The organism is Streptomyces sp. NPDC107575, from assembly GCF_055657265.1.
The window spans coordinates 566,445-788,590 of sequence record NZ_JBVKBG010000005.1 but is presented as its reverse complement, the minus strand read 5'-3'; the positions used below and the strand labels follow the sequence as shown (position 1 = coordinate 788,590).

Below are 222,146 nucleotides of genomic sequence, written 5' to 3'. Positions count from 1 at the left end.
CGATGGCGGTGTTGATGACCGGCAGGATGCCGGTGTCGAGCACCTTGCGGACGTCGATGCCGGTCGGCAGGCCCTGGAAGTCCAGGGACGGGATGGTGATGTTCGGGTTCTGCGCGGTGGTGATCTCGCCCATCTCGCGGGTGTAGGCGAGGGCCTCCTCCACGGTGCCGCCGACGAGCGCGACGATGGCGGGCGCCGCCGCCATGGCGAAGCCGCCGAAGCCGTACGTCTCGCTGATGGCGCTGTCCCCGATGTCGAGCCCGGAGTCCTCGGGGCGGTAGCCGGCGAACATCGGGCCTACGACCTTCTGGGCGGGGCCCGTCAGCCAGTGGTTGCCGGGCAGGCCGCTGACGCGCAGCCCGAACTCGACGCCGTTGCGGGCCATCGTCGTGACGACGGTCGAGTCCTCGATGCCGTGTGCCGCGTCGAGCGCGGCCTTCGCCATGGCCAGCCACGTCGGACCGGAGAAGTAGTCCGAGCTGGCGATGAAGTCGAAGACCTCCTTCTGCTGCTCGGCGGAGAAGCTCGTCTGCACCATCCGGGGCGCGAGCTCCTGCATGAGCAGCAGGCTCCCGGCGATGTTGCGGTTGTGCGCCTCGTCGCCCATGTGCAGCGCCTGGGACAGGAGCAGGCGCAGGTCGATGGGGCCGCCGAGCTCCATGGCCTCCTTGAGCATGGGGCCGAGGACGTCCCGCATCCAGATCAGGCGCTCGACGACCGTCTCGTCGTTGGCACCCATGCGCAGGATCTTCGACATCTGCTCGGAGAGGTTGGTGTACGCGCGGTTGCCGTGCGTCTCGTTGTGCAGGACGTGCATGTACATCGACGCCGAGGTGACGCCCGCCATGGAGCCCACGCAGTCGTGCTCGTGGCAGGGGGAGAAGGTGATCCGGCCGGAGGCCGCGACCTGTTCGGCCTCGGCGAGGTCGGCGGCGAGGCCCTCGAAGACGAGCGCGCCGAGGACGGCGCCCTTCATCGGACCCGACATCTTCTCCCAGGATATGGGCGGCCCCGCGTGGATGATCGTGGTCGGAGTCATGCCGGGCACGACGTCGATGGCCCGGCCGAAGCCGACCAGCATCGGCTTGGCGCTGGTGATCCGTTCGACGGCCTCGGCGTTGGCGGCCTCGATCCGGGCGGCGATGTCGGGCCGGGCGAGGTGGTCGAGGGCGGCGATCACCTCGGGCTTGCCGTTGCCCGGCGGGACCCAGTCGAGGGTGGTGACCTTGGCGTTCTGGGCGGCGATGTCCTCCTCGAACATCGCGAGCCCGACGTTGACGACGTTCAGTTCGCCGCCGAAGAGCTGGGCGATGGGCGTGCGGGCGGATGCGTTGGCGGGCGTGGTCATGCGCGGGCTCCCTCGCTGACGATGGCGCGGGCGTACTGCCCGGTCTCGGTGCTGCTGCGGGTGACGGTGACGCCCGCGCTCTCCAACGCGGAGACCTGGGCGGCGAGTTGGGGTGTGTCCTGGTCGGTGCCGAGGACGTAGCCGACGATCTCCAGATGGCGCCCGTCCGCTGCGGCGATGCTCTGCGCCTCGGCGATCGCCGGCAGGGTCGCGCCGACGGGGTCCTCGTGCGCGCCGTAGCCGAGGACGAAGTCCATGACGACGACGGCCACGTCCGGATCCCGGGCCTCGAGCACCAGGCGCTCCAGGCGCGGCGACGGGTCGATCATCGGATGCGGCCGACCGTTGGTGAACTCGTCGTCGCCGAAGTCGAGGAAGGTGTGGCCGCGGCTCGCGTCCGCCGCGCGCAGAACGCGGTCCGGGTTCTTCTGGATGTTGCTCCAGACCTCGGTCTCATCGGCGTCGAGGAGCGCGTACATCGACTCGTCGCACAGCGTCCCGCCGCAGAACAGGCCGCGTACGTACCGCTGTTGTGGGCTCAGCTTCGCGCGTACGGACTTGATCCGGTCGGCGTCCGGGCCCGGCACGGCGGCCTCCGGGGCGCTGGTCAGGCGGACCGCCTGCAGTGCCGCGTCCTGGGTGCTCGCCGCGTAGTGTCCGCCGGCCTCGGTGACCGCCTCGCGTGAACCGCCGACGAAGTGGACGACGACCGGCTTGCCCGCCGTGGCGATCTCGGCGAGCACCTTCCGCTCGACGTCGGGGGCGGGCGGCTTGGAGACGAGGACGATGGCCTCCGTCCCCGGGTCGGCGGCGAGGGCGCGGATGGCGTCGATCATCATGACGCCGCCGACCTCGGCACTCAGATCGCGCCCGCCGGTGCCGATGAGCTGGGATATCCCGCCGCCGAGCGCGTGCACGCGCACGCTGACCTCCTGCGAACCGGTGCCCGAGGCGGCGACGATGCCGACGGAGCCGGGGCGGACCGCGTTGGCGAAGCAGAGCCCGACGTTGTTGATGATGGCGGTGCCGCAGTCGGGCCCCATCATCAGCAGGCCCTTGTCGTGGGCCAGGGACTTCAGCGCGATCTCGTCCGCGAGCGGCACGTTGTCGCTGAACATCATGACGTGCAGACCGTTCTCGAGCGCCGTGCGGGCCTCGCGGGCCGCGTAGGCGCCGTTGACGGCGACGACGGCCAGGTTCGCCGTCGGGTCGGCCCCGACGGCGGAGGCGAGGGTGCGGTGGGTGACCCGGGAGTCGCCGCCCGCCGGGGCCTTGCGCTGCAGGAGCTCCTCGATCCGGGCGAGCGTGGCCGCGGTGTCGACGCCGTCCCCGGTCACGGCGACGATCATGAGGTCGCCGTTGCCGGCCGCCGCCAGCTCGTCCGTGAGCAGGTCGAGGTTGCCGAGCACCTCCTTGTTCTTCTCGGTGGCCATGGCGACGAACGCCTGCTCCACACCGTCGAGTTGGTTCGCCTTCGTCGAGATCGACATCAGCGACACCGAATCGAAGTACGTATTCTTTTTGATCACTGCGGTGGCGTTCACATGGAACCTCTCAGTTCTGCTTCCAGGCGGAGTCCGGCCAGAAGGCCGGACAGGAGGTCGGCCCCGGAGGTGTGGCCGATGGCGAGCACGCGGTCGACCGGGGGCCGCAGGCGGCGGGACAGTCCCGCGGCGTCGGGTTCGGCGGGGGCGAGCAGCGGGTGCAGCGCGTCGAGCAGGCTCTGCCGCACGCGGCCGCGCAGCGCTTCGCGCAGGGTGGTCCGGCTCAGCAGCGTCGTACGGTCGGGCAGGCGGTCCAGTACCTCCCGCGCGGCGGTGACGTAACCGGCGGTCCGGCTGCCGGGCTGGGCGGCGAGGAGGGCGAGCCCCGTCAGGAAGTCGTCGCCGGACGGGGTCAACCCCGGCCCCAGGCCCAGCAGTTGAGTGATCGAGGCACGTTGGCCCGGCCCGTCACCCGCGAGCACGGACCGGTGCAACGCCTCCTGCCCCCGCCGCAGTTCGGCCCCGACGGCGGCCTCGAAGGCGTTCGCCGCGTCGGGCGGTGTGGGCATGCCGCCGTGCGTGCCGTGTGCGTCGAGGAGTTCCGCGAGAATCCGGGCCCGCACGGCCAGTTGGGGTCCGGTCAGCCGCAGCCCGACCGGTTTGGAATGCCATTCCCGCGGACGGTGTGTCATCAGCACGACGAGCCGGGCCGGGCCCCCGAAGGCGCCCTCGTCGGCGGTCAGCGCGACGGGGTCGCCCGCCCTGAGGCCCGAGGCCGACCAGTCGGCGACGTCGACGCGCGCGCTCCACGGCGCGTCGTCGAGGCCACGCGCGCACAGGGACACCAGCTGGTCATCGTCGGCCAGAACGTTGACGACGTGAGTGAACACGCTGTGCACGCGCCCGCCGGTCCGCCCGCGGCGCAGGTGTGCCAGCAGTTCGGCGTCGGCGGAGAGTGCGGACAGCGCCGTCGGGGACGGCGGGGCGGGCTGGGTCATGGGCGCCACCTTCTTGCGCGTGAGCTTCTGGCCGAACCCTAGCCCATTTGGTATACCATTTCGAGGGTGCTGCCTCCCGGGAGCACGGAGAGCGGGAGTACGGAGAGGGGAGTCACCATGCGAGTGGTGGTCGCACTGGGCGGAAACGCCCTGGCCCGTCGCGGGGAACCCATGACGGCCGACCGGCTGCGCACCAACGTGAGGTCGTCCTGCGCGGCCCTGGCGGGACTCGCCCGCGAGCACGAGGTCGTCATCACGCACGGGAACGGGCCGCAGGTCGGCCTGCTCGCCCTGCAGAACCTGGCCTACCAGGACGTGGCCGCGTACCCGCTCGACATCCTCGGCGCCGAGACGCAGGGGATGATCGGCTACGTCGTCCAGCAGGAACTCTCCAACGCCCTCGCCGGCGAGCGCGAGGTGACGGCCGTGCTCACCACGACGCTGGTGGACGAGAACGATCCGGCCTTCGAGCAGCCTACGAAGCTCATCGGGCCGACCTACTCGGCGCAGGACGCGGCCGAGGCGGCGGCCGAATACCGCTGGACCATCGCCCGGGACGGCGACACCTTCCGCCGGGTCGTGCCCTCGCCCGACCCGGTCCGCGTCCTCCAGGCACCCGACATCAGGCTCCTGCTGGAGAACCGGCGGCTCGTGGTGTGCGTCGGCGGCGGTGGCGTACCCGTGAAGGCCGACAGCGCGGGCCGTACCAGCGGCGTGCAGGCGGTGGTCGACAAGGACCTCGCCAGCGCGGCGCTTGCGGCGGAGCTGAAGGCCGACACGCTCGTCATGCTCACCGACGCCGAGTACGTCAGCGAGAACTGGGGCACGCCAGAGCAGCGCGACATCAAGGCCGCGGCCGCCGAGGACATCGCCAAGCTCACCTTCGCCGCGGGCTCGATGCAGCCCAAGATCGACGCCGCCGTCCGTGTCGCACGCGCGGGCGGCCGTGCGCTCATCGGCCCCCTGGACCGGCTCGACGACCTCCTCGCCCGCAAGGTCGGCACCGAGATCCGCGGCGATGTCCCGGAGGGCATCGTCTACGCCTGACCCCGCGCATCCCTCCGGGCGGAAAGCTCCCGGCTCCGGTGGCCGGCGCCACGCCCCACCGGAGTCGGGTCAATTCCCCATCGGGGTCCGGTCAGTCCAGCTTGTGGGCGCGCGCCTCCTGTTGGGCCCGCCCGGTCTCCAGGTGGCGCAGCACGAGCGCCTCGACACCGGCGACGTCGCGCTGCTCGATCGCCTCGTAGAGCAGCCGGTGCTCCTCGGCGACCTTCGACAGGTCGTCGTGCTGGCTGAGCAGCCAGCGCATCCGGCTGCGCAGGGTGAGTTCCAGCTCGTTGAAGACGTGGTTGCCCGCGAGTTCCGTGGCGCACTCGTGGAACTCGGCGGCGATCCGGCGCGCGGTCACGGCGTCGCCCGCCGCGGCCGCGGCGAGTTCGGCGTCGAGGACGGTGCGCAGCCGCTCGAGTCCGGCGCGGGTGCGGCGCTGCGCCGCCAGCTTGAACGTGACGGTCTCCAGGGCGAACCGCACCTCCTGGAGGTCGGCGATGTCGCTCTTCGTGAACTCGCGGACGACGGCCCACGTCCGGGGCCGCGGCGTGACGAGCCCCTCGGCGACGAGCGTCTTCAGCGCGTCCCGCACCGGCACCCTGCTCACACCGAGCTCGCCCGCCAGGTCCCGCTCGACGAGCTTGCTGCCCTGCGGGCGGGTGCCGTTGACGATGTCGTCACGGATCAGCCGCGCGATCCGCACCGACTCGGCCTCCCTGCCCTCTTCCACTGCCATCCGGTCCTCGCGCATTCCTTCGGTATATCAAGGGGTGACTTGGTATACCATTCTAGATCCACTCTTGGACCGCTCCGGGCGCGCCATGTCCTACTGAGCGCACGTCGGCCCCCGGGAAGCCCCTCGATAGACTCACCCCCATGGTTCCAGCGTCCCGCGATGAGGTGAATCGCGGGACCGTGCCCCGCGAGGCGGGCACCGTGGTGCGCCAGGTCGTGGCGTCGGCTGAGCAGGTCCCCGCCCCCTTCGCCATCACCGCCGGATTCCGGATACCCCGCGTGCCCACCGAGTGGGCCCCGCACTCGCACGCCTTCCACGAGCTCGTGTGGGTGCGCGGCGGAACCCTGACGTCCCGCGTGGAGGACCGTGTCTTCACCGTGTCCGAGGGGCACGGGCTGTGGATGCCCGCCGGGGTGGCCCACGGGGGACGGTCGACGGCGGGGGCACGGTTCCACGACGCCTTCTTCGCTCCGGACCGCACACCGTCCGCCTTCGCCTTCGAGGAGCCGAAGGCGATCGCGATGACACCGCTGCTCGAATCCCTGCTGGTCCATCTGTCCGCCGGAGATCTCGACGAGGCGGCCAGGGCCCGGGCCGAGGCGGTCGTGTTCGACGTGCTCCGCCCGTCCGAGCGGCAGTTCGCCCTCCAGCTGCCCAACGACCCCCGGATCGACCCGATCGCCGAGGCGCTCCTCGACGATCCCGGCGACGGCCGCTCCCTGGAGGAGTGGGCGGCGCACCTTGGTGTCAGCGACCGCACGGTCACCCGCGCCTTCCGGCAGGCAACAGGTCTCTCGTTCGCACAGTGGCGGCAATTGCTCCGGGTGCACCGGGCGCTGACGCTGCTCTCCGAGGGCTTCGACGTCCTGACGGTCTCCGAGGTGCTCGGCTACGCGCAGTCCAGCTCGTTCATCGCCGCCTTCCGGCGGGTCATGGGCACCACGCCGGGCGCGTACTTCGAGGCGTCGGGCGGCGACCCGGGCGATGTCCGGAATCCCGTATCGGGTGTCCAGAACGCGTGATTGTCGACGCGACGGGCGGAATATAACCTGCTCGGAGTTAGGTAACCCTTAGTTGTTGCTCGACGTGTACGGCGCTGCCCGTACGCGGGCGAGTTCGCGGACCGGCCGGTGACGGCCGGACGGAGGGTGCCGCGGCCCACGCCCCTCCGACCACCGGGACCCACCGATGTTCACGCGCCCCCGCAGACCCACCGAGCGTTCGGTCGCGGCTGTCGACACACCTGCGACCGCCGCTCTCAACGGGCGCGATCTGGTGCTCAGTTACGACGGCAGGACGGTGGTCCATGGTGTCTCGGTCGACCTGTCGCCCGGCCGCGTGACCGCCCTGGTGGGGCCCAACGGCAGCGGGAAGTCCACGCTGCTGCGCGCGCTGTCCCGGCTGCACCGGGTGGAGGGCGGCCGGGTGACGCTCGCCGGCCCCGACGGCGGGCCGGAGCGCGACGCGGCGCTGCTCGGCGCCCGCCAGTTCGCCCGTGAGGTCACCCTGTTCTCGCAGTCGAGGCCCGCGCCCCAAGGGCTGACGGTCGCGGAGGTCGTGGCCTTCGGACGCCACCCCTACCGCCGCGGCTTCGGGGGACCGACCTCCGACGACCGGGCCGCCGTCGACCACGCCATGGGTGTCACCGGCGTGCGGGACATGGCCGCCCGGCCCGTCGGTGAACTCTCCGGAGGCGAGATGCAGCGCGTGTGGCTCGCCGCCTGCCTGGCCCAGGACACCGGCGTCGTCCTGCTCGACGAACCCACCAACCACCTCGACCTGCGCTACCAGTTCGAGACGCTCGACCTGGTCCGCGAGCTCGTCGAGGAGCACGGCATCGCGGTCGGCATCGTGCTGCACGATCTCGACCACGCCTCCCGCGTCGCGGACACGCTGGTCCTCATGCACTGCGGCCGGGTGCACGCGGCGGGCGCCCCCGCCGACGTCCTCACGGCAGCCAACATCGGCGAGGTCTACGACATCCGGGTCGAGGTCGAGGTGGACCCCCGCACCGGACGCCTTCGTATCGACCCCGTCGGGCACCGCTCCGCCTGAGGCGGAACGCCTCACCCTCCCGTACCGCGCACACATCACGAGTACGCGCCGCGCACACATCACCGGCGCGCACCGCGAACACCTCACAGAAAGAGGCCCCTTCATGAACCGTGCCCGTCTCCTGGCGGCGTCCGCCTCCACCGGGCTCGTCCTCCTCGCCGCGACGGCCTGCGGCACCACGGACGTCGACACGTCCGCCGACGCCGGCGGCGCCAGTGCCTCGCCCGCCTCGAAGGACTGCGCCTCCGACACCACGGCCACCTCCACGAAGCCGGTCTCCTTCAAGGACGGCGTCGGCCGCACCGTGCGGCTCGACAAGCCCGCCAAGCGGATCGCGGTCCTGGAGTGGCAGCAGGTCGAGGACGCCCTGACGCTGTGCGTCACCCCCACCGCCGTGTCCGACGCGAAGGGATACAGCACCTGGGTCAGCGCGGAGAAGCTGCCGAAGGGTGTCACCGACATTGGCACCCGTGAGGAGCCCGACCTCGACACCCTCTACGCGGCGAAGCCCGACCTCGTGGTCGTGGAGGCCTTCGACGCCGACGACGAGACCGTCAAGAAGCTGGAGAAGCGCAAGGTCCCCGTGCTCGTCACCAAGGGCGCCGACCCGAAGGACCCGATCGGCAACATGCGCGACGTGTTCAGCATGATCGGCAAGGCGACCGGCCGCACCGAGCGGGCCGACCAGGTGCTCAAGGAGTTCGACGACCACCTCGCGACGGCGAAGAAGAAGGTCACCGACGCCGACCTGCCCACGAAGGACTTCCTGTTCTTCGACGGATGGCTGCAGGGCGGCAACCTCACCGTCCGCCCGTACAGCGACGGCGCCCTGTTCACCGAGATAGGCAAGGAACTCGGCATGAACCCGGCCTGGACCAAGGCCGTCAACAAGGACCACGGGGACGGCGGCGTCGACAAGTCCTACGGCCTCGCCCAGACCGACGTCGAGGGCCTCACCGCCGTGGGCGACGCCAACCTCTTCTACGCCAACGACGAAGGCGCCGGCGGCTATGTCTCCGCGCTGAAGAAGAACCCGATCTGGAAGACCATCCCCGCCGTCAAGGAGGGCCGCGCGCACTCCTTCCCGGCCCGGGTGTGGGGCGCCGGCGGCCCGCGCTCCTGCGCGCAGGCGATCGACGCGTACGTCGACGTGCTCGACAAGAAGTGAGCGCACGGCAAGAAGTGGGCGCGCCACGGCGGACGCCCACCACACCGTCACCCGCCGGAGGCACCCCGCTCCCGCGCCCCGAGCGCGGCGGCGGCCCCACCGGCATGGCCGTCCTCGCGGCCCTGCTCGCCGCGACCGTCCTGGTCGGCATGTGGCACCTGACGCAGGGGACTTCGGGCGTCGGCGTCGGCGACCTGCTGCGGTGTCTCGCCGGCGGACGCGAGCACGCCGGTGGGGCGCCGGTCGGTGAGATCTTCACCGGCTCGCGGCTGCCGCGGCTGTTCGCGGGCATCGCGGTCGGTGTGGCGCTCGGCGCCGCCGGAGCGCTGCTCCAGTCCGTCACGCACAACGCCCTCGCCTCGCCCGACACCCTCGCGGTCACGGCCGGGGCCTACTTCACCCTCACCCTCGTCGCCGCCTTCGGCCTCGCCGTCCCGCTGTGGGCCTCGGGCGCCGTCGCCTTCACCGGCGGACTGGCCGCGGCGGCGCTCGTCCTGCTGCTCGCGGGGCGGGCCGCGGGCACCGCGGGCACCCGCCTCGTCCTCGCCGGTTCGGCCATCGCGATGGCCCTGGACGCGGCGACGGGCGCGCTCCTCATCCTGTTCAACCAGAACACCACCGGCCTGTTCGCGTGGGGGAGCGGTTCGCTCGCGCAGCTGAACATCGACGCGGCCGTGCGCGCCTGGCCGTTGGTGGCCTTGGTGCTGTGTCTCGCCCTGGCGCTGTCCCGGCGCCTCGACGTGATGAACCTCGGCGACGACACCGCGGCCACCCTCGGCGTCCCGGTCCGTGCCACCCGGGTGACGGCCGTGCTCTGCGCGGTTCTGCTGACCAGCACGGCGGTGACCCTCGCGGGACCGATCGGCTTCGTCGGCCTCGGCGCCCCCGTCCTGGTCCGCCTCCTCGCCGGACGGGTGCGGGCACTGCGCCGACACCTGTACGCGGTGCCGGCCGCCGGGCTGCTCGGCGCGCTGCTCATCCTGCTCGCGGACGCGGGCCTGCGCGCGGTGCAGGGCGCGGACGGGGCCGCCGCCATCCCCACCGGTGTGCCGACCGCGCTGCTCGGCGCCGTGGTGATCGTGGCACTCGCGCTGCGGCTGCGGGACACGGGCCAGGCCCCGCGCCCCCCGCGTGCCCGGATCGCCGCACGGTCGCGCCGCGCGTTCCTCCTCGTCGTGCTCGGCGCCGTGGCACTACTGGTGGCGGCGGCCGTCGTGGCGGTCCTCGCGGGCAGTCTCTGGCTGCGTACGGGAGACATCGTCCTCTGGGCCCAGGGCCTGGCCCCCGACCTGATCGGCCAGGCGCTCGACGACCGGGTCCCGCGGGTGACCGCCGCGGTGTGCGCGGGCGCGGCGCTCGGGCTGGCCGGATGTGTCGTCCAGGGCGCCGTCCGCAATCCGCTGGCGGAGCCCGGAATCCTGGGCATCACGGCGGGCGCCGGGCTCGGCGCGGCGAGCGTCGTCACCTCGGGCCTGCCGGGCGGGCAGCCGGTGCTCGTCGCGGTGGCGGTCGCGGCGGGGCTCGCCACGTTCGCGATGGTTGCCCTGCTGTCCTGGCGCGGCGGCTTCCTGCCCGACCGGTTCGTCCTGATCGGCATTGGCTGCGGGTACGGGCTGAGCGCCGTCACCACATTCCTGCTCCTGCGCGCCGACCCGTACAACACGCCCCGCATCTTCACCTGGCTCTCCGGTACGACCTACGGCCGGACGCTGCCCGACGTCGTACCGGTCGCGGTGGCCCTGGCCCTCGCGCTCCCCGTGCTGCTGGCCATGCGCGAGCGGCTCGACCTGCTCGCCGTCGACGAGGACACACCACGCATCGTCGGCGTCAAGGTCGAGCGCACCCGCCTGACCGCGCTGGCGATCGCCGCGGTGCTCGCGGCGCTCAGCGTGATCGCGGTCGGTGTCGTCGGCTTCGTGGGACTCGTCGCCCCGCACCTCGCCCGCTCCCTGGTGGGCGCCCGGCACAGCCGCGCGATCCCGGTCGCGATGCTGCTCGGCGCGGTGCTGGTCTGCGTGGCCGACGCGCTCGGCCGCACGGTCGTCGCACCCTCCCAGATGCCGGCGGGCCTCATGATCGCCCTGGTCGGCGCCCCGTACTTCGTGTGGGTGCTGCGGCAGTCCCGCGCATGACGCCGCCCGACCACAGGACCTCGCCCCAAAAGGAAACGCCCGTGCAGCACTTCACCGTCGTCCCGTACGAGCCCGAGACCTCGCCGAGCCCGGTCGAGCGGCTGGCACACCTCGAGGTGCCCGAGCGCTGGCACACGGTCGACCGCTCCGCCCACGCCCCGCACCTCGTGGCCGTCCCGGACGGCGCGCACTGGACCGCCGCCGCGCTCGTGTCGGCGCGCCCCGGCACGGCGTACCTGAAGATCGTCGACGCGGTCGGCGACGTACCGGCGGCTGTCGCGGCCGTCGTCGCCCACGCGCGCGAGCAGGGGCTCGCGCAGGTCAAGTGGGAAGGCTGGACCGCCAGTTGCGAGGAGGCCGCGGCCGCCGGCTTCACACCACTGCGGCCGCCGATCGCACCACCGGAGGACGCCGCGGGCCCCACCACCGGCTACGTGCGCTGGATGCACGGGGGAGCGGTGCCGGAACTCCCGTACTACGGCCAGAGCACGCACTTCACGTGCGGCGCGGTCACCGCCCTCGTCGCCCAAGTCCACGCGGGGGAAGTGTCGTTGGACGCCCTCGACCGCCGGGCGGAGCTGACGCTGTGGCGCGACGCGACCAACTTCCTCGCCTGCGAGCCCGTCGGCCTGGGCGTCGCCGTACGCCGGGCATGGCCTTCGGCCCCGGTCACCGTGCACCTCGACGTGGACCACCCCGTGCTGCTCGACCACCTCCCGGAAGCCGACCAGGAGTGGCGCGCCCTGCTGCAACGCGAGTCACGTACGCAGGCCGCAGGGACCGGAGTCCCGGTCGACGGGCACCGCCTCTCCATCGACGACGTCCGCGCGACGATCGGCCGGGGCGACCACGTGCTGCTCCTGCTCTCGCTCGCCGCGATGCAGGGCTTCGACGTGCCGCACTGGGTGCTCTGCCACGGCGTCGTCCCCGGCGCCGTCGTCGTCGAGGATCCGTGGGCCGGCGCGGAGAAGGGCGACACCTGGGTCGACGCCCATCTGCTGCCCGTTCCCGACGCCTCGCTCGACACGATGGCGAGCGTCTCGGCGGCAAGCTTCCGCGGCGCCGTGACCGTCGGACGGCCGCCGCGCGCGTGAGGCACCAACGAGCAGGGCGGCGGCAGCCGTTGCCGGCCCCCGCCGGTCTCCGGCCACGGTGGCCGAGTTCTCGGGGTAGAGTCACTGCGCCATGTCCGACAGGTACATGATGGGTCCGGCGTGCAACTGTGCCGCCGGTGACCAGCTGTGAGTCCAGGGGGACCCTTCTTCATGCGTGTTCGTACGTCTCTGTCTGCCGCCGTCGCCGTTGTCGCCTGCGGCGCACTGCTCACCGCGTGCGGAGGTGACTCCGACAAGACCGACGCCGCGTCCGACCCCACGCCGACGCGCTCCGCGTCCGCGACGGCCGACGCCGCCTCCCCGTCGGAATCCGCCGAGGGCGCCGAGGGCTCCGAGGGTGCGAGCGCCGGCACGCCCAAGACGGTGAACAAGTCGTTCGAGGACGACGCGATGGGCCACAAGGCCACCGTCCTCAAGTACGTCCCCGACTTCCAGCCCTCCGCGGCCGCGAAGTCCAAGTTCTCGGCGCTCGAGAACGAGAAGGTGGTCCTGGTCAATGTGAAGGTGACCGCGAGCGCGAAGTACTACACCAGCTTCGGGTCGACCAGCTTCCGCCTGACGGGCATGTCCAACGGCATCGACCAGGCCAGCACCACCATCCTGGACGACGAGGTGAAGGCGGCCGGGTACGAGCCGCTGGAGGACGCCAAGACGGGCAAGACCAGCACCGGTTGGATCGTCTTCACGCCGGACAAGGACACGCAGAAGCTCGTGCTGCGCTACAAGCGCCTCGCGGCCAAGACCTCCGACGGCAAGTCCATCCCCGCGAAGAACTTCGACACCCCGCTGGACTGACGACGCCCCGTACGGGACCGGCCCGCCCGCGCCGCCGCACCGCCCGGGCCGCGCGCACGATCACACACCGTCGCCGACCCGCCCCGCAGCGCGACAGGGGCGGGTCGGCGGCGATCGTGGTGGCCGACCGGTTCGCGGATGTGCGTTGTGCGGCGGCCCGCGACATGCTGGAATGCAGGCGATCCGGCTTCGCCGGTCGCCTGGTGTGCGAAGGCGGTGGGCGGCGTGACTGAGTACGGCTTCACGATCGGGCCGACCGAGGCGCGCGACGGCGACGTGTTCTCCGCCCCCGGCGGCCTGCTCGACCTGCTGGGCGTGGCCGCCGTGGTCCTGGACGTCGAGGGCCGGATCACGCTGTGGAGCCCCGAGGCGGAGCGGCTGTTCGGCTACAGCGCCGCGGAGGCCCTCGGGCAGAGCGCGGAGGACCTCCTCGTAGAGCCGGAACACGCGCCGCAGGTGCGGGAGTGGTTCCAGCGCGTCCTCGACGGCGAGCCGTGGGCCGGCGGATTCCCCATCCGGTGCAAGAACGGCACGGTGTGCCAGGCGGAATTCCGCAATGTGCCGCTCAAGGACATCGAAGGCCGGATCTACGCGCTGGGCATCGCCACCGACCAGACGCAGCTGCGCGAGGTGGAGACCGGCCTCGCGCTGACGGCGCCGTTGTTCTACCACTCGCCCATCGGCCTCGCGGTCTTCGACACCGAGCTGCGCTACCGGCTCATCAACCCCGCGCTCGAGAAGTTCCACGGCACACCGGCCGCGGAATGCGTCGGCCTGCGCCCCGCGGACGTCCTGCCCTTCATGGACACCACCCCGATCGAGGCGGCGCTGCGCCACGTGCTCGACACCGGGAAACCGATGCTGGACCAGCTCACCTCGAGCACCACCCCGTACGATCCCGACCCCGAGCGCGAGCACGCGTGGTCCACCTCGTACTACCGGCTGCAGGACACCCGCGGGCGCGTCATCGGGGTGGCCGCCGCCGTCATCGACGACACCGAACGGCACCAGGCCGCCGTCGAGGCCGCCCGCGCCCGCAGGCGCCTGGCCACGCTGGCGGACGCCGGGGTGCGCATCGGCTCCACGCTCGACATGGAGCGCACCGCGCGCGACCTCGCGGACATCGCCGTGACGGACCTGGCCGACGTGGCCGCGGTGGACGTCCTGGACGTCATCTTCACCGGGGTCGATCCCGCTGTGCCGGACACCGGGCAGGGCGCCGCCTTCCGCCCGCTCGCCGTCGCCGCCCGGCCTCCCAGCGATGCCGTCCGGGCCGCCGACCCGGTCGGCGAGGCGGCGGTGTACGCGGCCGACCGGCTGGTGACCGAGTGCGTGACCACGGGGCGTCCGGTCCTGGTGCCGGAGCTGACGGCCGACACCTTACGGCGGCTCGGCACGAACCCGGACTCGTCCACCCTCGCCCGGGCCGGCGCCCACTCCTACCTGGCCGTGCCCCTGACCGCGCACGGCGTCGTCCTCGGCGCCCTCTCGCTCCTGCGCGTCAGCAACCCGCGCCCCTTCGACGCCGAGGACTGCGCCTTCGCCTGCGAGCTGGCCGACCGCGCGGCGATCTGCATCGACAACGGACGCTGGTACCGCCACGAACGCGACACCGCCCTCGCGCTCCAGCGCAGCCTGCTGCCCCAACGGGCCACCCACAGGCCGGGGTTGGAGATAGCCACCCGGTACCGTCCGGCCGACGACGCCTCCGGGATCGGCGGGGACTGGTTCGACGTACTGCCCCTGCCCGACGAGCGGACCGCCCTGGTGATCGGGGACGTGATGGGCAGCGGGATCAACGCCGCGGCCACCATGGGTCAACTGCGCACCGCCACCCGCACCCTCGCCCAACTCGACCTCACACCCTGCCAGGTGCTGCACCAGCTCGACCGCCTCAGCGCCGAGCTCGACGGCTCCTCGTTCGTCACCTGCAGCTACGTCATCTGCGAGCCGGCCACCGGCCACTGCCGGATCGCCACGGCAGGACACCTACCGCCCGTCCTGGCCCACCCCGACGGCCGCGCCGAAGCCGTCGAGATGGACCCGGGTGCGCCGCTGGGTCTTGGCGATTCGGTGTACACCGCGCGGGACTTCACCCTCGACCCGGGCAGCCGACTCGTGCTGTACACCGACGGCCTGGTCGAGACCCGGGGCGACGCCATCGACACCCGCATCCAGGTGCTCCTCGGCCTCCTCGCCGACCACCGGCCCCTGGAGGAGTCCTGCGACCACCTCCTGGAACACCTGCGCCACCCCGGGGCCCGCGACGACATCGCCCTGCTCGTCGCCCAGCGCGACGGTGCGGCGGGCCGGCTGTCGCCAGGAGCCCTCAGGCCGCCGTCAGCGCCGTCAGGGCGCGGTCCATCGCGGCGTTGAACTCCTCGGGCGCCAGCGGCAGTCGAGCCTTGACGTCCCGGCTCCACTGGTCGGCGAGGACCTCGGCGGAACCCGCCTCGACACCGTCGAGCGCCGCGTCGGCCAGGTCCGCGGGCGCGATCTTGGCCACGGGCCAGCCCGCGGCCATGTCGGTGTCGGCAAGGCCGAGGTGCACCGCCGTCACGAGCGTGCCCTGCTCGGCGAGTTCGAGGCGGACGCCGTTGGTCATCGCCCAGGCGGCGGCCTTGGTCAGGTGGTACGCATTGGCGCCCGCGCCACCGAACCACGACATGGCGGACAGGACGTTGACGATCGCGCCCCCACCGCTCCCGGCGAGCACGGGCGCGAACTCCCGGATCATGCCCAGGTGACCGAACACATTGGTCTCCAGCTCGCGGCGCACCGCGTCCAGCGAGCCGGTCACCAGGTCCGTCCCCGTCTGGATCCCCGCGTTGTTGACCAGCAGCGAGACGTCCGGGGCGGCCTCGGCGGCGGCCCGTACGGATGCCGGATCGGTGATGTCGAGGGGCAGCGCCACGACCCCGGGCAGGTCCACGGTCTCCGGGCGGCGGGCCGCCGCGTAGACCTTGCGGGCACCCCGGTCGAGCAGACGCTGGGCGAAGGCACGGCCCAGGCCACGGTTGGCACCGGTGACCAGGGCAACTGAGTTGTTGATGTCCATGCCCGGTACGCTAAAACCTGACGTTGACGTCAGGGGCAAGTGCTGCACGTCAGGACCGAGGTGGGAGGGACCGCCATGACCGTCACGGTGCCCGCGGCCGAGCGGCTGATCCGCATCGGAGAGGTGGCGCGGGGCGCAGGCGTCTCGGTGCGCGCCGTGCGCTACTACGAGCAGCAGGGCCTCCTCGTTGCGGAGCGCAGCCCGTCCGGCCAGCGCCTGTACCGGCAGGACGCCGTCACCCTGGTGCGCTTCTTCCAGCAGATGTACGCCGCAGGACTCACCAGCCGAAGGATCGCGGAACTCCTCCCGTGCTGGAACTCCGGGCGCACCGACGCCGAGCAGCGCGCCATGCTGCACGACGAGCGGGACCGCATCCAGGCCAAGGTCGACGACCTGCAGGCCGCCCTGGACCGCCTCGACGAGGTCATCGCGATCGCGGACAGCCACCCGTAGGCGCGGTGTCGCCGCTCCCCGCACTCCGTTTGCGGCGGAGCGGACATCGCGATTCAGTGGAACGCATCCCCTCGGACGGCCACTGACGGAGCCGCCGTGCGAACTCCCCGGTCCGGCCGCGTGACGAGCCCTTCCACAGCGGCACCTCGGACCGGCATTCAGGAGGAGACATGTCGGGTCACCACAAGTCCAACAAGAAGGTCGAAGGCGACCCGGAAACGGGTCACGGCCGGGGAATGCCCCTGCGGCCCGACGCGGAGGAACTCGAGCGTCGCACGCGCGAGGACGAGCGCGAAGCGGGCATCCCCGAGAAGGCCCGTGAGAGCTCCCGCGAGCAGTACGAGGAGGCGCGGTCCGAGGTCGACCGCGCAGCCGACCGGCGCACGGAGCGGTGACAGCCGGAGAACCCCTGGACGTGAACCTTCGACGTCGGCGAGGTCGCGGAGCCGCGGGACCCGGCGATGGTCACGTACGCCCCTGTTCGGCGCTCTTCGTCTCGTCGTACGCCGCGCGCGCCGCCGTCACCTCGGGAAGGCGCCGGTCCGTCCAGTCCGCGAGCGCGCGGACCTGCGCGGCGGCCTCGCGGCCGAGTTCGGTGAGCGAGTAGTCGACGCGGGGCGGGATCACGGGCTTGGCGTCGCGGTGGACCACGCCGTCGCGCTCCAGGGTCTGCAGCGTCTGCGCGAGCATCTTCTCGCTGACGCCGCCGATCTCGCGGCGCAGCTCGCTGAACCGGTACGAGCGCTCCTCAAGGGCGAGCAGCGCGAGGACGCCCCACCGGCTGGTGACATGCTCCAGGACCAGACGCTGCGGACACATGCCCTCGTCGGTCGTCGTCGTCCACTCCCGTACCCTGCTCACCTTCACACCAGTACCTTACTTCAAAGTGGGTACTTACGAATTCTTAGTACCCGTTTTACGGTGAAGGAGAACCGCTGATCAAGGAGATTTGAGACATGAGTTACGTCGTCACCGGCGCCACCGGGAAGCTCGGCCGTCTGGTCGTCACGGGATTGCTGGACGCCGGTGTCCCCGCCGCCCAGATCGCCGCCGTCGTGCGGGACAAGGACAGGGCCGCGGACCTCGCGGACCGGGGCGTCGAGCTGCGCGTCGCCGACTACAGCGCCCCCGGGACGCTCGCGGACGCCTTCCGCGCGGGCGACCGCGTGCTGCTGGTCTCCGGCAGCGAGGTCGGGCAGCGCGTCGCCCAGCACCAGGCCGTGATCGACGCCGCGAAGGCGGCGGGCGTCGCGCTCCTCGCCTACACCGGTGTGCTCGGCGGCCCGGACGCCGACTTCGAGCTCGCCGCCGAGCACAAGGTCACCGAGCAGGCGATCCTCGACTCGGGCCTGCCGTACACCTTCCTGCGCAACGGCTGGTACCACGAGAACTTCACCGAGAACCTGGCCCCGGTCCTGGAGCACGGAGCCGTCGTGGCGAACGCGGGCGAGGGCCGCTTCGCCTCCGCCTCGCGCGCCGACTTCGCGGCGGCCGCCGTCGCCGTACTGACCGGCGAGGGTCACGAGGGCAAGACGTACGAGCTGAGCGGCGACGTCGCGTGGTCGCTCGCCGAGTACGCCGCCGAGGTCGCTCGGCAGTCCGGCAAGGAGATCGTCTACCGGGCCGTCACGCCCGAGCAGAACCGGGAGATCCTGCTCGGCGCCGGACTCCCCGCCCCGTTCGCCGACATCCTCGTGGGCGTCGACACCGCGGTCGAGAAGGGGCTGCTCGCCCGGCAGAACGGCGACCTGGCCCGCCTCATCGGCCGACCCACCACGCCGATCGCCGACGCCGTCGCCGAGGCGCTGCGGTAAGCCTCCTTGCCGACGGGCCCGCTTTGTAAAGTCGGGGCGTGACGGACACCGAACGGGACTCCTCCGGGCCGCCCGGATACGCCGGGCGGCACATGCGCACCGCACCGGCCGACGCCGAAGCGGCCGCGGTCCTCGCCGACTGGGCGGCCTCCGAGTTGGACGTCACCCTGGACGCCACGTACCTGGACCTGTCGGGCGCCGACCTGTCCGGCGCCGACCTGGGCAGCGCGCTGCTGTGCCCGTCGACGGCCCACGGCATCGTGCTGAAGGACGCCGACCTGTACCGGGCGAACCTCGGCTGGTCGGACCTCACCGGCGCGGTGCTGACCGGCGCCTGCCTGGTCAAGGCCGAGCTGGCGGAGACGGTGCTGCGCGACGCGGACCTGTCGGGAGCCGACCTGGGCAGCGCGGACCTGTACGAGGTCGACGCCCGCCGGGCGTGTTTCGCGGGCGCGCGCCTGAACGGCGCCTCCCTGCTGGGCGCCACCCTGCTGCAGGGCGCCGATCTGCGCGGGGCGAGCGTGTCCCGGACGAGTTTCCACGTGGTCCTCGACGAGAGCGCCCGCCTTGAGGGCCTGTGCGGCAGCGTCTACGGCCCCGCATACGTCACCGGCAGCGGCGACGGTCGACGTGAACTCGCGGGCCTCGCCCTGGAGTTGTGGCTCGCCGGGCGGGGTGCGGCGGTGGAGGTGCTGAACTCGCCCGCGGACACGACGACGTACTACGCGCGCGTCGGGGACGGGTTCTCGCGCGACAATCCGGCAGGAGTCGTACGTCGCCGCCGGGCCGGAAACCTCGTCCGTGACGAGGCCTTCACCCGGAACCTGCGCTGGCGGACGACGGAGTACCTGCGCCGCCACGCGCTCGGCCACAACGACGACGACCACGTCGAGATCACCCCTGCGGAGGCCGACGTCTTCGTCCGCCGCATCACCCGGAAGCTCGGCACGGGGGACCCGCCGCCGGACGCCTGACCGGTGCCGCTCTCCTCACGTGCACTTTATGCGCATGATCGGCTACGTTCTGTGCCGATGGGGATCTCGTTCGCAGGGCGTCGCGACCGCCGCACCGGGTCATGGGCCGGTGCGGTTCTCGTCGTGCTGCTGGCCGCGCTGCTGCACGTCCTGTGCTGCGCCCACGGGCCCGCGTCGGCGAGTTCCGGGCGGGCCGACACCGTGGCCGCCGTGTCCCACGGCCACGCCCACGACCACGGCGCCTGCGACCCCGGCCATCACGAGGGCGACGAGGAGTGTCGCGGCGCGGACGAGCCCAGCGTGCAGGCGCCGCGTGGCATTCAAGTGGCCCCGGACGCCGTGCACTTCGTCGTGCCCCGCGCCGAGACGGACGGCGGCTGGGCCCTGCGGTGCGGGCCGCCTCCGGACGGGATGCGCGCGCCCCTCCCTGACCTTCAGGAACGCTCCCGGCTCGGTGTCTGGCGGACCTGATCGGTCCCGCGCCGTCGCTGCTGACCGACGGCGTCCCGGTCAGTCCCTTCCGTCCACCGAACGGCCGCCCCGGCACCCCCGCCGTCGGCCGTAGGAGAAGCACGCCATGAACCCGCGTACAGCTACCCGCACGCCCGACGCCCCCGCCCAACTGCTCGCCGACACCAAGCGGCCCCAGCGCACCCCGGCCGGACTGGTCGGCGACACACCCGTGTTGTGGATCGGCGCCCCCTTCACCGCCGCAGGACGCGGCTTCTGGGCCAAGCTCGAAGGCCACAACCCCGGCGGCATCAAGGACCGCACCGCCCTGCACATGGTTCGCGCGGCCCGCGAGCGCGGCCGACTGGCCCCGGGCGCACGCATCGTCGAGTCCACCTCCGGCACCCTGGGTCTCGGCCTGGCGCTGGCCGGAGGCACGTACGGACACCCGGTCACCGTCGTCACCGACCCCGGCATGGAACCGCTGATGACCGGGCTGCTCTCCGCCTACGGCGCCGACGTCGAACTCGTCGACACCCCGCACCCCTTCGGCGGCTGGCAGGAGGCGCGGCGCCGGCGCGTGGCGGAGATCCTGACCGGGCACCCCGACGCCTGGTGCCCCGACCAGTACAACAACCCCGACAACGTGGCCGCGTACGCCCCGCTCGCCCATGAACTCGTCGCCCAGCTCGGCCGCATCGACACCCTCGTCGTCTCCGTCGGCACCGGCGGGCACTCGGCGGGCATCGCCTCCGTGCTGCGCGGTTTCTTCCCGCACCTGCGCGTGGTCGGCGTCGACACCACCGGCTCGACCATCTTCGGCCAGCCCGCCGCGCCCCGCCTGATGCGCGGCCTCGGCAGCAGCATCCACCCGCGCAACGTCGCCTACGACCTGTTCGACGAGGTGCACTGGGTCGCCGCGCCCGAGGCGGTCGGGGCCGCCCGGCACCTGGCCCGCCGCCACTACGCGACCGGCGGCTGGAGCGTCGGCGCCGTCGCCCTCGTGGCCCGCTGGCTGGCCCGCACGCTGCCCGCGGAGGAGCGCATCGTGGCCGTGTTCCCCGACGGGCCGCAACGCTATGTCGGCACCGTCTTCGACGACACGTACTGCCGGACGCACGGCCTTCTCGGCGGCGAGCCGCCCGCCGACGACCCCGACGAGATCGAACGGCCCGGCGACCGCGTCGTCACCCGCTGGACGCGCTGCACGCACATCGTCGATCCGCTCGCCGCCGAGCCGCGGCCCATCGCCGGGAACGAGAACGAGACCGGGGCCGGGGTGGAGCGGTGATGACCGAGATCTGGCGGCAGACCCGCTCCTTCTCCGCGCCCGTACGCCTGCTGATGGTCAATCAGTTCGCGATCAACCTCGCCTTCTACATGCTCATGCCCTACCTCGCCGCGCACCTGTCCGGCGCGCTCGGCCTCGCGGCCTGGGCGGTCGGGCTCGTGCTCGGCGTGCGCAACTTCTCGCAGCAGGGCATGTTCCTCATCGGCGGCACCCTCGCCGACCGCTTCGGCTACAAGGCGCCGATCATGGCGGGCTGCCTGCTGCGCACCGTCGGCTTCGGGCTGCTTGGCTGGGTCGACAACCTGCCGACGCTGATCGCGGCCTCTGCGGCCACCGGGTTCGCGGGCGCCCTGTTCAACCCCGCCGTACGCGCGTACCTGGCCGCCGAGGCGGGCGAGCGGCGCGTGGACGCCTTCGCCACCTTCAACGTCTACTACCAGGCGGGCATGCTGCTGGGCCCGCTGGTCGGACTCGCCCTGCTGGCGGCGGACTTCCGCCTCGTGTGCAGCACGGCAGCCCTCGTGTTCGCGGCGCTCACCGTCCTTCAGGCGCGGGCGCTGCCCGAGCGGCGCGGAGCAGGGGGCGAAGCGGACCGCGAGGGCGTCCTCGCCCAGTGGCGCACGGTCGTCGCCAACCGGCCCTTCCTGCTCTTCGCCCTCGCGATGATCGGCTCGTACGTGCTGACCTTCCAGGTGTACCTGGCGCTGCCGCTCGCGGCGCGGAGCGTCCTGGGCGACCGGGGCACGTGGGTCACGAGCGGACTGTTCGTGGTGTCCGCCGCGGTCGCCGTGACGGGCCAACTGCGCCTGACGGGCTGGGCGAAGCGGCGCTGGGACCCGCCCCGGGCGCTGGTGCGCGGGCTGACCGCGATGGGCCTCGCGTTCCTGCCGCTCGCGCTGGCCCCGTCCGGCACCGCGTGGGCGGTCGTCGGCGCGCTGGTCGTCGCCGTCGCCCTGCTCGCCATGGGCGGCGCGGTCGTCTATCCCTTCGAAATGGACACCGTCGTGGCGCTCTCCGGCGACCGCCTCGTGGCCACGCACTACGGCCTGTACAACACGGTGTCCGGCCTCGGCATCACCCTGGGGAACCTGGCCACGGGCGCCCTGTGGGACGTCGCCGCGCGCCACGACGCCCTGTGGCTGACCTGGTGCGCGCTGACGCTCACCGGCCTCGGCTGCGCGGCGGCCGTGGCGGCGCTCGCTCGTGGCGGGCGCCTCGGTGCAGCCGGTCGCGAGCCCAGGACGGCGGCGGCGAAGGTGTAGTCCGCCCGCCCGGCTCAGGGGCCGGCGGCGCCCGTCGGGGGCGGTTCCGGCGTGGCGAGCAGCAGGCCGGTGGTGCCGGAGATGTCCAGGACCCGGCGGACCGGCCTGCTGACGGCGATCAGGCGCAGGCTGCCGCCCGCGTCGGCGGCCAGCCGATGATGGCGGACGAGGAGGTTGATGCCGGTCGAGTCGGTGAACGGCACGTCGGCGAAGTCGAGTTCGCAGCGGCGTGGATGCAGCGGGACCAGCGCGCGGTCGAGGCCGGGCGCCGTGTTCAGGTCGAGTTCCCCGCGCGCGTGGAGGAGTACGAGGTCTCCGGCGTCGACGACGTGGATGTCGAAGACGGGTGAGGTCGGCGTGCTCATGGTTGTTGCTCCTCGGCCTACCCGCTTGAGGTGCGTTGAGCTTTCCATGGAAGCACCGAGCGCCCCGTCCGTGCATCAGATCCGGCGGAAGGCGGCCAAGGATGCTCGCTGGTCATGCCTCCGGCATATGGCGGCGCGCCAAGCGCAACGCGCCCCGGGTCGCCGGGGGTTCAGCGCAGCCCCCGCGGCATGTTCGTGTACCGGTGCTCGTCGCGGCGCAGCCAGCCGGGCGCGGCCATCGTGCCGCCGTCGAGGTTCAGCGTCGTGCCGGTCACGAAGCGGGACTGCTCGGACAGCAGGAACACCGCCGCGTCGCCGTGCTCGGAGGGATGCCCGAAGCGGCCCACCGGCACCCATTTGCCCACATGGTCCCCGTACTTGGCGGCGGTCGACGCCCACATCGGGGTCTGCGGGGTGTCGGTGAGGTCGGGCGCGATGCCGTTGACGCGGATGCCGTACTGGCCGACCTCCGCGGCGAGGGACGCCGTGAAGGCGATGGCGGCCGCCTTGAACGCTCCGTACACCGCACTGCCGGGGATGCCCCGCCGGCCCTCCACGGACGACAGGTTGACGATGCCGCCGCGCCCGCGTTCCACCATCCCGGGCAGGAAGGCCCGCGTCACCCGCAGGATGTGCAGGAAGTTCAGCTCGTACATGGCCTGCCAGTCCCGCTCCTCGCTGGTGAGGAACGGTCCCGGGGGGCGGAAGTCGCCCACGTTGTTCACCAGGAAGTCTGGCTCGCCGGCCGCCGCCACCAGCGCGTCGACGGTGGCGTGTGCACGGATGTCCCCGACCACGACCGCCGCCTCGGGGGAGCCGTCGGCGCGCACCGTCGCCGCCGTCGCCCGCGCCGCGTCGCCGTCCGTGTCGCACAGCACCACACGCGCCCCGTGATAGGCGAGCGCCCGCACGATCCCCGCGCCGATGCCGAGCGCCCCGCCCGTGACGACGGCCGTCCGCCCGGCGAACAGCGGGCGGTCGGGGTCGCGCGGCAGCGCGGACGGCAGTTCGGGGCCGGGCGGGGGAGCGAGGTACTCGGTCATCGGCCCAGCCCCAACTTCGCCGAGCAGTCGGCCATTTCCTCCAGGAACGCGTCCAGAGAGGTCGCGCGCCGGGACCCGGACAGCAGGAGCCGCTCGGCGCCCAGCGACTCGGCCCATTCGGTCCTGTCCGCGGCGCGCGGCAGCGTCGCCCCCAGCGTCAACTCCACGTCCCCGGGATCCCGTCCGGCCCCACGCGCCGTCTCCCGTACGAGAGCGATGGCGGCGGCCAGTTCGTCGCCCGCCAGGCCGAGCGGCTGGAAGCCGTCGCCGATGCGTCCCGCCCGGCGGGCCGCCGCGTCGGAGTGGCCGCCGATGTGCAGCGGCACGGCGCGCCCCGCGTGCGGCTTGGGGTAGCTGTGCGCGCCCTCGACCGCGTGGAACTCGCCCCGAAAGCTCAGGCCCTCGGGCGACGTCGACGCCCACAGCTCCCGCATCAGCCGGATCGACTCGTCGGCGATTCTGCCGCGCCGCGCGAAGTCGCCGCCGCACGCCTCGATCTCCTCGCGCATCCAGCCGAGCCCCGCGCAGATCCGCAGCCGGCCCCCGCTCAGCCGGTCGAGCGTGGCGAGGCGCTTGGCGAGGACGAACGGGTTGTGGTTCGGCAGGACCAGTACGCCGGTCGACAGGCCGAGGCGTTCGGTGCCCGCCGCGAGGAAGGCGAGCAGTTCCAGGGGGTCGGGGTAGGGGAGGTCGTCGGGCAGCGGAAGGCGGCCGTCGGGCGCGTAGGGGTAGCGGCTCTCGGTGGCACCGATCACGACGGCGTGCTCGACGGCGGACACCGCTTCGAAGCCGAGCTCCTCGGCGTGCCGGGCAAGGCGCAGCACGTCGGCGGGCTCACCGAGGACGCCGAGGTCGACGGGGAGGACGACGGAGTACTTCACGCGGGGCTCCTGTGGGACGTGGCGGTCAACGTGGCGCGTGCACAAGGGAATTAGGAGGGGGCGTCGGCTCACGTCCTCGACGGCGGCTCCCGGCGGGCGCGTTCGCGCAGCGCGACCTTGTCGACCTTGCCCGCCGCGTTGTGCGGCAGGGCGTCCACGGCGACGAAGGCGCGCGGCACCTTGAAGTTGGCGAGCCGCTGCCGCGCCCAGCCGGCCAGCTCCGGCGCGTCGATCCCGGCGCCGCTCGCCGCGACGCAGTACGCGACACCCACCTCGCCGAGCCGCTCGTCGGGCGCGCCGACGACCGCCACGTCGGCGAGGGCCGGATGGCCGCGCAGCGCCTGCTCGATCTCGGCCGGGTAGGCGTTGAACCCGCCGACCAGGAACATGTCCTTGAGCCTGTCGGTGATGGTCAGGAAGCCGCGCTCGTCGAGGCGCCCGACGTCACCGGTGCGCAGCCAGCCGTCGGCGTCGAGCGCGGCCGCGGTGGCGTCCGGGTCGTCGAGGTAGCCGCGCATCACCTGGTAGCCGCGGATCAGGACCTCGCCCTCGCCGTCCGCGAACCGGCCGGCCGAGGCGTCGATACGGATCTCGGTGCCGGGCATCGCGGGCCCGGCCGTGTGGGCCAGCGTGTGCGCGTCCTCGTGCGGCGAGCAGATGGTGGCGAAGCCGTTCGACTCGGTGAGCCCGTACGCGGTGAACACGGTGTGCGCGCCGAGTTCGCGGATCTGCTCGATGATCCTGGTGGGAATGTTGGAGGCGCCGGTGCCCGCCATGCGCAGCGACGACAGATCGTGGGCGGAGCGCCGCGGGTGGTTCAGCAGGGAGAGGAACACCGTCGGCGCGCCCGTGAGCACCGACACGCGGTCCCGTTCGATCCGCTGCAGGACCCGCGCCGCGTCGAACACCGGCTCCGGCAGCACCGCCGCGCCCTTCAGCAGGCAGGCCACGAAGCCCGCCTTGTAGCCGAACGTGTGGAAGAACGGGTTGACCAGCAGATACCGGTCCCCGAACTGCAGGGTCACCGACCGCGCCCAGTCCCGGGAGGCCCGCACCACCTGTCCGTGCTCGCCGATCACCCCCTTGGGGCGGCCCGTGGTGCCCGAGGTGAACAGCAGATCGCTCGGTGCGTCCGGGGCGATCGCCGCCGACCGCTCCGCGCGCTCGCGGGCGGTGACCGCGTCGCCGGACGCGAGGAACGCGGACCACTCGCCGTCGTCGTGGAGCGCCACCACCCGTTCCAGGCCCGGGAGTTCATGGCCGTCCTCGATCTCGGCGCGGTAGTCGCGGCCCAGGAAGTCGTGCTCGGTCAGCAGCACGCGGGCCCGCGCCCGGCGCAGGATGTCGGCGGCCTCCGCGGCGCGGTAGCGGGTGTTGACCGGGACGAGGACGCCGCCCGCGGCCAGGGCTCCCAGCGCGGCGATCACCCACCGGTCGCTGTTGGATGCCCAGATGCCGACCGACTCGCCCGGCCGCAGCCCCTGCGCCATCAGGGCCCGCGCGGCCCGGTCCACCTCGTCGCGCAAAGTGCGGAACGTCCAGCGGTTCCCCCGGAACGAGAGGGCCTCCGCGTCGCCGTGGGCGTCGGCCGCCCAGTCGGCGAGGCGGGCCAAGGTGTGCGGGCCGCCCATGTGTTGTCGTCCTCCCGGTCGCCGTGGCAGTGCAGAGCAATCAGACGGTCGGAGCGTGCCACGGGGGAGGGGAGGGCGCAGCGGAGTGTTCCCGGTGGGTGGGAAATCCGGCGCACCGGCGGAGCCACCGCCCTCGGCCGCACCCGGACGGCCACCACTCCCACTGGCCGGGAACGGGCCATTGAGCCACGCCAACTCCCGTCGCGAGACTCGCCGTTCGCGGGCGCGCCACCGGGCGGCGCGCGACACCGGGCGATCGATCCGAGGAGGCCGCCATGACGGGACGTATGGACGGGAAGACCGTACTGATCTCGGGAGGGGCCGGCGGGCTGGGCGCCGCGCACGCCCGCCGGATCGTCGCCGAGGGCGGCAGGGCCGTCATCGGCGACGTACGGATCGAGGAGGGCGAGGCGCTCGCCGCCGAACTGGGCCCGCGGTGCGCCCTGTTCGTCGAGCTGGACGTGACCCGGGAGGCGTCCTGGCGGGCCGCCGTGACCCGCGCCACCGAGACCTTCGGAGCGCTGAACGGGCTCGTCAACAACGCGGGCATCGTGCACAACGCCCCGATCGAGGAGCTGACCGAGGCCGACTACCGGCGGGTCGTGGACGTCGACCAGCTCGGCGTCCTCCTCGGGATGAAGGCGGCGCTCGCCCCGCTGCGGGCGGCCGGAGGCGGCTCGATCGTCAACATCTCCTCGACCGCCGGCCTCATCGCCTTCCCGAACATCCTTCCCTACGTGGCCGCCAAGTGGGCCGTACGCGGCATGACCAAGGCGGCGGCGCAGGAGTTCGCCCCGGACGGCATCCGCGTCAACTCCGTCCATCCCGGCCTCGTGGCCACACCGATGACCGCCGACTCGGCGCCCTCCCACGCCGCCCTCCAGCGCCAGCCGGTCGCGCGCATGGGCCGCCCCGAGGAGATCGCGGCGATGGTGGTCTTCCTGCTCTCCGACGAGGCGACGTACGCGACCGGGGCGGAGTTCGTGATCGACGGCGGGTACACGGCGCTGTGATCCGGGGGCCGCCGGCTCCCGGACCTGACTCATGGCTCTAACTGGAGATGGTGTCTCCAGTTTGGTGGTACGGTGGACCCGTAAATGGAGATGGCTTCTCCATTTTGCTTTTCATGGTCGGAGAAGCCGCCACCCCGGACGGAAGAGGGAAGTCAGCCATGAGCATCCCCGCACCCCGCGCCCTGATCGTCGGCATGGGCATCGGCGGCCTCGCCACCGCGATGCGGCTGCGCGAGGTCGGCTGGGAACCGGTCCTCGTCGAGCGCGCGCCCGGGCGTCGCGCCGCCGGGTACTTCATCGGGCTGTTCGAGACCGGGCGCGCCACCGCGCAGCGCATGGGCGTTCTCGACGCCATCGGAAACCGCGCCGCCCCGGAGGGCGTCACCTACGACGTCGAGCGCAACGGCTGCCGCCGCCCCGGCATGGGCTACGGCGACCTGCCCGGAGGGCCCCGCCTCATGCTCCGCGGCGACATCGAGGCCGCCCTCCACGACGCCGTCGCCGCCGACACCGAGATCCGCTACGGCACCACACCCACCGCCCTCGACGAACACCCCGACGGCGTCGATGTCACCCTCCGGACCACCACCGCCGGCAGCGACGTCTCGGAGCTCACCGAGCGCTTCGACCTCGTGGTCGGCGCGGACGGACTGCGCTCCACCGTGCGGCGCCTCGCGTTCGGCCCGCACGAGCGGTACATGCGGCCGCTGAACCACGTCATCGGCGCCACCGTCATGAAGGAACCGATCCCCGGCTACCGGCCGCAGGACGGCATCGTCCTGGCCGAACCGGGCCGCTCGGTGTGGACCTTCCCGTTCTCCGACCGCGCGCCCGGCCTGCTGTTCAGTTACCGCACCGCCGACGTCGACGCCCAGTTCCGCCGCCCACCCGTCGAGTCCCTGCGCGCCGCCTTCGGCCCGGAGCCCACCGGCCCCCTGCTCGAGCATCTGCTCAGGGAGTTCGAGCAGGCCGACGACCACCTCTTCGACTCCGTCCACCAGGTCGAGATGGACACCTGGCACACCGACCGCGTCGTCCTGCTCGGCGACGCCGCGTGGTGTCTCACCCTCTACTCCGGCATGGGCGCCTCCACCGCGATGGCCGGCGCCGACCTCCTGGGCACCCTGCTCCAGCGCAACCCCGGCAACACGGCCCGCGCGCTGCGCGAATGGGACCAGCGGCTGCGCCCCTTCATGGATGTCCAGCAGCGGTCGGGCCGCACGATGGGCCTGACGATGTTCGTCCCGCAGACCCGCAGGGACAAGGTGCTGCGCACCGCCATGCAGCGGGCGCAGGCCAACCGCGTCGGCAAGAAGGCCATGTCGGCGCTGATGGCCAAGGCCTTCAGGGAGAAGTCGATCGACATCGCCGCCGCCTGACCAGGCGCCCTCGACGGGGGCTCCTGCAATCGGGTGGCGCGGCGCGATCACCGGCGTGGAGCGTTGCGCACCGGTGGCATTGATGGCGGGGACAGTCGGGCCGGGGTGACACACCTGCCGCGGCCCGCCCCGCCACACCGACAGGAGTCGTAGATGGGTCGCCGCACCGGCACGCGCAGCGCAGTGATCGCAGCCGCTTCGTTTCTGGCACTGAGCCTGCCCGCCACACTCGCCCACGCGGACACCGCCGCCCCGGCGAAGGACTGCACCGCCTACGAGAAGACGGTCGCACGCCACCAGGCGACCGTGGAGGTGCTCGACGCGCAGTTCGCCGCGGAGGAGCGCACGGCCGAGAGACTCTCCGACGCCGACACGGACGCCACCACCGAGGCGGACGGGATCGAGTTCGAGCTCGGTGACCTGAACGAGAAGCTGGAGTACACCGACCCCTCGGACCCCGGGTACGCCGAACTCGTCGCGCAGCGCGACGCCAAGCGGGAGGAGCTCAAGGAGGCGGGCGTGCGGGAGCGCGTGGCCAATCAGGCCTGGCTGGCGTTCAAGGCCGATCCCCAGCTGGCCGCGGACCGTACGAAGGCCCACAAACTCCTCATGCGCGCCAAGGCACGCCTGGCGACCTGCGAGAGCAGGCTCGCCGCGTAGGGGCCCGGTCCCGTGTGGCCGCGGGCCCGCAAGCGGTGGATCACACCGATGTCGTGCTCGCGGCCACCGACTCCGTGTCCGTGTCGGTGTCCGTATCCGTGTCGGTGGTCGCCGGGAAGCCGTCGCGGCCACGCCTGGCATCGGCCCGCTCGACGACCACCGACCGCGACCGTCGCCCGGCCCTCCGGGTCGGCACCGTGAGCACGGCCAGGCACGCGACGACCATGCCGATGCCCAACCACCCCAGTGTCGGCAGGCGTTCACCCACGACGAGGACGGCGAGGATCGCCGCGACCGTCGGCTCGAGGAGCGAGAGCGTCGTCGCCGTGCTCGCGGGGACGTGCGCGAGGCCCCAGCCGAAGAGGACGTAGCCCGTGAACATGGGGACCAGGGCCATGTAGATGCCGACCCCCGCGTTGGTCCAGGAGTGCAGGAGCGGCGCGCCCGTCATCAGGAGCACCGGCATCAGCAGCACCCCGCCGATGCCGAACACCGTGCCCATCGCGGCGCGCGCCGTGACACCCCGGCTGATCAGGCGGTGCGCCGCCCAGGAGTACAGGGCGTAGGTGAGGCCCGCGAGCAGGCCGAGTGCCACCCCGAGGACGGTCGAGGCGGCGGAGCGGGGCTGGTCGCCCGAGCCCGCCGACGCCGCCTCGGCCGCGCACAGCAGGGCGGTGCCCGTGAGGCCGAGCGCCGCTCCGGACATCCAGCGGCGCGTGAGGCGGCGGCCGTCGGCGAACCGCTCGATCACCGCGGAGGCGAGCGGCGCCGAACCGATCGAGACGACCGTTCCGGCGGCGACGCCGGCCAGGTGCATCGAGCTGTAGAAGGCGAGGGGATAGGTGGCCACGGCGAGCGCGCCGAGCAGCACGACGCCCCGCTGCGTACGGAGCCGGGGCCGCTCCACGGCGATGCGGGGCGCGGCGATCAGTGCCTGGAGCAGTCCGCCGAGCCCCATGGCGACCGCGCCGATCGCGAGCGGACCCACGTCCGGGGCGAACGTCGCCGAGGTGCCCGTCGTGCCCCACAGCAGCGAGGCCGCGAGCACGCACAGCGCCCCCGCCCCCGCTCCCGCATGGGTGGGCCGTCCCGTTCCGGTCATCGCGTTCCTCTTGTTCGTGGGCAGCCCGTGACGCGGCGCAGTGGCGCGCCAAGTGCCCGACCGTTCCGGCCAGTTGGGACTACTCGGGTTCGTGGGATTGCTGGGGACCGGAGGGGGTTCTCCGCCAGGACCGTTCGAGGAGGGCCGTCAGGGACGGGTGTCATCGGATGTCGGTACTGAGGGCTCAGCACGGCTCGGCGACCCCCGGTCGACCGGAACATTAATCTGTGATCACAGATCACACAAGGGTTTCCGTGGACGGGCTCGCCGCGTAGAGTGCCGCCGTCGTCCAGGGACGGGTGTCACCGAGCCACTGGAGACGCCTCTATGGAAATCCTGTCCACGATCAGCGGATGGATCTGGGATCCGCTGGCCTATGTCGCTCTGGCCATCGGCGTGCTGTTCACGCTGGTCACGAAGGGGGTCCAGTTCCGCCGCGTCCCGGACATGATCCGGCAGCTGCGGGCGGGTCAGGCGGGTGAGGGCGGTCTGTCCTCGCTGCAGACGCTCGCGCTCTCCCTGTCCAGCCGCATCGGGGTCGGCTCCATCGCCGGCGTGGCCACGGCCGTCGCCTCCGGCGGGCCCGGCGCCCTGCTGTGGATGGTCGTCACCGCGCTGCTCGGGGCCACGGCCGCGTACGCCGAGGCCGTCCTCGCCCAGGTCTACAAGCGCCGCAGTCACGGCGAGGACCTCGGCGGCATGCCGTACTACATCAAGTACGGGCTCAAGGCGCCGTGGCTCGCCTCCCTGGTGGCGCTCGCGACGATGATCGCCTACGGCTTCGTACTGCCCGGCGTGCAGGCCAACAACATCGCCTCCAGCGCCCAGTTGGCCTTCGGTACGGAGGGCTGGCAGGTCGGCCTCGTGCTCGCCGCCGTCCTCGGCGTGGTCGTCCTGGGCGGCACCCGCAGGATCGTGAAGGTCGTCGAGTCCGTCGTCCCCTTCGTGGCCCTCGGGTACATCATCAGCGCGTACGTCATCGTCGCGCTGAACATCGAGAAGGTGCCGTCCGCCATCTCCCTGATCGTCTCCAGCGGGATGGGCGTCGACCAGGTCTTCGGCGGTGTCATGGGCTTCGCCGTCGCCTGGGGTGTGCGCCGGGCCGTGTTCGCCTCCGCCCTCGGCCTCGGTGAGGGCACGTTCGCGGCGGCTGCCGCCACCGTCTCGCACCCCGGCAAGCAGGGCATCGTCCAGGCGTGCAGCATCTACATCGACGTCCTGCTGATCTGTACGGCGAGCGGACTGCTGCTCGTGGTGACGGGCGCATACAACGTGCAGGACCCCGCCGGGGGCTTCCTCGTGGAGAACGTGCCCGGCGCGGTCGCGGGCCCCAACTACATGCAGGAGGCGATCGATTCGAGCCTGCCCGGCTGGGGCGCGGGCTTCGTCGCGGTGGCCGTCGCCATGTTCGCGTTCGTCTCGATGGTGTTCTTCTTCTACGTCGCCCAGACCAACCTCGCCTTCCTGCTCGGCGAGCGGCGCAGCCGGAGCCTCGACGCGCTGCTCAAGGCCGGCACGGTGGCCATCGCGTTCATCGGCACCGCCGTCACCGCCGACGCGATGTGGGCCGTGGGCGACATCGGCTACGGCATCCTCGGCTGGCTGAACATGGGCTGCGTCCTGCTCCTGACCCCCGTCGTGCGCAAGGTCATCAAGGACTACGACCGCCAGCGCAGCCAGGGCCTCGATCCGCACTTCGACCCGGGGCCGCTCGGCATCCAGGGGGCCGACTACTGGGAGCCGCAGAAGGAGAGCGTCAAGCAGCCGGAGAGCGTCTGAGGCGACTCCCGGGAACGCGAAGGGAGTTGGACGGGGTGCAAGCAGGTGCCTCGTCCAACTCCCTTTGTTCTCCCGCTACTTCTTCTTCTGTTCCTTGAGCTGCGCCTTGATGCGGTCTATGGCGCTCGCCAGGGACTCGCGCGTGATCGCGGCGGCCGCCTCCGCGTCGCCCGAGGCGACGGCCTCCACCAGGCGCTCCTGGTGGCGCCACAGCGCGTCGTCCTCGGGCTTGTCGAGGGCGGAGCGCGCGCCCACCGTCTTGTAGGCGCGGCACTGCGCCCACAGGGAGCGCACCGTGTCCACCAGGACCGGGTTGCCGGACGCCTCGTACAGGACGCCGAGCACGGCCTCGTCGCGGTCGAGGTAGTCCATCACCCCGCGCTCGGCGATGGCCTCGCGCATGCTCACCAGGCCCTCGCGCATCTCGGCGACGCCCGCCCCGTCGATGCGCCGGGTGCCGAGCCGGGTGGCCTCGACCTCCAGCAGGAGCCGCACGTCGTAGGCGTGCACCAGCTCGGCGAGGTCCAGGCCCTTCACCACGGAACCCCGGTGCGGCGCCCGCTCGGCGAAGCCCGCCTCCTCCAGGCGGCGGATGGCTTCGCGTACGGGCATCTCGCTGGTGCCCACGAGTGCCGCGAGGTCACGGATGCGCAGCCGGTAGCCGACCGGGAACTCTCCGCTCATGATCGACTCGTGCAGCACCGCGTAGACGCGGTCGGCCATGGAGGTGGCCGGTTCCAGGCGTTTCGAGGTATCCACGTGCGCATCCTAAACAGCTGGGGGGCGGCGCATCCGGGGGTTGCCCGGCTCCGCCGGGGCCCTCGTCGGCCGCTGTGTGATTTTTGATCACACCTTAGTCCGGCCCGTCGCGCGCCTGCCGGGCACCCCCTGTCGGCGCCCGGGTGCGAGCCCGTCGAGATTCATGGAATCCGTGCCGCGAACCCCATTGTGTGATCTGTGATCACATCCTAGTGTTGCCCTCAGATCGCCGCGCGGCCCATCCGTTCGCGCGCGTCCCCACTCGGCATTCCCAACCCACCAGGCGGGCCGTTCGGCCTGCCATGAAGCAGGGGGCACTCCCATGAAAGACGTCGTCATCGTCGGCGGTGGCATCGCCGGACTCTCCGCCGCCTGGCGGCTGCGCCACCTCGACACGCTGGTCCTGGAGTCGGACCACCGGGTCGGCGGCCGCATCCGCTCCGAGAAGCGCGGCCGCTACTTCCTGAACTGGGGCGGTCACGTCTACGCGGGCGGCGACTCCGCCACCTCGTGGCTGCTCGACAGCACCGGCGTCGACGCCGTCCCCGTCCCCGGCTCCCTGTCCGGCCTGCACATGAACGGCAAGCTGCTGCTCAAGGGGCGGGTGGAGACGTACCCCTTCCGCATCCCGATGTCGCCCGCCGCCCGCATCGGCATGCTCACCACCGGCGCCAAGGTCTTCACGAAGGTCGGCAAGTACGCCCGGATCGTCGGCCGCCGCAAGGGCGAGAGCGAGGCCCAACGCCAGCAGCGGGTCTACGACTTCATGAACGACATCAGCTTCAAGGAGTTCATCGGCGACATCCCCGCCGACGCCCAGGCCCTCTTCGAGCCGACCGTCACCCGCTCCGCCGGTGACATCGACCAGATCTCGGCCGGGGCCGGGGTCGGCTACTTCAGCCTCGTGTGGAACATCGGCGCGGGCCTGTCGAACTCCATCGTCGGCGGCCCCTCCACCCTCACCGAGACCATCGCCGCGGCGCTCGGCGAGAGCGTCCAACTCGGCGCGACGGTGCGCGAAGTGGTGCACAAGAAGGACTCCGTCGTCGTCCGCTACGAGCAGGACGGCCTCGAGTTCGAGGTCGAGGCCCGCACCGCCGTGCTCGCCACCCCGGCCCCCGTCACCCACCGCATCGCCCCCGACCTGGAGACCGACGTCCGCGACGCGCTCTCGAAGATCCAGTACGGGCCGTACGTCAGTGCCGCGTTCCTCACCAACGAGACCGGGCCGCGCGCCTGGGACAACGCCTACGGCATCGCGACGCCCAAGCGGTCCTTCAACGTCGTGCTCAACATGTCCAACATCCAGCACGGCTACAGCCGCGACCGGCACCCCGGCTCCTCGCTCATGACGTTCTCGCCGGGCACCCTCGCCCGCAAGCTCATGGAGAAGGACGACGAGGACATCACGAACACGTACCTGGAGGACCTCGACCAGGTGCTGCCGGGCGTCGCCTCCGACGTCGTCGAGTCGCACGTGTGGCGGCTCCCGCTCGGCGCCCCGTACTGCTTCCCCGGGCGCGGCAAGCTCCAGCCCACCCTCACCCGCCGCACCGGCCGCGTCCTGCTCGCCGGCGACTACATGGGCTCGCTGTACACCGAGACCGCCATCCAGTCCGGACTCAACGCCGCCACCGACGTCCGCGGACTGCTCGCCACCGACCGGCAGACCTCCCGCGCGGGCCTGGTCACCGCTTCCTGAACCACCCAACCCCCGCAAGGAGAACGGAACCACCATGACCCTGAACAACGGCATCCTGACCGCGCTCGCCACCCCCTACGACGCGGCCGGTGACATCGACGAGAAGCTCCTGCGCGTCATCGTCGACCGCTCCGTCGACGGCGGTGTCTCCGGCGTCGTCGCGGGCGGCTCCACCGGCGAGTTCGCCACCATGACCGGCGACGAGCGCCGCCTGCTCGTCGAGACCGTCGTCGACCAGGCCGCGGGCCGCGTCCCGGTCATCGCCCAGACCGGCGCCGTCGCCACCCGCGAGGCCGTCGCGCTGACGCGGCACGCCGAGAAGGCGGGCGCCGACGTGGTGATGGTCGTCGCCCCGTACTACGAGGCGCTGACGATGGACGAGACGCTGCGCTACCTGCGCACCGTCGCCGACTCCGTCTCCATTCCGGTCATGCTCTACAACATCCCGGACGCCACCGGCGTGAACCTCGACCCCGACACCGTCGGCGCGCTCGCCCGCGAGGTCGAGAACATCAAGTACATCAAGGACACCAGCGCCGACATGGCGCAGGCGGGCCAGCTCATCCACCGCCACGGCGACGTCATCGACACCTTCCTCGGCTGGGACAGCCTGCTGCTCGCCTCGGTCGCCGAGGGCGCCGCCGGTGTCATGGCGGGCTCGGCCAATGTGATGGCCGCCGACCTCGTCGCCGTCCACCAGGCCCTGACCGCGGGCGACCTGGAGCTGGCGCGCTCGCGCTGGAAGCGGATCTTCCCGCTCATGGACACCCTGATGACCGGCGGCCCCTTCATCCAGGGCGTGCGCGCCGCGATGGAGGAGATCGGCCTGCCCGTCGGCGCGCCGCGCGAGCCGCTGCTGCCCGTCGAGGCCGTGCACCGCGAGCGCATCCGCGCCGCGCTCGCCGACCTGCCGCACCTGTCCGTCTGAGACCGCGACCCGAGGGAGCCACGCCATGACGTTCACCGTCCACCGCCCCGCAGCCGGCACCGCACCGCTCGTCGGCGCGGACGAGCTGCCGCCGCTCGGCCACTTCATCGACGGCACGTTCTCAAAAGAAGCTGCCACCGAGCCGGGCGTCGAACTCACCGACGTCCTCGACCCGGCCACCGAGGAACTCCTCGCCCGCGTCCCGCTCGGCACCGTCGAGGACACCGACCGCGCCGTGACCGCCGCCCGCGCCGCCCACCCGGCCTGGGCCCGCATCACTCCCAAGGAGCGCGCCGACCTGCTCCTGGCGATCGCCGACCGGGTCGACGCCAATGCCGACCTGCTCGTACGCCTCGAATCGGCCGACACCGGCAAGCCGTTCGCGGTGTCCCGCGACGACATCTCCATGACCGCCGACGGCTTCCGCTTCATGGCGGGCGCCCTGCGCGCCACCGGCAGCAGCCTGGCCTCCGGCGAGTACGTCGCCGACCACACCTCGCTGATGCTGCGCGAGCCGCTCGGTGTCATCGGCGCGGTCACCCCGTGGAACTACCCGCTGCTGATGGGCGCCTGGAAGATCGCGCCGATCCTGGCGGCAGGGAACTGCCTGGTCCTCAAGCCGTCCGAGCAGACGCCGCTGTCCACCCTGAAGTTCGCCGAGCTGGTCGCCGACCTGCTGCCCGCCGGTGTCTTCAACGTGGTCACGGGCCGCGGCTCGGTCGTCGGCGACCGGCTCGCGCGCCACCCCGACATCGCGATGATCGCGCTCACCGGTTCCACGGGCAGCGGCCGGGCCGTCGCCCGCGCCGCCGCCGACACCGTCAAGCGCGCCCACCTCGAACTGGGCGGCAAGGCCCCGTTCGTGGTCTTCGAGGACGCCGACCTCAAGGCGGCCGCCGAGGGGCTGCGCACGGCCGGGTTCTGGAACTCCGGGCAGGAGTGCGGCGCCGCCTGCCGCGTCCTCGTGCACGCTGACGTGGCCGAGGAGTTCACCGCGCACCTCGTGAGCGAGATCGGGCAGATCACGGTCGGCGACCCGCGCGTCGGCGACGACGTCGAGATCGGCCCGCTGGTCTCCAAGCAGCACTACGACCGGGTGCGCGGCTACGTCGGCCGGGCCGTCGCCCAGGGCGCCCGCGCGGTCGTCGGCGGCGAGCCCCTCGAAGAGGACAGGCCCGGCTACTTCGTCGCCCCGACCGTCCTGGTCGACGTCGCCGAAGGCGCCGAGATCGCCCGCGAGGAGGTCTTCGGCCCCGTCGTCGGCATCGAGACGTTCACCGACGAGGACGAGGCGATCCGCCGCGCCAACGCCAACGACGTCGGCCTCGGCGCCTCCGTGTGGACCGAGATCGCCCGCCGCAGCCACGCCGTCGCCGCCCGCATCGACGCCGGCACGGTCTGGGTCAACTCCCACCTGGTGCTCGCCAACGAGCTGCCGTGGGGCGGCTTCAAGGGCTCCGGCTACGGCCGCGACCTGTCCGTGTACGCCCTGGAGGACTACTCGCGGACCAAGCACGTCATGCACCACCACGGGCGCTGAGGCCCAGGATGAGCAGCAGCATCCGGATGTCCGGGTCCGAGATCTCCGCGCTCTGCGTCCGGGCGCTGCTCGCGGCCGGCGCCGCACCGCCGGCCGCCCGCATCCTCACCCGCAGCGTCCTCGACGCCGAGCGGGTGGGGAAACGGGCCGTGGGCCTCGCCCACCTCTTCGACTACCTCGACGCCTACCGCGAGGGTCGGATCGCGGCGGGCGTCGTCCCCGAGGTGACCCGTCCCGCGCCGTCCTGCGTGCTCGCGGACGCGCGGGACGGGATCGCCCAGGAGGCCTTCGAGGCCGCCGCCGACACCCTGTTCACGGCGGTCCGCGAGAACGGCATGGCCGCCCTGTGGATCCGTCGCTCGTACACCTGCGGCGAACTCGGCCACTATGCGCGCCGCGCCGCCGAGCACGGATTCACGGCCGTGGCCTGCGCCAACAGCCCCGCCCTGATGGCACTCGGCGGCTCGGCGGGACCGGTCATCGGCACCAACCCCCTGGCGTACGCCGTCCCGCGCCCGGGCGCGCCGCCCCTCGTCATCGACCAGGCGTCGTCCCAGACGGCCTACGTGAACGTACGCGGGCAGGCCGAGGCCGGTGAACCGGTCCCGGAGGGCTGGGCGGTCGGCCCCGACGGCGCGCCCACCACGGACGCCTCGGCGGCCCTCGCGGGGGCGCTGCTCCCGTTCGGCGGACACCGGGGCGGCAACGTCGCCCTGCTCGTCGAGCTCCTGGCGACCCTGGGCGGCGGCGCCTTCTCGCTGGACGCGCCCCCGTTCGACCACGGGGACGCACCGCCGGGCATCGGCGTGTTCCTGCTGTGCCTGGACTCCGGCGTGCTGCCGGGGGAGCGGGGGCGGGCCGCGTCCCACCTGGAGCGGCTCCGCGCGGAGCACGGCGTACGGCTTCCGGCGCTGGAACGCGAGGAGGGCGCCGACGACCTGGCGGTGGACGAACAGCTGATCCGTCGTCTGCGGAGGGCCGCGAGCGCCACGTAACCTCCTCCTGTGTCAGCCTCCCGCCCGCACCGTGTCGCCGTCCTCGTGCTCGAGGGCGCCAAACCGCTCGACGTCGGGATCCCCGCCCAGGTGTTCACGACCCGCGCGAGCATGCCGTACGAGGTGCGGGTGTGCGGGGCGGCGCCCGGGCTCGTGACCGGCGGCGACGGCCTCGCCTACGCCGTGGCCCACGGCCTGGAGGCGCTCGCGTGGGCCGACATCGTCTTCGTCCCCGGCTACCGGTTCCCGGACCGCGAGGACCCGCCGCGGGACGTCGTCGACGCGCTGCGTGCCGCCCACGAGCGCGGGGCGCGCCTCGCCGCCATCTCCACCGGCGCCTTCGCGCTCGCTGCCACGGGACTCCTCGACGGCCGACGCGCCACCACGCACTGGCACTACACGCGCGCCCTCGCGGCCAGGTACCCGGACGTCCGGGTCGACGAGAACGTGCTGTTCGTCGACGAGGGCAGCGTGCTCACCTCGGCCGGCGCCGCCTCCGGCATCGACCTGTGCCTGCACATCCTGCGCGGAGACCTGGGAGTCGCCGCCTCCAACCACGCGGCCCGCCGCCTCGTCGCCGCGCCCTACCGCAGCGGCGGCCAGGCCCAGTACGTGCCGCGCAGCGTCCCCGAGCCGCTCGGTGAGCGCTTCGCCGCCACCCGCGAATGGGCGCTGCACCGGCTCGGCGAACCCCTCACCCTCGACACCCTCGCCCGGCAGGCCGGCGTGTCACCGCGCACCTTCTCCCGGCGCTTCGTCGACGAGACCGGCTACACGCCGATGCAGTGGGTGATGCGTGCCCGTATCGACCTGGCCCGCGAACTCCTGGAGCGCTCGCAGCGCGGCGTCGAACAGATCGCCGCCGACGTCGGACTCGGCACCGGCGCCAATCTGCGTCTGCACTTCCAGCGCATCCTCGGCACCACACCGAGCGAGTACCGGCGCACCTTCACACCGGGGGAGTGACCGGCCCGCACCGTCGGTGGCGGCATCCTTTCGAACCCTGGCGATCCCGCCACTGTCAGCGGCGCGCGCCGCGCGCGAGCCTGGTGGGGAACGGAAGGGACACCATTCATGACTCGCATCGCCATCAACGGATTCGGCCGCATCGGACGCAATGTGCTGCGCGCCCTGCTGGAACGCGACAGTGACCTCGAAGTGGTCGCCGTCAACGACCTCACCGAGCCCGCGACGCTGGCCCGGCTGCTCGCCTACGACAGCACGGCGGGACGCCTCGGGCGCCCGGTGACCGCGGACGGGGACACCCTCGTCGTCGACGGCCGCCGGATCAAGGTGCTGGCCGAGCGCGAACCGGCGAGCCTGCCGTGGGCCGAACTCGGCGTCGACATCGTCCTGGAGGCCACCGGCCGCTTCACCTCGGCCAAGGCCGCCCGCGCCCACCTCGACGCGGGCGCCAGGAAGGTGCTCGTCAGCGCGCCCTCGGACGGCGCCGACGTCACGCTCGCGTACGGGGTCAACACCGACGCCTACGACCCGGCCGTGCACACGATCGTCTCCAACGCCTCCTGCACCACCAACGCGCTCGCCCCGCTGGCCGCCGTCCTCGACGAACTCGCCGGTATCGAGCACGGGTTCATGACGACGGTGCACGCCTACACGCAGGAGCAGAACCTCCAGGACGGCCCGCACCGCGACGCCCGCCGCGCCCGCGCCGCCGGGATCAACATCGTGCCGACCACGACCGGCGCCGCCAAGGCGATCGGCCTGGTCCTGCCGAACCTCGACGGCAAGCTGTCGGGCGACTCGATCCGTGTCCCCGTACCGGTGGGCTCGATCGTCGAACTCAACACGACCGTCGCCCGCGACGTGACACGCGACGAGGTGCTCGCCGCCTACCGCGCCGCGGCCGAGGGCCCGCTCGCCGGCGTCCTCGAATACTCCGAGGACGCGCTCGTCTCGTCCGACATCGTGGGCAACCCCGCCTCGTCGATCTTCGACTCGGCCCTCACCCGCGTCGACGGGCGACACATCAAGGTGGTCGCCTGGTACGACAACGAGTGGGGCTTCTCGAACCGGGTGATCGACACGCTCGGGCTCCTCGCCGCGAGCTGATCCCCTACGCGGGCCGGGGCCCGGCCGCGCGGCGCAGCCGGTTGGCGATCGCGAGGCCGAGGCCCTCCTGCGCGGGCAGCGAGACGAGGATGAGGTCGCAGCCCTGCTCGTCGAGTTCGCGCAGGTAGCCGTAGAGGCCGCGCGCGTAGGCGTCGAGCGACGCCGGGACGGCGGCCACGGCGTGCGCCTTCAGCGGGGCGTCGGCGAGGGCGGACGGCAGGAACACGCCCACCCGGTGGCCGAGTTCGTTGGCGCGGGCCGTCTCCGCGAGCAGCTCCTCGGGGTCGACGAGGACGACGCGCGCGTTCGGCGCGTAGTGCGAGGGATGCTGGCCCGGCACGCGCACCTCGCTGGTGTCGGGGACGTCGAGGGGACGGCCCAGCGCCTCCTCCAGGTCCTCGCGCGTCACCCCGCCCGGCCGCAGAATGCTCAGCGACTCGCTCGTGGCGTCGACGATGGTCGACTCGACGCCGACCTCGCAGGGGCCGCCGTCGAGCACGAAGTCGACGCCGTCGCCGAGTTCGGTACGGACGTGGTCCGCGGTCGTCGGGCTGACCGAACCGAACCGGTTGGCGGACGGGGCCGCGACGCCGCCGCCGAACGCGTTGAGCAGCTCAAGCGCGACCGGGTGGTCGGGCACGCGCACGGCCACCGTCTCGAGTCCGCCGGTGGTTTCGAGGGGCACCCGGGCGCCGCGCGGCAGCACCATCGTGAGCGGCCCCGGCCAGAAGCGCTCCGCGAGCAGCCGCGCCGCCTCGGGCACCTCGTCGGCCCAGTCGTCCAGGTGCTCGGCGCCGCCGATGTGGACGATCAGCGGGTGGTTGGGCGGCCGGCCCTTGGTCCGGAAGATCCGGGCGACGGCGGCGGGGTCCTCGGCGTCGGCGGCCAGTCCGTAGACGGTCTCCGTCGGGAGGGCGACCAGGCCGCCGGCGCGCAGCACGCCGACCGCCTGGTCGATGTCGGTCCCGGTGACGGCGGGTGCGGTCACCGGTGCGGTGTCCTTCACTGTGGTGCGCTTCTTTCGACGGTACGGGGTCAGTGTGCGGCGGCGGTCTCGCTCAGGCCGTGCGAGGCGACCAGCTGGGCCGTGCCGTCGGCCAGTCGGTAGGACAGGCCCACCACGGCGAGGCGCCCGGCGGCCACCTGCTCGGACAGCACACGGGAGCGGTCGAGCAGCAGGTCGACGCTGTGCCGTATGTGCTCGTGGAGGATCTCCTGGTCCCCGCCGCGCCCGGCGGCGCGGGCCGCGAGCACGCTCGGCGTCACCCGCTCGACGACGTCGCGCACGAAACCGGCGGGCGCCCTGCCGCCGTCGGCGGCGTCCTTGGCGGCGGCGATGGCCCCGCACGAGTCGTGGCCGAGGACGACGACCAGCGGGCAGCCCAGCACGCTCACCCCGTACTCGATGCTGCCCAGCACCTCCGAACCGACCACGTGCCCGGCCGTGCGGACCACGAACATGTCCCCGAGGCCCTGGTCGAAGATGATCTCGGCGGCGAGCCGGGAGTCGGAGCACCCGAACAGCACCGCGAACGGGTTCTGCCCCGGCGCGATCTCGGTACGCCGCGCGGCGTCCTGATTGGGGTGCCCGGGGGTCCCGGTGACGAAGCGCCGGTTGCCGTCCAGCAGCATCGCGAAGGCTTCGTCGGGAGTGGGATTCAGCGTCTCGTTCACGACGGAAGCGTACGACCTGGCTCATCCCGCCCGCGGCCCGGGCCCCGCCTGGTGACGCCGGTGGCCCGACGAGGCTTGCCCGACGACCTCGCGCCCTCGATCAAGCAGGCCGCCGACGCGGCCGGCCTGAGCGTGAACGCGTACGTGGTGCGCGCCGCGCGGCGCGCCGCGACCCTGGACGCGGCCCGTCAGCTCGCCGAGCTGTGCCTCGGCCAGGACCTCGCGGGCGAGGGCGACACCCTGTGAGCACCGACATCGGGCGCGGCGAGATCTGGACGCTCGCGGACGGCCGCGACGTGCTCGTCATCTCCCTGACCGGGCTCGACGAGGCGTACGGCGCGGTCCTGGCGCTCGTGCTGCACCCGGCGCGGCGCTACCCGGACACCGCGATGTCCGTCGAGCGGCTGCGCCTCGGGGGAGTCGGTGCGGTTCCCGTCCTCCTCTGCCGACGGCGAAGAACCGGCCCGGCCCGGCCGGACGGGCACTACGGTCCAGACTCATGACGATCACCACACGTACGGTCGCCTACCCGGCCGACGGCCTCACGATGATCGGGCACCTCGCGCTTCCCGCCGGTGACGGACGTCGGCCCGCGGTCCTCGTCGGGCCCGAGGGGACGGGGCTCAGCGACGTCGAGCGCGGCCGTGCCGATGCGCTGGCCGAGCTGGGGTACGTGGCGCTGGCCTTCGACATCCACGGCGGGCGCTATTTCGACGACCCCGAGGAGATGCTGGCCCGTTGCCTGCCGCTGCTCGAGGACCCGGAGCGGATGCGGGACATCGGCCACGCGGCGCTCGACGTGCTGCGCGCCGAACCGCGAGCCGACCTCGACCGGGTCGCCGCCATCGGTTACGGGACCGGCGGCGCGATCGGGCTGGAACTCGGGCGCGACGGCGTCGACCTGCGCGCGATCGGCACGGTCAACGCGGTGACCACGGGCAGGACCGGCGAGGCGGCACGCATCGGCTGCCCCGTGTGGGCGGGGGTCGGATCGGAGGACCCGATCATGTCGCCCGCGCAGCGCGAGGCGTTCACCGCCGAGATGCGGGACGCGGGCGTCGACTGGCGCCTCACCGTCTACGGCGGGGCCCTGCACGCCTTCCACCACCCACCGGTCGACCACCCGACTCCTCCCGGCGTCGGCTACCACCCGCGCCACGCACAGCGGGCCTGGCGCGACATCGTCGCCCTGCTCGACGAATGCCTTCCCGTGACGGAGTGACAGGCTCCCGCCAAGGCGCCTAGTAGCCGCCGAACGGCGTGTGGTCCACCAGCGCCAGGTCCCGCAAGAAGCAGCGCAGGCGCAGCAGTTGACGGGCCGCGGCCCGGACGGCGGGGGAGCGGCGAGGGGAGTGGGCGGCGGTCCACAGGGCGGGTACGCGGTTCATGGCAGCAGGATCCGGCGCCCCCGGCCGGTCGGTCCAACAGATCGTGTCGCTGGCTGCCATCGATAAGGTAGATGGATGGAGATGCGTCAGCTCCGCCACTTCCTGGCGGTCGTCAGCGAGGGCACGTTCACGGCCGCCGCCCGGTCCGAACTCATCGTGCAGTCGGCGCTCAGCACCTCCGTCCGCAACCTGGAGCGCGAGCTGGGCGCCGACCTGTTCGACCGCACCGGCCGCCGCGTGGTGCTCACCGAGGCCGGACGCGCGCTGCTGCCGCAGGCCAGGTCGCTGCTCGCGGGGGCCGACGCGGCCCGGGACGCCGTCGCGGCGGTCGCGGGCCTGGCCACCGGGCGCGTGGCCATCGGCACGATCCAGACCCTCACCTGCGTCGACCTGCCCACGGAACTCGCGCTGTTCCACCGCCGTCTGCCCGGCGTCCAGGTGTCCGTGCGCGACGCGCCGGTCGACGAGCTGTACGCGGCCCTGCGCGCAGGCGAACTCGACCTCGCCTACCTCGCCCCGGACGCGGCCGAACTCCCCGAAGGACTGGTCGAGTTCGGCTCCTGGCACGAAGAGCTGGTGCTCATCACGGCCCCCGGACACCCCCTGGCGCGCGCGGGCCGCACCCTGATCCGGGACCTCGCCCAGGAGTCCTTCATCGACTTCCGCGCGGGCACCGGCCTGGAGACGGCGGTGCGCAGGCTGTCCGCACACTGCGGCCTGGAGCGCCGTATCACCTGCGACGTGACGCAGATCGGCATGCTCGTGGCCCTCGTCCGGGCCGGCATCGGTGTCGCCTTCGTGCCCCGGCGCATCGGCGAGGACGCGGGACTGCCGTGCGTGGACATCCGCCAGCCGGACCCGGGCCGCACGGTCGTGCTCGCCGGCCGCGGCCCGGGCACCCGCAACCCGGCCGCCACCGCCCTGATCGACCACCTCACCCGCGCCCCCGACGAGGCGCCGGGCGCGCGCCGATAGTCGGCACGCGCCCGGTCACCCGCCGCGAGATCGCCTCAGGCCTTGTCCTGCATGCTGCTGCGCGCCGGATTGGCCTGCTCCGCCGCCTTGGGGTCCTTCTCGTCGGCCTTGGCGCGCACACCCTGCTTGATGCGCTCGCCGATGTTCTCGTCGATGTTGGACCAGTACTCGAAGGCCCGCTCGAGGACCGGATCGCTCACGCCGTTGAGCAGGTGGCCGACCACGTTGTCCACGAGCCGGTCGCGGGCCGCGTCGTCGAGGACCTCGCGCACCATCGTGCCCGGCTGGCCCCAGTCGTCGTCCTCGGCGTGGTCGACGTACGCGGCGCGGGTGATGTCACCGTCCGCGTACCAGCTCGGCGGTGTGCCGTAGCGGTCCGTGTCGGCCGCCGGGCCGCCCTTGGAGTTCGGCGCGTACACCGGGTCCTGGGCCTTCTTGTAGGCCATGGCCCCGTCCTTGGAGTACGAGTGCACGGGCGCGACCGGCGCGTTGACGGGCAGCTGCTGGTAGTTGCCGCCGATGCGGTGACGGTGCGCGTCCGCGTAGGAGAAGAGCCGCGCCAGGAGCATCCGGTCCGGGCTCGGGCCGATCCCCGGGACCAGGTTGTTCGGCTGGAACGCGGCCTGCTCGATCTCCGCGTGGTTGTCCGTCGGATTGCGGTCCAGCGTCATCCTGCCGACCTCGATCAGCGGGTAGTCGGCATGCGGCCACACCTTCGTCAGGTCGAAGGGGTTGAACCGGTACGTGGCCGCGTCCTCGTACGGCATGACCTGCACGTGCAGCGTCCAGCTGGGGTACTCCCCGTCGCGGATGTGCTCGAAGAGATCGCGCGTGTGGTAGTCCGTGTCGGCCGCGGCCATCTGGTCCGCCTCGTGCTGGGTGAAGCACTCGATGCCCTGGTCGGTCTTGAAGTGGTACTTCACCCAGAACCGCTCGCCCTGGGCGTTGATCCACATGTAGGTGTGCGACGTGTAGCCGTTCATGTGTCGCCAGGTGCGCGGGATGCCCCGGTCGCCCATCAGCCAGGTGACCTGGTGCGCGGACTCGGGCGAGAGCGTCCAGAAGTCCCACTGCATGTCGTGGTCGCGGAGGTTGTTGTCCGCGCGGCGCTTCTGGGAGCGGATGAAGTGCTGGAACTTCATCGGGTCCTTCACGAAGAACACCGGGGTGTTGTTCCCGACCATGTCGTAGTTGCCCTCGGTCGTGTAGAACTTCACCGCGAACCCGCGGGGGTCACGCCACGTGTCGGGGCTTCCGCGCTCGCCGGCGACCGTCGAGAACCGCGTCACCAGCTCGGTGCGCGTCCCCGGCTGGAACACCGCCGCCTTCGTGTACGCACTGACATCCGCGGTGACCTCGAAGTGGCCGAAGGCACCGCTGCCCTTGGCATGTGGCTGCCGCTCCGGAATCCGCTCCCGGTTGAACTGCGCCATCTGCTCGATCAGATACGAGTCCTGGAGGAGGATCGGTCCGCCGGCGCCGACCGTGAGCGAATGCTCATCGCTCTCGACCGGAACACCGGCATCCGTGGTGGTCGCTTTGGCTGTCTCGTCACTCATGAGCTACGCGTGCCTTTCGACGGGATTCGCTCTGTGCCGCGGTCGCCCCGCGGGGTGCGGCCGCGCAAGCGGTTTCGGGCGGAGCCGCCTCTGGCATGGCACACCGGGCGAACCGACGACATCACCATGCTGGGCCCTCCGTCCGGACACGGCCATTCGGCCGCTCACGCGGAGCGAGTGCCCACACGTCGCGCGGCGATGCACAGCAGGGCGACCGCGGCGACGGCCAACACGACATGCCCGACGAGATTGACGGTGCCCGCCGAGCCCTGGTCCGGGACCTGGCCGAAGCCGACCCACGCGTAGGTCAGCGTGGCCCCGGCGGCCAGCGCGAAGACGTGGACGGGCCCCCAGTCGTGCGCGCGCGACCAGTGCCGGACCAGGCCAGCGGCCGCGAGGGCGACGGCCAGCGCGGCGGCCACCCCCGCCCAGCTCGGCTGCAGCACCAGCCAGAAGACACTGGTGGCCGCGCACGAGGCGGCGCCGGCGAACAGCGGACGGGGCGCGCCTCGGGAGTCGAGCCCGGCGCGCGGGCGGGGCATCAGGAACGCGGCGGCCACCAGCGCGGCCACCACCACGGCCGTGCCGACCAGCTGCGGCCACGGGGCCATGAAGCCGCTCTCGTCGTAGCTGCCCCAGCCGACGACCACGGCCCCCAGCACCAGCAGCCCGGCCGTGACGGCGAGCCCGGTCCTGCCGAGCCACGGGCGCGCCGCCCGGTGCGGGACGAGGGCCTCCATGAGCGCGATCGGCACCGTGATGCTCCACAGCGCGTGCACGGCCAGGACGGAGAGCAGGCCGTAGGCGCCGGTGCCGGCCAGGGGGATGGGCGTCACGGTCACCATGTCGTAATTGCCGGAGTAGTCGGCGTTGAACAGCATCTGGTCCAGCAGGCCCTCCTCGAGCAGGGCGTACGCGGCGCCGAGCAGCAGGATCGACCCCCAGCCCCGGCCGGTTCCGCGGACCAGTTCGCGGATGAGGAGGGCCCCGCTGCCGTACAGGAGGGCGAGGACCGGCAGCAGTGCCAGGGCGTCGAGGGAGGTGGCGCCCAGGAGCATCTCGCCGACCAGCGGCGACAGGAAGAACAGTCCGACCGCGGGCATGGTGTGTCGCATGCGGCCGACGCTACGGGCGCCGGTCCCGCCCGCGGATCGGCCGAGCGTCTGCACCGGTCGGCCGAGTGGCCACGGGGGAGCAGTCACCGATATCCGAAAGTGGACGAGAGGGAGACTTTCGTCGGATGCGAGGGCGCCTCCTGCGCGCAAGTGCCGTGTGGTGCACCAGGGTTGACGGTGAAAATGCCACCTGGTTTGGTTCTCGGAGCGCGGCGCCGCTCGAGCGTGCTTTGACAACGATGTCATAGGTGTACGGGGTGCGGTGTCCGCGCGTCGCCGGTCAGTTCCGCCTCTCCGAAGGGACCGCACGATGCGCACCCGTACAAGACGGCTCTCCCTGCTCCTGACCGCCGCCACGCTCGGCCTGGGCCTGCTGGCCGCGGGCCCCGCCACCGCGGCCCCGCGCGCCGACCGGCACCAGGACGCGGTGGACGCCGTCGACGGCCTGATGACCTGGTGGAACGAGGACACCGGCGCCTTCGAGAGCACCGGCTGGTGGAACAACGCCAACGACCTTCAGGCGCTCCTCGACTTCTGGCAGGCCCCCGGTGACACGGGCGGCCACGACATCAAGCGGATCGCCGCCACGATCTACGACAAGAACGTCGGCGCCAAGGAAGGGCAGTTCCGCAACGAGTACCTCGACGACACCGGCTGGTGGGGCCTTGCCTGGCTGAGGGCGTACGACCTCACCGGCGAGAAGCGCTACCTCGACACCGCCATCGCCGACGCCGACCACATGTGGAAGCACCACGACGACACCTGCGGCGGCGGGGTGTGGTGGAACTACGACCACAAGTACAAGAACAGCATCACCAACGAACTGTTCATCACCCTCTCGGCGGCCCTCCACAACCGCCTCGACGGCGACACGACGTACCTGGGCCGGGCGCAGAGCGTCTGGGGCTGGTTCCAGTCGAAGAAGCTCATCAACAAGGACAACCTCATCAACGACGGCCTCAACGACGCCTGCGTCAACACGGGCGAGTCGACCACGTGGTCGTACAACCAGGGCGTCATCCTCGGCGGCCTCGTCGAGCTCCACAAGGCCACCGGCTCCCACGCCGTCCTCACCAAGGGCCGCAAGATCGCGGACGCGGTCGCCGCCTCGCCGCTGCTCGCGCCCGACGGGATCCTCTCCGAGCCGAACGACGACGACACGGACGGCGGCGCCGACGGCCCGTCCTTCAAGGGCGCGTACATGCGCGGGCTCGGCGCACTGAACCGGGCGCTTCCCGACCACCCGTACTCCGCCTTCATCGACCGCCAGGCCGACGCCCTCAACACCCTCGACCGCAGCGGCGACTTCTACGGTTTCCACTGGAACGGCCCCTTCGACAAGGCCGACGCGGCGCGCCAGCACAGCGCGCTGGACGCGCTGACGGCCGCCATCTACTGACCGAGCCGTTCCGTCGGGTGCGCACGCCGTGGGCGTCGCACCCGACACGCGTCCGCTCAGCCGATCGGCACTGGCAGCGCCGCCACCTCGTATGCCAGCGAGATGGTGTCCCCGGTCGTCGGGTCGGACAGCTCCACGCGCCACGCGTCGCCGAACTGGTCGACGCCCTCGGCCATCGGGATGGTGCCGGAGATCAGTACCGTGCCGGGGAGCAGCTCGCCGCGTTCGCGCAGGACGTCGGCCCAGTAGGACGGCGTGAGCAGTTCCGCCAGTGAACCGTCCTGGATCAGGGACTCCTCGCCCTTCACCGTGACCCATGCGCGCAGCGCGATGTCGTCCAGGCGCTCCTCCATGTCCGCGAGGCGCCAGGCGCGGCGGGCCAGGACGTCCGGGCTCGCGTTCTTGCTCCAGGCCACCCCGTGCACCTCGAGCTCGCGGTCCGTGTGGTCGCAGGCGGCCGTGAGCAGCAGCTCGCCGTCCGCCGCCACGACGAGCGCCCACTCCGCCTCGCCCGAGGTCCGGCCGTGCTGCACCGCGACCCGCCCGGTCTGCTGCGCGAGGTAGGGGGAGATCGGGTACAGGGCAGGGGTCGTGGTCGGCGCGGGCACACCGAGTTCGGCCAGCTCGGCGACGTGCGCGGCGACGTCGTCCTGGCTGCGACCGGCGTAGCCGGCGTTGAGGACCTGGACGACGTCCACGTCGCGGGTGGAGCCGTCGGGCAGTTCGAACGTGAGCAGGGCCATGGGAATCTCCAGCGGGTGAGGGCAGGGTGGACGGTTGCGAAGCGGTTAACTTCCCGTTCAGGGCTTGCGCATACGACCTGTATACAAGAAGTATGCCGGAAGGTCGATGTCTCCCCGAACGTCGATGTCCCCACCCGACCGCCGAAGTCCCCCGAACCGAGGACCGAAATGCTGCAAGACTCCCCGCGCGACCCGGCCGCCGCACCGGTCGTCACCCCGAACCGCTCCGGCCTCGTCCGGGCCTTCTTCGCCAGCCTGACCGGCACCGCCCTGGAGTGGTACGACTTCGCGGTCTACTCCGCCGCCTCCGCCCTGGTCTTCGGTGACCTGTTCTTCCCCTCCGAGGACCCGCTCACCGGCACCCTGCTGGCCTTCTCCACGTACGCCGTCGGCTACGTCTCGCGCCCGCTCGGCGGCATCGTCTTCGGGCGGCTCGGCGACGTCATCGGCCGCAAGAAGGTGCTGATCGCGACGCTCGTCCTGATCGGCGCGGCCACGTTCCTCATCGGCCTGCTGCCCACCCACAGCAGCATCGGCGCCGCCGCGCCCATCGCGCTCGTCGTGCTGCGCTTCGCCCAGGGCGTCGGCGTCGGCGGCGAGTGGGGCGGCGCCGTGCTGCTCTCCAGCGAGTTCGGCGACCCGAAGAGGCGTGGCTTCTTCGCCTCGGCCGCCCAGGTCGGACCGCCCGCGGGCAACCTCCTCGCCAACGGCGTCCTGGCCGCGCTCGGCGCCCTGCTCACCGAGGACCAGTTCCTCTCCTGGGGCTGGCGCGTCGCCTTCCTGATCTCCGGCATCCTGGTCGGATTCGGCCTGTGGATCCGCGCGAAGCTGGAGGAGACCCCGGTCTTCAAGGCCATGGAGGCCGAGCAGGCCCGCCCCGAGGCGCCGGTGCGCGAGGTGCTGACCCGCCAGCCCCGCGCCCTGCTCGCCGCGATCCTCTCCCGCGTCGCCCCCGACGTGCTGTACGCCCTGTTCACCGTCTTCGTGCTGACCTACGCCACCGACCAGCTGGACATGTCGCGGGGCTCCGCGCTGGCCGCCGTGCTGATCGGCTCCTCGCTGCAGATCGTCCTGATCCCGCTCGCCGGTGCCCTGTCCGACCGCGTCAACCGGCGGCTGCTGTACGGCTGTTCCGCCGTCGGCGCCGGCGTGTGGCCGTTCGTCTTCTTCGGCATGGTCGACGGCGGCTCGTGGGGCCTGCTGGTCCTCGGCGTGATCGTCGCGCTGGTCCTGCACTCGCTGATGTACGGCCCGCAGGCCGCGTTCATCGCCGAGCAGTTCTCGCCGCGGCTGCGCTCCACCGGTTCCTCGCTCGCGTATACGCTGGCCGGTCTGATCGGTGGCGCGATCGCTCCGCTGCTGTTCACGGCGCTGCTCGGCTCGTTCGACAGCTGGGTGCCGCTGGCGATCTACGTGGCCGTCACCGCGGTCGTGACCGTCACCGGGCTCCTGCTGGGCCGCGACGCGGAGGCGGCCACGGACGAGGACGCGGAGCTGGTCGCGCAGGCGTCCGCCTGAACCGTCACACCTGTCGCCACGCCCGTCGCCACACCAAGGAGGGACACCTCATGCTGATCGCCCTGAGCCAGCTCACCACCGGGCCCGACCCGGCCAAGAACCTCGACCTGATCGAGGAGCAGGCGCGCCGCGCTGCCGACGCGGGCGCCCGCGTCGTCGTCCTGCCCGAAGCGGCCATGGCCTGCTTCGGCACGAAGCTCGCCCCGCTCGCCGAGCCGCTCGACGGACCGTGGGCGAACCGCGTGCGCGAGATCGCGGAGGCGGCCGGCATCGTCGTCGTCGCCGGCATGTTCACCCCGGCCGACGACGGGCGGGTGACCAACACCCTGCTCGCGACCGGTCCTGGCGTCGAGGCGACCTACGACAAGATCCACCTCTACGACGCCTTCGGCTTCGCGGAGTCCAAGGGGGTCGCCCCCGGCACGCGGGTGGTCACCATCGATGTCGACGGCGTCCGCCTCGGCCTCGCCACGTGCTACGACGTCCGCTTCCCCGAGCTCTTCCGGGCGCACGCCGACGCGGGCGCCGTCGGCACGCTGCTGCCGGCGTCCTGGGGCGCGGGCCCCGGCAAGCGCGAGCAGTGGGAACTCCTCGTACGGGCCCGGGCCCTGGACGCCACGGTGTGGGTCGCTGCGGTGGACCAGGCCGACCCGGAGGCGAGCGGCATCACCGTCAAGGGCACGGCGCCGACGGGCATCGGACACAGCATGCTGGTCGGCCCGGACGGCACGGTGCGCGAGAGCCTGAGCGCCGAACCGGGCCTGATCGTCGCGGAGTTGGACGTCCCCGAGGTCGACCGGGTGCGCGAGAAGACCTCCGTGCTGGCCAACCGCAGGCTCGGGCGCGACGACGCGGGGATCACGTACCCGAAGTAGGACGTGCGGAAGGGCCGGCCCCGGGGGAGCCCGGGCCGGCCCGTCTCATCCCGCCAGCAGCACCTTCAGCGTCGACTCCAGATGGCTGTCGATCGCCGCGGCCACCGCGTCCGCGTCACCCGCCGCGAGCGCGTCCAGGATCAGCTTGTGTTCGTCGATGACCGACTTCTGACGGCCGCTCTGGTTGTACAGCGCGACGACGCCCGCGCGCACCTGGCGGCTGCGCAGCCCGTCGTAGTGCCGGTCAAGGAGGCCGTTGCCGACGGCCGAGACGATCGTCGCGTGGAAGCGGTGGTCGATCGCGATGAATTCCTTGGCGTCGTCGGGCCCGCTCAGCCCGCGCTGCCGCTCCAGCAGCTCGCCCAGTTCCTCCAGCGGCACCCGGCCCGCCTTGATGACCTGCTCCGCCGCGTACCGCTCCACCATGCCGCGCAGTTCCATCAGTTCGGTGATCTGCCGCCCGGTCAGCCGGGACACGCGCGCGCCGCGCCGGGGCACCATCTCGACCAGGTCCTCGGCGGCGAGCAGCAGCAGGGCCTCACGGATGGGGGTGCGCGAGACGCCGATACGGTCCGCGATCTCCTGCTCGGAGAGGAACTCGCCCTGCATCTCCGGGTCGGTGAGCACCGTCCCCTTGAGGTAGGCGTACGCCTTCTCCCGACCGGACGTCCCCATGTGAGCTCCCGTGGACCGTGGACCGTAGGCCCTGGATCTGAATCGCATACAACTTGTATACGGAAGTTACCACGGGGTGCGGCCCGTCACGAGGTGTGCGCGATCGTCAGGCGGAACTGGGCGCCGCCGCCCGGCGCGGCTTCGGCGACGAGCTCGGCGTGGTGCGCGTGCGCGATCTGGCGGGCCATGGCGAGGCCGAGGCCGGAACCCGGCAGGGCGCGGGCGCTGCGGGCCCGATAGAAGCGGTCGAAGACGTAGGGCAGGTCCTGTTCGCCGATGCCGGGGCCGTGGTCGCGGACGGTCAGCTCCAGGGTCGACGCGGCGGCGGTGAGGGTGACCTCGACGGGGCGGCCGGGCGGGCTGAACTTGGCCGCGTTGTCCAGCAGGCTCGACAGCAGCCGGGCGAGCCGGGCCGGCACACCGGCGACGGTGGCGGTGCGTGCCTCGGGGGCGATCGACAGGGCGAGCGGAGTGGCGGGCCAGTGGCCGCGCGCCGTCCCGACGGTGTGCGTCACGATGTCCGCGAGCCTGACCTCCTCGATCAGCGGGTCGGGTTCCTCGTTGCGGGCCAGCTCGACCAGGTCGTTGACGAGCAGGGTGACCTCGCGCAGCTGGCGGCTCAGCGCGCCCGCCGCGCGCTCGCGCTGGGCGTCGCTGAGGCGTGAACTCCGGGTGAGCAGCTCGGCGTTGGTGCGCAGCGCGGTCAGCGGGGTGCGCAGTTCGTGGGAGGCGTCCGCGACGAGGCGCCGCTGCGCGCCGACGGACTTCTCCAACTCGTCGAGCATGGTGTTGAAGGAGGCGGCGAGGCGGGTGATCTCGTCGTCCTGCCCGGCGCGTTCCGGCGGCAGCTCGATGCGGTGCCGGGCGTCGCGGGTGGCGGCGATGCGTTCGGCGGTGGCGGTGAGCCGGGCGACGGGCGCGAGCCCGGTGCGCGACACCCACGCACCGAGCGCACCGGCCAGCAGCACCCCGGCCACCCCCATGCCGCCGAGCAGCACCGCGGCCTGCCGCACGCCCCGGTCCACGGTGTCGGCCCGCACCGCGACCTGCAGCGCGCGCCCCTCGGGCAGCGGTGTCGTCAGCATCCTGGCCCGGTGACCGGCGAGCTTCAGCTCGCTGTAGTACGGCCCCCGGTCGCCGGACGCCACCTCGCGCGTGGAGCGGGTGACCGGCAGGAGGTACGGGTCGGACGGGTCGTCGGACGCCTGCGCGGGGACGAGTTGCGCGCAGGCCGGGGCGGCGAGGTAGCGGCACTGGCCCTGCACCACACCCGAGGGCTCGTGGCCGAACTGCTGGGTGGCCAGCCGCGCGGACTGCGTCAGGTGCAGGTCCAGCTGGTGCAGCAGCTGATGACGGATCACCACGAAGCTGCCGGCGCACAGACCGATGGCCACGGCCGCCACCGCGGCGGAGGCGGCGAGGGTCAGACGGGTGCGCAGGGGACGGCGGCGCATCCAGCGGGCATGCCTGCGCCCGCCCTTGGGCTGCGGCGAGGTCTGCGCAGGAGCGCTCACGGCTCGCGTACTCACGCCAGGTCCAGCCGGTAGCCGACGCCGTGCGCCGTGTGGACGAGCCGCGGCTCCCCGCCGGCCTCCAGCTTGCGACGCAGATACCCCACGTAGACGGCGAGGGAGTTGGAGTCGGGGCCGAAGTCGCGGCCCCACACCCGCTCCATGATCGTCTCGCGGGGGAGCACCTGCCCGGGGTGGCGCAGCAGCAGTTCGAGGAGGGAGAACTCGGTGCGGCTGAACTCGATCAACCGTGTGCCGCGCCGCCCGCTGCGGGTGGCCGGGTCGACCACGAGGTCCGCGAACCCCAGCGCGGGCACCGACTCCTCGGGCGGGGCGCTGCGCCGCAGCAGGGCCCGGATCCGTGCCACCAACTCGTCCAGGGCGAACGGCTTGACGAGGTAGTCGTCGGCTCCGGCCTCCAGACCGTCCACCCGCTCGCTCACCGAGCCCAGCGCCGTGAGCACCAGGACCGGCGTGCGGTCGCCCAGCGCCCGAAGGCGACGGCAGACCGCGAGTCCGTCGAGGCCGGGCATCATCACGTCGAGCACCATGGCGTCGGGCTCCCAGGCGGCGAGGACGGAGAGCGCCGCAAGCCCGTCCTCCGCGCCGCGCACCTCGTAGCCCTCGACCGCGAGTCCGTCCTCGACGGCGTACCGCACCTCCGGCTCGTCGTCCACCACCAGAACCTTCGGTGCGTTCGTGCACCCGTCGGCCGCGTTCATGGTCCCAGCCTGCCAAAACCTGGTCTTAGAAAGTTCTTAGAGCGCGTCAGCAGTGTGTCGGCCATGAGGACACAGCGAACATCCCATGGCCGTCTTTCGGTGGTGATCGGGGCGGGCGGCACGGGCGGACACATCTACCCGGGGCTCGCCCTGGCGGACGCGCTGCGGCGGGCCGTGCCCGACGCCGAGATCTCCTTCGTCGGCACCGAGCGCGGGCTCGAGACCCGACTCATCCCGGAGGCTGGGTACCGCCTGCACACCGTCGACATGATCCCCTTCGATCCGTCGCTCGGCGCCCGGCGGTACCTGCTGCCCGCCGCGCTGATCAAGTCCGGCACCCAGGCCAAGTCGGTGCTCCGGGCGCAGCGGGCGCAGGTCGCGGTCGGCATGGGCGGCTACCCGAGCGCCCCCGTGATCGTCGGCGCGCGGATGGCGGGGCTGCCCAGCGTCATCCACGAGTCCAACGCGGTGCCTGGGCGGGCCAACCGCTTCGCCGCGCTGCTCACCGACCAGATCACGCTGGCCTTCGAGGAGAGCCGGGCGCATCTGTCGGGCAGCCGCTACGCCGACGTCGTGGGCATGCCGATCGCCTCGGAACTCGCCGCGCTCGACCGGCCCCGGCTACAGGGCGAGGCGCGGCGTGCGCTGGGGATGCCCGCCCACGGACGGCTCCTGCTCGTCAACGGCGGCAGCCTCGGCGCCGTCCGGCTCACCACGGCCGCCGTCGATCTCGCCCGGCGCTGGCGCGACCGCCCCGGCGTCCACCTCCTGATCAAGACCGGCCCCGCCACCCTGGACGAGGTCCGCGGGCGGCTCGCCGAGACCGGCGGCGACCGGGTGGCGACCGCCGTGCCCTACCTCGACCGCATGGACCTGGCGTACGCGGCCGCCGACCTGGCCGTCTGCCGCGCCGGTTCCGCGACCGTCGCCGAACTCGCGGCCACCCGCACCCCCGCCGTCCTGGTCCCGTACCCCTACGCGCCGGGCGACCACCAGACCCACAACGCGCGGGTCCTCACCGACGTCGGCGCCGGTCTCCTGCTGCCCGACGCGGAGACGGACGCCGACCGCCTGGCCGCCCTCGTCGAACCCCTGCTGGCCGAACCGGCCCGCCTGGCCGCCATGTCGGCCGCCGCCCACCCCGGACGGCACGGACAGGCTGCCGACCTGCTGGCCGCCCACGTCCTGCGCCTGGCAGGACACCCCCTCACCCACACCCCGCACCACACGGAGATCGCCATATGACCGCCGACACCCAGTCCAGCGCCGCCGACTTCGACTGGACCGGCCGCACCGTCCTCGTCACCGGGGCCGAAGGGTTCATCGGCTCCACCCTCGTCGACCTCCTCGTCGCCCGCGGGGCCAAGGTCCGCGCCTTCGTCCACTACAAGCCGTACGGCGAAAAGGGCAACCTCGCGCCCTACCTCGGCGCCGCCGACGGCCCCGTCGAGATGATCGCCGGTGACGTCCGGGACGCCGGGCGGGTCATGGACGCCGTCGAGGGCTGCGACACCGTCTTCCACCTCGCCGCGCTCATCGGCATCCCCTACAGCTACGACTCGCCCGGCGCGTACGTGCAGACCAACGTCGTCGGCACGGAGAACGTCGCCGAGGCCTGCCGCCGCCACCAGGTGCGCCGCCTGGTCCACACCTCCACCAGCGAGGTCTACGGCACCGCGCTCACCGCCCCGATCAGCGAGGCGCACCCGCTGCAGCCGCAGTCCCCGTACTCCGCCTCGAAGATCGGCGCGGACATGATGGCCCTGTCGCACTGGCACGCCTTCGAGCTGCCGGTGACGGTCGTGCGCCCCTTCAACACGTACGGGCCCCGGCAGTCGGCCCGCGCCGTCATCCCCACCATCCTCGCCCAACTGCACGCCGGGCGCCGCCAGATCAAGCTCGGCTCCCTCACCCCGACCCGCGACTTCACCTACGTCACCGACACCGCCCGCGGCTTCCTGGCCCTGGCCGCCTGCGACGCGGCCCTCGGCCACAGCGTCAATCTCGGCACCGGCCAGGAGATCGCCATCGGGGACCTCGCCAAGGCCCTGATCAACGCCTCGGGCCGGGACGCTGAGGTCGTCGTCGACCGGGGCCGGCTGCGCCCGTCGGGCAGCGAGGTGCACCGCCTGCTCTCCGACAACTCCCGCGCCCGGGACTGGGCGGGCTGGGAGCCGGAGGTCACGCTGGAGGAGGGCCTGCGCCGCACCTCCGACTGGGTCGCGGAGCACCTGCACCTGTTCGCGGCGGACCGCTACCAGGTCTGACGGTCAGGGGGCCGTGGACACCGGGGCGTCGGGGGCCGCGACGACATCGAGGTGGTCCTGGCGGATCCGGTCGCGGCCCCACTCACCCAGGGGCGCCAGCGCTTCGTTGAGCGCCGCGCCCGACTCGGTCAGGGAGTACTCCACCCTCGGCGGCACCTCCGCGTAGACGGTGCGGAGGACGAGGCCGTCCTCCTCCATCTGGCGCAGGTGCTGGGTCAGCATCTTCTCGCTCACCCCATGGAGCGCGCGGCGCAGTTCGGAGAAGCGCCGGACGCCGTGTGCGTCCAGCTCCCAGAGGACGAGGCCCTTCCACTTTCCGCTGACGACGTCGAGCGCGGCGTCGATGCCGCAGATGTAGGGGCCGTTGCGGGGCGCCTTCGACATGACCTGGAGTCTCCCGTCTCTCCTGGCTTACCCAAAGGTAAGTACCGCAGTAAATAGTGGGTACTTACGCGACGATACAGGCTCGCGCAGCATGGTCGTCGTGTCCGAACCCACAAGAAGACCAGCCCAGTTGACCGACGTCAGTGTGCTCGGCCTCGGCGCGATGGGCAGTGCGCTCGCGAGCGCACTGCTCGACGCCGGCCGCACCGTGACCGTCTGGAACCGAACTCCCGACCGTGCGCCGGAACTCACGGCCCGCGGCGCCCGCCGCGCGGGCCCCGTCCGCGAGGCCGTGACGGCGAGCCCGCTCGTCGTCGCCTGCCTGCTCACGTACGCATCGGTCCGCGACACCCTCGGCCCCGTCGCCGACGAGCTGCGCGGCCGCACCCTCGTCAACGTCACGACCACCACGCCGAACGAGGCACGCCAACTCGCCGCCTGGGCAGCCGAGTCCGGCGCCGACTACCTCGACGGCGCCATCATGGCCGTACCCGCCATGATCGGAACCCGCGCGGGCCAGATCTTCTACAGCGGCTCGCGCACGGCCTACGACGCCGCCCTGCCGACCCTCGACATCTGGGCCACGAGCGAGTTCCACGGCGAGGACGCCGGCCGGGCGTCACTGGTGGACCTGGCGATGCTGTCGGGGATGTACCAGATGTTCCAGGGCTTCCTGCACGGCGCGGCGATGGTCGCCACCCTGGGCATGAGCGCGTCCGAGTTCGCCGCCCGGCAGGCCCCGTTCCTGTCCGCCATGACCGCCGGGTTCGCCGGGTTCGCCAAGGTCGTCGACGGCGGCGACTACACCGTCCCCGGCCAGCAGAGCCTGGACTTCTCCGACCTCTCGCACCTCGTGCGGGCCAGCGAGGAACAGGGCGTCGACCCCGCCCCGATCGCCGCCGTCCAGGAGCTGATCGGCCGACAGATCGCGGCGGGCCACGGCAAGGAAGGGTTCGCGCGGATCTACGAGAGCCTGCGCGCGGCCCGCCCCGCCATCAGCCCTGCCACCCGCCCCGAGGAAGGAACCGCCGCATGAGCGCAGCCCCCGTCACCCTGATCGGCCTCGGCCCGATGGGGCAGGCCATGGTCCGTACGCTGCTCGCGGCCGGTCACCCCGTCACCGTCTGGAACCGCACCGCCGCCCGGGCGGAAGGCCTCGTCGCCGAGGGCGCCACCCTGGCCGCCTCGCCCGCCGACGCGGTCGCCGCGAGCGAACTGGTCGTCCTCAGCCTCACCGACTACCAGGCGATGTACGACATCCTCGGCGACTCGACCGGGGCGCTGGCCGGGCGCACGCTCGTCAATCTGAGCTCGGACACCCCCGACCGTTCGCGCGAGGCCGCGGCCTGGGCGGCGTCGCACGGGGCGACGTTCCTGACCGGCGGCGTGATGGTGCCCGCGGAGATGGTGGGCACCGAGGCGGCGTACGTGTACTACAGCGGACCGGCCGAGGCCCTGGAGGCGCACCGCCCGGCGCTGGCGCGGATCGGGGCGCCGCGCCATCTCGGCGAGGACGCAGGGCTGGCGCAGCTGATGTACCTGGCCCACCTCGACGTGTTCCTGACGAGCCTGTCGGCACTGATGCACGCCACGGCGCTGCTGGGCTCGGCCGGCATCACCGCGACCCGGGCGGTCCCGGAGCTGATGCCGACGCTGGCCGACATCCCGGCCATGCTCCAGGCGGGCGGGGACGTCGGCGCGCAGATCGACGCCGGCGAGCACCCCGGCCACCTGAGCACGGCGACCATGATGGGCGCGACGGCGGACCACATCGCCGCCGCCAGCCACACCGCGGGCATCGACCTCACGCTCCCGCGCGCCGTCCGGGCGCACTACCTCCGCGCGATCGCCGACGGGCACGGGAAGGAGAACTGGACGCGCATCATCGACGGGATCCGGGCCCCGCGGGCGTCGGCGTAGGGGTAACTGGGCGCGGCTGATGGTGAATTCAGCAGCTGCAACTGGCCGCCGGCACGTTTGAACGATCGTCCACTTCGCCATTGAACGATCGTCCAGACGTGGCTATGTTGAGGCCATGGTTGCTCTCACCGCAGATGAGTTCAGCACTGTCGCCTCCGGCTACGACACGGACCCAGCCCGCTCCATGTCGCTCAGGGCCGAGGCCTACACCGACCCGAAGTGGCACGCCGCGGACCTCAAGGCGGTCTTCGGCCGCACGTGGCAATGGGTGTGTCACGTGGAGGAGTTGGCGAAGCCCGGAAGCTATGTCGCAGCGACGGTCGCCGAGATGCCGGTGGCCGTCGTGCGCGACCGCTCCGGGCAGCTGCGCGCCTTCTACAACGTCTGCAAGCACCGGGCCCATGAACTCCTGTCCGGCTCGGGCACGACGCGCGCCATCGTGTGCCCGTACCACGCGTGGACGTACGACCTGAGCGGTGCGCTGGTCGGGGCGCGCAAGACGGACCGTATGGAGACGTTCGACAAGAGCGGGATCTGTCTCGACCGGATCCAGGTCGAGGAGTTCTGCGGATTCGTCCACGTCAACCTCGACCCGGCCGCGAAGCCGCTGGCCGAGCAGGCGCCCGACCTCGCCGCCGAGATCACCGGGCGGGCGCCGGACATCGCCCGGCTCACGCACGCCAAGCGCCTGCGCTACGAGATCAGGACCAACTGGAAGAACGTCGTCGACAACTTCCTGGAGTGCTACCACTGCCACGTCGCGCACAAGGAGTTCGTCTCCCTCGTGGACATGGACACCTACGACGTGAAGACCCACGGCATCTGGTCCAGCCACTTCGCCGACGCGGGCAAGAGCGCGAACACCGCCTACGACGTGTCCGGTGCCACCGTCACCGAGCACTCGGTGTGGTGGCTGTGGCCCAACACCTGCCTGATGCGCTATCCCGGGCGCGGCAACTTCATGGTCCTGCAGATCCTCCCCGACGGCCCCAATCGCACGCGCGAGACGCTCGACTTCTACCTGGAGAGCACGGAACTCGACGAGACCGAGCAACAGTCCGTGCGGTACATGGACGAGGTGCTGCAGGTCCAGGACATCGCCCTCGTCGAAAGCGTCCAGCGGGGCATGGAGACACCCGCGTTCGACCAGGGCCGGATCGTCTACGACCCCGAGCGGGCACCCGGCCTCTCCGAGCACGGTGTGCACCACTTCCACGGGCTCGTGCTCGACGCCTACCGCGCGTTGGTGAGCGATCCCGGCGTCGCCTGACCACAGGCCCGTACTCAGTCCTCAGTGAGGTGCGTCAGCATGCCCAAGTCCGTCATCATCACGTGCGCCCCGACCGGCGGCATCCACACCCCGACGATGTCCCCGCACCTGCCGATCACCCCCGACGAGATCGCCCAGGCGTCCGTCGAGGCGGCCGAGGCGGGCGCCGCCATCATCCATCTGCACGCCCGCGACCCCGAGACCGGCAGGCCCGACCCCCGCCCGGAACTGTTCCAGCAGTTCCTGCCGCAGATATCCGCCGCGTGCGACGCCGTCGTCAATGTCTCGACCGGCGGCGGCCTCGGCATGACACGCGAGGACCGGCTGCGGGCCGCGGTCGCCACCTCGCCCGAGATGGCGTCGCTCAACGTCGGCTCGCTCAACTTCGGGATCTTCCCGATGCTCGACAAGTACGAGAACTGGAAGCACGACTGGGAGCCCGAATTCCTGGAGTCGACGCGCGACCTCGTCTTCAAGAACACCTTCGCCGACCTCGAGTACATCGTGAAGGAGCTGGGCGAAGGACACGGCACACGGTTCGAGTTCGAGTGCTACGACCTCGGCCATCTCTACAACCTGGCCTGGCTCGTCGAACAGGGCTGGGTGCGGCCGCCGTTCTTCGTGCAACTGGTCTTCGGCGTGCTCGGCGGAGTCGGCGCCGACCTCGACAACCTCGTCCACATGCACACCATCGCCGACAAGCTCTTCGGGGACGACTACGAATGGTCCGTGCTGGCGGCGGGCCGGCACCAGATGTCCTTCGCGACCCAGGCCGCCATGCTCGGCGGCAATCTGCGGGTCGGCATGGAGGACAGCCTCTACATCGGCCCCGGCGCCCTGGCCCCGTCCAACGCGAGCCAGGTCACGAAGATCCGCACCATTGTCGAGAGCCTCGGCCACACCGTCGCCACACCGGCCGAAGCACGCGAACGGCTCGGCCTGAAGGGGGCGGACCATGTCGGATTCTGAGCACCCGGAGGCCCGCGGGGTCTCGCACGTGGCGAGCCTCGGCGGCGGCGTGATCGGCCAGAGCTGGACCGCCCTGTTCCTCGCCGCGGGCGCGTCCGTCACCGTCCACGACCCCGACCCGCACGCCGAACGGCGGGTCCGCGAGGCCGTGGACACCGCCTGGCCCGTCCTGGCCCGGCTCGGCCTCACCGAGCACGGCGACCCCGACGCCCTGCGTTTCACGAAGGACGCACGATCGGCGGTCGAGGGCGCGCAGTTCGTCCAGGAGAGCGTGCCGGAACGCCTCGGCATCAAGCACGAGCTGTACGCGGCCGTCGAACCGGCCCTGGAGGAGACAGCGATCGTGGCGTCCTCGGCTTCCGGGCTGACCCTGACGGAGATGCAGGCGGGCTGGCGTGACCCGGGGCGCCTCGTCCTCGGCCACCCGTTCAACCCGCCGCACCTCATCCCCCTGGTCGAAGTGATGGGCAACGAACGGACCGCCCCAGGAGTGGTGGAGCGCGCACGCGCCTTCTACGAGTCCGTCGGCAAGGTGACCATCGAGGTCAGGCGCGAGGTACCGGGCCATGTCGCCAACCGGCTGCAGGCGGCGCTGTGGCGCGAGGCCATCCACCTGGTCAACGAAGGCGTGGCCAGCGTCGAGGACGTCGACACGGCGGTCGCGGCCGGACCCGGCCTGCGCTGGGCGGCGATGGGACCGACGACCCTGTTCCACCTCGGGGCGGGCGAGGGCGGCCTGGCCGACTTCTGCGCGCGCTACGCCGACAGCTTCAACCGCTGGTTCGACGATCTGGGGCGACCGCACCTCGACGGGGCCACGGCGGAGCGGCTGGTGGAGGGGCTGCGTCCCGTCACCGAGAAGAGCTCGGTGGACGAACTGTCGCGGCAGCGCGATGCGTTGATCACCGGGATGATCGCCCTGGCCCGGGGGAGTCGACCGGCCCCGGGGCCGGGATAGTCTCTGGCCGATGAACGACGCGACGGGGGAACCCGACAAGAAGGTCGACCGAGAGGGACGGATCCTCGACGCCGTCCTCACCCTGCTGTCGGAGAACGGGATCTCGGGCGTCAGCATGCGTGCGGTGGCACGGCAGGCGGGCGTCTCCCTCGGCCTCGTGAACTACTACTACGACGACAAGGTCAGCCTCATCGGCGCGGCCCTGCGCCGCATCGAGCGGCAGGACATGACCATGCTCGAGGCGCACCCCGCGAAGAGTCCCGAGGCCAACCTCAGGGCCGCGCTCCGCCGGGTCGCCAGCGCCGAGTTCCTCACGACGCAATACCTGTCGCTGCGCCTGCAGTTGTGGGCGCTCGCCCAGGCCCACCCGGACTTCGAGAACATCAACACCGCCGCCCAGAAGCGCTACCGCTCCTCCCTGGCCGCCCTCATCCGGGCGGCCAGGCCGGACCTCTCCCGCGCCGAGTCGAACCGGCGGGCCACCGACATCGACGTCGTCCAGAACGGCATGTGGCTGACCGCCCTGCTGGGCCTCAACCGTGCCGCGATCCGGCGCAGCGTCGAACGGTGCGAGGAGATCGCCTTCGAGTAGGCCGGCTCGGGCGTCTTGAATCAGACGCTGTGAGGTGCGACCTCACCGGCCAGGAACGGACGCAGCAGAGCAAGCAGTGCGTCCGGCCGGTGCAGCGGGACGATGTGGCCGCAGTCCTCGATGAGGTGTGCGGTGAGATCGTCGGTGACCGGACGGAGTTGGCGTTCCAGAGCGCCGCCCACCGGCTGCGCGCCCAGAGCCATCGTCGGCACCGTCAGCCGGGCCGTGCCCACCGCCTCATCGATCTGCGCCGAACTCTCGGGCATGGCCCGGTAGTACGAGAACGCGCGGCGCAACGCCTCGCGGCCGGTGTACGCGCGGACGAAGGCGTCCCGGACGGCGGGGCGCACCCCTTCGCCGAGCGTCCCGGCGCGCAGGAACCAGTCGACGTAGTCGGCCTCGTGGCCCTCGATCACGGTCTCCGCCAGGCCGGGCGCGGCGGAGTGGAAGCCGAACCACCACGGTGGACCGCCGGCCAGGAAGTCCTCGGCGCCGGGCAGCGTGCCCAGCAGGGACTCCATGACGGCCAGGCGGCGGACGAGGCCGGGGCGGCGCACGGCCAGGAGGAAGGCCGGCGGGGCGCCCGCGTCGATGCCCACGACCGCGGCCGAGGACACACCGAGCGCGGTGAGCAGCGCCGCGGCGTCCTCGGCCAGGGTGCCCGCGTCGTACCCGGAGTCGGCCCTGCCGCTCGCGCCGAACCCGCGCAGATCCGGAGCGATGACGCGGTAGCGGTCGGACAGACCGTCCATGACGTCCGTCCACAGCTCCCAGGTGTGCGGGAAACCGTGCAGGAGGAGGACGGCCGGACCCGATCCGGCGAGGGCGACGTTGAGGTCGACACCGTTGGCGCAGACGCGACGGAGCTCGGGCATGGAGACACTCCAAAGGACGATGCTGTACGTGGGAGGTGGTGAGGAATGGTGACAACCTCACGTTAGGGAACTAACCTGGTCCGCCCAAGACGGCACTTTCCCTTCAGGTGGTGAGCCCCAGGTGACCACGTCGAGTCCCGGCGGACGTGCGCGGCGGCGCGGTGAGCGCGGTGACCTGATGGACCCGCTCTGCCCGACCCGACGGCTGCTCGACCGCATCGGCACCAAGTGGACGTCGATGGTGGTCAAGGTGCTGGCCGAGCAGGCCCCGGGCGAGATCCGCTTCGCGGAGCTGCGGCGCCTCGCGCCCGGCATCTCGCAGAAGATGCTGTCCGTCACGCTGCAGAACCTGGCCCGCGACGGCCTGGTCGCCCGCCGCGTGGAACCCACCGTGCCGCCCGCCGTCCACTACCGGCTCACCGACCTCGGCCTGTCCCTCGAAGCGCCGCTCGCGGCCCTGCGGGTCTGGGCCGAGACGCACATGCCGGAGATCGACCGCAACAACCAACGCGCGGACGAGTCGTCGTCGCCCGGCACCCGTGAGGCATGATCGGGCCCATGAGACACCCGCATCTGCCGAGTACCGAGGCCGCCGTGGTGGCGGTGCGCGAGGTCGCGCAGGAGTACAACGTCGAGGTGACGGTCACCGACGACATCGGCGCCGACCAGACGTCGCGCCGCACCTCGGCCGGAGCCTTCGCGGTGCTCGACCCGGGCGGCGCGCTGCCGCACGAGGCGCACATCGACCTCGGGGGCTCGCCCGCCGTCTCCGTCCGGATCTTCCCGGACGACGACGCGCGGATCACCGTCGAGAACGTCGACTTCGAGGATGTCCCCCGGGACACCGTCCCGGCGTTCCTGCGGTCCGTCTACGGCGGCCTGGCCCACGTCAAGCGGAAGATGTTCCCGCCCGCGCTGTGGCTGATCGTTCCGCTGCCCGGTGACGACACCTACAAGGAGCTCATCCTGCCCGGCGCGCTCAGCCCGTGGCTCGCCCGCAACGTCCGGTAACGGAGGCACGTTCCCCGCGCGGCGATGAGTTCGCCTCCCGACAGCGGTCCCCACCTACGTCACCGCGACCGCGGACGACCGCCCAGGGAAAGGACGACCCGTGACCACCACCCGCACCCTCGATGTCCCCGGTGCACGACTGCGCTACGAGGTCCGTGGCTCCGGACCGCTGCTGCTCCTGATGGGATCGCCGATGGACGCGGAGGCCTTCGCGCCTCTGGCCGACGCGCTCGCGAGCGACCACACGGTCGTCACCCACGACCCGCGAGGCATCTCGGGCAGCGTCCTCGACGACCCCGAGCAGGATTCCACGCCCGAACTGCGGGCGGACGACGTCGCCGCGCTCCTCGACGCCCTCGACGCGGGCCCGGCCGACGTGCTGGGCAGCAGCGGCGGAGCGGTCACAGGGCTCGCCCTCCTCGCGCGGCACCCCGGGCGGGTGCGCACGCTCGTCGCGCACGAGCCCCCGCTCCTCGAACTGCTCCCCGACGCCGCGGAGCAGCGCGCCGCGTCCGAGAGCATCGTCGAGACGTTCCACCGCGAGGGGGTGGGAGCGGCGTGGGGCAGGTTCATGGCCAACGCCGGATTCGACGGCGGTCCCGACGAAGGACCGGCCACCGGCGAGGACGCGCCCGGCCCGCCGCCCGGGGAGCCCTCGGAACAGGACCTCGCCAACAGCGCCCGCTTCTTCGCCCACGAACTGCTCGGCACCAGCCTCTACGTACCCGACATCGCCGCGCTGACGGCCGGCCCGGCCCGCGTCGTCATCGGCATCGGCGCCACCTCGGGAGGCCTGATCACGGCCCGGACATCCAGGGCACTGGCCGAACGCATCGGGACGACACCGGTCGAATTCCCCGGCGACCACGGCGGCTTCACCGACCGGCCCAAGGAATTCGCGGAACGGCTGCGGGAGGTGCTGAAGGGCTAGCCGGCGAACCAGGGGGAGGCGTCCTCAGCTCCGCGTGAACGGAAGCTTCGCGGTGAGCCAGGTGATCAGTGCGCCGGGGTTGCGGCTCTGGGTCCACACCCGCCCGGGGCCGCTCATCTCGAAGACCAGTCCCTCGCCGGACTTCAGGGTCTGCATCAGCCCCCGGCTCACCTTCCGGGTCGTGTACGAGACGCCGTCGTCGAAGGCGACCATGTGACCGGAGTCGAGGACGATGTTCTCGCCCGCCTTGAGGTCGAGCACATCCAGCGCCCCGTAGCAGGAGGCGAGCACCGTGCCCCGGCCCTCGGCGCGGACCAGGAAGCCGCCCTCGCCGCCGGCCAGGTTCTTGAAGCCGCCCCACTTGGTGTCGAGCTCGACCCCGTCGGACGAGCACAGCCAGGCGCCGCGGGCCAGGTTGAGGCCGCCGTCCACCGCGATGTCGGTGACGTCGCCGGGCAGGTTCGCGGCGAGGTCGACCCAGCCGCCCTCGGGCCCGGCGGTCAGCCGGGTGACGAACAGCGACTCGCCGCCCAGCACGCTCCGCTTGAGCCCCTTGAACAGGCCGCCCTCGGTCTTCGCCTCGACGTCGATCCCGCCGGACATCGCCATCATCGCGCCGGATTCGGCCCGGACGCTCTCGCCTGCGGCCAGCAGGACGCGGGCGACCGCGAAGGACGGGCTGTGACGGACCTCGATGTGCATGTCTGGCCTCTTCTCACGTGGGGGAGGACGGCGGGCCGCCGTCCCTCTCCATCGTCCCGCGCGCATCGTCGTCGCAGGTCAACCCGGACTCCCGACTCGCCTGCGACCGGGGGACGAGCCACCCGGTGGGACGATCCTCCTCACGGATGACAGCCGCTAGAAGGTGATCTCGAGCCCGATGACGGGATGCCTGCGGTGACGCCCCGAGACCGCGGAGTACCAGTCGCCGATGCGCGCCATGACGTACTTTCGGCGCAGCAGCGCCCCCGCCTTCTTCGTCCCCGACTCGTCGAGTACGCGACCGGTTCCCGTGGCCCGTACGGCATCCGGGGCGACGCGCCCGCGAACGTCACAGACGGCGACCTCGGCCCGCGAGTCACGCCGCAGCCGCTTGACCTTCCAGGCGTCGGCCGCGCTCCGCACGTACAGCCGGTCACCGTCCATGGCGTGCCAGACCGCGGTGGCCCGGGGCGTGCCGTCCTTGCGGTACGTGGTGAGGCTGACGTAACGGGCGCGTTCGAGCGCGGCGAGTGTGGTGGGATCGAGTGAGGTCACAAGGGGACGGTACCGGGGTGGCGGGCCGGGAGTTCACCGAGTGGCGACTGTCATGTCACGAACGTGTCCTGAAGACGATCAAGGGGCAACTGGGGAACCCGCACCACCTGTCTCACGGGGCAGAACGCAACACCGGCGAACACCCGCCCGGTTCACTCGCTCGCCGCTCCCCAGGAGCGCCGGCCCCACGCGAAGGACAGCAGCATGCGCACTCGGAAGATCTCGGCACTGACCCTGACCGCTGTGGCCCTCGGCCTGTCGCTCACGGCGTGCAACGGCAGCGGCGGCAACGACAACGCGTCCTCCAGTGCCTCTTCCTCCGCGAGCGCGACGTCGACGGCCACCAGCACGCCGAAGACCGAGGCGACGAAGGGCACGTCGACGGGCACGCCCGCCGCGTCCGACACGAAGTGCACGGACCGGATCAACTACGCCGGCGACCCGCGTTCCAACGCCGAGATCAACTCCATCGGCGCGGACACCGGCACCTGCCCGCCCGTCCAGAAGCAGCAGTCCGACAAGCCCTCGGGAACCCCGAAGGACCCCGGCACCAAGTGCACGGACCAGGTCAACTACGCGGGTGACCCGCGGTCCAACGCCGAGATCAACTCCATCGGCGCGGACACGGGCTACTGCCCGCCCGTCAAGCAGCAGTAGCCGCCGCGCGCCGGGTGGCGGATAGGTGCCGTGGCGCCAACCCGCCACCGCAAGACAAGTGCCCCACCCCGCACGGTAGTTGACACTCTTCCCAGCTCTCGGAGCGCACCCCCGCACCCGAAGGTTCCAGGAGAAGAGGCAACGATGACCAGACGTACCGCGCGACGCGGCGCGGCCCTGCTGTCGGCCGGTCTCGCGTTCGCGCTGCTGCCCGGTGGCGGCGCACATGCCGCCGCCGACAAGGCGAGACCGCAGTCCACGAAGACCGCCCGCGCAGCCCACACCGTGACGCTGGTGACCGGCGACCAGGTGACCGTGACGGAGATCGGCGGCGGGCAGCGGACCGTCGACGTCAAGCGGCCCGAGGGGGCCACAGGACTCGTCCGTACGCAGGTCACCGACGGCGCGATACGGGTCGTGCCGGACGAGGCCGCCCCCTACCTCGCCTCGGGCAGGCTCGACGCCCGGCTGTTCGACGTGAGCGGGCTCATCGAGCAGGGCCTCACGGACACCAAGGCCGACGCCACCCCGCTCATCGTCACCTACGGAGGCAAGAGCGCGCGCAGCGCCGCCGCCACCCCCAAGGGCGCCGACCGCACCCGCAGGCTCGGCAGCATCGGCGGCGCCGCCCTCGACGCCGGCAAGGGGCGCACCTTCTGGAACGACCTGACCAGCAAGGGCGGTTACACCGACGGCATCGGAAAGGTGTGGCTCGACGGCCGCGTCGAGGGCGACATGGCGGAGTCCAACGCCCAGATCGGCACCCCGAAGGCCTGGGAGGCCGGGCTCACGGGCAAGGGCGTGAAGGTCGCCGTCCTCGACACCGGGTACGACACCGGCCACCCCGACCTCGCCTCCCGCGTGAGCGAGTCGAAGTCCTTCATCGCCGGGCAGGAGGTCGCCGACCGCAACGGCCACGGCACCCACGTCAGTTCCACCGTCGGCGGCTCCGGCGCCGCGTCCGACGGCAAGGAGAAGGGTGTCGCGCCCGACGCCACGCTCGCCGTCGGCAAGGTCCTCTCCGACGAGGGGTACGGCACCGAGTCCGAGATCATCGCCGGGATGGAGTGGGCGGCCAAGGACATCAAGGCCAAGGTCGTCTCCATGAGCCTCGGCTCCGACACCGGCAGCGACGGCACCGATCCGATGGCCCAGGCCGTCAACTCCCTCAGCAAGGACACCGGCGCGCTCTTCGTCGTCGCCGCGGGCAACGCCTACGGACCCGGCACCATCGGCTCGCCCGGCGCCGCCGACTCGGCGCTCACCGTCGGCGCGGTCGACGCGGGCGACGAGCGGGCCTCCTTCTCCAGCCAGGGCCCGCGCCTCGGCGACGACGGACTCAAGCCCGACCTCTCCGCCCCCGGCGTGGACATCCTCGCCGCCCGCTCCTCGCTGGTGGACGGGTCCGGCAGCTACACCACCATGAGCGGTACGTCGATGGCGACACCGCACGTCGCAGGCGTCGCCGCCCTCCTCGCGCAGGCCCACCCCGACTGGACGGCCGCCCAGCTCAAGAACGCGCTGATGTCGTCGTCTAAGCGGCTCGACGACTCCGCGTACGCCATCGGCTCCGGCCGGGTCTCCGTCCCCGACGCGATCGCCGCGAAGGTCACCGCGACGGGCAGCGCCGATCTCGGCTCCTACCGCTGGCCGTACGACAGCAACAAGCCGGTCACCAGGACCGTCACCTACTCCAACTCCGGTGACGAGGCCGTCGAGTTGGACCTCGCCGTGCAGGGAGCCGCCGACGGCGTCGCGACGCTCGCCGACTCCAAGGTGACCGTGCCCGCGCACGGCACCGCCTCCACCACCGTCACCGGCGACGGCGCCAAGGCCTCGGTCGGCACCAACAGCGGGCGGATCGTGGCCAGTTCGGGCGGCCAGGCCGTCGCGCACACCGCCTTCGGCCTGGTCAAGGAGGAGGAGCGGTACACGCTCACCGTCCACGTCAAGGACCGGGACGGCAAGCCGGCCGCCGCCAACCTCATGTACCAGCAGCTAGCCAAGGACACCCTTCCGCAACCCGCCACGGTCGACGCGTCCGGCACGGTCGAGCTGCGCCTCAAGCCCGGGACGTACTACCTGGACACCTTCCTCGACGTACGCGGAGCCCACGGCAAGGACTCCCTCGGCACTGCCTACCTGGCCGCCCCCGAGGTGAAGGTCGACAAGGACCGCGAGATCACGCTCGACGGCACCGAGCTGCGCGAGGTGGCCACACGCGTGTCGAAGGACACCGACCCGCACCAGACGCTCGTCCAGTACGACCGCAAGGCGGGCGGCACCGACCTGTTCGGCATGGCCCTGCTGCCCATCAAGTACGACACCCTGTACGCCCTGCCCACCCGCCAGGTGAGCGACGGCAGTTACGCCTACCGCACCACCTGGCGCGAGGCCCAGCCGCGCATCACCGTCGACGGCGTCGACGAGGTGTGGGAGCAGCCCGGCTCCACGCTCCTCCAGGGGCAACGCAGACTCGCCCTGGTGAACGCGGGGGCCGGCGCCCCCGGCGACTACGCGGGCAAGGACGCCACCGGCAAGGGCGTCCTCGTGCACGTCGACGGCACCCGCACCCCGGCGGAGCTCGCGCAGGCCGCCCAGGACGCGGGCGCGAAGGCGCTGTTCCTCACGGACGACAGCCCGGGCCGCCTGAACACCCTGTTCTACAACGACGACAACACCGAGCGCCCGCTGCAGATCGCGAGCGTCACCCACGCCGACTTCGCCCGGCTGCTCGCCAAGCAGCAGCGCGGTGAGCGGATCAGCATGACGGGCGTCGAGGACCCCACGTACTCCTACGACCTGTCGAAGGGCTACAAGGGCGCGATCCCGGACCGGAGCCTGCTGTTCGCGCCGGACGCCAAGGACCTCGCCACCGTCGACACCACCTTCTACGGCGCGAAGAAGGCCGCGGGCAGTGAGTTCCGCCACTCCGTCGACCCGTCCTTCCCGGTCGCGGGCGGCTTCCAGGAGCGGTACGGCTTCCCGGGGCACCGCACCGACTACGTGTCCGTCGAGCCGGACCAGAAGTGGCACGAGTCCGTCAACCTCGGCTCCCTGGAGGAGCGCAGCGGCCTGGTGGCCTACCGGCCGGGCAAGCGCACCGAGCTGAACTGGTTCAAGCCGGTCTGGCACCCCTACGGCGGCAGCGGTCTCGGCTGGGGCCAGGAGCGGCGCGGCGACATGCTCCGCTTCAACATCCCCGGCTGGGGCGACTCAGGACCCGACCACACCGGCTTCGGCGACCCGTACAGCGACGAGTCGGGGATGACGCAGACCACGGAGGCGTTCGTGAACGGCGAGAGCACGGGCCGACGCACGGGCAGCTCGGCCCAGTTCAGCGTCAGTGACGGCTCCGTACAGCCGTTCAAGGTCGTCACCGACACGGCGCTCGACCCGACCGTGTGGGGCATCGGCACCACCTCGCACAGCGAGTGGACGTTCCGCTCGGGCACGACGCCGGACGACCGGTACACGTTCCTGCCGTTGATCAACCTCAACTACGACCTCGCCACCGACCTCGCCGGGACGGTCCGGGCGGGCAAGCGGCTGCCGGTCGGCCTGTCCGCCGAGTACGTCAAGGACGCGGCCGGTACCGGCGCCATCGGCGGCGGCACCCTGCAGGTGTCCTACGACGACGGCAAGACCTGGAAGTCCGTATCCCTCACCGGATCCGGCGCCTCCTGGAAGGGCACCCTGAACGTGCCGAAGGACGCCGCCTCGCTGTCGCTGCGGGCGAGCGCCAAGGACGACAAGGGCGGCTCCGTGTCGCAGGAGGTCGTCCGGGCGGCGGCCGTCAAGTAGCAGCGCACGAAGGCGGAAAGGGAAACGGCGGCCCGGCGCGGAGCAACTGCGCGCCGGGCCGCCGTCGTTCATGCGCCGTCGCGCGCCGGGCGCCAATTCTCGTCGCCGTGACGGCGCGTCAAGATCGCTTGTGAAATTTGCCCTTGAGGTAAAACTTGCATGTGGCGTACCATTTTTGAAGCGGGCGCCCTGCGTGCCGCGTGGCCCCATGCCCCCGGGCCAGGTGACAAATGATCGAGCCGGTCAGAGCCGCATCGCCGACACAGCGGCTCCGGCCCTCCGCCGCTGACGCGGCCCGTGGGGCGGGTCTTTCCGCACGCTCCCGGACCGCGGCACGCCGTGCGGAGTTCGCGAGGCGCGCGCGAAGGGGAGCCGCGCGCCTCTCCGGTGGCCCTCGCCGACGTTCCCGGTGATTTCCGGTGGGGGCCACCTCAACAGTCTTCCAACGCCGCCGGCCCGTCATGCCACGACGCCGCGACGTTCCCACCGGGACTCCGTTCCTGCACCGTGAGAATCCGGCATTGCCAAGATCGGTTCACCGGGCAAGCATTCCCCGCGCGCCCGCCCGGCGGCCCGAGCACCCGGCCCTCCGGACGCGGGCCCTGCCCATGGCCCGTCCGTCCGGAGGGAGCACGTCCCGTGTCACGCCGCTGGATCCTCTATCTGCTCAGCGCCGTCCCCGTCGCCGGGTCGTTGATCGTCGTCAACACCGAGCAGCCCTACGTCCTCGGGCTGCCGATGGTGGTGTTCTGGGCCGCCCTGTGGGTGGTGCTCACCACCGTCGTCATGGCGGCCGTCTACTGGCTCGACCCCGCGAACCACGAACCCGACGAACTCCCCGACGAACAGGGCGAGTTCCCGGCCGACGCGCCCCCGGGCGCCACCGCCGAAGGGGCCGCCCGATGAACGCCGCCCTCGCCATCCTCGGCAGCGCCTTCGTCCTCGTGCTCGTCCTCGGGCTGCTCGCCCGGCGTGGACGCACCATGGACCTCGAACAGTGGTCGGTGGGCGGGCGCGGACTCGGTAGCCTGCTCGTCTTCCTCCTCGCCGCCGGCGAGAACTTCACCACGTACACCTTCCTCGGTGGCAGTGGCGGCGCCTACTCGATGGGCGGGCCGATGATCTACATGTTCTCGTCGATCTGCTACGTCGTCTTCTACTGGCTGGCCCCGCCGATCTGGGCGTACGCCCGCCGCCACAAGCTGCTCACCGCCCCGGACCTGTACGCCCACAAGTACCGCTCCAAGGGCTTCGGCGTGCTGACGGCCGTCGTCGGCGTGGTGTCTCTCGTGCCCTATCTGGTGCTGCAGCTCAAGGGGCTCGGCATCATCGTGTACGAGTGCTCGTACGGCCGGATCCCGCAGGGCGCCGCCGTGTGGATCGGGGTCGCCGTCATCGCCGTGTACGTCACCGTCTCCGGGCTGCGCGGCACCGCCTGGAACGCCATCATCAAGGACACGCTGATGCTGGTCCTCGTCGTGGGGCTCGGCCTGTATCTGCCGATCCACTACTACGGCGGCCTCGGTGACATGTTCCAGGCCCTGTCCGCCGCCCACCCGCACTTCCTGACACTGCCGGACCACGGGTACAGCGTGTGGTGGTACATCTCCACCAGCCTGCTGTTCGCCCTCGGCATCTGTACGTGGCCGCACATGATGCCCGGCATCCTCGCCGCCCGCAGCGCCAAGGCACTGCGCCGCAACGCCGTGATCACACCCGCGTACCAGATCGTCCTGGTGATGGTCCTCGTCATCGGGTTCACCGCCGTGCTCAAGGTGCCCGGGCTGAAGGACGGAGACCTCGCGCTGCTCTCGCTCGCCAAGGACGCGCTGCCGCCGTGGCTGGTCGGGCTCGTGGGCGTCGCGGGCATGCTCGCCGCGCTGGTGCCCGGCGCGATGCTGCTGCAGTCCGCCGCGATGCTGGTCGCGAAGAACATCTACCAGACGGCACGCCCCGCCACGAGCGAGCGGACCGTGGGGCGGCTCAGCCGGCTCCTCGTGCCGGTGCTCGCGCTGGTCGCGGCCGTGCTCACCTTCCGCGGCGGCGAGGCCATCGCGATGCTGCTGATCATGGCGTACGGGTTCGTGGTCCAGCTCTTCCCGGTGCTCGTCGCGTCGATGTGGCGACGTAACCCGGTCACCACCGCCGGTGCCTGGGCCGGTGTGTGCACCGGTGTCGCCATCGTCGGCTGGACCACGCTCACCGATGCCACCACCGCGAGCCTGCTGCCGTGGGCGCCGCGGCCGGTGCAGGACCTCGACGTGGGTGTCGTCGCCATGGTCGCCAACATCCTCGTGCTCGCCGTCGTCAGCGCCGCCACCCGGCACCGCGCCGGACACCGGGACGACCCCCGCCCCGCCACCACCGCCACCGTCCCGGAAGGAGCCGCCCTGTGACCACCACAGCCACCGCGGCCATCGAACCCCTCGTCATCGGAGAGCGGCCGCTCACCCTCGACGATCTCGTCGCCGTCGCCCGCCACCACCGGCCCGTCGCGCTCGGCGCGGCGGCCGAGAAGGCGATGGGGCCGAGCGCCGCGTGGATCTCCCGGCTCACCGACGACATGGCCGAGGGCGGGGCCGCACGCCCCGTCTACAGCGTCAACACCGGTTTCGGCTCGCTCGCCGGGCGGCAGGCCTTCGAGACCCCCGAGGACGCCGTCGAACTGTCCCGCCGCCTCATCGTCTCCAACGCCTGCGGCGTCGGCCGGTACTGCGGCGAGGACATCGTCCGCGCCACCATGCTCATCCGCGCCTCCAGCCTGGCGCGCGGCTACTCGGGCGTGCGCCCCGACGTCGTGCACACCCTGCTCGCCATGCTCAACTCCGGTGTCCACCCGGCGATCCCCGAGTACGGCTCCCTCGGCGCCAGCGGCGACCTCATCCCGCTCGCCCACCTCGCCCTCGCCCTCAGCCGCCCGGCCGGTGACACCGATCCGGACGAGGACAGCGGACTCGCCCACCACGAGGGCGAGTTGATGAGCGGCCGCGCCGCCATGGCCGCCGCCGGCATCGAGCGGCTCGCCCTCGGCGCCAAGGAGGGCCTCGCCCTCACCAACGGCACCTCGTACTCCACCGCGCTCTGTGCCCTCGCCCTCGCCGACGCGGAGAACCTCCTCGCCACCGCCGAGGTGACCGCCGCGATGAGCATCGAGGCGCTGCTCGGCTTCGGCGACGCCTTCCTGCCGCAGCTGCACGAGGCCCGCGGTCACCCCGGGCAGATCGCCACCGCGGCCCGGCTGCGCGAACTCCTCGACGGCAGCGCCTTCGTGGACGGCGCCGCCGACACCGATCCCGTACGCCAGCCACCCCAGGACGCGTACTCGCTGCGGTGCGTGCCGCAGGTCCTCGGGCCGGTCCGGGACACCCTCGGCTTCGTCCACGGCATCGTCGAGACGGAACTCAACGCCGCCACCGACAACCCGCTCGTCGTGCCGAGCCTGCCGCGCGACCTCAAGGCGGTCTCCGGCGGCAACTTCCACGCCCAGTACCTGGCGTTCGCCTCGGACTTCCTGTCCATCGCCGTCACCGAGATCGGCTCGATCGCCGAGCGGCGCCTGTTCCGGCTCAACGACGGCACCCTCAACCGCGGCCTTCCCGACATGCTCGTCGACGGCGAGAAGGTCGGCATGGACTGCGGCTACATGCTGCCGCAGTACCTCGCCGCCGCCCTGGTGTCCGACTGCAAGACACTCGCGCACCCCGACAGCGTCGACTCCATCCCCACCTGCTCCAACCAGGAGGACCACGTGTCGATGGCGTCCAATGCGGGCCGGCACGCCCGCCAGGTCGTCGCGAACATCGAAGCGGTCGTCGCCACCGAGCTGCTGATGGCGGGTCAGGCCCTGGAGCTGCGCCTCGCCGAGCAGGGGAGGGGCCCCGACGCCCTCGCCCCGGCCACCCGCGCCGCCCTCGACCGGCTGCGCGCCACACCGGCCACCGACGGGCGGCCGATCGACCACCTGACGCGTGACGTGGTGCTGTACCCGAGGGTGCACGCGGCGCTCGATCTCGTCCGTACGGGGGCGGTCGTGGACGCGGTCGCGCAAGTGGGGTGAACCGTACGACGGGGGTGCCTGGGCCTCACACGTCGAGGACCAGGCGATCCCCCTGACACCGCGACACACAGATCATCATGACGTCGCCCGCGGCCCGTTCCTCCTCGCTCAGGAGCTGGTCGCGGTGGTCGGGAACGCCTTCGAGCACGGGTGTCTCGCACGTCCCGCACACACCCTCCCGGCACGAGGTGAGCGTGCGCACCCCGGCCCGCGTCAGGGCGTCGACGACGGACTGCCCGGCGGCCACCGGGATCTCCTGCCCGTCGGCGGTCTCCACCGTGAACGCCCGGTCGCCTTCCCGTGATGGGTCCTGCGGCGCCGCGGTGAAGCGCTCCAGTGTCAGCCGCGACCCGGGGCGCGCGTCGGTGTACTCCTGCACCGCCGCGAGCAGCCCGGCCGGGCCGCACGCGTACACATGGGCCTGCGCCGCGCCCAGGCCGTCCAGCTCCGCCGCCAGGTCCGCGACGCCCGAGACATCGTCGCGGTGCAGCCGCACCCGGTCGCCGTACCGGCCGAGTTCTCCGGTGAACGCCATGCTCTCCGCGCTGCGCCCGAGATACAGCAACTGCCACTCCAGGCCCGCCCGTTCGGCCGCCGCCAGCATCGGCAGGATCGGGGTGATGCCGATGCCGCCGGCGACGAACACCAGCCGAGGCGCGTCCAGGTCCAGGGCGAAGTTGTTGCGCGGCGCGCTCACCAGCAGGGTGTCGCCCGCCTCGACCCGGTCGTGCAGATACGCCGAACCGCCCCGGCCCTCGGGCTCCCGCAGCACGGCGATGCGCCACCCGGCCTCCTCGGGGCCCGCGGACAGCGAGTACTGGCGCACCAGGTCCCGGGACAGGACGACATCGATGTGCGCGCCGGGCGTCCACTCCGGCAGTGCCCCGCCCTCGCGCGCGGCCAGCATCAGGGAGCGCACCCCCGCGGCCTCGGAACGTGTCTCCTTCACGGTCACCGTCAGGTGGTCCTGCGTCGGCATGCTGCACCCTCCATGTCGTCCCGGCCGGCTCGTCCCGACCGACGGCGGAACGTTCCGCACTCCTCCGCATCGTCAAAAACGCGGGCGCACGGCGGCAACAGCGGTTCTCAGCAGGTGATAACGCCCATGTCCCGGTGGCCGCCCACCGGTCTACGTTGCGGGTGCCGGCCCCGCCCGGCCCACCCCGCCGTACCCAAGGAGGCCAGATGTCCGCCCCGGCCGACACCCCCGTCGCACACCTCGCCGACGACCCCTACGACGACGCCCGCCTCACCGACCCGTACCCGCTCTTCACGCGGATGCGCGACGCGGGACCCGCGGTGTGGCTGGAGCGCCACGGCGTGCACGCCTTCACCCGGTACGAGCAGTGCCGGGAGATCCTCACCGACCACGGGACGTTCCTCTCGGGCGCCGGGGTCGGACCGCGCAACTACCACCAGGAGCCCCCGTGGAGGCCGGCCGGCATCCTCGACTCCGACCCGCCGACGCACACACCACTGCGCACCGCCATGTCCGGTGTCATCTCCCCGCGCAACGTGCGCGCGCTGCGCACCGACTTCCAGGCCTACGCCGAGCGGCTCGTCGACGAACTCCTCGACAAGCGCGAGTTCGACGCGGTGACCGAGATGGCGGAACTGTTCCCCATCGAGGTCTTCGGCAACGCGGTCGGCATCCCCCGCGCGGGCCGCGCCGAGAACCTGCTCCCGCACGGCGCCATGAACTTCTCGGCCTTCGGCCCCGAAGACGCCCGCTACGCCGCGTACTTCGCCGCGGGCGAGCACACCGTCGACTGGGTCATGGAGAACTGCGCCCGCGAGAACCTGACCCCGGACGGGCTCGGCGCGAAGATCTGGGAGTACGCCGACCAGGGCGTCATCACCGGCGACGAGGCGACACGCCTGGTGCGCGCGCTGCTGTCGGCGGGGCTCGACACCACGGTGCTCACCCTCGGCAACACCATGAGGTGCCTGTCCGCCAACCCCGGGCAGTGGGAGCTGCTGCACGCGAACCCGCGGCTCACCCGGTTCGCCGTGGACGAGGCGCTGCGCCACGAGTCACCGTTCCAGTCCTTCTTCCGCACCACCGCGCGCGAGATCGACTTCCATGGTGTGCGCATCCCCGAGGACAGCAAGGTCGCCCTGTTCACCGGGGCCGCCAACCGCGACCCGCGCCGCTTCGGCGACGATGCCGACAGCTACCGGATCGAGCGGGACGCCTCCGGACATCTGGCGTTCGGCTTCGGCATCCACCAGTGCGTGGGCCAGCCCGTCTCGCGCCTGGAGGCGGAGGTCCTGATCGGCGAACTGGCCCGCCGCGTACGGACGGTGGAGCCGGCCGGTGACCCGGTGCCGTTCCTCCACAACACACTGCGCGGCTGGAAGCACCTGCCGGTGCGGATCACACCGGCCTGAGACGTCACCCGGACCCGTACTCCAGGATCTCCGACAGGCGGGTGCTCGCCGCCTGAAGCCGGTCGCGGGCCTGCCGCCGCCAGGCGGGACCGCACCGCGACTCGGGCCCCGCCACGGTCAGCGCGCACACCACCTCGCCCGTCGCGGTCACCGGCACCGCGACGGCGACCGCGCCCTCGTTCAGCTCGCCCTGGGAGATGAGGAAGCCGCTGGTGCGGATGCGCTCCATCTCCCGCGCCAGACGGCCGCGGTCGGGGGTGTGCGCGGTGATCGTACGCATGGGTTGGCACAGCACCCGCTCGATCACCGGGCGGGGTGCGTGCGCCAGCAGGATGCGCTGCCCTGCGCCCGCGTACAGCGGCAGCAGCTGGTTGACCCGGAACGCCATGCGGATCGCGTGCGGCGACTGGGTCTGGCGCAGACACATCGCCTGCGACCCGACCCGCACGGTCAGCACGGCCGTCTCCCCGGTGGCATCCGTCAGCTCCTGCAGCAGCGGATGCCCGAGCTCCACGAGCCGGGTGTGCGTCAGATGCTGCCCCGACAGTTCGAGGAGCCGCCACCCGGGAACGTACGTCCCCGAACGCTCCTCGACCAGGTCGAACTCCCGCAGCGTGCGCAGATACCGGTACACCGTGCTGACCGGTATCCCCGCGTCGGCCGCGATCTGCTCGACACGGGTCTCGCCGGACTCGGCGACACTGATGAGCACACTCAGCCCGCGCTGGAACGACACACCGGCACCGGAGGCCGCGGTGCGCGCGGTGGTTGGTGTCTCGTCGGATTCGTGCGGGGCAGCCCTGGACATGTCATCTCTTCTCGGACCGGTGCGCTGAACGGCGGCGTGGCCTGTCGACGGCGCCGCCAGGTTAGATCAGCGGACCGGTTCGCACGAGACCTGTCCGCTGCGAGAGACGGGCGGGTGCCGCGACCTGGGCTAAGGTCCCCTGGACCAGTGGGGCGGCATCGCCCGTCGAGCGGTGTCCGGGGGAGACGAGGTGGCACGTTGCGGATGAAACGAGTCCAGGTGCTCGGTGCGGTGTTGCTCGTGACCGGGGTGTGGCTCGGGTGTGCGGAGTGGCCCGTCGAGACGCCTTCGGAGGTCAGGCGCAGTTCCGACGGACCGATCGAACTCGACGACGGGCGCCGCGTCACGGTGCGTTTCACCGAGCAGGGACTCGTCGAGCGGCACCAGAGCGCCGACGGCGGCGCGTGGTCGAAGCCCAAGGTGCTGCACCCGGCGGCGGGCGACTACGAATGCGACCCCGAACTCACGACGTACGACAACACCGTCGCGGTCATGGCCGATTGGGACCACGGCTGCGATGGCGATCCCGCCGAGATCGCGATCGTCGCGGTGAGCGACGGTGATCTCGATGAGTGGGACACGCACGGCATCGAGAACATCGACGGATGGGAGTGGACCCGCTTCTCGTGGAGCGGGTACCGCGTCGTCTTCCGCAAGGGCGACGCCGACGGAACGACCGAGCTCAGCTGGCGGCAGAGCATCGGCTTCACCGGCCCGGACGTGATCGCGGGGCCGGGCGAGGGCTAGCGATTGCCGTCCCGGTGGTCGTGGTTCGGTCCTGGGGCGCGGAGCTGCGAGCGATGCCGATGCCCGTGTACCCGCAGATCACCGCGAACACGGCACCGAGGTAGCAGAGGAAGGCGTAGGGCGCGTACGAGATCGTCGCCACGCCCAGCGTCGTCGACATGTACATCGCCGCCTCGCTCCAGGGGATCAGCGGCACCATCACCGTGCCGGAGTCCTCCAGCGTGCGGGAGAGGTTCTTGGGGGCGAGTCCCTTGTCGGCGTAGACCTTCTTGAAGCCCTCGCCGGGGATGAGGATCGTCAGGTACGAGGTGCCGGTGGCCAGGGCCACACCGAGCGACGACCCGACGGTGGCCAGGACGATGCCTCCGGTGCGCCGGACGCGGTGCAGCAGGCGGGCGATCAGGACGTCCATGAAGCCCGCCTCGGTGATGATGCCGGCGAACGCGAAGCCGGCGAGGCCGATGAGGACCACGCTCGTCATGGAGGAGAGGCCGCCGCGGTCCAGGAGGGTCCTGGCGGTCTCCGGGACGGCCTGCGGGTCCCAGCCGTGCGCGACGAGCATGTCGGAGCTGAAGCCCTCGGACGCGGCGGCGCTCAGCTCGGACAGCGAGAAGCCCTGCACCACGCCGCCGAGGACCGCGGCCATCACCGAGGACAGGATGATCGTCGGCAGCGGCGGCTTGCGCAGCACCGCACCCACCAGGACCACCAGGGGCGGCAGCAGGAGCAGCGGGCTGAACGTGAACGCCTGGCCCAGGAAGCCGAGAAGCTCCTCCGTCTGCTTGCCCGTGCCCTCCGCCGAGCCCGTGTGCATGGTCAGGCCGAGGAAGAAGTAGGCGACCAGTGACACGACCGCGGCGGGCACCGTGGTGTAGAGCAGGTGGCGGATGTGCTCGAAGAGGTTGGCGCCCGCGACGACCGGCGCGAGGTTGGTGGTGTCCGACAGCGGTGACATCTTGTCGCCGAAGTAGGCGCCCGCGACGATCGCCCCCGCCGTCATGGGCAGCGAGGCACCGAGGCCGCCCGCCACGCTGATGAGCGCGACACCGACGGTGCCGACCGAGCCCCACGACGTTCCGGTGAGCGTGGAGACGACCACGGTGACCAGGAACGACACCGGGAGTATCCAATGGGGCTCGATCACCCGGAGGCCGAAGTCCACGACCATCGGGATCGTTCCGCTGATCATCCAGGTGCCGGTGAGCATGCCGATCGAGATCAGGATCAGGAGCGCGGGCATCGTCGAGTCGATCTTGCGGCGGATGCCGGTGAGCATCTGCTCCCAGGACAGACCGAACCACAGCGCGTACACCCCGGCGAAGCTCGAGGCGACGATGAGCAGGATCACGGGGTCGAGGCCGAGCCAGACCGTGCCGACCACCAGCAGCGCGATCATCACGGCGATCGGGGCGAGGGCCTGGAGGAAGGTGGGTGTCCGGCGCGGAGCCGCGACCGGAGCGTTTTCGGACATGGTTCGCTCTTTCCGGGGTGGGTGAGGGCAGGTCGAACCGGGCCGTCGGGCATGCCGACGGCCGGTGGGTGTGCGGTGTGCGGTGTGTGGTGTGTGGTCGGGGGAGGGGCGGGCTACGCCGAGGGCTCCGAAGGCCCTGCGGAACTGAGCAGTTGGGCCACCTGGTCCGTGGGCAGCGCGGGCGCGTGGTGGCCCCGGATGCCGGTCACGGCGTGGGCCGCGAACAGCGAGCCCAGGACGGCCTCCTCCGTGGCCTCGGCGGCGGCCCGGAACATCAGGTCCATGAGGGGCCCGTCCTCGGCCAGGGCCGCAGTGGTGCGGACCGGCCCGGACGGGACGTGGGGCGTGCGATTCGTCGTGGACCAGGCCAGGGCGTACTCGCCGCTGCCGTGCTGGATGATGCCGCCCGTCCGGGCCAGGCCCACGGAGGCGCGTTTGGCGATGCGCCGCAGCTGCCGGGCGTCCGCGGGGGCGTCGGTGGCGACGAGGACGACACAGGACCCGGCGCCGCGGGCGAACTCGGCCTGCTCCGCCGCCCTTTCAGGCGTGAGGTGTCGGCCGACCGGGGCGCCGAGCACCGTCAGGTCCGCCGCCCGGCCGAAGTTGGCGAGGACGAGGACGCCCACGGTGAAGCGGCCGCCGTCGCCGACGTCGACGATCCGGGAGCTGGAGCCGATGCCCGCCTTCCAGCCGAAGGACACCATGCCGGTGCCCGCTCCGACGGCCCCCTCCGCGACGGGCCCGTCGGACGCCGAGGCCAGCGCGTCCAGGACATGACCCGGGCGGACGAGGAGCCCCCGGATGTCGTTGAGCCAGCCGTCGTTGCACTCGAAGACCACCGGGTTGACGGTGCCGGTGGAGACGCCGATCTCCGGGTGGTCCTGGAGCGCGTGCCGGGCAACACCCTCGAAGGCCGCGCCGACGCCGAGCGTGTTCGTCAGCGCCAACGGCGTCTCCAGCACGCCGAGTTCGTCGACCTGGCTGAGTCCGGCGGCCTTGCCGAACCCGTTGACGACCTCCAGGCCGGCCGCCGGTTTGTGGCGGAACACGGAGTCGGCGGCCGGGACGACGACGGTCACGCCCGTCCGCGCCGGACGCGCCCCGTCGTCGTGGTGGAGGGTGAGGTGCCCCACGCGGACACCTCGTACGTCGGTCAGGGAGTTCGCCGGTCCGGGCGGCAGGGTGCCCGGGGCGATCCCCAGGGCGCGGGGGCGGGGCCGGTGTGTCACTTCGCCTCCGCTCGGCCGGCGCGGCGCGCGGGCGTGGCCCCCTCGCCGTGGTCCGGGTGCGGCGCGTCCGGCTGCGTGGAGTGCAGCAACTCGGTCTCCACCAGGCCGAGATGGGCCTCCATCAGGCTCGCGGCGAGATCCGCGTCGCCGTCCGCGACCGCCTCGGCCATCGCCTCGTGGTCGCTCAGCGAGGCCTCCGTGTGCGCGGGCCGCGACAGCAGTCCGCTGCGCAGCACGATCACCTGCTGCTGCACCAGCCACACCTGCTCGGCGATGCGGGGGCTGTGCGCGGCCTCCATCAGGGAACGGTGGAACTCGAGGTCCAGGTCGTAGGGGAGCTTGCGTCCCGTCTCGCGCGCCTTGCGGGAGCGTTCGCACACCTTGCGCAGCCGTGTCACCTCCTTGGGCTGCCTGCGGAGCGCGGCCAGGCGCGCCGCCCGGCACTCCAGCGCCGAGCGCAGCTCGAAGAGGGCCGCCACGTCCTCGGGGCCCGCGGTGAAGACGGCCGCGCCCTTGTTCGGCACGTGCACGAGCAGTCCGTCGCTCACCAGCTGGCCGATGGCCTCGCGCAGCGGGCTGCGGCTGATGCCGAGGTCGCGGGCGATCTCCACCTCGTTGAGGCGGGAGCCGGACGGCAGTACGCCGGTGAGGATCTGCTCACGCAGCATCTCCGCCACCTGGCCGGCCAGGCGACGGTGGACCAGTCCGGTCACGGGAACCTCCGAAGGGCAAAGTGTGCTGCCGAAATGTGCTGCCGAAGTGTCGACAGACGTCAGTGGACAGGCGCCCCGAACTCCGTGTCAAGGCTTCTCGGTGACCATCTTTCATCGCGGACAACTGTCGACACTTGCCGCTGAAGCTGATAACTGTCGACACTTGCAAACCCGTCGGAGCCGTCGCGCCCGCCGCCACGGCCCCGCGCCACCGACACGACACGAAGGACACTCATGACCGCCGCAGCGCCCAGCAAGTCCACGCCCGACTGGCCCGTGCTCGCGGAGGTGTGGCGTGGTGACTTCCTCGAATCCGTGCACCACGGATCGGTCGTGGTGCTCGACGCGGACGGCGGCGCCGTGCTGTCGGCCGGCCCCGTCGACAGCCCCATGTACCCGCGGTCGTCCAACAAGCCGCTCCAGGCCGTCGGCATGCTCCGCGCCGGGCTCGACCTCGAAGGCGAACTCCTCGCGCTCGCCTGTGCCAGCCACTCGGGCGAGGCCTTCCACCTCGACGGCGTGCGCCGGATCCTCGCGGCGGCGGGACTGACCGAGGACGCCCTCAAGTGCACCGCGGCCCTGCCCATCGGCGCCGACGCGCAGCCCGCGCACCTCGCCGCCGGACTCGGCCCCAGCCGCATCACCATGAACTGCTCGGGCAAGCACGCGGCGATGCTCGCCACCTGCGTCGCGGCGGGCTGGTCCGTCGACGACTATCTCGACCCCGCCCACCCCCTGCAAGTCGCGCTGCGCGACGCACTGGAGGACCTTGCGGGGGAGAAGTCGACGGCGGTCGGCGTCGACGGCTGCGGCGCCCCGCTGTTCGCGCTCACCCTCACCGGCCTCGCACGCGCCTTCGCGAGGATCGCGACCGCGGCCGAAGGCACCCACGAGAAGCGGGTGGCCACCGCGATGAACACCCACCCCGAGTACGTGGGCGGCACCGGCCGCGACGTCACCACCCTCATGCGGGTGCTCCCCGGCGTCGTGGCCAAGGACGGCGCGGAGGGCGTCTACGCCCTCGCCCGCCCGGACGGCTCCGCCGTCGCCCTCAAGATCGCGGACGGCGCCCAGCGGCCGCGCCCCGTGGTGATGACCGCCGCGCTGCGCCACCTCGGAGTCGACGTGGACGCCGACCCGCAGCTCGCCGAACTGAGCGAGGCCCCCGTCCTCGGGCACGGCGAACCGGTGGGAGCGGTGCGGCCTTCGGCCGTCCTCAGTACGGTTCCGCGGCAGGCGTGACCTGCGCGTGCCAGTCGGCCCGGGCGGCGATGGCCGTGCGCCAGCGGCGCAGCTCCTTGGGCGGCATGCCGACGGCCAGCGCCCCGCTCAGCGTCGCGCCGGTGCGGTAGGCGACGAGGAAGCGCCCCTCCGACAGGGACCCGGCCACGACGCGCGCCTCGTCGTGGCCCCGCAGGTGGCCGTACGCCTGGATCTTGAGCCCATGCTGGTCGGACCAGAAGTAGGGCACCGGTGCGAACGGCTTGGCCTGCTCCGGGCGGAGCAGGTTGCGGGCGGCGGCCATGCCCATCTCGGCGGCATTGGTGCGGTGCTCGACGCGCATGCTCGTGCCGAACAGGGGGTTGTGCCAGCGGGCGACGTCCCCTGCCGCGTACACGCCGGGGGCGGCGGCCGTGTACTGGTCGCACACCACACCGTCCTCCAGGCGCAGCCCGCTGTCCGCGAGCCATGCGGTGTTGGTCTCGGAGCCGATGGCCACGAGCACGTCGTCGGCCGGGACCAGGGTCCCGTCGGACAGCCGGACGCCGGTCACGCGGGCCGCCGCGGTCACGAACTCGTCGACCTTGGTGCCGGTGCGCAGGTCCACGCCGTGCTCGCGGTGCACCCCCGCCAGGTAGGTGCCCACGTCCTGTCCGACCGCGTGGGCGAGGGGGAGCGGGGCGGGCTCGACGAGGGTGACCCGCGCCCCCAGTGCCCGCGCCGACGAGGCCACTTCGGCACCGAGGAACCCGGCACCGACCACGACCAGGCGACGGCCCGCGCCCAGCCGGTCCCGCAGGGCGAGCGCGTCCTCCAGGTCGCGCAATACGTGCACGCCGGGCAGGCCACACTGCGGCAGCTTCCGTGGGCGTACGCCGGTGGCGACCACGAGGCCGTCGTAGTCGAGGGCGGTGCCGTCGGACAGGGTGACGACGCGGGTCTCGGTGGACAGCGCCGCGGCCGCGGTGCCCAGGCGCAGGTCCAGGTCGAGGGCGGCCAGATCGGCCGCGGGCCGCAGCGTGGCCCGCTCGGCGTCCCAGTCGCCCGAGAGGATCTGCTTGGACAGTGGCGGCCGGTCGTAGGGGTGGTGCGGCTCGCGTCCGACGAGGCTGATCGAACCGTCGTAGCCCTCGCGGCGCAGGGTCTCCGCGGCGGCGAGGCCGGCCGCCGAGGCGCCGGCGATCACGACCCGGCGCAAGGGGCGACCGGAGGTCACTGGCCCGCCAGGTGGATGGCGGCGGCGGGGCAGACGGCGGCCGACTCCCTGACGTCCTCGTGGTGTTCGGCGTCGGGGGTGTCGGTCAGCAGCTCGACGATGCCGTCGTCGTCCTGGTCGAAGACCTCGGGGGCGAGCATGACGCACTGGCCGGAGGCGACGCATTTGGGCTGGTCCACGGTGACGTGCATGGTGGTTCTCGCTTCTCTGGGTGGGGGTGGAGTACGTAGGGGGGGAGAGGAGTTACCAGGTGACCGGGAGTTCGTAGACCCCGTACACCAGGCCGTCGTGCTTGAACTCCAGCTGGTCGAAGCCGGTGGCCAGGGCCAGGGTGGGGATGCGGCGGTACAGGGTGCTGTAGACGACCTGGAGTTCGACGCGGGCCAGCGGCTGGCCCAGGCACTGGTGCACGCCGTAGCCGAAGGCCACGTGCCGGCGGGCGTCGCGGGTGATGTCGAGCTCGTCGGGGTTGCCCGCGAAGGCCCGCGGGTCACGGTTGGCGACCTCGTTGGCGAGGACGATGCCCTCGCCCGCACGGATGACCTGGCCGTCGATCTCGATGTCCTCCAACGCCACGCGGCGGCGGCCGGAGTGCGTGATGTTGAGGTAGCGCAGCAGCTCCTCGACCGCGGCGGAGACCGCCTTGGGGTCCTCCGTCCCGCGCAGCGACGCCAGTTGGTCGGGGTGCTCGAGGAGGGCGAGGGTGCCCAGGGCGATCATGTTGGCGGTGGTCTCGTGCCCCGCGGCGAGCAGCAGGACCCCCATGTGCGCGGCCTCGCGCCGAGTCATCTCCCCGGTGGCCACCCGCTTGGTGGCGAGCTCGGAGAGCAGGTCGTCCGCGGGCCGGGCCTCCTTGGCCGCGAGCAGCTCCTCCAGGTAGTCCGCGAGGGCCGTGGTGGCGGCGACGGTCTCCTCGGGCGCGGAGTCGCGCTTGACGATGACCTTGGTGTGGCGCTGGAACAGGTCGTGGTCCTCGTAGGGCACACCGAGCAGTTCGCAGATCACGAGGCTGGGGACCGGCAGGGCGAACGCCTGGACCAGGTCGACCGGCTTCGGACCGGCGAGCATCTCGTCGATCAGGCCGTCGACGATCCGCTGGACCGAGGGCCGCAGCGCCTCCACCTTCTTGATGGCGAAGGGCGCGGTCACCATGCGCCGGATCCGGGCGTGCTCGGGGTCGTCCATGTTCAGGAACGTGCGGCGGCTCTGGGATCCCGCCTTCTGGCCCGCCGAACGGTGGGGGTAGCCGGGCCCGTTGACGTCGGCGCTCACGCGCGGGTCGCCGAGCAGGGTGCGCAGGTGGTCGTAGCGGGTGACCAGCCACGGGCTGCTGCCGTCCCAGATGCGTACGCGGGACAGCGTCGGCTCGGACTGCAGGGCGTGCAGGGCCGGCGGCGGGTCGAAGGGGCAGCCGCTCGCACGCGGGCTCGGGTGGTGGGGAAGGGCGACCGTCGTGTCGGTGGGGGTCTCGGTCATGGGGGTGCCTCCGTGGGGAGTGGAGTTGCGTCCCCACACACCTAACAGCGTTAGGTGCCTAGGGCAACCATGTGATCGGGTTCGGCCCGCTGAAACGTCGTTATTCGGCCGACTCCCGCCAAGGGTGTGTTGACGGTGGGGACTTCACGCCCGGGAGGCCAGCAGATCGAGCAGGTCGTCCGCCCGCGCCAGCACCGACTGCCGGTCGGTGGGGAACGGCAGCGCCACGGCCATGGACACGATGCCGTGCAGCGAGGCCCACAGCAGGACGGCCAACTGCTCGTCGCCCGGGCCCGTTTCGCCGCGGCGCAGCGGAGACACCGCGTCGCGCCACACCTGGAGCACCTCGCGCATCGGGCTCGGATCGGCGTCCTCCCGGGGCACCTGGATCCGCTCGATGCCGAACATCAGGTGGTACACGCGCGGGTTGTCCAGCGCGTAGGCGCAGTAGTGCCGCGCCATCGTCCGCAGCGCGGCGCCCGGGTCCTCGTCCGCGGCGGTGTCCCTGGCCGCGCGCAACTCCGCGGCCAGCCTGCGGTGGGCGCGCTGCGTGAGCGTGTCCACCAGCTCCGCCCGGTTCCTGAAGTGCAGATAGATGCTGGGCGCGGAGATGCCCACCTCGCGGGCCACCGCCCGCAGCGACAGATCCCCTTCCCTGCCCGACTCCATCAGCAGCCGCGCCGCCGTCCGCAGGATCTCGTCCTTGAGCGCCGCCCCCTCGCCCCACTGACTCTGCTCGCGCCGCTTGAACCCGTCACTCATCCCGCGCCCCTCCACCGGTGGCGCCGACCGGATCCGCCCGGTCGACGCCACCGCCCTGTGCCCGTCCCGACGGCTACTTGACGGTGCGGATGAGCTTCTTGTTCACGAACTCCTCGATGCCCGGCCGGCCCAGCTCACGGCCGAAGCCGGAGCGCTTGACGCCGCCGAAGGAGAGCTCCGCCCCCTCGGCGCCGACGCCGTTGACGAAGACCATGCCGGCCTCGATGCCGTGCGCGACCCGCTCCGCCTGGGCGGGGTCGTTCGTGAAGACGTACGAACCGAGACCGTACGGGGTGTCATTGGCGATCCGCAGGGCGTCGTCCTCGTCGGCGGCCTTGAAGACCATGGCGACGGGGCCGAAAAGCTCCTGACGGGCCGTGGCGTGCTCGGTGGTCAGACCGGTGAGGACGCCGGCCGGGTAGTGGGCGCCGTCGCGCTTGCCCTCGGAGTGCAGCGTGGCGCCCTCGGCGACGGCCGCGGCGACCTGGCGCTCCAGGGTGTCGGCCGCGGTCACGGAGGACAGCGGGGCGCCCGTCTGCCCGGCGAGCAGCCGGGCCGTGAACTTCTCCACGAACGCGTCGTACAGACCGTCGACGACGATGAACCGCTTGGCCGCGTTGCAGGCCTGGCCCGTGTTGTCGAGGCGGGCGGCGACCGCGGACTCCACCACCGCGTCGAGGTCGTCGGTGGACAGCACGACGAACGGGTCCGAGCCGCCGAGCTCGAGGACGACCTTCTTCAGGTTCCGCCCGGCGATCTCGGCGACCGCCGCGCCCGCCCGCTCCGAACCGGTGAGCGAGACACCCTGGATGCGCGGGTCGGCGATGACGTCGGCGATCTGCTCATTGGTGGCGTACACGTTGACGTACGCGCCGGTCGGGAAGCCCGCCTCGAGGAACAGCTTCTCCAGCAGCGCCGCCGTGGCGGGGCACTGCGGGGCGTGCTTGAGGACGATGGTGTTGCCGATGGCCAGGTTCGGGGCGGCGAACCGGGCGACCTGGTAGGCGGGGAAGTTCCACGGCATGATGCCGAGGAGGGTGCCGACCGGGCTGCGGCGCAGGACCGCCCGGCCGGGGCCGGAGGTGACGTTCAGCGCCTCGTCGGCGAGGAACTCCTCGGCGTGGTCGGCGTAGTAGTGGTAGATGTCCACACAGAAGTCGGCCTCGCCCTCGGCCTCCTCGCGCGGCTTGCCCATCTCGCGCACGATGCTGTCGGCCAGCTCGGTACGGTGCTCGGCGTGCAGGTCACCGAGGCGGCGCAGCAGCGCGGCGCGGTCGGCCACGGAGCTGGTGCGCCCCCACGCGGCGGCCCGGTGCGCGGCGTCGACGGCCGCGGTCACCTCGGCGTCGGTGGCGGTGGGGTAGGTCTCGACGATCTCGCCGGTGGCCGGGTCGGTGACTGCGTACATCGAATCTCCAGAGGTGCGAAGGAGCAAGGAACGAGGTCGGTCCCGCGGTCCTCACGTGCCGCGGAGCCGACGGGAAGAACCCTACGGCTCCGGGGCGGGTCGGGCCGAGGCGGCCGACCGGAGTCGCCCGCGGGCCACGCTCCGAAATTCATCGATCCGGTTCCCGTCGGAGGGGCCGTGCGGGACACTGGCAGTGCCGCGACGGTGTGCTCGGTCGACCGGAATTCGGGGCGGAAGGAGGCTGCGTGATGGCGCAGTGGGAGCGGGACGAGAGGCTCGCGCGGGCGTTCCTGGAGCTGGCCGACACCCTCCGGGACGGCTTCTACCTGGTGGACTTCCTGCACGTGCTGACCGACCACATGCGCGAGTTGCTGGACGTGACGGCGATCGGGGTCGTCATGGTCGACGCCCAGGACCGGCTGGTGGACGTCACCGCCTCCACCCACACCGCCCATCAACTCGAGGAGACACAGGTCGAGTTCGACGAGGGCCCGTGCAAGGAGTGCTGTCTGGGACACGAGGGGGTCGGCCCCGTGGACCTGACGCTGCCCGCCGCCGCGGAGCGCTGGCCGCGGTTCACCAAGGCCGCCCGCACCTTCGGATTCGAGACGGTGGCCGCGCTGCCGCTGCGGCTGCGCGACGAGGTGATCGGCGCGGTCAACATGTTCCACGACCGGCGCGACGCCCTCCATCCGGCGGCCCTGCGCCTGGGCCAGTCCCTGGCGGACGCGGCGACCATCGGCATTCTGCACCACCGCCTCTCCCAGGACCAGGTCGAGCGGGTCGGCCAACTGCAGACCGCGCTCAACAGCCGTATCGCCATCGAACAGGCCAAGGGCGCCCTCGGGGCGCGGCTCGGCATCACCCCCGACTCCGCCTTCGAGCGGCTGCGGTCCCGCGCCCGCAGCCGACGGACCTCGCTGACCCAGCTGTGTCAGCGCGTCGTCGAGGGCCACATCCCCGCCGAGGAGTTCGCACCACCCCCGGGCAGACAGCAGCGTCGTTGAACATCTCCGCCGCCAACGCGTTCTGCGGCCCACGCCACCGGCGACCCACCACCCCAGCAAAGGAGCGCCCACCCGGTGACCGCAGACTCTCCTGACATCCCTGCGCTCCTGGCCGCCGCCGGCCGCTCCGGCCACGGCCTGAGCGCGCTCGCCCCCGCCGCCTGCGCGCACGCGGTCGGCCTCGACGGGCTCACCCTGTGCCTGCTCAACAAATCCGGCCTCGAACTGGTCTGGTACGACCCGGAGCACACCGCCGGAGTCGCCTTCGAGGACCTCGAGTTCACCCTCGGCGAGGGACCCACCCATGACACCGTGCGCACCGGTGACCCCGTGCTCGTCCCCGACCTGCACACCGTGCCCGACGAACGGTGGCCCGCCCTGCTGCCCGCCGCCCGCCTCAGCCCGCTGCGTGCCGTCCACGCCGTCGCGCTGAACCTGGGGGCCACCCGGCTCGGCGCCCTGACCGGCCACCGCGCCGCCCCCGGGCCGCTCACCCGCCCGCAGATGAGCCGGTTCCTCGCCCTCGCCGAAGGCGCCGTGTCGATCCTCACCACCCCCGACGGCATCCACGACATGCGGTCCGACCAGCCGCTGTCCCTGCACCGGGCCGTCGTCCACCAGGCGACCGGCGCGCTCACCGTCCGCCTCGGCGTCCCCCTCGACCAGGCCCTCATCCGGCTGCGCGCCTACGCCTTCACGCACAACCGCCCCCTCCACGAGGTCGCGCACGACGTCGTCCACCACCAGGCCGACCTGGACATGCAGACGCCCTGACACGGGTGACGGATCATGGTTCGGTGGACACCATGAAACACCGACTGCCCCAGATCTCCGAGCTGCGCCCCCTGCTGAAGTTCGACGGCTTCAACCCCGACAGGCGTGCCGCCCGGCTCGGCAGGGCCGCCGACATATGGGACCTGCGGTCGATAGCGAGGCGCCGCACACCACGACCCGCGTTCGACTACGTGGACGGTGCGGCGCAGCGCGAGTTGACGGTGCGTCGGGCGCGCAGGGCGTTCGACGAGGTCGTGCTGCTGCCGCGGATCCTGCACGGGACCGCGAAGGTCGACCTGAGCACGGAGATCGCGGGCGCGACGTCCGAGCTGCCCTTCGGGATCGCGCCCACCGGATTCACGCGCTTCATGCACGCCGAGGGGGAGGACGCCGGAGCGGGTGCGGCCGCCGCGGCGGGCATCCCGTTCTCCCTGTCGACCATGGGCACCCGCTCGCTCGAACAGGTCGCCGCCGCGGCGCCGGACGGACGCCGCTGGTTCCAGCTCTACCTCTGGAAGGACCGCCAGAAGTCGCTCGACCTCCTGCAGCGGGCCACCGCGAGCGGCTTCGACACACTCCTGGTCACGGTCGACACACCGGTCGCGGGCCAGCGGCTGCGCGACAACCGCAACGGCATGGTGATCCCGCCGCGGCTCACCCTCAAGACCGTGCTCGACGCCTCGTACCGGCCCGAGTGGTGGTTCAACTTCCTCACCACCGACCCGCTCAGCTTCGCCTCGCTGTCCGGCACCAGCCAGGACCTGCCCACCCTCATCAACTCGATGTTCGACCCGACCCTGTCGATCGAGGACCTGGAGTGGATCAGGTCCCAGTGGCCGGGGAAGCTGTTCGTCAAGGGCGTCCTCACCGCGGAGGACACGCGCCGCTCGCTCGACGCGGGCGCCGACGGGCTCGTCGTGTCCAACCACGGCGGACGCCAACTCGACCGCGCACCCGTCGCGTTCCACGCGCTGCCCGAGGTGCGGGCCGAGGCCGGCGAGGACGTCGAGATCATCCTCGACTCCGGCATCATGTCGGGTGCCGACATCGTCGCGGCCCTCTGCGCGGGCGCCGACTTCACCCTCATCGGACGCGCGTACCTGTACGGGCTGATGGCCGGCGGCCGCGAAGGTGTGTCGCGGGCCGTCGAACTGCTCGCGAAGGAGATCGAGGTGACCATGCAGCTGATCGGGGCGGCGACGATCGCCGACCTCGGGCCGCATCTCCTGCGCACGCGGCACACGGGCTGACACGGCTGACCGCGGGTGACCGGCGCTGTCGCGCGCCGGTCACCCTCCCCGTACGTCAGACCGCGGGCTTGGTCTCCGACTCAGGCTGCGCGGTGAGGAGTTCGGTGATCTCGTCAGCGAGGTCCTTGCCGAGCTCGCCCCAGCCGTCCTTGTAGCCGTAGACGCTCGCCAGGGACCGGGCCTCGTAGTCGCCGTTCATGATGTCGATGTCATGGGGCGTGATGAGCGAGGGGTGGGCGACGCCGACCGCCCCCGACACCTTCAGCAACTCCTTGCGCAGCGTGCGCAGATACATCGCGGCGCGGTTCGCCTTCGAGGGCGCGTCCACCCCGCGCACCAGCCACGGGTCCTGGGTGGCGATGCCGGTCGGGCACTTGTCGGTGTGGCACTTCTGCGCCTGGATGCACCCTATGGACAGCATCGCCTCACGGGCCACGTTGATCATGTCGACGCCCAGGGCGAAGGCGACCGCGGCGTTCTCTGGCAGGCCGAGCTTGCCGGAGCCGATGAACGTCAACTGGTCGGTCAGGCCCCGCTCGGCGAAGGTGCTGTAGACGCGCGAGAAGCCCATCCGGAACGGCACCGACACCGAGTCGCTGAAGATCAGGGGAGCGGCGCCGGTGCCGCCCTCGCCGCCGTCGATGGTCACGAAGTCGACGCCGCGGTCGCCGCGCGCCATCAGCGTGGCCAGCTCCTCCCAGAAGCCCATGTCGCCGACGGCGCTCTTGATGCCGACCGGCAGACCGGTCTCGGCGGCGAGCAGCTCCACGAAGTCGAGCATCGAGTCGACGTCGTGGAACGCGGTGTGCCGCGAGGGCGACGCGCAGTCCTTGCCGACGGGGATGCCGCGGATCTCGGCGATCTCCGGGGTCACCTTCGCGCCCGGCAGCATGCCGCCGAGCCCCGGCTTGGCGCCCTGCGAGAGCTTGATCTCCAGCGCCTTGACGGGCGCGCTGTCGACGATCGCCTTGAGCTTGTCGAGGTTGAACGAGCCGTCCTCGTTGCGGCAGCCGAAGTACGACGTACCGATCTGCAGGACGAGGTCACCGCCGCCGCGGTGGTACGAAGAGAGGCCGCCCTCACCGGTGTTGTGCATCGTTCCGGCCAGCGCCGCGCCCTTGTTGAGCGCCGTGATCGCCGCGCCGGACAGCGAACCGAAGCTCATCGCCGAGATGTTGACGATGCTCGCGGGCCGGAACGCCTTGGCGCGCCCGCGCGGCCCGCCGAGGATCTTGGCGGAGGGCAGCGGGGCCTGCGGGTCGTGCAGATCGGGCAGGACACCGGCGAACGTGCGCTGCTTGATGTACGCGTGGCCCTGCACGTGCTCGACGTTGTTGTCGGTGCCGAACCCGAAGTAGTTGTTCTCCTCCTTCGACGAGGCGTAGATCCAGCTGCGTTGGTCGCGGCTGAACGGACGCTCCTCGTCGTTGGACGTCACGATGTACTGGCGCAGCTCGGGGCCGATCGTCTCCAGCAGGTACCGGGCGTGGCCGACCACGGGAAAGTTCCGCAACAGTGCGTGCTTCTTCTGCACGAGGTCGCGCGCGGCGACCACCGCCAACGCGGTGGCGGCTGCCGCACCGATGTTCCGAGCACGCATGACGTTCCTCTCCTCGACTGCCCGATACCCGACGTCACCACTGCCCAGCGGCCGACGCGGACGCCCGCCGCCGAACAGCCCTGTCCGGGCTCGCGAGTTCGACGTCGAAACGCCACCTGATCGTAGAGGCCGGGGGTCGGGGAGGGCAGGGCCGGGGGAGGGGAGCCCGCGGAACGGATGTGCACCTGCGTGCAGGACAGCAAAAGCACGAAAAGCGGGACGGTAGAAACGCCAATAAAGCGGACGTAACGTTGATGGCGGGTTTGCGGCACTCGCACGCAGAACACGTTCAGGGGACGGTCACGGCCCGGACCGCGATCTGGGGGAAACCGACGGATCTTTCAAAGGCACAGCGCCATGAAGCACAGCACCGAAACCCCTGGAAATTGGTCGCCCCCTCAGTGGGGACCCGGCGGCAGCCCGACCGCCGCACACTCCGCGCCGGCGGCTCCCGCCCCGCCCCCGCCGCCCCAGGGAACCGTCTCCCGGCGGCGCCCCCGCTGGTTCATGTGGTTCTTCCTCGCCGTGCAGGCGATCTTCCTGCTCTGGATCATCCTGGGGACGCGCTCCAGCGCGGGAACCCCGGACGGCTGCGGATCACTGGACGCCCAGACATGCAATGACGCCGAGAGCGTGGGGACGGCCATCGGCGTCGGTCTCGTCATCCTCCTCTGGGCCATCACCGACATCATCCTCGGCATCACCTACGCAGTCGTCCGACTGGCGCGGCGCCCGGGAGGTGCGTCGTGATGAAGAGAGTCATCGCGGCGGTCGGCACCGTGCTCGTCCTCTTCGGAGGGGCCGCGGCCTGCGGCTCCAGCACGAGCAACGACACGAGCGGGGACACCGTCTCGACCGAAACGAAGAAGGAGACCCCTGCGGAACCCAAGAAGGAAACCCCTGCGGAGCCCAAGCAGGACAGCCCTTCCGAGCCGAAGAAGGACGGTTCTGCGGAGCCGAAGCAGGAGACGCCCACAGAGCCCAGGACGGAGAACCCCGCGCAGCCCGACGCGCAGACCGAGGAGACACCCTCGGAGCCGGAGTCCCAGCCCGCCACAGAGGGCGCACCGACCCTCAGGACCGGCGAGGCGGTGCAGGTCACGACGACCGAGATCAGCGACGAGGACTTCAGTACCTTCGAGGGGACCGCGGACGTCACTCTCGTCTCGGTCAAGGAGTACGGCGCCGGCGACCTGTCCGCCGACTCGTTCGCGAGCGATCTCTCGCAGGGCGAGGAACTGGTCGTCGTCACACTCAAGGTCGAGAACACCGGCGGTGACGAGATCAGCATGACGCCGTACAGCACCAACATCACGTGGACGGGCAAGGACGGCCAAGTCGCCAGCGTTTCGTCCAGCTATTTGGACGAGACGTACGTGCCCGAGGACCTGACGTCGACCGAGAGCCTTCAGCCGGGCGAGCACGTGCAGGGCGGCACCGTCGTGGTCATCCACGCCACGCAGCCCGGCAAGCTGCACTTCGCGGACGACAGCGAGAACCACCTCTTCGACGTCGACACCCAGGGAGTCGGCTAGCGCATCCGGACACGGACAACAGGAGGCCCCCCGCCGTAAGGCAGGGGGTCTGCTCCTGCACGCTCAGCCTGGGTCGCCGCGTTCCGCGCGTCAGGCGCCCGGTCGCACGGGCCCCACGACCGTGCCCTCACCGACCCGCAGCCTCCCGGACGCCGCGGACTCGCCCGGGATCTGGCCGGTCGGCGTGGAGAGCGTGAACGTGGCCTCGTCCGCTCGGATGCTCGGGACGTGGTGGGGGACCTGGATGTCGAAGTGGGCCGGGTGCCCCGGGCCGAACCGCACCGGCGCGTCCTGCGGGCCGTACCCGGCGGCGGGGATGACGATCGGCACGCCGTGGTCGGAGAACTGGACGTCGACGGGCGAACCCGCCAGCGTGCACGGCTCGTACCCCGGGGCCGCGGTCAGCGTGACGCGGTAGTGGCTGTGCCCGGAGGACGCGGCGTCCTGGGTGATGCGGGCGGTGTGGTTGGCGGGGCGGCAGGAGGAGGGCATCGGCCCCTCCTGCGAACCGGCCGCGGCCACCGAGGCCTGCGCGAGGCCGCCTCCCAGAGCTGAGGCCAGGACGGTGGCGGTGACGGCGATCTTCCCAGTGGTCGTACGCACGGCAGGGGTGCTCCGTTTCTCTGTCTGCCCGGTGTCTGGTGTGCCGGGTTCCTCCCATCCCTCCCACCGGCGGGCCCCGTTGTACCGGTCGGACGCGGAGCCTTTCGCTGTCACAGCTCTTGTATTGCTTGAACCCGCAACCTACTTTGAAGGCGCTCAGGTGATCTGTCGCTTCACAGCATGAAGGCGTGACCCTCCGCGCTGCCCACCCGCCGGACGGCGACGTGGCTGCAGGAGGCATGGCAAGCGCTCAAGTGGACCTCGATGGAGAGGAACGCATGCGTTCACGTAATCACCGCACGGGCGGCCGTCGAAGAGTGGCCGTCGGGGCCGCCGTCACCACCGTCGCCGCCCTCATCGCCCAGCCGGGCATGCTCACCGCACCGGCCGGAGCACACGGAAAACCCACGGCCGCGCCCACACTGTCCTCCCGCGACGCACCGATCCTCGACCGGGACGGCATCCGCTTCCGCGACCTGGACCGCAACGGCCGGCTCACCCCCTACGAGGACTGGCGCCTCGGCGCCGACGCCCGCGCCCGCGACCTGCTCTCCCGGATGACCCTGGAGGAGAAGGCCGGACTCCTCGTCCACGGCACGCTGCCCACCTCGGGCGACGGCTACGACACCAAGGGCACGGCCCAACTCGTCGGCGACCGCCACGTCACCACCGCCATCACCCGGCTCTCCAAGTCGCCGGAGAAGGTCGCCGCCGCCAACAACAGCGTGCAGGCCGTCGCCGAGAAGCAGCGCCTCGGCATTCCCGTGGTGATCTCCACCGACCCGCGCAACGGGTTCGCCGTCGTCGAGGGCCAGACCGTCGCGGGCGCGGGCACGACGGCCATGCCCGACGCCATCGGGATGGCCGCCGCCCACGACCCGCGGCTCACCGAGAAGCTGGGTGACATCATCCGCCGCGAGTACCGCGCCGTAGGCATCACCGAAGGTCTCTCGCCGCAGGCCGACATCGCCACCGAGCCCCGCTGGGCCCGTATCAACGGCACCTTCGGCTCGGACCCGGACGCCGCGGGCCGCCAAGTGAACGCCTACGTCAAGGGAATGCAGCACGGCTCGCGGGGCCTCGGACCGGACAGCACGGCCACCGTCACCAAGCACTGGGTGGGCTACGGCGCCCAGGCGAACGGCTACGACAGCCACTACTACTACGGCCGCTACGCCACGTTCCCCGGCAAGAACTTCGCGGACCACATCACCCCGTTCAAGGGCGCGTTCGCCGCGCACACCTCCGGGATCATGCCCACGTACTCGATCCTCAAGGACCTCACCTACAAGGGCCACAAGCTGGACCAGGTGGGCGCGGGCTTCAACTCGTACCTCCTGAAGGACCTTCTGCGAGGCACGTACAAGTTCGACGGTGTCATCGTCTCGGACTGGGGCATCACCGGCGACTGCCCGCAGCAGTGCCGCGACAACCGGCCCCCTGCGTCCTTCATCGGACCGTGGGGCGTCGGCATGCCCTGGGGCGTGGAGGACCGCTCCATCCTCCAGCGCACGGCGCTCACCCTGAACGCGGGCGTCGACCAGATCGGCGGCAGCGACCAACCCGCGTACGTCGTCCAGGCCGTACGCCAGAAGCTCGTCACCGAGCGGCGGGTGGACGAAGCGGCCCGGCGTGTACTGGAGCAGAAGCTCCGCCTCGGCCTGTTCGAGAACCCGTACGTGGACGAGGACGCGGCCGGCCGCCTGGTCGGCAACGCCGGATTCCAGGCCGTGGGCGACAAGGCGCAGTCCGACTCCCTCACCCTGCTGAAGAACGACCACCGGACCCTGCCCGCGCGCGGCGACCAGGTCCGAAGCGTCTACCTGCACGGTGTCTCCGCCGACGCGGCGAAGGCGCGCGGCCTGCGCGTGGTGGACAACCCGGCGGACGCCGACCTGGCTGTGGTCCGGCTCGCGGACCCGAGGGCCGGCTCCGACCTCACGGGCCTGGACTTCCCCGACTCGGACCCCGCGTACCGGGCCCTGCGCGAGGCCGCGGCCACCGGCACCCCGACGGTCGCCGTCCCGAAGCTGGACCGCCCCCTGATCCTGACGAACGTCTCCCGCACCGCCGACGCGGTGATGGCCAACTTCGGCGTCTCCGACACGGTCCTGCTCGCCACCCTCTTCGGCGAGCGCACCCCGAACGGCAGGCTCCCCTTCGAGCTGCCGTCGTCACAGGAGGCGGTGGAGGCGCAGCAGGGCGACGTACCCGATGACACGGCGCGTCCGCTGTACGAGAGGGGGTTCGGCCTCAACTACCGGTCTCCGAAGGGGCATTGAGGAGCTGAGCCGACAACGGTTCGCCGCGCGCGTTCCGCTGGAGCGGGATCCGCCGGAACGGGCCCGGGTACGGCAGTTGGGGAGCATGCCAGTACTCGGGCACGCGGCGGGCGCCGGCGTCCGTTGTACGCACGCCAGTGGAAGACCAGAAGGTGTGGCTCCCACCGAAGGCTAGGCTCACCCGATGGACATTCGTGGCATCGACCCCCGAGACACCTCCTGGGAGCAGGACCACGCGAACTATCGGGTCTACTTCTGGGACCGCTCGACCACCAACTCGTACGAGTACGAGGTCCTCGGCGAGATCGACATCGACGAACTCCTGCCGTGGGCCGAGGAGTACGCGACGGCACGCGGATGGGACTACACGATCTACGCCGTGACCACGGACGCCGACCGGCGCGGCCTCATCCGACTCGCCGGGGTCATCGGAGATCCGTTCGCCCAGGGCCAGGCGGCGCCGTCCAGTCCCGACGCGTCACCGGCTTCGAGTCACTAGCGTCTGACGACAAGGCCGTCCACGAGGGCGCGGAGTCCGCCCTCGTACGTGTCCTCCGCGGTCAGCGGCGTCCAGCGGCCCGCGATTTGTGCCAGGCGCGGCAGTTCGCTCGGGTCGAGATCGGCGAAGACCTTCTCCCGGTAGGTCGCACGGCCGTCGTCGGAGCGCCGCCGGGCCGCCGTTGTCCTGACCACGATCTCTCCGGCGGTGTAGTACCAGATCGCGCGGTATCCGTGCACGGCCGCGTCGAGAGAGAGGCCGCATTCGACCAGGCCGTCGACGATCTGCTCGACAAACCACAGTGCCGACGTGGACATCAGGTCGTCGGCAGTGAGCACCTCCACGATCCAGGGGCAGTTCGCGAGCGCCTCATGGATCGCGGCGGCGGCGACCACGACCCGCTCGCGCGGAGCAGGGGGCAGTTCGGGGCGGCGCAATGTCCGTGCGGCGTAGTCGTCCAGTAGAAGGACGAGTAGTTCTTCCTTGTCGCGGACGTGGTGGTAGAGCGCCATCGGCGTACTGCCGACCTCGGCGGCCAGCCGGCGCATGGTCAGCCGCCGCACGCCTTCCTCGGTCACGATCCGACGAGCTGTTTCGACGATCTCTTCGCGAGAGATACGGGGAGGTCGGCCCTGGGTTCTGCGCGGTGCGGACGGCTGTGGCATGCCCGTCATCATCCCTCACGTATCGACAGCGGCGGTCTTCGGCGCTACTTTTCATACATGTATAGAAACTCTGGAGGGCGGTCCGGTGCGGTGCTGGCGGCGGCCGCCGTCGCTCAGTTCGTCGTCGCCCTGGACATGTCCGTGGTGAACGTCGCACTGCCGGCCATCCGCACCGCTTTGGGATTCACGCCGCTCGATCTGTCCTGGGTCGTGCACGTGTACGCGCTCGCGTTAGGCGGGTTTCTACTCCTGGGAGGGCGTGCTAGTGATCTGTACGGTCGGCGCCGGATGTTCGCGCTGGGACTGAGTGTCTTCGGGCTGTGCTCGCTGGCGGCCGGGCTGGCTCAGGCACCCTGGCAACTGATCGCCGCCCGCGCGGGGCAGGGCATGGGTGCCGCCGCTGTCGCACCGGCCGCGTTGGCGATGCTCACCACCACCTTCGCCGAAGGCCACCGGAGGGTACGCGCCCTCGGGGTCTGGAGCGCGGTGAATGCCGCAGGTGGAGCGCTGGGCGTGTTGGCAGGAGGGCTGTTGACCGAGTACGCGGGCTGGCGGTGGGTCATGCTGATCAACCTGCCCATCGTCGTGGTGGCCCTCGTGCTCCTGCCGGCAGGGGTGCCCGTGGCGCCATCGCCCGCACGGCGCGAGAGGCTGGACGGGCTGGGCGCCGCCCTGGCGACCTGCGGCGTCGGGCTCCTGGTGCTTGGTGTCGTCCGCACGGATGCTCTGGGCTGGGGCTCCCCGGCCACGTGGCTGACACTCACTGCGGCGGCGGGACTGCTGTCCGTCTTCGTCTGCGTCGAGTTGAGGGTCGCCGCGCCGCTGCTGCGCCTCGGCCTGCTGCGCAGCCGCTGGGTCGCCGGCGCGAACTTGCTGGTGTTCCTGGCGGCGGCTGGGCAGTTCACCGCGTTCTACTTCGTATCTCTGTACTTGCAGCAGGTCCTGGGCATGGGTGCGGCGGCGACCGGCACCGCATTTCTCCCCTTCTCCCTGGGGCTCGTCGCGGGAACCATCGTCGCGACCCGCGTCACTTCGGCACGCACCCCTCGCACGTCACTGGTGCCCGGCGCACTGCTGGCCGCCGCAGGGCTGGCGTGGTTCGCCTTCATTACTCCGGACGGCAGCTTCCTCGCCGACGTCCTCGGCCCGTCCCTCGTCACCAGTGTCGGTGCCGGGCTGGTCCTGGCTCCGGTCGCCGCTGCCGCGACCACCGGCGTTGCGCCACGCGAGTCCGGCATGGCCTCCGGGCTCATGAACAGTTCCCGTCAACTCGGCGGCTGTATCGGCTTGGCAGCCCTGGCCACCGTTGCGGCGCACCGCACAGGAGAGGCCACCGGACCCACGGCGCTCAACGATGGCTATGCCCTGGGTCTCGCCGTTACCGCAGCCATCTTCTTGCTTGCGGCGGTCGTGGGGATGACCGTGCTGCCACGTCGCCACTCCGCCGGGCCCTCTCCACAACGCGCCGCACTCGCAGACAAGTTGGAAGGAACACCGTCATGACAAACACCATCGTCGATCTGTTCGCCTCGGCATTGCGCTTCAGTGCCGACGGCGGCGTCCAGGCCGCCGAACGACAGATGGCCGGCAACGACTCCAGCGACTGGCAGATCGCCACCTTCCACGTCGAAACCGACGCTGACGTGCACGCCGACCACTGGGAGATGCACCCGGAGGCCGACGAGGCGGTGTGCTGCTTGACCGGTGGCGTACGCCTGTACTTCCGTTCCGACAAACCCGGCACCGAGGACGTGGTGCAGGTGCGGGCGGGCACCGCCGTGGTCGTCCCGCGCGGCCGCTGGCACCGTATGGAACTGGATGCACCCAGTGACCTGATGTCGATCACCCTTCGCAAGGGCACCCGACTGGAAAGGCGCACGGACACCCGCTGAGCGGACGTGAGTGGGGCTTCTTCACCGGGGAGGTGCTCACGAGTGCTGCGGGAACACGGTGCGTGCAGCGTCGTCCGAGCCGACCGCCTCGGCGCCCCCGTCCTCCTCCGTCAGGCCGTGCCGCCCCGTCTCGGGTGCCATGCGGTGCGAGACGAGCGCGCCCAGGACCAGGAAGGCGACCGTGCCGATCATGACGGCCTGGATGCCGAAGGACGCCAGGAGGATCGGGAAGACGAACGTGCCGAACGCGGCGCCGATCCGGCTGAGTGCCGCGGCCATGCCGGTGCCGGCGCCGCGCAGCGACGTGGGGAACAGTTCGCTCGGGTAGACGAACTGCAGGTTTCCGGCGACGGCCTCGATGAAGGCGTACAGGCTGAGGCACACGATGACGATCGCGGCGCTCGGTTTCGGCAGCACGGCCAGTGCCGTGACGCTGAGCGCCATCAGCCAGAACGTGGAGATCAGCAGGCGGCGGCGGCCGATCCGGTTGATGACGACCATGCCCGCGAGGCCGCCGAGAGCGAAGAAGACGTTCTGCAGGATCGTGGCGCCGCCGCCCTCGACGCCGAGGGACAGGAAGACGGTCGGCAGGAAGGTGAAGATGGCGGTCTGCGGGGTGGACTGGGCGATCCAGAAGAACCCGGCGAAGAACGTTCTGCCGCGCCACGTGCGGTTCAGCAGGGTCCGCAACGGGCGGGTCTCCCTGCGCTGTTGACGGCCCGCACGTTCCACGATGTCGTCGATGGTCGCGTCGGCGGAGATGTGCTTCTTCACGATGGCCTCGGCCTCGTCGTGCCGCCCCTGCTGGACGAGCCAGCGCGGCGACTCCGGCACACCGATGCGCAGCGCGGCGATGACCGCGCACGGCACCGCGCTGCTCGCCAGGATCCAGCGCCAGGCGTCGGGGCCCGCGTCCTGCAGCAGGAAGCCGACCACCACCGCGGCCAGGAAACCGATGCGCCAGATGGCGGCGAGGCTGCTGAGCAGCGGGCCGCGCAGCTTCGTGGGCAGGAATTCCGCCAGATACGTGGGGCTCACCGCGTAGTCGGCGCCGATGGCGAGACCCGCGACCAGGCGGACGAGGAAGAGCTGCATCGCGTCCTGCAGGAAGAACTGTGCGACCGAGGCCACCAGGAACAGCACCAGGTCCAGGGTGTACAGCTTCTTGCGGCCGATCCGGTCGGCGAGCGGCCCCAGGGTGAGTGCCCCGAGGAACAGGCCGATCAGGGCGGAGGAACCGACGAGCCCTTCCCACAGCGGTGTCATCCCGAAGCTCGCGGGGAGCAGCGGCAGCGCGATCGTCAGGACACCGAGGATGTAGCCGTCGATCAGCATCCCTCCCGCGCTGAACACCGCGATCCGGTAATGGAAGGACGTGGGTCGCGCGGTGTCCATGGTGACGCTGGGCACGGTCATGAATGATCCCTTCGCAGGGCATCCCAGGAAGGGCATCCCAGGTGAGGGCGGGGCAGGCGGGTGGTGATTGTTCTAGCGGTGCTCGGAGCGGCTTGGTAGAGGGGGCAGGTTACGCGTCGCTTAACCTGCCTTCAGAACCCTTCAAGCACGTCCCCGGTGTCACCTCCAAGTCCACTACTCGTGAAAGGGCTTGAAGGAACTCTGCAGCTCCGGCGATTGCGGGCGCCTGCGGAGCGGGGCGAGCATCGCGGCATGACAGCACTTGACGGACGCGTGGTCGTCGTCGGCGGCGGCATCATCGGAGCGTCCATCGCCCATCACCTGAGCGCGCGCGGCTACCGGGACATCACGATCCTGGAGCGAGGGCTCGTGGGGGAGGGCGCCACGGCGTACGCGACCGGTGGCATCCGGCGGCAGTTCTCCTCGCGGGTGAACATCGAACTCGCCCGGCGGTCCCTGCCGTTCTGGCAGACCTTCGCCGAACGCACGGGTCATCCGCTCACCTTCCGGCAGCACGGCTATCTCTTCCTGCTCACCGACCCGGCGATGCTCGCCACCTTCGAGGGGAACGCCGACCTGCAGCGTTCGCTCGGTGTGCCCGTCGAGACACTCGCCCCGGACGCGGTCGCGGACGTCTTCCCCGGCATCCGCGTCGATGACCTTGTCGGTGCCACGTACACACCCACCGACGGCTCCGCGTCGCCGGCGGACGCGGTCGCCGGGTTTCTGCGGGCGGCCCGCGCGGGCGGTGTACGGGTCCAGCAGCGCACCCCCGTCGTGGCCATCGACCGGGACGGGGACGGCGCGGTGTCGGGTGTGCGGACCCCGGACGGTGTCATCGAGGCCGACCGGGTCGTCATCGCGGCGGGCCCGCAGTCCAGGGCGGTGGGAAGGCTGTGCGGGGTCGACATCCCCGTGTACCCGCACTCACGGCAGGCGTTCGCCACAGGGCCGCTGCCGGGTGTGCACGGCGGGCTGCCGCTGACCGTCGACATGGCGACCGGTGCGTACGTCCACCCGGAGGCCTCCGGCGGAACCGCCGTGATCGGGGGCAACGACCGCGAGGTCCCGAGCACGGAGTCCGCGCGCGTCGACTGGGAGCGCGTCGGCGGACTCGCGGACGCGCTGAGCCACCGGTTCCTCGGCCTCGCCGAACTGGAAGTGACGCGCGGCTGGGCGGGGTTGCGCGAGATGACTCCGGACGACCACGCGATCGTGGGGCCTGTCGACGAGGTGCCGGGGCTGTGGGTCGCGGCGGGCTTCTCCGGTCACGGGTTCATGCAGTCACCCGCGGTGGGGCAGGCGCTGGCGGACTGGTTCCTCGACGGTGCGCCCGGGTTCGACATGAGCGCGCTCGGGCTTGCCAGGTTCAACGACCGGGCCGGTGCGGTGCTCGAGAACGCGGTCTTCTGAGACCGGCAGAGCGGCAGAGCGGCAGACCGGCAGGTTCGGCGGGTCGGCACACCATGCGCGTCAGACATCCGGGCGGGCCAGGGGCAGCCGCTCGGTGTCCGTTTCGAAGGCGCCGGTGGTCCACTCCACGAACGCGGCGATCCCTTCCCTGAGCGCGGTGAGCGCCTCGTCGAGAAGCGGGTTGGGATCGGCCGACCGATGGATGGCACGCACACGGCGCCGCGGCCGGTGATCGCCGACCCGGTGCATGAGGATCGACGAGTCGACACCGAGGGCGAGGGCCGGGGCGAACGCGATGCCGAGATTCTCCCGGACGATGCCCCGGATGACATCGAAGTCGTCCGTCTCGAACCGGACGCGCGGCGCGAAACCCGCCTGGGCGCACCAGTGCTGGAGGTTGGCCCGGCCCGTCGAGCCCGCAGGGTTGCCGACCCAGATCTCCTCGGCGAGCGCCGACAGTTCGACTCGCGGCGGCAGCCGGTCCGGGCGGCCGGCCCCCGAGATCACCACGATCTCCTCGTCGAGCATCGGGTGGACGGTCAGCTCCTCGGACCACTGCTCGGGCACGACGTCGTACTCGTAGACGAGACCCAGGTCGGTGCGGCCGCTGTGCACCGCCTCCGCGACCGCCGCCGACCGCGCGTTGTCGTGCACGGTGAACCCGGCCTCGGGGAACCGGCCCACGAGCCGGGCCAGCGCCCGGGGCACCAGTTGCGCACCCACCGTAGGGAAGGCGCCGAGGTGCAACCGCCCCCGGTCGCCGCGTGCCAGGCTGCGCACTTCGGCCTCGAAGTCGTCGACACGCAGCAGGAGCGACTCCGCCACCAGCCCCACCCGCTCGGCCGCGTGCGTCGGCCGCAGACTGCGCGGCCCGCGCTCGAAGAGCCGCACGCCCAGGCCGCGTTCGAGGGCCGCCACCTGCTGCGACACCGCCGACGTGGTGTAACCGAGCCGCTTGCCGGCGGCACTGAGCGACCCGGTCTCCAGCACGGCCTGGAAGGTCTGCAGATGTACGAGGTTGAGCATTCGGTCCTCCTTGCCGAGCGACGCCGCGCCGACGGGGCCGCGCTCGGACGCAGCACCGGGCCGCCCGCACGTCGCGATGCGCAACATCATGCACCGCCGCCGCAGGTCGCTGCCCGACCATGCGGGGCACCGCGTGGGGGAGGGGAGCTTTCCTCCCCCACGGCCGGCGTCGGGTCACGAGGTTCGCGACGTGCTGAGGTCGGCGGGCTGCTGCGGCGTGGGCGCAGGTGCGGGCGTCGGGCGGGACTTCGCCAGCCACAGGGCCGTGCACACCGCGGCCGCCAGGGTGACGGCTCCGGCCACTTCGAAGGCGCTGTTCAGGCCGGCCTCGAAGGAGGCGCCGCCGGACTGCCGGGCGCGGACCACGGCCCCGAGCACCGCCACACCGAGCACCGCGCCGATCTGCCGCGTCGTGCTGCTGACCCCCGACGCGAGGCCGCCCTCCCGCGGATCGACCGCCTGGATCGCGGCGCCGGTCAGCGGCGACATGGTGAGGGCGAAGCCGACGCCGACCGTGGCGAGCCGCCACCACACGTTCGCGTAACCGGTGTCGGCGTGCACCCCGCCCAGCGCGAGGAGCCCGAGCCCGGCCAGCGCCAGACCGATGGTGACGACGGACCGGTAGCCGTACTTGGCGGCGAGCCGCCCCGCGAACGGGCTGACCACGACCATGGCGAGCGTGGCGGGCAGGGTCTGGAGCCCGGCCCGCAGGATCGAGCTGCCCTGGACGTACACGAAGAACTGCGAGAAGAAGAACGTCGAGCCCATGAGCGCGAAACCGACCACGACCATGGCGGAGTTGGAGACGGTGAACAACCGCTGACGGAACAGGCCCAGCGGCAGCATCGGTGCCGGGTGGCGCCGTTCCACGACCACGAACGCGCCGAGGAGGACGGCCGCCGCCGCGAAGCCGGTGAGGATCACCGGTGACGTCCAGCCGCGCGCGCCGCCTTCGATCAGGGCGTAGGCCAGGGCGCCGACCCCGAGGACGGACAGGACCGTGCCCGGGATGTCGAGGGCGGGCGCGCCCGGGTTGCGGGACTCCTTCAGGACGCGCCGGCCGACCACCAGCAGGATCAGGCCGATCGGCACATTGACCAGGAAGATCGCGGGCCAGCCGAACGCCTGGGTCAGCGCGCCTCCGGCCACCGGTCCGACGGCAAGACCGATGCCGCTGAGCCCTGCCCACAGCCCGATCGCCCTGACCCGTTCCTGCGGGGCGGGATACGCGGCCACCAGGAGCGCGAGCGAGGCGGGGCTCAGCGCCGCGGCACCGACCCCCTGCAACACGCGCCCGGCGACCAGCCAGCCGACCGACGGGGCGACGCTGCACACCACGGACGCGGCGGTGAACACCGCGACACCGCTGAGGTACACGCGCTTGCGGCCGAAGCGGTCGGCGAAGACTCCGCCGGACAGCAACAGCATGGCGACCAGCAGGACGTACGCGTCGACGATCCATTGCAGGCCGGTCATTCCCGCGCCAAGTCGGTGCTGCATGTCGGGCAGCGCCGCGCCGACGATCGTGTTGTCGAGCAGCACCATGAACTGCCCCAGGCAGGTCACTACGAGCATCTGGTCCCCTCACTCTCGCTAAACGCAGCGGAAGACTGCGTTAAGCGGGACCATAGAGCAGCCCGGCGCACAAACGCAAGTGTTGGCTGCGTTAAGGTGGGACGCATGGACGAGCAGCAGCGCACCCGACGGCCCGGCGGACGCAGTGCCCGCGTCGGCGCGGCGGTACATCAGGCCGTCACCGACTTGGTGGGAGAACGTGGATACGGCGGATTCACCGTCAGCGAGGTCGCGGCCCGCGCGGGCGTCGCCGACACCACCGTCTACCGCCGCTGGGGCAGCCTCGAAGAGCTGCTCACGGACGTGACACTGACCCGGCTCAACGCGCGCTCACCGATGCCCGACACCGGGGACCTGGCCGGCGATCTGCACACCTACGCCGCCGCCGTGGCCCGTGAGATCTCCGGACCCGAGGGCCTGGCCGTGCTCCGCCTGGCCGTCGCCCTGTCCAGCTCCGGCTCCGGGCCCGAGGGGCTGCGCCTGCGCGACGACTTCCTCGCCGAACGGGCCCGGCAGCTGCAGACCATGCTCGACCGGGCGCGCGAGCGCGGGGAGCGGTCCCTCGACGCGTTGGACGTCCTCGACCACGTCATGTCCCCGATGTACGTCCGCGTCCTGTTCGGCGTGGGCCCGCTCACCCCGGAGTACGTGGACGGGCTGGTCGACCGCCTGCTCGCCTGACGGCCGGGCGATCAGGCGGTCGAGCCCCCGAGGCGTCGCCCGCCGAACGCCCCTGTCCCGTCCGCCTGTTGCCACCAGGTCTCCAGGCCCGCCTGGTCCAGGGCCCGCCAGTCCGGCGTCTGCTGGACCAGGCTCCGGCCGAGCCGTCGCCCCAGGTCGACCATGACCCGGCCGGTGGGGGCACGATCCGCGTCGTACGCGGACAGGGCCTCCGGCCAGGTGGACGCGGAGGTCAGGGCCGACTGGAGGGCCGTGGCGTCCTGCAGTGCCTTCACGGCGCCGGCGCCCGTGTGCGGGCGGGCGACCGTGGCCGCGTCGCCCATGAGGAGCGCCCTGCCCACCGCGTACCGCGGCGCGGTGAAGTCGTAGAGGGGCTGCAGGAACAGCTCGTCGTACGTCGTCGCCCGCACCAGGTCGCCCCAGAAGACGGGCAGCAACTCGTCGGCCACGTGGGCGAGATGGGCGCGCAGCCCGTCGCCCGCCGTGCCGGGGTGCAAGGTGGTGGGTGTCTGCAGGCCCTGGTCGAGGCCGGGCGGCGGAGCCGTGTACAGCACCCAGTTGACCCGGTGGCCGCCCGTGGCGCCGTCCGGGATGCGGTACACGATCAGGTGGCCGCCGGGGAAGACGATGTACGCACACTCGTCCTCGGGCCACAGGCCGGGCTCGCGCAGCCGGTCCGACGGGTAGGCGCCGCGCCACGCGAGGTACCCGGCATACCCCGGCCGCACGTCGGGGTGCACCGCCGCGCGGACCGCCGAACGGTAGCCGTCCGCGCCGACCGCCACGTCGTAGCGGTCGGTGCGCCCGGCCGCGTGCACCTCGGCGCCCCGCGATGTCACCTCGACCGCCTCGACGGCCGACGCGTGCCGGAAGTCCGCCGCCTCCGGCACCCTGCGGCGCAACTCGTGCCAGAGCGGGCCCCAGTTGTAGGTGCGGAACGGGAACGGCATCACGGCCAGCTCCCGGCCCAGCGGGCCGTTCGCCGCCGCGTCGTCGCGCACGTACCAGCGACGACGGGTCACCTGGTGCCACGGCATCGACGCGTCGACGAGACCGGCCGACTCCAGTTCCGCGTAACGGGCGTTGTGCATGGCGAGGCCGACACCACGGTCGGCCAGACGGCCCGACGCGCGCTCGTACACGGTGACCGAGTCGGCCCCGCCCCTCCGTAGCGCGAGCGCCGCCGCGCACCCCGCGATGCTTCCGCCCACGACCGCGACCTTGCCGCCACGCATTTCCACGCCCCCGTGATCCGTCCTCCGTCGTACCGCCGCCATGATGCCAGCGCGACGCCTGCGGGGCCCGGGGCGCGCCGACGGCCGGGGGTCGTGCAGGCGCCGTTGACACCCCATCACCTCGCATGCTTGCATCGCGCCATGTCACCGCTGGAGCCTCTGACGCGTCGCCGCACCGTGGACCTCGTCCGCGTCGCTGCCGCACTGTGTCGGTTCCCCGGCTGATCGCTCCCTGTCTCGGCCCGACGCCGAACTGCCCTGCGCCTGCGGCCTGTTGAGCGCGCACGTCCAGTCGTCGGGTGGCGTCCCGTGCGCCGCCGCAGCTCCCTCCCTGCTGATCACGAGGATCGCGAGGCCCCACCATGCCCGAATTCCCCCTGCCTTCACCCCACGTGGAGCCCCGCCCCGCGCACCGGCTCGACGAAACCTCCTACGACCGCCGCAGACTGCGCCAGTGGCTGGCGGGGGAGGCCCGTGCCGACGGCGTCAGCCGCAGGAAGCTGCTCACCCTGCTCGCCGCCACGGCCGCCGCCACCGCGCTTCCCGCCCCGCGAGCGGCCCGTGCCGCCACCGCGCCCATCGTCAAACCGCTGCCGCCCGAGTGGTTCATCCAGCGCGGCACCAACGCCGAGACCCGCTGGGAGGCCCTGCGCGGGACCGGTCCTCACACGCCCAACGAGCTGTTCTTCGTGCGCAACCACACCGCCACCCCGGTCCTCGACGCACACGAGTGGCGGCTGCGGTTGTGGGGCAGCGGGCTGCGGGGCGCGCACGGCGAGGACAGGCCCGTGGAGTTCGGCTACGACGACCTGCGCGCTCTGCCCGCCGTCACCCGGACCGCGTTCGTCGAATGTGCCGGGAACGGGCGCAGCTACTACACGTCCCAGCAGGGCGAGACGGTGACCGGCACCGCGTGGACGCTGGGCGCGGTCGGCGTCGCGCGATGGCGCGGGGCGCGCCTGGGCGACGTACTGCGCAAGGCGGGGCTGTCGTCCCGCGCCGTCGACGTGCAGCCGCGTGGCCTTGACGCCGAGTACGTCAGTGACGGGGAGAACCTCGGCCGGGTGCGCCGTCCGCTGCCGCTGGCGAAGGCGCTGGACGACGTCCTGCTCGCGTATGAAATGAACGGCGAGCCGCTGCCGTACGACCACGGTCGTCCGGTGCGGGTGCTGGTGCCCTCGTGGGTGGGGATCGCGTCGATCAAGTGGGTCGGTGACATCGAGGTGTCCGCGGAGCCGTTGTTCTCGCCGTGGAACACCACCTTCTACCGGCTGTTCGGCCCCGGCCACCCGCAGGAGGGCAGCGCGCCGCTGACCCGGCAGACGCTCAAGAGCGCCTTCGAGCTGGCGAGCGGCGCCCGGTTCCCCGTAGGAGAGGAACAGGTGCTGCACGGCCGGTCCTGGTCGGGCGCGGGCGCCGTCGCGCGGGTCGACGTCAGCACCGACGGCGGGGCGAGCTGGCGCCCGGCCCGGCTGCACGACCGGCCCCGCGCCGACACCTGGACCCGCTGGTCCCTGCCCTGGAGGCCCGACACCTCCGGAGCCACCCATGTCCTGGCCCGAGCCACCGACACCACCGGCCGCACCCAGCCGGACGTCGCGGCGCCCAACACGCAGGGGTACCTCTTCGACGCGGTGGTGCGGCACCCGGTGACGGTGGTGTGAGGGGACCCGTCACGGTGAGGTCCCGCACCGTCGGGACGACTTCCCTGTCACAACCTCGTGAACTCCGACCTTCGGAATGTGAACAGGGTCCCTGCATTGTTGACCGGCCGCTCTGCCCGCTGCTTTGATCGAGGACATGAAGCGACAGGATCTCACGCAGCGGCGCCACGTCGACCTCGCGCGTGTCTCCAGCTCCTGCTGTCGCCGCCGGGTCTGAGCGAGCGCCCCCAGGAAAACCCGCGCACGCGCGCCGTTCCGACGTCTCCCGTCGTCGTGGATTTCCGTGTGCCCGGATTCGGAACACCGCACTCTTTCACCCGTTGGCGTGCACTTCCTTTCCGTGCGCGCCCTCGCCAGGAGATCCCCATGCCTGTACCACCGGGAACCGACCCCGTCCGCTTCGCCTACTGGGTCCCGAACGTGAGTGGTGGCCTCGTCACCAGCACCGTCGAGCAACGCACCGACTGGGGCCACGACTACAACCGCGACCTGGCCGTGCTCGCCGAGAACAACGGCTTCGAGTACGCCCTCAGCCAGGTCCGCTACATGGCCAGTTACGGCGCCGAGTTCCAGCACGAGTCGACCAGCTTCAGCCTCGCCCTGCTCCTCGCCACCCAGCGGCTCAAGGTCATCGCCGCCGTCCACCCCGGCCTGTGGCACCCCGGCGTCCTCGCCAAACTCGGCGCCACCGCCGACCACTTGTCGAACGGCCGCTTCGCCGTCAACGTCGTGTCCGGCTGGTTCAAGGGCGAGTTCACCGCGCTCGGCGAACCCTGGCTGGAGCACGACGAGCGCTACCGCCGCGCGGAGGAGTTCATCCGCGCCCTCCGCGACATCTGGACCAAGGACCACGTCGAACTCGCCGGGGACTTCTACCGGGTGCGCGACTTCTCCCTGAAGCCCAAGCCGCTGAACACCCCCGAGCGACCGAACCCGGAGATCTTCCAGGGCGGCAACTCCACCGCAGCCCGCGCCATGGCGGGTCGCGTATCCGACTGGTACTTCAGCAACGGCAAGGACTTCGACGGCGTCACCGAGCAGATCAACGACGTCCGCGCCTCCGCCGCCCAAGTGGGCCGCACGGCACCGAAGTTCGGCCTCAACGGCTTCCTCATCGCCCGGGACACCGAGGCCGAGGCCCGCGAGACGCTCCGCGAGATCGTCGCCAAGGCGGACACCGAGGCGGTCCACGGGTTCCGTGACGCCGTTCAGCAGGCCGGCCGCTCCAGCGCCGACGGCAAGGGCATGTGGCAGGACTCGAGCTTCGAGGACCTCGTCCAGTACAACGACGGCTTCCGTACGGGACTGATCGGAACCCCCGAGCAGATCGCCGAACGCATCGTCGCCTACAAGAGGCTCGGCGTCGATCTCCTCCTGCTCGGCTTCCTGCACTACAAGGAAGAGGTCGAGTACTTCGGCAAGCGCGTCCTGCCCCTCGTACGCGAGTTGGAGGCGCAGGCAGCCGACACGGGCGCCGCGTCCGTCCCGTCCCACGCCTGACCACCGCGTCGTCACCCGCACGATCCGACGTCTCGACGCCCCGACGCCTCGACGTCAGAAAGAAGACCCCATGGCCACCGTCCTGTCCGTCTCCGGAAGCCCGTCCCCCACCTCCCGCACGGGCCGTCTCCTGCGCGCCCTCGACACCCGGCTCACGAGTCAAGGGCACGAGGTGATCCCGCTCGACGTGCGCACGATCCCCGCCGAGGCCCTGCTGCACGCCGACTTCCGGCATCCCGCGATCGTCGAGGCCACCGCCTTGTTCGAGCGCGCGGACGGAGTCGTGGTCGGCACGCCGGTCTACAAGGCCGCCTACTCCGGGCTGCTGAAGTCGCTGCTCGACCTGCTCCCGCAGTACGCGCTGGCCGGAAAGACGGTGCTGCCCCTGGCCACCGGCGGCTCCACCGCCCATGTGCTGGCGATCGACTACGCCCTGCGGCCGGTCCTCGCCTCCATGGGCCCCGCCCACATCACTCCGGGCTGGTTCACGCTCGACAAGGACATCACGCTCGGCGACGACGGCACGGTGACCGTCGCACCCGGCTCGGCGGAGGCACTGGCCCAGGTCACCGACCAGTTCTCCGCCGCGCTGGGCGGCCGCACGCAGCTCCTGGCGGCCACCGGATGAGCGCCGCGACCGTGCTCGCCGACGACGCCGCGGCCCTGGCCGTCGCCGCCGAACTCGCCGCGGACTTCCGCAAGGACGCCGCCGAGCGGGACGCGTCGCGCAGGCTCCCGCGCGCGGAGCTGGAAAGGCTGTCGGCCTCGGGGCTGCTCGGTGTGACGGTGCCCCGGGAGTTCGGCGGCGCCGATGTCCGCACCGAGACACTCGCCGAGATCTTCCGACTGCTGGCCGCCGCCGACGCAAGCCTGGCGCAGATACCGCAGAGCCACTTCGTCTACGTCAACGTGCTGCGCCGGCAGGGAACGCGGGAGCAGCAGGAGTTCTTCTTCGGGGAGGTGCTGCGGGGCAAGCGGTTCGGCAACGCCCAGTCCGAGGCGGGCACCCTGCACGTGCAGGACATCCGCACCCGGCTGGTGCGACAGCAGGACGGGGCGTACGTCCTCGACGGCGTCAAGCACTACTCCACCGGCGCGCTGTTCGCCCACTGGATCCCCGTCCTCGCCCGCGCCGACGACGACACCCTGCACGTGGCGTACGTACCGCGGAACGCGCCGGGCCTCACGGTGGTCGACGACTGGGACGGCATGGGGCAGCGCACCACCGCCAGTGGAACCGTCCGCCTGGAATCGGTGGCCGTGCCCGCCGACCGGGTCGTCCCGCATCACCTCACCTTCAGAAGCCCCCAACTGCACGGTGCGGTGGCGCAGTTGCTGCACGCCGCCATCGACGCCGGGATCGCCTCCGGCGCGCTGGGGGAGGCGGTGGAGTTCGTCCGCACCAAGAGCCGCCCCTGGTTCGAGAGCGTCGACGAGGGACACGCGACCGCCGCCGAGGACCCGCTGCTGATCCAGCGGTTCGGCGAACTGGCCGTCCGGGTACGGGCCGCCGACGCGCTGCTCGCCGCCGCTGCCAGGTCCGTCGACGCCGCCCGCGCCGACCTGACCGACGACACGGCCGCCGAGGCCTCGATCGCGGTGGCCGCGGCGAAGGTGACGGCGGCGGGAACGGCCGTGGAGGCGGGCAGCGCCCTGTTCGAGGTCTCCGGCACCCGCTCGGCCCTCGACTCGCTCGATCTGCACCGCCATTGGCGCGATGCCCGCACCCACACCCTGCACGATCCGGCCCGCTGGAAGGTCCAGCACATCGGCCGCTACGTACTCAACGGCACCCGACCGCCCCGGCACGGCCTGCTGTGAAGGGCTCCTGAAGTGCGAGGCGGCGCTCCGCGCGGCATTCCTGTACGGCAGTACCGAGAGGGGACAGCGATGACCACCACTGTCACGAAGCACGACGTCGCCGGGCGGGTGGTCGCGTGAAGTTCCTCGCCATCACCCTGATCACGCACCGGCCCGACCCCGTGAGCGGCGTACAGAAGTCGACCCACGACCGGTTCCGTGAAGTGCTCGAACACGCGGTGCTCGCCGAGGAGTTGGGGTTCGACGGGTTCGGGGTGGGGGAGCGGCACGAGCGGCCGTTCATCTCCTCGTCGCCGACCGTCGTGCTCAGCCACATCGCCGCGCTGACCAGACGCATCCGCCTCTTCACCGCGGTCACCACGCTCAGCCTCCTGGACCCCGTGCGCGCCTACGAGGACTACGCCACGCTCGACCATCTCTCCGACGGGCGTCTCGACCTGATCATCGGCAAGGGCAACGGGTCCGCGCAGCGCGAGCTGTTCCACGTCACGCCCGAGGACCAGTGGGACCGCAACGCCGAGAGCTACGAGGTGTTCCGCAAGCTGTGGCGGCAGGACAAGGTCACCGCGGCGACCCGGTTCCGGCCGCCGCTGACGGACGCCGAGGTGTGGCCGCGGCCGTACCAGCGCCCGGTCCGGGTCTGGCACGGCAGCGCCACCAGCAAGGAGTCGGTCGACCTCGCGGCCCGCTACGGCGACCCGCTGTTCTCGGCGAACGTCACCAACCCGATCGAGCCGTACGCCGAGCTGATCCGCCACTACCGCGAGCGCTGGGCGCACTACGGCCACGATCCGGCAAGGATCGCCGTCGGCGCCGGTACGGCCGGGTTCTTCGTGGCCCGTACCTCCCAGGAGGCGGTGAGGGTGTACCGGCCGATCTTCGAGTCGACGCTGGCGTTCCAGCGGCAGTCGGGGCTCCCGGTGGTCTTCGAGACCGTCGAGGACTTCGTCGCACGCAGCTCGGCCCTGATCGGCAGCCCGCAACAGGTCGTCGAGAAAGTGCACCACTACCACGAGCAGTTCGGTCACTCCGTGCTGCATCTGCACGCGGACGCCGCCGAATTGACGAGCCGTCAGCACCGGTCGTCGCTCGAACTGTTCCAGTCCGAGGCCGCCCCGGTACTGCGGCGCGAGCTCCCCGACCCGCCGTTCGCCTGGGGGCCGGTGCTCCCGGCGCCGCCCGCGCCGCCGGTCGTCGAGGAGCCCGCGCGGGCCTGACCCGGGGCCTGTCCTCACACCCCCGTGCGCGACAGGTCCGTGAGCGGGACCGGCGCCGGACGCGGGGCACGGCTGGAGACCGGGACGGAGGCACCGCCCGCCGCCGAGGCGAGGAGGGACTCCATGATGTCCAGCACGTGGTACGCGAGCGTGCCCGACGCACGTGGCTCGTGCGCCGGGGGCGTCGCGGCCAGGTCGGCGATGCCGTAGCCGCGGCCGGAGTCGACGAGCCCGGCCGAGACGGGGAGGGTCTCCCATGCCCCGGCGCCGAGGCGGAACAGGCGTGTGTCGCCGTCGAAGTGGTTCGGGTCCGGCACGGCCAGGGAGCCGAGCGGCCCGTGGACCTCGATGTTCGCGGAGTGCGTCGCGACCGCGTCGAAGCTCACCACGAGCGTCGACAGCGCGCCCGACTCGTGCACGAGGATCCCCGTGACATGGGTGTCGACCGAGACCGGGACCCGTTCGCCGGCCCGCGGCCCACTGCCGATCTCCCGCTCGGCTCGGGTGTGGCTCGCGGCCCCGATCACCGAGGTGACCGGCCCGAGGAGGGTGACCAGGGCCGTGACGTAGTACGGGCCCATGTCGAGGAGCGGTCCGCCGCCGGGCGCGTAGTAGAAGTCCGGGGCGGGGTGCCAGCGTTCGTGGCCCGGTGTCACCATCGTCGCCGTCGCCGCGACCGGCCGGCCGATGAGCCCGTCGTCGATCGCCTTGCGTGCGGTCTGGATGCCGGTGCCGAGGACCGTGTCCGGTGCGCAGCCCACGACGACTCCCGCCTGCCGGGCGGCCTCCAGTACGGCGCGGGCCTCGTGCGTGGTGGCCGCGAGGGGTTTCTCGCCGTACACGTGCTTGCCGGCCGCGATCGCCTTGAGGGCTATCTCGGAGTGCGCGGCGGGGACGGTGAGGTTCAGGACGAGGTCCACGTCCTCGGCGGCGAGCAACTCGTCGACGGGGACCGCGCGGACGTCCCCGTCCCACTCCTTCGCCACCGCCTGCGCCCGCTCGGCGTCGAGGTCCGCCACGGCGACGAGCCCGACCCCCTCCAGCCTGCGCAGACTGGCCAGGTACTGACCCACGATCGTCCCGCACCCGATGATGCCGACGTTCATCCGCCCACCCGCCTTCACCGGCTCGCCCACAGCAGTCCCCTCTCCACAATGGTGCGCACACTCGGGTGCTCCAGGTCCTCGACGTGGTGGCCCGGTGTGCACACGAAGATGCGGCCCTTGCCCCACCGGCGGGTCCAGATCGCCGGCGAGGTGACCTCCCGGTGCCACGGGTCCCACGCACGGATCTTCTGCGTGGTGGTGGCCAGCACGTCGATGTAGTCGTCGGCGAGGACCCAGTACTGCTCGGTGACGAGGTCGAAGTCCTCGATGCCCTCCGTGACGGGGTGTTCGGCGGCGGCCGGGAGCATGTTCACGGTGTACGGGACGTAGTTGTCGGCCTGCTCGCCCTTGCGCTCGTCGGGGTGCTTGCCGGGGTGGCAGGCGAACTGGCCGCCGATGAGGTGCAGATAGTCCGCGGTGTTCCGGTAGGAGTCGGCGATCCCGCCGTGCCATCCGGCGAGCCCGGTGCCGTTCTCGACGGCCGCGCGCAGTCCCGCGAACTCCTCCCGCTCGATCGTGGACATTGTCATGCACTGCATCACCAGGTCGACGCCGGCCATGTACGCGGCGTCCGCGTAGACCTTGGGCGAGTCCTCGATCCGTACCTCGTAGCCGTGCGCTGCCAGGTGCGGGATGAACAGGTCGGTGGCCTCGACGGGTTGGTGCCCGTCCCAGCCGCCGCGTACGACGAGTGCCTTCTTGGCGGTGGTCGTCACTGGTCTCCTCTTCTGCTTCGGGGGCTACTTGCCGAGAAAACGGGGACCGAAATGTTTCGAAGATTGTTCGAGATCCCCCGAAGCGTAGAAGTGGCCCAAGGGGCGGTCAAGAGGCCCTGCAGCGGAAGGATTTGGTGGCCGAGGTTGACGCCGTGCGCGCCGCACATCACGATGCCGTCATCGAAAATATTTCGAGAACCAGGAGGTCCTGTGCCGCTCCCGCCCTCGTCGGCCAAGCCGACCCTGGCCGCCATCGCGCGCGGCACCGGCGTCTCCACGGCCACGGTGTCCAAGGTCGTCAACGGCCGGGCGGACGTGTCCGACGAGACCCGCGCGAAGGTGCTGGCCGCCCTGGAGGAGGCCGGTTACCGCTCGCCGTCCCAGCGCCGGGGGTCCGCGGGACCCGACGTCGTCGAGGTCGCCTTCGAGGCCATCGATTCCGCCTACCCCTCGGCGCTCCTCAACGGCATCCTCGACCATGCCGCGAGCACCGGCGTCGAGGTCGTCGTCGGCACCACCGGACGCCGGCGCGCCGCCGAACCCGACCTCGGCCGCAAGGCGCAGCGCATCGTCAACGAGGGCCGGGCCGGGGTCATCGTCGTGACCTCCGCCCACGACGAGTCCGGCCTCTCCGCCTTCCTGTGCCGGCACATCCCCGTCGTCGTCATCGACTCCTTCAACCCGCCGCCTGCCGACGTCGTCAGCGTCGGTGCCGCCAACTGGGCGGGTGGCAAGGCCGCCACCGAACACCTGCTGGACCTCGGCCACCGGCGTATCGCCTACCTCGGCGGCCCGGAGGCGATCGAGTGCAACCAGGCGCGCCTGCACGGCCATCTGTCCGCGCTCGCCTCGCGCGGCATCGATGCCGACCCCGGCCTCGTCCTGCACGGGCGCTTCCGTGCCGAACACGGGGCAGAGGGACTGGCGGCGCTGCTGTCCCGTGCCCGCCCGCCGACCGCGATCTTCGCGGGCAACGACGCCATCGCCGTCGGTGTCCTGCGCGAGGCCCGCAGTCGCGGCATCCGGGTGCCGGAGGACCTCAGCCTCGTCGGCTTCGACGGCACGGCGCTCGCCCGCGACTCAGTCCCCGCCCTCACCTCCGTCGCCCAGCCCCTGCAGGAGATGGGTCGCGCGGCTCTGCGCGCCGTGCTGCGCCAGGCGCGGGGCGAGCAGCCCGACACGCATCGCGTGGAGCTGGCGACGCAGCTGGTCGTGCGGGAGTCGACGGCCGCACCGGCCGCGGTATTGCCCTCTCCTCGTTTCTGAATATAACGTCAGTTTCAGAATTGCTGAACTGGCGTCTCCTCATGAGGAGTTCAGGGATGTGCGAAGTGTCGACCTCGAGACGGGCCCTGCTCGGATCGGCCGTGGCGGTGGGAACCGGTCTCGCGGCGCCCGTGATCGGGGCGGCGACGGCGCATGCCGCCCCGCGCCCTGAACCGGAGGACGGGAAAGGCACCCGGCTGATCCTGCTCGGCACCGCCGGGGGACCCGTGCCGGTCGCCGAGCGGTTCGGGATGTCCACCGTGCTCGCGGTCGGGGACCGGAACTACCTGTTCGACGCCGGACGGGGCTCCGTCAGCCAGTACGTCCGGGCCGGCCAGACGCTGAAGTCGCTCCGGGGCATCTTCGTCACCCACCACCACGCCGACCACACCGCGGACCTCTTCCAGTACCTGCTGCTCGGGCTCATCAGTCCGGACGGGGACCAGCTCGTGCCGCCGGTGCCCGTGTACGGGCCGGGGCGGGCGGGGGCGCTCCCGCCGCAGTGGGGCAAGCCGCGCCCCGCGCCGCTGGTGAACCCGGCGAACCCCACGCCCGGACTGAAGGATCTCTTCGCCGACGCCCTCGACGGGTGGGCCTACCAGTTCAACGAACTGGGGCGGGAGGCCACGATGCCCGAGCACCCGGACCGGATCATGGCGCTGCACGAGATCGACGTCGCACGGACCGGCGCCGATCCGCTGCGGTCCAGGGCGCCCCGCATGCGGCCCTTCACCGTGTTCGAGGACGACCGGATCCGTGTGAGCGCCACCCTCGTGCCGCACGGACTGGTGTTCCCGGCCTTCGGCTACCGGGTCGAGACCCCCGATGGTGTCATCGCCTTCTCCGGGGACACCGCCTACGACGACAACGTCGTCGAACTGGCCCACGAGGCCGACGTGTTGGTGCACGAGGCGGTGAGCGTCGACTACTACGCGGACCGGGACCCGGCCGACGGATTCATCGAGCACCTCAAGACGGCGCACACCGACGTCGTGAACACCGGCGACGTCGCCCGCCGCGCCGACGCCCGCAAACTCGTCCTCAGCCACCTCGGGCCCGCACGCCCCGGCATGGTTCCCGACCGCGTCTGGCACCAGGGCGCCACGCGCCGCTACGCCGGTCCCGTGGTCGTCGGCAACGACCTGGACGTGGTGCGCGTATGACGGACGGCACCCCACCGGACGCCCTGCTGGACGGGTTGGTGCGTCTCGGTCTGGTGGGCGCCGGGGAAACGGTCACCGGCCGGCCGCTGACCGGTGGTGTCTCCTGCGAGGTGTGGCGCGTCGACCTCCCGGACGGCCAAGGCCCCGTGTGCGTGAAGCATCCACTGGAACGGCTGCGCGTCCCGGGGGAGTGGCGGGTCTCCACGCAGCGCGCACGCTGGGAGGCCCGCTGGCTGCGGCTCGCGGCCGAGGCGCTGCCGGACGGCGCGGCCTGCCCGGTGCGCGGCTTCGACGCACCAGGACCTGTTCTGGTGCTCGACTGGCTCGACCCGGGCCAACACACGCTGTGGAAACAGCAGTTGATGCAGGGCGACATCGACGCGCAGACCGCGGCCGAGGTCGGTCGCCGGCTCGCCGCCGTGCACGCGGCCGCCGCGGCGCCGACGTACGACATCGGCGCGTGGGAGCAGGCACGGAAGCTGTTCACCGCACTGCGCGTGGACCCGTATCTGCGGGCGACGTCCCGTCACCACCCCGACCTGGACGGCAGGTTCGCGGACCTGGCGGCAGGCCTGGAGCGGGCCGCGCACACCGTCGTGCACGGAGACGTCAGCCCGAAGAACATCGTGGTGGGTCCCGGCGGGCCGATCCTGCTCGACGCGGAGTGTGCCGCGCCCGGGGACCCCGCGTTCGATCTCGCCTTCTGCCTGAACCACCTGCTGCTGAAGGCCGTACGACACCCGGGGCACCGCGAGGCCCTCGCCCGCGCGGCGGCGGCGCTGCGCGGCGGATACCTGGGCGGTGTCACCTGGGAGGACCCGGCGGACCTCGACCGCCGCGCCGCCGCCCTGCAGCCCGCCCTCGCGCTCGCCCGGGTGGACGGCCTGTCCCCGGTCGAGTACCTCACCGAGGAGCACGGCCGTCCGCAGGTGCGCCGCGCCGCCGTCCCGCTCCTGCGGCTCCCGTCCGCCGACACCACCGAACTCGTCGACCGCTGGCTGATGTCGACCGAACCCGAGGAGCACCCCGCGTGATCCACCCCTCCCCGCTGACCAGCATCACCGCCGTGACCGGACACCGGCGATGGGACTCGCGCGGCCGGCCCACCGTCGAAGTCGCCGTCCGCACGGGCGACGGCTCCACGGGCCGCGCCCTCGCACCCGCCGGCGCCTCGACCGGCTCCGGGGAGGCCGTCGACCTGCGCGACGGCGGCGCCGCGCACGGCGGACACGGGGTGGACCGGGCCGTCGCGCAGGTCAACGGGCCGATCGCCGCCCGCCTCAAGGGGCTTGACGCCGCCGACCAGGCGGGCGTCGACGCCGCACTCGAAGCCGCCGACGGCACCGAGAACTTCTCCGTCCTCGGCGGCAACGCGGCCGTCGCCACCTCACTGGCCGTCGCCCAGGCCGCCGCTGCCGCCTCCGGACTGCCCTTGTGGCGCGCCCTGAACCCCGCGGCCCGCCGCCTCCCGCTGCCCGAGGTCCAGATCTTCGGCGGCGGAGCCCACGCGCACGGCCGCCTCGACGTACAGGACCTCATGGTCGTCCCGCACGGCGCGGGATCCTTCGCGGAGGCCTACGCGTGGTGCAACGACGTCTACCGCGCCGCCGGGGACCTCCTGGACCGGCAGGGCGCCCGCGCAGGCGTCGCCGACGAGGGCGGCTGGTGGCCGGCCTTCGACTCCAACGAAGCGGCGCTGTCCGCGCTCACCCGCGCCATCGAGGCAGCCGGTCGCACCCCGGGCGACGAGGTCGGCATCTCCCTCGACATCGCGGCGACCCAACTCGCCGACGGCGCTGGCGGCTACCTGCTGCGCCGCGAGGACCGGCGCTTCGACCGCGACGGCTGGTGCGAGCTGCTGCTCGGCTGGCTGGAGCGGTACCCGGTCGTCTCCATCGAGGACCCGTTCGCGGAGGACGACCTCGCGGGCATGACCGCCCTCACCGCCGCCGCGGCGGGCCGCGTCCAGGTCATCGGCGACGACTTCCTGGTCACCGACGCCGCCCGCGTGCACACCGCGGCCGATGCGGGCGCCTGCACGGCCGTCCTGGTCAAACCCAACCAGGCGGGCACCCTCACCCGGGCCCGCGCCGCCCTCGACGCCGCCCACGCACGCGGGCTGACCGCCGTCGTGTCGGCCCGCTCGGGCGAGACCGAGGACGTCGCCGTCGCACACCTCGCCGTCGGCTGGGGCAGCGGCGGCGTCAAGGTCGGCTCCGTCACCCGGGGCGAGCGCACCGCGAAGTGGAACGAACTGCTGCGGATCGAGGAGGAGTTGGGGCTCGAGGCGCGTTTCGCGGGGTGGCACGGACTCGGACTGGCCCGTCGCGACGCGGCGGACCTCGCCCCGACCGGGAGCGCACCGGCGGGAGACCCGGCATGAGCACACCGCACACCACCACCGGCACCCCGCTCCGGATCCTCGCCCACCTGGACCCGCCGCCCGCCCTGCGCGCCCGCCTCGACCGCCACCTCGACGGGCTGGACGTGCGCTGGTGCGCCGAGGACGACGAGACACGGCTCGCCGAGCTGCTGCCCGACACCGAGGTGCTCTGGCACGTGCTGCGCCCCGTCACCGCCGCCGATCTGGAGCGCGCGCCCCGGCTGCGGCTGATCCAGAAGCTCGGCTCCGGAGTCAACACGATCGACCTGGAGCGGGCGCGTACGCGGAACGTGGCCGTCGCCAACATGCCGGGCGCCAACGCCCAGGCCGTCACCGAGGCCACCCTCGCGCTGATGCTCGCCGCGCTGCGCCGCGTGGTCCCCCTCGACACGGCCACCCGGGCCGGCCGCGGCTGGCCACTGGAGACCGCGCAGGCCGAGCACCTGGGCGAACTCGGGGGCCGTACGGTCGGGTTGATCGGCTACGGCCAGGTCGCCCGCCGCCTCGCCCCGGTGCTCACCGCGCTCGGCGCCCGGGTCCTGCGCCACGACCGGTCCGGCGGCGGCACGGAGGCCGGGACACCCTGGCGGCCCCTGGACGAGCTGCTCGCCGAGTCCGATGTCGTCTCGCTGCACCTGCCGCTCACCGAACACACCGAAGGGCTGCTCAACGCCCGCCGCATCGGCCTGCTGAAACCGGGTGCCGTCCTGGTCAACACCGCCCGCGGCGGCCTCGTCGACGAGCCGGCGCTCGTCGACGCCCTCCGCAGCGGGCGGCTCGGCGCGGCCGGACTCGACGTGTTCGCCCAGGAACCGGTCGCTCCCGACAATCCGCTGCTCACCCTGCCCAACGTGGTCGTGACACCCCACCTGGCCTGGCTGACCGCGGAGACACTGGAGCGTTGCGTGGCGATCGCGGCGGACAACGCACGGCGACTGGCCTCGGGAGCGGAGCTCGCGCACCGCGTCGAGTGAGCGCCGCGGCTACTGCTCCAGGTGCCCGAGTTCGCGCGGCCAGCTCCCGTCCGGAGAGCGCAGCAACTGCACGAAGGCGCGCTCCGCAGGGGAGAGGAGACGGTCGCGGCGGCGGGCCAGGGACACCGGCCGCGGGCTCGGCTCGGGGGACACAGCCGGCGAGCAGCGCGGGCGCCACCTTCCACATCGGGATGGCGAGGGGGAAGTTCCACGGCGATATCAGCCCCACCACGCCGATCGCCTTGCGGAAGGTGTACGCGAAGGTGCGCTCCTCCTCGGCGGGGGCGGTGACCCCGCCGAGGAGCCGGGCCTGCCCGGCCGTGAACTCCAGGACAGCCATGGCCCGTTGGACCTCACCGGTGGCCTCCTTGAGCAGCTTTCCCTGCTCCCGCGTGATCGCGTACGCCAGCTCCTGCGAGCGCCCCTCCAGGATGCGCAACGCCTTCATCAGGAACGCGGCCCGCTTGATGGGCCCGATGCCGCGCCAGTGGTCGAGCGCCCGCCGCGCCTCCTCGACGGCCAGATCCACGTCCGCGCCACCGGACTCGGCGAACTCCCCCAGCACATCGGAGAAGTCGGCCGGATTCACATCGGGTCGCCGCTGCCCCGACTGCGCGGCGACCCACTGCCCTCCGATGTGATTCCCGGTCAGATGCCCCGCCACTTCGAACCTGGTCTCGCCCGGTGCCACAGCCATGCCCCTGCTCCTTCGCAGCCGGTGGGATCGTCCCCGCAACCCTCGCCCGGGCAACGGGTGCTGAACAACGGGTGATCTGCGAATACCGGGTATAGGGGGTTGCTATGCGCCTGCGGAGGCGGACGCTCCGGATCGTCGCTGCCGGTCCGCCGCTACACGGCTGGCAAAAACTCGCGTATTCCTGTCTGTTGCACCTGTGCCGGTGGTGGACATGTAGGGGCAGGCGCTACGGAAGGATGCCATGCCAATCGACACCGAGGCCCAGTTCACGGACGTGTACCGGGCTCACTACGAGGACGTGCTGCGCTTCGTGCGCAGACGTGCCCACCCGATGAACGTGGACGACATCGTAGGAGAGACGTTCCTTGCCGCGTGGCGTCGTCGGCACGAGCTTCCCGCCGAGCCGCGACCTTGGCTGTTCGGCGCGGCACGCAATGTGATGCTGAACGCGGACCGCACCATGCGACGGCAGGCCGCGCTCGTGGTGCACATCCAGGCCGCCGAGTTCCGCGGCCACGAACGCGCGGTCGACGCGACGGCCGAGGTGGACAGCCGGATCGATCTGGTCGCCGCCTGGCAGTCACTCGCCCCGGCCGACCAGGAAGTCCTCGCGCTGCACCTCTGGGAGGGGCTGGGCGCCCGGGACGCGGCGACCGTCCTCAGCTGCACCCGCGCGGCCTACGCCATGCGCCTGACGCGCGCCAAGCGGCGCCTCACCAGCCGTCTCGACCGGCCCGCCCCCGCCTCGCCCGCTCACTCGCCCACGCACCGACCGGAGCCCCTTCATGAAGTCTGATCTCCACGCGCGCCTGGTCGAACTCGACGCCGCACCGCGCGCCGAACTCTCCACCGCCGAACTCGACCGCAAAGAACAGCTGTTGGCGACCGTCCTGAGCGACACCGGCCGGCCCGGCGACACCGTCACCACCGGGTTCCGGCGCCCGCTCGTGCGACGCCTGGCGTACACGACGGCCGCCGGACTCGCCCTGGGAGCCGCCCTCCTTACGGTGACGCTGTCGGCCGAGCAGCCAGGGCCGGGCGGATCCGGACCCCTGTCATCGGCCGAAGTGGCCACGTGGACCAGCACCGCCCACCGATCGGACCGAGCGTTCATCTCCTTCGCCCGGTGCTTCGACAAGGCGATGGAGGCCAACGGAGGAGTAAGGGGACCGGGGACGATCACCAACGCCGACCGGCGTGGAACCACCACCTCCATGATCGTCACGTCCCGCTACCACTCCGCGTACTGCCTGGCCGGCCCCGAAGGCCCCGGCATGGCGGTACCCGTCCCTTCGGATGCCGAGGGCGGGGTGTCCGCGAACGACATCACGCTGGACGCACAGGGCGCGCTCGGGAAAGGCTCCGCCCGATTCCGCTACTTGGTCGGCCTGGTGGGCGAGGACGTGAAGGAGATCACCGTGCGCGACCAGGGGCGCACCGTCCACGCCACACTGCAACAGGAGCCGTCGCTGCCCTGGGGCAGGTGGACCGCCTGGTGGCCGGAGAGCGACTCCCACGACGGGCCGATCGGCACCGTCACCCTCACGCTCAAGGACGGCACGACCCGGACCGTCGAGGGACTGTGACGGGACGGCTCCTTCAGGCGGAGGCATCCGCCGCGACCCGCACCGGATGCTCCAGGATCTGGTTGTTGAGGTAGCCCAGGCGGTTCCACGGGACGTGGGGCGGCTGGGTGCGGCCCGTGTCGTCCGTGGCGCGGATCGAGATGGTGTGTTCGCCCGGGGCGGGGTTCCAGTCGAAGTGCCAGCGGGTCCAGGCGCCCGCCTCCCGGGAGCCGGTGAGGCGGGCCTCGTGCCACGGGCCGCTGTCGATGCTGTACGCCACGGAGGCGATGCGCTGCTCGCCGGCGAAGGACCGTCCTCGTACGAGCTGGGGCTCCGGCTTCAGGTGGGCGGGCCAGTCGAGTTCCACCAGGCTGGTCACCGGGAGTTCGTTGATGGGGGTGCCCAGGACGGGGCCGTGCGCGGGGTGTTCGGGGCCGATGAGGACGTAGTCCTCGGTGTTCCACGGGACGTGGATCGGCCGACGGGACACCTCGATGCGGCCGACCCACTTGATGCTGGCCGCGCCCAGCCACCCCGAGACGACGACCCGGGCCGGGAAGCCGTGGTCCGGCGGCAGCGGCTCGCCGTTCATGGCCAGGGCGAGGAGTGTGTCGTCGGCCATCGCCTTGTCCAGGGGCATGGGCCTACGGGCCCCGCACTCGTCGAGGGCCACCGGCATGACGTCGTGCGCGTCCGCGGCCACCCCCGCCGCCGCCAGCAGGTCACGGAGCCGTACGCCGGTCCACTCGGCGGTGCTGACCGCGCCGCGGCCCCACGGCGTACCGGCGATGCGCTGCCCGTGCTGCTCGCCGAACAGCACACGCCGGTTGCCCGCGCACTCGATCGTGCGCGTGACGGAGACCAGCGGAAACGCCCGCCACAGATCGTCGTAGCCGAAGGTGACGGGCGACCGGACGGCATCGCCCTCGATGCGCAGGGACCACTGCTCGGCGTCGATCCGGGGCGTGGGGGAGTGGCTCCGGACGAAGAAGTGGTCGTTGGGGGTGAGGTGGCCCGGCATCCGGTCCGCCCGCGTACCGAAGTCGAGCCCGGTACCCGTGTCCTCCATGAATTCGGCCGACGTCGGCTTGACCACTCCGGGCCGTGCGCTGACTGCTGTGTCGGTTGTCGTCATGTTCTCAGCGTCGGCGCGTCGCGTGCGGGCCGGTAGCGGCTTGTTCCCTATGGGCCCATAAGTGTGGCCTATGACCTGCGGGTGCGTGTCAGGGCCAGTGGTGCGAGGCCGGCCAGGAGGCCGAGGGCGGCGAGCGGAATCAGGTCGAGGCTCACCGCGATCAGCGCGAAGGACACGAACACCACCGCCGGGCTCCACACGGGCAGCCGCCTGGGCCGTACGGACGCCAGCAAGATCAGCAGCGTGAGCATCCCGAGCTGGAAGGCCAACGGGCCCGCGACCTGGAGAACGTCGGGCAGCGGGGCGGAATCGGCCAGGCCGGAGAAGAGGTCGCCGAGGATCACCCAGACGAAGCACGCCGAGCCGAACACACCGGCAGCCATGGCCACAGTGGCGGCGGCTCGCCTCCGGGCCGTGGTCGCGGGAACGAGGCGGCGCAGGTCCACGACGAAGGTGCCGAGCAGGAGGAAGGCCGCGAGGAAGCACGTGTGGCCGAGGTTCCAGGCCAACCCCGGGCCGTGGTCGCCGTCCAGTCCGTCGATCAGGCGAAGCCCGCCGTAGCAGGACAGAAGAAGGGGGATGACGGCGGACTTCACTCGGATGGCGCGTGCTGTTGTTGTCATGACCGAACCATCGCGGCCCGGTGCCGATGCGGGATATCGGGAGGACCCCCGAGACCACCCGGAGGCCCGACCTAGGGGGCGGGCCGTTCAACGGGCTGGAGTGTCAGGGGTGTTGGGGCTGGTGGAGTACGAGGGGGTCCGCGTCACCCCCTCTTCGCCAACTGCCGCGCGATCACCCGCAGCGCCAGCACCTCGTCCGCCCCCTCGAAGATCGACAGGACGCGGGCGTCGACGAAGAGGCGGGACACCGCGTACTCCTCGGCGTAGCCGTAGCCGCCGTGCAGTTGCTGGGCCTCGCGGGTGACCCACTCCGCCGCCCGGCAGGCCAGTTGTTTGACCTGGGCGGCGGCCAGAACTCCGTCGCCCGCCGTGATGGCCCGTGCGGCCGACGCGGTGAAGGCGCGGCACGCCGCGATGTGGGCCGCCATGCGGGCCAGTTTGGCGCGGGTGAGCTGGAAGGAGGTGAGCGGGTGGCCGAAGACGGGGCGTTGCCGCGCGTGATCGACGGCGAGCTCCAGGGCCGACTGCATGACACCGACCGCCCGGGCCGCCGTCTGCAGGCGGGCGTTGGCGAAGGCCTGCATCTGGAGGTAGAAGCCGCGGCCCAGTCCCTTGTCGAGGCCGATGAGGTTCTCCGCCGGGACCCGGAATCCGTCGAAGGTGACCTCGTACGAGTGCATGCCCCGGTAGCCGAGCGTGCGGATCGCGCGGCCGGACGCCGTGCCGCCGCCGTCCTGCCCGACCTCCCACTCGTGGCCGGGGAAGGACGGCTTCTCCACGACGAACAGGGACAGGCCCCGGTGGCCCGCCGAGCGGTCCGCGTGCGAACGGGCAAGCACCAGAAGGTAGTTGGCCAGACCCGCGAAGGTGCACCAGGTCTTGACGCCGTTGAGGACCCAGTCGTCGCCGTCGCGCACCGCGGTCGTCGTGATGCCACCGACGTCCGAACCGTGGTTGGGCTCCGTGACGGCGACGGCGCACAGCTTCTCGCCGCTCGCGATGCGCGGCAGCCAGCGCCGCCGCTGCTCCTCCGTGCCGCCGCGCGCGATCGCCGTACCGATGATCTCGGGCCGGGTGATGAGCGAGCCCGCCGCGCCGAGCGAGGCCCGTGACAGCTCCTCCGTCACCACGACCATGCTGAGCAGCTCGTCGGCGCCGCCCTCGGCGAAGCCGCCGTACTCGGCGGGGATCGACAGGCCGAAGCAGCCCATCTCCGAGAGGCCGTCGACGATCTCGGCGGGGATGTCCTCGTCGCCCGCGTGGATGCGCTCGGCCACCGGCTTCACCTTCGCCTCGGCGAAGTCCCGGAACGTGGAGCGCACCAGCTGCAGTTCGTCGGAGAGGTGGCGCGGTGCCGCCTCTCCGCCCGCGGCCAGGACGCGTTCGGCGACAGCGTCGAGGAACGCGGGCGCCCGCCCGGCCGCGATGTGCTCGGCGACCGCGTCGAGCGCCTTCGGCCCGTCCGCACCCCACAGTGCCTCGCGGCCGGCGATACGCCCCGACAGATCGGCCGCCGTGTCCGCGGCGAAGAGCAGCGCCAGGTCCGCCTCGGCCTCGCTGTGCGGGCCGAGGTCCAGAAGGTGGCGGGCGGCGGCGACCGCCGACGACACCGAGGCGATGTCGTACGGGACGGTCTGGTCCTCGTCCGTCGCGGGAGCCGTGGCGAGGCGGGCGGAGGCCTTGGCCACCACCTCCTCCAGCGCCCCGACCAGCTCCGTCGCGCGCACCAGTGCCGTGGTCACGACGTCACCCGCTCGAACACCGCCGCCAGGCCCTGGCCGCCGCCGATGCACATCGTCTCCAGGCCGTAGCGGGCCTCGCGGCGGTGCAGTTCGCGCGACAGCGTGGCGAGCATCCGCACACCCGTGGCGCCGACCGGGTGGCCCAGCGAGATGCCGGAGCCGTGCACGTTGGTGCGCTCCAGGTCCTTCTCGCCGAACTCCCACTCGCGCATCACTGCGAGCGCCTGCGCGGCGAAGGCCTCGTTCAGCTCGATCAGGTCCATGTCGGGGAGGCTGAGGCCCGCCCGGTCCAGGGCCACCGCGCTCGCCGGGACGGGCCCGATGCCCATCGTCCTCGGCGGCACACCCGCCACACCCCACGACACCAGACGTACGAGCGGACGCAGCCCCAACCGCTCGGCGCGCTCAGGGGTGGTGACCACGCACATCGCCGCCGCGTCGTTCTGCCCGCTCGCGTTCCCCGCGGTGACCGTGGCCTCCGGGTCGGAGTGGCGCAGGATCGGCTTGAGGCGGCCGAGGGACTCCAACGACGTGTCGGCGCGCGGGTGTTCGTCGGTGTCGATGACCGTGCCCTCGTCGCTCGGGCGACGCCCCGGCACCGTCACCGGCACGATCTCCTCGGCGAGTGTGCCGTCCTCCTGCGCCCGCACGGCGCGCTGGTGGGACGCGAGCGCGAGCCGGTCCTGCTCGTCGCGGCCGATGGCGTACTCGCGGCGCAGGTTCTCGGCCGTCTCCAACATGCCGCCGGGCACCGGGTAGTGGCGTCCCCCGGCGGTCGAGCGGGCGCGCGCGAGACCGTCGTGCAGCTGGATGGCGGCGCCCTTCGCGCCCCAGCGCATGTCGGTCGAGTAGAACGCGGCGTTGCTCATGGACTCCGTGCCACCCGCCACGACGACCTCGTGGGCGCCCGTCTGCACCTGCTGGGCGGCGTACAGCACGGCCTGGAGGCCTGAGCCGCAGCGGCGGTCGAGGTGGAGGCCGGGGACGGTGACGGGCAGGCCCGCGTCCAGGGCGACGACGCGGCCGATGGCGGGTGCCTCGCTGTTGCCGTTGCAGTGGCCGAGGATGACGTCCTCGATGGCCTCGGGGTTGAGCCCGGTGCGTTCGAGGAGGCCCTTGAGGGCGGCGACGCCGAGGTCGACGGCGGTCAGCGACCTGAACATGCCGCCGTAGCGGCCGATGGGGGTGCGGACGGGTTCACAGACGACGGCTTCACGCATGGGGTGCTCCTGACGGGGGTGCGGGTGTACGGACCGTTGGCTGACCTCGCGCCAACCAACTCACATGAAACGGCCGCCCGTTACCTCCAATACGGTCCCGGTCATGTACGACGACAGGTCGGATGCCAGGAACAGCGCGACGGAGGCGACCTCCTCGACCTCGCCTGCGCGCCGCATCGGGATCTCGGCCATCTTCTGGTCCCACGCCCTCTCCGGCATGGCCTCGGTCATGGCGCTGCGGATCAGGCCCGGCTGGATCGCGTTGACGCGGACACCATGGTGGGCCATCTCCTTGGCCGCGGCCTTCGAGAGTCCGACGATGCCGGCCTTGGCGGCGGAGTAGTTGGTCTGCCCGACCATGCCGACCTTGCCGGAGAGCGAGGAGATGTTGACGATCGCGCCGCGCTTCTGCTCGCGCATCACGGCCGCGGCCTTGCGGGTGCCGTTCCAGGTGCCCTTCAGGTGCACGTCGATGACCTGGTCGAACTGGTCCTCGGTCATGGTGCGCATGGTGGCATCGCGGGTGATGCCGGCGTTGTTGACCATGATGTCGAGGGAGCCGAAGGTGTCGATCGCCGCGCGGATCAGGGTGTCCACCTGGGCGGCCTCGGTGATGTCGCAGCGTACGGCGTGTGCGACGGCGGGCCCGCCGAGTTCCTTGGCGGCGGCCTCGGCGGCCTCCAGGTTGAGGTCGCCGAGCACGACCCTCGCGCCCTCGCGGACGTACGCCCTGGCGATGGCGAGCCCGATGCCCTGGGCGCCGCCCGTGATGACTGCGGTCTTGTCGGCCAGAAGTGCCATGAGTGTGTTCAGCTTCCTGTGGTCGTGGTGATCGGGTGAGCGGCACGGCGTGGGCGGATGACGCCGGCCTCGCCGAGCTTCTCCAACTCGGCCTCGCCGAGCCCGAGTTCCGTACGGAGTACGTCCTCGGTGTGCTGGCCGACCCTCGGTGAGGGCTCCGGCAGGGACTGGGTGTCGTCCATGACGACGGGCGAGCCGGGCGCCCAGTGCGCGGGCACACCGGACTGGGCGACGCGGGCCATCAACGGGTTCTCGCGCAGCAGTCTGGCGTCGTCGGCGGCCAGATCGGCGAAGCCGCGGTACGTGGACCACAGCACGCGGGTGCGGGCCAGCGCCTCCTGGGCCTCGGCGAGGGTGTGTGCCGCGAACCAGCCGGCGAGCAGTTCACCGAGGACCTTGCGATGGGTGTAGCGCTCGAACTCGTCGGAGAGGTCGGCGCCGAGCGCACGGCCGACGGCGTCGACCGCATCGGTCAGCCCGGTGACGTCCAACAGCCCGCGCCAGTGCCGGTCGGTGAGGGCGACGACCATGAGGCGGCCGCCGTCGGAGGTGGCGAAGTCGCGGCCGAAGGTGCCGTAGACGTAGTTCCCGGCGCGCTCGCGCGGGGCGGCGCCGAGCTGGGCCTCGGCGAGGTACCCGAGGTTCCCCGCCGTCGCCAGGGCCACGTCCTCCAGCGCGACGCGCACCTGCTGGCCCTCGCCCGTACGCAGCCGGTGGCGTTCGGCGGCGAGCAGGCCGACGGCGAGGTAGAGCCCGGCGGCGACGTCCCAGGCCGGCATCAGGTGGTTGACGGGATCGGGAGTGGCCTCCGGGCCGGTCAACTGGGGAAAGCCCGTGGCGGCCTGGACGGTGTAGTCGACGGCGGCGGACCCGTCCCGGCGTCCGGTGAGCAGCACGTGGATCAGGTCGGGGCGGCGCGCGGCCAGCGCCCCGTACGAAAGCTCCTGGTGGCGCTCGGAGTTCGCGAGCACGATGCCGCCGCCCGGGCCGCCCCCGGTGGCCAGGCCCGCGATCAGCTCGCGCCCCTCCTCGCTGCGCAGGTCGACCTCGACGGCCCGCTTGCCCTTGTTCAGTCCTGACCAGTACAGGCTCGTGCCGCTGTCGGCGAGCGGGTGCCGGGTGCGGTCCGGCGCGCCGTTCAGCGGCTCGACACGGATGACGTCGGCACCCAGCTGGGCCAGCGTCATCCCGCCGAGCGGGCTGGCCACGTAGCTGGAGAGCTCGACGATCCGCATGCCCTCAAGAGGGCGGGACGCCATGGGGTGAGGCATGCGCTCTCCTCTCCTTCCTTGTGCGTGGGGGATCGGCTCACGCCGGGAAGACCGGGCGGCGACGCTCCAGGAACGCCGCCCGGCCCTCCGCGAAGCCCGCGCCGCCGAGCAGTTCGACCTGGGCCTCGGCCTCCGCGTCGAGGACCGCGTCGAGGTCCTGCGCCTCCTGGGCGAAGATCCGCTTCGTGGCGGCGACCATGGCGGGGGAGGCGGCGGCGAGCCGTTCGGCCCGCTCCCGCGCCCGCACGGCCACCTTCTCGGCCGCGACGATCTCGCTGACCAGGCCGATCCGCCCGGCCTCCGCGGCGTTCAGGTCCTCGGCGAAGAGGATGATCTCCTTCGCGCGGGCCGGGCCGACGCGCTGGGCGAGGCTCCAGCTCAGGCCGGAGTCGGCGGTCAGCCCGATCTTGGCGAAGGAGGCCGCGAACCGGGCGTCGTCGGCGGCCACGACGTAGTCGCAGGCCGCGGCGAGCCCGAGGCCGAGGCCGTACGCGCCTCCGCGCACGGCGGCGACCACCGGCTTCGCCGAGCACGCCAGGGCGCGGGCCACGTCGTTGACCACGGCGAGGCGCTCACGGGCGACGTCCGGGTCCTGCGACATCGAGCGGATGTCACCGCCCGCGCAGAACACCTCGCCCGCGCCGGTCAGCACGATCGCCCGGCACTCCGGGTCCTGCTCGGACTCCCGCAGCGCGGCGAGGAGTTCGCGCCGGTCCGCGAGGTCGAGGGCGTTGCGGCGGGTGGGCCGGTTCAGGGTGAGGGTGTGGACCGGGCCCTCGCACCGCACGTCCACGGCGGGTTCGATCATGACCGGGCCTGCCGCATGAGCTGCTTGGCGATGATGACCTTCTGGATCTCGCTGGTGCCCTCGTAGATGCGGAAGAGCCGGGCGTCGCGGAAGCAGCGCTCGACGACGGTGCCGCGCATGTAGCCCATGCCTCCGTGGATCTGCACGGCGAGGTCGGCGGCCTTGGAGACCATCTCGGAGCAGAACAGCTTCGCGGCCGACGGTCGGATCCTGCGGTCCTCGCCGGAGTCGTACTTCTCGGCGGCGTCCAGGACCATCGCGCGGCCCGCGAGCACACCCGTCTGGATCTCCGCGAGCATGCCCTGCACGAGCTGGAACTCGCCGATGGGCCGGCCGCCCTGCTTGCTGGTCGCCGCGTGGGCGACGGACTCCTCCAGGATCCGCTCGGCCATCCCGACGCACAGCGCCGCGATGTGCACCCGGCCGCGTACGAGGGACTGCATCGCCGTACCGAACCCCGCGCCCTCCTCGCCGCCGACGAGTGCCGCCTTGTCGACGCGTACGTCGTCGAAGAACACCTCGGCGGTCCAGGCGCCGGCCTGCCCGGTCTTGGCGTCCTTGGGTCCGACGGTGACACCCTCCGTCGAGGCCTCCACGAGGAACACGGAGATGCCCTTCGTCCCGGACGCCTCCTCGCCGGTGCGGGCGAAGACCACGAACAGGTCGGCGAGCGGGGCGTTGGTGATGAACCGCTTGCTCCCGTTGATGACATAGCCGTCGCCCTGGCGGACGGCGCGCGTGGTCAGGCCCGAAGGGTCGGAGCCCGCTTCCGCCTCCGTCAGCGCGAACGACGCCACCGCTCCCTCGGCGAGCCGGGGCAGCCAGTGCTTCTTCTGCTCCTCGGTGCCCGCGTTGTCGAGGACCTTGCCCGCGATGCCGTTGTTGGTGCCGAACATCGAGCGGAACGCGGGCGTCGTGTACCCGAACTCGAACGCGAGCCGGACGTCCTCGGACAGGCTCGCGCCCAGGCCCCCGTACGCCTCCGGCAGCGTGTACCCGAACAGGCCCATCTCGACGGCCTTGCGGCGGACGTCCTCCGGGATCGCGTCCGTCTCCTCGATCTCGTCCTCGCGCGGGACCACGTCCTCCCGTACGAGGATGTGGACGGCGGCGACGACCGCCTCGAACTCCTCGGCTTCCATCGTGAAACTCCTTTCCGGGTAGGTCAGTTGACGGGGGTGAGGTGGGCCAGCGCGTCCACCGCGAGCGCGCCCTCGCCCACCGCGCCGAGCAGCAGCGGGTTGACGTCGAGCTCCGCGAGCTCGTCGGCGAGGTCGGCGGCCAGCCAGGACAGGCGGGCGATGGTGTCGGCGGCGGCCTCGACGTCGCGGGCGGGCTTGCCGCGCACCTCGCCGAACAGGCGGCTGCCGCGCAGCGAGTGCAGCATGCGGCGGGCGCCCGCCGGGTCGACGGGGGCCACGGCGACCCGGCTGTCGGCGAGCGCCTCGACGAGGATGCCGCCGAGCCCGGTGACCACGACCGGGCCGAACACCGGGTCGTTCTTGACGCCGACGATCAGCTCGGTGCCGCCGCTGTCGGCCATCCGCTGGACGAGGACGCGGGCGTCGTCGACACCGGCCTCCCGGGCGATGCGCAGCACGTCGTCGGCGGCTGTGCGGACGGCGTCCGGTCCGTCGAGGCCGAGCCGGACGCCGCCGATGTCGCTCTTGTGCCCGATCCGCTCGGACAGCAGCTTCACGGCGACGGGCCCGCCCAACTCCTGGGCCACGGCCGCCGCTTGGTCCGGATCCGCCGCCGGTCGTGAGGCCGCGGCGCGCACCCCGTAGGCGGCGACGAGCTGCGTCGACTCGTACTCGTCGAGCTGGGTGCGGCCCTCCGCGCGGGCACGGGAGAGGACGGCGCGGGCGGCCTCCGTGTCGACGTCGGCGGGCCGCTCGGGGGCGGGCAGCGCGGGGCGCAGGCTGAAGTCGGCGAGCAGGCCGAGGGCGCGGGCGGCCTGCGCGGGATCGGTGTAGCAGGGGATGCCCAGCTCGCGCAGGCGCGTGCGGGGGCGACCGCTGCCGCCCGTCCATACGACGACGAAGGGGCGGTCGGTCGAGCGGTACGCCTCGTCGAGGGCCTCGATGAGCGTGTCCGCGCAGTTGTCCGCGCAGCCCAGGAGCACGGCGATCATGTCGGTGCCCGGATGGTCGACGGCCACCTTCAACGAGCGGCGCAGGATGTCGGGTTCGGCCACGAGGGTGCCGGTGAGGTCGACCGGATTGCGCGGGGACCCGTAGACCGGGATCGCCGCGGCCATGGTGCGCTGCCACTCCTCGTCCCAGGCACGGACCTCGATGCCGTGACCGGCCGCGGCGTCGGCCATCAGGGCACCGGCGCCACCGGAGACGGACAACGAGGTGAGCCTGCGGCCCGCCGCGCGGCGGCCGGTGGAGAAGATCTGCGCGGCCTCCAGCATGGACTCGGGACCGTCCACGCGCAGAATGCCGTACTGCTTTGTCGCGCCGTCGAAGACCGCGTCCTCACCGGCGAGCGAGGCCGTGTGCGACTGGGCGGCACGGGCGCCTGCCTCGGAACGGCCCACCTTGACCGCGATGATCGGCTTGTCCCGCTCGTGCGCCTCCCGGGCGGCGTCCAGGAGACGACGGCCTCCGGTGACACCTTCGAGGTAGGCGAGGATCACCTTCGTGTCGTCGCTGCGCACCAGCCCGTCGACCAGCTCGGCGACCGAGAGGTCCACCTCGTTGCCGGTGTTGAGGTAGTGGGAGATCCCGATGCCGAGGTTCTGGGCGGCGTTGAAGACGAAGCCGCCGAAGGCGCCGCTCTGGCTGAGGAAGGCGATCGGGCCCTCGACCAGGTCGGCGTCCTCGTCGAGCGCGGAGGTGAAGGTGGGCAGCGCCCGTTCGCGGGAGGCGATCATCCCGAGGCAGTTGGGGCCCAGCACTCGTACGCCGCTCTCCGCGATCGCGGCCTTGAGGTCCTCCTGGAGCTCCACGCCCCGGCCTCCGACCTCCGCGAAGCCGGAGGCGCCCAGGATCGCGGCGGGGATGCCGCGCCGGCCGCAGGCGCGCACGGCGTCGGCGGACTGCTCGGCCGACAGCATGATCATGGCGAGGTCGATGTCCCCGTCGATGTCGTCCAGGCCGCGGTAGGCGGGGAGCCCCTGCACCTGGTCGCGCTTGGCGTTGACGGGGAGTATGCGTCCGGTGAACCCGAACCGCTTGAGGTAGTCGACGGGTCGCCCCGACAGCTTCGTCGGGGTGTCGGAGGCGCCGAGGATCGCGATGGAGCGGGGGTGGAGGAGCGAGGTCAGGGCGTCGTCGGTGCGGGGGCGGTCTGCGTGCTGCTGCACGGTTTCTCCTCGGGACTGCGAGACACGAAGTACGAGTGGGGAGAGGTCAGTTGACGGCGGCGGGCGAGGCTTCCGTCTGCTGCTCCTTGTCGGCGGTCCTGGCCGACAGGGTGAGGAAGGCGCGGGCCGCGACGAGCGAGACGACCCCGAGGACGACCACGAACAGGACCGGGAGCACGATCGTCCCGGAGGCCGACAGCAGCGACTGCAGGATGACCGGAGCCAGGCCGCCGAGCACACCCGCGAGCCCGTACGCCGTGGAGATGCCGGTGTAGCGGACCTTGGCGGGGAAGGCCTGGGCGAACATGCCCGCGACGATCGCGTAGTACATGACGTCCGGGATGGTCGCGAGGACCGCGCCGGTCACGGCGAGCGGGAAGCTGCCGGTGCCGATGAGGGCGAACATCACCGGGATCGTCGGGATCTGGCAGGCCAGGATGACGGTGACGGCCTTGCGGACGCCCCAGCGGGTGGCCAGCACGGCGCCGAGCGGCTGCACGAAGAACTGCACGATGCTCGCGACCAGGATGACGGTGAGGAAGTCCTGCCGGTCCATGCCCACTTCGCCGGTTGCCCAGGACAGTGCGAAGGTGTCACGGGCGTAGACGATGGCGAAGACGGTGAACGCGGCGCCGACACCGAGCAGCAGCAGCTTGGAGTGCTCCCGGAACAGGGTGACGACCGGCACCTTCACGGTCTGGTCGGCGGCCCGCAGCGACACCATCGCCGGGGACTCCTCCAGGCTGAGCCGGATCACCAGACCGATGATGACCAGCAGGGCGGAGGCCAGGAACGGGATCCGCCAGGCCCACGCGAGGAGCGCGTCGTCGGAGAGCCGGCCGACGGCGAGGAAGGACAGCGTGGCCAGGATGCGGCCGGTGGGCGAGCCCTGCTGGGCGAAGGCCGCGAACAGGAACCCGCGTTCCTTCTTGGCGTGTTCGGTGGTGATCAGCACCGAGCCGCCCCACTCGCCGCCGAGCGCGATGCCCTGCACCGTACGGAACAGGGTCAGCAGGATCGGCGCGGCCACACCGATCTGCCCGTACGTCGGCAGACACCCGATGCCGACCGTGCTGACACCCATCAGCAGCAGCGTCGCCACCAGCGCCTTCTTGCGGCCCAGGCGGTCGCCGAGGTGACCGAAGAGGATCGCGCCGAGCGGGCGGGCCAGAAATCCGACCCAGAAGGTGACGAAGGAGAGCAGCACACCGATCGCCGGGGGCACGTCGGCGAAGAACAGCGGGGCGAACACCAGGGCCGAGGCGGTGCCGTAGACGTAGAAGTCGTACCACTCGATGGTCGAGCCAAGATAGGAGGCCCAACCCGCCCTGCGGGCCATCTTCTCCTCTGCGGGAAGCCGTCTGCTCGGCATCTCGTCCCGTCCTTCCGCTAGAAGCAACGTGATCGCGCTCACAGGGAAGCTATGACTGCCGACTGGTTTCGTCTAACACCAAAGTTCCCTACCGTTGATTCGGCGGCGCGACACAATCGCCGGTGACCTGCGAAGGAACGGGAGTTCACGTGGAGCTGCGGCACCTGCGGTCGTTCGTGACGGTCGCGGAGGAGCTCAACTTCCGGCGCGCGGCGGAGCGTTTGCAGATGTCGCAGCCGCCGCTGTCCCAGCAGATCAAGCGCCTCGAGCACGAGGTCGGCGTCGCGCTGCTGCGCCGCACGACGCGGCAGGTGGCGCTCACGGCGGCGGGGGAGGCGTTCCTGACGGAGGCGCGGCGGGCGCTGCGGGCCGCGCAGGAGGCACCGCTCGCCGCCCGCCGGGCCGCGAGCGGACAGACCGGGGTGGTGCGGCTCGGGTTCAGCGGGCCGACCTCCCACGAAGTGCTGATCATGATGACCCGGAAGTTCCGCGAGCGCCGGCCGCGGGTGCGCCTGGAGATCCACGGCCCGGTGTACGGCGGCGAGTTGGTGACCCGGCTCACCGACGACGAGATCGACGCGGGCCTCATGCGGCTGCCGGTCGCGGGCACCGGTATCCAGGCCCGCGAACTGACTCGGCACCCCATCGTGGTGGCCCTCCCGGCGGGCCACCGGCTCGCCGGGCGCGCGGAGATCGGCATGGCCGACGTCCAGGAGGAGCCCGTCGTCAGCCACCCCACCAACCGCGGCGCGGGCATCGTGGCACTGATCCACACCGCGTATCTGGCCCACGGGTCGAGCCCGCGCATCGTCCAGGAGGCGCCCGACACGCACACCATCCTGACGCTGGTCGGCGCCGGCGTGGGCATCGGCTTCGTCCCGTCCTCGGCCAGTCACCTCAAGGTCCCGGGCGTGGTCCTCATCCCGGCCCGCGACATCCCGCCCCTGCCGCTGGCCCTGGCATGGCGGGCGGGCGACCCGAATCCGGCGCTGCACGCGCTGATCGACCTGCTGGACGAGATCGCGGGGGACTGCGCCGATCCCGTGGGCTGACGGGAGGGGCACGGTCAGCTGCGCCGTTGCTCCCAGAGTTCGCGCAGGGCCGCGTTGACGGCGGCGGGTTGCTGGGTGTGCGGGTAGTAGCCGGGTACGCGCACCAGCCGGGCCCCGACGATGTCCGCGACGGCCTCGGCGCAGGCGATCAGCGGCTCACCCGCGTAGGTGCGATACAACTCCGGCGCGTCCTGCCAGGTCCCGCAGATCACGAGCTTCGGCCACGGGGCGGCCCGCAAAGGCTCCAGGGGTACCTCCGCCTCCCACACCGGTCGTTCGCGCATCGACGTGGCGACGGCGCGCAAGCGCTGCGGAGTGGGCGCGGGCATCGGCATGCCCAACCCCTCCGTGGAAGCGCGCAAGTACTCCTCGGGCGTGACGGAATCCGGCACACCGGAGCTCTCGCCCACCCGGCGCAGCATGGCCTCGACCGTCGGGTGGCCGGCGGCCGCGGAGAACGCGGCGGGCTGGATGAGGGCCAACGAACGTACGAGGTCGGGTCGGCGGGCGGCGGCGAGCATGGCCGCCAGGCCGCCGTTCCCGTGACCGACCAGGTGTGCGCCGTCGGTCCGACGCTTCAGGACTTCCACCAGGTCGTCGGCGTCGGTGTCGAAGTCACTGCGGTCGGTGTCGGGGCTGCGGCCGTAGCCGCGGCGGTCCACCAGCAGCAGACGGCGGCGGTCGGCCAGCGGACGCTGGGCGGCGAAGCCGTACGCCTCGTCGCTGCCCCACGTAAAGATGTTGTGCGCGAAGACCGCGGGTGTTCCCCTGGCGGCGCTGTCGTCCCAGACCGTCACGTGAATGGTGTTCATCGGCGCTGCTCCGTTTCCTGACTACGAGAGGTCGAAGGGGGCGGGGGCGTGGCCCTCCCAGATCCGGCGGGATGCCTGTTCGGGGTAGGGCAGGGTCGTCGACTCGGCGTCCAGGACACGGGTCAGCCGCCCGTCAGGGCGGTGGGCGGGCCATCCGGCGTCGCCGGTGGTGATGAAGCGGACCCACGCGTCCCTGAACTCGCGGGAGAGCGCGAGGGCCTCGGGGGTGGGCTCGTCGCCGATGAGCTGCGCGCCGACCGGGCTGTTCAGGGTGCCGAACGCCAGCGGAATGTCGAGGCCGTGGCATGCGCCCAGGGCGCCGCCCTGGGCCGGGGCCGTCCAACCCAGCTCGAACAGGTACGAGGTGCCACCGGCCGCGGCGTTCGCCTCCGCGAGCTGCTGTGACGGCATGCGGAAGAGCGCGTCGGAGTAGACCGTCTCCACCAGCTCCTCCGGATCCGCCGTCGGGAACGCGGCGCGGTAGCGGTCCGCGCCGTGCGGCCGCGGCGCGAGCAGTTCGAGGGCCGCGGAGGCGTCCTGTTCGGTGAAGGTGCCGCGCCGTCCGCTGATGACACTGAAGAGTCGGAACTCGTCGCGGGCGTGGCCGACGAGCAGCTCGGTCCCCCGCGCGCGTCCTTCGCTCAGAGCCGGCCAGGGCGTCTCGGGGAGGATCTCGCCGTCGACGACGGGGCACAGGGAGGTCCCGCTCTCGGTGAGCCGTCCCCAGCGCTCCCGGTGTGCGTGGAGGCCGGCGTTGAAGGACGTGAGCTCTGCCGCGAGGTGCCAGGGGTCGATGTCGCGCCATGCCGCGGCGGTGGCGTCCGTCGTGCCGAGCCGCTCCCCGAGCGCGGCGGTCACCTGCCGGGCCAGCGCGGGAGTGCTGTGCAGCCCCGGCACCGAGTGGGCGATCGCCCGCCGGAACAGGCCGTGCGCCCGCTTCATGGTCAGGAGGGCGGCGACCGACCCTGCCCCGGCGGACGTTCCGCCCACGGTGACCCGGTCGGGGTCGCCACCGAAGGCCGCGATGTTCCGCCGCACCCATTCGAGCGCCGCGATCTGGTCGAGGAATCCGCGATTGGGTGGCGCGTCGGGGAGGAACGCGAACCCCTCCGCGCCCACGCGGCAGTTGATGGTCACCACGACGATGCCCGCCTCGGCCAGCATCGCCGGGTCGTACATCGGGTCGCTCGACGCCGCCGAGACGTAGCCGCCGACGGGGATCCACACCAACACCGGCAGTCCCGCCGCCCCTGGGTCCGGGGTGCCGACGTCGAGGGTCAGCCAGTCCGTGCCCTGGGGCGGGCCGGTGTCGACCGGGAGGGACAGCGGCACCACGGGGCCGAACTCCGTGGCCTGCCTCGTCCCCGTCCAGCTGTGCGCGGGGGCGGGCGCGGCGAAGCGGAGCGCTCCGACCGGGGGCTGGGCGTAGGGGATGCCTCTGAACACCGCGTGGCCCTGCCGGCGGAGCCCCTGCACCACGCCTTCCACGGTCCGCACCCCTGGCTGCTCGGGCAGTCGCACAGGCATGACACTTCCCCTCGTCGAGTGGTCACCGGGTTTCAAGTCAAGTGTATTATGTCGAGCGTATTGAAAAGGGTTCGGGACGGCAAGGGAGAGACCGGCGATGCCGAAACAGGTGGATCACCGCGGGCGCCGCGAAGTCATCGCCCGCGCACTGTGGCGCGTGGTGGAGCAGCGCGGTGTCTCGCATCTGACGATGCGTGTGGTGGCGCAGGAGGCCGGTATCTCCCTCGGGCAGCTGCAGCACTACTTCGCCTCCCGGGCCGCCATGCTCGCCTTCGCCATGGACTTCGCGTCCGAGCAGACCTCGATGCGCGTCGAACGGGGACTCGCGAAGCTCGGTGACCGTCCGCACCCCCGGGACGTTCTGCAGCTGACGCTCGCGGAAATGCTCCCCCTGCACGCGGACGCCCGCGCGACCAGCCGCATGAGCGCTGCCTACGTTCTGGAGGCGCTGCACGACGAGGCCGTCCACGACCAGGCGCGCCGGGGTCTGCTCCAAGGGCGGGAACTGGTCGAGCAGTTGGTCCGCCGGGCGATCGCCGACGGACACATCGACGCCGACCGCGATGCGGCCACCGAGACCAATCTGCTGCTCGCCCTCACCGGCCTCACCCCCCTCCTGGAGCTCGACGTGATCGGCCCCCAGGAGGCGCTCGACGCCATCGACGCGCATCTCGACAGGCTGTTCAGTGGCAGCGGTCGGGCGCATGAGAGGCGGGGCGGGCAAGGCCGCGCCGCGCCGACGACCTAGAGTCGCCCCATGAGTCGTTGGCAGGAACTGACCGGTGGAAAGTCCGGTGGCGAGTACGCCGCCCGCTTCGAGGCGCTGGCGCGCAGCGGCAAGGATGTGCACGGAGAGGCGTCGTTCTGCGCGGCGCTCGTGCCCGCCGGCGCCCGCGTGCTCGACGCCGGGTGCGGCATCGGGCGGGTCATGATCCGGCTCGCGGAGCTCGGCTACGACTGCGTGGGCATCGACCTGGACGCCTCCATGCTCGACGTGGCGCGGGAGCGGGCGCCGCACCTGCCCTGGTTCCGGACCGACCTCGCCGCATTCGACCCGGCCGCGCTCGGCATCGCCACCGACTTCGACCTCGTGGTCGCCGCCGGGAACGTCTTCCCGCTGCTCACCCCCGGCACCGAGGCCGCCGTGGTCGAGCGGTTGGCCGCCGCCCTGGGCCCGGGCGGACTGCTCGTCGCCGGCTTCGGCCTGGACGCCGCGCACCTGCCCGTGCCGCCCACCATCACGCTGGCGGAGTACGACGGGTACTGCGCGGCGGCCGGCCTGACCCTCGTCGACCGGTTCGCCACCTGGGACGCCGCACCGTACGACGACGGCGGTTACGCGGTGAGCGTCCACCGCCTCGCGGCCTGAGAGCCTGTGAACAAACCCCCGTCTGCGCTGCGACGCCCGGCACGCACGCTCGCGGCGTTGCCGAAACGCCCGAGTAGCTCCGCTACTAGGACGCTCCGGCGCCTTGCGATCGCACGCACCGGACGCCGCAGCGCCCGCCCTTCGGGCGGACGACGGGGGTTTGTTCACAGGCTCTGAGGCGTCAGGCCTCCGGCAGCCCCGTGTTGGGGATGCCGAACCGCCGCGCGTACTGGTCGTTGAGCTCGGCCCAGCCGAAGTCGACGGCCGCGACGCCCCGGATCGGCGGGATCGGGCGGCCTTCGAGCAGCTTCTCCGCCACATCGAGGCAGAGGTGCCAGCCCGCCGCCACCTTCGGGATCCAGTCGCGGTCCCGCACGGTGTGCCGGAGCGTCAGCCGGGTTCCGCTGTCGGTCGCCGCCAGCTCCCAGCGCAGCAGATCGGTGCCGAGGGTGTACTCGAGGAGCACCGGCGGTTCGGCGCGCACCACCTCGGCCGCCATGTCCTGGGGCTTCTCGTCGTCGATCATGGTGATCGTGGCGGCGCCGGCCCCCGAGAGGTCGCGGTCCGCGGTGTAGGGCGCCCATGCGGCGAGCTGCCCGGGTTCGGTCAGCGCGGCCCACACCTTCTCGGGCGGGTGCCGCAGATCGCGGGTGAAGACCAGCGTCCAGCGGTCCTCCGTCTGCGTGCAGTCCACCTGGGCGAGCGGGCTCGGGCGGTAGGTGTCGTCGGGGGTCATGACTGCTCCTGGTTGTCGAGATGGCGCTCAAGGGCGTCGAGATGCCGGTCCCACAGGGCGCGATAGGGCTGAAGCCAGTCGTCGAGCGCCTGGAAGGGGCCCGCGTGGATGCGGTAGATCCGCCGCTGCGCCTGCGTGCGGACGGTGACGAAGCCGGCCTCCCTGAGGACCTTCAGCTGCTTGGACACCGTGGGCTGGCTGACGTCGAGCGCCTCCACCAGCTCGGTCACGCTGCTCTCGGCCCGCAGCAGCCGGTCGAGGATCCGGCGCCGGGTCGGCTCGGACAGCACGGAGAACGTATCGACGGACATGCTTCCTATATTCCCCCACCGGTATATGTGCGTCAAGGCATATAAGGAGTGGGGTGAAGGTGCGCACCGTACGACCCCGCCTGCCCTACGCTGCGTGGGCATGCTGATCGAGCACCGTGGAAAACGGCCCGTGGTCCCCGAGTCCGCCTACGTCGCCCCGTCGGCCGTGCTGTGCGGCGCGGTCGTGCTGGGGGAACGCGCCCGTGTCCTGCACGGAGCCGTGCTCACCGCGGAGGACGGCGAGGTACGGACCGGCCGCAACGTCGTGGTCATGGAGAACGCCCTGGTCCGGGGCAGGGCGGAGCACCCCGCCGTACTGGGTGACTCCGTACTGATCGGGCCCCACGCGCACATCAACGGAGCACACGTCGAGGACGAGGTCTTCGCGGCGACCGGGGTGTCGATGTTCCCCGGGGCGGCGGCGGGCGCGCGCTCGGAGCTGCGGATCAACAGCGTGCTGCACGTCAACTCACGGCTGGCCCCGGACAGCATGGTGCCCATCGGCTGGATCGCGGCCGGCGACCCGGCCCGGCTGTTCTCCCCTGACCGGCACGACGAGTTGTGGGAGGAGCAGCAGGGCCTGGACTTCCCGGGCACCGTCTACGGCGTCCCGCGCGGCACGTCGATGCGGGCGGTCATGGAACGCCAGGTCGACTTCTACGGCGCGCACCGGGAGGACCGGCCCTTGCCCGACTGACCTCCTACGCGTAGGACCGGTCGAGGAGCTCGAAGAACACGTCGCCGCGGACGATCTCGAACGGGTCGCCCAGCAGCTTCGCAAGGTCCGCGATGTCGCTCGGCGTCCAGCTCCACGCGTTGATGGCCGCGGCGACGAACATCGGCTCGTCCGGGTCGCGGCCCTCGATGTGTTTCAGGAGCGCGTCCCGGAAGTCGGCGCCCTTGCCCTGCGGGTAGAAGTTGCCGATCACCGGTATCCCGGCCGGGCGGGACTGCAGATCGCCGGTCTCCCAGGACTGGATGACACCCCGCAGCGGTGTGTTCTTCCGGAACGACGCCATGACCCGCTCGTCGAACGGCACCCAGCCGTCGTTGTCCGCGTTGCGCGGGTTGTACGCGTAGGCGAGATCCATGCCGGTGCGCCGCAGGTAGCGCCCGGTGAGCTCGGTGTACGCGTCGAGCGCCGCCTTCGGCCACGAGCCCGGATAGGTGTACCCGGCGCCGGAAGGACCGCAGACGAGCAGGTCGTTGTCGGTCGCGGTCCTTTGGTAGTAGGCGAGTTGGGCGGGGCCGATGTCCGCGAGCAGCGGGCTGACGGTCCAGTTGACGGGTACGTCGCCGCGCTTGGGGTCGTCCCAGATGTCACGCATACGGCGCTGGCAGTACTGGATGTTGTCGCCCTCGCCGACCGTGAACGTGACGTACACGCGGTTGCGCAGCTCGGCCCTGGGGCGCGCGGGCACCCGGGCGGACACCTTCGCCGGGACACCGGCGTGCACGGTGCCGTTCATGTAGAAGTCGGCGGCGACGACGGGCACACCGTGCTGCGACGCACGGTCAACGCCGCCCCACTCGCCGGCCACGTCGTTGGGGAACCAGCCGGCGTACGGGGTGGTGGGTGCCACCTTGGTGAGTACCTCGTCGAGCAGCTTGCCGGTGTCGCCGGACGGGGGCAGCCACAGCACCATCGCCCGGCTCGCCACCACGTAGTCCCGGAAGTACGGGAAGGGCTCGACGCGGGTGGGCGCGGTGGCGGTCGCGGTCACCAGGTACTGGTTCCACAGGTCCGCTTCGACGGTCAACTTCGCGGCCCCGGCAGGGGCCTTGAAGTGGTAGACGAAGTAGCCTCCGCCGTCGGCGAAGCGGTTCGCCTTGTCGCCGAGCGAGGAGTTCAGGCCGTCGAACAGGTACGGCTTCTCGCCGTCCGTGCCCGGCGTGAAGGACGCGAGCTCCTTGTCGTCCGCCGTGACCGTGACGCTGCCGACGGACGCGCCCCAGCCGTCGTCGCCGAAGGAGTCCTGGAAGCGGACGTAGACATCGTTGTCGCCGCCCAGTTCGGGGCTGAGGTCGAGCGTGCGCACCTTCCGGTTGGAGGTGTCCCGGATCCGCTCGCTCTCCCGCGCCACCTCGCGCCACTTGACGCCGCTCACGCTCACCGTGCGCGTCGGCGGCAGGCCGGACAGCAGGGCGTGGTCGCAGTGCGGGAAGAGCTTGTCGAGCTGCCAGCGGTAGGTGGCGAGGACGTCGTCCGCGTCGAACCGGCCCCGCAGGTCCACCAGTGTCTTCAGGCCGTGCTCGCGCGCCTGGTCGGCGGTGGCGGCCACCCCGTTCCTGAGTCCGGCGAGCGTGGTGGCGACGTTCACGGAGTCCGGCACGTCGGGGTCCACCAGGACCGCGCCGCGCACCCGGTCGCGGTAACGGCCCACCAGATCAAGGGCGTTGTCGTGCCGCGTGACGGACGCCCCGGTGCTCGACAGCCACCGCCGGTCGGCTGTGCCGTCGTCGAAGGTGAGGTAGAGCCGGGGTCCGCTGCGGTTCACCGCTCCCTGAAGGGTCGTCAGCAGTAGCTGGTCGTAGCCGTTCAGGTCGCCGACGTGGGCGACGTCGAGCCGTTTCGGCCGCCCGAAGGACGGCAACAGGCGGGCGGGCGCGGCGCGTTCGGCCGGTGCTGCCGCCGCGGAGCCGGGCAGGGAGATACCGAAGGCCCCGGCGGCCAGGGCCGCTCCGCCGGTTTGCAGGACGGTTCTTCGTGTCACCATCGACGTTCACTGCTCCTCGATCGGGCCACTCTGACATCGTTGTCGACCGTCGGTGAACGTAGCCAGACGGCGGGCAGTTGTCCATGGGGCGCACACGGAGTTCTGGTGCGGCGCCGATCTCTGGCCCGGTCCACGGTGTGCCCTCCGCCGGGACTCGGCCGAGGACACACCGTGGATCCGCGTACGTCAGTCGAGCACCGCCGTCGCCTCGACCTCCACGAGTACGTCCGGCTCGAAGAGGTGGTCGACCCCGATCAGCGAGGCCGGAGGAAGCCGGTCGCCGAGACCCAGCTCCCCGGTCACCTCGCCGACCCCGGCCATGAACGCGTCGATCTTTTCCGGCGTCCACCGCACCACGTAGAACGTCAGCCGCACCACGTCGTCGAAGGTCGCCCCGGCGCCCGCGAGGCCTGTCGCGGTGTTGCGCAGCGCGTGGGCGACCTGGCCCGCGAGATCGCCCGGGGCGAGTTGGACGCCTTCGGGGGTGCGGGCGATCTGCCCGCTGACGTACACATGGCGCGTGCCGGAGGCGACGGCGACGTGGTGGTACGGGGTGGGCTGCAGCATTCCGGCAGGCGTGAAACGGCGCACGGACATCGGGGCTCCTCATGGCGTATCGACTCACAGGTATACCTTTGCTACCTGGTGCACGAAGGACACTTCAACGAGACCAGGTTTCGGCATGGATACCGCCCCCGCCCCGAACAGCGAACTGCGCGTCACTGCCCCGCACCGGGAACTCCTCGACCAGGTGCTGGACAAGTGGTCGCTGAGCGTCCTCAACGAACTGTGCGAACGGCCCTGCCGGTTCAACGAGTTGCGCCGCGCCATCCCCGCGGTGACGCAGAAATCGCTCACCGCCACGCTCCGCCGACTGGAGCGCAACGGCATCGTCGAGCGCGAACTTCTCAGCTCCCGGCCGGTCGCCGTCGAGTACCGGATCACGCCTCTCGGCAAGACACTCCGGCGCCCGATCGACGTACTCCTGGACTGGGCCACGACCCGCATGCCCGAGATCGAACGCGCGCGCAGGGTCTTCGACGGTGACTGATGTGAGGGGGTGTCCACACACGTCCTTCACGCAATCGGGGGCTGTTACCCGCTTATGACATGGCGATCTTGACGTCAAGGGGCCGCGGACAAGTAGGTTCGTGGTGCACCGATTTACCGTGACGAACCGGCGTTGACCACGCCGGCAGGAGGGGGCGTCCCATGGGTTCCCATGCCCGACCCAACCGGCTGCACAGGACCGGAGCCAGATTCGCGACCGTCGCGCTCTTCGGCGCCGTCCTGCCGATCACCGCCGGTGGCATCGCCCAGGCGGCCACGCCGGCCGCCACGCACTCCGCCGAGCAGAACGACGGCGCGTCGGCCGCCGCGACCCAGGACGTCCCCGACATCGCGGCCGAGCACGCCTACCTCCTGGACGCCCGCGACGGCAGCCAGGAGCGCGAGATGTGGGCCGGGGCCAAGGCCGACGAGAGCGTGTCGATGGCCAGCACCACGAAGATCATGACCGCCGTGGTCGTGCTCAAGCACCCGGAGTGGCTCGACCGCCAGATCACCGTCAAGCAGGAGTACCGCGACTACGTCCAGGAGAACGGCGCCAGCACCGCCGACCTCCAGACCGGCGACAAACTGACCGTCCGCCAGCTGCTGCACGCCATGCTGATCCCCTCCGGCGGCGACGCCGCCATGGCCCTCGCCGACAACTACGGCGTCGGGACCACCACGGAGGCGCGGATCGCGAACTTCGTGAGCCAGATGAACGCCGAGGCGGCGCAACTGGGCATGACCGGCACCCACTTCGACTCCTTCGACGGCATCTCGCACGGCGACAACCGCAGCACCGCCCGCGACCTCGCCAAGCTCGGCCAGCGCGCCCTGCTCCAGCCGGTCTTCGCCGATGTCGTGAAGCAGAAGAAGTACGAAGCCGAGGCCCCGGCCGCGAACGGCCGCACCCGGTACTACACCTGGGAAACCACCAACGACCTGCTGAGCAGCTACGACGGCGCCCTGGGCGTCAAGACCGGCAGCGGCGAGGAGGCCGGCTACTCCCTCGTCTTCGCCGCGAAGCGGGACAACCGCACCCTGGTCGGCGCGATCGTCGGCGCCGACAAGGAGGTCTTCGGGGACGCCGCGAAGGTGCTCGACTGGGGCTTCGCACACTGACGGACCCGCCGCGTACGGGCGAAGGCCCGCCGAACTCCCGGGAGTTCGGCGGGCCTTCACTGTGTTCGGGCGAGGTGGCTCAGTCCTCCGGCGGAGGTGGCGGGGTCGGGGCGCCCGCAGGCGGCGCGATCTTCGCGTACGTGCGGGAGACCGGGGTCTCGCCGCCCGCGGCCTCGTCGTGCTGTTCCGGGCGGTCCTCCGGCGGCAGCAGCGCCGCGCGCTTGGCGCCCGGGTCCCAGCCGGTGTCCACGACCCGCTTCTGCCACGTGATGGCGGCGGCCAGGATCAGCAGGCCGACCACGAGCATGAGGATCACGCCCGCGACGTCACCGGCCTTGGCGACATTGCCGAGGATCAGCCCGAGCCAGCCGAAGTCGGCGTCGCCGAACGTGGTGTTGGCCGAGCCGAAGGAGCCGAGGACACCGAGCAGGAACGCGGGCAGGAACGTGATCAGCACACCGTTGAGGAACGACCCGAGCGCCGCGCCCCGGCGCCCGCCCGTCGCGTTGCCGAAGACACCCGCCGCACCACCGGTGAAGAAGTGCGGGACGAGCCCCGGCAGGACGAGGGCCGTGCCGAACGCGGGCTTGAAGACACCGACGAGGAGTCCGAGGCTGACCAGCCCGCCGACGAACGAGCAGATGAAGCCGACGAGCACGGCGTTCTGGGCGTAGGGGAAGACGATCGGGGCGTCCAGGGCGGGGATGGCGCCGGGCACGACCTTCTGCGCGATGCCCTGGAAGGCGGGGACCAGCTCGCCGAGGATCGTACGGACACCGAAGAGGATGACGGCGACGGCGATGCCGAACTGGAGGCCCTGGTTGACCGAGGACATCAGGTAGTTGCCGACACCGGTGGAGGGCGAACCGCCGCCCGTCGCGAACGCCTTGAACGCCTCCGTCTTCCCGACCTTGGCGAGGAAGACGATGGCCATGATCATGTAGATGAGCAGCATCGACAGGGCGGTGGCCACCATCGAGTCGCGCAGGAAGCGCAGGCCCTCGGGCAGGTTCATCTCCTCCGTCGAGCGGCTCTTCTTGCCGACGGCCTGACCCGTCGCACCGGAGACGATGTACCCGGCGGTTCCGAAGTGCCCCACGGCGACGGTGTTGTTGCCGGTGACGCGCTTGGTCCAGGGATGTGCGAAGGCGGGCATCGCGACGAGCATGATGCCGAGCAGCACCGCGCCGGCGACGACCACGACCCATGAGGTGACGCCCGCGGTCGCCATCACCATCGTCAACAGCGTTGCCATGAACAGCATGTGATGGCCAGTCAGGAACACGTACGACAGTGGTGTGAAGCGGGCGAGCAGCAGGCTCACGAGGAAGCCGAGGATCATCAGCCACGCCACGCGCGAGCCGTACTCGGCCTGCGCGATACCGACGATCGCCTCGTTCGTGGGGATGACACCGTGTGAACCGGTGGCTCCCGTGATCATGGTGCCGAGCGGGGCGAGCGAGTTGGTGACCAGCGTCGCGCCCGCGCCGATCAGCAGGAAGCCGAGGGTCGCCTTGATGGCGCCGCCGATGACCTGGCCCGCGGACTTCTTCAGGGCGATGAGGCCGACGGCCGTGATGATGCCGATGAGATAGGCGGGGACGCTGAGAATCTCGTTGACGATGAATTTCGCGATGTCGACGAGGGTGTTCATGCGGACTCCTGGGGAGGGGGAGCGGAAGCGGGAGCGGTGGGGATCACACGTCGTAGAGGTCGCGCATGGCCGCGTCGACCTCCTTGGTGCTCGTGAAGTCCTCGATCACCCGCACCGGCACGCCCACGTCGCCCAGCGTCCGCGCGATCTCCCGCGAGGTCATGATGGCCACGGCCTCGGACGCCTTGCCCTTCGCGGAGATGGTGTCGGTCGCCTCGGTGGTGATGTAACGGCCCCACTTCCAGCGGTCGAGCACCTTGTCCAGCGTCGACTTGAGGAAGAGGCTCGTGCCGACCCCGTTGCCGCACACGGTGAGGATCTTGTGCATGCCGTGTCCCGAGCCCTTGGACGTGGGCTGTTCGGGTGTGCTGCCGGAGGGTTCGGGTGTGGTGTCACCCACGAGGATCCGCCGCAGGGCCTCGGGTGTCGGCGCACGGTCGAGGGCCGCGGAGGTGTCAGGGTCGGCGAGCAGTCGGGCGAGGGCGCCCATCGCCTGGGTGTGTGCCCCGGCGTCCTCGGCGGCGAGGGCGACGACGAGGTGGACCGGGTCGTTCGTCTCGTGCCCGAAGCTCACCGGTGTCGAGAGCCTGACCCATGACATGCCCGTACGCCGGACGGCTGGGGAGGGCCGGGCGTGCGCGAAGGCGAAGCCGGGCGCGATGACGATGTAGGGGCCGTTCTCCTCGACGTTGCGGAGCATCTCCTCGGTGTACGTGTCCGTGCTGACGTCCGTGGAGACGAGCAGGTCACCGGCGGTGCGGACGGCCGCCTGCCAGTCGGGGGCGGCCACGTCGAGCCGGATGGCATCGACGGGAATCAGATCGCTCAGTTCACTCATACGAGCAGTGGTCCCGAGAGGCGGTCCCGTGTCAGCCCGACACGCCGGGCGAAGACACCTTCGTTATGAGGTTCCACCGGGTGCACACGCGGAGGCGGCCCCGCCGGAGCGGGGCCGCCTGCGTCAAGCGTCATGCATCACGCGCGGGGCCTGGGCCCCGGGTGACTCAGCGACCGGCGTAGTCGGTCCACCGGTGGTGGTGGGCCCAGGCGCCGACGTTGTGGTGGGCCGCCAGCGAGTCGGAGACCGTGACACCGTCACGACCACCGACATTGACGAACTCCTGACCGGCGATCCCGGCGTGGTCGTACACGTGGCCGGCGTCGTGACGGCTGTCGTCCACGTCGGCGACGGCGGGGCCGGCGGCGAGGAACCCCGCCACCGAGGCGACGGCGACAGCGGCTGCGATGCGACGCACCATGAACTTCTCCTTCTGAGAGGGATCAAGTGATCACTTAAAACATCACCAGACCACCGAGCGGGGCGCATCCCGGGCGGACCCACAACACCCGTGTGCAGCAACGCGGTATCCCGCCCGAGCCTCTCAGTGCCGGATGGCATGCGACGGCTGTCAGCTGGAGGTCAGCAGCCCGCGCCCGCGCAGCACCCGTCGCTCCAGCGGGCTGAAGATCAGCAGATCAACGGCGATGCCCACCACGAGGATCAGGAGGATCGCCAGGAACACCTGGGACATGCTGCTGTTGTTGCGGCCGTTCTCCAGCAACTGGCCGAGCCCCACGCCGAGATCGGGCGACGAGGCGATGATCTCGGCGGCCATCAGCGAGCGCCACGAGAAGGCCCAGCCCTGCTTCAGCCCGGCGAGATAGCCCGGGAGCGCGCCCGGCATCACGATGTGCCACGCCCCGCGCAGCCCGGTCGCGCCCAGGGTCCGGCCGGCGCGCAGATACAGCGGCGGGATCTGGTCGACGCCCGCCACGAGGCCGTTCGCGATGGAGGGGACCGCGCCGAGCAGGATCACGGCGTACATCATCGAGTCGTTGAGGCCCAGCCAGATCACGGCGGGCGGTACCCACGCCACCGACGGCAGGGACTGCAGACCCGACAGGATCGGGCCGATGGCCGAGCGCACGAACCGTACGCGGGCCACCAGCAGGCCGAGTGGTGTGCCGATGGCGAGGGCGAGCAGGAAGCCGAACAGGCCGCGTGACACCGACGTCCAGATGGAGTCGAGGAGCGTGCCCTGGAGCCAGGCCGTGCGCACCTCGCCCCACACGTCGGCAGGTGAGGGCAGCTTGTAGTCGGGGACGACCCCCGCCCACACCAGCAGCTGCCAGACCACCAGCACCACGGCGATCGCGGTCACGGGCGGCAGCACCTTGCGGCGCAGTGTCTCGCGCAGCGGCGTACGGACCGACCGCACCGAGTCCAGTGCGTCGAGCCCCGCCTCCAGACCCGCGAGGTCGCCGGCGCGGCCGGGCTCGCCGGGCACCTCGGAGCGGTCCTTCGTCGCCTCCGCGTCGAGGGTGACGGTGTGGTCAGTGGCGGCCATGGCGGCGGATCTCCCCACGCAGTTCTTCGGTGATCTCGGCGGACAGTTCGGCGACCGCGGTGTCCTCCAGGCGCCGCGGCCGCGGCAGGTCGACCGTCCACTCCCGGGCGACGCGGCCGGGGCGGGACGACAGCAGCACGACGCGCTCGGCCAGGCGCACCGCCTCGCGCACGTTGTGCGTCACGAACAGCACCGACACACCCGTCTCCTGCCAGATGCGGGTCAGCTCGTCGTGCAGCACGTCGCGGGTGATGGCGTCGAGCGCGGCGAACGGCTCGTCCATCAGCAGCAGCCGGCTGTCCTGCGCGAGCGCACGGGCGAGCGCCACGCGCTGACGCATGCCGCCGGACAGCTCGTGCACCCGCTTGCCGTGCGCGCCGGTCAGCCGCACGAGGTCGAGCAGCCGCTCCGCCTCGGCGCGCCGCTCCTGCGCCGTGACGCCGCGCAGCTTCAGCGCCAGTTCGATGTTCTTGCCCGCGGTCAGCCACGGGAACAGCGCGTGCTCCTGGAACATCAGGGCGGGCCTGCCGTCCGTGGCGATGGAGCCCGCGGACGGCAGGTCGAGGCCCGCCGCCAGATTGAGCAGGGTGGACTTGCCGCAGCCCGAGGCCCCCAGGAGGGTGACGAACTCGCCCGGTGCGACATCGAGGGTGATGTCGTCCAGGACGAGCTGCTGTCCGCCGGGGGTGCCCGGCGCGGGGAAGGACTTCGAGACGTGCTCGATGCGTGCCGCGTGTGTCACCGTCTCGACGGCCTCGGCCGCTGTGGTGGTCGTGGTGGCCATGGGCGTCACCTCCTGAAGGGGCGTCAATTCCTCGACGTGCCCGGTCCGTTGGGTTGTTACTTCGCGCCGAGACCGGCGTCGTCGACCTCGTCCGCGCCCTCGGCCTCGAGGACCTTGTTGAGCGGCTTGAGGTCGTAGATGCCCTTGAGGTCGGGCTTTTCGAGGAGCCCGGACTTCACCGCGTGCTTCGCCTCGGTGTCGAGGGTCGAGGCCAGCGGGTCGTCGAGGAAGTCGATGGACTTCCAGGCCGGGTCGATGACCTCGGCGGGCAGCGCCTTGCCCGACAGCTTCTGCAGCGCGGCGTTGGCGGAGGCCTTGGCCTTCTCCGGGTTGGCGTTGATCCACTTGTTCGTCTTCACCGAACCGCGCAGCACGGCCTCGACGACGTCCGGGTGCTCCTTGAGGAACTTCTGCGACACGATGATGTTCGTGATCACGAACTTCTTGTCGGGCCACAGGTCGGCCTCGTCGAGGATCGTCCTGCCGCCCTCGGAGACGAGCTTGGACGCGGTGGGCTCGGGCACCCAGGCGCCGTCGATGGAGCCTGACTTGTAGGCGTCGGGCGTGATCTTGTTGTCGGTGCGGACGACGGAGACGTCGCCCTTGCCGCTCTGGGCGTCGACCTTCCAGCCCTTCTCCGCGATCCAGTTGAGGAACGCGACGTCCTGCGTGTTGCCGAACTGGGGCGTGGCGATCTTCTTGCCCTTGAGGTCGTCCAGGGACTTGACCTTCTTCGGGTTCACGACCAGCTTGACGCCGCCGGAGGCCGAACCGCCGATGATCCGCAGGGACTTGCCCTGCGATTTGGTGTAGCCGTTGATGGAGGGGGAGGGGCCGATCCAGCCGATGTCGATGGAGCCGGCGTTCAGCGCCTCGATCTCGGAGGGCCCTGCGTTGAAGGTCGACGGCTTGATCTCGGTGCCGCCGAGCTCCTTCTGGAGCAGCCCCTTCTGGACGCCCACCAGGGCGGTGCCGTGCGTCAGGTTGGGGAAGTAGCCGATCTTCACCTCGTCGGCGGAGAGCTTCTTGGCGCCCGACGCGGCCTTGGCCTGGTCGTCGCCGTCGTTCGACTGGGACCCGTAGCCGCACGCGGTCAGCAGGAGCGGGAGTGCTGCCGTGGCGGCGAGGGTGCGCAGGGGGGTGCGGGAGCGTGCGGGAGACACGGAGGTGTCCTCTCGGGAAATGAGTGGTTCAGGGGAGGCGCGCGGAGCGCCGTGGGACCGGGACCGTGGTTCAGGCGGCGCGACAGATGGCGCTGGCGGTGCGGCCGAGGTCGATGTGACGGCGCGAGGTCAGCAGGAGGCGCGACAGGTCCGCGCGGCTGAGCGTACGCATGGCCACCCCCTGGCTTCCCGAGTTTTCCTACCTGACAGATAGGGATCGTGGCAGAAGGTGGCGCTCACCCCAAGAGGGTGTTCATCATATGGACGTGTGTGTCTCGTATTTTGAGAACAAGGTGAAAAGTCTCAGGCGGGAAGGGCGAACGGAGGCTGTGCGCCATTGAGGAAGTAGTCGCCGATGTCGCGGAGTTGGTGCCCGAGCGGCTCGTGCAGCGTGTGAGTGCGGGCGTTGCGCCAGAAACGGTCGAAGCCGAGGCGTGCGGAGGCGGCGCGCGGGCCGACGATGTCCAGGGCCCGGGCGGTGGACTCCTGCGCGGCCCGGGAGGCGGCGGTCTCCGCCATGGTCACCAGTGCGGCGACCTCCGCGTACTCGTCGTAGGTGAGCTCGTCGCCGAGCGCGAGCGCCTCCTGTACGGCCCCCAGGGCCTGGTCGGCGAGCGCGGACGCGGAGCGGACGAGGACGGTGAGCTCCCCGTAGGTGGTCAGCACCTGCGGGTCGTGCGGGCTGCCGACCGGCCAGGCCGGATGCAGGGGTGTCCGGCCCGTCCTGCTGTACTCGCGGGCCTCGGCGAGTGTTCCCTCGGCCGTGCCGAGCAGGACCTGGACGGAGACGAGGTGGGCGACGGGCGACGCCAGCGCCGTCCGGGGCGGCAGGAAGTCCTCGTCCGCGGAGAGCGGGCCGAGCACCTCGTCGGCGGCGACCGGCACGTCGTCGAACTCCACACTGCCGCCGGCCGCGAGCCGCAGGCCGAAGGTGTCCGCCGCCGCGTCGATCGCGACACCGGGTCGGCCGGCGTCCACCACGACGGCGAGCGGCGCGCCCGTGTCCGCCCGCACGGCCCGCACGGCGAGCCGGTCTGCGGCCAGGACCCCGGTGGTGTAGTCCTGCCGCCCGTTGAGCACCAGCCCGCCGGAGCCCCTGGTCAGCGTCAGCGCGGGCTCCTGGCGGGCGAAGCCGCCGCCCCAGCACCACTGTCCGGCCGTGGACCGCTCCTCGATCTGTACGGCGAGGGCGGGCCCGGCGAAGAACCGGGCGCTGCCCGCCAAGAAGTAGTGGCAGCCCAGGAGTTGGCCGATCGCGCCGTCCGCCGCGGCGATCTCGCGGACCACGGCGAGCGCGGCGGCCCAGTCCCAGCCGCCCCCGCCGCTCTCGGCCGGCGCCGGCGGTGTCAGCAGGCCCGCCTCGCGCAGCCGGGACACCTCGTCGACGGGGGCCTTGCCGGCCTGCTCCCTGGTGACCGCGTCCGTGGCGAGGTCCTCCGCCACCTCGCGGGCCACCCGCAGCCAGTGCGGATGGTCGGGGCCCGCCCGGTCGTGGGCCGGGGCGGGACGGGGCGACGCGGTGGCGGGGACCGTCACGGTGATCTCCTCAAGGTCGGTGGCAGGGGGCGGAGTCGGAGCCCTCCTGCCGGTCGGGGCGCCGCTCGGGCACGTACTTGTACCCCACGCGTCGTACGGTGACGATCCGCTGCCGGTGGGCCCTGCCCAGCTTGCGGCGCAGCCGGGCGATGTGGACGTCCACGGTGCGGCCGTCGCCGACGTGGTCGTAGCCCCAGACGGCGGTCACCAGCAGCTCGCGCGTCAGCACGTGGTGGGGGCGCTGCACGAGATGGGCGAGGAGCGCGAACTCCAGGTAGGTGAGGTCGAGTTCACGACCCTCCAGCTCGGCGACGTGCCGCACCGGATCGATGCGGATGACGTCGTCGTCCGCGGCCGGTGCGGCGGCCGGCGGGGGAGAGGCCGGGGTCGGGGTCGCGGGGTCGACCGGGCGGATCTCCGGCCGGGGGCCGCCCTCGGCGAAGAGCTCGGCGGGGTCGGTGCCCTCGGGGACGAGCAGCAGATATCCGACCATCGGTACGGAGCCGCGCTGCCCGGCGCCGCCGCCCCGCGGGGTGTCACGGACGAGGCTGAGGTGGCGGGCGTCGGAGGGTGGCGCGGTGGCGTGGGTGGTGCTGGTCTGCGGTGCCGTGGTCATGGCGGGTGTCCCTCGCTGGTGTGTCGGGCCTCCGGGGCGCCGTGGATGGACGCGCCCCGATGGCCGGGGAGTTGGCGTGCGGAGCGGCACGGTCCGGCCTGTGGGCCGGGTGCCTTACGCGCGACAGCACGCGGCGCTGACGACGTGACCAAAGTCGACATGCCGACGACGAACGAGTCGCTGCTGCGTACGGGACATGTGCACCATCCTGTGTGTCCGGACGGGCCGGGTCAAGGATTTCCTAGTAATTCGGTAGGGAAAGTGGGGAAGGTGTGGTGCAGCTCACCGGTCACCACCGACCGCGGGGCGTGCGTCGGCCGCCGTCACCCTGCTCAACCAGGCGCGGGCGGCGGCGATTCGACCGCGAAGCCGCTGCAGCGGAGTGGGCGGCAGCGTCCGCGAGTCGCCCCGCGCGTAGTGCCGCTCGACGTAGTACTGCCCCACGCTGAGCACGCTGGTGACCGCGATGTACCAGAGCGTGGCGACCATGAGCAGCGGGATCACCTGGTACGTCTGGTTGTAGATGAGCTGCGCCGAGTACAGCAGGTCGTGCACGGCGAGCACGCTGACGATGCTCGTGCCCTTCAGCGTGCCGATCAGCATGTTCCCCGCGGTCGGCACGATCGAGCGCATCGCCTGCGGCACGACGATCCGGCGCAGCGTGCGGCGCCTGCTCAGACCGAGCGCCTGCGCGGCCAGGGTCTGCCCGGAGTCCACGGAGAGGATGCCGCCGCGCACCACCTCGGCGGCGTACGCGGTCTCGTGCAGCGTCAGGCCGATCAGCGCGGTCAGGGTCGGGCCGAACAGGTTCACCGTCTTGACCGTGACGAACTCCGGACCGAACGGGATGCCGAGCCCCAGCGTGGGATACAGGGTGCCGATGTTGAACCAGAACAGCAGCTGCACCAGGAGCGGCGTGGACCGGAAGATCCACACGTAGCCCCAACTCAGCGTGCGCAGCACCGGATTGGCGGAGAGCCGCATCGTCGCGAGGACGGTGCCGAGCAGGAACCCGAGCACCATCACGGCGGCGGTCAGCCACACCGTCAGGAGCAGCCCGTCGAGCACGGCGGAGGTGGTGAAGTAATGGCCCACCACCTGCCACTGGAAGGCGCCGTTGCGGACGACGGAGTTCAGCACCATCGCGAAGACGAGCAGTGCGACGGCGGCCGACGCCCAGCGGCCCAGGTGCCGGCGCGGCACGATCCGGGTGGTGGACGCCGCGGGCACCGGATCCTCGGGCGATGCGGCGGGGGAGGGGGTGACGTAGGACGACGTCGTGGTCATCGAGGTGTCTCCGGAGGAGGGAGGCGCGGGCGCGGAAGGGCGCCCCGCGGCACAGGCGGGAAGGCGTGGACGGATTCGGCGTCGTCACATGTGCCGCGTCCCTCAACGCGGCCGGAGCGGAGCCGTGCGCGGCACGGTCGGTCCACCGCCGATCGTATGCGCCCGCGCCGCGGATGTGTCAACACGGCCCGGAATCGGGAGAGTAGAGGCCGCCCGGCATGCGGGCGCCGCTTGACGTGGCCGCCGAAGTCCTGCTCAATGGTCCGCATGACTGCCCAGCGCCTGGTCTCGCGTGACCACATCGACTTCGGTCGGGTGTGGTCCGCGGCGTGTTGCGCCTGACGCGGCAGCGGGCCGTCCGACCGGCCCTTCCCTCCCTCGGTGACCCCGTCGCGGGCCGAGTCCTCTCCTGACGCGCGCTGCCGCGACACCTCTTCTTCTTACGACACCCGCGCGTGACACGTCCCCGCACGTGACACCGCCCGGCGTCGTCACACCCGTCTGCCCCGACCCGCCGTCCCGCGGGCGCCGCGCGCTGCCCGCACACTCGAAAGGCCCCCGACCCGTGAACCTGCCCGGGACCAGAACCCGACCGCTCCTCGCCGCCCTCGCCCTGCTGCCGCTCCTCGCGCTGACCGCCTGCGGCTCGGGCGACACCGACACCGGTGCGGCCGGGGCGGGCGCGCAGGCCGCCGCCGCGCCGAGCGGCAACCCCGTCGCCGCGGTCCGCAAGGTGGACTCCGCCGCCGAGCTGCTGCCCGCCGACGTCCGCGAGAAGGGCACGCTGCGCATCGGCACCTCGACCGGAGGCCCGCCCGCCGCGTACTACCCGAACGGCACCGGGAAGAAGCCCGTGGGCCAGGACATCGACCTCGCCGACGCGGCGGCCAAGGTGCTCGGGATCCAACTGAAGCGCCAGGACGCCTCGTTCGAGACCATCCTCCCGGCCCTGGAGAGCGGCAAGTACGACCTCGGCACCGGCAACTTCGGTGTCACCAGCGAGCGCCTGAAGACCATCGACTTCGTCACCTACATCAACGACGGCCAGGGCTTCTCGGTCAAGACGGGTGACACCTCGTTCGGCAAGAAGATCACCGATCTCGCGCAGCTCTGCGGCCGGCACATCGGCGTCGGCGCGGGCACCACGTTCGAGGCGACCCTCGACGCGCAGAAGTCGCGCTGCACCAAGGCGGGCAAGAAGCCGTACGACGTGCAGGTCTTCTCCGACAACGGCGCCACCCTCACCGCGCTCCAGCAGGGCCGCATCGACGTGATCATGTCGACCATCAACGGCCTGCGCCACCAGGCGAGCAAGTCCGCCTCGCGGACCACCTTCCTCGGCGAGTTCCACCGCCTCGACGTCGGCTTCGCCTTCAAGAAGGACTCCCGGCTCACCAAGGCGTTCCGGGCCGCGGTCAACGAGCTGATCAAGGACGGGACGTACGAGCGGATCCTGAAGAAGTGGGGCACCTCCGAGTCCGCGATCGAGACATCACGCATCAACCCGCCCGAACACACCTGAGCGGGCGCGGGGAGCCGGAAACGGCCGCCCGCATCCGCTCGGTTCACACCACCACGTCTACTTGACGATCACCTCGCTCACCACGGGCGCCGCCGATCCGTCACCCCACACGAGCCGCACCGCGTCCGCGCTCGCCCCGGCGGGCGCGGACAGCGCGGTGACGGAGCCGTCGAGCGGGCCGAGGTCCTGCCAGGTGCCGCCGACGCGCAGCTGCACCTCGGCCTCGGAGGACGTCGCGTCGTCCGGGCGCAGCACCGTCACCGAGGACACGGGGCGCGGCGCCGGGTACGTCACGGTGAGCGCGTCCCCCGACGCCGGGGCGGAGGCGGCACGGTAGGCGCTCTCCGGGACACCGTCCGCCGCCGCGGCCAGGCCGCTGCCCTCCGCGGCCGCCGGGCCGCCGCTCACCGTCGGGCGGTCCCTACGTGCCACCGTGAACTCCCGCACGACCAGCCAGTTCGTCTGGTCGGCCGTCGCGCGGGCGCGCACGTACCGGGCGTTCGTGCCGCTCGGCACCTCCGCCGTCCACGTCGCCTTCCCGCTGAACTCGGCGCCCAGCGCGTGCCACGTCGTGCCGTCCGACGAATACTCCAGGACACCCTTGTGCAGGTAGTCCTCGGTGCTGCCGGACTTGCCCATCGTCACCGTCACCGAGCCGAGCGGCTGCTCGGCGCCCAGGTCGACGCCGACACCCTCGCCGGTCTTCGGTGCCCGGCTGCTCCAGAAGTACGTGGAGTCGTCGCCGTCGGTCATCCGGTCGGCCGTGTTGCCGTTGTAGACCGGCAGTTTGGTCGTGCCGGTCGGCTGCGGCGGCAGGCCGAGGTCCTTGTTGGAAGTGTCCCGCACCTTCGCGAAGAACGGTTCGAGCACGCCCTCGCCGACGACCACCGGCACCTTGTTGCCGCCCAGATCGGTGTACCGGAACGACTTCGCCTTCGCCACCAGACCGGGCAGCTGCTGACGGAGCGTCCAGGCCGCCTCCGCGTGACCGGCGCGCTGCTCCTCCAGCATCCGCACCGCCACGACCCCGGCCCGGCCCCATGCCTCGGCCGAGTCCAGCCACGGGCCCGAGTCCTCGACGAAGCCCTTCTCCACGCCACCGCGGATCGTCGCGGGCGCGTCCCGCAGCGCCGCGAACGCGGCCGTCAGCCGGGACGCCGGGACGGAACCGTCCCAGTACCCCTTCACCAGCTTCGACAGCTCCGGGGCCTCCACCGAGTCCATCCGCGAGCTGTGGTTGAGGTCCGTGAACGCCCGCAGCGCGCGTGCCACCTTGGCGTTCCCGCCGGCCAGCTCCTCGACGGCCGCGCGATAGGAGGCGTCGGGGTCGTACGCCGAGTCGTTCCATGTGTAGTCGGCGACGGTGTGCAGGGCGAGCTTCGAGGCGTACGGCTGGATCATCGGGTTGGCGGTGATCCCGGCCAGCTCCTCGGCGAGCCCCTTCTCGCGCCCGCTGAACGGGCCGAGGAACAGCCGCCCGGTCGCGAAGTCGTTGACGGGATAGTTGTCCCACGTCAGGATCTCGTGCCCGAAGACCGTCTTGGCCCGCTTCGCCTGGGCCACCGTCATCGTCGGCGCCACGACGCCCTCGCCCGTCCACTCGACGAGCACATCCTTGTCGAGCTGCCCGGAGATCGCCGTCTTGTACGGCGTGGAGGTGGTGTTGTAGTACTCCGTCGGCACCATCTGCAGCGGCAGGGCGCCGTCATGGGTCTTGATGAACTGCTGGTTGACCCGGTTGAGCAGATAGGCCTGCGCCTGTCCGGCCGCGCCGCCGCCGGTGCCCCACTTCGCCTTGTCCGCGTCGCAGTTCCAGTCGGTGTAGCTGATGTCGTCCAGCGGCACCGCGAACTGCCGCACCCCGATGTCCCACAGCGTCTGGAACTTGTCGGTGAGCGCCTTGAGGTCGTCGTCGGAGCTGTAGCAGACGCTCAGGCCGGGGGAGAGGGCGTAGGTGAACTCGACGTGGTTCGCCCGCGCCCGTTCCACCAACTCCTCAATCTGGTCGAGCTGTTCGGCCGGGTACGGGTCGCGCCACTTGGCGCGCAGATACGGGTCGTCCTTCGGCGAGTACACGTAGATGTTCATCTTGTGCGCGCCGTAGTAGTCGAGCTGGTCCAGGCGCGCCTCGTGCGACCACGGGGTGCCGTAGAAGCCCTCGATGACACCGCGCACCGGTGTCGCGGGCCAGTCGCGCACGGCCAGGCCGCGCACGCTGGCGCCGGGGGCCTTGCGGTGCGGCAGTACCTGGCGCAGGGACTGCGCCGCGTAGTACGTGCCGGTCGGGTCGGCGCCGGACAGCACGATGCGGCCGGCGCCCTTGCCGCCCATGGCGAGGACGTACCCCTCGGCGGCGAGTCCTGCGGGGCCGTCGGTGTCCAGGGCGTCGAGCGCGCCCGCCGACGCCGGGTTCTCGGACGGGCCGCCGACGTAGACCGCCAGCGAACCGGAGCCCGCGGGCGCCTTCCGGGTGGTGGTGACCTCCCGCGCACCGGCTGCCTTCAGCACGGCGGTGGTCAGTTTCACGGCGGCCGGGTCGGACTTCGCGCCGGTCACGACCGTGACGGCGGGGGTGATGGTGACCCGGTCGGAGCGCTGCCGCTCGCTGTGCGGGGCCGGGGTGATGGCGGACGTCTCCTCACCGGCTCCGGGCCCCGGGCCGGCGGCGGCCGGGCCCGTGCCGAAGGTGAGGGGAGCGGCGGCCAGGGCCGCCACGGCGAGGACGGCGATGAGCGGCGTCCTGCGGGATCTGTGCTTCGGGCGGAACATGAGCGAACCTCCACGGTGGGCACATACGACATGCTGTAGCGGACTAGACCACTATGGTGACGGGCTGTCAATGTTGCGTGGAAAAGCGGGAGTTCGAGCAGTTTCACGCATCGCGGTGCTCTGATCCGCCGAGCCCCAGCGCCGCGCCGAGCACCAGAAGGCCTTGTGCGGTACGCGGGTTGACCCCGGTCAGCGCGTCGACCCGGGACAGGCGGTTGTCGATCGTGTTCGGGTGGACGTGGAGCTGCTGCGCGGTCTGCCGCCGGTTGAAGTCGTTCGCGAAGTAGGCCCCGACCGTTGCCAGCAGGTCCGGCTCGGTGCGCAGCCGCTCCACGAGGGAGCGCAGCTGCGGGGCCGCCTCGCTGTCGTGGCTCAGGTGGTAGGCGAAGAGATGGTCACCGAGCACGGCCACCTCGCCCGGGGCGGCCGCGAGCGGAAGCAGCCGCCGGGCCTGCGCGGCCGCGGCCGGGATCCCGGCACGGTCACCGGCGGTCGCGAAACCGGCGGTCGTCTCGACCCCCGTGGCCTGCCGCAACCGCCGCAGTGCGGCGCGCGCCGCCTCCGGGGCGTGGTCCGGGTGGCTGGGACCCGACGGGACGAGGACGAGCCCGCCGTCCGGCTCGAGGGCGGTCAGGAGGTCGGCGTCGCCTACGGCCTCGCTGAAGGCGCGGAGCAGTTCCTCGCTGAGCCGGTGCACCTTGCGGCGCCCCGCGAGGCGGCGCCCGAGCGCGTCCCCGACGGACTCCGAGGCCTCCGTCGCGAAGCCCAGCGCGAGCACCGCGTAGGAGTCGGCGAGCCGGATGCCGAAACGCGTGGCCGTCTCGTCGGCCCGCTCGCCCGCCACCAGCGCCCGCACCGTCGCCCGCCTCGCCTCGCGCTCCTCGCTGCGTGCGGCCTGGAACTCCTGCTGGTGCGCGTCGAGCGCCTCGCGCGTCACATGGCGCACCCAGCGCAGGAGCACCGCGCCCGCCTCCGGCGGCAGTTCGCCGTCGGCAACCTGGGTCAGCTCGTGCCACAGCTCCTCGGCGCACAGGTGGTACGCCTCCATGAAGTGCGCGGCCGGCAGCCCCTCCGCGCCCCGTGCGTGGGCGCGCTCGCGGAACAGCCGCAGCTCCTCCTCACGGGGCTCGCGCAACTCCCGCGCCATACGGATGTAGAGCCGGGCCCCCTCGCGGCAGGTGTGCGCCATGTGACGGTGCAAATGCTCCGTCACGACACCCTGGTAGTGCGGGGAACCGTCCACGTATCTGCGCAGGATGCGGTCCACGACCGCCGGTATCCGCCGCTCCAGCCTGTCCCACAGCCCTTGTGACATGTCACAGGAGGCTAGCCGAAATCCTGGTGACCAAGCGCTTACTGCCAGTGGTTCGCGTCGGCACAGTGGGAGCCGTCCGCGGTGGTCCGAGCCACAGGGAGATGTCCGTTGGTGCCCGATGTCATGCGTTGCGAGCCGCTGTTCCGGCCGAAGTCCATTGCTGTGGTGGGGGTGTCGGCCTCCCAGGAGCTGTCATGGGGCCGCATCACCGTGCGGCGCCTGCTGTCCGGCGGATACGAGGGTGATGTCTACGCCGTCACCAGGGGAGAGCTGACCCTGCCGGGCGTACGGACCGTCGGATCGCTCGCGGAGATCGGGCACGGTCCTGACCTCGTCGTCCTCGCGACCCCCGCGGCGACCGTGCCCGGACTGCTGCGCGAGGCCCGCGAGGCCGGTGCGGGCGCGGCGGTCGTCTACGCCTCCGGCTTCGCGGAGGAGGGCGACGACGCGCTCCAGGACGAACTGCGCGCCGCCGCCGGTGACATGCCGGTGCTCGGCCCCAACTGCCTCGGCCTGGTGAGCCGCCCGGCCGGAGTGCAGGTGTCCACGACGGTGTTCCTGGACCGCGAGCGCGGCGAGCCGGGCCCGGTCGCCATCGTCACGCAGAGCGGCGCGGTCGGTTTCGTCCTCGCCGACCTCCTGGAGCGGGCGGGCCTCGGGTACTCCTACTACGCCAGCGTCGGCAACGAGGCCTGCCTGTCCGTCGGGGAACTCGGCGGCCATCTGCTCGCGCAGCCCGACGTCGAGGTGCTGGTCCTCTACCTGGAGGGGGTTCGCGACGCGGCGGGCCTGCGCGAACTGGGGCGCCTGGCAAGGGAGTCCGGGAAGACCGTCGTCGCGCTGACCGTGGGCCGCAGCGCCGCGGGGCGTCGGGCCGCCCTCTCGCACACCGCCGCCGTCGCGGGCGACCACCTGCTGCTCGCGTCGCTGTGCCGGCAGGAGGGCATCCGGCTTGTGACCGACGACGACCAGTTGGTGGACGCCGTGCTGTGCGCCCGCCGGGGCATCAAGCTCCCGCCCGCGCCGCGGCTCGCGGTCCTCACCATGTCCGGTGGCGCGGGCGGTGTGCTCGCCGACAACCTGACGGCGATGGGCGTCCGCGTCCCCGCGCTGTCGGCCGAGACCCGGCGCCGGCTGGCCGAGATCGGAGGGGTGGAGGCCACCGACGCGAACCCCGTCGACCTCGGCGGCAATCTGTTCCGGTGGATGGACCGCGTCGAGGACCTCCTGGGTGTGCTCGACGCGGACCCCGAACTCGACGGCGTCGTCCTGTACTTGACGTTCGGCGACCTGTTCCCGGAGGCGTACCACCGGCTCGCGCGGGCGGCGAAGTCGATGCGCACACCGGCCTGGTTCGTATGGGCGTGCGCGCCCTCCGGCGAACTCGAACGGCTCGGGATGCCCGAGACGGTGCTGGGCAGCATCGGCGCACTGCTGCGGCGGCTGCGCGTCCTGGTCCCGGATGCCGCGCCGCCCAGGGCGGTGCCGCACCAGCGGTCCGACGCGGAGCGGTGGGCCTGGTCCGAGCTGCGGTCCGCGCCGCTGACCGAGGCGGCGGGCATCGCGCACGTCCCCACCGTGTCCGCCCGGAGCGCGGACGAACTCGTCACCGAGGTGCGCGGCGCGGGTTGGAGCGGGCCGTACGTCCTCAAGGGCGACGCCGCCGATGTCCCGCACCGGGCGCGGCACGGGCTCGTACGCGTCGGGGTGGAGAACGCAGAACTCGGCGCTGAAGCGGGCGAGTTGGCGCAGCAGTTGGACACGGTGTCCACCGATCCCGGCCGCCGTCTGGTGGCCCAGCCCCTCCTGGAGCACACCGCCGAACTGGCCCTCGGCGCCACCCACGACCCGGTCTACGGCACCGCCCTGCTGCTCGGCGCGGGCGGAGACCGGGCCGAGGACCCCGCGGCGCCGCGCCGCGGACTGCTGCTGCCGGCCACCGACGACCAGATCCGCGAACTCGCCGACTGGGCCGCCTTCGTACTCGACGCGCCCGCCGAGGCGACCGCGCAGGCCGTCACCTCCCTGACCCGGCTGCTGGACGCGCACCCCGGCATCGAAGAGGTCGACATCAACCCGCTGTGCGTCGTCGGCGACCGGCTGATCGCCGTCGACGCGCTCATCACGCACCACGAGGAAGAAGGAGCCCGCAAGTGACCGACGACCTGCTCGAATACGCCGACCGTGTATGGCGCGGCGAGGCAAGCACGAAGGTCTACCACTCCGGCGAGCTGCGCCGCGAAGGACTGCGCGAGGTCGCCGACGGGGTGTGGATGTGGCCGGCCTTCGGCAACGTCTACCTGTTCCCCACCTCCGACGGCCTGTTCTGCTACGACACCGGGGAGAAGCGCACGGCGGCCGATCTGCACGCCGCCGTACGGGCCCGCACGGACGCCCCGCTGCACACCGCCGTGTACTCCCACGGACACATCGACCACGTCTTCGGAGTCGCCCCCTTCGACACCGAGGCCGCCGAACGCGGCGCGCCCCGCCCCCTGGTCGTCGCGCACGAGAACACCCCACCGCGCTTCCGCCGCTACGCCGCGACCGCCGGCTACAACGGCGTCATCAACCAACGCCAGTTCCAGCGGCCCGACTTCCGGTGGCCGACCGACTACCGCCACCCCGACCTCACCTACTCCGACCGCACCGACCTGCGCGTAGGAGACCTCGACGTACGGCTGCGGCACGCGCGCGGCGAGACCGACGACGCCACCATCGCGTGGCTGCCCGAACGCGGCATCCTGTGCTGCGGCGACTTCTTCATCTGGTCCTCGCCCAACCCCGGCAACCCGCAGAAGGTCCAGCGCTACGCCCTGGAGTGGGCGCAGGCCCTGCGCTGGATGGCCTCCCTGGGCGCGGAGATCCTGCTGCCGGGCCACGGTGTGCCGATCGTCGGAGCCGAGCGCATCCGCACCGCGCTCACCGACACCGCCGACTTCCTGCAGACCCTGCACGACCAGACGCTGGCCGCCATGAACGCCGGGGCGACCCTCGACGAGGTCGTCCACGAGGTCACCGCGCCCGCCGAACTGCTGCGCAAGCCGTACCTCAAGCCGTCCTACGACGAGCCCGAGTTCGTCGTCCGCAATCTGTGGCGGCTGTACGGGGGCTGGTACGACGGCGACCCGTCCCACCTCAAGCCCGCCCGCCGCAGTGAACTCTCGCGCGAGATCGCCCAGTTGACGGGAGGCGCCGACCGGCTCGCCGAACGGGCCCGCGAACTGCTCGCCCGCGGCGAACACCGGCTCGCCGGCCACTTCGCCCAACTCGCCGCCGACGCCGCCCCCGACGACAAGGACGCACACGCGGCCCGCGCCGAGGTCTTCGCCGCCCTGGAGAAGGCGGCCACGTCGACGATGGCCAAGGGCGTCTACGCCTGGGCCGCCGCCGAGTCCCGCGCCGTCCTCGCGGGCGACGACCTCGACAGCCAGTTGCGCGCCCGGACCGCGGGCCGTACCCGGTGGGCCATTTGACGAAGGAGTGAAGGCGTGAACGTCCCCTCCGCACACCCCGTTTCCGCCACGACCGGCACGAGAGCCGACAGCCGCCCGCAGTCCCGGGAGCCAGGACACCGCAGCCCCCGGCGCGCCTGGCTGGTGACCTTCCTGCTGCTGGTCTTCATGCTGATCAACTTCCTCGACAAGGCCGTCCTCGGCCTGGCGGCGAAGCCGATCATGCACGACCTGGGGCTCAGCCCCAGCGAGTACGGGCTGCTCTCCAGCGGCTTCTACTTCCTCTTCAGCCTCTCGGCGATCCTCGTCGGCTTCGCCTCCGACCGCGTGCCCACGAAGTGGCTGCTCATGGCGATGGCCGTGGTGTGGGCGCTGACCATGCTGCCGGTCCTCGCACCCGTCGGATTCGGTGTCCTGCTCGCCAGCCGCGTGGTGCTTGGCGCGGCCGAGGGCCCCGCCAACCCGGTCGCCATGCACGCCGTGCACAAGTGGTTCCCCAACGAGAAGCGCAGCCTGCCCACCGCGCTGCTCAACGTCGGCCCCGGCATCGGTGTGGCGCTCGCCTCCCCGCTGCTCGTCGCCGTGATCTCCGCGTTCGGCTGGCGGTGGGCGTTCGTGTCCCTGTTCGCGGTCGGTGTGGTGTGGGCACTGGTGTGGGCCGTGCTTGGCAAGGAAGGCAGTGTCTCCGACGCTGGGTCCCCGCACGCCGAGTCTCCGCACACCGGGACACCGGCCGCCGACGAGCCGCGCGTCCCGTACCGGCGCATCCTGCTCAGCGGCACCTGGCTGGGCGGCTTCGTGGGAGCCTTCGCCGCCTACTGGGCGCTCGCCCTGCTGATCGCATGGGTACCGCCCTACCTGGAGACCGTCCTCGGCTACAGCGCGGCCACCACCGGCACGCTCGTGGTGCTGCCCTGGATCGCCACGGCCGTGTTCAACCTCGGGCAGGGCGTGCTCACGCAGTGGCTGATGCGGCGCGGTGTCTCCAGCCGCATGGCACGCGGTGTGCTCGGCGGGGGCGGCATCCTCGTCGCGGGCGCAGCGATGTTGCTGTTCCCGATCGCGCCCGGCGGCTGGCCGCAACTGGCCCTGCTCACCGTCGCGTTCAGCCTGGGCGGGATCCTCTTCGCCATCGGTGTGACCGTCACCAGCGAGATCACCCCCACCCGCCAGCGCGGCTCCGTCCTGTCGATCACCGTCGGGATCGTCACCACGGCCGGCCTGCTCGCGCCGTACGTCACCGGACTCGTCATCGAGGCCGCACCGGACCCGGCCGCCGGCTACGGCCTGGCGTTCAGCGCGGCGGGAGTGCTCATGCTGATCGGCGGCCTGCTCGCCGTGATCTTCGTACGCCCGGAGCGCGACGCCCGCCGCCTCGGCCGCACCCACCCGTGAAGACCAGAACCGCCCCGTACGAAGGAGCGTCGACCGTGCTCACCACGAAGCCCGAAGACAACCCCCTGCTCGGCTCCCGCGAGGTCCACGTCGTCGCACCCGGCGTCTACACCATCGGCCTCCAGGGAAACAGCCTCGCCGTGGAGACCGACGAGGGACTGCTGGTCATCGATTCGGGACCGGCACCCGCCGTCGTCCCCGAGGCCCTGGAACGGCTGCGCGAACACACCGACAAACCGGTGCGCTGGATCGTCTACAGCCACGGCCACCTCGGCTACAACTACGGAGTACCGGGCTTCCTCGACGCCGCCGCAGAACGCGGCGAGCCCCGGCCGACCGTCATCGCCCACGAGAACGTCGTCCGGCGCTACCGCCGGTACCTGGAGACCGCCGGACTGCAGAACCACATCAACACCCGCCAGTTCCGCAAGAGTTCGGCGGCCTTCCCGGCCGTGCCGCCACTGACCTTCCCCGACCAGACGTACGGCGAGTCCCTCACCCTCGGCAGTACGGGACGCACCGTGCGGCTGCTGTGGGCTCCGTCGGAGACCGACGACGTGACCGCCGTATGGCTGCCGCGGGAACGGATCCTGTACGGCAGCGCCGCCGTCATCAACGGCATCCCCAACATCGGCACACCGATGCGCACCATGCGCGACACCGTCCGCTGGGCCGACACCCTCGACCGGCTCGCCGCCCTCGAACCCGCCACCGTGATCCCGGAGTTCGGGCCGGTGATCCGCGAGGGCGGCGCCGAGCAGCTCACGGCGACATCGGCGGCCCTGCGCTGGCTGCGCCGCGCGGTCGTCGACCGCCTCAACGAGGGCAAGGGGGCGGACGACATCGTGCACGAACTCGACTACCCCGCCGAGCTGTTCGACGTCCCGTGGATGCGGGAGAACTACGGCCACCGCGAGTACATCGTCCGGGACATCGTGCGCTCCGAGACCGGCTGGTGGGACGGGAACCCGACGACCCTGCACCCCGAGCGGCCCGCCGTCGCCGCGGCGGCCCGCGCCGACGCGATCACCGACAAGCAGGCGGTGCTCGACCGCGCGGCCCGGCTGCGGGACGAGGGCCGGGTCCAGGAGGCGCTGCACGTCGTCGACCTCCTGCCCCTGGCCCCCGGGGACGCCCCCGAACTCGCGGTCGCACGCGAGCTCAAGAGCGAACTGTGCGCCCTGCGGGCGAAGGAGGCTACCAGCTACGTCTCCCGCAGCTTCTACCGGACGACGGACTGACCCGCTGGTCAGCCGAGCGTGACCCGCACCTGCACCGGCAGATGGTCGCTCGGGTACTGGCCGTCCTTCTGGTACGTGTTGATGGCCACGGAGTGCACGGTCACGCCCGGCGTGGCGAGGATCCAGTCGATGCGGTCGCCGTCCGGGACCAGCGGCTTGTAGCCGTGGAACGTGGCATAGAGCTTGCTGCGCACGGCGGCCGCGTCCCAGGTGTCCCTGAGGCCCGTGGCGAGAAGCTGGTCGTATACCGGGTTGCCGTGCGCGGCCACGTTGAAGTCGCCCGTCATCAGCAGCGGCAGGGAGGAGTCGAGCGCCGCGACGCGCGAGGCGATCAGCTCCGCCGACTTCACGCGGGACAGCTGGACCTGGTGGTCGAAGTGGGTGTTGAGGACGTAGAACTCCTTGCCGCCCTCGGTGAGATCGGCGAAGCGCACCCAGGTGGCCATCCGGATCACCGAGTTGCCCCAGCTCTTCGAGCCGATCAGCTCCGGGGTGTCGGAGAGCCAGAAGTGGTCGAACTCGACGGGCCGCAGCCGCCGCGTGTCGAAGAAGACCGTGGCGAACTCGTCCCGGCTGCCGCCCGCTCTGCCCGTGCCGATCCAGGCGTAGTGCTCGCCCAAGTCGGCGTGAATGTCCTGCAGTTGGTGGTACAGGCCCTCCTGGGTGCCGATGACGTGCGGGCGTTCCTTGCGGAGCAGTTCGCGCATCACGGGGCGGCGGTCGGCCCAGGAGTGCGGCGAGGTGTCGGAGGCGTAGCGCAGGTTGAACGTCATGACGTGCAGGCGGCCTCCGCGGCCCGGGGTCGCGGCGCCCGCGGGCGTGGCGGCGGTGGTGGTCACCGCCGCCGTGGCGGGCAGCGCGGCGGCCACCGCGAGTGCGGCGCGCAGCCCGTGGCGGCGGGTGAGGCGGGGGTGCTCGGTCATGGGTCCTCCCGGTGCGTCGGTGGCAGGGCAGGGGCCCACGATGGCGAGCTCGGGTGAGGCGGAGGTGAACGGTCGGCGGCGGTGGGTGTGACGTCTGTGGGCCCTTGACTCCTTTGTGCCCAAGGGGTGTTGGAGTGATGCAGAGGGAGGCGGGCTAGCCGCGGGGCGGTGCGGCGGCCTGGGAGCGGGTGGCCGCCAGGCTGGCGAGGAGCTTGAGGCGCTCCTCGGATGTGGTGCCGGGTTCCGCCGAGTAGAGCGTCAGGTCGTGCACGGCGCGGCTGGCCATCGGCAGGTCCAGGGAGAGGTAGGAGAGTTCCAGCTCGCCGACGTCGGGGTGGCTCAGCCGCTTGAGGCCTTCGTGGCGGATGCGCACATCGTGGGCGGCCCACTGGTCGCGGAACTCGGTGCTGAGCGTGGACAGTTCGCCGATGAGCTCGCGCAGCGCCCGGTCGTGCGGCTCGCGCCCTGCCTCCGCGCGCAGCAGGGCGGTGGTCGCGACCGCGGCGGCGTCCCAGTCGACGAAGAACTCCTGCGACCCGGGGTCGAGGAAGATGTAGCGGGCGATGTTGGGCCGGCCCTGCTTGTCGGTGGTGGCGCTCTCGTACATCGGTGTGTGCAGGGCCTTCGCCAGTGCGTTGTGGGCGATGACGTCCTGGCGGCCGTTGCGCACGAAGGCCGAGGACATCGTCATCGAGTCGAGCATCCACTGGACGCGCGGCGGCACGGCGACGTCCTTGCGGCGGGACGGCGCCCGGCGGGCGGGCTTGGCGGCGCGGGCCAGGTCGAACAGGTAGGTGCGCTCGTCCTCGTCCAGTTGCAGGGCCTGCGCGACCGCCGCGAGCACGTCCTCGGACACACCTCCGATGTGGCCCTTCTCCAGTCGCGTGTACCACTCGGTGCTGACACCGGCCAGCACGGCGACCTCCTCGCGCCGCAGCCCCGGGACGCGCCGCCGGGCGCTGGTGGGCAGCCCGGCCAGCTCCGGGGTGATCTTGGCGCGTCGGCTGGCGAGAAAGTCCCTGATCTCGCCGCGGTGGTCGCTTCCCTCGTCCATGCGTTCCACGGTAGCCACGGGACGCCGCGGAGGGAGGTCGAGCTTGTACCCCCTATAAACGCGACCTTCCCCACCTGCGCAAACATCGATTTCGTGGAGTCAACACACGGCAACACGGCAACACCGCGAGACCGCACTGTGACACCCCACGGAGTTGATGCATGAGTACGCGAGGAGGAACCCTCCACGCCCCCGCCGACGGGCGCCCCGACCGCTTCGAGCGGCCCGCGCCGCCCGCCCGGCTCCCGCTCGTCGTGTACGTGCTGGCGATGGGCACGTTCCTGATGGGCACCACCGAGTTCGTGGTCGCCGGACTGCTGCCCGAGATCGCCGGAGACCTGCAGGTCGGCGTGGCGCGGACGGGGCTCCTGATCACCGTCTTCGCCGTCGGGATGATCGTGGGCGCGCCGCTGATGGCGATGCTCACGCTGCGGCTGCCCAAGCGGCTCACCCTGATGCTGGCCCTGGGCGTCTTCGCCGTCGGTCACGTCGTCGTCGCCCTGGGCTCCAGCTTTCCGCTGCTGCTTGCGGCCCGGTTCCTGACCGCGCTGGCCACCGGCGCGTTCTGGGCCGTGGCCAATGTGGCCGCCGCGCATGCCGCGGGACCGGCCGCGAGCGCCCGCGCCCTGGGCCTCGTCGGGGCCGGAGCCATGCTGGCCAATGTCGTCGGCGTACCGCTGGGCGCATTTGCGGGACAGCTCATGGGCTGGCGCGGACCGTTCTGGGCCCTCGCGGTGCTCGCCGCGGCGGCCGTCCTCCTGATCGCCCGCACCGTCCCGCAGGACGGACCGGACCAGCACGCCGGATCGATCCGCTCCGAGCTGTCGGCGCTGCGCTCCGGCCGCCTATGGCTGGTGCTCGCTGCCTGTGCCACCACCACCGGCGGGGTCCTGGCCGCGTATTCGTACATCGCACCGCTGCTGACCGGCCGGTCGGGGCTCGCCGCCGGGTACGTACCGCTGGTCCTGGTCGGCTTCGGCCTCGGCGCCCTCGCGGGCTCGCTGGTCGGCGGCCGGCTTGGCGACCGCCGACCGCACGCGGTGAGCGTCGTCGCCCCGGCCGGGGCGACACTGCTGCTGCTCGCGATCTGCCTGCTGGCGGACTCGGCCCCGGCGACGGTCGTGCTGGTCGCCCTGCTCGGCTTCTTCGGCCTCGGCGCCAACCCGGTCCTGATCGCCCTCGCGGTCCGCTGCGCCGGCCGGGCCCCGGCCCTCGCCTCCGGCCTCACCGTCGCGGCGTTCAACCTCGGCACGGCCGTCGGATCCTGGGCGGCCGGGCTCTCGCTCGACGGTCCGCTCGGCACGACGGGACCCGCGGTGGTCGGCACGGTCGTCGCCGCGCTGACTCTGATCCCCGCGATCATCATGGGTCTCACGAGGCCCCGCGGCCAGGCGGCACGGGCCTAGCGGCCTGCCGCCGCCCCCCTCACACACACCGAATCCGAACAAGGAGATCCACCATGCGTGGAGTAGTCATGCACAACGCCGGCGACGTCCGAGTGGAGGACCGCGAGGACCCGAAGATCCTCGAGCCCACCGACGCGATCGTGAAGCTGACCGCGAGCTGCATCTGCGGCTCGGACCTGTGGCCGTACCGCGGGATCGAGCCCGTCGACCACACGCTCATGGGACACGAGTACGTGGGCGTGGTCGAGGAGGTCGGTGACGCGGTCGAGACCGTGAAGCCCGGGGACTTCGTCGTCGGCTCGTTCGTCATCTCGGACAACACCTGCGAGATCTGCGAGGCCGGGTTCCAGTCCAAGTGCGTGCACGCCGAATTCGTGCACGGCGGGATCGGTACGCAGGCCGAGAAGGCCCGCATCCCGCTGGCCGACGGCACGCTCGTGGCCACGCCCGGGCAGCCCGACCCGGAGCTGGTCCCGGCCCTGCTGGCCGCCTCCGACGTGCTGGGCACCGGGTGGTTCGCCGCCGTCGCCGCGGAGGCGGGTCCCGGCAGGACGGTGGCGGTCGTCGGTGACGGCGCGGTCGGGCTGATGGCCGTCCTCGCCGCCAAGCAGCTGGGCGCCGAGCGGATCATCGCGATGTCCCGCCACCCGGAGCGGCAGAAGCTGGCCCGATACTACGGGGCGACCGACATCGTGGAGGAGCGCGGCGACGAGGGCGTGGCGAAGATCAAGGAACTCACCGGCGGCCTCGGCGCCCACTCCGTCGTCGAGGCGGTCGGCACGCAGGAGTCCTTCATGCAGGCCGTGGGCGCCACCCGCGGCGGCGGCCACCTGGGCTACGTCGGCGTCAACCACGACGTGCAGATCCCCGGCATCCAGCTCTTCTTCGCCGGCATCCACACCCTCGGCGGGCCCGCGCCCGTACGCCGTTTCCTCCCCGAGCTGATCCAGCTGATCTGGGACCGCGAGATCGACCCCGGTAAGGTCTTCGACCTCACGCTGCCGCTGGAGCAGGCGCCCGAGGGCTACAAGGCGATGGACGAGCGCCGGGCCACGAAGGTCCTGCTCACACTGTGAGCGACAGGAACGCCGCGACCATCGACGGACGGAGCACATGCCCATGTCCCTGATCCTGGTGACGGGAGCCTCCACGGGCCTCGGCCACGCGACGGCGAACGCGCTGGCCGGAGCCGGACACGACGTGGTCGTCCACGCCCGCACCCCGGACCGCGTCGCCGCGCCGTCCGGGGCGGGTCGGTGGGCGGGTGCGATCACCGGGGACCTGTCCGAAGCCGAGGCGGTCCCCGAAGTCGCCCGGCAGGCCGCCGAGTTCGGCCGCTTCGACGCGGTCGTCCACAACGCGGGAACCATGCACACCCCGGAGGCGGCCACGGTCAACACGGTCGCGCCGTACGTCCTGACGGCCCTGATGGACAAGCCGTCCACGCTCGTCTACCTGAGCAGCTCCATGCACCGGGACGGTTCCACCGACCTCACGCGGCTGACCGACGGCACGGCCACGTACAGCGACACCAAGCTGTGGGTGACCGCACTGACCCTGGCCCTCGCGTCCCGCTGGCAGGGCACGAGCGCGCACGCCGTCGACCCGGGCTGGGTCCCCACCCGGATGGGCGGCCGGTCGGCCACGGACGACCTGACGGCCGGTCACCGCACCCAGACATGGCTGGCCACGCACGCCACCGTCACCCCGCCCACCGGCGGCTACTGGTACCACCAGCACACCCAGGACCCGCACCCGGCGGCGCGGGACCCGCGCTTCCAGGAGCGGCTGCTGGGGGCGCTGCGGGATCTGACGGGGGTCGAGCTGGGCTGAGTGCGGCCCGGCTAGCCCGTCCTAGTTCGGAAGTCGCAGGTCGGAGGTCGGTCGACAGGAGTGGCATGACACCACAGGGTGGGCGATGTGATGTCTCGTGACTTCGATGTGGACACGTTCCTGCGGCAGCCCCTCACCGCACGCCTCGCCACCAGCGGCCCCACCGTCCGCCCCGTCTGGTTCCTGTGGGAGGACGGGGCGTTCTGGGTTCTGATGGGGCCGTGGGCCCGGTTGTTCGACCGGGTGAAGGACGACCCTCGGGTCGCGCTCGTCGTCGACGAATGCGATGTAGCGACGGGCCGGGTCCAACAGGTGATAGCCCGCGGGCGGGCCGAACTCGTACCGTTCGACGTGCCGCGAGGCCGCCGCAAGCTCGCCCGCTACCTCGGAGCGGACGAGTCGCGGTGGGACGAGCGATTCCTGGGCTACCTGTACGACGAGCCGGGCGAACGCGGCACGGTGTGGCTGAGGTTGAGCCCCGAGTCACTCACAGCCAAGGACCTCAGCTATGACGCCGCCGCGTCCTGACCTCGGACCCGCGGCGTCTGCGACATACGGCCGGCCCTGGACCGGGGGCTGCGGTCCAGGGCCGGTGGAACAGGTGGCGGATCAGTAGATGTTCGCCGCCACGTCCGCGCCGTCCTCCCGGCCCGCGTTGATCTGCGCGCGCAGCGCGATCTCGTCGTAGACGCGGACCTCCTTCACGATGCGGCCGTCCTGGATCGTGAACTGCGAGACACCGAGCATCGTGACCGGCTTGCCGGTCAGCGGGCCGAAGGCCGGGATGCCGCGGTACGTGCCGTGCATCGTCCAGGTCACGGCCACGCGCAGACCCGCGTACCGCTCGGCGTGGTGCGTCTGGACGTCCAGGACGGCGAAGCGGGCGTCGGGGAACGGGCCGACCATCTCCAGCAGGTCGGCCTGGTACCGCTCCGGGCGGATGACGGTGCGGTCGCCGATGGTGTGCAGGAAGAGGTCGCGAGCCATGTAGTCGTTGACCTTGTTGAGCTGGCGCTGCGACCAGACCTGCTCGATGAAGTCGAGGACCATCTCGCACTCGGGCCGGAAGTCGTCGGGGCGCGGGCCGCTGACACCCTCTGCCAGGACGTCCTTCGGCGGGTCCTCGGTCATCGACCCGGTGTACCCCTGGAACTGGAGCTCGCGCGCGGCCTCGTCCGGGTCGATGCCGAGCTGCAGGCAGTCCGCGAGGTCGTCGCGCACCACCCACTCCTCGACCATGCGGCCGCGCCGGTAGAGGCAGTTGGCGACCGTGCGCTTGCGGACGCGGACGTTGCGGCCGTCCACGAGGTGCTCGTCGGCGGAGAAGACGAGGTGCGAGCTGAGGAACGCGTCGTCCCCGCGGGCCTCCCACACCACGTCCTCGGCCTGACCGATGTGGCCCGGCACGGAGGCCATCCGCATCGTGCTGCCCTCGATCACGCCGTCACGGCCCACGACCGTACCGAGACTGGCGTGGACGATCGAGTCGGGCTCGTAGTTGTCGACGATGTGGGCGATGTCGCGCTGGACCCAGATGCGGTCGGTCACCTCGCGGATGAACTCGTCCGGGTCGTTGTAGGGCTCGTACGCGACGGGGTCAAGGGCCATGGTGCTTCTTCCGTTCCAGTGCGGTGTGAATGCGTATGTAGCGTGACTGATGTGCGGGGTGTCAGGCAAGGGGTGCCGGACCACGGGATCAGGCCGGCTGCGGGGTGTCCTGGCGGGCGAACTTGTCCGCGCCCAGCTCGCTCCGGTACGTCTCCGTCATGAAGCTGCTGACGACGACGAGGGCCAGTACGGCGCCGGCGGCCAGGTAGGCCCACACGGCGTAGATCGTGTCGAAGGTGCTGACCAGCAGCGTCGCGACGAACGGGGTGATCCCCATGAAGATGGAGAACGAGCTGTTGTACGCGATGGCGCTGGCGCTGAACCGGGTGCGCGTGGAGAAGAGCTCGGCCGCGCAGACCGTGACGATCACGGTGAGGAAGAACTCCGGTACCAGGTAGATGAGTTGGCTGACGATCGCGGCCCCGAAGGTGCCCCGGTCACCCACCCAGAACGCGAGCGGGACCAGGACGATGCAGGCGATGGCGCCCGAGATGAGCATCGGCTTGCGCCCGATCCGGTCCGAGAGCTTGCCGGCCAGCGGCAGGAGCGGGATGAGCACCGCGATCGAGATGGCGTTGGACGCCAGGCCCATCCAGCGGGGCAGGCCGAGGGTGTCCGTCAGGTACTGCGGATAGAACGTGACCCAGGTGTAGGACAGGATCGCGCACATGATGGAGATGCCGCAGTAGACGAGGATGGGCCGCCACTGCGAGCGGAGCGCCTCGCGCACCGGCGACTTGACGACATCGGTGCCGTCCTCGGTGGCCCGCACGAACTCCGGGCTCTCCGAGATGCGGCTGCGCATCCACAGGCCGACCAGGCTGAGCGGGACCGCCAGCAGGAACGGCATCCGCCAGCCCCACGAGTCCAGCGCGGGCCCCTCGAAGACCCAGCTGGTCAGCGCGGCGACACCGGCGCCGGCGAGCGTGCCGACGAAGCAGCTGTTGGAGGCGTACGAGGTGTAGTACGCGCGCCGGTTGGGCTCGGCCCACTCGACGATGAAGGCGACCGCTCCGACGTACTCGCCGCCGGAGACCACGCCCTGCACCACGCGCAGCATCAGCAGCAGGATCGGCGCCAGGATGCCGACCTGGTGGTACGTGGGGAGGACGGCGACGAGGGCGGTGGCGGCGCCCATCGCCACGAGGGTCCACAGCAGCGTCTTCCTGCGGCCCACCCGGTCGCCCCAGCGGCCCAGCAGGGTTCCGCCGAGCGGCCGGACCAGGCAGGCGATCGCGATGATCGCGTATGTGCCCAGCACGGCGACGGTCTTGTCGCTCTCGGGGAAGAACGCCGGGGCCATGATCGGGGCCATGTAGCCGTACAGGCCGTAGTCGAACTGCTCGACGAAGTTACCGATGCTGCCCGCGCCGATGGCTCGGCGAATCGCGCTCCGCTTCTCCGCCGCTTCGGGGGCGGACGCGGGGGTTGTGCGGGGTGGCGCTGCAGAGGACATGGCTGCTCCGATCGCGCGGCGAATGAGGGGATGAGGAGTATGCATACGTATGAACCAAGGCTGAACGCTAAGGTTCCGGGGGTGGTGCGTCAAGGGCTGCGGCACGGGCGTTGGAGGTGTGTTACGGCCCCGTGGGCCGGGCGAGGGAGCTCATGGTGTCCATCAGCACCTGCGCCATGTTGAAGAGGATCAGGCGGGCCCCGGACTCCTCGGCGGCCCGTGCCGCCGCGAGGTGGGGGACGATCGTCATCACGGTGCGGCCGTGCTCGGCAGTGGCCCGGTGTGCCTGCCGGACCAGGTCGTCGACGACATCCTGTGCGGGGAAGCCGCAGTCCGCCGCCAGATCGGCGGGGCCCACCAGGACCGCGTCCACACCTTCGGTGGCGGCGATCTCGCCGGCCGAGGCGCAGGCACGCCGTGTCTCGATCATCGGGACGACCAGCGTCTCGCGGGACGCGGCCACATGCTCGGCCGCGCCGACCGTGCCGAACCGCCCCGACCTGCTGTACGTGGCGAAGCCCCGCTCGCCCCACGGCGGATAGTGGCTCACGGCGACGGCCCGCCTGGCGTCCTCGGCGCCGTCCACGTGCGGATGGACGAGCCCTGCCGCGCCCAGGTCCAGGCAGCGCAGCGCCAGTGCAGGCTCGGCGGAGCCCACCCGTACCAGCACGTCGATGCCATGGGCCTCGGCCGCCATGATGTGCTGCTGAAGCAGCGCCGTGTCCGCCGGCCCGTGCTCGCAGTCGATGAGCACATAGTCCAGACCGGCGACGCCCGCCATCTCCACCAGCGTCTCCGAGGGCAGCCGCAGCAGCGCGCCGCGCAGCGGAACGCCGTCCGCCAGACGCTGTTTGAGGCTGCGGCGCGGTGCGCGTGCAACGGTCATCGGGCCACCATCCCCGCCGACAGGTCGACATCGGCGCCGCACATGCCACGCATCCGCAGCATCGCGCTCACCGCCTCGCCGACCTCCTCCTCGGTCACCATCCGCCCGAGCGCGGCACGCGACACGAAGGCCTCCTCGGCCTCGGCGTAACTGCTGCCCGTGCGCTCCGCCTCCAGGCGGAAGTTGCGCTCCATGCGCGGCCCCGACACCGGCCCCGGGGACAGGGAGTTGACCGTGACACCCTGCGGCCCCACCTCGCCCGCCAGCGTGGTCGTCAGGCCGATGACCGCCATCTTCGACGCGCAGTACGGGGTGCGCCGCAGCAGCGGCCGCTTGCCCGACACCGAGGCGAGGTTGATGACATCACCGGAGCCACGCCGCGTCATCGCGGGAAGGAACGCCCGGCACATCAGGAACACACCACGCACATTGATGTCGAAGACCTCGTCCCAGTCGTCGGGCGCGATCTCCGTCAGCGGCGCCACAGGGCCTGCGATGCCCGCGTTGTTGACCAGGACGGATATCTCCTCGTCCGCGAGGGCCGAGGCCAGCGCCTCGACGTCCGCGGCCCGCGACACGTCGCAGACCTGGGGCTCGACCCCCGGCCCGAGCTCGTCGGCGGTGCGCTTCAGTGTGTCCCCGTCGCGGCCCGTGATCACCACACGGGCGCCGTCGGCCAGCAGCGAGCGGGTGATGGCACGGCCCAGGCCGCTGCCGCCCCCGGTCACGAGCGCAGTCCGTCCGGCGAGGGGCGTACTGGTGCGGTCGGTCGTCATGCGCCGGCCTCCTCGTTCCACTCCAGCGTCTTGGCGCCGTACTTCGCGGCGCGGACGTCACCGGAGCGCGCGTGCCCCTCGAAGAGCTCGACGCGGGCGGCGCGCCCGCACACCTCACCGAGCAGCGCCGACGAAGCGGTGTCGGTGACTTCCTGGTGGGTGACCGTCTTGAGGTACTTGCCGACCCACAGACCGCCCGTGTAGCGGGCCGCGCCGCGGGTGGGCAGGACGTGGTTGGTGCCGATGACCTTGTCGCCGTAACTGACACATGTGCCCTCGCCGAGGAAGAGTGCGCCGTAGTCGCGCATCTTGTCCAGTGCCTGCCGCGGGTTCTCGGTCAGCACCTCGACGTGCTCGCTGGCGTACGAGTCGGCGATCTCGAAGGCCTTGTCGAGGGTGTCGGCCACGACGATCTCGCCGTGGTCGCGCCAGGCCGGCTCGGCGAAGTCCTTCGTCGGCATGCCGGGCAGCAGCCGCTCGATGTGCCGCTCGACCTCGCGCCCCAGCTCCTCGGACGTGGTGACGAGGACGGCGGGGGAGTCGGGCCCGTGCTCGGCCTGGGACAGCAGGTCGACGGCGACCACGAAGGGGTCCGCGTGCTCGTCCGCGATCACCAGGATCTCCGTGGGCCCGGCGAACAGGTCGATGCCCACCTCGCCGAACAGCTGGCGCTTCGCCTCGGCGACATACGCGTTGCCGGGGCCCGCCAGCATCGGCACGCCGCCGATCGTCTCGGTCCCCACGGCCATCGCCGCGACGGCCTGGACGCCGCCCAGCAGGTAGATCTCGTCGGCGCCAGCCAGGTGCATCGCGGCGACCGTCGCGGCCGGGATCTCGCCCCGGATGGGCGGGGTGCAGGCGACGACCCGGGGCACGCCCGCGACCTTGGCGGTCACGATCGTCATGTGGGCCGAGGCGGTCAGCGGGTAGCGGCCGCCGGGAACGTACGCGCCGGCGGCGGAGACGGGGACGTGCCGGTGGCCGAGCCGGACGCCGGGCAGCGTCTCGATCTCGACGTCGAGCATCGAGTCCCGCTGGGCCTGGGCGAAGGTACGCACCTGCTCCTGCACGAACCGGATGTCGTCCAGGACCTGCTCCGGGACACCGGCGACGATGCGCTCGATCTCCTCGGAGGACAGCCGGAACGACTCCGGGCCCCAGTTGTCGAACTTCTCGGAGTACTGGCGCACCGCCTCGTCGCCGCGATCGCGGATGTCGTCGAGGATGGCGCGCACCCGGTCGGCGACGTCCGCGCGGGCGGCGGTCACCTGGGCGGCGGGGACGGGGGACTTGAGGTGTCGGGGCATGACGGCTCTCTTCGACTCGCTTCGTTGGATACGGGATACGGGGACGGGGTGTCAGATGGCGGGGACCGCGGCGACCAGGTCCCGCAGTGCCGCGGTCACGGCGTCGGGCCGCTGCCACGGCACGAGGTGTCCGGCGTCGGGCAGTTCGCGCAGGTCGCAGTGCGGAAGGGCCTCGGCGATGGCGTGGTGGAAGGCGGGCGGGCAGAGGGTGTCCCGGCCGCCGGAGAGGACGACGGAGGGGCAGTGCGCCGAGCGCAGCGCCGCGAACGCGTCGGCGCGGGTGTGCTGTGCGGCCAACTGGTCACGAGCGTCCGAAGGGCCCACGGCCCGCGCCATGCGGCGGTAGCGCTCGGCGTCCGCCGGCGACCAGCGGCGGTCGGGGAACATGTCGGGCAGCGTGCGCTCGACGACCTCCGCGAACCGTCCGTCGGCGACGAGCGCGTCCAACTCCCGCCAGGCGGCGTGCTGTTCGGGGCGAGGGGCGGCGGCGTTCGTCGCCATCACACACAGTCCGGCCACCCGCCCGGGGGCCCGCCGCAGCGCCTCGAACCCGACGATGGCGCCCAGGCTGAGCCCGACGAGCACGAACGGCCCGTCCGCCGCGGACAGCACATCGTCCGCGAGCGCGCCCACGTCCGGCCGTCGCAGCGCGACATGGTGGACGGCGTGGCCCTCGGGGAAGGCGACGTCCGACCACAGGCTCGCGTCGCAGAGCATGCCGGGGACCACGACCAGGGGCAGCGGCACGCCGGTCACCAGCGCCGCGCGGAGCGGGGGAGCAGCGCGTACGGGGCCACGTACCCGTTGTGGTCCAGGCCGAGGCCTGCGTCGGCGGCGGCCTTGAGGACCTCCTCGTCCCACTCCAGGCGGACCCGGCCGTCCCCGGAGTTGACCACCAGGAGGTCGCCCTCCTCGTCGCCGACGTTGCGCAGCGTGCGCCAGGCGTTCTGCGGCACCGACAGCATGTCGCGCGGGCCCAGGCGCACCGCGACCGGGTCGGTGCGGTTGAGGGTGACCTCCCACTCGCCGTTCTTGACGATCAGTGTCTGGGTCTCCTGCTGGCGGTGCTGCGAGACACCCTGGCCGGGCTCGGCGCGCAGCCAGGCGAGGTTGTGGCCGTGCGGGTTGAACACGCGCGGCTCCTGGTGCGGGTCCTCGGTCATGCCGTAGCCGATCACGCAGCTCAGGCGCGCGCCGCCGCCCGGCAGGCCGCTGTCGATGAAGGGGTGCTCGGACCATACGAGTTCGTCGGCGGCGGCCACCCGGCGCTTCATCTCCTCGGCGCTGTAGTGGCGCAGCCGGTCGATGTGCTCCTGCGCCATCGGCGTGACGCGCTCGGACTCCGGCGGGAGCTCGTCCCCCGTGACGGTGTCGACGAGCTGGTTGTCGGCGCTGAGGTACAGGCCGTGCTCGGCCGCCTCGCGCAGGACCGAGGGTCCCCAGATGATGCCGCCGGTGCGGTCCATGCCGAGCACGGTGAACAGCCAGCCGTCGTCGGGGCCCGTGTTGGTGAAGCCGCGGAAGATCCAGGTGGGCACGGACACGATGTCGCCGGCCCTCAGCGGAAGCTCGCCCTCCGTGCCGTCGGCGCCCCAGCGCAGCAGGTACTCGCCCGCGGTGCAGATGAACACCTCGGCGGTGTAGTGCAGGTGCAGGTTGTTGGTGATGCCGTGCGGCATGGCGGCGGCGCCGATGTTGTAGCCGTGCGGCAGCCGCAGGTTGACGTGCTGGCCGGAGGACTGCGAGACGCCCGGCCCGATCATGGCGTAGTTCTCCTTCCGGTCCGAGCCGGGTGTGCGGCAGTCGATGAAGGCCTGGTTGCAGGAGACGAAGTCGCTGCGGCGCACCGTGCGGCGCTCGAGTTCGGGTGTGGACACGACGACATCGGGCATGGGGGCTCCCTGGTGGACAAGCATGAATGGAATACGTATGCATTCCCATGACAGGCTCCGGAGGCGTGACCTGTCAAGGGGTTCGAAACGAATTTCCACACACTCAACGGGTGCGGTGCGATCAAGGAATCCGGAGAAGACATACGTATACGACCTCGCGTACGTATACTGTCCGGGCCGCGGGTTCCGGTTCGGGCTCCGGGTGGTACGAGGTGTCGAAGAGGAGAGAGAGTCATGGCGATCACGAGTCACGACGTGGCGAAACTCGCGGGTGTCTCGCAGCCCACGGTGTCCCGCGCCCTGCGTGACGACCCCCGTGTCTCCCTGGCCACCCGCGAGAAGATCAAACGGGCCGCGCAGGCGCTCAACTACGTACCCAGCGAAGCGGGCCGCACGCTGTCCACCCGGTCCACCCACCGGGTCGGCGTCATCGTGACCGACATGACCAACCCGTTCTATCCGCACGTCGTCGCGCCGCTCCACGACGAACTGGAGCGGCTCGGCTACCGGATGATGCTGCTCACCGAGCGCTCCGACGAGGCGGTCGCCGAGGAGAAGCTCCTTGACCAGTCGCTCGACGGCGTCGTCCTCGCGACCGCCACGACCGATTCGCGGCTGCCCGCCCTGCTGGAGCGGCGCGGCATGCCCTATGTGTTCCTCAACCGGGACACCGGCCGGCCCGGCGACTTCGCCTCCGTCGTCGACAACGAGGGCGGCGGACGCCTCGTCGCGCAGGAACTGGTCGGGCTCGGCCATCGCCGCATCGCGGGCATCTTCGGCGCGGCCAACACCACGACCGGCCGCGACCGCGAGCTGGGCTTCCGGCTGGCCCTGGCCGACGCCGGCATCGGGCTGCCGGACGACCGCGTGGTGCGCGGCGCGTTCGAGTACGAGACCGGGTACGCCGCGCTGCCCTCCCTCCTCGACGCGGCCGAGCCGCCCACCGCGGTCTTCTGCGGCAACGACGTGGTCGCCATCGGTGTGCTCAACGCCGCGATCGCGGCGGGCGTCAAGGTGCCCGACGACCTCACCGTCATCGGCTTCGACGACCTGCCCATGGCGGCCTGGGAGGTGTTCCGGCTGACCACCGTCCGCCACGACCTGAGCGAACTCGCCTTCCAGGCGGCCCGGTTGCTGGCCCGGCGGATCGCCGGGGAGGTCGACGCCGACGGCGAACGCCTCGTCCTGCCGACCCAGTTCGTCCCCAGAGCCACCCACGCCAGGGCCCGCTGAACCCTTACGACCCGGAGGCCACGCGGACGGGTTCGGCGGTGTCCGCCCGAGCCGCCCCAAGGCGTCGCTGCCGCACCACACCCACGGTGGCGAGCACCGCGGCGAGCCCGAGCGAGAGCCACAACTCGAGCCGGTGGCCCGGCAGTACGGCCATCAGGACCAGTACCCCGGCGATAAACGCGATGGTGGCCAGCGTCAGATACGGGAAGCCCCACATGCGTACATCGGTCGGCCGCTCGCCCTTGCGGCGCACTGCGTACTGCGTCAGCGCGATGACCAGGTACATCATCAGCGCGATCGCCCCGCTGGAGGCGATGAGGTACGAGAACACGTCCGGCAGCAGATAGTTGGCGACGACCGCGGCGATGCCGACGACCGTGGAGGCGAGGACTGCGTTGCGGGGCACACCCTGCGGCGACGTACGGGCGAAGGCGGCCGGGGCGTCACCGCGCCCCGCCAGCGAGAACAGCATCCGTGAGGCCGTGTAGACCGCGGAGTTGAGGCAGCTGCACACGGCGACCACAAGGACCACGTCCATGATCCGGGCGGCGCCCGGGATGTTCATCCGGTCCAGGACCGCCTGATAGGAACCGGCCCCCAGATCGTCGGCGTTCCACGGGACGAGACAGACCACGACGAGGATCGAGCCGAGGTAGAAGAGGCCCAGGCGCCACACCACCGCGCGGATCGCCTTCTTGATGTTCTTGCGCGGCTCCTCGGACTCGGCGGCCGCGATGGTGACGATCTCGCTGCCCTGGAAGCTGAACATCGCGGTGAGCAGCCCGGCCAGGATCGCCGTGACACCTTGCGGGGCGAAGCCGCCGTGGCTCCACAGGTTCGAGACACCATGGGTGTCGGAGCCGGGCAGCACACCGAGGATCGCGAGTGCCCCGAGGACCAGGAACGCCACGATCGCGACGACCTTGATCAGCGAGAACCAGTACTCGAACTCGCCGTAGTTGCGCACCGCCAGCAGATTGCTGCCGGTCAGCACGAGGATCACCGCGAGGGCCGGTATCCAGCTCGGGATCGAGGTGAGCCCCGCGATCACCTCCCCGGCGGCGATGGCCTCGATGGGGATGACCAGGATGTAGAACCACCAATACAGGTAGCCGATCGAAAACCCGGCCCAGCGGCCCAGCGCCCGGTCCGCGTACGTGGAGAAGGAGCCCGTGTCGGGGTTGGCGACGGCCATCTCGCCGAGCATCTGCATGACGAGCACCACCAGGGCGGCCGCCAGCAGGAACGACACGATCACGGCCGGACCCGCGGTGGCCACGGCGGCCGACGAGCCGACGAAGAGACCGGCGCCGATCACCCCGCCGATGGAGATCATCGTGATCTGGCGGCCCTTCAGGCCCTGGGTGAGCGCCGCGCCCGCGGCGGGGGACGGCTCAGGAGGTGGGTGTTGCATATGAGGATCCTTGGCTCGCGGACGAGGTGGGAGCCACGCCGCGCCTGAACGGCACGCAGGGTCCCGGATGAAGGGTGGGCCGGGGACGGACGCCGATGACGGCATCGTCCCCGGCCCGGTGGTGGCAGGAGCGGTCAGAGCTGCTCGCGCAGTGCCGCCGGCACGTCGTCGAACGCGCCCGAGGTGCGGCCGATCTCGTCGATGCGCAGCGTCGCGGTCGCACCGTGGGCCGCCAGGCCCTCGAAGGCGGAGATCCGCTCGACGGCCGGGGCGAGCGCCGCCGTGCCCTCCTTCGCGGCCCGCTGGTACGTCAGCGGCTTGAGGAACCGGGAGACCGACAGACCGGCGTTGTACCGCGCGGTCTTGCCCGTCGGCAGCACGTGGTTGGTGCCGGCGATGCCCTTGTCGGAGTACGCGACGGTGGACCACGGCCCGATGAACAGCGAGCCGTAGTTGGTGAGGTTCTCCAGGTAGAAGTCGTCGTCCTCGGTGTGCACCTCGAGGTGCTCGGGCGCGATGACATCGGCCACGGCGACGGCAGCGTCCCGGTCCTCCACCACGATGACCGACCCGAAGTCGCGCCAGGCCGGACCCGCGATGTCACGCGTGGCGAGGGTGGCGAGCTGGCGCTCCATCTCCGCGACGACGGCCTGCCCCATGCGCTCGGACGTGGTGATCAGCGCGGCGGGGGAGTTGGGCCCGTGCTCGGCCTGGCCCAGCAGGTCGGCCGCCACCCACACCGGGTCGGCGCTGTCGTCGGCGATGACCGCGACCTCGGAGGGCCCCGCGAGCAGGTCGATGCCGACCTGCCCGAACAGCTGACGCTTGGCCTCGGTGACGAACGCGTTGCCCGCGCCGACCAGCATGTCCACCGGAGCCTCGCCCAGCAGGCCGAAGGCCATCGCGCCGAGCGCCTGCACACCGCCGAGGGCGAACACCCGGTCGGCGCGCGAGAGATAGGCGCCGTACAGCACCGCGGGGTGGGCCCCGTGCTCGCCCGACGGCGGGGTGCAGGCCACGACCGTAGGCACACCGGCCGTCTTGGCGACGTTGACCGTCATGAACGCGCTGGCGAGCAGCGGGAACCGGCCGGCGGGGAGGTAGGCGCCGACGCGGGAGACCGGCACGTACCGCTGGCCGCCCCTCACGCCGGGGGCGAGCTCGATCTCGAAGTCGGTCAGGTGCTCGCGCTGCGCGGCGGCGAACCGGTGGGTGCGGTCGTAGCCCATCTCCAGGGCGGTGCGGACGTCCGGCGGGAGTGCGTCGCCGGACTTCTTCAACTCGGTGGCGGAGACCTCCAGTTCGCCGGACCAGCCGTCCAGCTCCTGGGCGTAGGCGCGCACCGCGTCCATGCCCTTGTGCTCGATCTCCGTCAGCATCTCGGAGACGCGCTCGACCACCTTCGGGTCGCGCTGGGCGGGCGGTCCGTCGGCGGACGGCTTCTTGAGCCACTTGAGGGGAGGGAGGGCCTGGGCTTCGTCGTGCGTGATCTGCATGGCGAGGACGCTAGACCGACCGCTGCCACAGGACTAGAGGGGCGAGTCCTGTCGTAACCACAGGGTTTTCCTGTGGTGTGTCACGGCGGTCCCTCTCACAGGCCGCGTGCGACGCGGATCTCGCGCAGGGTGTCCTCGGCAATCCGGGCCAGTTCGCGGGTGGCTCGGGACAGCGGGTGTCCCCGGCGACGTACCAGCGCGATGGTGTCGTAGAGGGGGTCGGCGAAGGAGGCCGTGTGCAGCCCCGCGGGGAACGCCGGGCTGTCGACCACGGCGCGGCTGGCGATGGTGTCACCGACCCCGGTGGTCACCAACTTCAGGGCGGCTTCCACGTGTTCGAGCTCGATGAGCGGGTCGACGCGGACGCCCGCGAACTGGGCGCGCTCGGCGAGCTGCCGCCGCGTCGGGTCCTGCCAGCCGTAGTGGGCGTCGTACAGGACGAGGGGTGCCCGCGCGAAGTCCTCGATGGTGAGGGGTGTGCGCGTGCGTTCCTCGCTCGCGCTGACGTAGTACACCTCGTCGCGCAGCAGCGGTGTCACCTGGAGTTCCTCGTCGTCGATGGGCAGCACGACGAGTCCCGCCTCGATCCGTCCGGCGGCCACGGCGGCGGCGGTCTCGGCGGAGTTCTGCCCCACGAGCCGCACCCGCACCGACGGATAGCGGGCGTGGAACAGCTGCACGAGGTTGGACAGCAGGTAGTAGTCCGCGTTGCGCAGGACCCCGAAGGTGGCGGTGCCGCCGCCGAGCGAACCGAGGGAGTGCACGGCCCGGGTGCCGCTGTCGGCGGCCTCCACGGACTGCTGGGCGTACGGCAGCAGCTCCTGTCCCGCCGAGGTCAGCGCGAGGGTGCGGCTGCCGCGCACGAACAGCTCGGCGTCCAGTTCCGCCTCCAGTCGACGCACCAGTTCGGAGGCGGATGCCTGGGCGATGTCCATGGCCCGCGCCGCGGCGGTGAACGACCCGAGCCGCTCCGCTTCGACGAAGGCCCTCAGCTGGTTGAGGGTCATGCGGCCACAGGCTAGCCCTGTGCCTGCCGCAGGAAACAGGGGGGTTGTCCGATGATGTGCGGACTGATTGGCTCGTGCGGTCCCCACACACCACACGTGCCCGGAAGGTGCCACCCGCCGATGACCAGCAGTCCCCTGTCGATCTGCCTCGTCCAGTCGGCCGCGTACCAGCACGCCGCGGACGACGGCCTGGACGCGTTCGCGGCGGACGTACGCCGTGTCACCCGCGCCCACCCCGGCGTCCGGCTGCTGGCCTACCCGGAGCTGCACCTGTGCGGCCACGGTCCGGACGAGGACCCCGAGACGGTCATGACGGCGGCCGCCGAGCCGCTCGACGGCCCCCGCGGCACCCGCCTCGCCGCCCTCGCGCGCGAGACGGGTGTCTGGCTCGTGCCCGGAAGTGTCTACGAGCGCGGCGCCGACGGCCTGATCTACAACACGGCGCCGGTGTACTCGCCCGCGGGCGAGCGCGTCGCCGCGTACCGGAAGATCTTCCCCTGGCGCCCCTACGAGACCACGGCGTCCGGCACGGAGTTCGTCGTCTTCGACATGCCCGGGTACGGGCGCGTGGGCCTGTCCATCTGCTACGACGCCTGGTTCCCCGAGGTCACCCGGCACCTGGCCTGGCAGGGCGCCGACCTGGTCCTCAACCTCGTGCGCACACCGACCGTCGACCGCACCCAGGAACTCGTCCTGGCCCGCGCCAACGCCATCGTGAACCAGGTCGCCATGGCCAGCGTCAATGCCGCGCAGCCGGACGGCATCGGCCGCAGCGTCGTCGTCGACGCCGAGGGCCGGGTGCGCGCCGAGGCCGAATCCGCCACGCACCAGCTCGTCACGGACGTCCTCGACCTGCGCGAGACCCACCGCGTGCGCACGCACGGCACGGCGGGCCTGACACGGGTGTGGGACCCCTTCGCGGCCGGGCAGCCGCCCGTCGAACTTCCCTTGTACGCGGGCCGGATCGAGCCGGAGCGGTGGCGGGAGGGTCTGCCGGCGGACGAGAGGTAGAGCGGGACCGCGCGCCGCGGGCGCCGCCGTCAGGAGTCAGGCCGGTGCGACCACCACGGCGGCCCAGAGCAGCAGCGGTGCCACGCCGGCCATCGTGAGGCCGTAGGCGAGCAATCGGCGGAACAGACCGTCGCGGTCGTCGGGGGACGCGTTGGCCACGAGGAGTGCGCCGTTCGTCGACAAGGGGCTCACGTCGACGATCGTCATCGCGACGGCCAGCGCCGCGGCCACCGTTGCCGCGCTCAGGTCCGAGACCGCGAGCACCGGCAGGATGAGCGGGACGATCGCCGAGATGATCCCGGTCGACGAGGCGAACGCGGAGACGACCGCACCCACGTAGCAGGCGATGAGCACGGCGATCGTCGGCGTCGACGAGGAGGTGATGAGGTCGGCGGCGGCGTCGATCGTCCCGATCCGTTGCAGCAGGGCGATGTACGTGAAGACCCCGCAGACCAGCAGGACGACGTCCCAGGGAACCTCGCGGAGCGCGGACTTGGACACCTCGGGCTGCAGCAGCGCCAGGGCGAACGCGCAGGCGAGCGCGGTGAGTCCGATGTGCGCTTCGAAGCCGACGACCGCGACGACGAGTACGAGCAGGGCGGCCAGGGTCGCTGCGTAGCCGAACCGGTCGCGGCGGGTACCGGTCGCCGTGCGGGTCTCCTCCGCCACCAGGGTTCCGGTCGGTGTGCGGGAGGCGGCGGCCGAGGGACCTGCGGTGCCGGTCGAAGGCGGTACGGAACCCGATTCCGTGTCACCACCCGCATCCCGTGCCGGCCGGCGGGTCAGCCACACCACGAAGACGGCGAGTGCGGCCAGGGTGTTCGCGACCGCGCCGACCAGGAAGACCCGCATCGGGCTGCCGGTGATGCCGGCCTGGCCGAGCACCGAGTTCACGATCACCCCGAACACGCTGATGGGGGAGAGGACTCCGGCGCCCCAGCCGTGCACGACGAGCAGGCCCATGACGGTCGACGAGACGCGGTAGCGGGCCGCCAGGGCGAGCGCCACGGGGGCGATCATCGCGACGGCGAAGACCGAGCCGAGGGCCGCGAGCCCGCCGGTGAGCACGAACATGATCCACAGGACGACCCCGGGTCGGGCGCCCACCCGGCCGACGAGCCAGTTGATCAGGAAGTCGATCGTGCCGTTGCGCCGCGCGATCGTGAACAGGTAGGTCGTGCCGACCAGGATGACGAAGACGTCCCCGGGGAACTCGGCCAGCAGCTTTTCGGCGGGGAGACCGGCGGCCACGACGCCCACCACGAGGGTGCACACCAGCGCGAGCGCACCGAGGTTGAGGCCGAGCGTGGTCGTCAGGACGAACGCCACGACGAGCAGCGCGACGGCCAGGACATGGATCATCGCCGTGTCTCCCCGTGCTCCCCGCGCGTCTCGGTCCCTTCGGTGCCCGCGCGCTTGCGGTTCTTGAACCGGGCCATGTACTTCTGCGGCTCACCGGTCGAGAAGGCATGCCCGAAGGCCTCGACGCTCTCGGCGACGGCCTCCTCCAGCGGGCGCTCCTCCCAGGTGCGCAGCAGCCGCTTCTGCTGCCTGACGACGTCCGGGCCGAGCGCGGCCAGCGCCCGGGCAGTGCCGTCGACCGCCGCGTCCAGTTCACCGAGCGGGACCAGCTTCTGGACCAGGCCCCAGGAGTGGGCCGTGGCGGCGTCCACGTTCTCGCCGACGGTCACCAGCCAGGTGGCACGCGAGACACCGATGAGGCGGGGCAGCAGGGCGGCGTGGATGACGGAAGGGATCCCCACGTTGACCTCCGGCATGCCGAACCGGGCGCTGTCGTCGGCGATGCGCAGGTCGCAGGCGGCGGCGACCTCGAGCCCGCCGCCGAGACACCATCCGGAGAGGCGGGCGACGACGGGCGAGGGGAACGCGCGAATCGCCTCGCACAGGTCCCGAAGACCGCGGATGAAGACCTTGGCGGTGTCCGGGGTGAGTTCGGCCATCTCGTGGATGTCGGCGCCGCCGATGAACGCCTTGTCACCGGCGCCCCGGAGGATCACGACACGTACGTCGTCGCGGGCGCGCAGCGCGGTGATCGCGTCGGTGAGGTCGCGGATGGCGGGCGTCCCGAGGATGTTCAGGGACTTGGCCCCGGTGAGGGTGAGCGTGGCGACCCCGTCGTCGTCGACGTGGGTGTGCGCATGGGGAGAGGCATGGGTGTGCCGCGGGTGGGTGTTCATCGGGAGCTCCGGAGGGTGAGGGGATGAAGGGCGAAGGAGAGGGGGAAGGGCGTGGCGGCGGGGCCGTCAGGCCGGCACAGCGGCGTCGGCGACGATGCCCGTCCGGACGAGGCCGTCGGCCGCCTCCGCGGTGAGGCCGAGTTCACCGAGGATCTCGGTGGTGTGTTCGCCCTTGAGGGGTGGCGCCATGACCTCGCCGGTGGAGCCGGGGGCAAGCAGCGGGTTGCGGACCAGTGGGACGGTGCCGGCGATCGGGTGTTCGGCGGTGATCCGCAGCCCTCGGTGGCGGACCTGCGGGTCGGAGAAGACGTCGGCGAGGTCGTTGATGGGCCCCCAGGAGATCTTGGCGGCGTCGAGTTCGGCGCCCCATTCCGCACGGCTGCGGCCCGCCATCGCGTCGGAGACGAGCGGCCTGAGTGTCTGCAGGTTCTCCAGGCGTGCGCTGTTGGTGGCGTAGCGGGGGTCCCGCGCGAGGTGCGGGAGGCCGGCGAGCGCGCAGAACGTCGCGAACTGGCTGTCGTTGCCGATCGCCAGGATCACGTGCCCGTCCGCGCAGGCGAACACCTCGTACGGGGCGAGATTGGCGTGTGCGTTTCCCAGGCGCTGAGGTACGTCGCCCGACACCAGGTAGTTGGCGCCCTGGTTGGCGTTGAGCGCGACCGCGACGTCGAGGAGCGCGAGGTCGATGTGCTGGCCCTCGCCGGTGTGCGCACGCTGGAGCAGTGCGGCGAGCACGGCGGAGGTGGCGTACATGCCGGTGGCGAGGTCGACGACGGAGACACCGGCGCGCAGCGGCCCGGCCCCTGGTTCCCCGTCCGGCCGTCCGGTGTAGCTCATCATGCCGCCCATGCCCTGGAAGACGTAGTCGTAGCCGGGCCTGCCGGCCATCGGGCCCGTCGGGCCGAAGCCCGTGATGGACAGGTGGACGAGCCGGGGGTTCACGGCGCGCAGGGCGTCCGGGCCGAGGCCGTAGCGTTCCAGCGTGCCGGTCTTGTAGTTCTCGACCACGACGTCGGCGCGGGCCGCGAGGCGGCGGACGAGCTCGGCGCCCTCGGGAGCGGCGAAGTCGATCGCGATGGAGCGCTTGCCCCGGTTGCAGGCGAGGAAGTAGGCGGACAGTCCCGCCTCGTCGGCCGGGTCGCCGAGATAGGGCGGGCCCCAGCCGCGGGTGTCGTCCCCGCGGCGGGGGTGCTCGACCTTGACGACCTCGGCGCCCAGGTCGGCGAGGTTCTGGGTGCACCAGGGCCCGGCGAGAATGCGGGAGAGGTCGAGCACCTTCACCCCGCGCAGAGCCGTGTTCAGCATGTCGCCGCCCTTCGGAGAATTCGACTGGTGAACGCACCCTAGGGCGGGGGGTGTTGAGGCGGAATCGCAAAGATTCGAAGCCAGCTTTCGGCGGATTCAAAGGCGGAGCGCGGCCGTGCCGGTGCCGCGTGTGTCAATGCCGCACGAACCCGTGCCCCGACCGGCTCTCGACGGCCGCGGAATGGCAGAGGAGATGCTCGATCAGCGCGGAGGTGAACGCCGGGGGCCGCTCACCGGCGTGCGTGACGAGTCCGAGGTGGCGCACCGCCCAGGGATCCCGGAGCCGGAGGGCGACCGTTCGCCGCTCGTCGCCGGACAGTCGCAGCATGTGTGCCGGTACGAGGGCCACCCCGACGCCGGCCGCGACGAGGTCGAGGACGGCGTGGAAATGGTCCACGTGAAGGCGGACGTTCAGCTTCCGGCCGTAGCTCTTGGCGGTGTCGGCGAGAAAGGTGAAATTGCTGCTCTCCCGGCTCATGCAGACGAAGTCGCAGCCCAGTGCGTCGCCGAAGGGAATCGTGCCGCGTGCGGCGAGTTCGTGCCCGGGAGGTACCGCGAGAACGAGTTCGTCCACGGCGAAGGGCACGGAGCGGACCTGCCCGTTGTCGAACTCGCCCGCCAGGATTCCGACGCCGATCTCCCGGGCGGCGACGGCATCCAGGACGTCCCGGCTGGAACGCTCCTCGAGGTCGACGTTGACATGCGGATGGTCCAGCAGGAATTCCCCCAGCGCGGGCACGACGAAGCCGTTGAGCGCGCTGCTGTTGGCCCAGAGCCGCACATGCCCGCGCAGCCCGGACGAGAACGACTCCATGTCGTCGTTCATCCGCTCCAAGGTGTGCAGTGCCTCCCGTACGTAGTCGAGCAGGAGCGCTCCGGCCGGGGTGAGTTCCATGCCCCGGGAGTTGCGGGTGAAGAGGGTGGTGCCGAGGGCCTGCTCCAGGTTCTTCAGGCGGTAGCTGGCCGTCGAGGGAGTGATGAAGACCGCCGCTGCGCCGGCGGACAGGCTGCGCGCCTCGGCGATGGCCAGGAAGAGCCGCAGATCGGTCAGTTCGTACCGCATGGTCGCTCCCTGGAGGTGTGGAGACGGGTGCCGGTGTGCGACACGCGTATGGCCCCTTCATGAAAGGGATATTGCAGTCCTGCCCCGGGCGCCGCACGCCCTTGACCCGCCTCCGACGCCCTGGCTAGCTTCGGCGGCATGCCCGACGACCAGCGGTATCACAAGCGCCGAGCCATCGATCTGATGCGCGTCGCCACCGCCGTCTGTAGCTGAGCCGCGCCTCCCGTTCGACGCCGCCCCTCCTCGCTGCGAAGGGCTGCCCCTCCTCCCTGTGAAGGCACGAATGAAGCCCCGTCTCCGCATACCCATGTCCGGATTCCGGAGCGCCGCGGTCGTCGGCGCGCTCGCCGCGGCCCTGCTGCTCACCTCCTGCGCGAACAACTCGACCACGACGAACGGCAGTCGGAACGTCGCGTCGAAGAAGATCCCCGCCAAGGTGTCGTCGGACACCACGCTCACCGTCGGCGCCCCGACCCTCAAGGTCGCCCTCGAACTGTCCGGCCAGATCGACAAGCTGCCCTTCAAGGTGAAGTGGGCCAACATCAGCGGCGGCCCGCAGTGCTCCGAGGCCTTCCGCGCCGACGCCCTCGACATCTGCTCCGCCGCCGAGATCCCCTCCATCAACGCACACTGGACCGGACTCGACACCAAACTCGTCGGCGCCGAGTTCCGCAAGGACCCGATCGCCGACCCCATCTACGAGCTGGGCATCGCGCCGGGCGCCGGAATCAAGAAGCTCGCCGACCTGCGCGGCAAGAAGATCGCCTACAGCCCCGGCCAGGCGCAGGGCGCGCTCGTGCTGCGCATCCTGAAGAAGGCCGGGCTCACCAAGCAGGACGTGAAGCTCGTCGAGCTGGCCAGCACCGGTGATGTGTATCCCACGGCCCTCGGCAATCACCAGGTCGACGCCGCGCCCATCGCGGGTGTCAACATCAAGCGGTACCTCACGAAGTACGGGAAGGACGGTGCCACCACCGTCCGGCACGGTCTGCGGGACGACCCCGGGCACCTGTGGGCGCTGACCGACGCGGTCGCCGACCCGCAGAAGTCCGCTGCCGTCAAGGAACTCATCCGCTTCTGGGCACGCGCCGAGGTCTGGATCGACGCACACCCCAAGGAGTGGATCGAGGGGTACTACGTCAAGGACCAGGGGCTCAGCCGTGCGGACGGCGAGTACCTCGTCGAGCACGCGGGTCACCCCGTCTTCCCGGCCGACTGGAGCGGGGCGATCGAGCGGCAGCAGAAGACCGTCGACCTGCTCGCGAAGGAACAGAAGCACCAGCGCTTCGACGTGGAGATCCTCTTCGACCGTCGCTACGAGCGGGTCGCCGCGGACGCGGTGGCCGGTGGAGGAGGTGAACAGGCATGAGTACAACGGCTGTTGAGCACAGGGTCGAGGAGGCCTCGGCCGCACCGGGAGACCGTCCGGCGTCCGCGTCCCGCCCCCGCCGGCGACTCGCCCCCGGACGGCCCGTCCCTTACGGCTGGGTGCTCGGCCCGCTCCTGCTGCTCGGCGCGTGGGCGGCCGGCTCGGCCGCAGGCCTGATCGACCCCCGCAACCTGCCCGCCCCGTGGGTCATCGCGAGCACCGCGGGCGACCTCGTCGCCGACGGCAGGCTCCAGTCGAACCTCGCCATCTCCGCCCAACGCGCTCTGCTGGGCCTGGTGTTCGGGGTCCTTGCCGGGCTCGCCCTCGCGCTCGTGTCGGGGCTGAGCCGGATCGGCGAAGGAATCGTCGACGGGCCCGTGCAGATCAAACGGTCGATCCCGTCGCTCGCGCTCATTCCGCTGCTGGTCCTGTGGTTCGGGATCGGCGAGTCGATGAAGGTCGTCACCATCGCGCTCGGTGTGTTCGTGCCGATCTACATCCACACCCACAACGGGCTCCGCGGTATCGACAGCCGCTACGTCGAACTCGCCGAGACGGTCCGCCTGGGGCGTGCCCGGTTCGTACGGCACGTCGTGCTGCCGGGTGCGCTGCCCGGATTTCTGCTCGGACTGCGGTTCGCGGTGACCGGGGCGTGGCTCGCCCTCGTCGTGGTCGAACAGGTCAATGCCACCAGCGGCATCGGCTACATGATGGAGCTGGCACGGACGTACGGACAGACCGATGTGATCCTCGTCGGGCTCGTCGTGTACGGAGTGCTCGGCCTCGTCTCTGACGCCCTGGTACGGCTCGTGGAGAGGAAGGCGCTGACATGGCGACGCACCTTGGCCGGCTGAACCCCGTACGGCACCACGGTGCACTGCTCACCGACGCCGTACGCATCGAAGGACTCGTCCGCACCCTCGGCGGCCGCGACGTGCTGAACGGACTGCAACTCTCCATCGCCGAAGGCGAGTTCGTCGCCCTGCTGGGCCGCAGCGGCTCCGGCAAGAGCACGCTGCTGCGGGCCCTGGCCCGGCTCGATCACGATGTGCCGGGCGGGGGCGAGCTGCACGCGCCGGACAACGTGTCCGTGGTGTTCCAGGACGCCCGGCTGCTGCCCTGGAGGCGGCTCCTCGACAACGTGGTGCTCGGGCTCGACGGTCCCGACGCGCAGGAGCGCGGGCGCACCGCCCTCGCCGAGGTCGGCCTCGAAGGACGCGAGCGGGCGTGGCCCGTCGAGCTGTCCGGCGGCGAGCAGCAGCGTGTCTCGCTGGCCCGCTCCCTGGTGCGCGAGCCCCAACTCCTGCTCGCCGACGAACCGTTCGGCGCGCTCGACGCCCTGACCCGGATCCGGATGCACGGACTGCTCAGGCGGCTGTGCGAACGGCACCGGCCCGCCGTGCTCCTGGTCACCCATGACGTCGACGAGGCCATCGCCCTCGCCGACCGGGTCGTCCTCCTGGAGGAGGGCCGGATCGCCCTCGACCTCCCCGTACGTCTCCCGGTGTCCCGCCGGCGCGACGACCCCGAGGCCGCGGCCCTGCGCGGGCGGCTCCTGCGGCAGCTCGGCGTCGAGGCGGAACAGGCGCAGGACGGAACGGCCGGCGAGGAGCGGGAGGCGCTGTGACGGCGAGCGAGGAATTCCTCTGGTACATCCCCAACACCGTCGAACCGGGCCACCGCGGCGATGACACCAGGGCGGGCTGGGGCTCGATCGAGTTCTCCACCCGGCTCGCCCGCACCGCCGAGGAGCACGGCTGGGGCGGCGCCCTGCTGGGCACCGGATGGGGGCGGCCCGACACCTTCACCGTGGCGACGGCACTCGCCGCACGGACCACCACGTTCAAGCCGCTGATCGCGATCCGGCCCGGCTACTGGCGGCCGGCCAACTTCGCGAGCGCGGCGGCCACCCTGGACCAGCTCAGCCAGGGACGGGTGCTCGTCAACATCGTCAGCGGCCTGGACAGCCCGGCCGCGTACGGTGACACCAACGTCGACCCCGCCGCTCGGTACGCACGCACCCGGGAGTTCCTGCACCTGGTGCGGCGGCTGTGGACGCAAGAGGGTGTCACCTTCGAGGGCGAGCACTTCCAGGTCCGCGACTCCACGGTCTCTCCCCGCCCGTACGAGGTGCCGGGCCGCCCGCACCCGAGGCTGTACTTCGGCGGTGCCTCGGAGGCCGCGGAGCGGGTCGCGGCGGCGGAGGCCGATGTCCAGCTGTTCTGGGGCGAGCCGCTCGACGGGATCGCCGAACGCATCGACCGGCTGCGGAAGTTGAGCGAGTCGGAGGGGCGCGTCCACGCCCCGCTGGAGTTCGGCCTGCGCATCACCACGGTCGTCCGGGACACCAGCGATGAGGCGTGGGAGGCGGCCGAGCGCAAGGTCGCGAAGATGGCCGAACGCGCCGGTGACACCACTTGGCCCGGCAACCGCCGCACCGCCGTCGGCCAGCGCCGACTCCTCGACCTGGCCGCACGCGGCGAGGTACTGGACCGCTGCCTGTACACCACGCCGGGCCGCTTCGGCGGCGGGGGAGCGGCCACGACGTGGCTGGTCGGCTCACCGGACGAGGTCGCGGCGGCGCTGCACGACTACCGCCGCCTCGGCATCTCCCACTTCGTCCTGTCGGACACCCCGTACCGGGAGGAGACGGTCCGGGTGGGCGACCAACTGCTGCCCAGGGTGAGGCAGTTGGCCGCAGAGGGTGTCACCAGTCGTGCAGCGAACCGTCCTGGAGGCGGTTGACCGGCAGATAGGCCTGCTCGTACGGATGCCGGGCGGCCAGGGCCTCGTCCAGTTCGACGCCGAGGCCCGGCTGCTCGCCGGGGTGGAGGTGACCGTCGGTGAACGTGTAGGCGTGGCGGAAGACCTCGCCGGTGAGGGCCGTGTGCCCCGAGTACTCCTGGATGCCGAAGTTGTGCACGGCGAGGTCCAGGTGCAGCGCGGCCGCCAGGCCGACGGGGGAGACGTCCTCGGGGCCGTGCGTGGCGGTGCGGATCTGGTAGAGCGCGGCGAGGTCGAAGAGCTTCTTCAGAGGGGTGATGCCGCCGAAGTGGGTGACCGCCGAGCGGACGTAGTCGATGAGCCGCTCCGTGATGAGGGTCTGGTAGTCGTGCACCGAGTTGAAGACCTCGCCGACGGCCAGGGGCGTGGTGGTGGCCGCGCGGACCTGCCGGAACGCCTCCTGGTTCTCCGCCGGGGTGCAGTCCTCCAGCCAGAACGGGCGGTACGGCTCCAGGTCGCGGCCGAGCCGTGCCGCCTGGGTCGGGGTGAGGCGGTGATGGGCGTCGTGCAGCAGGGGCAGCTCGGGGCCGAACTCCTCGCGCACGGCCTCGAAGACGGTCGGCAGGTGGCGCAGATAGGCCTCGGTGTCCCAGTCCTCCACCAGCGGACGCTGCTGCTGGTGGGCGACGCCCGCGTGCACCCCGTAGACGGCCTTGAGGCCGGGGACGCCGGTCTGGATGCGCACGGCCTGGTAGCCCTCGTCGAGGCGGGCGCGCACCGAGTCCATCAGTTCGGGAACGGTGGCGCCGTTCGCGTGGCCGTAGGCCCGGATGCGGTCCCGGCTCGCCCCGCCGAGGAGTTGGTACAGCGGCATGCCCGCGGCCTTGGCCTTGATGTCCCACAGGGCGGTGTCCACGGCGGCGACGGCGGCCATGGTGACCGGGCCGCGCCGCCAGTAGGCGCCGCGGTACAGGTACTGCCAGGTGTCCTCGATGCGGTGCGGGTCGAGCCCGTGGAGGAGCGGCGCGACGTGGTCCTCCAGGTAGCTGACGACGGCCAGTTCACGCCCGTTGAGGGTCGCGTCGCCCAGGCCGGTGAGGCCGTCGTCGGTGGTGAGCTTGAGGGTGACGAAGTTGCGTCCGGGGGAGGTGACGACGACCTTCGCTTCTACGATCTTCATGGGTCACTTTCTGTGGAACGTACGGGAGGCGGGTCCGGGAGGACGGGACGTAGGGGGGTGCCTCAGCCCTTGGCCGCGCCCGAAGTGAGCCCGGCCACCAGGTACTTCTGGCCGAACAGCGCCGCGATCAACACGGGGACGGTGATGAGGGTGGCGGCCGCCATCAGGCCGCCCCAGTCGGTCGAGGCGTAGGACATGAACTGGAAGAGCGTCACCGGGACCGTCTGCGTGCTGTCGTCGGCGAAGACCAGGGCGAACATGAAGTTGTTCCAGCTGAAGACGAACGCGAGCAGGCAGGCCGTGGCCGTTCCGGGCGCGGCGAGCGGCAGGGTGATGCGCCGGAACGCGCCGAAGGCGGACAGCCCGTCGGTGCGGGCGGCCTCCTCCAGTTCGACGGGGAGCCCGGCGAAGAAGCTGATCATGATCCAGAGGATGAGCGGCACCGAGACGAACATGTGGCTGAGGATCAGGACCGTGTAGGACCCGACCAGGCCCAGTTGGGCGAAGAGGTAGTACCAGGGCACCAGGAGCGAGATGGCGGGCACGATGCGGGCCACCAGAATCAGCGAACCCGTGCGGTGCATCCCGAACCGGCCCACCGCCCACGCGGCGGGCACCGCGATCACCGCGGACAGCACCGTCGACACCGCACCGACCAGCAGCGAGTTGCCCATGGAGCGCAGGATCGGGCCCTCGGTGAGCACCGTGCGGATGTTCTCGAACGTCGGGTGGAACCACAGGCCCACCGACGGGTCGGTCACCTGCACGTTCGTCTTGAACGCGGCGGCGAACATCCACACCATCGGCAGCGCGAAGACCAGCATCACGCACACGATCGCGGCGGCGCGCAGCCACCCCAGCCAGGCCTTGCTCCGCGGGGCGCTCATGCGTCCTTCCTTCCGCTGCTTGCGGTACGCCGCCGCAGTGCCACCACGACGCCGACGATCACGAGGGTGAACAGGACGAGGAGAGCGGCGGCGAGGCCGTACTCCTGGTAGTCGAAGGTGAGGCCGTAGGCGTAGACGTTGAGGGTCTCCACCTCGAAGTCGGCACCGCCGCCCGGCCCCTTGGTGGCGTACAGCAGGTCGAAGGTCTTCAGCGCGTCCACCGCGCGCAGCACGAGTGCGGTGCCGAGCGCGGGGGCGAGCATGGGCAGGATCACGTAACGGAAGCGCTGCCAGGGCCCCGCGCCGTCCACGAGCGCCGCCTCCTCCGGTTCCTCGGGGAGGGTGGTCAGGCCCGCGAGCAGCAGCAGGGCCATCATCGGCGTCCACTGCCACACGTCGATCAGCATGAGCGTGGGCAGTGACTGGCCGACCGAGCCGAGGAACTCCATGCGGGGCAGGCCCAGGTCGGACAGCAGGTGGTTGGCGATGCCGTTGGTGGGGTCCAGGATCAGCAGCCACAGGATGCCGATGGCGACCGGTGTCGTGAGCAGCGGAATGATCAGGACGGTGCGGACCCAGCGGATGCCGCGGAACGGCTTGCGCAGCAGCATCGCCACGGCGAGGCCGAGCACCGTCTCCAACACCACGGCGCCGACCGTGAATTCGAGCGTGCGCCAGGCGGCGGGCCAGAAGCGCCGGGTGTCGGTGAGCAGGTCCGCGAAGTTGCGCAGACCCACGTGGCTCGACCCGGCGTTCACCGCACCGAACGCGTCGGTGAGGGAGAGATTGATCGTGTACGCCAGCGGAAACACGATCATGAGGCCGACGAAGAGCAGCGCCGGGGTCAGCATCGTCCACTTCAGGCGCCGGTTGGCCGACTCGAAGGAGCGCGGCGGCCGCCCGCCACGGCCCGGCTCGGTCGGCTGCTTCCGTGTGCGGCCGGGTATCTGGAGGGTCGCCATCACGACTCCTTGTGCCGGTTGTCACGGACGAGGAACTCGCCGAACTCGGCGTCGGCGTCGCGGGCCACCGGGCCCACGTCCTGGCCGAGGATCCCGGCCACCAGGGGGCGGCCGACGATGTCCCTGGCCCGGCCCACCTGCAGGACCTGGGGCCGGTCGTGTCCCAGGCCGTGCGCGGCGTTGGTGCGCATCGCGGCGGCCAGGTCGTCGGGGAAGGCGGCCAGGGTGCGGGCGTCCTCCCACGCCGAGCGGCGGGCGCCGGGGATGCCGGCCGCCTGCAGGGTGCGCGACATTCGCGCTCCCGCCGCCCAGCGGATGAACCGCCACGCGTCGTCCTGCAGCCGGGAGAAGCGGTTGATGCCGAGGCTCCATGAGGGGATGTTGTGCGGCTTCGCACCGGCCGGCCCCGCCGGGAACGGGGCGAAGCCCACGTGCTTGCGCACGGTCGACACCTTCGGGTCCAGGAACCCGCTGTACACGGCGTCCGCCTCCACGCAGAACGCGGCCTTGCCCTGGGCGAAGATGGGGGTGACCTGCTCCAGGCTCATGTTGGTGGCACCGGGCGGGCCCGCCCGGTGCAGCAGCTTGCCGTAGTAGCGGTAGGCGGCGAGCGCCTGCGGGCTGCCGATGCCGGAGCGTCCGTCGACGGTGAAGTCCCCGCCGTGCGAGTACAGGAAGCTGGACCACTGGGAGACCGCGCCGTTGCGCTGGCCGCGCCCGGCGTAACCGTAGAACTGCTTGTCCCGGTCGGTGAGTTCGAGCGCCTGCCGCATCAGGTGGTCGAGCGTGCGGGGCGGGTCGGCGAGGTCCTTGCGGTAGTAGAGCACCGGCCGCTCCGTGACGACCGGCACGCTCAGGATGCGGCCGCCGGTCGACGAGGCACGGCGCGGTGCCGGCTGGAAGTCCTGCCAGTCGAAGCCGCTGTCGCCGTGGATGCGGTCGCCGAGATCGGTGAGCCAGCCGTTGTGCGCGAAGACCAGCTGGTCCTGGAGGGCGCGGACCATCATCACGTCCACGTCCGTGCCGGACGCGTTGAGCTTCACGTTGTAGCTGCTGGTGAGCTGGTCGGCGGTGAGCAGGGTGATGCTGACCTTGCGGCCGATCTGCTCCTCGAACTCCTCGATCCGGTGGCCGATGGCCTGCGACCAGACGTGGTTGATCGCCATGATGCGCAGTGGTGTGTTCGCCGAGGGCGGCCCGCCGGAGCGCCCGCAGGCGCTGAGCGCCCCGGCGGCGCCGGCCCCGGCCGCGAGGCGGACGAAGCCGCGCCGGCTCACCCCGCGTCGGCCCATCTTGTCCAGGAGGGACATCGTCGTCTCGTTCCTCTGAAGTCCGGTCAGTCCGGTCCAACTGGTAGGACCAGTTGGGATGCGGGTGGACGTTAACAGCCCCCGGGGTCGGTGGGAACCCCCTGTTCCGGAATCCGGACGGCCCGGGCCCCGCGGGTCAGCCGGCCCGGCCCTCGCCGAGCAGTGTCTCGATGTGCCGCCGCGCCATGGTGTCCAGCTGCACGTCCAGGTCCGGCCCGTAGGTGCGAAGGCCCAGGCTCAGGTGCTCGCGCATCCGGGCGCACGCCGACTCCGCGTCGCGTGCCTCCAGGGCGGCGAAGATCTCCGGGTGGTGCGGCACGCCGGGCTCGCCGATCGACGGGTCGGAGTTGGAGCGCAGCATCATCTCGAACATCATGCCGCTGATCGACGACAGCATGATCCGCAGTACCGGATTGCCGCTGGCCATCGCGATGGCGTCGTGGAACTCCAGGTCCGCGCGCGCCTTGGTGACGACGTCCGTGGCGCTCTCGGTCGTCTCCATGGCGGCCCGGATCGTGGCCAGGTCCTCGTCGGTGGCGCGCTCCGCGGCGAGCCTGATGATCTCGATCTCCACCGGCAGCCGGGCCTCGATCAACTGCCGCACGGTGGGCCGCTCGGCGCGGTACAGGGCGTCGTATCCGCGCGCCTGTTCCGAGCTCTGCTCGCGCACGAACGAGCCGCGTCCGGGCGCCACTTCGATGAGCCGCTTGGCCTCCAGCTGCCGCAGCGCCTCCCGGACGACATTGCGGCTGGAGCCGAACTGGGTGGCCAGCTCCCGCTCGGAGGGGAGTTTCACGCCGACCTCGAGGGCGCCGGAGCGGATGTCGTGTTCCAGCTGCCGCGCGATGCGCTCGGTGAGAAGGCCGCTCTGGCCGGGAGGTGTCGACATGATCAGCAGGATACCGAGCGGTGCCGGCCGGTACGTCGGCGAGTCGGCCGCCGCGCGGCGATGGAGCGGATACCCAGAGTGCCGCGCCACGGCATCAACTCGCCCCGTTCTCAGCCCTGTTGGGCCTCGTCCCCCACCGACTCCCGCAACCGCGCACTCGCCATTCGCATGTGTTCCGCCATGGCCCGGTCCGCGCCCTCGGGGTCGCGGTCGCGGATCGCCTTGAGGACCGCGTCGTGTTCGCACAGGGTGCCGCTGACGGTGCCCTCGATGTCGCTGACCCGCTCCATCCACACCTGGAGCAGCGCGCGGATGCTGTGCAGGATGTCGCTCAGGACGGTGTTCCGGGCGATGCTCGCGCACTCCAGGTGGAAGGCGATGTCGGCGTCGATGAACGCCTTCACGTCGCTGCCCGCCTCCTGCATGTGCCGCAGGTGCTCCTCCAGGCGTGCCACGTCCTCGTCGCTCGCGCGCTCCGCCGCGAGTCGCGCCGAGACCCCCTCCATGTAGGTGCGCACCTCGACCAGGTCGCGGGTGCGGCGCTGGCCCAGCATCAGGCCCCAGTTGATGGCGCGCGGCAGGAACTCCGAGGTCCCCTCGCGGACGTACGAGCCGGAGCCCGGCCGGATCTCGATGATGCCGAGCACGTCGAGCGCGGACAGGGCGCCGCGCACGCTGGAACGCGCGACCCCGAGGGCCTCCGCGAGCTGACGCTCCGCGGGCAGCCGGGTGCCGGGCTTGATGTTCCCCGCGGAGAGGTGGTCGAGCAGGCGCTTGGCCACCTCGCTGACCGAGGACTCGCGCACGACGGGGCGCAGGAGCTGGGCGAGGTCGGTCTCGGGCGCGGCGGCGTCGGAGGGCTGGTTGGTCACGGTCACCAGTAGACCAGACGGGTCGTCCGAGCCCTCCCACGGCCGCGCGCGACGCCCTTCCGTGCCCGCTTTGTCAAGGGTTCAGCCATGAGCAACAAGTGCGACGCTCGCCACATTGGTAAATTGGTGACCAATTTGAAGATCGGGTCTAGCGTGAATCGCAGATCGGCCCGACCTGAGCGGCCAGCCAGCTGCTGCAGTGCCCTCACCCCTCGTGCCGAGCGTGACCCAAGTCCGGACAGAGCTGTCCGGCGAGCCGAGGAGTCGCCATGCCTGCCACCGCCGCGCCGCCCGTGAAGGCGACGAGGTCGGCCGTCGAGAAGTCGGCCATCAAGAAGATCTCGATCCGCCTGGTCCCCTTCGTGGCCCTGATGTTCTTCGTGAACTATCTGGACCGCACCGCGGTGTCCTTCGCCGAACCGAACGGGATGGGGGACGACCTGGCGCTCACCGCGGCCCAGTTCGGCTTCGCCTCCGGGATCTTCTTCGTCGGTTACATCGTGCTCGAGGTCCCCAGCAACATGGCGTTGCACCGCTTCGGCGCCCGCCGCTGGCTGGCCCGGATCATGGTGACCTGGGGCATCGTCTCCCTGCTCTTCACCTGGGTGAACAGCAGCGGAGGCCTCTACACGCTGCGCTTCCTGCTGGGTGTCGCGGAGGCCGGGTTCTTCCCCGGCGCGATCCTCTTCCTCAGCCAGTGGGTGCCGAGCCGCCACCGCACCAAGATCCTCGGCCTCTTCTACCTCGCACAGCCGCTGACCACGGTGTTCGGCGCCCCGCTCGCGGGCTGGCTGATCGGCCACCACGGCCTGTTCGGCCTCGAGGGCTGGCGCGTGATGTTCCTGTTCGTGTCGATCCCGGCGATCCTGTTGGGCGTCATCGCCTGGTTCTACCTGATCGACCGCCCGGCCGACGCGAAGTGGCTCACCACCGAGGAGCGGGACTGGCTCACCGAGGAGCTGGCCGCCGAGAACGAGCAGAAGACCGGCCATGAGGACAAGCACGCCAAGGGCGACCTGAAGAAGGCGTTCACCAACGGCCGCGTCTGGATCCTGGCCGTCGTCTACTTCGGCTTCGTCTACGGCCTGTACGCGCTCGCCTTCTTCCTGCCGACCATCATCGACGGCTTCCAGGAGCAGTACGACACCACGTTCAGCGTCATGGACAAGGCGTGGATCACGGCCATCCCGTACCTGCCCGCCGCGATCGTCCTCTTCTTCTGGAGCCGGCACGCCACCAAGCACGGCACCCGCACCTGGCACGTCGCCGGGCCCGCGGTCGTCGGAGGCATCTCCATCCCGTTGGCCCTCTACATGGGCTCGCCGACCGCCACCGTCGCCGTCATCACCGTGACCGCCTGCGCCATCTTCGCCGCCCTCCCGGTGTTCTGGGCCGTGCCCTCCCGCTTCCTGACCGGAGCGGCCGCCGCGGCCGGCATCGCGCTCATCAACACCGCGGGCAACATCGCCGGCTTCGCCTCCAGCTACATCACCGGCTGGCTCAAGGGCTGGACGGGCGACTACTACGTGCCGCTCTACCTCGTCGGCCTCTTCATGCTGCTGTCCGCCGTGCTGATGATCCTCCTCGCCCGCCGCGCGCCCACCAGCACCTCGTCCCTCCCGGAGAACCAGCGATGACCCGCCTCCACAACGACCCCGCCGCCTTCGCCGACGAGGCACTCGAAGGCTTCGCCGCCGCCCACCGCCGCTGGGTGCGCCCCGTCACCGGCGGCGTGGTCCGCGCCACCGCCAGGACCCCCGGCCAGGTCGCCGTCGTCATCGGCGGCGGATCCGGGCACTACCCGGCCTTCTCCGGCCTGGTCGGACAGGGGCTCGCGCACGGCGCCGCCGTCGGCAACGTCTTCGCCTCGCCCTCCGCCCAGCAGATCCGCGGCGTCGCCAAGGCGGCGCAGGCGGGCGGCGGTGTGCTGCTCATGTACGGCAACTACGCGGGCGACGTCCTGCACTTCGGACAGGCCGCCGAGCGGCTGACCGGCGAGGGCATACCGACGCACACGTTCGCCGTCACCGACGACATATCCAGCGCGGGCCCCGACGAGGCCCACAAGCGGCGCGGCATCGCCGGTGACCTGCCCGTCTTCAAGACAGCCGCGGCCGCCGCCGAACAGGGCGGCTCCCTCGACGAGGTGGCCCGGATCGCCGCCCACGCCAACGACCGCACCCGCTCCTTCGGCATCGCCTTCTCCGGCTGTACGCTCCCGGGCGCCGACCACCCGCTGTTCACGGTCCCCGAGGACCGGATGGCCGTCGGCCTCGGCATCCACGGCGAACCCGGCATCGGCGAGGAGTCCGTCCCCACCGCCGACGAGGCCGCCGAACTGCTCGTCGCCGCGCTCCTCAAGGAACTCCCCGACGGCATCGGATCGCCCGACGGACAGCGCGCCGCCGTGATCCTCAACGGCCTGGGCTCCGTGAAGTACGAGGAGCTGTTCGTCGTCTACCGCAGGGTCGCCCAGCTCCTCGACGACGCGGGTGTGACGGCCGTCGACCCCGAGGTCGGCGAACTCGTCACCAGCTTCGACATGGCCGGTGTCTCCCTCACCCTGACCTGGCTCGACGACACCCTCGAAGCCCTGTGGACCGCCCCGGCCGACACCCCCGCCTACCGCAAGGGCACCGTCCCCGAGGCGGCCGCCGCCGACGTCGAGTCGTACGAGACCGAGGACGCCCCCGAGACGTACACGGCGAGCGAGGCCTCCTGGCAGGCCGCGGCGACCGCGCTCGACGCGCTGGGCCGCCTCAAGGACACCGTCGACGCGCACGCCGACGAACTCGGCCGCATCGACGCCGTCGCGGGCGACGGTGACCACGGCATCGGCATGCAGCGCGGATCGACCGGCGCCTACGAGGCCGCCCTGAAGGCACGTGAGTCGGGGGCGGGAGCCGGTTCGCTGCTGACCGCCGCGGGCGACGCCTGGGCCGACAAGGCGGGCGGCACCTCCGGCGCCCTGTGGGGCATCGTCCTGCGCGCGCTCGGCGACGCGCTCGGCGACACCGAACGGCCGACCCCGGCGTCCGTCGCCCACGGAGTCCTGGAGGCGTCCGACGGCGTCCGCAGGACCGGCGGCGCCGAGGTCGGCGACAAGACCATGGTCGACGTTCTCGTGCCCTTCGCCGAGACACTGGGCCAACAGGTCGACACGGGCGCCGAGTTGGCCGCCGCGTGGGACACCGCCGCCACCGCCGCCGAACGCGCCGCGCGCGACACCGCCCACCTGTTGCCCCGGATGGGCCGCGCCCGACCGCACGCCGAGAAGTCCCTGGGCACCCCCGACGCGGGCGCCCACTCCCTCGCCCTGATCGTCCGCGCCGTCCACGGCGCGCTCGCCGCCTGCAAGTAACTCCCTTTAAGGAAAAGCGACATGAGTGACAAGCTGCGGATCGTCGTCGGCTGCGACGACGCCGGATTCCAGTACAAGGAGGCCCTGAAGCGGGACCTCCAGGCGAGCGACCTGGTCGAGTCCGTCACCGACGTGGGCGTGGACGCCGAAGGCCACACCGCGTACCCGACCATCGCCATCGAGGCCGCCGAGCGCGTCGCCCGCGGCGAAGCCGACCGGGCGCTGCTGATCTGCGGCACCGGCCTCGGCGTCGCCATCGCCGCCAACAAGGTCAAGGGCATCCGGGCCGTCACCGCCCACGACTCCTTCTCCGTGGAGCGGGCGATCCTCTCCAACAATGCCCAGGTCCTCACCTTCGGCCAGCGCGTCGTCGGCCTCGAACTGGCCCGCCGTCTCGCCGCCGAGTGGCTCACCTACCGCTTCGACGAGCAGTCCGCGTCCGCCGCGAAGGTCCAGCTGATGTGCGACTACGAGGCCGCCTGATGAACGCCCCCGTCCTGCTCGGGGTGAGCCTGAAGATGTACTTCGGCCACCACGAGACCCTGAACTGGTCCCGCCGCGTCGTGCGCCTCGCCGACCAGCACCCGGCCGTCACCAGCGGCAAGGCACGCCTGTTCGTGCTGCCCGCCTTCCCGGCGATCGTCCCGGTGGCCGGGATCCTCGCGCGCGGCGCCGTCGACGTCGGCGCGCAGGACATCGCCACGGAGGACGTGGGCGCCTACACGGGCGAGGTGTCCGGGCCGTTCCTCAAGGAGATCGGCTGCCGGTACGCCGAGGTCGGGCACGCCGAGCGACGCCGCCTGTACGGGGAGGGCGACACGGTCGTCGCCGCGAAGACCGCGGCCGCGCTGCGCAACGGCCTCACCCCGGTCCTGTGCGTCGGCGAACTCGACCCCGTGGAGCCGGTGGAGGCCGCCCGCCGCACCGTCGCCGAGGCCGCCCGCCTCCTGTACGGCCTCGAAGGCCCGGTCGTCCTCGCCTACGAGCCGCAGTGGGCCATCGGCGCACCCGAGCCGGCCTCGCCCGAACACATCACCACGGTGTGCGCGGCCCTGGGGGAGTGGCTGAACTCCCGCCCCCAGCACGCCGGTTCCACCGTGATCTACGGCGGCAGCGCGGGCCCCGGCCTGCTCACCCGCCTCGGCGGCTCCGTCGGCGGCCTCTTCCTCGGCCGCTTCGCCCACGACCCGGAGGCCGTCGCCAAGATCCTCGACGAGATCGAGCCCGCCGACACCCCCGACTCCCGCGCGGAGGTGGCCTGACATGGCGTACGGCATCAGCACCTACGCGTACTTCTGGCGCATCTCCTCCCGCGCCCCGCGGCCGATGACGGCCCTGGACATGCTCCGGGACATCCACCGGCTCGGCGGCCAGGTCTTCCAGATCTGCGACTACGCGCCCATCGAGACGTACGACGACGCCCAGCTCGCCGAGCTGAAGGCGGCCGCCGCCGACCTCGGTGTCACCCTCGAACTCGGCACGCGCGGCATCGCCCCCGACCACCTGGAGCGCTACCTGCGCCTCGCGGGAAAGCTCGGTGTCACCTTCGTGCGCTCCATGCTGCACACCGCCGACCACAAGCCGGACGTCACCGAGTCCGTCGCCCTTCTCAAGCAGGTCATCGGCCGGTACGAGGAGCAGGGCGTCACGCTCGGCCTGGAGACGTACGAGCAGGTGGCCACCGCCGACCTCGTCGACGTCGTCCGCACCGTGAACAGCCCGCGCCTCGGCATCGTCGTCGACCCGGGCAACTGCGTCGCCCGCCTGGAACACCCGTCCCAGGTCGTCGAGTTGACCGCACCGTACGTCGTGAACGTGCACGTCAAGGACTTCGCGTTCAGCCGCAGGGACGGCTGGGTGGGCTTCACCTACGCGGGCGCCCCGCTCGGCACCGGTCTCCTGGACTACGCGTCGATGATCGCCGCCGTACGGGAGCACGCCCCGGACCCCGCGTCCGTCAACCAGATCGTGGAGCACTGGCTCCCGTGGCAGGACGGTGGCTTCGACGTCACCGCCGAGCTCGAACACCAGTGGACCGAGCACAGCATCAGCACACTCCTGAAGGGCGAATGAACATGGCCGCCGAGAACAAGACCGTTGCCGTCATCGGGGCCGCCGGCAAGATGGGCCAGCGTGTCTCCAACAACCTGGTCGAGAGCGACTTCACCGTCCTCTTCTCCGAGAATTCCCCCAAGGGCCAGGAGCTGATCCGCTCGCTCGGCCGCGAGCTGACCGACTCCGAGGCCGCCGCCCAGGCGGCCGACGTGCTGATCCTGGCCGTCCCGGACATCGTCCTGGGCAAGGTCTCCGAGCAGCTCGTCCCGCTCCTGAAGCCGGGCGCCGTCGTCCTCACCCTCGACCCGGCGGCCGCGTACGCGGGCCTGCTGCACCCCCGCGCCGACGTGCACTACGTCTGCGCGCACCCCTGCCACCCGTCCGTCTTCCTGCAGCGCAAGACGCAGGCCGAGCTCGACGACACCTTCGGTGGCATCGCGGCCCCGCAGGAGGTCGTCGCCGCGTACGAGGGCGGCGACGAGGACAAGCAGCAGCTCGCCGAGTCCGTCATCCGCGTCATGTACGCGCCGGTCGTCGACGTCCACTGGGTCACCGTCAAGCAGCTCGCCGTCCTGGAGCCGACCCTCGTCGAGACCATCGCCTGCATGGTCGGCGCCCTGCTCAACGAGGCACTGCACGAGACCGTGCACACCGTCGGCGTCCCGGAGAAGGCCGCGCGCGCGATGCTCCTCGGACACACCCAGGTCGCCCTCGCCAACACCCTCAAGGGCGACAACCCGTTCTCCGACGCCTGCCTGATCGCCATGGACTACGGCCGCGACTCCATCGTCAAGGACGACTGGAAGAAGGTCTTCGACGACGGCGAGCTCGACAAGGTCATCACCAAGATGCTGAAGATCAAGGAGATCCGCCGCTGACGGAACTGACGTAGCCCCCTCCGTCAGGCCCCCGCCCGGAACGCCCCCGGTGTCACCCCGGTCCGCAGCCGGAAGAACTTCGTGAAGTCACTGGGGTCGTCGAACCCGAGCCGCCCCGCCACCTCCTTCGCCGACAGGCCGCTGTGCCACAGCAGCCGCTTCGCCTCCAGGAGGACCCGGTCGTCGACGTACTGCTTGGCGGTACGCCCGGTCGCGGCGAGGGCGGCCCGGGTCAGCGTGCGGGGGCTGTAGCCGAGGGCCGCCGCGTAGTCCTCGACGCGGCGGGTCACCGCGTGGTCCCGCTCCACGGCCGCGTGGAAGCGGTGGAAGGTGTCACGGGACGCGGCCGGCGCCGGATCGTCGCGCACCGCCGCGAGCCGCATCACCAGCACCGAAAGCAGCGCGCGCAGCACCTCCGCGTGGCTGCCCAGCGGGAGCGAGGACATCGCCCCGTACTCGTACGTGAGGTGCTCCACCGCCCGTCGCACCGACTCCGCGTCCCGGCCGCGCGGGGTCAGCGGGCGCTGTTCGTACGGCGGATCCATGTGCGCCGCCGAGACGATCGCCGGCGGCAGGAAACCGGCCTTGAACAGCACGATCACACCGTCCGCCGACGCCAGATCCGGGCCGAAGCGCTGCACCTGCCCCGGGCGGATCCACATCCAGGACCCCGGGCGCAGCTCGTACTCCACGAAGTCCACGGCCACCCGCAGCGGGCGCTCGCGGGCGCCGATCAACTGGTGGAAGACGGGCCGCAGCGGCGCGTACGGGTCGTTGCCGTGCCGCAGCGAGCGGTCGTGCAGGTCGGCCAGCTCCGCCACCTCGACACCCGTCGGCGCCCCCACGGTCGGTGTGTACGCGAGATCCCGGACTTCAAGGCGTTCCTGTCTGATTTTCCCCATCGTGAGTCCCGAGCGTACCGCTGCCGCCCTCCTCCCGCCGCCTAGCGTGAAAGCACAGGTCAGCGACGTGTGAGGAGTGTCCTGTGCGATTGGTCGTGGGAATGACCGGGGCGACGGGTGCTCCGTTCGGTGTCCGGCTACTGGAGTGTCTGCGCGAGCTGCCGGACGTGGAGACACACCTGGTGCTCTCCCGCTGGGCGCGCACCACCATCGAGCTGGAGACCGGCCTGACCGTGGCCCAGGTGTCCGCGCTCGCCGATGTCACCCACCACCCCGACGACCAGGGCGCCACCATCTCGTCCGGCTCGTTCCGCACCGACGGCATGGTCGTCGTGCCCTGCTCGATGAAGACGCTCGCCGGCATCAGCGCCGGATACGCCGACGGGCTCGTGGCGCGCGCCGCGGACGTCGTCCTCAAGGAGCGGCGCAAGCTCGTCCTCGTCCCGCGCGAGACACCGCTGAGCGAGATCCATCTGCGCAACATGCTCGAACTCGCCCGCATGGGCGTCCAGTTGGTGCCACCCATGCCCGCGTTCTACAACAACCCGCGCACCGTCGACGACATCGTCGACCACATCGTCGCCAGAGTCCTCGACCAGTTCGACCTGCCCGCACCGGCCGCCGAGCGCTGGGCCGGCATGCGCGCGGCCCGCGCCGCCCGCGACGCGGCCGCCCCCACAACCTCCGTACAGAACACAGGAGTCAACCATGCCCTATGACGATCTGCGCAGCTTCCTCGGCACATTGGAGAAGGAGGGGCAGCTGCTGCGCATCTCCGACGAGGTGCTGCCCGAGCCCGACCTCGCGGCCGCCGCCAACGCGACGGGCCGCATCGGCGAGAACGCCCCCGCCCTGCACTTCGACAACGTCAAGGGCTTCACCGACGCCCGCATCGCGCTGAACGTGCACGGCTCCTGGGCCAACCACGCCCTCGCGCTCGGGCTGCCGAAGAACACGCCGGTCAAGGAGCAGGTCGAGGAGTTCGCCCGCCGCTGGGACGCCTTCCCCGTCGCCCCCGAGCGCCGCGAGGACGCCCCGTGGCGCGAGAACACCCTGGAGGGCGACGACGTCGACCTCTTCTCCGTGCTGCCCCTGTTCCGCCTCAACGACGGTGACGGCGGCTTCTACCTCGACAAGGCCGCCGTCGTCTCCCGCGACCCCGAGGACCCGGACAACTTCGGCAAGCAGAACGTCGGCACGTACCGCATCGAGGTCATCGGCGCCAACCGTCTCGCCTTCCAGCCCGTCCCCATGCACGACGTCGCCCAGCACCTGCGCAAGGCCGAGGAGGTCGGCGAGGACCTGCCCATCGCCATCACCCTCGGCAACGACCCGGTGATGGCCATCGTCGCCGGGATGCCGATGGCGTACGACCAGAGCGAGTACGAGATGGCCGGCGCGCTGCGCGGGGCGCCCGCCCCGATCGCCACCGCGCCGCTCACCGGCTTTGACGTGCCGTGGGGCAGCGAGGTCGTCATCGAGGGTGTCATCGAGTCGCGCAAGCGGCAGATCGAGGGTCCCTTCGGCGAGTTCACCGGCCACTACTCGGGCGGCCGCCGCATGCCGGTCATCCGCGTCGACCGAGTCTCGTACCGCACGAACCCGGTCTTCGAGTCCCTCTACCTCGGCATGCCGTGGACCGAGTGCGACTACCTCGTCGGGCCCAACACGTGTGTGCCGCTGCTCAAGCAGCTGCGCGCCGAGTTCCCCGAGGTGCAGGCCGTCAACGCCATGTACACCCACGGCCTGATGGTGATCATCTCGACGAAGAAGCGCTACGGCGGCTTCGCCAAGGCCGTCGGCATGCGCGCCATGACCACCCCGCACGGACTCGGGTACGTCGCCCAGGTGATCGTCGTCGACGAGGACGTGGACCCGTTCAATCTGCCGCAGGTCATGTGGGCGATGTCGGCGAAGGTCAACCCGAAGGACGACGTCGTCGTCATCCCGAACCTCTCGGTCCTCGAACTCGCGCCCGCCGCCCAGCCCGCCGGCATCACCAGCAAGATGATCATCGACGCGACGACCCCGGTGGCGCCCGACGTCCGCGGCAACTTCTCCACGCCCGCGAAGGACCTGCCCGAGACGGCCGAGTGGGCGAAGCGGCTCCAGGACATGATCGCCGCCCGCTGACACCCGTCGCATCCCTCCCGAAAGGCCAACACCCATGAACGACAAGCTGATTGACGGCGCCGAGTGCCCGCGCTGTCCCGCCGACACCGTCACGCGCCTCGCCACGTCCCCCGTCCCCGGGGTGTGGGACGTGCTCCAGTGCACCCGCTGCCTCTACACCTGGCGCACGAGCGAACCCGACCGCCGCACCCGGCGCGACGCCTACCCCGAGGCCTTCAAGCTGACGGACGCCGACATCGAGAACGCGATCGAGGTCCCGGCGGTGCCGCCGCTGCGCGTTTGACCTTGACACGGTGACAAGGTCTTCACTGCTTGCCGAGGAGGTGGTCTCGATGACGATCACTGGGCAGGACACGGAGACCTCGCGCGCGCTGCGGGGCCTGGAGGACGGCGACGCCTCGGTGCGGCTGCGGGCGGCGCTGGCGGTCGGCTCGGCGCCCGACCCGCGGTACGTCGGCACGCTGGTCGAGCGGTGCGCGGTCGAGCCGGAGTTCTTCGTCCGCGACATGCTGACCTGGGCGCTCACCCGGCACCCCGTGGACCTGACGCTGCCCGCGGTGCTCCGCGAGGTGCGGTCGGAACGGGTGCAGGCACGGAGCCAGGCGCTGCACACGCTCTCCAAGCTGGGCGACCCCGACGCGTGGCCGGTGATCACGCGGGAGCTGCTGACCGACGCCGACGACGAGGTCGCCCGGTGCGCCTGGCGGGCCGCCGTCGTCCTCGTACCGGACGACGAGAAGGAGGCCCTGGCCGGTGTGCTCGCGACGCAGCTCGGCCGGGGCGCGCGCGAGACGCAGCTCAGCCTGAGCCGCGCCCTCGTCGACCTCGGCGACGCGGCCGTGCCCGCCGTGGACGCGGCGGCGAGCGCCGCCGACGACCCGGACGTACGCGCGCATGCGCTCGCCACCCGGCGCGTCCTGGACGACCCGGACACCGGAATCGGCTTCGCGATCGAGGACGCCAAGCGCGTCGTGGCGCTCGACGGGGCTCCCGTGGTGGACGATTGAGTGTGTTGATCGGTGAGGTGGCGCGGAGGTCCGGGGTCAGTGCCCGGATGCTCCGGCATTACGAGTCGCTGGGCCTGGTGCGGCCCTCGGAACGCACGGGCTCCGGATACCGGGAGTACTCGGGCGACGACATCCGGCGGATCTTCCACATCGAGAGCCTGCGGTCACTGGGGCTCTCGCTGCGGGAGATCGGGCGCGCGCTCGACGAAGAGGACTTCACGCCCTCGGTGCTCGTCGGTGATCTGATCCGGCAGACGCGCGAACGCATCGCGGCCGAGACCGAGTTGCTCACGCGCCTCAACCGGATCGACGCGGCGGAGCCCGGCGACTGGGAGGAGGTCCTCCAAGTCGTCGCGCTGCTCCAGGCGTTGGGCTCGAAGAGCGTCGACGCCCGGCAGCGGGCGGCCCTTTCGTCGGGCGCGCAGGACGCGATGCCCGTGGAGGCGCTGGTCGAGGCGGTGCTGAGCGAGTCGGACACGAACGTCGCCGGGGCCCTGCGCTGGGCGCTGGCGCGCTCGGGCGGCGCCGAGGGCCTGCCGCTGCTGGTGGAGGCGCTCGACTCGCCGACGGCCGCCGTACGGGAGCGGGCCGCCCAGTGTCTCGCCGAACTGCCCGGCGAGGAGGCCGCCGAGGCGCTGGGGCACGCCCTCGGCAGCGCCGACGCGGTGATCCGAGGGCGTGCCGCCGTGGCGCTCGGCAACCGTGGTGCGGCCGACGCGGTGCCGGAGCTCGTCGACATGATCGTGGCGGGCAGGAACGACACCGACGCGGCGGACGCGCTGAGCGTGCTGGCGGGCGACACCGCGGCCACGGAACGCATCGCCGCCGCCCTCGTCGACCGCCTCGCCACCGAGGCGCCCGCCCGCGGCCGGCTCACCCAGGCGTTGGCGGGCATCCCGGGGACGACGGCGACCCGCGCTCTCGTCGACCTGTCGGCCGACGAGGACCGCGCCGTGGCCCTGACCGCGAGGTATCTCCTCCGGCTGCGCGACGGTGAACGCTGAGGGTGTCACCGTCACCCCGGTCCGGGTGTCACTTCACCCAGCTGTCCACCAGCTTCTTGTTGCCGTCGATCCACTCCTTCGCGGCCTCCTGCTCGTGCCCGGTGCCCTTCTTCTGGAGGAGGAGTTCCAGGCTGCCGAGCTGGGCGCTGGTCATGCGGAAGTTCTTGAGCCAGCCGGCGACCTCGGGGTTGGCCTTGGAGTAGCCCTTGGAGGCGACCATCTGCACCTTGTCGGGCTTGCCGTAGGCCTTCTTGGTGTCCTTGAGGACCTTGAGCGGCATCTTCGTGTACGCCCAGTGCGGCCGCCACAGCGTGACCACGATCGGCTTCTGGGCCTTGATCGACTTCTGGAGGGCGGAAAGCATCGCGGACGTGCTGGACTCGGACAGCTCGTACTCGGACTTGAGGCCGTAGTCCGGCATGACGGGGGAGCGGGTCAGCCGCATCAGGCCCGAGCCCGCCTCGATGCCCACGATCTTGCCGCCGAACTCCTTCGACTTCCCCTTGAGGTCCTCGATGGTGTTGACGTCCTTGACGTACTTGGGGACGGTCAGGTTGAGGTCGGCCGGCTCGTACCAGGTGCCGAGCTTCTCCATCTTGGGGCCGAGCTTCTTCCAGTACGTCTCGTGGGTCACCGGCAGCCAGGCGTCGAGGTAGATGTCGGCCTGCTTGTTGGCGATGCCGGTGTAGGTGCTGGCGATGTCCAGGTCACGGACGTCGACCTTGTACCCCTTGTCCTCCAGGATCTGCTTCCACAGGAAGGTCGCGGAGACTCCCTCGTCCCATCCGGCGACGTAGGCCAGCTTGACCGTCTTCGAGCCGCCGCCGCTGTCGTCGTCGGAGCCTCCCTCGACCTTCGAGGTGTTCCCGCTGCATGCGGTGGCGAGCAGGGTGAGCGCGGCGGCGGTACAGCCGAAGAGATAGGCGGTGCGGCGGCGGCGATTGCGGATCATGGCTGGAGCTCCTGTCTTCACGCGGAAACCGGAGTGGTGGACGAGGCGGGCGCGGACGACTTCTCCGTGTCGGCCACCGGGGTCGTGCCGGCACGCCCGCGGCCCGGACGGCGGCGGATGCGGGGGGTGGCGAGGGCGCTGGTGACGCGGTCGAGGAAGATCGCGAGGAACACGACGGCGAGGCCGCCCTGGAAGCCGATCCCCACGTCGAGCTGGCTGATGCCGCGCACCACGATGGTCCCCAGGCCGTCGGCGCCGACCATGCCGGCGATGACGACCATGGACAGCGCCAGCATGATGACCTGGTTGATGCCGGCCATGATCGAGGGCAGCGCCAGCGGCAGTTGGACGCCGCGCAGGATCTGGCCGTGCTTGGCCCCGAAGGCGTGCGCGGCCTCCACGACCTCCGGATCGACCTGCCGTATGCCCAGTTCGGTCAGGCGCACGGCGGGCGACACGGCGAAGGCGATGGTGGCGACGACGCCGGGGACCAGGCCGATGCCGAAGAAGAAGACGGCCGGGATGAGGTAGACGAACACCGGCAGCGTCTGCAGGAAGTCGAGGACGGGCCGCACCAGCGTGCTGGCCAGCGGGCTGCGCGCGGCCCAGATGCCGATCGGCACCCCGATGACCACGGCGAACACCGACGCGACCACGACGACCGCAAGGGTCTGCATCGCCGGGGTCCACAGGCCCATGCCCTGGATCAGGAGGAACGCGCCCAGGGTGTAGACGGCGAAGAACCAGCCGCGCGCGAGGAACGCGAGGACCGTGAACACCGCGATGATGACCAGCATGTGAGGGGCGGTCAGCACATAGAGGACCGCGTTGACCAGTTCCGTCATCACGGAGGTGACGGCGTCGAAGAGACCGCTGAGGTTCTCGGTCAGCCAGTCGACGGCCTTGTTGACCGGGGTGCCGAGATCAACGCTGAACAGCATCGGCGACCTCCTCCTGTGAGCTGCCTGATGCTTCGGAAGTATCGTCCTGTTCGCGGGAGTTGGCTGCCTGCGGTGCGGAGAGAGCGGTGAGCAGTGCCGCGCGGGGCACGACTCCCAGCAGCCGCCCGTCGTCGTCGGTCACGGCCAGCGGCACCGAGTACCGCCCGGCCGCCGGGAACAGGTCCACGAGCAGCGTGTCGGGGCCCGCCCGCCCGTAGCTGTCGGTCAGGCACTCCGGGCTGTCGCGCAGCGTGGCGTGCCCCGCCTCGGCGGCCCGTGCGACGGCGTCGTCGTGGGCGACACCGGCCACCCCTCCGTCGGCGTCGAGGACGTAGACGGCGCCCGCTTCGAGGTCCGCAAGGGAGCGCAGGACGTCGCGCGGGTCGTCGTCCAGGCCGGCCGTCGCCAGGGGGTCGCGCATGACGGCGCTCGCGGTCAGCACGCGGGAGCGGTCGACGTCGGAGACGAAGTCGCGTACGTAGGCGTCGGCGGGGGAGTCGAGGATGTCGGTCGCCGTGCCCAGCTGCACCACGCCCCCGTCGCGCATGACCATGATCCGGTCGCCGAGCCGCATCGCCTCGTTGAGGTCGTGGGTGACGAAGACGATGGTGCGGCGCAGATCGCGCTGCAGGCCGAGCAGCAGGTCCTGCATGTCCCGGCGGATCAGCGGGTCGAGGGCGCTGAACGGCTCGTCCATGAGCATGATCTCGGCGTCGGTGGCCAACGCCCGGGCCAGGCCCACGCGTTGGCGCATGCCGCCGGACAGGGCGCTGGGGTAGGAGTCGGCCCAGTCGGCGAGGCCGACGGTGCGCAGCGCCCAGTCGGAGCGCTCCTGCCGCTCGGCGGCGGTGCCGCCGCGCAGCCGGATGCCGTACGCGGCGTTCTCGCGGACCGTGCGGTGCGGGAAGAGCGCGAAGTGCTGGAAGATCATGTTGACCTTGCGGTTGCGCAGTTCGCGCAGGTCCGCGTGGTCCATGGCCAGCAAGTCCCGTCCGTCGACGCGCAGTTCGCCCGAGCTCGGCTCGACGAGGCGGTTGAGCATCCGGAGCAGGGTCGACTTCCCGGACCCGGACAGGCCCATGACGACGAAGAGTTCGCCGGGCTCCACGGTGAAGGACACGTCGCGTACCGCGTGGACCGTGTTGTCGGCGGTCTCGAAAACCTTGTTGAGCCGTGCTGCTTCTATCACCGTGCCCCACCTCCGGGGAACCGCGCGAGGCGGTTGGAACGCATGTCCGAGCTGGTGTTTCGCATTGCGCAACAGATGTGCAGTACGGTGTGACGATGCCGTTGATCGTGACGGCGCGTCAAGGCTCTTGCGTACGGGCAACCGCGAATTAACGTCGACGGATGGCAAGTTGGGCCGTCGGAGCGGGGCGGGAGGGTGCTGTGGTGACGACCGGCAGCCGTGGGCGAGCGCGCGACCGTGCGGTCCAGTCCGTCGACCGCGCCGTGTCGGTGCTGCAGATCCTGGCGATCCGCGGCTCGTGCGGCGTCACCGAGATCGCCGGGCAGCTCGGCGTCCACAAGACGACCGTGTTCCGCTTGCTCGCCACCCTGGAGGCGCGCGGCCTCGTCGAACAGGGGGCGGAGCGCGGCCGTTACCGCATCGGGCACCCGCTCACCGAACTCGCCGCCGCGGCGGTCGCCAGGACCACCGACCTGTTCCTCGTCAGCCGCCCCGTCTGCCAGGAGCTGGCGCAGGCCGCCGGTGACACGGTGAACGTCTCGGTCCGCGAGGGCCGCGACGTGGTCACCGTCGGACAGGTCGCCGGCGAGGCCTCGATCGCGAGCGTCGACTGGGTCGGCCGGCGCTGCCCGCTGCACGCCACCGCCGCCGGCAAGATCTTCCTCGCCCACCCCGCCCCCGACCGGCACGGACGGCTGCCCGCGGAACTGTCGAACGGGGAGGGCCTGGAGCGCTACACCCCGCACACCATCACCGCCCAGGAGCACCTCGCGGCGGATCTGGCCGCCGTACGGGAGCGGGGCTACGCCGTCTCGTTCGAGGAGCACGAGATCGGCCTGGTGTCCCTGGCCGCGCCGGTCCACGCCCTCGACGACACCGTGGTCGCCGCCGTGACGCTCTCGGGCCCCGCCTTCCGGATCCGCGAGGACACCGTCCCCGAGCTCGCCGGGCAACTGCTGCTGGCCGCCAAGCGGATCTCGTGGCGGCGGGGGCAGGTCAAGCGGGGCTGAGCCCGGCACGGCCGGCCCCGCGGCGTTCGCCACCGGTGTGCGCTGGCACTTCCTGGATAGGCTCCCCGTATGAGCAGCAAAGGTCGCGCGCGGGACACGTCGGTGCAGTCGGTGGACCGGGCGGTGTCGATCCTCCAAGTGCTGGCCGTGCAGGGCCCGTCCGGCGTCACGGAGATCGCCGACGCCCTCGACATCCACAAGTCGACCGTCTACCGGCTGCTCGCCACGCTGGAGTCGCGGGGCCTCGTCGAGCAGGACAGCGAGCGCGGCAGCTACCGCATCGGCTACACCGTCGTCGAACTCGCGGGCGGCGCGACCAAGGGCAACGACCTGTCGCTCCTGAGTCGTCCCGTCTGCCAGGAGCTGGCCGCCGCCGTCGGCGAGACGGTGAACGTGGCGGTCTACGACGGCGAGGCCGTCATCAGCATCGACCAGGTGCTCGGCAACGCCGCCATCACCAGCATCGACTGGGTCGGCAAGCGCACGCCCCTGCACGCCACGTCGGCGGGCAAGGTCTTCTTGGCGCACATGCCGCAGCCGGAGGCCGCCGAGATCCTCGAGCAGCCGCTGGAGGAGTTCACGCCGCACACCATCACGGACCCGGCGCTCCTGAAGGAGCAGCTGCAGGGGGTGCGCGAGCTGGGCTACGGCGTCATCAGCGAGGAGCTGGAGATCGGGCTCGCCTCGCTGTCCGCCCCCATCAGGTCGCTGAACGGCGAGGTCATCGCCACGGTGACGGTCTCCGGACCGACGTTCCGGATCAACGACCACACGATCTCCGGGCTCGCCGAACAGCTGGTGGCGGCCGGCGAGAAGATCTCGTGGCGCAAGGGCTACATCCGGCGCGGCTGATTACGCAGCGGTAGGGGTTGACGACGCGCTTTGACGCGCCGCACATTTGTCTCGCATCGCGTTTGTGTTTCATATCGCGAAACGGGAACGTGGCGACGCCGCCGCCACGCAGCCATCCCCGTTGCCCTCCCGCAGCACATCCGGGGCCTTCCGTGCCCCGCCACAGCCACACCATCCGGGCCACAGAGCTTCCCTGCCTCCCTTGGAGCTGTCGTGCGCGCACCGAACACGAACCTGGATCCCCTGCTCCAGCCCTTCCGGCTGAAGCACCTCACCCTGCGCAACCGGGTGGTCAGCACGTCCCACGAGCCCGCCTTCGGTGAGGACGGACTGCCCAAGGACCGCTACCGCGCCTACCACCTGGAGAAGGCCCGCGGCGGCGTCGGCCTCACGATGATCGGCGGCTCCGCGGTCGTCTCCCCGGACAGCCCGCCCTCCTTCGGCAACCTGCTGCTCCACCGCGAAGAGATCGTGCCCTGGCTGCGCCTGCTCGCCGACGACGTGCACGCGGCGGGCGCGGCCGTGATGTGCCAGGTCACCCACCTCGGCCGCCGCACCAGCAACTACACGGGGGACTGGCTGCCGGTGGTCGCCGCCTCCCCGCTGCGCGAGCCCGCCCATCGCGCGTTCCCCAAGGCCGCCGAGGACTGGGACCTCGACCGGATCGTCGCCGACTACGCCGCCGCGGCGGTTCGCTGCAAGGAAGGCGGCCTGGACGGCATCGAGTTGCAGTCCTACGGCCACTTCCTCGACGGCTTCCTCTCCCCGGCGACCAACCATCGCGACGACGAGTACGGCGGCGATCTGGAGCACCGGATGGCCTTCCCCCGCCGCGTGATCCGGGCGGTGCGCGAGGCGGTCGGCCCCGAGTTCGTCGTCGGCATCCGCATGGCCCTGGACGAGGACCTCCCCGGCGGCCTCACCTTCGCCGAAGGGCTCGCCGCAGCAGGACAGTTCACCGTCGACGGCATCGACTTCGTCAGCGCCATCCACGGCACCATCGAGTCCGACGCCTCCCTGTCGAGGACCATCCCCTCGATGGGCACCCCGCTCGGCCCCTTCCTCGACTTCACCGGCGAGATACGCCGCCGCCTCGACATCCCCGTCATGCACGCCGCCCGCATCGCCGACCCCGCCACCGCCCGGCACGCCCTGCGCGAAGGCCTCCTCGACCTCGTCGGCATGACCCGCGCGCAGATCGCCGACCCGCACCTCGTCGCCAAGATCCGCTCCGGCGACGAGGACCGCATCCGCCCCTGCGTCGGGGCGAGTTACTGCCTGGACGCGATCTACGACTCCGGCGACACCAAGTGCGTCCACAACCCGGCCACCGGCCGCGAACTCCAGATCCCGCACACCGTCCCGGCCACAACGGGGCCGCACCGCAAGGCGGTTGTCGTCGGCGGCGGCCCCGCAGGCCTCGAAGCCGCCCGGGTCCTGGCCGAACGCGGCCACGACGTCGTGCTGTTCGAGGCGAACGACCAGGCGGGCGGGCAGATCCGGCTCGCCGCGCAGAACCCCCGCCGCCACGACCTGCTCGGCATCGTCGACTGGCGCGTCGCCGAGTGCAAACACCTCGGCGTCGACCTGCGCCTCGGTGCCTACGCCGAAGCGGCCGACGTGCTCGCCGAACACCCCGACCCCGACCTCGTCCTCGTCGCCACCGGCGGCCTCCCCAACCGTTCCTTCCTCAGCGCGGGGGAGGAACTCGTCGCGGACACCTGGGACGTGATGTCCGGCTCCCTGCGCCCACGCCCGGGCAGCGAGGTCCTGATCTACGACGACCACGGCGGCCACCCGGCCATGGACGCCGCGGAACTCCTCGCCACGCACGGCGCCCGCCTGGAATACCTGACGCCGGAACGCACCCTCGCCCCCGACGTCGGCAGCATGAACTCACCCGCGTACCTCCGGGCGTTCACCGAGCACGACGTCACCGTCACGCTGACCCGGCGGCTGCGCTCCGTGCGCCGGGGCGGCGACGGCCGACTCGTGGCGACCCTGTTCAGCGAGTACACCGGCACCGAGACCGAACGCGTCGTCGACCACGTCGTCGTCGAGCACGGCACCCTGCCCAACGACGAGCTGTACACCGACCTGCTGCCCGCCTCCCGCAACCTCGGCGAGGTCGACCACCGGGCCCTCCTCGCCCGCGAGCCACAGACCGTCGTCCGCAACGAGACGGGCCGCTATCAGCTGTTCCGCATCGGCGACGCCGTCACCAGCCGCAACATCCACGCCGCCGTGTACGACGCGCTGCGCCTGTGCCTGCCCGTCTGACGAGTCCCCGGAGCGAAAATCATGACCGTTCACGCCTCCTCCGGCACCGCACCCGCCGACCTCGTCGCCCGCCGCGCAGCGGGCCACAGCCTCGAAGCACCCTTCTACGTCAGCGACGCGTTCTTCCGCCTCGACGTCGACGCCGTCTTCGCCCGCAGCTGGATCTTCGCCGCCGCCGAGGCCGAACTCCCCGAACCCGGTGACTACATCACGCTCACGGTCGGCCCCTACTCCGTCATCGTCGTGCGTGACGACGACGAGGAGGTGCGGGCGTTCCACAACGTGTGCCGCCACCGGGGCACCCGCATCCTCAACGACGAGCGCGGCTCCGTCGGCAACATCGTCTGCGGCTACCACCACTGGACGTACGGCGTCGACGGGCAGTTGCTGCACGCCGAATCGCAGGCGGCCGACTTCGACCGCTCCTGCTTCGGCCTGCGTCCCGTCCATCTGCGCACGGTCGCGGGCCTCGTCTTCCTGTCCCTCGCGGCTGAACCGCCCGCCGACTTCGACGAGTTCGCGGCCCTCGTCGAGCCCTACCTCGCGCCGCACAACCTGGCCCGCGCCAAAGTGGCCCAGCAGATCGACCTCGTCGAGCACGGCAACTGGAAGCTCACCATGGAGAACAACCGCGAGTGCTACCACTGCGCGGGCCACCCCGAGCTCCAGCGCTGCTACTTCCCGCTCTACAACTTCACCGAGGACGAGGTGCCGCCCGGCATGCGGGCCACCTTCGAGCGCTTCCAGAAGGCCGACGCCGAAGCCCGCGCCACGTACGAGTCCCTCGGCCTGCCCCACGCCACCATCGAGGACCTGGTCGAGCGCCCCACCGGCTTCCGCATCCAGCGCGAACCGCTCGACCTCGCGGGGGAGTCCTTCACCCCCGACGGCAAGGCCGCCGTGCGCCGGCTGCTCGCCGACTTCCCCACCGCGCGCCTCGGCCACCTGGGCCTCCATCTGCAGCCCAACGCCTGGTTCCACTTCTCGGCGGACCACGCGGTGCTGTTCTCCGTCGTCCCGCTCGCCGCCGACCGCACCCTCGTCCGCACCACATGGCTCGTGCACGCGGACGCCGAGGAGGGCGTCGACTACGACCTCGACACGCTGACCGGTGTCTGGGTGGCCACCAACGAACAGGACGCGGTCTTCGTCTCCCGGGCCCAACTCGGCGTGAGCAGCCCCGCTTACGCACCAGGTCCCTACAGTCCGACCGAATCCCAGGTCGAGGACTTCGTCACCTGGTACATCACCCGGCTCAAGGCGCACATGGAGGGGCCATGACGACGGCGACGCCGACGGCGGCGGGATCCCCGCCCGCCTGGGCCGACGGCCTGCTGGTGTGCCGGCAG

General features: G+C 71.7%; 210 protein-coding genes and 1 pseudogene (2 of these 211 cut by a window edge). 112 read left to right on the top strand and 99 right to left on the bottom strand.

Annotated features, from left to right (window positions below):
* The 3 genes in view from ACZ7L4_RS28355 to ACZ7L4_RS28345 are tightly spaced (at most 50 nt apart) and all read right to left on the bottom strand, a layout consistent with a single transcriptional unit that may run on beyond the window.
* Positions 1-1,348 carry the 5' portion of a YlbE family protein gene (locus ACZ7L4_RS28355; protein ID WP_472106940.1) on the bottom strand. Its footprint begins 104 nt before the window's first position, so 1,348 of the gene's 1,452 nt are visible here — the first part of the coding sequence; its start codon is at positions 1,346-1,348; its stop codon lies beyond the left edge, outside the window.
* Positions 1,345-2,838 carry an acyl-CoA synthetase FdrA gene (fdrA, locus tag ACZ7L4_RS28350; protein WP_472106938.1) on the bottom strand — a complete coding sequence of 498 codons (1,494 nt, stop codon included), beginning with the start codon at positions 2,836-2,838 and terminating at the stop codon, positions 1,345-1,347. The genes ACZ7L4_RS28355 and fdrA overlap by 4 nt, the downstream gene beginning before the upstream one ends.
* Before the next feature lie 50 nt (positions 2,839-2,888).
* Positions 2,889-3,830: an oxamate carbamoyltransferase subunit AllH family protein gene (locus ACZ7L4_RS28345; RefSeq protein ID WP_472106936.1), complete on the bottom strand. Its 942-nt coding sequence runs from the start codon at positions 3,828-3,830 to the stop codon at positions 2,889-2,891.
* A 117-nt stretch (positions 3,831-3,947) separates the two neighbouring features.
* Here ACZ7L4_RS28345 and ACZ7L4_RS28340 point away from each other — a divergent pair, with 117 nt between their 5' ends.
* Positions 3,948-4,877 carry a carbamate kinase gene (locus tag ACZ7L4_RS28340; RefSeq protein ID WP_472106934.1) on the top strand — a complete coding sequence of 310 codons (930 nt, stop codon included), beginning with the start codon at positions 3,948-3,950 and terminating at the stop codon, positions 4,875-4,877.
* Positions 4,878-4,968: 91 nt separating this feature from the next.
* Here ACZ7L4_RS28340 and ACZ7L4_RS28335 read toward each other — a convergent pair whose 3' ends face one another.
* The gene (locus tag ACZ7L4_RS28335; RefSeq protein WP_472106932.1) at positions 4,969-5,616 is read right to left on the bottom strand and encodes a GntR family transcriptional regulator; all 648 of its coding nucleotides are present in this window, start codon (positions 5,614-5,616) and stop codon (positions 4,969-4,971) included.
* A 140-nt stretch (positions 5,617-5,756) separates the two neighbouring features.
* Between ACZ7L4_RS28335 and ACZ7L4_RS28330 the strand changes: the two genes are divergently transcribed.
* From ACZ7L4_RS28330 to ACZ7L4_RS28300, 7 genes are all read left to right on the top strand, one after another.
* On the top strand, positions 5,757-6,638 hold the full coding sequence (locus ACZ7L4_RS28330) for a helix-turn-helix domain-containing protein (RefSeq protein ID WP_472106930.1): 882 nt from the start codon (positions 5,757-5,759) through the stop codon (positions 6,636-6,638).
* A 166-nt stretch (positions 6,639-6,804) separates the two neighbouring features.
* Positions 6,805-7,671: an ABC transporter ATP-binding protein gene (locus ACZ7L4_RS28325; RefSeq protein WP_472106928.1), complete on the top strand. Its 867-nt coding sequence runs from the start codon at positions 6,805-6,807 to the stop codon at positions 7,669-7,671.
* Between the two features lie 103 nt (positions 7,672-7,774).
* Entirely contained in the window at positions 7,775-8,839 is a 1,065-nt protein-coding gene (locus ACZ7L4_RS28320; RefSeq protein ID WP_472106926.1) for an iron-siderophore ABC transporter substrate-binding protein, read from the top strand.
* Positions 8,840-8,853: 14 nt separating this feature from the next.
* Positions 8,854-10,971 carry an iron ABC transporter permease gene (locus ACZ7L4_RS28315; RefSeq protein WP_472107379.1) on the top strand — a complete coding sequence of 706 codons (2,118 nt, stop codon included), beginning with the start codon at positions 8,854-8,856 and terminating at the stop codon, positions 10,969-10,971.
* A complete protein-coding gene (locus ACZ7L4_RS28310) occupies positions 10,968-12,065 on the top strand; it encodes a peptidase C39 family protein (RefSeq protein WP_472106924.1) in 1,098 nt (365 codons plus the stop codon). The genes ACZ7L4_RS28315 and ACZ7L4_RS28310 overlap by 4 nt, the downstream gene beginning before the upstream one ends.
* A gap of 171 nt (positions 12,066-12,236) precedes the next feature.
* Complete coding sequence (locus tag ACZ7L4_RS28305; RefSeq protein WP_472106922.1) at positions 12,237-12,881, top strand: DUF4352 domain-containing protein; 645 nt, start codon at positions 12,237-12,239, stop codon at positions 12,879-12,881.
* Positions 12,882-13,106: 225 nt separating this feature from the next.
* Positions 13,107-15,257 (top strand): SpoIIE family protein phosphatase, encoded by a 2,151-nt coding sequence (locus ACZ7L4_RS28300; RefSeq protein WP_472106920.1) that lies wholly within the window; start codon positions 13,107-13,109, stop codon positions 15,255-15,257.
* Here ACZ7L4_RS28300 and ACZ7L4_RS28295 read toward each other — a convergent pair.
* Positions 15,211-15,939, bottom strand: a complete 729-nt coding sequence (locus tag ACZ7L4_RS28295; RefSeq protein WP_472106918.1) for an SDR family oxidoreductase — start codon at positions 15,937-15,939, stop codon at positions 15,211-15,213. The two genes, ACZ7L4_RS28300 and ACZ7L4_RS28295, sit on opposite strands and share 47 nt — an antisense overlap.
* Positions 15,940-16,014: 75 nt before the next feature.
* Between ACZ7L4_RS28295 and ACZ7L4_RS28290 the strand changes: the two genes are divergently transcribed.
* Positions 16,015-16,392 carry a MerR family transcriptional regulator gene (locus ACZ7L4_RS28290; protein ID WP_472106916.1) on the top strand — a complete coding sequence of 126 codons (378 nt, stop codon included), beginning with the start codon at positions 16,015-16,017 and terminating at the stop codon, positions 16,390-16,392.
* Between the two features lie 170 nt (positions 16,393-16,562).
* Positions 16,563-16,787: a hypothetical protein gene (locus ACZ7L4_RS28285; protein WP_472106914.1), complete on the top strand. Its 225-nt coding sequence runs from the start codon at positions 16,563-16,565 to the stop codon at positions 16,785-16,787.
* Positions 16,788-16,857: 70 nt separating this feature from the next.
* Here the strand turns inward: ACZ7L4_RS28285 and ACZ7L4_RS28280 are convergent, their stop codons facing one another.
* Complete coding sequence (locus ACZ7L4_RS28280) at positions 16,858-17,211, bottom strand: winged helix-turn-helix transcriptional regulator (protein ID WP_472107377.1); 354 nt, start codon at positions 17,209-17,211, stop codon at positions 16,858-16,860.
* Between the two features lie 137 nt (positions 17,212-17,348).
* Here ACZ7L4_RS28280 and ACZ7L4_RS28275 point away from each other — a divergent pair, with 137 nt between their 5' ends.
* From ACZ7L4_RS28275 to ACZ7L4_RS28255, 5 genes are all read left to right on the top strand, one after another.
* Positions 17,349-18,206 (top strand): SDR family oxidoreductase, encoded by an 858-nt coding sequence (locus ACZ7L4_RS28275; RefSeq protein WP_472106912.1) that lies wholly within the window; start codon positions 17,349-17,351, stop codon positions 18,204-18,206.
* A gap of 38 nt (positions 18,207-18,244) precedes the next feature.
* The gene (locus tag ACZ7L4_RS28270; RefSeq protein ID WP_472106910.1) at positions 18,245-19,180 is read left to right on the top strand and encodes a pentapeptide repeat-containing protein; all 936 of its coding nucleotides are present in this window, start codon (positions 18,245-18,247) and stop codon (positions 19,178-19,180) included.
* Positions 19,181-19,237: 57 nt separating this feature from the next.
* Entirely contained in the window at positions 19,238-19,651 is a 414-nt protein-coding gene (locus tag ACZ7L4_RS28265) for a hypothetical protein (protein WP_472106908.1), read from the top strand.
* 106 nt (positions 19,652-19,757) lie between these two features.
* A complete protein-coding gene (locus ACZ7L4_RS28260; protein WP_472106906.1) occupies positions 19,758-20,921 on the top strand; it encodes a PLP-dependent cysteine synthase family protein in 1,164 nt (387 codons plus the stop codon).
* Entirely contained in the window at positions 20,921-22,183 is a 1,263-nt protein-coding gene (locus ACZ7L4_RS28255; RefSeq protein WP_472106904.1) for an MFS transporter, read from the top strand. Before ACZ7L4_RS28260 ends, ACZ7L4_RS28255 begins: the two co-directional genes overlap by 1 nt.
* Positions 22,184-22,197: 14 nt before the next feature.
* Here the strand turns inward: ACZ7L4_RS28255 and ACZ7L4_RS28250 are convergent, their stop codons facing one another.
* The 4 genes from ACZ7L4_RS28250 to ACZ7L4_RS28235 all read right to left on the bottom strand — a co-directional run bounded on the left by ACZ7L4_RS28250 (position 22,198) and on the right by ACZ7L4_RS28235 (position 26,103).
* On the bottom strand, positions 22,198-22,548 hold the full coding sequence (locus tag ACZ7L4_RS28250; RefSeq protein ID WP_472106902.1) for an STAS domain-containing protein: 351 nt from the start codon (positions 22,546-22,548) through the stop codon (positions 22,198-22,200).
* A 170-nt stretch (positions 22,549-22,718) separates the two neighbouring features.
* Positions 22,719-23,591: an SDR family NAD(P)-dependent oxidoreductase gene (locus tag ACZ7L4_RS28245; RefSeq protein WP_472106900.1), complete on the bottom strand. Its 873-nt coding sequence runs from the start codon at positions 23,589-23,591 to the stop codon at positions 22,719-22,721.
* Entirely contained in the window at positions 23,588-24,472 is an 885-nt protein-coding gene (locus ACZ7L4_RS28240; protein WP_472106898.1) for an LLM class F420-dependent oxidoreductase, read from the bottom strand. Before ACZ7L4_RS28240 ends, ACZ7L4_RS28245 begins: the two co-directional genes overlap by 4 nt.
* 68 nt (positions 24,473-24,540) lie before the next feature.
* Positions 24,541-26,103 carry a FadD3 family acyl-CoA ligase gene (locus ACZ7L4_RS28235; RefSeq protein ID WP_472106896.1) on the bottom strand — a complete coding sequence of 521 codons (1,563 nt, stop codon included), beginning with the start codon at positions 26,101-26,103 and terminating at the stop codon, positions 24,541-24,543.
* Between the two features lie 275 nt (positions 26,104-26,378).
* Here ACZ7L4_RS28235 and ACZ7L4_RS28230 point away from each other — a divergent pair, with 275 nt between their 5' ends.
* From ACZ7L4_RS28230 to ACZ7L4_RS28220, 3 genes are all read left to right on the top strand, one after another.
* Positions 26,379-27,116, top strand: a complete 738-nt coding sequence (locus ACZ7L4_RS28230) for a glucose 1-dehydrogenase (protein ID WP_472106894.1) — start codon at positions 26,379-26,381, stop codon at positions 27,114-27,116.
* A 158-nt stretch (positions 27,117-27,274) separates the two neighbouring features.
* Positions 27,275-28,495: an FAD-dependent monooxygenase gene (locus tag ACZ7L4_RS28225; RefSeq protein ID WP_472106892.1), complete on the top strand. Its 1,221-nt coding sequence runs from the start codon at positions 27,275-27,277 to the stop codon at positions 28,493-28,495.
* A 153-nt stretch (positions 28,496-28,648) separates the two neighbouring features.
* Positions 28,649-29,155: a hypothetical protein gene (locus ACZ7L4_RS28220; protein ID WP_472106890.1), complete on the top strand. Its 507-nt coding sequence runs from the start codon at positions 28,649-28,651 to the stop codon at positions 29,153-29,155.
* 40 nt (positions 29,156-29,195) lie between these two features.
* On the opposite strand, the gene ACZ7L4_RS28215 is transcribed toward ACZ7L4_RS28220, so the two are convergent.
* Positions 29,196-30,257: a DMT family transporter gene (locus tag ACZ7L4_RS28215; protein WP_472106888.1), complete on the bottom strand. Its 1,062-nt coding sequence runs from the start codon at positions 30,255-30,257 to the stop codon at positions 29,196-29,198.
* 327 nt (positions 30,258-30,584) lie between these two features.
* Between ACZ7L4_RS28215 and ACZ7L4_RS28210 the strand changes: the two genes are divergently transcribed.
* Positions 30,585-32,036: an alanine/glycine:cation symporter family protein gene (locus ACZ7L4_RS28210; protein WP_472106886.1), complete on the top strand. Its 1,452-nt coding sequence runs from the start codon at positions 30,585-30,587 to the stop codon at positions 32,034-32,036.
* Positions 32,037-32,111: 75 nt separating this feature from the next.
* Here the strand turns inward: ACZ7L4_RS28210 and ACZ7L4_RS28205 are convergent, their stop codons facing one another.
* Entirely contained in the window at positions 32,112-32,795 is a 684-nt protein-coding gene (locus tag ACZ7L4_RS28205; protein WP_472106884.1) for a GntR family transcriptional regulator, read from the bottom strand.
* A gap of 322 nt (positions 32,796-33,117) precedes the next feature.
* On the opposite strand from ACZ7L4_RS28205, the gene ACZ7L4_RS28200 reads away from it, so the two are divergent.
* The 6 genes from ACZ7L4_RS28200 (at position 33,118) to gap (ending at position 40,033) form a co-directional block, all read left to right on the top strand.
* Complete coding sequence (locus tag ACZ7L4_RS28200) at positions 33,118-34,497, top strand: protoporphyrinogen/coproporphyrinogen oxidase (RefSeq protein WP_472106882.1); 1,380 nt, start codon at positions 33,118-33,120, stop codon at positions 34,495-34,497.
* Between the two features lie 34 nt (positions 34,498-34,531).
* The gene (dapA, locus tag ACZ7L4_RS28195) at positions 34,532-35,425 is read left to right on the top strand and encodes a 4-hydroxy-tetrahydrodipicolinate synthase (protein ID WP_472106880.1); all 894 of its coding nucleotides are present in this window, start codon (positions 34,532-34,534) and stop codon (positions 35,423-35,425) included.
* Positions 35,426-35,450: 25 nt separating this feature from the next.
* Complete coding sequence (locus ACZ7L4_RS28190) at positions 35,451-36,965, top strand: aldehyde dehydrogenase family protein (RefSeq protein WP_472106878.1); 1,515 nt, start codon at positions 35,451-35,453, stop codon at positions 36,963-36,965.
* An 8-nt stretch (positions 36,966-36,973) separates the two neighbouring features.
* On the top strand, positions 36,974-37,960 hold the full coding sequence (locus tag ACZ7L4_RS28185; protein WP_472106876.1) for an Ldh family oxidoreductase: 987 nt from the start codon (positions 36,974-36,976) through the stop codon (positions 37,958-37,960).
* Between the two features lie 9 nt (positions 37,961-37,969).
* A complete protein-coding gene (locus tag ACZ7L4_RS28180) occupies positions 37,970-38,926 on the top strand; it encodes a GlxA family transcriptional regulator (protein ID WP_472106874.1) in 957 nt (318 codons plus the stop codon).
* 108 nt (positions 38,927-39,034) lie between these two features.
* Positions 39,035-40,033, top strand: a complete 999-nt coding sequence (gene gap / locus ACZ7L4_RS28175; RefSeq protein ID WP_472106872.1) for a type I glyceraldehyde-3-phosphate dehydrogenase — start codon at positions 39,035-39,037, stop codon at positions 40,031-40,033.
* A 4-nt stretch (positions 40,034-40,037) separates the two neighbouring features.
* Here the strand turns inward: gap and ACZ7L4_RS28170 are convergent, their stop codons facing one another.
* Both ACZ7L4_RS28170 and ACZ7L4_RS28165 read right to left on the bottom strand, forming a co-directional pair.
* The gene (locus tag ACZ7L4_RS28170) at positions 40,038-41,021 is read right to left on the bottom strand and encodes an L-threonylcarbamoyladenylate synthase (protein WP_472106870.1); all 984 of its coding nucleotides are present in this window, start codon (positions 41,019-41,021) and stop codon (positions 40,038-40,040) included.
* A 47-nt stretch (positions 41,022-41,068) separates the two neighbouring features.
* Positions 41,069-41,665, bottom strand: a complete 597-nt coding sequence (locus ACZ7L4_RS28165; RefSeq protein WP_472107376.1) for a carbonic anhydrase — start codon at positions 41,663-41,665, stop codon at positions 41,069-41,071.
* 102 nt (positions 41,666-41,767) lie between these two features.
* Here ACZ7L4_RS28165 and ACZ7L4_RS28160 point away from each other — a divergent pair, with 102 nt between their 5' ends.
* From ACZ7L4_RS28160 to ACZ7L4_RS28150, 3 genes are read left to right on the top strand one after another with little or no spacing between them, the layout of a single operon-like run.
* Positions 41,768-41,953 (top strand): toxin-antitoxin system HicB family antitoxin, encoded by a 186-nt coding sequence (locus ACZ7L4_RS28160; RefSeq protein ID WP_472106868.1) that lies wholly within the window; start codon positions 41,768-41,770, stop codon positions 41,951-41,953.
* Positions 41,950-42,210, top strand: a complete 261-nt coding sequence (locus tag ACZ7L4_RS28155; protein WP_472106866.1) for a hypothetical protein — start codon at positions 41,950-41,952, stop codon at positions 42,208-42,210. Before ACZ7L4_RS28160 ends, ACZ7L4_RS28155 begins: the two co-directional genes overlap by 4 nt.
* Positions 42,207-42,929, top strand: a complete 723-nt coding sequence (locus ACZ7L4_RS28150; protein ID WP_472106864.1) for a dienelactone hydrolase family protein — start codon at positions 42,207-42,209, stop codon at positions 42,927-42,929. The genes ACZ7L4_RS28155 and ACZ7L4_RS28150 overlap by 4 nt, the downstream gene beginning before the upstream one ends.
* Positions 42,930-42,948: 19 nt before the next feature.
* Here ACZ7L4_RS28150 and ACZ7L4_RS28145 read toward each other — a convergent pair whose 3' ends face one another.
* Positions 42,949-43,095 carry a hypothetical protein gene (locus tag ACZ7L4_RS28145; RefSeq protein ID WP_472106862.1) on the bottom strand — a complete coding sequence of 49 codons (147 nt, stop codon included), beginning with the start codon at positions 43,093-43,095 and terminating at the stop codon, positions 42,949-42,951.
* A 75-nt stretch (positions 43,096-43,170) separates the two neighbouring features.
* On the opposite strand from ACZ7L4_RS28145, the gene ACZ7L4_RS28140 reads away from it, so the two are divergent.
* The gene (locus ACZ7L4_RS28140) at positions 43,171-44,070 is read left to right on the top strand and encodes a LysR family transcriptional regulator (protein ID WP_472106860.1); all 900 of its coding nucleotides are present in this window, start codon (positions 43,171-43,173) and stop codon (positions 44,068-44,070) included.
* A gap of 35 nt (positions 44,071-44,105) precedes the next feature.
* On the opposite strand, the gene ACZ7L4_RS28135 is transcribed toward ACZ7L4_RS28140, so the two are convergent.
* Entirely contained in the window at positions 44,106-45,629 is a 1,524-nt protein-coding gene (locus ACZ7L4_RS28135; protein ID WP_472106858.1) for a catalase, read from the bottom strand.
* A gap of 164 nt (positions 45,630-45,793) precedes the next feature.
* Entirely contained in the window at positions 45,794-46,744 is a 951-nt protein-coding gene (locus ACZ7L4_RS28130; RefSeq protein ID WP_472106856.1) for a DUF998 domain-containing protein, read from the bottom strand.
* A 310-nt stretch (positions 46,745-47,054) separates the two neighbouring features.
* On the opposite strand from ACZ7L4_RS28130, the gene ACZ7L4_RS28125 reads away from it, so the two are divergent.
* Positions 47,055-48,143, top strand: coding sequence for a glycoside hydrolase family 76 protein (locus tag ACZ7L4_RS28125; protein WP_472106854.1), 1,089 nt, complete (start codon positions 47,055-47,057; stop codon positions 48,141-48,143).
* 56 nt (positions 48,144-48,199) lie between these two features.
* On the opposite strand, the gene ACZ7L4_RS28120 is transcribed toward ACZ7L4_RS28125, so the two are convergent.
* The gene (locus ACZ7L4_RS28120; protein WP_472106852.1) at positions 48,200-48,886 is read right to left on the bottom strand and encodes a DUF2848 domain-containing protein; all 687 of its coding nucleotides are present in this window, start codon (positions 48,884-48,886) and stop codon (positions 48,200-48,202) included.
* Between the two features lie 168 nt (positions 48,887-49,054).
* On the opposite strand from ACZ7L4_RS28120, the gene ACZ7L4_RS28115 reads away from it, so the two are divergent.
* Both ACZ7L4_RS28115 and ACZ7L4_RS28110 read left to right on the top strand, forming a co-directional pair.
* Positions 49,055-50,404, top strand: a complete 1,350-nt coding sequence (locus tag ACZ7L4_RS28115) for an MFS transporter (protein ID WP_472106850.1) — start codon at positions 49,055-49,057, stop codon at positions 50,402-50,404.
* Between the two features lie 50 nt (positions 50,405-50,454).
* A complete protein-coding gene (locus tag ACZ7L4_RS28110; protein ID WP_472106848.1) occupies positions 50,455-51,279 on the top strand; it encodes a carbon-nitrogen hydrolase family protein in 825 nt (274 codons plus the stop codon).
* Positions 51,280-51,324: 45 nt separating this feature from the next.
* Here the strand turns inward: ACZ7L4_RS28110 and ACZ7L4_RS28105 are convergent, their stop codons facing one another.
* The 3 genes from ACZ7L4_RS28105 to ACZ7L4_RS28095 form a co-directional block, all read right to left on the bottom strand.
* Positions 51,325-51,954 carry a GntR family transcriptional regulator gene (locus tag ACZ7L4_RS28105; protein WP_472106846.1) on the bottom strand — a complete coding sequence of 210 codons (630 nt, stop codon included), beginning with the start codon at positions 51,952-51,954 and terminating at the stop codon, positions 51,325-51,327.
* A gap of 86 nt (positions 51,955-52,040) precedes the next feature.
* A complete protein-coding gene (locus tag ACZ7L4_RS28100) occupies positions 52,041-53,408 on the bottom strand; it encodes a sensor histidine kinase (protein ID WP_472107374.1) in 1,368 nt (455 codons plus the stop codon).
* Positions 53,409-53,479: 71 nt separating this feature from the next.
* Entirely contained in the window at positions 53,480-54,187 is a 708-nt protein-coding gene (locus ACZ7L4_RS28095) for a response regulator transcription factor (protein WP_472106844.1), read from the bottom strand.
* Between the two features lie 63 nt (positions 54,188-54,250).
* On the opposite strand from ACZ7L4_RS28095, the gene ACZ7L4_RS28090 reads away from it, so the two are divergent.
* Both ACZ7L4_RS28090 and ACZ7L4_RS28085 read left to right on the top strand, forming a co-directional pair.
* Positions 54,251-55,432 (top strand): UDP-N-acetylglucosamine--N-acetylmuramyl-(pentapeptide) pyrophosphoryl-undecaprenol N-acetylglucosamine transferase, encoded by a 1,182-nt coding sequence (locus tag ACZ7L4_RS28090; RefSeq protein ID WP_472106842.1) that lies wholly within the window; start codon positions 54,251-54,253, stop codon positions 55,430-55,432.
* On the top strand, positions 55,429-56,454 hold the full coding sequence (locus tag ACZ7L4_RS28085; RefSeq protein WP_472106840.1) for a GDP-mannose 4,6-dehydratase: 1,026 nt from the start codon (positions 55,429-55,431) through the stop codon (positions 56,452-56,454). Before ACZ7L4_RS28090 ends, ACZ7L4_RS28085 begins: the two co-directional genes overlap by 4 nt.
* A 3-nt stretch (positions 56,455-56,457) precedes the next feature.
* Here the strand turns inward: ACZ7L4_RS28085 and ACZ7L4_RS28080 are convergent, their stop codons facing one another.
* Entirely contained in the window at positions 56,458-56,838 is a 381-nt protein-coding gene (locus ACZ7L4_RS28080) for a winged helix-turn-helix transcriptional regulator (protein WP_472106838.1), read from the bottom strand.
* Between the two features lie 130 nt (positions 56,839-56,968).
* Between ACZ7L4_RS28080 and ACZ7L4_RS28075 the strand changes: the two genes are divergently transcribed.
* The 6 genes from ACZ7L4_RS28075 (at position 56,969) to ACZ7L4_RS28050 (ending at position 62,547) form a co-directional block, all read left to right on the top strand.
* Entirely contained in the window at positions 56,969-57,874 is a 906-nt protein-coding gene (locus ACZ7L4_RS28075) for an NAD(P)-dependent oxidoreductase (protein WP_472106836.1), read from the top strand.
* Entirely contained in the window at positions 57,871-58,758 is an 888-nt protein-coding gene (locus ACZ7L4_RS28070; protein ID WP_472106834.1) for an NAD(P)-dependent oxidoreductase, read from the top strand. Before ACZ7L4_RS28075 ends, ACZ7L4_RS28070 begins: the two co-directional genes overlap by 4 nt.
* A gap of 115 nt (positions 58,759-58,873) precedes the next feature.
* Positions 58,874-60,028: an aromatic ring-hydroxylating oxygenase subunit alpha gene (locus ACZ7L4_RS28065; protein ID WP_472106832.1), complete on the top strand. Its 1,155-nt coding sequence runs from the start codon at positions 58,874-58,876 to the stop codon at positions 60,026-60,028.
* Between the two features lie 39 nt (positions 60,029-60,067).
* Complete coding sequence (gene kce, locus ACZ7L4_RS28060) at positions 60,068-60,997, top strand: 3,5-dioxohexanoate:acetyl-CoA acetone transferase (protein WP_472106830.1); 930 nt, start codon at positions 60,068-60,070, stop codon at positions 60,995-60,997.
* Positions 60,984-61,955: a 3-hydroxyacyl-CoA dehydrogenase NAD-binding domain-containing protein gene (locus ACZ7L4_RS28055; RefSeq protein ID WP_472106828.1), complete on the top strand. Its 972-nt coding sequence runs from the start codon at positions 60,984-60,986 to the stop codon at positions 61,953-61,955. The genes kce and ACZ7L4_RS28055 overlap by 14 nt, the downstream gene beginning before the upstream one ends.
* Positions 61,956-61,965: 10 nt before the next feature.
* Complete coding sequence (locus ACZ7L4_RS28050) at positions 61,966-62,547, top strand: TetR/AcrR family transcriptional regulator (RefSeq protein WP_472106826.1); 582 nt, start codon at positions 61,966-61,968, stop codon at positions 62,545-62,547.
* A 20-nt stretch (positions 62,548-62,567) separates the two neighbouring features.
* Here ACZ7L4_RS28050 and ACZ7L4_RS28045 read toward each other — a convergent pair whose 3' ends face one another.
* Complete coding sequence (locus tag ACZ7L4_RS28045) at positions 62,568-63,422, bottom strand: alpha/beta fold hydrolase (protein ID WP_472106824.1); 855 nt, start codon at positions 63,420-63,422, stop codon at positions 62,568-62,570.
* A 121-nt stretch (positions 63,423-63,543) separates the two neighbouring features.
* Here ACZ7L4_RS28045 and ACZ7L4_RS28040 point away from each other — a divergent pair, with 121 nt between their 5' ends.
* The 3 genes from ACZ7L4_RS28040 to ACZ7L4_RS28030 all read left to right on the top strand — a co-directional run bounded on the left by ACZ7L4_RS28040 (position 63,544) and on the right by ACZ7L4_RS28030 (position 65,364).
* Positions 63,544-63,972, top strand: coding sequence for a winged helix-turn-helix transcriptional regulator (locus ACZ7L4_RS28040; protein ID WP_472106822.1), 429 nt, complete (start codon positions 63,544-63,546; stop codon positions 63,970-63,972).
* A gap of 8 nt (positions 63,973-63,980) precedes the next feature.
* Positions 63,981-64,433 (top strand): hypothetical protein, encoded by a 453-nt coding sequence (locus tag ACZ7L4_RS28035; RefSeq protein ID WP_472106820.1) that lies wholly within the window; start codon positions 63,981-63,983, stop codon positions 64,431-64,433.
* A 100-nt stretch (positions 64,434-64,533) separates the two neighbouring features.
* Complete coding sequence (locus tag ACZ7L4_RS28030) at positions 64,534-65,364, top strand: alpha/beta fold hydrolase (RefSeq protein WP_472106818.1); 831 nt, start codon at positions 64,534-64,536, stop codon at positions 65,362-65,364.
* Between the two features lie 24 nt (positions 65,365-65,388).
* Here ACZ7L4_RS28030 and ACZ7L4_RS28025 read toward each other — a convergent pair whose 3' ends face one another.
* Together ACZ7L4_RS28025 and ACZ7L4_RS28020 are read right to left on the bottom strand one after the other, a co-directional pair.
* The gene (locus ACZ7L4_RS28025; protein WP_472106816.1) at positions 65,389-66,066 is read right to left on the bottom strand and encodes a TIGR00266 family protein; all 678 of its coding nucleotides are present in this window, start codon (positions 66,064-66,066) and stop codon (positions 65,389-65,391) included.
* 156 nt (positions 66,067-66,222) lie between these two features.
* Positions 66,223-66,621 (bottom strand): PPOX class F420-dependent oxidoreductase, encoded by a 399-nt coding sequence (locus tag ACZ7L4_RS28020; protein ID WP_472106814.1) that lies wholly within the window; start codon positions 66,619-66,621, stop codon positions 66,223-66,225.
* A 204-nt stretch (positions 66,622-66,825) separates the two neighbouring features.
* Between ACZ7L4_RS28020 and ACZ7L4_RS28015 the strand changes: the two genes are divergently transcribed.
* From ACZ7L4_RS28015 to ACZ7L4_RS27995, 5 genes are all read left to right on the top strand, one after another.
* Positions 66,826-67,278: a hypothetical protein gene (locus tag ACZ7L4_RS28015; protein ID WP_472106812.1), complete on the top strand. Its 453-nt coding sequence runs from the start codon at positions 66,826-66,828 to the stop codon at positions 67,276-67,278.
* 144 nt (positions 67,279-67,422) lie between these two features.
* Entirely contained in the window at positions 67,423-71,082 is a 3,660-nt protein-coding gene (locus ACZ7L4_RS28010) for a S8 family serine peptidase (RefSeq protein WP_472106810.1), read from the top strand.
* A 639-nt stretch (positions 71,083-71,721) separates the two neighbouring features.
* Entirely contained in the window at positions 71,722-71,988 is a 267-nt protein-coding gene (locus ACZ7L4_RS28005; protein WP_472106808.1) for a DUF3311 domain-containing protein, read from the top strand.
* Positions 71,985-73,478, top strand: a complete 1,494-nt coding sequence (locus ACZ7L4_RS28000) for a sodium:solute symporter family protein (protein WP_472106806.1) — start codon at positions 71,985-71,987, stop codon at positions 73,476-73,478. Before ACZ7L4_RS28005 ends, ACZ7L4_RS28000 begins: the two co-directional genes overlap by 4 nt.
* A complete protein-coding gene (locus ACZ7L4_RS27995; RefSeq protein ID WP_472106804.1) occupies positions 73,475-75,139 on the top strand; it encodes an HAL/PAL/TAL family ammonia-lyase in 1,665 nt (554 codons plus the stop codon). The genes ACZ7L4_RS28000 and ACZ7L4_RS27995 overlap by 4 nt, the downstream gene beginning before the upstream one ends.
* Positions 75,140-75,164: 25 nt before the next feature.
* Here the strand turns inward: ACZ7L4_RS27995 and ACZ7L4_RS27990 are convergent, their stop codons facing one another.
* Entirely contained in the window at positions 75,165-76,118 is a 954-nt protein-coding gene (locus tag ACZ7L4_RS27990; protein ID WP_472106802.1) for a PDR/VanB family oxidoreductase, read from the bottom strand.
* A 206-nt stretch (positions 76,119-76,324) separates the two neighbouring features.
* Here ACZ7L4_RS27990 and ACZ7L4_RS27985 point away from each other — a divergent pair, with 206 nt between their 5' ends.
* Positions 76,325-77,530 (top strand): cytochrome P450, encoded by a 1,206-nt coding sequence (locus ACZ7L4_RS27985; RefSeq protein ID WP_472106800.1) that lies wholly within the window; start codon positions 76,325-76,327, stop codon positions 77,528-77,530.
* 4 nt (positions 77,531-77,534) lie between these two features.
* Here ACZ7L4_RS27985 and ACZ7L4_RS27980 read toward each other — a convergent pair whose 3' ends face one another.
* Complete coding sequence (locus tag ACZ7L4_RS27980; protein WP_472106798.1) at positions 77,535-78,338, bottom strand: IclR family transcriptional regulator; 804 nt, start codon at positions 78,336-78,338, stop codon at positions 77,535-77,537.
* 204 nt (positions 78,339-78,542) lie between these two features.
* Here ACZ7L4_RS27980 and ACZ7L4_RS27975 point away from each other — a divergent pair, with 204 nt between their 5' ends.
* Positions 78,543-79,085: a hypothetical protein gene (locus ACZ7L4_RS27975; protein WP_472106796.1), complete on the top strand. Its 543-nt coding sequence runs from the start codon at positions 78,543-78,545 to the stop codon at positions 79,083-79,085.
* On the opposite strand, the gene nhaC is transcribed toward ACZ7L4_RS27975, so the two are convergent.
* The 3 genes from nhaC to ACZ7L4_RS27960 all read right to left on the bottom strand — a co-directional run bounded on the left by nhaC (position 79,045) and on the right by ACZ7L4_RS27960 (position 82,498).
* Entirely contained in the window at positions 79,045-80,556 is a 1,512-nt protein-coding gene (gene nhaC / locus ACZ7L4_RS27970) for a Na+/H+ antiporter NhaC (protein ID WP_472106794.1), read from the bottom strand. The two genes, ACZ7L4_RS27975 and nhaC, sit on opposite strands and share 41 nt — an antisense overlap.
* A 113-nt stretch (positions 80,557-80,669) precedes the next feature.
* Positions 80,670-81,785 carry a DmpA family aminopeptidase gene (locus ACZ7L4_RS27965; protein ID WP_472106792.1) on the bottom strand — a complete coding sequence of 372 codons (1,116 nt, stop codon included), beginning with the start codon at positions 81,783-81,785 and terminating at the stop codon, positions 80,670-80,672.
* A complete protein-coding gene (locus ACZ7L4_RS27960; RefSeq protein WP_472106790.1) occupies positions 81,782-82,498 on the bottom strand; it encodes a GntR family transcriptional regulator in 717 nt (238 codons plus the stop codon). The genes ACZ7L4_RS27965 and ACZ7L4_RS27960 overlap by 4 nt, the downstream gene beginning before the upstream one ends.
* Positions 82,499-82,732: 234 nt before the next feature.
* Between ACZ7L4_RS27960 and ACZ7L4_RS27955 the strand changes: the two genes are divergently transcribed.
* On the top strand, positions 82,733-83,740 hold the full coding sequence (locus tag ACZ7L4_RS27955; RefSeq protein ID WP_472106788.1) for an asparaginase: 1,008 nt from the start codon (positions 82,733-82,735) through the stop codon (positions 83,738-83,740).
* Here the strand turns inward: ACZ7L4_RS27955 and ACZ7L4_RS27950 are convergent.
* From ACZ7L4_RS27950 to ACZ7L4_RS27930, 5 genes are all read right to left on the bottom strand, one after another.
* Positions 83,715-84,917, bottom strand: coding sequence for an NAD(P)/FAD-dependent oxidoreductase (locus ACZ7L4_RS27950; RefSeq protein ID WP_472106786.1), 1,203 nt, complete (start codon positions 84,915-84,917; stop codon positions 83,715-83,717). The genes ACZ7L4_RS27955 and ACZ7L4_RS27950 overlap by 26 nt on opposite strands.
* Positions 84,918-84,931: 14 nt before the next feature.
* Entirely contained in the window at positions 84,932-85,126 is a 195-nt protein-coding gene (locus ACZ7L4_RS27945) for a ferredoxin (protein WP_472106784.1), read from the bottom strand.
* 52 nt (positions 85,127-85,178) lie between these two features.
* Positions 85,179-86,411 carry a cytochrome P450 gene (locus ACZ7L4_RS27940; RefSeq protein WP_472106782.1) on the bottom strand — a complete coding sequence of 411 codons (1,233 nt, stop codon included), beginning with the start codon at positions 86,409-86,411 and terminating at the stop codon, positions 85,179-85,181.
* 144 nt (positions 86,412-86,555) lie between these two features.
* Positions 86,556-87,173 carry a TetR/AcrR family transcriptional regulator gene (locus ACZ7L4_RS27935; protein WP_472106780.1) on the bottom strand — a complete coding sequence of 206 codons (618 nt, stop codon included), beginning with the start codon at positions 87,171-87,173 and terminating at the stop codon, positions 86,556-86,558.
* Positions 87,174-87,246: 73 nt separating this feature from the next.
* A complete protein-coding gene (locus tag ACZ7L4_RS27930; protein ID WP_472106778.1) occupies positions 87,247-88,581 on the bottom strand; it encodes an NAD-dependent succinate-semialdehyde dehydrogenase in 1,335 nt (444 codons plus the stop codon).
* Positions 88,582-88,829: 248 nt separating this feature from the next.
* Between ACZ7L4_RS27930 and ACZ7L4_RS27925 the strand changes: the two genes are divergently transcribed.
* The 3 genes from ACZ7L4_RS27925 (at position 88,830) to ACZ7L4_RS27915 (ending at position 91,612) form a co-directional block, all read left to right on the top strand.
* Positions 88,830-89,588, top strand: coding sequence for a GAF domain-containing protein (locus ACZ7L4_RS27925; protein WP_472106776.1), 759 nt, complete (start codon positions 88,830-88,832; stop codon positions 89,586-89,588).
* A 75-nt stretch (positions 89,589-89,663) separates the two neighbouring features.
* Entirely contained in the window at positions 89,664-90,362 is a 699-nt protein-coding gene (locus ACZ7L4_RS27920; RefSeq protein WP_472106774.1) for an ANTAR domain-containing protein, read from the top strand.
* 32 nt (positions 90,363-90,394) lie between these two features.
* On the top strand, positions 90,395-91,612 hold the full coding sequence (locus ACZ7L4_RS27915; RefSeq protein WP_472106772.1) for an alpha-hydroxy acid oxidase: 1,218 nt from the start codon (positions 90,395-90,397) through the stop codon (positions 91,610-91,612).
* Between the two features lie 55 nt (positions 91,613-91,667).
* Here ACZ7L4_RS27915 and ACZ7L4_RS27910 read toward each other — a convergent pair whose 3' ends face one another.
* Positions 91,668-93,212 carry an FMN-binding glutamate synthase family protein gene (locus ACZ7L4_RS27910; protein WP_472106770.1) on the bottom strand — a complete coding sequence of 515 codons (1,545 nt, stop codon included), beginning with the start codon at positions 93,210-93,212 and terminating at the stop codon, positions 91,668-91,670.
* 357 nt (positions 93,213-93,569) lie between these two features.
* Here ACZ7L4_RS27910 and ACZ7L4_RS27905 point away from each other — a divergent pair, with 357 nt between their 5' ends.
* Together ACZ7L4_RS27905 and ACZ7L4_RS27900 are read left to right on the top strand one after the other, a co-directional pair.
* On the top strand, positions 93,570-93,962 hold the full coding sequence (locus ACZ7L4_RS27905) for a hypothetical protein (protein WP_472106768.1): 393 nt from the start codon (positions 93,570-93,572) through the stop codon (positions 93,960-93,962).
* Entirely contained in the window at positions 93,962-94,747 is a 786-nt protein-coding gene (locus ACZ7L4_RS27900) for a DUF4352 domain-containing protein (RefSeq protein WP_472106766.1), read from the top strand. The genes ACZ7L4_RS27905 and ACZ7L4_RS27900 overlap by 1 nt, the downstream gene beginning before the upstream one ends.
* 90 nt (positions 94,748-94,837) lie before the next feature.
* Here ACZ7L4_RS27900 and ACZ7L4_RS27895 read toward each other — a convergent pair whose 3' ends face one another.
* Positions 94,838-95,350 (bottom strand): DUF4232 domain-containing protein, encoded by a 513-nt coding sequence (locus tag ACZ7L4_RS27895; RefSeq protein WP_472106764.1) that lies wholly within the window; start codon positions 95,348-95,350, stop codon positions 94,838-94,840.
* Between the two features lie 278 nt (positions 95,351-95,628).
* Between ACZ7L4_RS27895 and ACZ7L4_RS27890 the strand changes: the two genes are divergently transcribed.
* On the top strand, positions 95,629-97,632 hold the full coding sequence (locus ACZ7L4_RS27890; protein ID WP_472106762.1) for a glycoside hydrolase family 3 protein: 2,004 nt from the start codon (positions 95,629-95,631) through the stop codon (positions 97,630-97,632).
* Positions 97,633-97,816: 184 nt separating this feature from the next.
* Entirely contained in the window at positions 97,817-98,131 is a 315-nt protein-coding gene (locus tag ACZ7L4_RS27885) for a hypothetical protein (protein ID WP_472106760.1), read from the top strand.
* On the opposite strand, the gene ACZ7L4_RS27880 is transcribed toward ACZ7L4_RS27885, so the two are convergent.
* Positions 98,128-98,796: a TetR/AcrR family transcriptional regulator gene (locus ACZ7L4_RS27880; protein WP_472106759.1), complete on the bottom strand. Its 669-nt coding sequence runs from the start codon at positions 98,794-98,796 to the stop codon at positions 98,128-98,130. The two genes, ACZ7L4_RS27885 and ACZ7L4_RS27880, sit on opposite strands and share 4 nt — an antisense overlap.
* Before the next feature lie 57 nt (positions 98,797-98,853).
* Here ACZ7L4_RS27880 and ACZ7L4_RS27875 point away from each other — a divergent pair, with 57 nt between their 5' ends.
* Together ACZ7L4_RS27875 and ACZ7L4_RS27870 are read left to right on the top strand one after the other, a co-directional pair.
* Entirely contained in the window at positions 98,854-100,299 is a 1,446-nt protein-coding gene (locus ACZ7L4_RS27875) for an MFS transporter (protein ID WP_472106757.1), read from the top strand.
* Positions 100,296-100,688, top strand: coding sequence for a cupin domain-containing protein (locus tag ACZ7L4_RS27870; protein WP_472106756.1), 393 nt, complete (start codon positions 100,296-100,298; stop codon positions 100,686-100,688). The genes ACZ7L4_RS27875 and ACZ7L4_RS27870 overlap by 4 nt, the downstream gene beginning before the upstream one ends.
* Positions 100,689-100,724: 36 nt before the next feature.
* Here the strand turns inward: ACZ7L4_RS27870 and ACZ7L4_RS27865 are convergent, their stop codons facing one another.
* A complete protein-coding gene (locus tag ACZ7L4_RS27865; protein ID WP_472106754.1) occupies positions 100,725-102,104 on the bottom strand; it encodes an MFS transporter in 1,380 nt (459 codons plus the stop codon).
* Positions 102,105-102,356: 252 nt separating this feature from the next.
* Here ACZ7L4_RS27865 and ACZ7L4_RS27860 point away from each other — a divergent pair, with 252 nt between their 5' ends.
* Positions 102,357-103,517, top strand: a complete 1,161-nt coding sequence (locus ACZ7L4_RS27860) for an NAD(P)/FAD-dependent oxidoreductase (protein ID WP_472106752.1) — start codon at positions 102,357-102,359, stop codon at positions 103,515-103,517.
* A gap of 60 nt (positions 103,518-103,577) precedes the next feature.
* Here the strand turns inward: ACZ7L4_RS27860 and ACZ7L4_RS27855 are convergent, their stop codons facing one another.
* Together ACZ7L4_RS27855 and ACZ7L4_RS27850 are read right to left on the bottom strand one after the other, a co-directional pair.
* The gene (locus tag ACZ7L4_RS27855) at positions 103,578-104,543 is read right to left on the bottom strand and encodes a LysR family transcriptional regulator (RefSeq protein WP_472106750.1); all 966 of its coding nucleotides are present in this window, start codon (positions 104,541-104,543) and stop codon (positions 103,578-103,580) included.
* A gap of 174 nt (positions 104,544-104,717) precedes the next feature.
* Positions 104,718-106,118 (bottom strand): MFS transporter, encoded by a 1,401-nt coding sequence (locus ACZ7L4_RS27850; protein WP_472106748.1) that lies wholly within the window; start codon positions 106,116-106,118, stop codon positions 104,718-104,720.
* 105 nt (positions 106,119-106,223) lie between these two features.
* Between ACZ7L4_RS27850 and ACZ7L4_RS27845 the strand changes: the two genes are divergently transcribed.
* Complete coding sequence (locus ACZ7L4_RS27845; protein ID WP_472106746.1) at positions 106,224-106,799, top strand: TetR/AcrR family transcriptional regulator; 576 nt, start codon at positions 106,224-106,226, stop codon at positions 106,797-106,799.
* 11 nt (positions 106,800-106,810) lie between these two features.
* On the opposite strand, the gene ACZ7L4_RS27840 is transcribed toward ACZ7L4_RS27845, so the two are convergent.
* Complete coding sequence (locus ACZ7L4_RS27840) at positions 106,811-108,034, bottom strand: FAD-dependent monooxygenase (RefSeq protein ID WP_472107372.1); 1,224 nt, start codon at positions 108,032-108,034, stop codon at positions 106,811-106,813.
* Positions 108,035-108,396: 362 nt separating this feature from the next.
* Between ACZ7L4_RS27840 and ACZ7L4_RS27835 the strand changes: the two genes are divergently transcribed.
* From ACZ7L4_RS27835 to ACZ7L4_RS27810, 6 genes are all read left to right on the top strand, one after another.
* A complete protein-coding gene (locus ACZ7L4_RS27835) occupies positions 108,397-109,698 on the top strand; it encodes a sulfite oxidase (protein ID WP_472106744.1) in 1,302 nt (433 codons plus the stop codon).
* A 136-nt stretch (positions 109,699-109,834) separates the two neighbouring features.
* Complete coding sequence (locus ACZ7L4_RS27830) at positions 109,835-109,915, top strand: putative leader peptide (protein ID WP_386495781.1); 81 nt, start codon at positions 109,835-109,837, stop codon at positions 109,913-109,915.
* Between the two features lie 149 nt (positions 109,916-110,064).
* Positions 110,065-111,198, top strand: coding sequence for a dimethylsulfone monooxygenase SfnG (sfnG, locus tag ACZ7L4_RS27825; RefSeq protein WP_472106742.1), 1,134 nt, complete (start codon positions 110,065-110,067; stop codon positions 111,196-111,198).
* A gap of 70 nt (positions 111,199-111,268) precedes the next feature.
* Positions 111,269-111,826 carry an NADPH-dependent FMN reductase gene (gene ssuE, locus ACZ7L4_RS27820; protein ID WP_472106740.1) on the top strand — a complete coding sequence of 186 codons (558 nt, stop codon included), beginning with the start codon at positions 111,269-111,271 and terminating at the stop codon, positions 111,824-111,826.
* A complete protein-coding gene (locus ACZ7L4_RS27815) occupies positions 111,823-113,019 on the top strand; it encodes an SfnB family sulfur acquisition oxidoreductase (RefSeq protein ID WP_472106738.1) in 1,197 nt (398 codons plus the stop codon). Before ssuE ends, ACZ7L4_RS27815 begins: the two co-directional genes overlap by 4 nt.
* Before the next feature lie 116 nt (positions 113,020-113,135).
* Positions 113,136-114,236, top strand: coding sequence for an LLM class flavin-dependent oxidoreductase (locus tag ACZ7L4_RS27810; protein WP_472106736.1), 1,101 nt, complete (start codon positions 113,136-113,138; stop codon positions 114,234-114,236).
* A 14-nt stretch (positions 114,237-114,250) separates the two neighbouring features.
* On the opposite strand, the gene ACZ7L4_RS27805 is transcribed toward ACZ7L4_RS27810, so the two are convergent.
* Positions 114,251-115,372: a Gfo/Idh/MocA family protein gene (locus tag ACZ7L4_RS27805; RefSeq protein WP_472106734.1), complete on the bottom strand. Its 1,122-nt coding sequence runs from the start codon at positions 115,370-115,372 to the stop codon at positions 114,251-114,253.
* Complete coding sequence (locus ACZ7L4_RS27800; RefSeq protein WP_472106732.1) at positions 115,357-116,058, bottom strand: ThuA domain-containing protein; 702 nt, start codon at positions 116,056-116,058, stop codon at positions 115,357-115,359. Before ACZ7L4_RS27800 ends, ACZ7L4_RS27805 begins: the two co-directional genes overlap by 16 nt.
* A gap of 210 nt (positions 116,059-116,268) precedes the next feature.
* Here ACZ7L4_RS27800 and ACZ7L4_RS27795 point away from each other — a divergent pair, with 210 nt between their 5' ends.
* The 5 genes from ACZ7L4_RS27795 (at position 116,269) to ACZ7L4_RS27775 (ending at position 121,844) form a co-directional block, all read left to right on the top strand.
* Positions 116,269-117,324: a LacI family DNA-binding transcriptional regulator gene (locus tag ACZ7L4_RS27795; protein ID WP_472106730.1), complete on the top strand. Its 1,056-nt coding sequence runs from the start codon at positions 116,269-116,271 to the stop codon at positions 117,322-117,324.
* Between the two features lie 65 nt (positions 117,325-117,389).
* A complete protein-coding gene (locus ACZ7L4_RS27790) occupies positions 117,390-118,487 on the top strand; it encodes an MBL fold metallo-hydrolase (RefSeq protein WP_472106728.1) in 1,098 nt (365 codons plus the stop codon).
* Positions 118,484-119,521, top strand: a complete 1,038-nt coding sequence (locus ACZ7L4_RS27785) for a phosphotransferase family protein (RefSeq protein ID WP_472106726.1) — start codon at positions 118,484-118,486, stop codon at positions 119,519-119,521. The genes ACZ7L4_RS27790 and ACZ7L4_RS27785 overlap by 4 nt, the downstream gene beginning before the upstream one ends.
* A complete protein-coding gene (gene eno / locus ACZ7L4_RS27780) occupies positions 119,518-120,870 on the top strand; it encodes a phosphopyruvate hydratase (RefSeq protein ID WP_472106724.1) in 1,353 nt (450 codons plus the stop codon). The genes ACZ7L4_RS27785 and eno overlap by 4 nt, the downstream gene beginning before the upstream one ends.
* A complete protein-coding gene (locus ACZ7L4_RS27775) occupies positions 120,867-121,844 on the top strand; it encodes an NAD(P)-dependent oxidoreductase (protein ID WP_472106722.1) in 978 nt (325 codons plus the stop codon). The genes eno and ACZ7L4_RS27775 overlap by 4 nt, the downstream gene beginning before the upstream one ends.
* A gap of 190 nt (positions 121,845-122,034) precedes the next feature.
* On the opposite strand, the pseudogene ACZ7L4_RS27770 reads toward ACZ7L4_RS27775, so the two are convergent.
* A pseudogene (locus ACZ7L4_RS27770) lies at positions 122,035-122,541 on the bottom strand (aldehyde dehydrogenase family protein); the annotation flags it as partial.
* A 241-nt stretch (positions 122,542-122,782) separates the two neighbouring features.
* Between ACZ7L4_RS27770 and ACZ7L4_RS27765 the strand changes: the two are divergent.
* Positions 122,783-123,337, top strand: coding sequence for an RNA polymerase sigma factor (locus ACZ7L4_RS27765; protein ID WP_472106720.1), 555 nt, complete (start codon positions 122,783-122,785; stop codon positions 123,335-123,337).
* Positions 123,327-124,127 carry a hypothetical protein gene (locus ACZ7L4_RS27760; protein ID WP_472106718.1) on the top strand — a complete coding sequence of 267 codons (801 nt, stop codon included), beginning with the start codon at positions 123,327-123,329 and terminating at the stop codon, positions 124,125-124,127. Before ACZ7L4_RS27765 ends, ACZ7L4_RS27760 begins: the two co-directional genes overlap by 11 nt.
* Before the next feature lie 13 nt (positions 124,128-124,140).
* Here ACZ7L4_RS27760 and ACZ7L4_RS27755 read toward each other — a convergent pair whose 3' ends face one another.
* The 10 genes from ACZ7L4_RS27755 to ACZ7L4_RS27710 all read right to left on the bottom strand — a co-directional run bounded on the left by ACZ7L4_RS27755 (position 124,141) and on the right by ACZ7L4_RS27710 (position 136,391).
* Positions 124,141-125,241: a sulfite oxidase gene (locus ACZ7L4_RS27755; protein ID WP_472106716.1), complete on the bottom strand. Its 1,101-nt coding sequence runs from the start codon at positions 125,239-125,241 to the stop codon at positions 124,141-124,143.
* 68 nt (positions 125,242-125,309) lie between these two features.
* Entirely contained in the window at positions 125,310-125,864 is a 555-nt protein-coding gene (locus ACZ7L4_RS27750) for a hypothetical protein (RefSeq protein ID WP_472106714.1), read from the bottom strand.
* Positions 125,865-126,007: 143 nt separating this feature from the next.
* Positions 126,008-127,606 (bottom strand): acyl-CoA dehydrogenase family protein, encoded by a 1,599-nt coding sequence (locus tag ACZ7L4_RS27745; protein WP_472106712.1) that lies wholly within the window; start codon positions 127,604-127,606, stop codon positions 126,008-126,010.
* Positions 127,603-128,826 (bottom strand): acetyl-CoA C-acetyltransferase, encoded by a 1,224-nt coding sequence (locus ACZ7L4_RS27740; RefSeq protein ID WP_472106710.1) that lies wholly within the window; start codon positions 128,824-128,826, stop codon positions 127,603-127,605. Before ACZ7L4_RS27740 ends, ACZ7L4_RS27745 begins: the two co-directional genes overlap by 4 nt.
* Positions 128,827-128,886: 60 nt before the next feature.
* Positions 128,887-129,627, bottom strand: coding sequence for a 3-oxoacyl-ACP reductase FabG (gene fabG, locus ACZ7L4_RS27735; protein WP_472106708.1), 741 nt, complete (start codon positions 129,625-129,627; stop codon positions 128,887-128,889).
* An 8-nt stretch (positions 129,628-129,635) separates the two neighbouring features.
* Complete coding sequence (locus ACZ7L4_RS27730; protein ID WP_472106706.1) at positions 129,636-130,898, bottom strand: CoA transferase; 1,263 nt, start codon at positions 130,896-130,898, stop codon at positions 129,636-129,638.
* Between the two features lie 37 nt (positions 130,899-130,935).
* Positions 130,936-131,706: an enoyl-CoA hydratase/isomerase family protein gene (locus ACZ7L4_RS27725; RefSeq protein WP_472106705.1), complete on the bottom strand. Its 771-nt coding sequence runs from the start codon at positions 131,704-131,706 to the stop codon at positions 130,936-130,938.
* Complete coding sequence (locus ACZ7L4_RS27720; protein ID WP_472106703.1) at positions 131,703-132,848, bottom strand: acyl-CoA dehydrogenase family protein; 1,146 nt, start codon at positions 132,846-132,848, stop codon at positions 131,703-131,705. The genes ACZ7L4_RS27725 and ACZ7L4_RS27720 overlap by 4 nt, the downstream gene beginning before the upstream one ends.
* Positions 132,849-132,871: 23 nt before the next feature.
* The gene (locus ACZ7L4_RS27715) at positions 132,872-135,019 is read right to left on the bottom strand and encodes an acetate--CoA ligase family protein (RefSeq protein WP_472106701.1); all 2,148 of its coding nucleotides are present in this window, start codon (positions 135,017-135,019) and stop codon (positions 132,872-132,874) included.
* A 46-nt stretch (positions 135,020-135,065) separates the two neighbouring features.
* Positions 135,066-136,391, bottom strand: coding sequence for an MFS transporter (locus ACZ7L4_RS27710; RefSeq protein ID WP_472106699.1), 1,326 nt, complete (start codon positions 136,389-136,391; stop codon positions 135,066-135,068).
* A 149-nt stretch (positions 136,392-136,540) separates the two neighbouring features.
* Here ACZ7L4_RS27710 and ACZ7L4_RS27705 point away from each other — a divergent pair, with 149 nt between their 5' ends.
* A complete protein-coding gene (locus ACZ7L4_RS27705) occupies positions 136,541-137,443 on the top strand; it encodes a LysR substrate-binding domain-containing protein (RefSeq protein ID WP_472106697.1) in 903 nt (300 codons plus the stop codon).
* A 14-nt stretch (positions 137,444-137,457) separates the two neighbouring features.
* On the opposite strand, the gene ACZ7L4_RS27700 is transcribed toward ACZ7L4_RS27705, so the two are convergent.
* Positions 137,458-138,255, bottom strand: a complete 798-nt coding sequence (locus ACZ7L4_RS27700) for an alpha/beta fold hydrolase (protein ID WP_472106695.1) — start codon at positions 138,253-138,255, stop codon at positions 137,458-137,460.
* A gap of 21 nt (positions 138,256-138,276) precedes the next feature.
* The gene (locus tag ACZ7L4_RS27695; protein ID WP_472106694.1) at positions 138,277-139,782 is read right to left on the bottom strand and encodes a carboxylesterase/lipase family protein; all 1,506 of its coding nucleotides are present in this window, start codon (positions 139,780-139,782) and stop codon (positions 138,277-138,279) included.
* Between the two features lie 97 nt (positions 139,783-139,879).
* Between ACZ7L4_RS27695 and ACZ7L4_RS27690 the strand changes: the two genes are divergently transcribed.
* Both ACZ7L4_RS27690 and ACZ7L4_RS27685 read left to right on the top strand, forming a co-directional pair.
* Complete coding sequence (locus ACZ7L4_RS27690; RefSeq protein ID WP_472106692.1) at positions 139,880-140,530, top strand: TetR/AcrR family transcriptional regulator; 651 nt, start codon at positions 139,880-139,882, stop codon at positions 140,528-140,530.
* A 9-nt stretch (positions 140,531-140,539) separates the two neighbouring features.
* Complete coding sequence (locus ACZ7L4_RS27685; RefSeq protein ID WP_472106690.1) at positions 140,540-141,151, top strand: class I SAM-dependent methyltransferase; 612 nt, start codon at positions 140,540-140,542, stop codon at positions 141,149-141,151.
* Positions 141,152-141,332: 181 nt separating this feature from the next.
* Here the strand turns inward: ACZ7L4_RS27685 and ACZ7L4_RS27680 are convergent, their stop codons facing one another.
* Both ACZ7L4_RS27680 and ACZ7L4_RS27675 read right to left on the bottom strand, forming a co-directional pair.
* Positions 141,333-141,887: an SRPBCC family protein gene (locus ACZ7L4_RS27680; protein ID WP_472106688.1), complete on the bottom strand. Its 555-nt coding sequence runs from the start codon at positions 141,885-141,887 to the stop codon at positions 141,333-141,335.
* The gene (locus tag ACZ7L4_RS27675; protein ID WP_472106686.1) at positions 141,884-142,198 is read right to left on the bottom strand and encodes an ArsR/SmtB family transcription factor; all 315 of its coding nucleotides are present in this window, start codon (positions 142,196-142,198) and stop codon (positions 141,884-141,886) included. The genes ACZ7L4_RS27680 and ACZ7L4_RS27675 overlap by 4 nt, the downstream gene beginning before the upstream one ends.
* Before the next feature lie 100 nt (positions 142,199-142,298).
* Here ACZ7L4_RS27675 and ACZ7L4_RS27670 point away from each other — a divergent pair, with 100 nt between their 5' ends.
* A complete protein-coding gene (locus ACZ7L4_RS27670; protein ID WP_472106684.1) occupies positions 142,299-142,895 on the top strand; it encodes a gamma carbonic anhydrase family protein in 597 nt (198 codons plus the stop codon).
* A 4-nt stretch (positions 142,896-142,899) separates the two neighbouring features.
* Here ACZ7L4_RS27670 and ACZ7L4_RS27665 read toward each other — a convergent pair whose 3' ends face one another.
* Both ACZ7L4_RS27665 and ACZ7L4_RS27660 read right to left on the bottom strand, forming a co-directional pair.
* Entirely contained in the window at positions 142,900-144,915 is a 2,016-nt protein-coding gene (locus ACZ7L4_RS27665) for a GxGYxYP domain-containing protein (protein ID WP_472106683.1), read from the bottom strand.
* Positions 144,916-145,101: 186 nt separating this feature from the next.
* The gene (locus ACZ7L4_RS27660) at positions 145,102-145,512 is read right to left on the bottom strand and encodes a RidA family protein (RefSeq protein ID WP_472106682.1); all 411 of its coding nucleotides are present in this window, start codon (positions 145,510-145,512) and stop codon (positions 145,102-145,104) included.
* Positions 145,513-145,597: 85 nt separating this feature from the next.
* On the opposite strand from ACZ7L4_RS27660, the gene ACZ7L4_RS27655 reads away from it, so the two are divergent.
* Together ACZ7L4_RS27655 and ACZ7L4_RS27650 are read left to right on the top strand one after the other, a co-directional pair.
* Entirely contained in the window at positions 145,598-145,966 is a 369-nt protein-coding gene (locus ACZ7L4_RS27655) for a winged helix-turn-helix transcriptional regulator (RefSeq protein ID WP_472106680.1), read from the top strand.
* 161 nt (positions 145,967-146,127) lie between these two features.
* Positions 146,128-147,087 carry a D-alanyl-D-alanine carboxypeptidase family protein gene (locus ACZ7L4_RS27650; RefSeq protein WP_472106678.1) on the top strand — a complete coding sequence of 320 codons (960 nt, stop codon included), beginning with the start codon at positions 146,128-146,130 and terminating at the stop codon, positions 147,085-147,087.
* 79 nt (positions 147,088-147,166) lie between these two features.
* On the opposite strand, the gene ACZ7L4_RS27645 is transcribed toward ACZ7L4_RS27650, so the two are convergent.
* From ACZ7L4_RS27645 to ACZ7L4_RS27600, 10 genes are all read right to left on the bottom strand, one after another.
* The gene (locus ACZ7L4_RS27645; RefSeq protein ID WP_472106677.1) at positions 147,167-148,741 is read right to left on the bottom strand and encodes a PTS ascorbate transporter subunit IIC; all 1,575 of its coding nucleotides are present in this window, start codon (positions 148,739-148,741) and stop codon (positions 147,167-147,169) included.
* Positions 148,742-148,784: 43 nt separating this feature from the next.
* Positions 148,785-149,579 carry a PTS sugar transporter subunit IIAB gene (locus ACZ7L4_RS27640; protein WP_472106675.1) on the bottom strand — a complete coding sequence of 265 codons (795 nt, stop codon included), beginning with the start codon at positions 149,577-149,579 and terminating at the stop codon, positions 148,785-148,787.
* A 166-nt stretch (positions 149,580-149,745) separates the two neighbouring features.
* Positions 149,746-150,000: a hypothetical protein gene (locus ACZ7L4_RS27635; RefSeq protein WP_472106673.1), complete on the bottom strand. Its 255-nt coding sequence runs from the start codon at positions 149,998-150,000 to the stop codon at positions 149,746-149,748.
* Between the two features lie 150 nt (positions 150,001-150,150).
* Positions 150,151-151,089: an ABC transporter permease gene (locus ACZ7L4_RS27630; protein ID WP_472106671.1), complete on the bottom strand. Its 939-nt coding sequence runs from the start codon at positions 151,087-151,089 to the stop codon at positions 150,151-150,153.
* A complete protein-coding gene (locus ACZ7L4_RS27625) occupies positions 151,076-151,873 on the bottom strand; it encodes an ABC transporter ATP-binding protein (protein ID WP_472106669.1) in 798 nt (265 codons plus the stop codon). Before ACZ7L4_RS27625 ends, ACZ7L4_RS27630 begins: the two co-directional genes overlap by 14 nt.
* Before the next feature lie 56 nt (positions 151,874-151,929).
* Complete coding sequence (locus ACZ7L4_RS27620) at positions 151,930-153,036, bottom strand: ABC transporter substrate-binding protein (protein ID WP_472106667.1); 1,107 nt, start codon at positions 153,034-153,036, stop codon at positions 151,930-151,932.
* Between the two features lie 70 nt (positions 153,037-153,106).
* On the bottom strand, positions 153,107-153,208 hold the full coding sequence (locus ACZ7L4_RS27615) for a putative leader peptide (protein ID WP_422471239.1): 102 nt from the start codon (positions 153,206-153,208) through the stop codon (positions 153,107-153,109).
* Positions 153,209-153,339: 131 nt separating this feature from the next.
* Positions 153,340-154,572: an acyl-CoA dehydrogenase family protein gene (locus ACZ7L4_RS27610; RefSeq protein ID WP_472106665.1), complete on the bottom strand. Its 1,233-nt coding sequence runs from the start codon at positions 154,570-154,572 to the stop codon at positions 153,340-153,342.
* Between the two features lie 10 nt (positions 154,573-154,582).
* Positions 154,583-155,188: a winged helix-turn-helix domain-containing protein gene (locus ACZ7L4_RS27605; RefSeq protein WP_472106663.1), complete on the bottom strand. Its 606-nt coding sequence runs from the start codon at positions 155,186-155,188 to the stop codon at positions 154,583-154,585.
* A 282-nt stretch (positions 155,189-155,470) separates the two neighbouring features.
* Positions 155,471-156,475 carry an amino acid ABC transporter permease gene (locus ACZ7L4_RS27600; RefSeq protein ID WP_472106662.1) on the bottom strand — a complete coding sequence of 335 codons (1,005 nt, stop codon included), beginning with the start codon at positions 156,473-156,475 and terminating at the stop codon, positions 155,471-155,473.
* Between the two features lie 565 nt (positions 156,476-157,040).
* On the opposite strand from ACZ7L4_RS27600, the gene ACZ7L4_RS27595 reads away from it, so the two are divergent.
* Positions 157,041-157,997 (top strand): ABC transporter substrate-binding protein, encoded by a 957-nt coding sequence (locus tag ACZ7L4_RS27595; protein WP_472106660.1) that lies wholly within the window; start codon positions 157,041-157,043, stop codon positions 157,995-157,997.
* Positions 157,998-158,054: 57 nt separating this feature from the next.
* Here the strand turns inward: ACZ7L4_RS27595 and ACZ7L4_RS27590 are convergent, their stop codons facing one another.
* A complete protein-coding gene (locus ACZ7L4_RS27590; protein ID WP_472106658.1) occupies positions 158,055-160,766 on the bottom strand; it encodes a beta-N-acetylglucosaminidase domain-containing protein in 2,712 nt (903 codons plus the stop codon).
* Between the two features lie 103 nt (positions 160,767-160,869).
* A complete protein-coding gene (locus tag ACZ7L4_RS27585; RefSeq protein WP_472106656.1) occupies positions 160,870-162,081 on the bottom strand; it encodes a PucR family transcriptional regulator in 1,212 nt (403 codons plus the stop codon).
* Between the two features lie 111 nt (positions 162,082-162,192).
* Between ACZ7L4_RS27585 and ACZ7L4_RS27580 the strand changes: the two genes are divergently transcribed.
* The 4 genes from ACZ7L4_RS27580 to ACZ7L4_RS27565 are packed head-to-tail and all read left to right on the top strand — an operon-like array spanning position 162,193 to position 168,172.
* On the top strand, positions 162,193-164,238 hold the full coding sequence (locus tag ACZ7L4_RS27580; protein ID WP_472106654.1) for an acetate--CoA ligase family protein: 2,046 nt from the start codon (positions 162,193-162,195) through the stop codon (positions 164,236-164,238).
* The gene (locus ACZ7L4_RS27575) at positions 164,235-165,557 is read left to right on the top strand and encodes an alkyl sulfatase dimerization domain-containing protein (protein WP_472106652.1); all 1,323 of its coding nucleotides are present in this window, start codon (positions 164,235-164,237) and stop codon (positions 165,555-165,557) included. The genes ACZ7L4_RS27580 and ACZ7L4_RS27575 overlap by 4 nt, the downstream gene beginning before the upstream one ends.
* Positions 165,558-165,572: 15 nt before the next feature.
* Positions 165,573-166,931, top strand: coding sequence for an MFS transporter (locus ACZ7L4_RS27570; RefSeq protein ID WP_472106650.1), 1,359 nt, complete (start codon positions 165,573-165,575; stop codon positions 166,929-166,931).
* 35 nt (positions 166,932-166,966) lie between these two features.
* Positions 166,967-168,172 carry an alkyl sulfatase dimerization domain-containing protein gene (locus tag ACZ7L4_RS27565; RefSeq protein ID WP_472106648.1) on the top strand — a complete coding sequence of 402 codons (1,206 nt, stop codon included), beginning with the start codon at positions 166,967-166,969 and terminating at the stop codon, positions 168,170-168,172.
* An 8-nt stretch (positions 168,173-168,180) separates the two neighbouring features.
* Here the strand turns inward: ACZ7L4_RS27565 and ACZ7L4_RS27560 are convergent, their stop codons facing one another.
* Positions 168,181-169,095, bottom strand: a complete 915-nt coding sequence (locus ACZ7L4_RS27560) for an endonuclease/exonuclease/phosphatase family protein (protein WP_472106646.1) — start codon at positions 169,093-169,095, stop codon at positions 168,181-168,183.
* A gap of 154 nt (positions 169,096-169,249) precedes the next feature.
* Positions 169,250-170,149, bottom strand: coding sequence for a helix-turn-helix transcriptional regulator (locus tag ACZ7L4_RS27555; protein ID WP_472106644.1), 900 nt, complete (start codon positions 170,147-170,149; stop codon positions 169,250-169,252).
* A 161-nt stretch (positions 170,150-170,310) separates the two neighbouring features.
* Between ACZ7L4_RS27555 and ACZ7L4_RS27550 the strand changes: the two genes are divergently transcribed.
* The 4 genes from ACZ7L4_RS27550 (at position 170,311) to ACZ7L4_RS27535 (ending at position 173,916) form a co-directional block, all read left to right on the top strand.
* On the top strand, positions 170,311-171,555 hold the full coding sequence (locus tag ACZ7L4_RS27550; RefSeq protein ID WP_472106642.1) for an MFS transporter: 1,245 nt from the start codon (positions 170,311-170,313) through the stop codon (positions 171,553-171,555).
* Positions 171,556-171,608: 53 nt separating this feature from the next.
* On the top strand, positions 171,609-172,631 hold the full coding sequence (locus tag ACZ7L4_RS27545; protein ID WP_472106640.1) for a zinc-dependent alcohol dehydrogenase family protein: 1,023 nt from the start codon (positions 171,609-171,611) through the stop codon (positions 172,629-172,631).
* Positions 172,632-172,674: 43 nt separating this feature from the next.
* On the top strand, positions 172,675-173,388 hold the full coding sequence (locus tag ACZ7L4_RS27540) for an SDR family NAD(P)-dependent oxidoreductase (RefSeq protein WP_472106638.1): 714 nt from the start codon (positions 172,675-172,677) through the stop codon (positions 173,386-173,388).
* Positions 173,389-173,478: 90 nt separating this feature from the next.
* Positions 173,479-173,916 carry a pyridoxamine 5'-phosphate oxidase family protein gene (locus tag ACZ7L4_RS27535; RefSeq protein WP_472106636.1) on the top strand — a complete coding sequence of 146 codons (438 nt, stop codon included), beginning with the start codon at positions 173,479-173,481 and terminating at the stop codon, positions 173,914-173,916.
* A gap of 81 nt (positions 173,917-173,997) precedes the next feature.
* On the opposite strand, the gene ACZ7L4_RS27530 is transcribed toward ACZ7L4_RS27535, so the two are convergent.
* The 7 genes from ACZ7L4_RS27530 to ACZ7L4_RS27500 form a co-directional block, all read right to left on the bottom strand.
* Positions 173,998-174,996: a nuclear transport factor 2 family protein gene (locus ACZ7L4_RS27530; RefSeq protein ID WP_472106634.1), complete on the bottom strand. Its 999-nt coding sequence runs from the start codon at positions 174,994-174,996 to the stop codon at positions 173,998-174,000.
* Positions 174,997-175,084: 88 nt separating this feature from the next.
* A complete protein-coding gene (locus ACZ7L4_RS27525; RefSeq protein ID WP_472106632.1) occupies positions 175,085-176,452 on the bottom strand; it encodes an MFS transporter in 1,368 nt (455 codons plus the stop codon).
* Between the two features lie 121 nt (positions 176,453-176,573).
* Positions 176,574-177,338, bottom strand: coding sequence for an HpcH/HpaI aldolase family protein (locus ACZ7L4_RS27520; protein WP_472106630.1), 765 nt, complete (start codon positions 177,336-177,338; stop codon positions 176,574-176,576).
* The gene (locus tag ACZ7L4_RS27515) at positions 177,335-178,114 is read right to left on the bottom strand and encodes an SDR family NAD(P)-dependent oxidoreductase (protein ID WP_472106629.1); all 780 of its coding nucleotides are present in this window, start codon (positions 178,112-178,114) and stop codon (positions 177,335-177,337) included. Before ACZ7L4_RS27515 ends, ACZ7L4_RS27520 begins: the two co-directional genes overlap by 4 nt.
* Complete coding sequence (gene hisD / locus ACZ7L4_RS27510; RefSeq protein ID WP_472106627.1) at positions 178,111-179,421, bottom strand: histidinol dehydrogenase; 1,311 nt, start codon at positions 179,419-179,421, stop codon at positions 178,111-178,113. The genes ACZ7L4_RS27515 and hisD (ACZ7L4_RS27510) overlap by 4 nt, the downstream gene beginning before the upstream one ends.
* A gap of 51 nt (positions 179,422-179,472) precedes the next feature.
* Positions 179,473-180,168, bottom strand: coding sequence for an alpha/beta fold hydrolase (locus tag ACZ7L4_RS27505; RefSeq protein ID WP_472106625.1), 696 nt, complete (start codon positions 180,166-180,168; stop codon positions 179,473-179,475).
* Between the two features lie 5 nt (positions 180,169-180,173).
* Complete coding sequence (locus ACZ7L4_RS27500) at positions 180,174-181,313, bottom strand: cupin domain-containing protein (protein WP_472106624.1); 1,140 nt, start codon at positions 181,311-181,313, stop codon at positions 180,174-180,176.
* Positions 181,314-181,547: 234 nt separating this feature from the next.
* Here ACZ7L4_RS27500 and ACZ7L4_RS27495 point away from each other — a divergent pair, with 234 nt between their 5' ends.
* The gene (locus ACZ7L4_RS27495) at positions 181,548-182,546 is read left to right on the top strand and encodes a LacI family DNA-binding transcriptional regulator (RefSeq protein WP_472106622.1); all 999 of its coding nucleotides are present in this window, start codon (positions 181,548-181,550) and stop codon (positions 182,544-182,546) included.
* 4 nt (positions 182,547-182,550) lie between these two features.
* On the opposite strand, the gene ACZ7L4_RS27490 is transcribed toward ACZ7L4_RS27495, so the two are convergent.
* The 3 genes from ACZ7L4_RS27490 to ACZ7L4_RS27480 all read right to left on the bottom strand — a co-directional run bounded on the left by ACZ7L4_RS27490 (position 182,551) and on the right by ACZ7L4_RS27480 (position 186,463).
* A complete protein-coding gene (locus ACZ7L4_RS27490; protein WP_472106621.1) occupies positions 182,551-183,960 on the bottom strand; it encodes an amino acid permease in 1,410 nt (469 codons plus the stop codon).
* A gap of 134 nt (positions 183,961-184,094) precedes the next feature.
* Positions 184,095-185,456 (bottom strand): histidinol dehydrogenase, encoded by a 1,362-nt coding sequence (gene hisD / locus ACZ7L4_RS27485; protein ID WP_472106619.1) that lies wholly within the window; start codon positions 185,454-185,456, stop codon positions 184,095-184,097.
* Between the two features lie 95 nt (positions 185,457-185,551).
* Positions 185,552-186,463, bottom strand: coding sequence for a LysR family transcriptional regulator (locus ACZ7L4_RS27480; RefSeq protein WP_472106617.1), 912 nt, complete (start codon positions 186,461-186,463; stop codon positions 185,552-185,554).
* A gap of 120 nt (positions 186,464-186,583) precedes the next feature.
* On the opposite strand from ACZ7L4_RS27480, the gene ACZ7L4_RS27475 reads away from it, so the two are divergent.
* Positions 186,584-187,474, top strand: coding sequence for a carbon-nitrogen hydrolase family protein (locus ACZ7L4_RS27475; protein WP_472106615.1), 891 nt, complete (start codon positions 186,584-186,586; stop codon positions 187,472-187,474).
* A gap of 36 nt (positions 187,475-187,510) precedes the next feature.
* Here ACZ7L4_RS27475 and ACZ7L4_RS27470 read toward each other — a convergent pair whose 3' ends face one another.
* The 4 genes from ACZ7L4_RS27470 to ACZ7L4_RS27455 all read right to left on the bottom strand — a co-directional run bounded on the left by ACZ7L4_RS27470 (position 187,511) and on the right by ACZ7L4_RS27455 (position 192,040).
* A complete protein-coding gene (locus tag ACZ7L4_RS27470; protein ID WP_472106613.1) occupies positions 187,511-188,836 on the bottom strand; it encodes an SLC13 family permease in 1,326 nt (441 codons plus the stop codon).
* A complete protein-coding gene (locus ACZ7L4_RS27465) occupies positions 188,833-189,672 on the bottom strand; it encodes an enoyl-CoA hydratase (protein ID WP_472106612.1) in 840 nt (279 codons plus the stop codon). Before ACZ7L4_RS27465 ends, ACZ7L4_RS27470 begins: the two co-directional genes overlap by 4 nt.
* 66 nt (positions 189,673-189,738) lie before the next feature.
* Positions 189,739-190,977, bottom strand: a complete 1,239-nt coding sequence (locus ACZ7L4_RS27460) for a CaiB/BaiF CoA transferase family protein (RefSeq protein WP_472106610.1) — start codon at positions 190,975-190,977, stop codon at positions 189,739-189,741.
* A 133-nt stretch (positions 190,978-191,110) separates the two neighbouring features.
* Positions 191,111-192,040 carry a LysR family transcriptional regulator gene (locus ACZ7L4_RS27455; protein WP_472106608.1) on the bottom strand — a complete coding sequence of 310 codons (930 nt, stop codon included), beginning with the start codon at positions 192,038-192,040 and terminating at the stop codon, positions 191,111-191,113.
* Positions 192,041-192,323: 283 nt separating this feature from the next.
* On the opposite strand from ACZ7L4_RS27455, the gene ACZ7L4_RS27450 reads away from it, so the two are divergent.
* From ACZ7L4_RS27450 to ACZ7L4_RS27435, 4 genes are read left to right on the top strand one after another with little or no spacing between them, the layout of a single operon-like run.
* Positions 192,324-193,409: an ABC transporter substrate-binding protein gene (locus ACZ7L4_RS27450; RefSeq protein WP_472106606.1), complete on the top strand. Its 1,086-nt coding sequence runs from the start codon at positions 192,324-192,326 to the stop codon at positions 193,407-193,409.
* On the top strand, positions 193,406-194,263 hold the full coding sequence (locus ACZ7L4_RS27445) for an ABC transporter permease (RefSeq protein WP_472106604.1): 858 nt from the start codon (positions 193,406-193,408) through the stop codon (positions 194,261-194,263). Before ACZ7L4_RS27450 ends, ACZ7L4_RS27445 begins: the two co-directional genes overlap by 4 nt.
* Positions 194,239-195,036, top strand: coding sequence for an ABC transporter ATP-binding protein (locus ACZ7L4_RS27440; RefSeq protein ID WP_472106602.1), 798 nt, complete (start codon positions 194,239-194,241; stop codon positions 195,034-195,036). Before ACZ7L4_RS27445 ends, ACZ7L4_RS27440 begins: the two co-directional genes overlap by 25 nt.
* Positions 195,033-196,154, top strand: coding sequence for an LLM class flavin-dependent oxidoreductase (locus ACZ7L4_RS27435; protein WP_472106600.1), 1,122 nt, complete (start codon positions 195,033-195,035; stop codon positions 196,152-196,154). The genes ACZ7L4_RS27440 and ACZ7L4_RS27435 overlap by 4 nt, the downstream gene beginning before the upstream one ends.
* On the opposite strand, the gene manD is transcribed toward ACZ7L4_RS27435, so the two are convergent.
* The 6 genes from manD to ACZ7L4_RS27405 all read right to left on the bottom strand — a co-directional run bounded on the left by manD (position 196,117) and on the right by ACZ7L4_RS27405 (position 202,239).
* Positions 196,117-197,313: a D-mannonate dehydratase ManD gene (gene manD / locus ACZ7L4_RS27430; protein WP_472106598.1), complete on the bottom strand. Its 1,197-nt coding sequence runs from the start codon at positions 197,311-197,313 to the stop codon at positions 196,117-196,119. The genes ACZ7L4_RS27435 and manD overlap by 38 nt on opposite strands.
* A 62-nt stretch (positions 197,314-197,375) precedes the next feature.
* Complete coding sequence (locus ACZ7L4_RS27425; protein ID WP_472106596.1) at positions 197,376-198,200, bottom strand: carbohydrate ABC transporter permease; 825 nt, start codon at positions 198,198-198,200, stop codon at positions 197,376-197,378.
* Positions 198,197-199,162: a carbohydrate ABC transporter permease gene (locus ACZ7L4_RS27420; protein ID WP_472106595.1), complete on the bottom strand. Its 966-nt coding sequence runs from the start codon at positions 199,160-199,162 to the stop codon at positions 198,197-198,199. Before ACZ7L4_RS27420 ends, ACZ7L4_RS27425 begins: the two co-directional genes overlap by 4 nt.
* Complete coding sequence (locus ACZ7L4_RS27415) at positions 199,162-200,472, bottom strand: ABC transporter substrate-binding protein (RefSeq protein WP_472106593.1); 1,311 nt, start codon at positions 200,470-200,472, stop codon at positions 199,162-199,164. Before ACZ7L4_RS27415 ends, ACZ7L4_RS27420 begins: the two co-directional genes overlap by 1 nt.
* A gap of 136 nt (positions 200,473-200,608) precedes the next feature.
* A complete protein-coding gene (locus tag ACZ7L4_RS27410; protein ID WP_472106591.1) occupies positions 200,609-201,361 on the bottom strand; it encodes a FadR/GntR family transcriptional regulator in 753 nt (250 codons plus the stop codon).
* A 110-nt stretch (positions 201,362-201,471) separates the two neighbouring features.
* The gene (locus tag ACZ7L4_RS27405) at positions 201,472-202,239 is read right to left on the bottom strand and encodes a FadR/GntR family transcriptional regulator (protein ID WP_472106589.1); all 768 of its coding nucleotides are present in this window, start codon (positions 202,237-202,239) and stop codon (positions 201,472-201,474) included.
* Positions 202,240-202,502: 263 nt separating this feature from the next.
* Here ACZ7L4_RS27405 and ACZ7L4_RS27400 point away from each other — a divergent pair, with 263 nt between their 5' ends.
* Genes ACZ7L4_RS27400 through ACZ7L4_RS27375 form a run of 6 tightly spaced genes read left to right on the top strand, consistent with a single transcriptional unit; the run spans position 202,503 to position 208,527 of the window.
* Entirely contained in the window at positions 202,503-203,870 is a 1,368-nt protein-coding gene (locus tag ACZ7L4_RS27400; RefSeq protein ID WP_472106587.1) for an MFS transporter, read from the top strand.
* On the top strand, positions 203,867-205,594 hold the full coding sequence (locus ACZ7L4_RS27395) for a dihydroxyacetone kinase family protein (protein WP_472106585.1): 1,728 nt from the start codon (positions 203,867-203,869) through the stop codon (positions 205,592-205,594). The genes ACZ7L4_RS27400 and ACZ7L4_RS27395 overlap by 4 nt, the downstream gene beginning before the upstream one ends.
* Before the next feature lie 21 nt (positions 205,595-205,615).
* Positions 205,616-206,077, top strand: coding sequence for a ribose-5-phosphate isomerase (locus ACZ7L4_RS27390; protein ID WP_472106583.1), 462 nt, complete (start codon positions 205,616-205,618; stop codon positions 206,075-206,077).
* Complete coding sequence (locus ACZ7L4_RS27385; RefSeq protein ID WP_472106581.1) at positions 206,077-206,856, top strand: triose-phosphate isomerase; 780 nt, start codon at positions 206,077-206,079, stop codon at positions 206,854-206,856. Before ACZ7L4_RS27390 ends, ACZ7L4_RS27385 begins: the two co-directional genes overlap by 1 nt.
* A gap of 1 nt (position 206,857) precedes the next feature.
* Complete coding sequence (locus ACZ7L4_RS27380; RefSeq protein WP_472106579.1) at positions 206,858-207,667, top strand: sugar phosphate isomerase/epimerase family protein; 810 nt, start codon at positions 206,858-206,860, stop codon at positions 207,665-207,667.
* A complete protein-coding gene (locus ACZ7L4_RS27375; RefSeq protein WP_472106577.1) occupies positions 207,625-208,527 on the top strand; it encodes a phosphogluconate dehydrogenase C-terminal domain-containing protein in 903 nt (300 codons plus the stop codon). Before ACZ7L4_RS27380 ends, ACZ7L4_RS27375 begins: the two co-directional genes overlap by 43 nt.
* Before the next feature lie 23 nt (positions 208,528-208,550).
* Here ACZ7L4_RS27375 and ACZ7L4_RS27370 read toward each other — a convergent pair whose 3' ends face one another.
* Positions 208,551-209,372 carry a helix-turn-helix transcriptional regulator gene (locus ACZ7L4_RS27370; protein ID WP_472106575.1) on the bottom strand — a complete coding sequence of 274 codons (822 nt, stop codon included), beginning with the start codon at positions 209,370-209,372 and terminating at the stop codon, positions 208,551-208,553.
* A 140-nt stretch (positions 209,373-209,512) separates the two neighbouring features.
* Here ACZ7L4_RS27370 and ACZ7L4_RS27365 point away from each other — a divergent pair, with 140 nt between their 5' ends.
* Genes ACZ7L4_RS27365 through ACZ7L4_RS27345 form a run of 5 tightly spaced genes read left to right on the top strand, consistent with a single transcriptional unit; the run spans position 209,513 to position 213,573 of the window.
* Entirely contained in the window at positions 209,513-210,148 is a 636-nt protein-coding gene (locus tag ACZ7L4_RS27365; protein WP_472106573.1) for a non-oxidative hydroxyarylic acid decarboxylases subunit B, read from the top strand.
* A complete protein-coding gene (vdcC, locus tag ACZ7L4_RS27360; protein ID WP_472106571.1) occupies positions 210,138-211,562 on the top strand; it encodes a non-oxidative vanillic acid decarboxylases subunit C in 1,425 nt (474 codons plus the stop codon). The genes ACZ7L4_RS27365 and vdcC overlap by 11 nt, the downstream gene beginning before the upstream one ends.
* 34 nt (positions 211,563-211,596) lie before the next feature.
* Complete coding sequence (locus ACZ7L4_RS27355) at positions 211,597-211,845, top strand: non-oxidative hydroxyarylic acid decarboxylases subunit D (RefSeq protein ID WP_472106569.1); 249 nt, start codon at positions 211,597-211,599, stop codon at positions 211,843-211,845.
* Positions 211,846-211,894: 49 nt separating this feature from the next.
* Entirely contained in the window at positions 211,895-212,569 is a 675-nt protein-coding gene (locus ACZ7L4_RS27350; RefSeq protein WP_472106567.1) for a HEAT repeat domain-containing protein, read from the top strand.
* 2 nt (positions 212,570-212,571) lie between these two features.
* On the top strand, positions 212,572-213,573 hold the full coding sequence (locus ACZ7L4_RS27345; protein WP_472107370.1) for a MerR family transcriptional regulator: 1,002 nt from the start codon (positions 212,572-212,574) through the stop codon (positions 213,571-213,573).
* Positions 213,574-213,601: 28 nt separating this feature from the next.
* Here the strand turns inward: ACZ7L4_RS27345 and ACZ7L4_RS27340 are convergent, their stop codons facing one another.
* The 3 genes from ACZ7L4_RS27340 to ACZ7L4_RS27330 are packed head-to-tail and all read right to left on the bottom strand — an operon-like array spanning position 213,602 to position 216,655.
* Positions 213,602-214,525 carry a glycine betaine ABC transporter substrate-binding protein gene (locus tag ACZ7L4_RS27340; RefSeq protein ID WP_472106565.1) on the bottom strand — a complete coding sequence of 308 codons (924 nt, stop codon included), beginning with the start codon at positions 214,523-214,525 and terminating at the stop codon, positions 213,602-213,604.
* Between the two features lie 17 nt (positions 214,526-214,542).
* Entirely contained in the window at positions 214,543-215,466 is a 924-nt protein-coding gene (locus ACZ7L4_RS27335; RefSeq protein ID WP_472106563.1) for an ABC transporter permease, read from the bottom strand.
* Positions 215,450-216,655, bottom strand: a complete 1,206-nt coding sequence (locus ACZ7L4_RS27330) for a quaternary amine ABC transporter ATP-binding protein (protein ID WP_472106561.1) — start codon at positions 216,653-216,655, stop codon at positions 215,450-215,452. Before ACZ7L4_RS27330 ends, ACZ7L4_RS27335 begins: the two co-directional genes overlap by 17 nt.
* 203 nt (positions 216,656-216,858) lie before the next feature.
* Between ACZ7L4_RS27330 and ACZ7L4_RS27325 the strand changes: the two genes are divergently transcribed.
* From ACZ7L4_RS27325 to ACZ7L4_RS27305, 5 genes are all read left to right on the top strand, one after another.
* Complete coding sequence (locus ACZ7L4_RS27325) at positions 216,859-217,665, top strand: IclR family transcriptional regulator (protein ID WP_472106559.1); 807 nt, start codon at positions 216,859-216,861, stop codon at positions 217,663-217,665.
* 102 nt (positions 217,666-217,767) lie between these two features.
* Positions 217,768-218,517, top strand: a complete 750-nt coding sequence (locus ACZ7L4_RS27320; RefSeq protein ID WP_472107368.1) for an IclR family transcriptional regulator — start codon at positions 217,768-217,770, stop codon at positions 218,515-218,517.
* Positions 218,518-218,730: 213 nt separating this feature from the next.
* Positions 218,731-220,797, top strand: a complete 2,067-nt coding sequence (locus ACZ7L4_RS27315) for an FAD-dependent oxidoreductase (RefSeq protein WP_472106557.1) — start codon at positions 218,731-218,733, stop codon at positions 220,795-220,797.
* 21 nt (positions 220,798-220,818) lie between these two features.
* Positions 220,819-222,078, top strand: coding sequence for an aromatic ring-hydroxylating oxygenase subunit alpha (locus tag ACZ7L4_RS27310; RefSeq protein WP_472106555.1), 1,260 nt, complete (start codon positions 220,819-220,821; stop codon positions 222,076-222,078).
* Positions 222,075-222,146, top strand: the 5' portion of a protein-coding gene (locus tag ACZ7L4_RS27305) for an FAD-binding oxidoreductase (RefSeq protein ID WP_472106553.1). Its footprint extends 951 nt past the window's final position; the window shows 72 of its 1,023 coding nt (coding positions 1-72); it begins with the start codon at positions 222,075-222,077; the stop codon falls past the right edge of the window. Before ACZ7L4_RS27310 ends, ACZ7L4_RS27305 begins: the two co-directional genes overlap by 4 nt.

Excerpts from the sequence above, each read along its gene's own strand:
- ACZ7L4_RS27665 (WP_472106683.1), bottom strand. The coding sequence starts at position 144,915 with ATGGTGACACGAAGAACCGTCCTGCAAACCGGCGGAGCGGCCCTGGCC.
- ACZ7L4_RS28165 (WP_472107376.1), bottom strand. The coding sequence starts at position 41,665 with ATGCTGCTGGACGGCAACCGGCGCTTCGTCACCGGGACCCCCGGGCAC.
- ACZ7L4_RS28250 (WP_472106902.1), bottom strand. The coding sequence starts at position 22,548 with ATGAGCACGCCGACCTCACCCGTCTTCGACATCCACGTCGTCGACGCC.
- ACZ7L4_RS28045 (WP_472106824.1), bottom strand. The coding sequence starts at position 63,422 with ATGCCCGAGCTCCGTCGCGTCTGCGCCAACGGTGTCGACCTCAACGTC.
- ACZ7L4_RS28290 (WP_472106916.1), top strand. The coding sequence starts at position 16,015 with ATGACCGTCACGGTGCCCGCGGCCGAGCGGCTGATCCGCATCGGAGAG.
- ACZ7L4_RS27500 (WP_472106624.1), bottom strand. The coding sequence starts at position 181,313 with ATGCCCGATGTCGTCGTGTCCACACCCGAACTCGAGCGCCGCACGGTG.
- ACZ7L4_RS27890 (WP_472106762.1), top strand. The coding sequence starts at position 95,629 with ATGCGTTCACGTAATCACCGCACGGGCGGCCGTCGAAGAGTGGCCGTC.
- fabG (WP_472106708.1), bottom strand. The coding sequence starts at position 129,627 with ATGGCACTTCTGGCCGACAAGACCGCAGTCATCACGGGCGGCGCCCAG.
- ACZ7L4_RS27870 (WP_472106756.1), top strand. The coding sequence starts at position 100,296 with ATGACAAACACCATCGTCGATCTGTTCGCCTCGGCATTGCGCTTCAGT.
- ACZ7L4_RS27635 (WP_472106673.1), bottom strand. The coding sequence starts at position 150,000 with ATGGTGCGTCGCATCGCAGCCGCTGTCGCCGTCGCCTCGGTGGCGGGG.
- ACZ7L4_RS28010 (WP_472106810.1), top strand. The coding sequence starts at position 67,423 with ATGACCAGACGTACCGCGCGACGCGGCGCGGCCCTGCTGTCGGCCGGT.
- ACZ7L4_RS28000 (WP_472106806.1), top strand. The coding sequence starts at position 71,985 with ATGAACGCCGCCCTCGCCATCCTCGGCAGCGCCTTCGTCCTCGTGCTC.
- ACZ7L4_RS27750 (WP_472106714.1), bottom strand. The coding sequence starts at position 125,864 with ATGACAACAACAGCACGCGCCATCCGAGTGAAGTCCGCCGTCATCCCC.
- ACZ7L4_RS28120 (WP_472106852.1), bottom strand. The coding sequence starts at position 48,886 with ATGGCCCTGCTCACGTTCGAACTGCCCGACGGCTCCACCCGCGACGTG.
- ACZ7L4_RS27700 (WP_472106695.1), bottom strand. The coding sequence starts at position 138,255 with ATGAACACCATTCACGTGACGGTCTGGGACGACAGCGCCGCCAGGGGA.
- ACZ7L4_RS27390 (WP_472106583.1), top strand. The coding sequence starts at position 205,616 with ATGAGTGACAAGCTGCGGATCGTCGTCGGCTGCGACGACGCCGGATTC.
- ACZ7L4_RS27400 (WP_472106587.1), top strand. The coding sequence starts at position 202,503 with ATGCCTGCCACCGCCGCGCCGCCCGTGAAGGCGACGAGGTCGGCCGTC.
- ACZ7L4_RS28305 (WP_472106922.1), top strand. The coding sequence starts at position 12,237 with ATGCGTGTTCGTACGTCTCTGTCTGCCGCCGTCGCCGTTGTCGCCTGC.
- ACZ7L4_RS28035 (WP_472106820.1), top strand. The coding sequence starts at position 63,981 with ATGAGACACCCGCATCTGCCGAGTACCGAGGCCGCCGTGGTGGCGGTG.
- ACZ7L4_RS27730 (WP_472106706.1), bottom strand. The coding sequence starts at position 130,898 with ATGCCTCACCCCATGGCGTCCCGCCCTCTTGAGGGCATGCGGATCGTC.
- ACZ7L4_RS27910 (WP_472106770.1), bottom strand. The coding sequence starts at position 93,212 with ATGCGTGCTCGGAACATCGGTGCGGCAGCCGCCACCGCGTTGGCGGTG.
- ACZ7L4_RS27645 (WP_472106677.1), bottom strand. The coding sequence starts at position 148,741 with ATGAACACCCTCGTCGACATCGCGAAATTCATCGTCAACGAGATTCTC.
- ACZ7L4_RS27785 (WP_472106726.1), top strand. The coding sequence starts at position 118,484 with ATGACGGACGGCACCCCACCGGACGCCCTGCTGGACGGGTTGGTGCGT.
- ACZ7L4_RS28225 (WP_472106892.1), top strand. The coding sequence starts at position 27,275 with ATGAGCATCCCCGCACCCCGCGCCCTGATCGTCGGCATGGGCATCGGC.
- ACZ7L4_RS27695 (WP_472106694.1), bottom strand. The coding sequence starts at position 139,782 with ATGCCTGTGCGACTGCCCGAGCAGCCAGGGGTGCGGACCGTGGAAGGC.
- ACZ7L4_RS27955 (WP_472106788.1), top strand. The coding sequence starts at position 82,733 with ATGACCGCCGCAGCGCCCAGCAAGTCCACGCCCGACTGGCCCGTGCTC.
- ACZ7L4_RS28080 (WP_472106838.1), bottom strand. The coding sequence starts at position 56,838 with ATGTCGAAGGCGCCCCGCAACGGCCCCTACATCTGCGGCATCGACGCC.
- ACZ7L4_RS28065 (WP_472106832.1), top strand. The coding sequence starts at position 58,874 with ATGGTTGCTCTCACCGCAGATGAGTTCAGCACTGTCGCCTCCGGCTAC.
- ACZ7L4_RS27835 (WP_472106744.1), top strand. The coding sequence starts at position 108,397 with ATGCCCGAATTCCCCCTGCCTTCACCCCACGTGGAGCCCCGCCCCGCG.
- ACZ7L4_RS28215 (WP_472106888.1), bottom strand. The coding sequence starts at position 30,257 with ATGACCGGAACGGGACGGCCCACCCATGCGGGAGCGGGGGCGGGGGCG.
- ACZ7L4_RS27415 (WP_472106593.1), bottom strand. The coding sequence starts at position 200,472 with ATGTCCCTCCTGGACAAGATGGGCCGACGCGGGGTGAGCCGGCGCGGC.
- ACZ7L4_RS27555 (WP_472106644.1), bottom strand. The coding sequence starts at position 170,149 with ATGGACGAGGGAAGCGACCACCGCGGCGAGATCAGGGACTTTCTCGCC.
- ACZ7L4_RS27480 (WP_472106617.1), bottom strand. The coding sequence starts at position 186,463 with ATGACCCTCAACCAGCTGAGGGCCTTCGTCGAAGCGGAGCGGCTCGGG.
- ACZ7L4_RS27350 (WP_472106567.1), top strand. The coding sequence starts at position 211,895 with ATGACGATCACTGGGCAGGACACGGAGACCTCGCGCGCGCTGCGGGGC.
- ssuE (WP_472106740.1), top strand. The coding sequence starts at position 111,269 with ATGGCCACCGTCCTGTCCGTCTCCGGAAGCCCGTCCCCCACCTCCCGC.
- manD (WP_472106598.1), bottom strand. The coding sequence starts at position 197,313 with ATGAAGATCGTAGAAGCGAAGGTCGTCGTCACCTCCCCCGGACGCAAC.
- ACZ7L4_RS27545 (WP_472106640.1), top strand. The coding sequence starts at position 171,609 with ATGCGTGGAGTAGTCATGCACAACGCCGGCGACGTCCGAGTGGAGGAC.
- ACZ7L4_RS27830 (WP_386495781.1), top strand. The coding sequence starts at position 109,835 with ATGAAGCGACAGGATCTCACGCAGCGGCGCCACGTCGACCTCGCGCGT.
- ACZ7L4_RS28340 (WP_472106934.1), top strand. The coding sequence starts at position 3,948 with ATGCGAGTGGTGGTCGCACTGGGCGGAAACGCCCTGGCCCGTCGCGGG.
- ACZ7L4_RS27530 (WP_472106634.1), bottom strand. The coding sequence starts at position 174,996 with ATGGCCCTTGACCCCGTCGCGTACGAGCCCTACAACGACCCGGACGAG.
- ACZ7L4_RS27470 (WP_472106613.1), bottom strand. The coding sequence starts at position 188,836 with ATGATCCATGTCCTGGCCGTCGCGCTGCTCGTCGTGGCGTTCGTCCTG.
- ACZ7L4_RS28110 (WP_472106848.1), top strand. The coding sequence starts at position 50,455 with ATGCTGATCGCCCTGAGCCAGCTCACCACCGGGCCCGACCCGGCCAAG.
- ACZ7L4_RS28200 (WP_472106882.1), top strand. The coding sequence starts at position 33,118 with ATGAAAGACGTCGTCATCGTCGGCGGTGGCATCGCCGGACTCTCCGCC.
- ACZ7L4_RS28130 (WP_472106856.1), bottom strand. The coding sequence starts at position 46,744 with ATGCGACACACCATGCCCGCGGTCGGACTGTTCTTCCTGTCGCCGCTG.
- ACZ7L4_RS27930 (WP_472106778.1), bottom strand. The coding sequence starts at position 88,581 with ATGTACGCAGTCACCGACCCGGCCACCGGCGAGATCGTCGAGACCTAC.
- ACZ7L4_RS27990 (WP_472106802.1), bottom strand. The coding sequence starts at position 76,118 with ATGCCGACGCAGGACCACCTGACGGTGACCGTGAAGGAGACACGTTCC.
- ACZ7L4_RS28150 (WP_472106864.1), top strand. The coding sequence starts at position 42,207 with ATGACGATCACCACACGTACGGTCGCCTACCCGGCCGACGGCCTCACG.
- ACZ7L4_RS27740 (WP_472106710.1), bottom strand. The coding sequence starts at position 128,826 with ATGCGTGAAGCCGTCGTCTGTGAACCCGTCCGCACCCCCATCGGCCGC.
- ACZ7L4_RS27515 (WP_472106629.1), bottom strand. The coding sequence starts at position 178,114 with ATGACGACCGACCGCACCAGTACGCCCCTCGCCGGACGGACTGCGCTC.
- ACZ7L4_RS28105 (WP_472106846.1), bottom strand. The coding sequence starts at position 51,954 with ATGGGGACGTCCGGTCGGGAGAAGGCGTACGCCTACCTCAAGGGGACG.
- ACZ7L4_RS27940 (WP_472106782.1), bottom strand. The coding sequence starts at position 86,411 with ATGACCGAGACCCCCACCGACACGACGGTCGCCCTTCCCCACCACCCG.
- ACZ7L4_RS27590 (WP_472106658.1), bottom strand. The coding sequence starts at position 160,766 with ATGTTCCGCCCGAAGCACAGATCCCGCAGGACGCCGCTCATCGCCGTC.
- ACZ7L4_RS28285 (WP_472106914.1), top strand. The coding sequence starts at position 16,563 with ATGTCGGGTCACCACAAGTCCAACAAGAAGGTCGAAGGCGACCCGGAA.
- ACZ7L4_RS27550 (WP_472106642.1), top strand. The coding sequence starts at position 170,311 with ATGAGTACGCGAGGAGGAACCCTCCACGCCCCCGCCGACGGGCGCCCC.
- ACZ7L4_RS27560 (WP_472106646.1), bottom strand. The coding sequence starts at position 169,095 with ATGACCGAGCACCCCCGCCTCACCCGCCGCCACGGGCTGCGCGCCGCA.
- ACZ7L4_RS27465 (WP_472106612.1), bottom strand. The coding sequence starts at position 189,672 with ATGAACACCCACCCGCGGCACACCCATGCCTCTCCCCATGCGCACACC.
- ACZ7L4_RS28100 (WP_472107374.1), bottom strand. The coding sequence starts at position 53,408 with ATGCGCCGCCGTCCCCTGCGCACCCGTCTGACCCTCGCCGCCTCCGCC.
- ACZ7L4_RS27585 (WP_472106656.1), bottom strand. The coding sequence starts at position 162,081 with ATGTCACAAGGGCTGTGGGACAGGCTGGAGCGGCGGATACCGGCGGTC.
- ACZ7L4_RS28265 (WP_472106908.1), top strand. The coding sequence starts at position 19,238 with ATGGGGATCTCGTTCGCAGGGCGTCGCGACCGCCGCACCGGGTCATGG.
- ACZ7L4_RS27855 (WP_472106750.1), bottom strand. The coding sequence starts at position 104,543 with ATGCTCAACCTCGTACATCTGCAGACCTTCCAGGCCGTGCTGGAGACC.
- ACZ7L4_RS28220 (WP_472106890.1), top strand. The coding sequence starts at position 28,649 with ATGGGTCGCCGCACCGGCACGCGCAGCGCAGTGATCGCAGCCGCTTCG.
- ACZ7L4_RS27710 (WP_472106699.1), bottom strand. The coding sequence starts at position 136,391 with ATGCCGAGCAGACGGCTTCCCGCAGAGGAGAAGATGGCCCGCAGGGCG.
- ACZ7L4_RS27945 (WP_472106784.1), bottom strand. The coding sequence starts at position 85,126 with ATGCACGTCACCGTGGACCAGCCCAAATGCGTCGCCTCCGGCCAGTGC.
- ACZ7L4_RS27310 (WP_472106555.1), top strand. The coding sequence starts at position 220,819 with ATGACCGTTCACGCCTCCTCCGGCACCGCACCCGCCGACCTCGTCGCC.
- ACZ7L4_RS28345 (WP_472106936.1), bottom strand. The coding sequence starts at position 3,830 with ATGACCCAGCCCGCCCCGCCGTCCCCGACGGCGCTGTCCGCACTCTCC.
- ACZ7L4_RS27655 (WP_472106680.1), top strand. The coding sequence starts at position 145,598 with ATGGATACCGCCCCCGCCCCGAACAGCGAACTGCGCGTCACTGCCCCG.
- ACZ7L4_RS28140 (WP_472106860.1), top strand. The coding sequence starts at position 43,171 with ATGGAGATGCGTCAGCTCCGCCACTTCCTGGCGGTCGTCAGCGAGGGC.
- ACZ7L4_RS27615 (WP_422471239.1), bottom strand. The coding sequence starts at position 153,208 with ATGCGTACGCTCAGCCGCGCGGACCTGTCGCGCCTCCTGCTGACCTCG.
- ACZ7L4_RS28125 (WP_472106854.1), top strand. The coding sequence starts at position 47,055 with ATGCGCACCCGTACAAGACGGCTCTCCCTGCTCCTGACCGCCGCCACG.
- ACZ7L4_RS28230 (WP_472106894.1), top strand. The coding sequence starts at position 26,379 with ATGACGGGACGTATGGACGGGAAGACCGTACTGATCTCGGGAGGGGCC.
- ACZ7L4_RS27680 (WP_472106688.1), bottom strand. The coding sequence starts at position 141,887 with ATGACCCCCGACGACACCTACCGCCCGAGCCCGCTCGCCCAGGTGGAC.
- ACZ7L4_RS27335 (WP_472106563.1), bottom strand. The coding sequence starts at position 215,466 with ATGCTGTTCAGCGTTGATCTCGGCACCCCGGTCAACAAGGCCGTCGAC.
- ACZ7L4_RS27660 (WP_472106682.1), bottom strand. The coding sequence starts at position 145,512 with ATGTCCGTGCGCCGTTTCACGCCTGCCGGAATGCTGCAGCCCACCCCG.
- ACZ7L4_RS27380 (WP_472106579.1), top strand. The coding sequence starts at position 206,858 with ATGGCGTACGGCATCAGCACCTACGCGTACTTCTGGCGCATCTCCTCC.
- ACZ7L4_RS27600 (WP_472106662.1), bottom strand. The coding sequence starts at position 156,475 with ATGACCACGACGTCGTCCTACGTCACCCCCTCCCCCGCCGCATCGCCC.
- ACZ7L4_RS28320 (WP_472106926.1), top strand. The coding sequence starts at position 7,775 with ATGAACCGTGCCCGTCTCCTGGCGGCGTCCGCCTCCACCGGGCTCGTC.
- gap (WP_472106872.1), top strand. The coding sequence starts at position 39,035 with ATGACTCGCATCGCCATCAACGGATTCGGCCGCATCGGACGCAATGTG.
- nhaC (WP_472106794.1), bottom strand. The coding sequence starts at position 80,556 with ATGTCCGAAAACGCTCCGGTCGCGGCTCCGCGCCGGACACCCACCTTC.
- ACZ7L4_RS27630 (WP_472106671.1), bottom strand. The coding sequence starts at position 151,089 with ATGGCCGCCACTGACCACACCGTCACCCTCGACGCGGAGGCGACGAAG.
- ACZ7L4_RS27540 (WP_472106638.1), top strand. The coding sequence starts at position 172,675 with ATGTCCCTGATCCTGGTGACGGGAGCCTCCACGGGCCTCGGCCACGCG.
- ACZ7L4_RS27685 (WP_472106690.1), top strand. The coding sequence starts at position 140,540 with ATGAGTCGTTGGCAGGAACTGACCGGTGGAAAGTCCGGTGGCGAGTAC.
- ACZ7L4_RS27885 (WP_472106760.1), top strand. The coding sequence starts at position 97,817 with ATGGACATTCGTGGCATCGACCCCCGAGACACCTCCTGGGAGCAGGAC.
- ACZ7L4_RS27775 (WP_472106722.1), top strand. The coding sequence starts at position 120,867 with ATGAGCACACCGCACACCACCACCGGCACCCCGCTCCGGATCCTCGCC.
- ACZ7L4_RS28335 (WP_472106932.1), bottom strand. The coding sequence starts at position 5,616 with ATGGCAGTGGAAGAGGGCAGGGAGGCCGAGTCGGTGCGGATCGCGCGG.
- ACZ7L4_RS28310 (WP_472106924.1), top strand. The coding sequence starts at position 10,968 with ATGACGCCGCCCGACCACAGGACCTCGCCCCAAAAGGAAACGCCCGTG.
- ACZ7L4_RS27905 (WP_472106768.1), top strand. The coding sequence starts at position 93,570 with ATGAAGCACAGCACCGAAACCCCTGGAAATTGGTCGCCCCCTCAGTGG.
- ACZ7L4_RS27985 (WP_472106800.1), top strand. The coding sequence starts at position 76,325 with ATGTCCGCCCCGGCCGACACCCCCGTCGCACACCTCGCCGACGACCCC.
- ACZ7L4_RS27760 (WP_472106718.1), top strand. The coding sequence starts at position 123,327 with ATGAAGTCTGATCTCCACGCGCGCCTGGTCGAACTCGACGCCGCACCG.
- fdrA (WP_472106938.1), bottom strand. The coding sequence starts at position 2,838 with ATGTCGATCTCGACGAAGGCGAACCAACTCGACGGTGTGGAGCAGGCG.
- ACZ7L4_RS28025 (WP_472106816.1), bottom strand. The coding sequence starts at position 66,066 with ATGCACATCGAGGTCCGTCACAGCCCGTCCTTCGCGGTCGCCCGCGTC.
- ACZ7L4_RS27690 (WP_472106692.1), top strand. The coding sequence starts at position 139,880 with ATGCCGAAACAGGTGGATCACCGCGGGCGCCGCGAAGTCATCGCCCGC.
- ACZ7L4_RS27395 (WP_472106585.1), top strand. The coding sequence starts at position 203,867 with ATGACCCGCCTCCACAACGACCCCGCCGCCTTCGCCGACGAGGCACTC.
- ACZ7L4_RS27815 (WP_472106738.1), top strand. The coding sequence starts at position 111,823 with ATGAGCGCCGCGACCGTGCTCGCCGACGACGCCGCGGCCCTGGCCGTC.
- ACZ7L4_RS27490 (WP_472106621.1), bottom strand. The coding sequence starts at position 183,960 with ATGCAACACCCACCTCCTGAGCCGTCCCCCGCCGCGGGCGCGGCGCTC.
- ACZ7L4_RS27625 (WP_472106669.1), bottom strand. The coding sequence starts at position 151,873 with ATGGCCACCACGACCACCACAGCGGCCGAGGCCGTCGAGACGGTGACA.
- ACZ7L4_RS27850 (WP_472106748.1), bottom strand. The coding sequence starts at position 106,118 with ATGCTCGTAGTGACCTGCCTGGGGCAGTTCATGGTGCTGCTCGACAAC.
- ACZ7L4_RS27455 (WP_472106608.1), bottom strand. The coding sequence starts at position 192,040 with ATGCGGTACGAACTGACCGATCTGCGGCTCTTCCTGGCCATCGCCGAG.
- ACZ7L4_RS27440 (WP_472106602.1), top strand. The coding sequence starts at position 194,239 with ATGGCGACGCACCTTGGCCGGCTGAACCCCGTACGGCACCACGGTGCA.
- ACZ7L4_RS28275 (WP_472106912.1), top strand. The coding sequence starts at position 17,349 with ATGAGTTACGTCGTCACCGGCGCCACCGGGAAGCTCGGCCGTCTGGTC.
- ACZ7L4_RS27755 (WP_472106716.1), bottom strand. The coding sequence starts at position 125,241 with ATGACGACAACCGACACAGCAGTCAGCGCACGGCCCGGAGTGGTCAAG.
- ACZ7L4_RS27765 (WP_472106720.1), top strand. The coding sequence starts at position 122,783 with ATGCCAATCGACACCGAGGCCCAGTTCACGGACGTGTACCGGGCTCAC.
- ACZ7L4_RS28085 (WP_472106840.1), top strand. The coding sequence starts at position 55,429 with ATGACCGCCGACACCCAGTCCAGCGCCGCCGACTTCGACTGGACCGGC.
- ACZ7L4_RS28235 (WP_472106896.1), bottom strand. The coding sequence starts at position 26,103 with ATGGGCGGCCCGCACACCTTGGCCCGCCTCGCCGACTGGGCGGCCGAC.
- ACZ7L4_RS27650 (WP_472106678.1), top strand. The coding sequence starts at position 146,128 with ATGGGTTCCCATGCCCGACCCAACCGGCTGCACAGGACCGGAGCCAGA.
- ACZ7L4_RS28190 (WP_472106878.1), top strand. The coding sequence starts at position 35,451 with ATGACGTTCACCGTCCACCGCCCCGCAGCCGGCACCGCACCGCTCGTC.
- ACZ7L4_RS28185 (WP_472106876.1), top strand. The coding sequence starts at position 36,974 with ATGAGCAGCAGCATCCGGATGTCCGGGTCCGAGATCTCCGCGCTCTGC.
- ACZ7L4_RS28015 (WP_472106812.1), top strand. The coding sequence starts at position 66,826 with ATGCGCACTCGGAAGATCTCGGCACTGACCCTGACCGCTGTGGCCCTC.
- ACZ7L4_RS27980 (WP_472106798.1), bottom strand. The coding sequence starts at position 78,338 with ATGTCCAGGGCTGCCCCGCACGAATCCGACGAGACACCAACCACCGCG.
- ACZ7L4_RS27340 (WP_472106565.1), bottom strand. The coding sequence starts at position 214,525 with ATGATCCGCAATCGCCGCCGCCGCACCGCCTATCTCTTCGGCTGTACC.
- ACZ7L4_RS28095 (WP_472106844.1), bottom strand. The coding sequence starts at position 54,187 with ATGAACGCGGCCGACGGGTGCACGAACGCACCGAAGGTTCTGGTGGTG.
- ACZ7L4_RS27720 (WP_472106703.1), bottom strand. The coding sequence starts at position 132,848 with ATGGAAGCCGAGGAGTTCGAGGCGGTCGTCGCCGCCGTCCACATCCTC.
- ACZ7L4_RS27975 (WP_472106796.1), top strand. The coding sequence starts at position 78,543 with ATGAAACGAGTCCAGGTGCTCGGTGCGGTGTTGCTCGTGACCGGGGTG.
- ACZ7L4_RS27845 (WP_472106746.1), top strand. The coding sequence starts at position 106,224 with ATGGACGAGCAGCAGCGCACCCGACGGCCCGGCGGACGCAGTGCCCGC.
- ACZ7L4_RS27915 (WP_472106772.1), top strand. The coding sequence starts at position 90,395 with ATGAAACACCGACTGCCCCAGATCTCCGAGCTGCGCCCCCTGCTGAAG.
- ACZ7L4_RS27420 (WP_472106595.1), bottom strand. The coding sequence starts at position 199,162 with ATGGCGACCCTCCAGATACCCGGCCGCACACGGAAGCAGCCGACCGAG.
- ACZ7L4_RS28115 (WP_472106850.1), top strand. The coding sequence starts at position 49,055 with ATGCTGCAAGACTCCCCGCGCGACCCGGCCGCCGCACCGGTCGTCACC.
- ACZ7L4_RS28145 (WP_472106862.1), bottom strand. The coding sequence starts at position 43,095 with ATGAACCGCGTACCCGCCCTGTGGACCGCCGCCCACTCCCCTCGCCGC.
- ACZ7L4_RS27355 (WP_472106569.1), top strand. The coding sequence starts at position 211,597 with ATGAACGACAAGCTGATTGACGGCGCCGAGTGCCCGCGCTGTCCCGCC.
- ACZ7L4_RS27525 (WP_472106632.1), bottom strand. The coding sequence starts at position 176,452 with ATGTCCTCTGCAGCGCCACCCCGCACAACCCCCGCGTCCGCCCCCGAA.
- ACZ7L4_RS27605 (WP_472106663.1), bottom strand. The coding sequence starts at position 155,188 with ATGACCACGGCACCGCAGACCAGCACCACCCACGCCACCGCGCCACCC.
- ACZ7L4_RS27670 (WP_472106684.1), top strand. The coding sequence starts at position 142,299 with ATGCTGATCGAGCACCGTGGAAAACGGCCCGTGGTCCCCGAGTCCGCC.
- ACZ7L4_RS27410 (WP_472106591.1), bottom strand. The coding sequence starts at position 201,361 with ATGTCGACACCTCCCGGCCAGAGCGGCCTTCTCACCGAGCGCATCGCG.
- vdcC (WP_472106571.1), top strand. The coding sequence starts at position 210,138 with ATGCCCTATGACGATCTGCGCAGCTTCCTCGGCACATTGGAGAAGGAG.
- ACZ7L4_RS27445 (WP_472106604.1), top strand. The coding sequence starts at position 193,406 with ATGAGTACAACGGCTGTTGAGCACAGGGTCGAGGAGGCCTCGGCCGCA.
- ACZ7L4_RS28135 (WP_472106858.1), bottom strand. The coding sequence starts at position 45,629 with ATGAGTGACGAGACAGCCAAAGCGACCACCACGGATGCCGGTGTTCCG.
- ACZ7L4_RS27925 (WP_472106776.1), top strand. The coding sequence starts at position 88,830 with ATGGCGCAGTGGGAGCGGGACGAGAGGCTCGCGCGGGCGTTCCTGGAG.
- kce (WP_472106830.1), top strand. The coding sequence starts at position 60,068 with ATGCCCAAGTCCGTCATCATCACGTGCGCCCCGACCGGCGGCATCCAC.
- ACZ7L4_RS28255 (WP_472106904.1), top strand. The coding sequence starts at position 20,921 with ATGACCGAGATCTGGCGGCAGACCCGCTCCTTCTCCGCGCCCGTACGC.
- sfnG (WP_472106742.1), top strand. The coding sequence starts at position 110,065 with ATGCCTGTACCACCGGGAACCGACCCCGTCCGCTTCGCCTACTGGGTC.
- ACZ7L4_RS27675 (WP_472106686.1), bottom strand. The coding sequence starts at position 142,198 with ATGTCCGTCGATACGTTCTCCGTGCTGTCCGAGCCGACCCGGCGCCGG.
- ACZ7L4_RS27725 (WP_472106705.1), bottom strand. The coding sequence starts at position 131,706 with ATGATCGAACCCGCCGTGGACGTGCGGTGCGAGGGCCCGGTCCACACC.
- dapA (WP_472106880.1), top strand. The coding sequence starts at position 34,532 with ATGACCCTGAACAACGGCATCCTGACCGCGCTCGCCACCCCCTACGAC.
- ACZ7L4_RS28050 (WP_472106826.1), top strand. The coding sequence starts at position 61,966 with ATGAACGACGCGACGGGGGAACCCGACAAGAAGGTCGACCGAGAGGGA.
- ACZ7L4_RS27865 (WP_472106754.1), bottom strand. The coding sequence starts at position 102,104 with ATGACCGTGCCCAGCGTCACCATGGACACCGCGCGACCCACGTCCTTC.
- hisD (WP_472106619.1), bottom strand. The coding sequence starts at position 185,456 with ATGCAGATCACGCACGACGAAGCCCAGGCCCTCCCTCCCCTCAAGTGG.
- ACZ7L4_RS28260 (WP_472106906.1), top strand. The coding sequence starts at position 19,758 with ATGAACCCGCGTACAGCTACCCGCACGCCCGACGCCCCCGCCCAACTG.
- ACZ7L4_RS27535 (WP_472106636.1), top strand. The coding sequence starts at position 173,479 with ATGTCTCGTGACTTCGATGTGGACACGTTCCTGCGGCAGCCCCTCACC.
- ACZ7L4_RS27385 (WP_472106581.1), top strand. The coding sequence starts at position 206,077 with ATGAACGCCCCCGTCCTGCTCGGGGTGAGCCTGAAGATGTACTTCGGC.
- ACZ7L4_RS27640 (WP_472106675.1), bottom strand. The coding sequence starts at position 149,579 with ATGAGTGAACTGAGCGATCTGATTCCCGTCGATGCCATCCGGCTCGAC.
- ACZ7L4_RS27840 (WP_472107372.1), bottom strand. The coding sequence starts at position 108,034 with ATGCGTGGCGGCAAGGTCGCGGTCGTGGGCGGAAGCATCGCGGGGTGC.
- ACZ7L4_RS28245 (WP_472106900.1), bottom strand. The coding sequence starts at position 23,591 with ATGACCGAGTACCTCGCTCCCCCGCCCGGCCCCGAACTGCCGTCCGCG.
- ACZ7L4_RS28070 (WP_472106834.1), top strand. The coding sequence starts at position 57,871 with ATGAGCGCAGCCCCCGTCACCCTGATCGGCCTCGGCCCGATGGGGCAG.
- ACZ7L4_RS28210 (WP_472106886.1), top strand. The coding sequence starts at position 30,585 with ATGGAAATCCTGTCCACGATCAGCGGATGGATCTGGGATCCGCTGGCC.
- hisD (WP_472106627.1), bottom strand. The coding sequence starts at position 179,421 with ATGCCCCGACACCTCAAGTCCCCCGTCCCCGCCGCCCAGGTGACCGCC.
- ACZ7L4_RS27450 (WP_472106606.1), top strand. The coding sequence starts at position 192,324 with ATGAAGCCCCGTCTCCGCATACCCATGTCCGGATTCCGGAGCGCCGCG.
- ACZ7L4_RS28325 (WP_472106928.1), top strand. The coding sequence starts at position 6,805 with ATGTTCACGCGCCCCCGCAGACCCACCGAGCGTTCGGTCGCGGCTGTC.
- ACZ7L4_RS27860 (WP_472106752.1), top strand. The coding sequence starts at position 102,357 with ATGACAGCACTTGACGGACGCGTGGTCGTCGTCGGCGGCGGCATCATC.
- ACZ7L4_RS27425 (WP_472106596.1), bottom strand. The coding sequence starts at position 198,200 with ATGAGCGCCCCGCGGAGCAAGGCCTGGCTGGGGTGGCTGCGCGCCGCC.
- ACZ7L4_RS28330 (WP_472106930.1), top strand. The coding sequence starts at position 5,757 with ATGGTTCCAGCGTCCCGCGATGAGGTGAATCGCGGGACCGTGCCCCGC.
- ACZ7L4_RS27520 (WP_472106630.1), bottom strand. The coding sequence starts at position 177,338 with ATGACCGTTGCACGCGCACCGCGCCGCAGCCTCAAACAGCGTCTGGCG.
- ACZ7L4_RS27495 (WP_472106622.1), top strand. The coding sequence starts at position 181,548 with ATGGCGATCACGAGTCACGACGTGGCGAAACTCGCGGGTGTCTCGCAG.
- ACZ7L4_RS27880 (WP_472106759.1), bottom strand. The coding sequence starts at position 98,796 with ATGCCACAGCCGTCCGCACCGCGCAGAACCCAGGGCCGACCTCCCCGT.
- ACZ7L4_RS28280 (WP_472107377.1), bottom strand. The coding sequence starts at position 17,211 with ATGTGTCCGCAGCGTCTGGTCCTGGAGCATGTCACCAGCCGGTGGGGC.
- ACZ7L4_RS28090 (WP_472106842.1), top strand. The coding sequence starts at position 54,251 with ATGAGGACACAGCGAACATCCCATGGCCGTCTTTCGGTGGTGATCGGG.
- ACZ7L4_RS27475 (WP_472106615.1), top strand. The coding sequence starts at position 186,584 with ATGACCAGCAGTCCCCTGTCGATCTGCCTCGTCCAGTCGGCCGCGTAC.
- ACZ7L4_RS27460 (WP_472106610.1), bottom strand. The coding sequence starts at position 190,977 with ATGCTGAACACGGCTCTGCGCGGGGTGAAGGTGCTCGACCTCTCCCGC.
- ACZ7L4_RS28055 (WP_472106828.1), top strand. The coding sequence starts at position 60,984 with ATGTCGGATTCTGAGCACCCGGAGGCCCGCGGGGTCTCGCACGTGGCG.
- ACZ7L4_RS28295 (WP_472106918.1), bottom strand. The coding sequence starts at position 15,939 with ATGGACATCAACAACTCAGTTGCCCTGGTCACCGGTGCCAACCGTGGC.
- ACZ7L4_RS27935 (WP_472106780.1), bottom strand. The coding sequence starts at position 87,173 with ATGAGTGACGGGTTCAAGCGGCGCGAGCAGAGTCAGTGGGGCGAGGGG.
- ACZ7L4_RS27900 (WP_472106766.1), top strand. The coding sequence starts at position 93,962 with ATGAAGAGAGTCATCGCGGCGGTCGGCACCGTGCTCGTCCTCTTCGGA.
- ACZ7L4_RS27875 (WP_472106757.1), top strand. The coding sequence starts at position 98,854 with ATGTATAGAAACTCTGGAGGGCGGTCCGGTGCGGTGCTGGCGGCGGCC.